The sequence below is a fragment of the Marinobacter maroccanus genome (genome assembly GCF_002933275.1).
Taxonomy (GTDB): Bacteria; Pseudomonadota; Gammaproteobacteria; order Pseudomonadales; family Oleiphilaceae; genus Marinobacter; species Marinobacter maroccanus.
In genome coordinates, this window is record NZ_PSSX01000002.1 from 229894 (window position 1) to 443993 (window position 214100).

Annotated in this window: 198 protein-coding genes, 5 tRNA genes, 1 rRNA gene and 3 pseudogenes (1 of these 207 running past the window's edge); 93 read left to right on the forward strand and 114 right to left on the reverse strand. The window is 57.5% G+C overall.

What is annotated here, in order from left to right:
* Together KEHDKFFH_RS03605 and KEHDKFFH_RS03610 are read right to left on the reverse strand one after the other, a co-directional pair.
* Positions 1-105, reverse strand: partial view of a thioesterase domain-containing protein gene (locus tag KEHDKFFH_RS03605; protein ID WP_104320654.1) — the 5' end (the start) only. Its footprint begins 381 nt before the window's first position; the window shows 105 of its 486 coding nt (coding positions 1-105); the start codon lies at positions 103-105; the stop codon falls past the left edge of the window.
* Between the two features lie 132 nt (positions 106-237).
* Positions 238-1905, reverse strand: coding sequence for an AMP-binding protein (locus tag KEHDKFFH_RS03610; RefSeq protein WP_104320655.1), 1668 nt, complete (start codon positions 1903-1905; stop codon positions 238-240).
* A gap of 242 nt (positions 1906-2147) precedes the next feature.
* Between KEHDKFFH_RS03610 and KEHDKFFH_RS03615 the strand changes: the two genes are divergently transcribed.
* From KEHDKFFH_RS03615 to KEHDKFFH_RS03625, 3 genes are all read left to right on the forward strand, one after another.
* A complete protein-coding gene (locus KEHDKFFH_RS03615; protein ID WP_104320656.1) occupies positions 2148-3122 on the forward strand; it encodes an ABC transporter substrate-binding protein in 975 nt (324 codons plus the stop codon).
* Between the two features lie 67 nt (positions 3123-3189).
* The gene (locus KEHDKFFH_RS03620) at positions 3190-4092 is read left to right on the forward strand and encodes an ABC transporter permease (RefSeq protein WP_104320657.1); all 903 of its coding nucleotides are present in this window, start codon (positions 3190-3192) and stop codon (positions 4090-4092) included.
* A 9-nt stretch (positions 4093-4101) separates the two neighbouring features.
* Entirely contained in the window at positions 4102-4896 is a 795-nt protein-coding gene (locus KEHDKFFH_RS03625; RefSeq protein ID WP_104320658.1) for an ABC transporter ATP-binding protein, read from the forward strand.
* Positions 4897-4954: 58 nt separating this feature from the next.
* Here KEHDKFFH_RS03625 and KEHDKFFH_RS03630 read toward each other — a convergent pair whose 3' ends face one another.
* Entirely contained in the window at positions 4955-5764 is an 810-nt protein-coding gene (locus tag KEHDKFFH_RS03630) for a DUF6160 family protein (protein ID WP_104320659.1), read from the reverse strand.
* Positions 5765-6212: 448 nt separating this feature from the next.
* Between KEHDKFFH_RS03630 and KEHDKFFH_RS03635 the strand changes: the two genes are divergently transcribed.
* The 6 genes and pseudogenes from KEHDKFFH_RS03635 (at position 6213) to KEHDKFFH_RS03660 (ending at position 11210) form a co-directional block, all read left to right on the forward strand.
* Positions 6213-8351: an adenosylcobalamin-dependent ribonucleoside-diphosphate reductase gene (locus KEHDKFFH_RS03635; RefSeq protein ID WP_104320660.1), complete on the forward strand. Its 2139-nt coding sequence runs from the start codon at positions 6213-6215 to the stop codon at positions 8349-8351.
* A 27-nt stretch (positions 8352-8378) separates the two neighbouring features.
* Complete coding sequence (locus tag KEHDKFFH_RS03640) at positions 8379-9074, forward strand: TSCPD domain-containing protein (RefSeq protein ID WP_104320661.1); 696 nt, start codon at positions 8379-8381, stop codon at positions 9072-9074.
* Between the two features lie 379 nt (positions 9075-9453).
* A pseudogene (locus tag KEHDKFFH_RS03645) lies at positions 9454-9549 on the forward strand (type II toxin-antitoxin system RelE/ParE family toxin); the annotation flags it as partial.
* 10 nt (positions 9550-9559) lie between these two features.
* Positions 9560-9874 (forward strand): HigA family addiction module antitoxin, encoded by a 315-nt coding sequence (locus KEHDKFFH_RS03650; RefSeq protein WP_104320662.1) that lies wholly within the window; start codon positions 9560-9562, stop codon positions 9872-9874.
* A 215-nt stretch (positions 9875-10089) separates the two neighbouring features.
* Positions 10090-10833: pseudogene (locus KEHDKFFH_RS20340) on the forward strand (DUF899 family protein).
* Positions 10834-10922: 89 nt separating this feature from the next.
* Positions 10923-11210, forward strand: coding sequence for a DUF1330 domain-containing protein (locus KEHDKFFH_RS03660; RefSeq protein WP_104320663.1), 288 nt, complete (start codon positions 10923-10925; stop codon positions 11208-11210).
* A gap of 74 nt (positions 11211-11284) precedes the next feature.
* Here the strand turns inward: KEHDKFFH_RS03660 and KEHDKFFH_RS20565 are convergent, their stop codons facing one another.
* Complete coding sequence (locus KEHDKFFH_RS20565; RefSeq protein WP_104320664.1) at positions 11285-11446, reverse strand: CCGSCS motif protein; 162 nt, start codon at positions 11444-11446, stop codon at positions 11285-11287.
* 187 nt (positions 11447-11633) lie between these two features.
* Between KEHDKFFH_RS20565 and KEHDKFFH_RS03670 the strand changes: the two genes are divergently transcribed.
* The 6 genes from KEHDKFFH_RS03670 to KEHDKFFH_RS03695 all read left to right on the forward strand — a co-directional run bounded on the left by KEHDKFFH_RS03670 (position 11634) and on the right by KEHDKFFH_RS03695 (position 14611).
* Complete coding sequence (locus KEHDKFFH_RS03670; RefSeq protein ID WP_104320665.1) at positions 11634-12113, forward strand: acyl-CoA thioesterase; 480 nt, start codon at positions 11634-11636, stop codon at positions 12111-12113.
* A gap of 239 nt (positions 12114-12352) precedes the next feature.
* The gene (locus tag KEHDKFFH_RS03675) at positions 12353-12850 is read left to right on the forward strand and encodes a hypothetical protein (protein ID WP_104320666.1); all 498 of its coding nucleotides are present in this window, start codon (positions 12353-12355) and stop codon (positions 12848-12850) included.
* Between the two features lie 81 nt (positions 12851-12931).
* Positions 12932-13330 carry a GFA family protein gene (locus KEHDKFFH_RS03680; protein WP_104320667.1) on the forward strand — a complete coding sequence of 133 codons (399 nt, stop codon included), beginning with the start codon at positions 12932-12934 and terminating at the stop codon, positions 13328-13330.
* 49 nt (positions 13331-13379) lie between these two features.
* Positions 13380-13706: a DUF2834 domain-containing protein gene (locus tag KEHDKFFH_RS03685; RefSeq protein WP_104320668.1), complete on the forward strand. Its 327-nt coding sequence runs from the start codon at positions 13380-13382 to the stop codon at positions 13704-13706.
* Positions 13707-13803: 97 nt separating this feature from the next.
* Positions 13804-14070, forward strand: a complete 267-nt coding sequence (locus KEHDKFFH_RS03690; RefSeq protein ID WP_104320669.1) for a DksA/TraR family C4-type zinc finger protein — start codon at positions 13804-13806, stop codon at positions 14068-14070.
* Between the two features lie 85 nt (positions 14071-14155).
* Positions 14156-14611 (forward strand): methyltransferase family protein, encoded by a 456-nt coding sequence (locus KEHDKFFH_RS03695; RefSeq protein ID WP_104320670.1) that lies wholly within the window; start codon positions 14156-14158, stop codon positions 14609-14611.
* Between the two features lie 55 nt (positions 14612-14666).
* On the opposite strand, the gene KEHDKFFH_RS03700 is transcribed toward KEHDKFFH_RS03695, so the two are convergent.
* A complete protein-coding gene (locus tag KEHDKFFH_RS03700; RefSeq protein ID WP_104320671.1) occupies positions 14667-15560 on the reverse strand; it encodes a LysR family transcriptional regulator in 894 nt (297 codons plus the stop codon).
* Between the two features lie 89 nt (positions 15561-15649).
* Between KEHDKFFH_RS03700 and KEHDKFFH_RS03705 the strand changes: the two genes are divergently transcribed.
* The 8 genes from KEHDKFFH_RS03705 (at position 15650) to KEHDKFFH_RS03740 (ending at position 20073) form a co-directional block, all read left to right on the forward strand.
* Positions 15650-16399 carry an NAD(P)H-dependent oxidoreductase gene (locus KEHDKFFH_RS03705; protein WP_104320672.1) on the forward strand — a complete coding sequence of 250 codons (750 nt, stop codon included), beginning with the start codon at positions 15650-15652 and terminating at the stop codon, positions 16397-16399.
* A gap of 67 nt (positions 16400-16466) precedes the next feature.
* Entirely contained in the window at positions 16467-16895 is a 429-nt protein-coding gene (locus KEHDKFFH_RS03710) for a GFA family protein (RefSeq protein ID WP_104320673.1), read from the forward strand.
* 73 nt (positions 16896-16968) lie between these two features.
* A complete protein-coding gene (locus KEHDKFFH_RS03715) occupies positions 16969-17535 on the forward strand; it encodes a hypothetical protein (RefSeq protein ID WP_146084190.1) in 567 nt (188 codons plus the stop codon).
* Positions 17536-17587: 52 nt separating this feature from the next.
* Positions 17588-17905: an antibiotic biosynthesis monooxygenase family protein gene (locus KEHDKFFH_RS03720; protein WP_104320675.1), complete on the forward strand. Its 318-nt coding sequence runs from the start codon at positions 17588-17590 to the stop codon at positions 17903-17905.
* A gap of 20 nt (positions 17906-17925) precedes the next feature.
* The gene (locus KEHDKFFH_RS03725) at positions 17926-18258 is read left to right on the forward strand and encodes a YnfA family protein (protein WP_104320676.1); all 333 of its coding nucleotides are present in this window, start codon (positions 17926-17928) and stop codon (positions 18256-18258) included.
* Between the two features lie 123 nt (positions 18259-18381).
* Entirely contained in the window at positions 18382-18801 is a 420-nt protein-coding gene (locus KEHDKFFH_RS03730) for a DUF4399 domain-containing protein (protein ID WP_422385683.1), read from the forward strand.
* A 113-nt stretch (positions 18802-18914) separates the two neighbouring features.
* Entirely contained in the window at positions 18915-19661 is a 747-nt protein-coding gene (locus KEHDKFFH_RS03735) for an SDR family oxidoreductase (RefSeq protein ID WP_104320678.1), read from the forward strand.
* Between the two features lie 19 nt (positions 19662-19680).
* Positions 19681-20073: a hypothetical protein gene (locus KEHDKFFH_RS03740; protein ID WP_104320679.1), complete on the forward strand. Its 393-nt coding sequence runs from the start codon at positions 19681-19683 to the stop codon at positions 20071-20073.
* A gap of 109 nt (positions 20074-20182) precedes the next feature.
* Here the strand turns inward: KEHDKFFH_RS03740 and KEHDKFFH_RS03745 are convergent, their stop codons facing one another.
* The 6 genes from KEHDKFFH_RS03745 to KEHDKFFH_RS03770 all read right to left on the reverse strand — a co-directional run bounded on the left by KEHDKFFH_RS03745 (position 20183) and on the right by KEHDKFFH_RS03770 (position 26712).
* A complete protein-coding gene (locus tag KEHDKFFH_RS03745; protein ID WP_014576841.1) occupies positions 20183-20905 on the reverse strand; it encodes an amino acid ABC transporter ATP-binding protein in 723 nt (240 codons plus the stop codon).
* Entirely contained in the window at positions 20902-21555 is a 654-nt protein-coding gene (locus KEHDKFFH_RS03750) for an amino acid ABC transporter permease (RefSeq protein WP_008169529.1), read from the reverse strand. The genes KEHDKFFH_RS03745 and KEHDKFFH_RS03750 overlap by 4 nt, the downstream gene beginning before the upstream one ends.
* A complete protein-coding gene (locus KEHDKFFH_RS03755; protein WP_008169533.1) occupies positions 21555-22220 on the reverse strand; it encodes an amino acid ABC transporter permease in 666 nt (221 codons plus the stop codon). Before KEHDKFFH_RS03755 ends, KEHDKFFH_RS03750 begins: the two co-directional genes overlap by 1 nt.
* Positions 22221-22373: 153 nt before the next feature.
* Positions 22374-23192 (reverse strand): transporter substrate-binding domain-containing protein, encoded by an 819-nt coding sequence (locus tag KEHDKFFH_RS03760; protein WP_104320680.1) that lies wholly within the window; start codon positions 23190-23192, stop codon positions 22374-22376.
* Between the two features lie 309 nt (positions 23193-23501).
* Positions 23502-26069, reverse strand: coding sequence for an ABC transporter permease (locus tag KEHDKFFH_RS03765; RefSeq protein ID WP_104320681.1), 2568 nt, complete (start codon positions 26067-26069; stop codon positions 23502-23504).
* Positions 26059-26712: an ABC transporter ATP-binding protein gene (locus KEHDKFFH_RS03770; RefSeq protein ID WP_104320827.1), complete on the reverse strand. Its 654-nt coding sequence runs from the start codon at positions 26710-26712 to the stop codon at positions 26059-26061. The genes KEHDKFFH_RS03765 and KEHDKFFH_RS03770 overlap by 11 nt, the downstream gene beginning before the upstream one ends.
* Before the next feature lie 165 nt (positions 26713-26877).
* Between KEHDKFFH_RS03770 and KEHDKFFH_RS03775 the strand changes: the two genes are divergently transcribed.
* A complete protein-coding gene (locus tag KEHDKFFH_RS03775) occupies positions 26878-28074 on the forward strand; it encodes a CaiB/BaiF CoA transferase family protein (RefSeq protein ID WP_104320682.1) in 1197 nt (398 codons plus the stop codon).
* A gap of 39 nt (positions 28075-28113) precedes the next feature.
* Positions 28114-29025 carry a histone deacetylase family protein gene (locus tag KEHDKFFH_RS03780; RefSeq protein WP_104320683.1) on the forward strand — a complete coding sequence of 304 codons (912 nt, stop codon included), beginning with the start codon at positions 28114-28116 and terminating at the stop codon, positions 29023-29025.
* A gap of 26 nt (positions 29026-29051) precedes the next feature.
* On the opposite strand, the gene KEHDKFFH_RS03785 is transcribed toward KEHDKFFH_RS03780, so the two are convergent.
* Together KEHDKFFH_RS03785 and KEHDKFFH_RS03790 are read right to left on the reverse strand one after the other, a co-directional pair.
* The gene (locus KEHDKFFH_RS03785; RefSeq protein ID WP_104320684.1) at positions 29052-30155 is read right to left on the reverse strand and encodes a histone deacetylase family protein; all 1104 of its coding nucleotides are present in this window, start codon (positions 30153-30155) and stop codon (positions 29052-29054) included.
* 22 nt (positions 30156-30177) lie between these two features.
* Positions 30178-30714, reverse strand: coding sequence for a GNAT family N-acetyltransferase (locus KEHDKFFH_RS03790; RefSeq protein ID WP_104320685.1), 537 nt, complete (start codon positions 30712-30714; stop codon positions 30178-30180).
* Between the two features lie 215 nt (positions 30715-30929).
* On the opposite strand from KEHDKFFH_RS03790, the gene KEHDKFFH_RS03795 reads away from it, so the two are divergent.
* The 3 genes from KEHDKFFH_RS03795 to KEHDKFFH_RS03805 all read left to right on the forward strand — a co-directional run bounded on the left by KEHDKFFH_RS03795 (position 30930) and on the right by KEHDKFFH_RS03805 (position 34925).
* A complete protein-coding gene (locus KEHDKFFH_RS03795) occupies positions 30930-32054 on the forward strand; it encodes a hypothetical protein (protein ID WP_104320828.1) in 1125 nt (374 codons plus the stop codon).
* Positions 32055-32067: 13 nt separating this feature from the next.
* Positions 32068-32733 (forward strand): DNA-3-methyladenine glycosylase I, encoded by a 666-nt coding sequence (locus KEHDKFFH_RS03800; protein WP_104320686.1) that lies wholly within the window; start codon positions 32068-32070, stop codon positions 32731-32733.
* Between the two features lie 92 nt (positions 32734-32825).
* Positions 32826-34925, forward strand: a complete 2100-nt coding sequence (locus KEHDKFFH_RS03805; RefSeq protein WP_104320687.1) for a TonB-dependent siderophore receptor — start codon at positions 32826-32828, stop codon at positions 34923-34925.
* 51 nt (positions 34926-34976) lie between these two features.
* On the opposite strand, the gene KEHDKFFH_RS03810 is transcribed toward KEHDKFFH_RS03805, so the two are convergent.
* Positions 34977-35288, reverse strand: coding sequence for a DUF1289 domain-containing protein (locus KEHDKFFH_RS03810; RefSeq protein WP_198412731.1), 312 nt, complete (start codon positions 35286-35288; stop codon positions 34977-34979).
* Positions 35289-35400: 112 nt separating this feature from the next.
* Between KEHDKFFH_RS03810 and KEHDKFFH_RS03815 the strand changes: the two genes are divergently transcribed.
* Positions 35401-36600 (forward strand): cation:proton antiporter, encoded by a 1200-nt coding sequence (locus KEHDKFFH_RS03815; protein WP_104320689.1) that lies wholly within the window; start codon positions 35401-35403, stop codon positions 36598-36600.
* 16 nt (positions 36601-36616) lie between these two features.
* Here KEHDKFFH_RS03815 and KEHDKFFH_RS20480 read toward each other — a convergent pair whose 3' ends face one another.
* Complete coding sequence (locus KEHDKFFH_RS20480; protein ID WP_104320690.1) at positions 36617-38341, reverse strand: PAS domain S-box protein; 1725 nt, start codon at positions 38339-38341, stop codon at positions 36617-36619.
* A 228-nt stretch (positions 38342-38569) separates the two neighbouring features.
* On the opposite strand from KEHDKFFH_RS20480, the gene KEHDKFFH_RS03825 reads away from it, so the two are divergent.
* The 4 genes from KEHDKFFH_RS03825 (at position 38570) to KEHDKFFH_RS03840 (ending at position 44285) form a co-directional block, all read left to right on the forward strand.
* Positions 38570-39589: a sodium:calcium antiporter gene (locus KEHDKFFH_RS03825; protein WP_104320691.1), complete on the forward strand. Its 1020-nt coding sequence runs from the start codon at positions 38570-38572 to the stop codon at positions 39587-39589.
* 14 nt (positions 39590-39603) lie between these two features.
* Entirely contained in the window at positions 39604-40299 is a 696-nt protein-coding gene (locus KEHDKFFH_RS03830; protein WP_104320692.1) for an aspartate/glutamate racemase family protein, read from the forward strand.
* Positions 40300-40392: 93 nt separating this feature from the next.
* Complete coding sequence (locus KEHDKFFH_RS03835) at positions 40393-42585, forward strand: OsmC domain/YcaO domain-containing protein (protein WP_104320693.1); 2193 nt, start codon at positions 40393-40395, stop codon at positions 42583-42585.
* A gap of 140 nt (positions 42586-42725) precedes the next feature.
* Positions 42726-44285 (forward strand): glutamate synthase-related protein, encoded by a 1560-nt coding sequence (locus KEHDKFFH_RS03840; RefSeq protein ID WP_104320694.1) that lies wholly within the window; start codon positions 42726-42728, stop codon positions 44283-44285.
* Here the strand turns inward: KEHDKFFH_RS03840 and KEHDKFFH_RS03845 are convergent.
* Complete coding sequence (locus KEHDKFFH_RS03845; protein ID WP_104320695.1) at positions 44255-46348, reverse strand: dehydrogenase; 2094 nt, start codon at positions 46346-46348, stop codon at positions 44255-44257. The two genes, KEHDKFFH_RS03840 and KEHDKFFH_RS03845, sit on opposite strands and share 31 nt — an antisense overlap.
* Positions 46349-46509: 161 nt before the next feature.
* On the opposite strand from KEHDKFFH_RS03845, the gene KEHDKFFH_RS03850 reads away from it, so the two are divergent.
* The gene (locus KEHDKFFH_RS03850; protein ID WP_104320696.1) at positions 46510-47523 is read left to right on the forward strand and encodes a class I fructose-bisphosphate aldolase; all 1014 of its coding nucleotides are present in this window, start codon (positions 46510-46512) and stop codon (positions 47521-47523) included.
* A 30-nt stretch (positions 47524-47553) separates the two neighbouring features.
* On the opposite strand, the gene KEHDKFFH_RS03855 is transcribed toward KEHDKFFH_RS03850, so the two are convergent.
* The 8 genes from KEHDKFFH_RS03855 to KEHDKFFH_RS03890 form a co-directional block, all read right to left on the reverse strand.
* Entirely contained in the window at positions 47554-48546 is a 993-nt protein-coding gene (locus KEHDKFFH_RS03855; RefSeq protein ID WP_104320697.1) for an MBL fold metallo-hydrolase, read from the reverse strand.
* 106 nt (positions 48547-48652) lie between these two features.
* Positions 48653-49624 carry a tRNA dihydrouridine synthase gene (locus KEHDKFFH_RS03860; protein WP_104320698.1) on the reverse strand — a complete coding sequence of 324 codons (972 nt, stop codon included), beginning with the start codon at positions 49622-49624 and terminating at the stop codon, positions 48653-48655.
* Positions 49625-49761: 137 nt separating this feature from the next.
* Entirely contained in the window at positions 49762-51933 is a 2172-nt protein-coding gene (gene katG / locus KEHDKFFH_RS03865; RefSeq protein WP_104320699.1) for a catalase/peroxidase HPI, read from the reverse strand.
* Positions 51934-52299: 366 nt separating this feature from the next.
* Complete coding sequence (locus KEHDKFFH_RS03870) at positions 52300-52518, reverse strand: DUF2835 domain-containing protein (protein WP_008172004.1); 219 nt, start codon at positions 52516-52518, stop codon at positions 52300-52302.
* Positions 52519-52686: 168 nt separating this feature from the next.
* Complete coding sequence (gene htpG, locus KEHDKFFH_RS03875; protein WP_104320700.1) at positions 52687-54579, reverse strand: molecular chaperone HtpG; 1893 nt, start codon at positions 54577-54579, stop codon at positions 52687-52689.
* A gap of 255 nt (positions 54580-54834) precedes the next feature.
* Positions 54835-55269: a PaaI family thioesterase gene (locus KEHDKFFH_RS03880; protein ID WP_064226824.1), complete on the reverse strand. Its 435-nt coding sequence runs from the start codon at positions 55267-55269 to the stop codon at positions 54835-54837.
* Positions 55266-55736, reverse strand: coding sequence for a PaaI family thioesterase (locus KEHDKFFH_RS03885; RefSeq protein WP_064226823.1), 471 nt, complete (start codon positions 55734-55736; stop codon positions 55266-55268). The genes KEHDKFFH_RS03880 and KEHDKFFH_RS03885 overlap by 4 nt, the downstream gene beginning before the upstream one ends.
* 18 nt (positions 55737-55754) lie before the next feature.
* Complete coding sequence (locus tag KEHDKFFH_RS03890) at positions 55755-56495, reverse strand: DUF599 domain-containing protein (RefSeq protein ID WP_064226822.1); 741 nt, start codon at positions 56493-56495, stop codon at positions 55755-55757.
* 199 nt (positions 56496-56694) lie between these two features.
* Here KEHDKFFH_RS03890 and KEHDKFFH_RS03895 point away from each other — a divergent pair, with 199 nt between their 5' ends.
* The 4 genes from KEHDKFFH_RS03895 to KEHDKFFH_RS03910 all read left to right on the forward strand — a co-directional run bounded on the left by KEHDKFFH_RS03895 (position 56695) and on the right by KEHDKFFH_RS03910 (position 60830).
* The gene (locus tag KEHDKFFH_RS03895; protein WP_104320829.1) at positions 56695-57972 is read left to right on the forward strand and encodes a M48 family metalloprotease; all 1278 of its coding nucleotides are present in this window, start codon (positions 56695-56697) and stop codon (positions 57970-57972) included.
* A 173-nt stretch (positions 57973-58145) separates the two neighbouring features.
* Positions 58146-58691 carry a hypothetical protein gene (locus KEHDKFFH_RS03900; protein WP_104320701.1) on the forward strand — a complete coding sequence of 182 codons (546 nt, stop codon included), beginning with the start codon at positions 58146-58148 and terminating at the stop codon, positions 58689-58691.
* Positions 58691-59878, forward strand: coding sequence for an iron-containing alcohol dehydrogenase (locus tag KEHDKFFH_RS03905; protein WP_104320702.1), 1188 nt, complete (start codon positions 58691-58693; stop codon positions 59876-59878). Before KEHDKFFH_RS03900 ends, KEHDKFFH_RS03905 begins: the two co-directional genes overlap by 1 nt.
* Positions 59879-60047: 169 nt before the next feature.
* Positions 60048-60830: a substrate-binding periplasmic protein gene (locus KEHDKFFH_RS03910; RefSeq protein WP_104320830.1), complete on the forward strand. Its 783-nt coding sequence runs from the start codon at positions 60048-60050 to the stop codon at positions 60828-60830.
* 9 nt (positions 60831-60839) lie between these two features.
* Here the strand turns inward: KEHDKFFH_RS03910 and KEHDKFFH_RS03915 are convergent, their stop codons facing one another.
* Entirely contained in the window at positions 60840-63326 is a 2487-nt protein-coding gene (locus tag KEHDKFFH_RS03915) for an ABC transporter permease (protein ID WP_104320703.1), read from the reverse strand.
* Positions 63326-64045, reverse strand: a complete 720-nt coding sequence (locus KEHDKFFH_RS03920; RefSeq protein ID WP_104320831.1) for an ABC transporter ATP-binding protein — start codon at positions 64043-64045, stop codon at positions 63326-63328. Before KEHDKFFH_RS03920 ends, KEHDKFFH_RS03915 begins: the two co-directional genes overlap by 1 nt.
* Positions 64046-64107: 62 nt before the next feature.
* Between KEHDKFFH_RS03920 and KEHDKFFH_RS03925 the strand changes: the two genes are divergently transcribed.
* Positions 64108-64737: an arylesterase gene (locus KEHDKFFH_RS03925; RefSeq protein ID WP_104320704.1), complete on the forward strand. Its 630-nt coding sequence runs from the start codon at positions 64108-64110 to the stop codon at positions 64735-64737.
* Positions 64738-64744: 7 nt separating this feature from the next.
* Here KEHDKFFH_RS03925 and KEHDKFFH_RS03930 read toward each other — a convergent pair whose 3' ends face one another.
* On the reverse strand, positions 64745-65710 hold the full coding sequence (locus KEHDKFFH_RS03930; RefSeq protein WP_192875740.1) for a YheT family hydrolase: 966 nt from the start codon (positions 65708-65710) through the stop codon (positions 64745-64747).
* 72 nt (positions 65711-65782) lie between these two features.
* Between KEHDKFFH_RS03930 and KEHDKFFH_RS03935 the strand changes: the two genes are divergently transcribed.
* Positions 65783-65858 (forward strand) — tRNA-Asn (locus tag KEHDKFFH_RS03935).
* Between the two features lie 56 nt (positions 65859-65914).
* Here KEHDKFFH_RS03935 and KEHDKFFH_RS03940 read toward each other — a convergent pair.
* Entirely contained in the window at positions 65915-67204 is a 1290-nt protein-coding gene (locus KEHDKFFH_RS03940) for a M18 family aminopeptidase (RefSeq protein ID WP_104320706.1), read from the reverse strand.
* 121 nt (positions 67205-67325) lie between these two features.
* On the opposite strand from KEHDKFFH_RS03940, the gene KEHDKFFH_RS03945 reads away from it, so the two are divergent.
* Both KEHDKFFH_RS03945 and KEHDKFFH_RS03950 read left to right on the forward strand, forming a co-directional pair.
* Positions 67326-67811, forward strand: coding sequence for a hypothetical protein (locus KEHDKFFH_RS03945; RefSeq protein WP_104320707.1), 486 nt, complete (start codon positions 67326-67328; stop codon positions 67809-67811).
* A gap of 107 nt (positions 67812-67918) precedes the next feature.
* Positions 67919-68527, forward strand: coding sequence for an outer membrane beta-barrel protein (locus KEHDKFFH_RS03950; protein WP_104320708.1), 609 nt, complete (start codon positions 67919-67921; stop codon positions 68525-68527).
* Between the two features lie 147 nt (positions 68528-68674).
* Here the strand turns inward: KEHDKFFH_RS03950 and rlmKL are convergent, their stop codons facing one another.
* Positions 68675-70867 carry a bifunctional 23S rRNA (guanine(2069)-N(7))-methyltransferase RlmK/23S rRNA (guanine(2445)-N(2))-methyltransferase RlmL gene (gene rlmKL, locus KEHDKFFH_RS03955; protein WP_192875741.1) on the reverse strand — a complete coding sequence of 731 codons (2193 nt, stop codon included), beginning with the start codon at positions 70865-70867 and terminating at the stop codon, positions 68675-68677.
* Positions 70868-71167: 300 nt separating this feature from the next.
* On the opposite strand from rlmKL, the gene rmf reads away from it, so the two are divergent.
* Positions 71168-71380, forward strand: a complete 213-nt coding sequence (rmf, locus tag KEHDKFFH_RS03960; protein ID WP_008172042.1) for a ribosome modulation factor — start codon at positions 71168-71170, stop codon at positions 71378-71380.
* Between the two features lie 172 nt (positions 71381-71552).
* On the opposite strand, the gene KEHDKFFH_RS03965 is transcribed toward rmf, so the two are convergent.
* On the reverse strand, positions 71553-72572 hold the full coding sequence (locus KEHDKFFH_RS03965; protein WP_104320709.1) for a quinone-dependent dihydroorotate dehydrogenase: 1020 nt from the start codon (positions 72570-72572) through the stop codon (positions 71553-71555).
* Between the two features lie 409 nt (positions 72573-72981).
* Between KEHDKFFH_RS03965 and KEHDKFFH_RS03970 the strand changes: the two genes are divergently transcribed.
* Positions 72982-74142 (forward strand): cation diffusion facilitator family transporter, encoded by a 1161-nt coding sequence (locus KEHDKFFH_RS03970; protein WP_104320710.1) that lies wholly within the window; start codon positions 72982-72984, stop codon positions 74140-74142.
* An 18-nt stretch (positions 74143-74160) separates the two neighbouring features.
* Here KEHDKFFH_RS03970 and KEHDKFFH_RS03975 read toward each other — a convergent pair whose 3' ends face one another.
* On the reverse strand, positions 74161-75660 hold the full coding sequence (locus KEHDKFFH_RS03975; RefSeq protein WP_104320711.1) for a RimK family protein: 1500 nt from the start codon (positions 75658-75660) through the stop codon (positions 74161-74163).
* 201 nt (positions 75661-75861) lie between these two features.
* Between KEHDKFFH_RS03975 and rimI the strand changes: the two genes are divergently transcribed.
* Entirely contained in the window at positions 75862-76974 is a 1113-nt protein-coding gene (rimI, locus tag KEHDKFFH_RS03980; RefSeq protein WP_104320712.1) for a ribosomal protein S18-alanine N-acetyltransferase, read from the forward strand.
* 54 nt (positions 76975-77028) lie between these two features.
* On the opposite strand, the gene uvrB is transcribed toward rimI, so the two are convergent.
* Positions 77029-79089, reverse strand: a complete 2061-nt coding sequence (uvrB, locus tag KEHDKFFH_RS03985; RefSeq protein WP_104320713.1) for an excinuclease ABC subunit UvrB — start codon at positions 79087-79089, stop codon at positions 77029-77031.
* A gap of 183 nt (positions 79090-79272) precedes the next feature.
* Here uvrB and KEHDKFFH_RS03990 point away from each other — a divergent pair, with 183 nt between their 5' ends.
* Positions 79273-80457: a pyridoxal phosphate-dependent aminotransferase gene (locus tag KEHDKFFH_RS03990; RefSeq protein ID WP_104320714.1), complete on the forward strand. Its 1185-nt coding sequence runs from the start codon at positions 79273-79275 to the stop codon at positions 80455-80457.
* A 70-nt stretch (positions 80458-80527) separates the two neighbouring features.
* Positions 80528-80603, forward strand: a tRNA-Asn gene (locus tag KEHDKFFH_RS03995).
* A 518-nt stretch (positions 80604-81121) separates the two neighbouring features.
* Here the strand turns inward: KEHDKFFH_RS03995 and pyrF are convergent.
* From pyrF to purU, 12 genes are all read right to left on the reverse strand, one after another.
* Positions 81122-81838: an orotidine-5'-phosphate decarboxylase gene (pyrF, locus tag KEHDKFFH_RS04000; RefSeq protein WP_104320715.1), complete on the reverse strand. Its 717-nt coding sequence runs from the start codon at positions 81836-81838 to the stop codon at positions 81122-81124.
* A gap of 26 nt (positions 81839-81864) precedes the next feature.
* Complete coding sequence (lapB, locus tag KEHDKFFH_RS04005; protein WP_104320716.1) at positions 81865-83034, reverse strand: lipopolysaccharide assembly protein LapB; 1170 nt, start codon at positions 83032-83034, stop codon at positions 81865-81867.
* Positions 83034-83336, reverse strand: coding sequence for a LapA family protein (locus tag KEHDKFFH_RS04010; RefSeq protein ID WP_064230620.1), 303 nt, complete (start codon positions 83334-83336; stop codon positions 83034-83036). Before KEHDKFFH_RS04010 ends, lapB begins: the two co-directional genes overlap by 1 nt.
* Before the next feature lie 59 nt (positions 83337-83395).
* Entirely contained in the window at positions 83396-83692 is a 297-nt protein-coding gene (locus tag KEHDKFFH_RS04015) for an integration host factor subunit beta (protein ID WP_007154691.1), read from the reverse strand.
* Positions 83693-83826: 134 nt separating this feature from the next.
* Positions 83827-85521 (reverse strand): 30S ribosomal protein S1, encoded by a 1695-nt coding sequence (gene rpsA, locus KEHDKFFH_RS04020; protein WP_008172063.1) that lies wholly within the window; start codon positions 85519-85521, stop codon positions 83827-83829.
* A gap of 130 nt (positions 85522-85651) precedes the next feature.
* The gene (cmk, locus tag KEHDKFFH_RS04025; RefSeq protein WP_104320717.1) at positions 85652-86332 is read right to left on the reverse strand and encodes a (d)CMP kinase; all 681 of its coding nucleotides are present in this window, start codon (positions 86330-86332) and stop codon (positions 85652-85654) included.
* Positions 86332-88560 (reverse strand): bifunctional prephenate dehydrogenase/3-phosphoshikimate 1-carboxyvinyltransferase, encoded by a 2229-nt coding sequence (locus tag KEHDKFFH_RS04030; RefSeq protein ID WP_104320718.1) that lies wholly within the window; start codon positions 88558-88560, stop codon positions 86332-86334. The genes cmk and KEHDKFFH_RS04030 overlap by 1 nt, the downstream gene beginning before the upstream one ends.
* A gap of 1 nt (position 88561) precedes the next feature.
* Positions 88562-89686, reverse strand: coding sequence for a histidinol-phosphate transaminase (gene hisC / locus KEHDKFFH_RS04035; protein WP_104320719.1), 1125 nt, complete (start codon positions 89684-89686; stop codon positions 88562-88564).
* Between the two features lie 45 nt (positions 89687-89731).
* Positions 89732-90829, reverse strand: a complete 1098-nt coding sequence (gene pheA, locus KEHDKFFH_RS04040; RefSeq protein WP_104320720.1) for a prephenate dehydratase — start codon at positions 90827-90829, stop codon at positions 89732-89734.
* A 2-nt stretch (positions 90830-90831) separates the two neighbouring features.
* A complete protein-coding gene (serC, locus tag KEHDKFFH_RS04045) occupies positions 90832-91914 on the reverse strand; it encodes a 3-phosphoserine/phosphohydroxythreonine transaminase (RefSeq protein WP_104320721.1) in 1083 nt (360 codons plus the stop codon).
* A 51-nt stretch (positions 91915-91965) separates the two neighbouring features.
* Positions 91966-94587 (reverse strand): DNA gyrase subunit A, encoded by a 2622-nt coding sequence (gyrA, locus tag KEHDKFFH_RS04050; RefSeq protein ID WP_104320722.1) that lies wholly within the window; start codon positions 94585-94587, stop codon positions 91966-91968.
* Positions 94588-94713: 126 nt separating this feature from the next.
* Positions 94714-95568, reverse strand: coding sequence for a formyltetrahydrofolate deformylase (purU, locus tag KEHDKFFH_RS04055; RefSeq protein WP_104320723.1), 855 nt, complete (start codon positions 95566-95568; stop codon positions 94714-94716).
* 143 nt (positions 95569-95711) lie between these two features.
* On the opposite strand from purU, the gene ggt reads away from it, so the two are divergent.
* The 3 genes from ggt to ftsH are packed head-to-tail and all read left to right on the forward strand — an operon-like array spanning position 95712 to position 99676.
* Entirely contained in the window at positions 95712-97475 is a 1764-nt protein-coding gene (gene ggt / locus KEHDKFFH_RS04060; protein WP_104320724.1) for a gamma-glutamyltransferase, read from the forward strand.
* 42 nt (positions 97476-97517) lie between these two features.
* A complete protein-coding gene (locus KEHDKFFH_RS04065) occupies positions 97518-97766 on the forward strand; it encodes a thiamine-binding protein (RefSeq protein ID WP_014576785.1) in 249 nt (82 codons plus the stop codon).
* Positions 97763-99676 carry an ATP-dependent zinc metalloprotease FtsH gene (gene ftsH / locus KEHDKFFH_RS04070; protein WP_104320725.1) on the forward strand — a complete coding sequence of 638 codons (1914 nt, stop codon included), beginning with the start codon at positions 97763-97765 and terminating at the stop codon, positions 99674-99676. Before KEHDKFFH_RS04065 ends, ftsH begins: the two co-directional genes overlap by 4 nt.
* Positions 99677-99680: 4 nt before the next feature.
* On the opposite strand, the gene KEHDKFFH_RS04075 is transcribed toward ftsH, so the two are convergent.
* The 6 genes from KEHDKFFH_RS04075 to cysP all read right to left on the reverse strand — a co-directional run bounded on the left by KEHDKFFH_RS04075 (position 99681) and on the right by cysP (position 106930).
* Positions 99681-100547, reverse strand: a complete 867-nt coding sequence (locus KEHDKFFH_RS04075; protein WP_241956422.1) for a universal stress protein — start codon at positions 100545-100547, stop codon at positions 99681-99683.
* On the reverse strand, positions 100540-102939 hold the full coding sequence (locus KEHDKFFH_RS04080; RefSeq protein WP_104320727.1) for a Lon protease family protein: 2400 nt from the start codon (positions 102937-102939) through the stop codon (positions 100540-100542). Before KEHDKFFH_RS04080 ends, KEHDKFFH_RS04075 begins: the two co-directional genes overlap by 8 nt.
* Positions 102940-103069: 130 nt before the next feature.
* The gene (locus KEHDKFFH_RS04085) at positions 103070-104161 is read right to left on the reverse strand and encodes a sulfate/molybdate ABC transporter ATP-binding protein (protein ID WP_104320728.1); all 1092 of its coding nucleotides are present in this window, start codon (positions 104159-104161) and stop codon (positions 103070-103072) included.
* 9 nt (positions 104162-104170) lie between these two features.
* On the reverse strand, positions 104171-105001 hold the full coding sequence (cysW, locus tag KEHDKFFH_RS04090) for a sulfate ABC transporter permease subunit CysW (protein ID WP_104320729.1): 831 nt from the start codon (positions 104999-105001) through the stop codon (positions 104171-104173).
* 3 nt (positions 105002-105004) lie between these two features.
* Positions 105005-105877, reverse strand: coding sequence for a sulfate/thiosulfate ABC transporter permease CysT (gene cysT / locus KEHDKFFH_RS04095; RefSeq protein ID WP_104320730.1), 873 nt, complete (start codon positions 105875-105877; stop codon positions 105005-105007).
* Positions 105878-105895: 18 nt separating this feature from the next.
* Positions 105896-106930: a thiosulfate ABC transporter substrate-binding protein CysP gene (gene cysP, locus KEHDKFFH_RS04100; protein ID WP_104320731.1), complete on the reverse strand. Its 1035-nt coding sequence runs from the start codon at positions 106928-106930 to the stop codon at positions 105896-105898.
* Between the two features lie 257 nt (positions 106931-107187).
* Here cysP and KEHDKFFH_RS04105 point away from each other — a divergent pair, with 257 nt between their 5' ends.
* From KEHDKFFH_RS04105 to KEHDKFFH_RS04120, 4 genes are all read left to right on the forward strand, one after another.
* Positions 107188-108672, forward strand: a complete 1485-nt coding sequence (locus KEHDKFFH_RS04105) for a glutamate-cysteine ligase family protein (protein WP_104320732.1) — start codon at positions 107188-107190, stop codon at positions 108670-108672.
* Entirely contained in the window at positions 108669-109709 is a 1041-nt protein-coding gene (locus KEHDKFFH_RS04110; protein ID WP_241956423.1) for a M14 family metallopeptidase, read from the forward strand. The genes KEHDKFFH_RS04105 and KEHDKFFH_RS04110 overlap by 4 nt, the downstream gene beginning before the upstream one ends.
* A gap of 98 nt (positions 109710-109807) precedes the next feature.
* Entirely contained in the window at positions 109808-110047 is a 240-nt protein-coding gene (locus KEHDKFFH_RS04115; protein ID WP_012140687.1) for a type II toxin-antitoxin system ParD family antitoxin, read from the forward strand.
* Positions 110047-110343 carry a type II toxin-antitoxin system RelE/ParE family toxin gene (locus tag KEHDKFFH_RS04120; protein ID WP_104320734.1) on the forward strand — a complete coding sequence of 99 codons (297 nt, stop codon included), beginning with the start codon at positions 110047-110049 and terminating at the stop codon, positions 110341-110343. The genes KEHDKFFH_RS04115 and KEHDKFFH_RS04120 overlap by 1 nt, the downstream gene beginning before the upstream one ends.
* An 89-nt stretch (positions 110344-110432) precedes the next feature.
* Here KEHDKFFH_RS04120 and KEHDKFFH_RS04125 read toward each other — a convergent pair whose 3' ends face one another.
* On the reverse strand, positions 110433-110720 hold the full coding sequence (locus tag KEHDKFFH_RS04125; RefSeq protein ID WP_104320735.1) for a helix-turn-helix domain-containing protein: 288 nt from the start codon (positions 110718-110720) through the stop codon (positions 110433-110435).
* Positions 110713-110991, reverse strand: a complete 279-nt coding sequence (locus KEHDKFFH_RS04130) for a type II toxin-antitoxin system RelE/ParE family toxin (RefSeq protein WP_198412732.1) — start codon at positions 110989-110991, stop codon at positions 110713-110715. Before KEHDKFFH_RS04130 ends, KEHDKFFH_RS04125 begins: the two co-directional genes overlap by 8 nt.
* A gap of 23 nt (positions 110992-111014) precedes the next feature.
* On the opposite strand from KEHDKFFH_RS04130, the gene tnpA reads away from it, so the two are divergent.
* From tnpA to tnpC, 3 genes and pseudogenes are all read left to right on the forward strand, one after another.
* Positions 111015-111392: an IS66-like element accessory protein TnpA gene (gene tnpA, locus KEHDKFFH_RS04135; RefSeq protein ID WP_104320736.1), complete on the forward strand. Its 378-nt coding sequence runs from the start codon at positions 111015-111017 to the stop codon at positions 111390-111392.
* Positions 111389-111724, forward strand: a complete 336-nt coding sequence (tnpB, locus tag KEHDKFFH_RS04140) for an IS66 family insertion sequence element accessory protein TnpB (RefSeq protein ID WP_104320737.1) — start codon at positions 111389-111391, stop codon at positions 111722-111724. Before tnpA ends, tnpB begins: the two co-directional genes overlap by 4 nt.
* Positions 111725-111799: 75 nt before the next feature.
* A pseudogene (gene tnpC, locus KEHDKFFH_RS04145) lies at positions 111800-113344 on the forward strand (IS66 family transposase).
* A gap of 244 nt (positions 113345-113588) precedes the next feature.
* Here the strand turns inward: tnpC and KEHDKFFH_RS04155 are convergent.
* The 6 genes from KEHDKFFH_RS04155 to KEHDKFFH_RS04180 all read right to left on the reverse strand — a co-directional run bounded on the left by KEHDKFFH_RS04155 (position 113589) and on the right by KEHDKFFH_RS04180 (position 115912).
* Positions 113589-113852 carry a Txe/YoeB family addiction module toxin gene (locus KEHDKFFH_RS04155; protein WP_104320738.1) on the reverse strand — a complete coding sequence of 88 codons (264 nt, stop codon included), beginning with the start codon at positions 113850-113852 and terminating at the stop codon, positions 113589-113591.
* Complete coding sequence (locus tag KEHDKFFH_RS04160; protein ID WP_104320739.1) at positions 113849-114091, reverse strand: type II toxin-antitoxin system Phd/YefM family antitoxin; 243 nt, start codon at positions 114089-114091, stop codon at positions 113849-113851. The genes KEHDKFFH_RS04155 and KEHDKFFH_RS04160 overlap by 4 nt, the downstream gene beginning before the upstream one ends.
* A 144-nt stretch (positions 114092-114235) precedes the next feature.
* Entirely contained in the window at positions 114236-114538 is a 303-nt protein-coding gene (locus KEHDKFFH_RS04165; protein ID WP_061332717.1) for a type II toxin-antitoxin system RelE/ParE family toxin, read from the reverse strand.
* A complete protein-coding gene (locus KEHDKFFH_RS04170) occupies positions 114526-114783 on the reverse strand; it encodes a type II toxin-antitoxin system Phd/YefM family antitoxin (protein WP_022992576.1) in 258 nt (85 codons plus the stop codon). Before KEHDKFFH_RS04170 ends, KEHDKFFH_RS04165 begins: the two co-directional genes overlap by 13 nt.
* Positions 114784-114928: 145 nt before the next feature.
* Positions 114929-115492 carry a hypothetical protein gene (locus KEHDKFFH_RS04175; RefSeq protein ID WP_104320740.1) on the reverse strand — a complete coding sequence of 188 codons (564 nt, stop codon included), beginning with the start codon at positions 115490-115492 and terminating at the stop codon, positions 114929-114931.
* A gap of 96 nt (positions 115493-115588) precedes the next feature.
* Complete coding sequence (locus KEHDKFFH_RS04180) at positions 115589-115912, reverse strand: hypothetical protein (RefSeq protein ID WP_104320741.1); 324 nt, start codon at positions 115910-115912, stop codon at positions 115589-115591.
* Between the two features lie 318 nt (positions 115913-116230).
* Between KEHDKFFH_RS04180 and KEHDKFFH_RS04185 the strand changes: the two genes are divergently transcribed.
* A complete protein-coding gene (locus KEHDKFFH_RS04185; RefSeq protein ID WP_104320833.1) occupies positions 116231-117223 on the forward strand; it encodes an integron integrase in 993 nt (330 codons plus the stop codon).
* Here the strand turns inward: KEHDKFFH_RS04185 and KEHDKFFH_RS04190 are convergent.
* Positions 117220-117495, reverse strand: a complete 276-nt coding sequence (locus tag KEHDKFFH_RS04190; protein WP_104320742.1) for a YrhK family protein — start codon at positions 117493-117495, stop codon at positions 117220-117222. The genes KEHDKFFH_RS04185 and KEHDKFFH_RS04190 overlap by 4 nt on opposite strands.
* A 62-nt stretch (positions 117496-117557) precedes the next feature.
* A complete protein-coding gene (locus KEHDKFFH_RS04195) occupies positions 117558-117905 on the reverse strand; it encodes a 4a-hydroxytetrahydrobiopterin dehydratase (protein WP_104320743.1) in 348 nt (115 codons plus the stop codon).
* 128 nt (positions 117906-118033) lie between these two features.
* On the opposite strand from KEHDKFFH_RS04195, the gene imuA reads away from it, so the two are divergent.
* From imuA to KEHDKFFH_RS04210, 3 genes are read left to right on the forward strand one after another with little or no spacing between them, the layout of a single operon-like run.
* Entirely contained in the window at positions 118034-118723 is a 690-nt protein-coding gene (gene imuA, locus KEHDKFFH_RS04200) for a translesion DNA synthesis-associated protein ImuA (RefSeq protein ID WP_104320744.1), read from the forward strand.
* 9 nt (positions 118724-118732) lie between these two features.
* Positions 118733-120151 (forward strand): Y-family DNA polymerase, encoded by a 1419-nt coding sequence (locus KEHDKFFH_RS04205; RefSeq protein ID WP_104320745.1) that lies wholly within the window; start codon positions 118733-118735, stop codon positions 120149-120151.
* Complete coding sequence (locus tag KEHDKFFH_RS04210) at positions 120151-123270, forward strand: error-prone DNA polymerase (RefSeq protein ID WP_104320746.1); 3120 nt, start codon at positions 120151-120153, stop codon at positions 123268-123270. The genes KEHDKFFH_RS04205 and KEHDKFFH_RS04210 overlap by 1 nt, the downstream gene beginning before the upstream one ends.
* A gap of 50 nt (positions 123271-123320) precedes the next feature.
* On the opposite strand, the gene KEHDKFFH_RS04215 is transcribed toward KEHDKFFH_RS04210, so the two are convergent.
* From KEHDKFFH_RS04215 to dbpA, 4 genes are all read right to left on the reverse strand, one after another.
* Positions 123321-124655, reverse strand: coding sequence for a sodium ion-translocating decarboxylase subunit beta (locus KEHDKFFH_RS04215; RefSeq protein WP_104320747.1), 1335 nt, complete (start codon positions 124653-124655; stop codon positions 123321-123323).
* 14 nt (positions 124656-124669) lie between these two features.
* Positions 124670-126457, reverse strand: a complete 1788-nt coding sequence (gene oadA / locus KEHDKFFH_RS04220) for a sodium-extruding oxaloacetate decarboxylase subunit alpha (protein ID WP_104320748.1) — start codon at positions 126455-126457, stop codon at positions 124670-124672.
* 41 nt (positions 126458-126498) lie between these two features.
* Positions 126499-126750, reverse strand: a complete 252-nt coding sequence (locus tag KEHDKFFH_RS04225; RefSeq protein ID WP_008172126.1) for an OadG family protein — start codon at positions 126748-126750, stop codon at positions 126499-126501.
* A 223-nt stretch (positions 126751-126973) separates the two neighbouring features.
* On the reverse strand, positions 126974-128347 hold the full coding sequence (dbpA, locus tag KEHDKFFH_RS04230; RefSeq protein WP_104320749.1) for an ATP-dependent RNA helicase DbpA: 1374 nt from the start codon (positions 128345-128347) through the stop codon (positions 126974-126976).
* Positions 128348-128453: 106 nt separating this feature from the next.
* On the opposite strand from dbpA, the gene KEHDKFFH_RS04235 reads away from it, so the two are divergent.
* Positions 128454-128990, forward strand: a complete 537-nt coding sequence (locus KEHDKFFH_RS04235; RefSeq protein ID WP_104320750.1) for a DUF2058 domain-containing protein — start codon at positions 128454-128456, stop codon at positions 128988-128990.
* A 279-nt stretch (positions 128991-129269) separates the two neighbouring features.
* Positions 129270-131099, forward strand: coding sequence for a HAMP domain-containing methyl-accepting chemotaxis protein (locus tag KEHDKFFH_RS04240; protein WP_241956424.1), 1830 nt, complete (start codon positions 129270-129272; stop codon positions 131097-131099).
* Between the two features lie 16 nt (positions 131100-131115).
* Here the strand turns inward: KEHDKFFH_RS04240 and KEHDKFFH_RS04245 are convergent, their stop codons facing one another.
* The 8 genes from KEHDKFFH_RS04245 to alaS form a co-directional block, all read right to left on the reverse strand.
* Complete coding sequence (locus KEHDKFFH_RS04245; protein ID WP_104320752.1) at positions 131116-131625, reverse strand: BCAM0308 family protein; 510 nt, start codon at positions 131623-131625, stop codon at positions 131116-131118.
* A 37-nt stretch (positions 131626-131662) separates the two neighbouring features.
* Complete coding sequence (locus KEHDKFFH_RS04250; RefSeq protein WP_104320753.1) at positions 131663-131854, reverse strand: hypothetical protein; 192 nt, start codon at positions 131852-131854, stop codon at positions 131663-131665.
* 172 nt (positions 131855-132026) lie between these two features.
* Positions 132027-132103 (reverse strand) — tRNA-Arg (locus KEHDKFFH_RS04255).
* A gap of 25 nt (positions 132104-132128) precedes the next feature.
* Positions 132129-132205: transfer RNA gene (locus tag KEHDKFFH_RS04260), tRNA-Arg, on the reverse strand.
* Between the two features lie 63 nt (positions 132206-132268).
* Positions 132269-132358, reverse strand: a tRNA-Ser gene (locus tag KEHDKFFH_RS04265).
* A 126-nt stretch (positions 132359-132484) separates the two neighbouring features.
* Positions 132485-132682 carry a carbon storage regulator CsrA gene (csrA, locus tag KEHDKFFH_RS04270; RefSeq protein WP_008172808.1) on the reverse strand — a complete coding sequence of 66 codons (198 nt, stop codon included), beginning with the start codon at positions 132680-132682 and terminating at the stop codon, positions 132485-132487.
* 190 nt (positions 132683-132872) lie between these two features.
* Entirely contained in the window at positions 132873-134111 is a 1239-nt protein-coding gene (locus KEHDKFFH_RS04275; protein ID WP_104320754.1) for an aspartate kinase, read from the reverse strand.
* 105 nt (positions 134112-134216) lie between these two features.
* On the reverse strand, positions 134217-136847 hold the full coding sequence (gene alaS / locus KEHDKFFH_RS04280; protein WP_104320755.1) for an alanine--tRNA ligase: 2631 nt from the start codon (positions 136845-136847) through the stop codon (positions 134217-134219).
* Positions 136848-136988: 141 nt separating this feature from the next.
* Here alaS and KEHDKFFH_RS04285 point away from each other — a divergent pair, with 141 nt between their 5' ends.
* A complete protein-coding gene (locus tag KEHDKFFH_RS04285) occupies positions 136989-137543 on the forward strand; it encodes an RDD family protein (RefSeq protein ID WP_104320756.1) in 555 nt (184 codons plus the stop codon).
* A 24-nt stretch (positions 137544-137567) separates the two neighbouring features.
* Here KEHDKFFH_RS04285 and lptG read toward each other — a convergent pair whose 3' ends face one another.
* Positions 137568-138629 carry an LPS export ABC transporter permease LptG gene (gene lptG, locus KEHDKFFH_RS04290; RefSeq protein ID WP_104320757.1) on the reverse strand — a complete coding sequence of 354 codons (1062 nt, stop codon included), beginning with the start codon at positions 138627-138629 and terminating at the stop codon, positions 137568-137570.
* Positions 138616-139725, reverse strand: a complete 1110-nt coding sequence (gene lptF, locus KEHDKFFH_RS04295; RefSeq protein WP_104320758.1) for an LPS export ABC transporter permease LptF — start codon at positions 139723-139725, stop codon at positions 138616-138618. The genes lptG and lptF overlap by 14 nt, the downstream gene beginning before the upstream one ends.
* 242 nt (positions 139726-139967) lie before the next feature.
* Here lptF and KEHDKFFH_RS04300 point away from each other — a divergent pair, with 242 nt between their 5' ends.
* The 5 genes from KEHDKFFH_RS04300 to KEHDKFFH_RS04320 all read left to right on the forward strand — a co-directional run bounded on the left by KEHDKFFH_RS04300 (position 139968) and on the right by KEHDKFFH_RS04320 (position 146611).
* Positions 139968-141461: a leucyl aminopeptidase gene (locus tag KEHDKFFH_RS04300; RefSeq protein WP_104320759.1), complete on the forward strand. Its 1494-nt coding sequence runs from the start codon at positions 139968-139970 to the stop codon at positions 141459-141461.
* Positions 141448-141963 (forward strand): DNA polymerase III subunit chi, encoded by a 516-nt coding sequence (locus tag KEHDKFFH_RS04305; protein ID WP_104320760.1) that lies wholly within the window; start codon positions 141448-141450, stop codon positions 141961-141963. The genes KEHDKFFH_RS04300 and KEHDKFFH_RS04305 overlap by 14 nt, the downstream gene beginning before the upstream one ends.
* Before the next feature lie 325 nt (positions 141964-142288).
* A complete protein-coding gene (locus KEHDKFFH_RS04310) occupies positions 142289-145141 on the forward strand; it encodes a valine--tRNA ligase (RefSeq protein ID WP_104320761.1) in 2853 nt (950 codons plus the stop codon).
* A gap of 5 nt (positions 145142-145146) precedes the next feature.
* Positions 145147-146040 carry a ketopantoate reductase family protein gene (locus tag KEHDKFFH_RS04315; protein WP_104320762.1) on the forward strand — a complete coding sequence of 298 codons (894 nt, stop codon included), beginning with the start codon at positions 145147-145149 and terminating at the stop codon, positions 146038-146040.
* A 13-nt stretch (positions 146041-146053) separates the two neighbouring features.
* Complete coding sequence (locus KEHDKFFH_RS04320) at positions 146054-146611, forward strand: cob(I)yrinic acid a,c-diamide adenosyltransferase (RefSeq protein ID WP_104320763.1); 558 nt, start codon at positions 146054-146056, stop codon at positions 146609-146611.
* Positions 146612-146653: 42 nt separating this feature from the next.
* On the opposite strand, the gene KEHDKFFH_RS04325 is transcribed toward KEHDKFFH_RS04320, so the two are convergent.
* From KEHDKFFH_RS04325 to KEHDKFFH_RS04340, 4 genes are all read right to left on the reverse strand, one after another.
* Entirely contained in the window at positions 146654-148684 is a 2031-nt protein-coding gene (locus KEHDKFFH_RS04325; protein ID WP_104320764.1) for a methyl-accepting chemotaxis protein, read from the reverse strand.
* Between the two features lie 120 nt (positions 148685-148804).
* Complete coding sequence (locus KEHDKFFH_RS04330; RefSeq protein WP_104320765.1) at positions 148805-149692, reverse strand: histidine kinase; 888 nt, start codon at positions 149690-149692, stop codon at positions 148805-148807.
* The gene (gene ampD / locus KEHDKFFH_RS04335) at positions 149693-150319 is read right to left on the reverse strand and encodes a 1,6-anhydro-N-acetylmuramyl-L-alanine amidase AmpD (protein ID WP_104320766.1); all 627 of its coding nucleotides are present in this window, start codon (positions 150317-150319) and stop codon (positions 149693-149695) included.
* Between the two features lie 71 nt (positions 150320-150390).
* The gene (locus KEHDKFFH_RS04340; protein ID WP_104320767.1) at positions 150391-152700 is read right to left on the reverse strand and encodes a DUF1631 domain-containing protein; all 2310 of its coding nucleotides are present in this window, start codon (positions 152698-152700) and stop codon (positions 150391-150393) included.
* A 223-nt stretch (positions 152701-152923) separates the two neighbouring features.
* Between KEHDKFFH_RS04340 and nadC the strand changes: the two genes are divergently transcribed.
* Entirely contained in the window at positions 152924-153763 is an 840-nt protein-coding gene (gene nadC, locus KEHDKFFH_RS04345; protein ID WP_104320768.1) for a carboxylating nicotinate-nucleotide diphosphorylase, read from the forward strand.
* Here nadC and KEHDKFFH_RS04350 read toward each other — a convergent pair whose 3' ends face one another.
* The 5 genes from KEHDKFFH_RS04350 to KEHDKFFH_RS04370 are packed head-to-tail and all read right to left on the reverse strand — an operon-like array spanning position 153764 to position 157584.
* A complete protein-coding gene (locus KEHDKFFH_RS04350; RefSeq protein WP_104320769.1) occupies positions 153764-154099 on the reverse strand; it encodes a YqcC family protein in 336 nt (111 codons plus the stop codon).
* A 12-nt stretch (positions 154100-154111) separates the two neighbouring features.
* Complete coding sequence (locus KEHDKFFH_RS04355; RefSeq protein WP_104320770.1) at positions 154112-154909, reverse strand: ParA family protein; 798 nt, start codon at positions 154907-154909, stop codon at positions 154112-154114.
* Positions 154910-154969: 60 nt separating this feature from the next.
* A complete protein-coding gene (gene hda, locus KEHDKFFH_RS04360; protein ID WP_104320771.1) occupies positions 154970-155668 on the reverse strand; it encodes a DnaA regulatory inactivator Hda in 699 nt (232 codons plus the stop codon).
* Positions 155665-156225: a CDP-alcohol phosphatidyltransferase family protein gene (locus tag KEHDKFFH_RS04365; RefSeq protein ID WP_192875742.1), complete on the reverse strand. Its 561-nt coding sequence runs from the start codon at positions 156223-156225 to the stop codon at positions 155665-155667. The genes hda and KEHDKFFH_RS04365 overlap by 4 nt, the downstream gene beginning before the upstream one ends.
* A gap of 21 nt (positions 156226-156246) precedes the next feature.
* A complete protein-coding gene (locus KEHDKFFH_RS04370; protein WP_104320772.1) occupies positions 156247-157584 on the reverse strand; it encodes a DUF2066 domain-containing protein in 1338 nt (445 codons plus the stop codon).
* 159 nt (positions 157585-157743) lie between these two features.
* On the opposite strand from KEHDKFFH_RS04370, the gene purM reads away from it, so the two are divergent.
* The 3 genes from purM (at position 157744) to KEHDKFFH_RS04385 (ending at position 160292) form a co-directional block, all read left to right on the forward strand.
* Positions 157744-158808 carry a phosphoribosylformylglycinamidine cyclo-ligase gene (gene purM / locus KEHDKFFH_RS04375; protein ID WP_104320835.1) on the forward strand — a complete coding sequence of 355 codons (1065 nt, stop codon included), beginning with the start codon at positions 157744-157746 and terminating at the stop codon, positions 158806-158808.
* Entirely contained in the window at positions 158805-159467 is a 663-nt protein-coding gene (gene purN, locus KEHDKFFH_RS04380; RefSeq protein ID WP_104320773.1) for a phosphoribosylglycinamide formyltransferase, read from the forward strand. The genes purM and purN overlap by 4 nt, the downstream gene beginning before the upstream one ends.
* 90 nt (positions 159468-159557) lie before the next feature.
* Positions 159558-160292, forward strand: coding sequence for a DUF3108 domain-containing protein (locus tag KEHDKFFH_RS04385; RefSeq protein ID WP_104320774.1), 735 nt, complete (start codon positions 159558-159560; stop codon positions 160290-160292).
* Here the strand turns inward: KEHDKFFH_RS04385 and KEHDKFFH_RS04390 are convergent.
* From KEHDKFFH_RS04390 to apbC, 4 genes are all read right to left on the reverse strand, one after another.
* Entirely contained in the window at positions 160289-161566 is a 1278-nt protein-coding gene (locus KEHDKFFH_RS04390) for a valine--pyruvate transaminase (RefSeq protein WP_104320775.1), read from the reverse strand. The genes KEHDKFFH_RS04385 and KEHDKFFH_RS04390 overlap by 4 nt on opposite strands.
* Positions 161567-161644: 78 nt before the next feature.
* Complete coding sequence (locus KEHDKFFH_RS04395) at positions 161645-162244, reverse strand: YjaG family protein (protein ID WP_104320776.1); 600 nt, start codon at positions 162242-162244, stop codon at positions 161645-161647.
* Positions 162241-162807 (reverse strand): dCTP deaminase, encoded by a 567-nt coding sequence (gene dcd / locus KEHDKFFH_RS04400; RefSeq protein ID WP_064230566.1) that lies wholly within the window; start codon positions 162805-162807, stop codon positions 162241-162243. Before dcd ends, KEHDKFFH_RS04395 begins: the two co-directional genes overlap by 4 nt.
* Before the next feature lie 271 nt (positions 162808-163078).
* Positions 163079-164179, reverse strand: coding sequence for an iron-sulfur cluster carrier protein ApbC (gene apbC / locus KEHDKFFH_RS04405; protein WP_104320777.1), 1101 nt, complete (start codon positions 164177-164179; stop codon positions 163079-163081).
* 197 nt (positions 164180-164376) lie between these two features.
* On the opposite strand from apbC, the gene metG reads away from it, so the two are divergent.
* The 8 genes from metG to nth are packed head-to-tail and all read left to right on the forward strand — an operon-like array spanning position 164377 to position 172649.
* A complete protein-coding gene (gene metG / locus KEHDKFFH_RS04410; RefSeq protein ID WP_104320778.1) occupies positions 164377-166407 on the forward strand; it encodes a methionine--tRNA ligase in 2031 nt (676 codons plus the stop codon).
* Between the two features lie 44 nt (positions 166408-166451).
* A complete protein-coding gene (gene rsxA, locus KEHDKFFH_RS04415; protein WP_064230563.1) occupies positions 166452-167033 on the forward strand; it encodes an electron transport complex subunit RsxA in 582 nt (193 codons plus the stop codon).
* A gap of 29 nt (positions 167034-167062) precedes the next feature.
* Positions 167063-167641, forward strand: coding sequence for an electron transport complex subunit RsxB (gene rsxB / locus KEHDKFFH_RS04420; protein WP_104320779.1), 579 nt, complete (start codon positions 167063-167065; stop codon positions 167639-167641).
* Positions 167641-169488 (forward strand): electron transport complex subunit RsxC, encoded by a 1848-nt coding sequence (gene rsxC / locus KEHDKFFH_RS04425; RefSeq protein WP_104320780.1) that lies wholly within the window; start codon positions 167641-167643, stop codon positions 169486-169488. Before rsxB ends, rsxC begins: the two co-directional genes overlap by 1 nt.
* Positions 169489-169509: 21 nt before the next feature.
* A complete protein-coding gene (rsxD, locus tag KEHDKFFH_RS04430) occupies positions 169510-170559 on the forward strand; it encodes an electron transport complex subunit RsxD (protein ID WP_104320781.1) in 1050 nt (349 codons plus the stop codon).
* Positions 170560-170561: 2 nt separating this feature from the next.
* The gene (gene rsxG, locus KEHDKFFH_RS04435) at positions 170562-171263 is read left to right on the forward strand and encodes an electron transport complex subunit RsxG (protein WP_104320782.1); all 702 of its coding nucleotides are present in this window, start codon (positions 170562-170564) and stop codon (positions 171261-171263) included.
* Between the two features lie 2 nt (positions 171264-171265).
* On the forward strand, positions 171266-171982 hold the full coding sequence (locus KEHDKFFH_RS04440; protein ID WP_104320783.1) for an electron transport complex subunit E: 717 nt from the start codon (positions 171266-171268) through the stop codon (positions 171980-171982).
* A gap of 28 nt (positions 171983-172010) precedes the next feature.
* Positions 172011-172649 carry an endonuclease III gene (gene nth / locus KEHDKFFH_RS04445; protein WP_104320784.1) on the forward strand — a complete coding sequence of 213 codons (639 nt, stop codon included), beginning with the start codon at positions 172011-172013 and terminating at the stop codon, positions 172647-172649.
* 61 nt (positions 172650-172710) lie between these two features.
* Here nth and KEHDKFFH_RS04450 read toward each other — a convergent pair whose 3' ends face one another.
* The 17 genes from KEHDKFFH_RS04450 to KEHDKFFH_RS04530 all read right to left on the reverse strand — a co-directional run bounded on the left by KEHDKFFH_RS04450 (position 172711) and on the right by KEHDKFFH_RS04530 (position 191425).
* Positions 172711-173286, reverse strand: a complete 576-nt coding sequence (locus KEHDKFFH_RS04450) for a chalcone isomerase family protein (protein WP_104320785.1) — start codon at positions 173284-173286, stop codon at positions 172711-172713.
* A 206-nt stretch (positions 173287-173492) separates the two neighbouring features.
* The gene (gene rpoS / locus KEHDKFFH_RS04455) at positions 173493-174488 is read right to left on the reverse strand and encodes an RNA polymerase sigma factor RpoS (protein ID WP_064230555.1); all 996 of its coding nucleotides are present in this window, start codon (positions 174486-174488) and stop codon (positions 173493-173495) included.
* 205 nt (positions 174489-174693) lie between these two features.
* On the reverse strand, positions 174694-175581 hold the full coding sequence (locus KEHDKFFH_RS04460) for a peptidoglycan DD-metalloendopeptidase family protein (RefSeq protein ID WP_104320836.1): 888 nt from the start codon (positions 175579-175581) through the stop codon (positions 174694-174696).
* A gap of 210 nt (positions 175582-175791) precedes the next feature.
* Positions 175792-176781, reverse strand: a complete 990-nt coding sequence (locus tag KEHDKFFH_RS04465) for a polyprenyl-phosphate transporter (RefSeq protein WP_104320786.1) — start codon at positions 176779-176781, stop codon at positions 175792-175794.
* Positions 176782-176783: 2 nt separating this feature from the next.
* Positions 176784-177440, reverse strand: coding sequence for a protein-L-isoaspartate(D-aspartate) O-methyltransferase (locus tag KEHDKFFH_RS04470; RefSeq protein WP_104320787.1), 657 nt, complete (start codon positions 177438-177440; stop codon positions 176784-176786).
* Entirely contained in the window at positions 177437-178207 is a 771-nt protein-coding gene (gene surE / locus KEHDKFFH_RS04475) for a 5'/3'-nucleotidase SurE (protein ID WP_104320788.1), read from the reverse strand. Before surE ends, KEHDKFFH_RS04470 begins: the two co-directional genes overlap by 4 nt.
* Positions 178208-178218: 11 nt before the next feature.
* Entirely contained in the window at positions 178219-179268 is a 1050-nt protein-coding gene (gene truD, locus KEHDKFFH_RS04480; protein WP_104320789.1) for a tRNA pseudouridine(13) synthase TruD, read from the reverse strand.
* Positions 179265-179744, reverse strand: coding sequence for a 2-C-methyl-D-erythritol 2,4-cyclodiphosphate synthase (gene ispF, locus KEHDKFFH_RS04485; protein ID WP_104320790.1), 480 nt, complete (start codon positions 179742-179744; stop codon positions 179265-179267). The genes truD and ispF overlap by 4 nt, the downstream gene beginning before the upstream one ends.
* 26 nt (positions 179745-179770) lie before the next feature.
* Entirely contained in the window at positions 179771-180472 is a 702-nt protein-coding gene (ispD, locus tag KEHDKFFH_RS04490) for a 2-C-methyl-D-erythritol 4-phosphate cytidylyltransferase (protein WP_104320791.1), read from the reverse strand.
* A gap of 6 nt (positions 180473-180478) precedes the next feature.
* Complete coding sequence (locus KEHDKFFH_RS04495; RefSeq protein WP_064230548.1) at positions 180479-180751, reverse strand: septum formation initiator family protein; 273 nt, start codon at positions 180749-180751, stop codon at positions 180479-180481.
* A 205-nt stretch (positions 180752-180956) separates the two neighbouring features.
* Positions 180957-182252, reverse strand: a complete 1296-nt coding sequence (gene eno / locus KEHDKFFH_RS04500; RefSeq protein ID WP_104320792.1) for a phosphopyruvate hydratase — start codon at positions 182250-182252, stop codon at positions 180957-180959.
* 180 nt (positions 182253-182432) lie between these two features.
* A complete protein-coding gene (gene kdsA, locus KEHDKFFH_RS04505; RefSeq protein WP_104320793.1) occupies positions 182433-183278 on the reverse strand; it encodes a 3-deoxy-8-phosphooctulonate synthase in 846 nt (281 codons plus the stop codon).
* A gap of 2 nt (positions 183279-183280) precedes the next feature.
* Entirely contained in the window at positions 183281-184909 is a 1629-nt protein-coding gene (locus KEHDKFFH_RS04510; protein ID WP_104320794.1) for a CTP synthase, read from the reverse strand.
* An 87-nt stretch (positions 184910-184996) separates the two neighbouring features.
* Complete coding sequence (gene tilS / locus KEHDKFFH_RS04515) at positions 184997-186352, reverse strand: tRNA lysidine(34) synthetase TilS (RefSeq protein WP_104320795.1); 1356 nt, start codon at positions 186350-186352, stop codon at positions 184997-184999.
* On the reverse strand, positions 186336-187289 hold the full coding sequence (gene accA, locus KEHDKFFH_RS04520; protein WP_008172897.1) for an acetyl-CoA carboxylase carboxyl transferase subunit alpha: 954 nt from the start codon (positions 187287-187289) through the stop codon (positions 186336-186338). The genes tilS and accA overlap by 17 nt, the downstream gene beginning before the upstream one ends.
* 140 nt (positions 187290-187429) lie before the next feature.
* Positions 187430-190912: a DNA polymerase III subunit alpha gene (dnaE, locus tag KEHDKFFH_RS04525; protein ID WP_104320796.1), complete on the reverse strand. Its 3483-nt coding sequence runs from the start codon at positions 190910-190912 to the stop codon at positions 187430-187432.
* Between the two features lie 45 nt (positions 190913-190957).
* Positions 190958-191425, reverse strand: coding sequence for a TlpA family protein disulfide reductase (locus tag KEHDKFFH_RS04530; RefSeq protein ID WP_104320797.1), 468 nt, complete (start codon positions 191423-191425; stop codon positions 190958-190960).
* Positions 191426-191493: 68 nt separating this feature from the next.
* Between KEHDKFFH_RS04530 and arsC the strand changes: the two genes are divergently transcribed.
* From arsC to tfpB, 4 genes are read left to right on the forward strand one after another with little or no spacing between them, the layout of a single operon-like run.
* Entirely contained in the window at positions 191494-191847 is a 354-nt protein-coding gene (gene arsC / locus KEHDKFFH_RS04535; RefSeq protein ID WP_104320798.1) for an arsenate reductase (glutaredoxin), read from the forward strand.
* A gap of 43 nt (positions 191848-191890) precedes the next feature.
* On the forward strand, positions 191891-192496 hold the full coding sequence (wrbA, locus tag KEHDKFFH_RS04540; protein ID WP_104320799.1) for an NAD(P)H:quinone oxidoreductase: 606 nt from the start codon (positions 191891-191893) through the stop codon (positions 192494-192496).
* A 57-nt stretch (positions 192497-192553) separates the two neighbouring features.
* Positions 192554-192925, forward strand: coding sequence for a DUF2069 domain-containing protein (locus KEHDKFFH_RS04545; RefSeq protein ID WP_104320800.1), 372 nt, complete (start codon positions 192554-192556; stop codon positions 192923-192925).
* Positions 192926-192945: 20 nt separating this feature from the next.
* Entirely contained in the window at positions 192946-194763 is a 1818-nt protein-coding gene (gene tfpB, locus KEHDKFFH_RS04550; protein ID WP_104320801.1) for a type IV pilus assembly ATPase TfpB, read from the forward strand.
* A 6-nt stretch (positions 194764-194769) separates the two neighbouring features.
* Here the strand turns inward: tfpB and KEHDKFFH_RS04555 are convergent, their stop codons facing one another.
* The 9 genes from KEHDKFFH_RS04555 to smrA all read right to left on the reverse strand — a co-directional run bounded on the left by KEHDKFFH_RS04555 (position 194770) and on the right by smrA (position 202382).
* Positions 194770-195825: a DUF3080 domain-containing protein gene (locus tag KEHDKFFH_RS04555; RefSeq protein WP_104320802.1), complete on the reverse strand. Its 1056-nt coding sequence runs from the start codon at positions 195823-195825 to the stop codon at positions 194770-194772.
* Between the two features lie 36 nt (positions 195826-195861).
* Positions 195862-196554 carry an acireductone synthase gene (mtnC, locus tag KEHDKFFH_RS04560; RefSeq protein ID WP_104320803.1) on the reverse strand — a complete coding sequence of 231 codons (693 nt, stop codon included), beginning with the start codon at positions 196552-196554 and terminating at the stop codon, positions 195862-195864.
* Complete coding sequence (locus KEHDKFFH_RS04565) at positions 196551-197111, reverse strand: 1,2-dihydroxy-3-keto-5-methylthiopentene dioxygenase (RefSeq protein WP_104320804.1); 561 nt, start codon at positions 197109-197111, stop codon at positions 196551-196553. The genes mtnC and KEHDKFFH_RS04565 overlap by 4 nt, the downstream gene beginning before the upstream one ends.
* Entirely contained in the window at positions 197108-197734 is a 627-nt protein-coding gene (locus KEHDKFFH_RS04570; protein WP_104320805.1) for a methylthioribulose 1-phosphate dehydratase, read from the reverse strand. The genes KEHDKFFH_RS04565 and KEHDKFFH_RS04570 overlap by 4 nt, the downstream gene beginning before the upstream one ends.
* A gap of 49 nt (positions 197735-197783) precedes the next feature.
* The gene (locus tag KEHDKFFH_RS04575; protein WP_241956426.1) at positions 197784-198779 is read right to left on the reverse strand and encodes an XdhC family protein; all 996 of its coding nucleotides are present in this window, start codon (positions 198777-198779) and stop codon (positions 197784-197786) included.
* Positions 198772-200976: a xanthine dehydrogenase family protein molybdopterin-binding subunit gene (locus KEHDKFFH_RS04580; RefSeq protein WP_104320807.1), complete on the reverse strand. Its 2205-nt coding sequence runs from the start codon at positions 200974-200976 to the stop codon at positions 198772-198774. The genes KEHDKFFH_RS04575 and KEHDKFFH_RS04580 overlap by 8 nt, the downstream gene beginning before the upstream one ends.
* 1 nt (position 200977) lies before the next feature.
* Positions 200978-201466: a (2Fe-2S)-binding protein gene (locus KEHDKFFH_RS04585; RefSeq protein WP_104320808.1), complete on the reverse strand. Its 489-nt coding sequence runs from the start codon at positions 201464-201466 to the stop codon at positions 200978-200980.
* Positions 201467-201545: 79 nt separating this feature from the next.
* Positions 201546-201737 (reverse strand): membrane lipoprotein lipid attachment site-containing protein, encoded by a 192-nt coding sequence (locus tag KEHDKFFH_RS04590; RefSeq protein ID WP_104320809.1) that lies wholly within the window; start codon positions 201735-201737, stop codon positions 201546-201548.
* Positions 201738-201800: 63 nt separating this feature from the next.
* Positions 201801-202382: a DNA endonuclease SmrA gene (gene smrA, locus KEHDKFFH_RS04595; protein ID WP_104320810.1), complete on the reverse strand. Its 582-nt coding sequence runs from the start codon at positions 202380-202382 to the stop codon at positions 201801-201803.
* A gap of 170 nt (positions 202383-202552) precedes the next feature.
* On the opposite strand from smrA, the gene KEHDKFFH_RS04600 reads away from it, so the two are divergent.
* The 8 genes from KEHDKFFH_RS04600 to KEHDKFFH_RS04635 all read left to right on the forward strand — a co-directional run bounded on the left by KEHDKFFH_RS04600 (position 202553) and on the right by KEHDKFFH_RS04635 (position 213933).
* Positions 202553-204469 (forward strand): putative nucleotidyltransferase substrate binding domain-containing protein, encoded by a 1917-nt coding sequence (locus KEHDKFFH_RS04600; protein WP_104320811.1) that lies wholly within the window; start codon positions 202553-202555, stop codon positions 204467-204469.
* Positions 204470-204485: 16 nt separating this feature from the next.
* A complete protein-coding gene (locus KEHDKFFH_RS04605) occupies positions 204486-205193 on the forward strand; it encodes a 3'-5' exonuclease (protein WP_104320812.1) in 708 nt (235 codons plus the stop codon).
* Positions 205194-205406: 213 nt separating this feature from the next.
* Entirely contained in the window at positions 205407-205673 is a 267-nt protein-coding gene (locus tag KEHDKFFH_RS04610) for a DUF4212 domain-containing protein (RefSeq protein ID WP_008172923.1), read from the forward strand.
* A gap of 6 nt (positions 205674-205679) precedes the next feature.
* On the forward strand, positions 205680-207446 hold the full coding sequence (locus KEHDKFFH_RS04615) for a sodium:solute symporter family protein (RefSeq protein WP_104320813.1): 1767 nt from the start codon (positions 205680-205682) through the stop codon (positions 207444-207446).
* A gap of 97 nt (positions 207447-207543) precedes the next feature.
* Positions 207544-208050: a hypothetical protein gene (locus tag KEHDKFFH_RS04620; protein WP_104320814.1), complete on the forward strand. Its 507-nt coding sequence runs from the start codon at positions 207544-207546 to the stop codon at positions 208048-208050.
* 53 nt (positions 208051-208103) lie between these two features.
* Positions 208104-211622: a hybrid sensor histidine kinase/response regulator gene (locus KEHDKFFH_RS04625; RefSeq protein ID WP_104320815.1), complete on the forward strand. Its 3519-nt coding sequence runs from the start codon at positions 208104-208106 to the stop codon at positions 211620-211622.
* Positions 211619-213256 (forward strand): tetratricopeptide repeat protein, encoded by a 1638-nt coding sequence (locus KEHDKFFH_RS04630; protein ID WP_104320816.1) that lies wholly within the window; start codon positions 211619-211621, stop codon positions 213254-213256. Before KEHDKFFH_RS04625 ends, KEHDKFFH_RS04630 begins: the two co-directional genes overlap by 4 nt.
* Complete coding sequence (locus tag KEHDKFFH_RS04635) at positions 213253-213933, forward strand: sensor histidine kinase (RefSeq protein WP_104320817.1); 681 nt, start codon at positions 213253-213255, stop codon at positions 213931-213933. The genes KEHDKFFH_RS04630 and KEHDKFFH_RS04635 overlap by 4 nt, the downstream gene beginning before the upstream one ends.
* A 68-nt stretch (positions 213934-214001) precedes the next feature.
* Here KEHDKFFH_RS04635 and rrf read toward each other — a convergent pair.
* Positions 214002-214100: ribosomal RNA gene (rrf, locus tag KEHDKFFH_RS04640) — 5S ribosomal RNA — on the reverse strand; the annotation flags it as partial.

Here is a 214100-nt window from a genome sequence, read left to right on the forward strand (position 1 = left end):
GAGTAACAACGAATGGCCGTCCCAGGAATGCAATTGAATCCCCAGGGCCCGAGAAAGAGGAATCTCGTCCTGGATACGTTTCTGGAAAAGGGACAACTGGCTCATAACATCCTCCTGATATCCCTTCAGTTTAGGCCTGCTTCCCCCGTTTCCCTATGCGACTTACGTCGGTTTTTTCCACTACAAAAAAGGCCCGGCAAAGCCGGGCCAGAACATCTTCACCTGTAATCGAAAGCGTTACTGCCAGATAACTGGCTGACGCTGCGCATACCACTTGTCGACTTTCTCCTGGTATGCATCTTCAACCACGTTACGCTTGAGCTTCATCGTGGGCGTGAGGAAGCTGTTCTCGATCGACCATTCGTCGCTCACCACCGTGATAAATGCCAGCTGTTCGTGGGGGTCCACGGTCTTGTTCACATCGGCAATCAGCTTTTTGAAGCTATCTTCGATTTCCTTCCGGAACGCTTCATCCGCCATTTTCGGCCGGGATTCCTCGGCCAGCATCACCAGGGCGTGGGGCTGGGTCTGATTGGCACCGGAGACGCACACCATCTCGATAGCATCGTGGGACATCAGGCGGTTCTCGATGGGTGCAGGCGCGATATACTTGCCCTTGCTGGTCTTGAAGATTTCCTTGATGCGGCCGGTGATTTTTAGGCGGCCCATCTCATCAATCTCACCCTTGTCACCGGTCTTCAGGAAGCCATCCTCGGTAAAGGTCTCCCGGGTTTTCTCCTCATCCTTATAGTAGCCCATCATGGTGGCCGGGCTCTTGATCTGGATCTCACCCTCCGGGCTGATACGGGTTTCAACCCCCGGCGCGGATTCACCGACGTAACCGGTTCTTGATCGCCCTGGCTTGCTCATGTGGGAATAGGCAAAGTTCTCAGACATGCCATAGCCTTCGAGCAACTCGAGGCCAAGGTTGCGGTACCAGTCCAGAACGTCGCTCGCCAAGGGGGCCGAGCCACTGCCAGCCAGCTTGACCTTGTCCAGCCCGAGACCCTTGAGGATCTTCTTCTTGATCAGTTTGTTGACCACCGGAATCTTCAGCAGGCGGTCCAGCTTCTTCTTCGGCAGCTTCTGGAGCACACCGTGCTGGAATTTCACCCACAGGCGCGGTACCGAGAGGAACAGGGTTGGCTGGGCCCGTCGCAAATCTTCCACGAAAGTATCCAGAGACTCCGCAAAGAACAGGTGGAAGCCCGCATAGAGCGACGCCAGCTCAACAAAAGTACGCTCGAATACGTGAGCCAACGGCAGGTACGACAGCATGCGCTCTTCCGAGCCCACACCCAACACTTCCATGCCACCCTCGGCTGCATAGGCCATGTTGCCAAAACTCAGCATCACGCCCTTGGGCTTGCCGGTGCTGCCGGAGGTGTAAACGATGGTGGCCAGTTCGTCGGCATCGCGCTGAACGTTTTCTTCCAGGGGCGGATACTTGGCAACAATATCATCCCAGGTTTCGAAATCATTGGGCGGGCTCAGCGGGAAGGATATGCAACGCACGGATTCCGGCACGCCGGGTTTCATCATGTCCCAGTCGTCCAGCTTGCCGACAAACACCACCTCACACTCGGCGTGGTTGAGAATGTAACTGACGGTGTCGGCGTTGAGAGTGGGATACAGCGGAACGGAGATGTGGCCGGCCATCCAGATGGCCCAGTCGGTCATGATCCAGTGGGCGCAGTTTTTGGAAATCAGGCCTATGCGGCTCTTTTCGGGGAGGTTGAGGGACTTCAGGTAAGACGCCATACGCCTTGCCTCATCCACCGCCCGGCCCCAGGTATATTCCACCGTTTTGCCGTCCCCGATGGGCTGGGTCATATAGAGGGAGTTCGGCTTGGCTTTCTCCCAGTGATAGACCATATCCAGGGGAAGCTTATTTGTTGTGTCCATGGACCTTCCTTGCAGTTCGTTATTCGAATTATGGATGACTTATTATTAGACTTTCGTAGGGTATTTCAACATAGTATGAGTCGTCAAAACGTGACACAAGCAAAATAATTTCCAACTACACCTATTTTCCACACCCCTGCTCTTCCGAGCCAAGATCCCTACCCCTCAAACCCATTGCCTGTGGTAAACTTCCGCCCCTTCAGACTTGCAACATACCAGTTAACCTACCCGGAGATGGGCATATGGCCAAGACAACCCTGCGCACCCTGTTCGGTGCCACACTGCTGGCGCTGGCAACCCTCGTTCAGGCACAGGAACCCCGCGTTGTAGCCATCACACAGATTGTGGAGCACCCGGCACTGGACGCCGTCTACCAGGGCATTAAAGACGAACTTGCCGAGCGCGGCTTCAAAGAAGGCGACAACCTGAAAGTCATGCACGAAAGTGCCCAGGGCAATTCCGCCATCGCCTCCCAGATCGCCCGCAAATTTGTTGGCGAAAGCCCCGACGTGATCGTGGCAATTGCCACGCCTTCGGCCCAGACCGTTGCCGCAGCAGCCCGCAATACGCCGGTCATTTTCTCCGCTGTTACCGACCCGCTTGGTGCCAAGCTGGTTAGCAACCTGGAAGCACCGGGCGCCAACATCACTGGTGTGAGCGACATGCTTCCCATCGACAAACACTTGGATATGCTCCAGCGCGTGATGCCCGATGCCAAACGCATTGGCACCGTCTACAATCCGGGCGAAGCGAACGCCGTATCCCTGGTGGAACTGCTGGAAGAACGCCTCGCCGCCCGCGGTCTTGAACTGGTAAAAGGTGCCGCCACCAAAACCTCTGAAGTCCTTGGTGCCGCCCGTTCCCTGGTTGGTAAAGCAGATGCCATTTACCTGACCACTGATAACACTGTGATCAGTGCTGCTGAAGCTGTTATCTCTGTTGGCGAGCGCGCCGGCATTCCGGTATTCGCCGCCGACACCGCCACCGTTGAACGTGGTGCTGTCGCTGCACTGGGCTTCGACTACTACGACCATGGCCGCCAGACCGGCGTGATGGTTGCCCGGGTACTCAATGGCGAGAAGCCCGGTGACATGGCCGTTGAGACTATGGAAAAGCTGGACCTTTTCGTGAACCCGGCTGCCGCAGAGCGAATGGGTATCACCTTGTCCGATGACGTCATCGCGGACGCCGAGCAGGTTATCGACAGCGCCAAGTAATCTCCCTGAACCCCTACGGGCGGCCCTCACAAGGGGCTGCCCGTTTTATCATTGGTGATACCCGACCATGCTGAGTAACATCGCTCTTTATGGTGCCATCGAGACCGGCCTGATCTACGGCCTGGTCGCTTTCGGCATCTACCTCTCCTTCCGGGTGCTCGATTTCCCGGACCTAACCGTAGATGGCAGCTTTCCGCTCGGCGCTGCCGTCGCCGCTGTACTGATCATTGAAGGCTGGAACCCCTGGCTGGCCACCGGCTGCGCGGTAATGGCCGGCATGGCCGCTGGCGCGGTAACTGCCCTGCTGAATGTGAAACTCAAGATTCTGAACCTGCTGGCCTCGATCCTCACCATGATCGCGCTCTACTCGGTCAACCTGCGCATCATGGGCCGCCCCAACGTGGCTCTGCTGACGGAAGAAACCGTGCTGACCCCGTGGTACGACCTGGATCTGGCCTACCATCAGGTACCGGTACTTCTGTTCATCATTGTGGTCTTTGTTGCCCTAATACTTCTGTGGCGGTTTATGAAATCCGAGACCGGCCTGGCCATGCGAGCTACCGGCGCCAACGCCAGAATGGCCCGGGCCCAGGGCATCGCCACCGGCGCCATGATTGTGCTTGGCGTTGCCGTCTCTAACGGCCTGGTTGGTCTTGCCGGCGCACTGTTCGCCCAGAGCCAGGGCGCAGCAGACGTCACCATGGGCGTGGGCGTAATTGTGATTGGCCTTGCCTCCCTGATCGGCGGTGAAGCCGTGGTTACCCCCTCTTCCGTTTTGCGTGCCCTTATCGCCTGCGTGGTGGGCGCCATCATCTACCGACTGGCCATTGCCTTTGCCCTGAACGCCGATTTCCTGGGCCTGCAGGCCCAGGATCTGAACCTGATAACCGCGGTGCTGGTCACCCTGGCCATCGTTCTGCCCGGCGTGCGCACATCGATTGCCAACCGACTAACCCGCAACAAGGCCTGAGGAGGCGATATGATCAGTGCAACCGATCTCCGGCTCACCTTTGGCAAAGGCACACCGCTGGAAAACCCCGCACTCCGGGGCATGAGCCTGACCGTCAACCAGGGCGAGTTTGTTACCGTTATTGGCAGCAACGGCGCCGGAAAATCCACCTTCCTGAATGCCCTGGCCGGCGAAGTGCTGGTAGACAGTGGCCAGATCATTGTGGACAACCTGGACGTAACCAAACTGCCCACCCACAAACGGGCCGGCCGGGTTGCACGGGTATTCCAGGATCCGCTGGCCGGCACCTGCGAAGGCCTCACCATCGAGGAAAACCTCGCCCTGGCCATCAAGCGCGGCCAGCGCCGGGGCCTGACAAGCGCCGTTAAAAGACAGTACATGGAGAAGTTCAAGGACAGCCTTTCGTCCCTGAACCTGGGCCTGGAAAAACGTCTTGGCGACAAGATGGGCCTGCTGTCCGGCGGCCAGCGCCAGGCCGTGAGCCTGCTGATGGCAAGCCTTACACCCTCCAGCATCCTGCTGCTGGACGAACACACCGCCGCGCTGGACCCGAAAACCGCTGCGTTCGTGCTGGAACTCACCACCAAGATCATCGAGGAGCAGAAGCTCACCGCACTGATGGTGACCCACAGCATGAAGCAGGCGCTGGAAGTTGGCAGCCGCACAGTCATGCTGCACCAGGGTGAGGTGGTGTTTGATATCGAAGGCAAGGACCGCGAAGGCCTGGAAGTGAAAGATCTGCTCGGCTTGTTTGAAAAACAGCGCGGGTTGGAGGTGGACGACGACAGTCTGTTGCTGGGCTAACGCGCCGAAACAAAGAACGGGGCCATAATCGGCCCCGTTCTTTGTTGGCCAGAGGCCCTCAATGCCCGTAGATACGCATGGCGGTATTGGTAATCGCCAGGTTATCCAGTGCTACTGAGCCAATAGAGGTGCCGCCTATCAGGACACCGCCGATTCTCATATCGGCTTCAAATGTGTCCAGATCCACAGCAAGCACTTCTGTACCAGCCGCATTGGCCGCTTTGTAGATGTCCAAATCCACATTCGCGAACACCCTCAACGGTTGTGGCGCAGAAAGATCATAATCGGCGCCAGTCAGCTGAAGGTCACGAATTCCGAGAGCCAGGAACGGCACATCAAAATCCAGATCATCGATCGCGATATCCGTCAGCAGGTTCAGCTTATCGGTTGCGGTATCAATCCGGATGGTGCCGGAGCCGATAAGCATGTCCATATTGAAGTTATCAAGTATGGTCGTGCTGCCCCCAGTGCCAGTCAGGTTCCAGGCTCCTGTCCGCATCCGGAAGTCCACCGCGTTGAAGCTGATTGGCAGGAGGTTGATTATGGCATCGCCGTCCTGGGCAACATCAATGTTGATCCGGATGTTATCCAGCCGGTCAGTGGCTTGCCCGTTAAGGTTCAGGTTCATCTCTGAGAACATATCCGTCCGATTCGCACCGCCAACGAAAATATCGTTGATCTCAAGCGAACCCTCATCGGTATAGATGAAGCGATCAATGTTCAGTTTGGTTTCCAGCTCAATGGTCACACCGGCCTGGCCGGTGATCATGCCCATCGCCGAATCATCCAGCATCTGGATCTCGGCTACGGCTGCAGGTGGAACACCCGCAACGCAGAGCGCTAGCAAGCTAGGTTTCAGGCCTTTCATTGTTATTTCCTTGTTTTTAGTCTTTTCACATCCTGTGGGCCACTGCAGTTTTCGACACCACGTCCATACTTTAGCGACACGTTCAAACCGGGTACGTGCAGGGGTCACAAATCATGTGACTACCTGAACTTCCTAGGGCCTGATCAATTTTTAAACCACAACATGTAGTGGTTTTGAACCTTTAACCCCAAACCGCTGTTTTAGAAAAAATTTCCCGGATTCAAGCCGGTTTCGATTGATTTTCTTTGCCCCGAAGCGCCTATCAATAGTTGCGTTCTTATTCACAGAACACTATATCCTGTTATACTCATCTCAGATTCAGCCCATATATAGTGGTTAAAAAGAAAACAGGCCCAAGGCCAAACAGACGATTCTCAAGGGGTATGGCGCCGCCGGTACAAGGACTGGTGCCATCAAAAGAAGACATACCGGAAGACAGAGGGTGGAAATGAACGCTAAGGCACAGGCAGTGGTAACGACAATCCCGATGCAGGAAGCCTCGATCGACATCTGGCACAGCAAATACCAGCTGAAGACCAAGACCGGCGAGCCCGTAGACAAGGACATCAACGCAACCTACGAACGTGTTGCCAAAGCCCTTGCCGAGGTGGAAAACAAATCCGTGCGCACCCAGCACATGAAGAACTTCATCTGGGCCCTGCAGAACGGCGCCATTCCCGCCGGCCGGATTACCTCCAATGCCGGTGCCGAAGCGCACAAGCCGGCAACGTCCACCATCAACTGCACCGTTTCAGGCACCGTTCAGGACTCCATGAACGACATCCTGGAAAAGAACCACGAAGCCGGCCTTACCCTCAAGGCAGGTTGTGGTATCGGTTATGAGTTCTCCACCCTGCGTCCGAAAGGCGCGTACGTGGCCGGCGCCGGGGCAACCACCTCCGGCCCGCTGTCGTTCATGGATATCTTCGATCGCATGTGCTTCACCGTGTCCTCTGCCGGTGGCCGCCGTGGCGCCCAGATGGCCACCTTCGATGTGCACCATCCGGACGTGATCGACTTCATCCAGGCCAAGCGTGAAGACGGCCGCCTGCGCCAGTTCAACCTCTCGCTGCTGATCACCGAAGACTTCATTGAAGCCGTGCGCAACGACGCCGACTGGCACCTCTCCTTCCCCGTTACCCAGAAGGAAGTGGAAGACGAGAAGCTGGACCTGAGCGACGAGAGCCAGTTCGTATACCGTGATTTCCCGGAACAGAAAGGCTACGTGGTGAACGGTGAAGGCAAGGTTGCCTGCCGCATCTACCGCACCCTGAAAGCCCAGTTCATCTGGGACACCATCATGAGCAGCACCTACGACTACGCCGAGCCGGGTTTCATCCTGATCGACAAGGTCAACCAGATGAACAACAACTGGTTCTGCGAAGACATCCGCGCCACCAACCCCTGCGGCGAGCAGCCCCTGCCCCCGTACGGCAGCTGCCTGCTGGGTTCTGTAAACCTGACCATGTTCGTGGACTACCCGTTCACCGACAAGGCCAGCTTTAACTACGAGAAGTATCGCAAGGTTGTGGCCATCTTCACTCGCATGCTGGACAACGTGGTTGAGATCAACGGCCTGCCGCTGGCCGAGCAGCGCCACGAAATCACCTACAAGCGCCGCCACGGTATGGGCATCCTCGGCCTGGGTTCCACCCTCGCCATGCTGCGCATGCCCTACGGTTCTGAAGAATCTGTACAGTTCACAGAAGAAGTTGTGCGTGAAATGGCCGTTGAAGGCTGGCGCCAGTCCCTCGCCCTGGCCGAGGAAAAAGGCGTTGCGCCGATCATGGACGACGAGTTTGAAATTACCCCGAAAATGCTCACCAAGTGCCCGCAGCTGTCTGAAGACGGCTACAAACTGGGCGACAAGGTGAAAGGCCGCATCCTGCACGCCAAGTACAGCAAGTACATGCAGCAGATTGCCCAGGTGGAGCCGAAACTGGTGGAAGAGCTGGCCGAGAAAGGTGGCCGCTTCACCCACCACACGTCCATCGCGCCGACCGGCACCATCAGCCTGTCACTGGCCAACAACGCCAGTAACGGCATCGAGCCGAGCTTCTCGCACCACTACGCGCGTAACATCATCCGCGAAGGCCGGAAGACCAAAGAGAAAGTCGACGTATTTTCCTTCGAGCTGCTGGCATACCGTCACATGGTGAACCCGGGTGCCATGCCTTTCTCTGAAGAGGAAGACAAGAAGCTGCCGGCCTACTTCACCACCTCCGACGACGTAACACCGTCGCAGCACGTGGACATCCAGGCCGCCGCCCAGAAGTGGGTAGATTCCTCGATTTCCAAGACCGCGAACGTTCCCACAGACTTCGCCTATCAGGACTTCAAGGACATTTACCTCTACGCCTACGATAAAGGCCTGAAGGGTTGCACCACTTTCCGCTTCAACCCGGAAGCCTTCCAGGGCGTACTGGTTAAGGAAAAAGACCTCGAGAACACAATGTACGAGTTCACCCTGGACGATGGCAGCAAGGTCACCCTCAAGGGCAACGAGCAGGTAGAGTACGACGGCGAAATCCACAACGCCGCCAACCTGTTTGACGCGCTCAAAGAAGGCACCTACGGCAAGTACTGATCCGGGAACCGACACAGGACAACGAACATGACAGTTAAAATCAGCAACAAAATCGTCGGCTACCGCGTAAAGAAGGCCGACCCCGAAGCTACCGAACACCAGGCACCGGTGCACGCAGAAACCAAGCCCGTTCAGATGAACGAATACATCGAACGGCCGGACTTCCTGCTGGGCACCACCTACAAGATCAAGCCGCCGGTGGCTGAGCACGCGATGTACATCACCATCAACGACATCCTGCTCAACGAAGGCACCGACCACGAGAGCCGGCAGCCGTACGAAGTGTTCATCAACTCCAAGTCGATGGAGCACTTCCAGTGGGTTATCGCCCTCACCCGTGTTATCTCTGCGGTATTCCGCAAGGGTGGCGACGTAACCTTCCTGGTGGAAGAGCTGCGCAGCGTGTATGACCCCAATGGCGGCTACTTCAAGAAAGGCGGCGTGTTCATGCCGTCCCTGGTGGCTGAAATCGGCGCCGTGATCGAGAAGCACCTGAAGGCCATCGGCCTGCTGGAAAGCGAGGAGATGAGCGAAACCACCAAGCGCATCCTTGCAGAAAAGCGCGCCGAGTTCGAAGCCAGCCACAGCACGGCGACGAACGACGAAAAAGCCGACGACTACCCGCCCAACGCCACCATGTGCGGCAAGTGCAGCACCAAGGCGGTGATCGTGATGGACGGCTGTGCGACCTGCCTCTCCTGCGGCGATAGTAAGTGCGGTTGAGGTGATTGACTGCAATGAGTGACGAGAAGGCCTGGAGTGAAAGCTTCGGGCCTTTTTGTTTATGGGGAATTAATCGCTTTGATCGAAAAGTTGCTTAAACAGGGAAAAGCAGTCGTAGTGACCGTTTTTATAGAATAGCTTCAGATGACCCCTGGCCTCAGGAAATTGGTTTTTTGACTTTTTCTAAATTGAAAGATGCCAAGTCTGGAAGCATCCCCGTCCCAAAGTGGAACACAAAAAAACAGGAGTTGGTTTTTGGCACCTTTCAGCCGGGAACAGAGTTCAAGTACAACGTGGAAATTTCGTTTTATGCAGAATTTGATTCCAGTGAGGCTTCGGGCCTTCCAGTCATTGATACACTGCTTCGAATTGAAGTAGAGGTCAACACAGCATTCGAATCAACAAACAATTCCGGGTGTGCTTCCGCTGGACAAAGGCTGGTGCGGAAGATGTCGAAATTGTTGATTACCACTAGGAGGTAACTCATGCGCAACATTGATCCTGTAACGCCAGGCGAGTTACTGAAGGAGGAGTTTCTTGAACCGATGGGGATTTCTCAATACCGCTTGGCCAAAGAAATTGGCGTGCCTGCTCAGAGAATAGGTCAGATTATCGCTGGAAAGCGTTCGATAACCGCAGACACCGACCTTCGACTTTGTCGCTTTTTTGGTTTGTCCAATGGCTATTGGTTGCGAGCTCAGGCAGCCTACGACACTGAGATTGCGGAAGATGCCCTTGAGGATCAGTTGAAGAATATTCGCCCGTGGAGTGCTGTATCCGAAATCGGACACGGGGCATAACCAGCGGCTGCCGCACAGCGACCGATTTACCGCCGCTTCGCGGCTCCAAAATTGGCGCAAAGCTTCGCGTTAACTGTCCGGAATTACCCACGAACAGCAGACACCTTCTATAGTTAAGCAAGCCCCGCACAGCGCATCTTCACAATGCCTGTCGATTTATAAGCGCGCTGACCGACAAGAAAGTACCACATCCAAATTTGAACAGGAGGTACGTCATGCAAGACTCAGCAACTCCCAGAATCGTTCGCCGTGATGAATGGGAACGGGCTCGCGCTGAACTGCTGATCCACGAAAAGGCCCACACAAAAGCCGGCGATAAACTGGCTGCGGCTCGCAGACGTCTCCCGATGACGCGAATGGAGCCGGTCATGGTCGTGGGTCCGGATGGCGCGGTTGCCCTGCTTGATGTTTTTGAAGGGCGGCGCATGTTGATCGTGTATCACTTCATGTGGAACCCGGGCGCGCCTCACGAAAAGCAGTGTGAAGGCTGTACGCACACTCAGGTCGCGATGAACTCGGCCGTCCGCGCGTACCTGGCAGAACGTGACGTCAGCTACGCCGTGTTCAGCAACGGTCCATGGGAGGAGATTGCGGCCTAGCGGGACTTCCTGGGATGGACAACGCCATGGTACTCGACTACCGATTCGTCAGACTTGCTGGCGACCCGGGACGGCGGCGACCTGCGCTGTTACCTGCGGGACGACGATCAGGTATTCCAAACCTACGAAACGACGCAGCGAGGAATCGAAGCCATGATGCCCACTCTGCAGTTGCTCGATCTCACATCTTACGGCCGGCAGGAAACCTGGGAGGAATCGCCCGACGGGTGGCCGCAGCGGGACCAGGCCGGCTCATGGAGGCAGCGCGACGGCCGGCCAGTGGCGCAGTGGACACGTACCGATGAGGAGGTCGAGTCAGGTACCGGTTGCTGCTCTCAAAACCGGGAAACTGGCATCTAACCCAGAGGGGCCCTCCCGGAATCAACAGGCAATAGTGATATTTTTGATTACGCCAGCGGCCACCCTGGATCCTCGATTGGAGAACACTAATGACAGCCTACGTTATTGGCAATATCACTGTGAAAGACCCGAACAAATGGGCGGAGTACCGCAGCCTGGTGCCGGAAACGCTGGTGCCTTGGGGCGCGGAACTGGTGCTTCGGGGCACACAGGCGAAGGTTCTGAGTGGCCAATACCCTCACACCGATACGGTGGTTATCCGCTTTCCGGATGCGGATTCCGTCGCCGGCTGGCACAACTCCCCTGCCTATCAGGCCTTGGTACAGTTACGCACTCAGGCGGCGGATGTGGATCTGGTGACTTTCGAGGCCGATTAAAACCACGGCAGCTTATCAGATTTGTTCGGTTTTGAGAGATCGCAACTCATTCATAGGACCGGGGCTAGATCGGGTTACGAGCAAGAACCACAGCAGGCCCCGCCACCATGACCGCTCTTCTTCGGAGTCTCTTGCTGACTGGCTTCAGCCTGCTCCTTTGGATCGACCTCTTGCGCGCTGGTAGACTCAGTTTCTTTATCTTCTTTCTTAAAGATGCTCAGGAATGACAGTGCCATTGGAGTGCCTCAATTGTTGCCATTTAACCTTCATTTGGTATGAATCTTATTGTACTGCGGTGCTTGGGTCAAACACTATTAATCCGCATCACCGTGAAAGGCCCGGACAAATGGGGAGATTAATAAGAACTGCTACCTGTCAGCACCCTGGCGCCTATACTGGATAGCAAACCACCAGAGAAGCGCCATGGAAAACAATTCAACAAGCCTGAGCATGACCGTCCTGATGACGCCGGACAAAGCCAATTTCTCCGGCAATGTGCACGGTGGCACCCTGCTGAAGTACCTGGATGAAGTAGCCTATGCCTGCGCCAGCCGTTACGCGGGGACCTATGTCGTTACCCTGTCTGTCGACCAGGTGATGTTCCTCCAACCCATCCAGATTGGCGAACTGGTCACCTTTCTGGCCAGTGTTAACTACACCGGCCGTACCTCCATGGAGATCGGTATCAAGGTGGTTACCGAGAACATCCGGAACAAGTTGGTTCGCCATAGCAATAGCTGCTTTTTTACCATGGTGGCGGTTGATGACAACGGTAAAGCCGTCGCAGTGCCGCAGCTGGTTCCGAGCACCGATGATCAGATACGGCGATTTGCCAACGGTAAGGAGCGCCGCGCCATTCGTGCCGAACTGGAGGAACGCTACAGGGCGCTGCATAAAAAATGAGATCGGCGCGAATAACCGTGGCAGATCTATTTTCCCAATCGAAACGTGACGAGGTCGTATTAGATTTTCTCGCTCCCGCAATGATCATTTGCTAACGTGCAAAGCGTCCAGGAGGACGTAATCTCTCAGTAAACAAAAGGAATTGGATCATGGATCACAGTGACCGTGAGTATGTCTCCGCTGCCATCAACTTTTTCTGGGGCGATGGCACTAGGCGATGGCACTAAAGGGAATTTGAGATGTTCAAGATTGGATTGGTCGCTGTTGCTTTAAGTTTATCCGTTGCTGTTCATGCCGGTAACCGAATCGAGCTTGTGTACTCGGACTTGAGATTCAGCATTCCGGCAGGCTTTGCCGCTGTTGGCGATATTGGCGACAGCCAGAACATGTTGATTTTCCGATACGGCGATGAGCACGGTAAACGATTCCTGGCCTTCGCAGACATGACTCACGATGAAACGGTGGAATACGGCTGCCCAGCGGGCACTTTCTTCGAGGCTGTTTTCTTTGAAATAGCCGCAGCCGATTGTGACCAGACGTTGATCGAGACCATGCATGAGAATTTTGTCAGTGACCGAAAGGTCGCCACCTGGACGCAGGATTCCTATTCACTCGCCTACTCCGACCACGGGAACAAAGCCTTCCTGTTTGTGATCGGCAAAGATGCAAAGCTGCTCAAGATTGATTCCGATTTTCTTGATGGTGAATCCCTGAAGCGCATCGCTGAAGACATGTAATTCCAGGAAAATGAACGCTAGGCTTCGACTCGCAGACCAGAGTCTCCGTTAAGCTTCGGAGGATCAACAGGAGATGACCCAATGACCCAAACAGGAAGCTGTCTCTGCGGCGGCATCAAGTACGAAATCCATGGTCCCCTCACAGATGTTCTGAACTGCCACTGCACCATGTGCCGAAAGCTGCACGCGTCAGCATTTCGAACCCGCGCAAAGGTAAAGTCAGCAGACTGGCACATGGTGAAAGGACAAGAGCTTATCAAGTTCTACGAGTCGTCCCCCGGCGAACACAAGGCCTTTTGTTCCAACTGCGGCTCCAGTCTGTACACGAGATTTGATGCCCAGCCGGATGTGCTCGGGTTCCCGATCGGCACCCTAGATACTGATCCGGGCGTGAAGCCGGAGCGGCACGTTTACGTCGGTAACAAGGCGCCGTGGTTTGAGATCACAGACGACTTACCCCAATACAAGGAAAATCCCTGAGGTTGAATCTAACAGGCTCCATTTTGGAAACACCTACTCAAGGACGATTATGAAACTATCCCCCCTCCCCCTTATCGTATTTTGCCTGTTCATGGGCTTCACTTTCTGGGTAATGGCTGGAACTGAGCAATCGCTCCTGGCCTTTGGTGCCGAGCTGATGTCCAGCCCGGATACCGCCCAAGTGGTAATTGATCTCTATATCCTTGCTGCCCTGGCTTGTGTCTGGATGTACCAGGACGCCAAAAAGCGTGGCAAAGGATTGGGATACCTGATTCCGTTTTTTATCCTGACGGCGGTGTTTGTGTCTGCAGGGCCGTTGCTATATCTGGTTCTTCGAGGCGGGCGCGAGCCTGAAACCGAGCCCGCCAGGCTCTGATCTTCCCATCAGCAGACTCGGCGCTGGGCATCTTTGAGCGCCCGCGCTCCAATGATACTGTTTAGTGGTATCAATGATGTAGATGCGGGAGACGCCCATGGCAGGCGGATGGTCACGTGATGGTGCAGTTCAGGAACAGATTGACGCCAGCGTTGAAGACGAGATCCAGCGCGCTCGCAGCCAGTTAGCCGGAGGCGAAAGCGCGGAAGAATGTGACGAGTGCGGTGCTCCAATTCCAGAGGCACGGCGAAAGGCCATTCCCGGTGTTCGGCTGTGCATTGACTGCCAGGCGGCCTATGAAAAGGAGCACCCTCACTCAGGCGGCATCAATCGCAGAGGCAGTAAAGACAGTCAGCTCCGATAGCCCGATAATGTCGGTGCAACTGACATTCGGGAGGTGGCGCCCCGCCACTGCCTGATTCGAGTGATTTTTCTGAGAGAAACCGAACATGCTGGAAAAGCGCATTCCACCGGTCGCGCTGGTGGTGATTGTAGGGTTGCTGATGTGGCTCATCGCAGAGGCAGGCCCGCGGGTTGAGGTTGGCGACACGCTACGTTTGGGGGTAGCAACCGCCCTGTTTCTGCTGGGCGCCCTGTTTGCACTCGCCGGGGTACTGGCTTTCCGGTCCTCGAAGACAACCGTAGACCCCCGCAAGCCGGAAGCCAGTTCTGCCTTGGTCAACTTCGGCGTTTACCGCTTCTCCCGCAATCCAATGTATGTGGGGTTCGGGTTATGGCTGCTGGCCTGGGGCGCTTTCCTGGCGTCCGCCTGGGCTCTGATCGGCGTGATCGTCTTTGTGTTGTATATGAACCGGTTCCAGATTGCACCGGAGGAACGTGCCCTTCGGGAGTTATTTGGTGAGGAGTTCCGGGAGTACGAGCGACGGGTGCGCCGTTGGCTCTAGATCTCTTTGGAACGCCATGACAAAGTCTCAAGAGTACGAGCCTTCTTACTTCGGATCATTTCTCGGAATCCAGCACTTGCCTTAGTCCCTCACCGATAACCTGCGTAAACTCCCGGATTCGTTTCACGCGTTTCAGATCTGGATGGGTGAGAATCCACAGAGGCATATCCAGTTCCGCAATGGGATCAGTCAGCCGGCAGAGCAAAGAATCGGACTCCCCCAAGTAGTCCGGAAGCACGGCCACTGCGTCACCAGATCGACTGGCACTTTGCATTCCCAGCATCGAGTCGACACGGTAACTGCAGAATTCATTCAACCCGTTCCGGGCCATCCAGGTTTCCAGGGCCCGATTGCCCATATGCGTATCCGGGCCAATCCACTGGTACCCGGTTAAGGTGTCCAGAGGGGCCGGCCGGTTCTGCCAATGATGCCGTTGCCCATAGACGCTCTGCCGGATTACTCCGACCTTCCGCCCAACCAGGGTTTCCGGGGGATTCCCGGTGGGGCGAATGGCGACGTCTGCTTCCCGTTTGCTCAGGCTGTGCACCTGATTCGAGATGACAACTTCCAGTTTGATATCGGGGTAGTCCCCACGAAACTTTTCGAACGATGTAGCCAGCAAACCCGCAAACAAGGTGTCGGTTGTGGTGACCCGGATGGTCCCGGAGAGCTTGAGGTCCTTTCCTGCAAGCCGTCGCTCAACGCCAGTGATATCCTCCTGTACCCTTCTCGCGACAGCGAAAAGATCCTCTCCGGCAGCGCTTGGCGTGTATCCAGTGCGTGATCGCTCAAAAAGCACCACGCCCAGCTGATTTTCCAGATTGGTGAGCCGGCGGAAGACTGTCGCATGGCTGATTCCCAGCTGCCTGCCAGCTCCTGAGAGCGTTCCCGTGTCGGCAATAGCCGACACAATCTGCAGATCATCCCACCGTATTTGCTGTTCATTCATGCAAATTGAATTCGCGCATATTGAGAATTTATGTGTACCAAAGAACAGCTTAGGCTATCGCCAGATGAATGCAAAAGGAGTGATGGGCTATGAACGTGCTGATTGTCTTCGCTCACCCCGAGCGCAAATCGTTTAATGGCGGGCTGGTTGATGTGGCGATAGAGTCCCTTCAGGCTGTTGGACACACAGTGGAACTCAATGACCTTTACCAGGAAGAGTTTGATCCGGTTGAACGAGCGGGCCACTACCGCGAGCGGGTTGATGACACCTATTTCGCCCCGTTGAGCGAGCAGCGGGCTCATTATGAACGAGGCATACTGACTCCTGAGGTTCAGAGGGAAATCAGCCGTCTGGAGTGGGCCGACCTCGTGATCTTCCAGTTTCCGTTGTGGTGGCACGCGCAACCGGCAATCCTCAAGGGTTGGTTCGATCGGGTTCTGGTATACGGAGGGCTCTATTCCGGGAGCCGACGTTACGACCGGGGACACTTCCGGGGCAAAAAAGCCATGTTGTCGGTAACCACCGGGTCTCCGGAGCAGGCTTTCATGCCCTTCGGCCGCGCTGGCAATATGGTGGAATGGCTATGGCCGATGCATTCCTCGCTGTATTACGTAGGGTTTGATGTTCTGCCGCCCCAGGTTAGCTATGGCATTCAGGGAGGGGGCATTCGTTACGAGGACGAGTCCAGGTTCAGGGAACAGCTGGAACAGAAGAAAACCCTATGGGCGGAGCGGCTACCCGGACTATTCGATGAAACACCCATCCCTTTTACAGGCTGGGAAGACTGGGACGAGGACGGTATGCTTCAACAGACTCATCCTATGCGGTGGCGCCTTTAAAAAATAGAGCATTTTTCAAAGAGCTCCATAGCCTCAACTGCGGAATGAATGCGACAAGGAATTAACAATGAAAGGCGAGTGCCTTTGCGGCGGAGTGAAATTCAAGATTGAGGGCAATATTCCCAACCTCTACCAATGCCACTGTTCCCTCTGCCGGAAGGTAACGGGATCATCGGCGAATGCGGCAACTTTTGTGAAGCAGGAGGACCTTCGCTGGCTGTCTGGTCAGGACAAAATCTCTTCTTTCCAGAAGCCAACAGGCTATCGCAGTGATTTCTGCTCGGTCTGCGGTAGCCCAGTACCAAACCAACTGAGGGGCATAGAAGTTATTTGGGTTCCCGCTGGACTTTTGGAGGAATCATTTGAAGCGGCTGTGAACGTGCATCTCCACATGAGCTCAGCTGCATCCTGGGAACATGATTCCGGGGAATGCATCCGCCTTGAGGCGGGGCCAGAAAGCCTCGCGGCTCTGAAGAACGCCATCAACCGAACATGAGGCGTGAAACGACTGGCCAAATAACGGGTAGAAATCTTTTTTCTTGAAAGTCGAAGAGGGGTTGGCGTTGAAAATGAGACAGGTCGCTCCAATCGCAATGTTCCTGTTCTGTGCGGGCTGTGCCTCCACAGAAGTCGCGGAAGAAGACACTGGATTCGCAGAATCACCCGGTCTGGAAGGCTTTATTGGCTGTTACCGGAACTGCAGCGATCCTTCGGACGGCTCAGCGCCTGTATGTTTGACCTCCATCATCTGGCCCGACGAGTTTACGGCTGCAACGCCACCCCAGGCGGTTTATATTCAGAAAGGCGATGGCAAGAGTCTGGTCGCATCTGCAATATCGGATGGTGTTCTACTAAAGCAGTCCCGATTTCGGGAAGGCGAAGATTTCGAGTTCAAGGCGGGGCGAATTGAGCTGAAGCGGGACTACGTTGCCTCCGGCGCCCGGGAGCCTGGTAATCCATTCATTGGCATGGTCACCAGCAAGACGGTGCTCGGGCTGGATGACTCGGGTCAGGGCCGCGTCAGCCGTTCGACAGCCTTCGCCGGCACTGGTTTCCTGATAATACCCGTTGCCGGGAAAACATCGAACACACAGAAAATTGAACGGGCGCCCATAGATCTGTGTGAACGCAGCTAGCCTGAAAGTACTGGGCGCACTTATTAACAGACCCAATAGACCGGAGGCAGATATGTCAGAGATCGCCAACACGCCCGAACCGCCCTACTACGCTGTGATTTTCAGCAACCACCGAACTGAGGGCGATAATGGCTATGCAGAAATGGCCGCGCGGATGGTAGAGCTTGCGCAATCCCAGCCGGGCTTTCTGGGCATGGAATCCGTTCGCGAGGATCTGGGCATCACTGTCTCCTACTGGGAAAGCCAGGAGGCCATTGCCAACTGGAAGAAAAACGCAGAGCATCGGGAAGCCCAGCGTCTGGGTCATCAAAAATGGTATTCGAGCTTTCGTGTGCGCGTTGCGAAAGTAGAACGTGAATACGGTATTTAATTTCCGAAAGGACAATCCCATTGCCCGAACTGAAAACCGTCGGTCTGTTTCTCGTCACCGCCCTGGCTGAAATCGTTGGCTGTTACCTGCCCTATCTTTGGCTTCGTGAGGGCAAGACCATCTGGCTTCTGGTCCCAGGTGCTCTGAGCCTCGTGGCATTTGCCTGGTTACTCTCCCTGCATCCAACCGCAGCCGGGCGGGTTTATGCGGCCTATGGTGGCGTATACATCTTCATGGCCATTCTCTGGCTCTGGGCAGTTGATGGTATCCGGCCAACCCTATGGGACATGGTTGGTTCCGGCGTTGCGTTGCTCGGCATGGCCATCATCATGTTTGCGCCTCGAAGCGCATAGAAGGCGCGGTGGTGCGCAACGGAGTACAGCCCCGGCGGATCACCAAGGCAGGACCAACAGCATTTGATTTCCTCAACTATACTCACCTGTGGCAAACACCAGGGAGGTAATGAAATGAACAGGATTGCAGTTACCCTATCTTTAGCTCTGTTGACCGCGCCAGTTGCCGCATTCGCAGAGAGCATGATGTCTGAGGCGCCGGCCAACGCTGGCGTGTATTTCGTGCAACCAACTGACGGCGCAACCGTCGACCAGACCTTCAAAGTCGTCTTTGGTCTGCGGAACATGGGCGTGGCACCTGCTGGCGTGGAAAAAGCAGGCACCGGGCACCACCACCTGCTGATCGATACCGACGTACCGTCCGATCTGAGCAAATCTCTCCCGGCAACGGATCAAATCAAGCACTTTGGCGGTGGACAAACCGAAACCGAGATCACGCTATCGCCGGGTAAACACACGCTGCAGCTTTTGGTGGGTGACCACATGCACGTGCCGCATAATCCGCCCGTGGTCTCTGAGAAGATCACAGTGATGGTGGAGTAACGTTCTACCCTGAACGGAATGGCCAGTGCAGAGTTGCATTTCAGTCAATCCCCTCGGCGTTCGATCATGGTACTGTGAGCGCAAATAACCCGAACGAATCCAGGGGATAGCTGATGCGAAAAAACATTCTGATTACCGGTGCCAGCACCGGTCTCGGGGAAGGCATGGCTCGCGAATGGGCGGCCAAAGGCTGTAATCTGGCGCTCTGCGCGCGCCGGGCAGACAAGCTGGAAGCTCTCCAGCGGGAATTGCAGCAGGCCCATCCGGATATCCGGGTACTGGTTCGTGGCCTTGATGTCTGCGATTACGATCAGGTGTTCGAAGTATTCCGTGGCTTCCGGGATGAGCTGGGCAGTCTTGATCGGGTGGTGGTTAACGCGGGTATTGGAAGTTCGCAGCCCATCGGCCGTGGGCACTTTGCTGCCAACCGACACACCGCCGAGACCAACTTCATCGCCGCTATTGCCCAGAGCGAGGCGGCCATGGAGATCTTCCGCGAGCAGAACAGCGGTCATCTGGTGTTGATGTCATCAGTTAGTGGCGTTCGCGGTTTCCGTGGGCCTCTTAACGTATATGCTGCCACCAAGGCTGCCGTGGCCTCTTTGGCGGAGGGTCTGCAACTCGATACCAAGGGTAAGCCGATCAACGTCAGCAACATTATGCCCGGCTACATTCTCACGGATATAAACCGGGATACCAAAAACGCGCCCTTCCGGGTGGATCTGGAAACCGGCGTGAAGGCTCTGGTGAAAGCCATCGAATCCGAGAAGCGCCGCGCCTATGTTCCCTGGTGGCCCTGGACACCCCTGAGTTACGTGTTGAAGTCCCTACCCTTCGGGATCTTCGCGAGAGCCATGTAACCAGCCTGAGATCCACTTGATGATCAAATCCATCGCCTTGGCCACACTGCTTATCCTGTTGTTGGCCTTTCTGGGTTTCCAGTACTACATCACGTCAGTGCCCGACCTGGCAGAGCCCATTTCTGTTGAGGAAACCCGTTTTATCGAGCGGGACAACTCGCTCCTGGTAACTCTGCGGGGCAATAACGGCCGCCACTTTACCGTGGGCCTACGGGGATACATTGAGAACGAGCCTGAAGAAACCGCCCTGTTCTTTATCAGCAATCCGGATTTAGTTCCCTATGTGTACTGGCCAGGGCTTCGCAGCAACGATGAGAAACGGGTGCTGGAACTACTAGAGGATTTAGTCGAAAAAGAGGTGCAGGATGGGGAGATATCGCGCATCTACGAGGTTCTGAAGAACCGGAACTGACACTTTCAGTTTTGAGCCAGGAGGATTCACCCGCCTCTTGGGGCTGAAAAATGGCTGGGGAAGCGGGTCCAAAAACTCCCCCAACCAGCGCCACGCCTGTGGCGACTTTCTAGCGCACTTTTGAAAGGAACTTCTGGGTGAGCGGGTTTTGCGGATCGGTAATCACTTGGCGTGCTTCACCGATCTCTGCAATCACACCCTCGTGGAAGTAAGCCACCCGGTCAGAGACATCCCGTGCGAATCCCATTTCGTGGGTCACACAGATCATGGTCATCCCCTCTTCTGCCAACAGGCGCAGGGTATCCAGAACCTCGCCGACCAGCTCCGGGTCGAGCGCGGAGGTCACCTCGTCAAGCAGCATGTAGTCGGGCTTCATGGCCAGAGCACGGGCAATCGCCAGGCGCTGCTGCTGGCCGCCGGACATTTTGGTGGGATAGACGTCGAACTTGTCACCGAGGCCGACATGCTCCAACTCTTTCTTGGCAATTTCAATTGCCTCTTCCTTGCTCATTTTCTTGACGATTCTGGGCGCCAGGGCGGCGTTCTCCAGCACAGTCATATGAGGAAAGGAATTCCATTGCTGAAAGACCATGCCCAGTTTCTGGCGCAGCTTGTCCTTATTGGTCTCTTTGGCATGGACATCCACATCATCAACGAGAATCTTGCCCTTGTTGATGGGCTCAATGGCATTGATGCAATACAGGAGAGTCGACTTGCCACTGCCGGAGCCCCCGATAACGCTCACGACCTCGCCTTTCTTTACATCCAGGCTCACGCCTTTCAGTACTTCAAGATCGCCGAAGGATTTATGGACATTCTGTACGCTGATCATATTGCCATTTTCCTCTCAACATACCGGCCGTAGTGGGACAGCGGGTACGAAATAATGAAGTAAAAGATACCAACACCGATCAGGATCTCGAGCGGTTGCTGGGTTCTTGAAATCAGTTGCTCCGACGTGCGCAGCAATTCCATGTAACCGATGACCGAGACCAGGGCCGAGTCCTTGATGACACTGAGTGCGACACCCAGCCACGAAGGGAACACAGCACGCAAACCAATCGGTAACCGAATGTGGTAGATGGTTTGCCATTTGGTCATACCCAGTGAGCGCGCTGCCGTCTGCATTGAGGGACTGACGCTTTCAAAGCCACTGCGGAATACCTCGCTCATGAAGGCCATGGTATACAGCGAAAGCACAATGGAGCCCGCAACAAACGGCGCCAATGGATTTCCCATCGCGCCGACAAAGGTGGAGAACAGAATAAGCTGGATGATCAGGGGAACACTTCTCAGCACGTCGAGCACGCTACCGAAAAGGACATTGACGGCCTTGTTGCTCTCGGCACGGAGAAAGCCGACGATCAATCCCAGAATAGTGCCCACCACGATGGCGACAACGGAGATGATGATGGTATTCCAGACACCGGTCAGGATCAGACCGCTATCGCTCCAGGACAGGGGTGTGAATAAAGAATTCATCAGATTTCCCCCTTGAAGAGTCTACGAGCAAGCAGTGATGACCCAAACAACACGAGTTTGGTGATGACGAAGTACATCACGGCCGCCACAATGAAGAACTCCAGCGTTCTGAACGACAGTGACTGCAAACGCTGAGTCGTGCCAGAAAGCTCGCTCATACCCACGAGAATGCCCAGAGAGCTCATCAGGATGGACCAGACGAACTGGTTGGTCATCGGGTGGTAGATGCGTCTCAGCATCTGCGGAAGAATGATGTATCGATACGTCTGGATACTGGTCATGCCCAGGGACTTGGAAGCGCTGTACTGGGTGCTCGGAATCGACTGGAAACCACCCCGAAACGTCTCCGTCAGGTAGCCCGCGTTGATGAAGACCAGTGCGCTCAATACCGCCACGTAGGGGCTGAGGTGGATACCAAATGCTCCAAGGCCAAAATAGGCCATGTAGATCTGGAACAGGGCCGGCGTATTCCGGGCGATCTCGACCCAGACCGTAGCAACCTGGCTGAAGAACTTCGTGTTATTCATTTTGGCGATCGCCAACAGTATTGCGATCACAACGCCCAGAAGCATCGCCAGAACGGATACGTGCAGGGTAACGAAGGCACCGTTCAGCAGCTGGGGCATGTTCTGGAACACAACGTTCCAGTGAAATTCGTAGTCCATACCTTGGCCATTTTATGAATGGTAGGAAACTCGACCATAACCCGGTAAGAAGGGCCTTGATCAGAATTTTAGGTCAGGACACCCGAGGGTGGGTGCCCGACCCGGGAACCAATGCAATGACGGCCGCCTGTTTGGCGGCCGTCGGTTCGGCGCTTACTTGTTGTCCCGGAGGGACTGAATCAGATCGGCCGGCGCATCGGTACCGAAGTGCTTGTTGTAAGCTTCGTTCATGTTGCCGTCGCGAATCTGGCGTACCAGGAACAGGTTCAGGTAGTTGATCCAGGCAACCTCATCACGCTTGGCGATGATGCCCACAACGTCGTCGTAGTTGGGAACGTAGGGGCCCGCTTCAAAGTCTTCGAACTCTTCGCTACGCAGTTTGGTCGCGATGTTGGTGTTGGTAGAGATGATTGCGTCGACCTTGCCCTGGTAAAGACCCAGGTACGCATCGTTCTCGGATTTGAAGGAGGTGTAGTTGTCCTTACCCCAGCCCTGCTGCTCGGCATAGGCGAGGTATTCGGTTTCGTAGGTGGTGCCAAGTGCCGCACCGACTTTGAGATCTTTCAGATCGTCGAAGGAATCAATGTTCTTGTCTTCGTTGGCAATGACCTGGAATTTGAACACGAAGTACGGGTAGGTGAAGCCGACGGTCTTGGCACGCTCCAGAGTATCGGAGGTAGAACCGATAACCACATCGGTCTTGCCGGAAACCAGAGAGGGAATCCGCTCGCCCCAGGTCAGGTTGAGAACATTGACGTCTACGCCGAGCGCTTCGCCCAAGTCGTTACAGTAATCGACGTCGAAGCCGGCCGGCTCGTTGTTCTCGTCAAAATAGCCCATTGGTGGGAAATCCAGGACCACGCCACAGTTCAGAGTGCCACGTTGAATCACGGTGTCCAGCTGATCAGCTGTCGCGCTTACGGAGGTTACCGCAGCACAAGCGAATACAAGCGGTGCTAGTTTGCGAATCATAGTTATTCTCTCTTTTTCTTTTGTGGGCGAAAAGTGTGAGTCTATTATGCCTACACAACATGAGTTATGTGCAAAAAGCATACGTAAAAATACTACCGTAGATTATTTAGTGAAAATTTTTGAAATTTGCCATTTTGTAGGCAAATTTCCTTATTTTTCTCAATATAACCAGATTTTTTGAGCCTGCAACTCGTGATGCCGGCGAAAAAACGAACAAAAGCTGTTTTTTTATGATCTTAACTGTTTAATTTAAATGATTTTTCCACCTCCTCTATACAAAAGACGAATTTATTGCGACGGCAGGACATTTTACCTGTCTCTGAGCAACACGGTGGGGTTTAGCCGCATTGCCCTGAGCGTGGGCAGAAGTCCAGCCAGCAGAGCCAGCGAGCTGACACCTCCGGCAACCAGCATCCCAACCCACCATAAATCGCCTGCCGGCAGTTTTAAGGCCAGGTCAGCCACAGGTAAAGCAATTAGCGCACCAAGGGCTGTCGCGAAAACCGTTGCCAGAAAGGTCAGCAATCCGGTTTCGAGCAACATGGATTGACGGATTGCCCCGTGACGGGCGCCAAGGCAGTGCAGCAGGTTGGCTTCGTAGAGCTGCCGCCTGCGGCTGACACTAACCACGCTGGAAAGCACGAGCAGGCTCGCGAGGAGGCTTACCGACGCAACAGCCGCCAGGCCAGCGGCGGCTTTGTTCAGCAGATCGCCGGCGGTTTCAAGCCAGTCAGCGGTACGCAGCGTGATTATGTTGGGGATGTTCTGTGCAAGCCATTGCTGGGATTCCCTGGCGGACTCATCGCTTTGGTAAACCGCTCCCACGTATAGGCTGATCAAGTCGTCGAGAGCGCCTTGCTGCAGGATTCCCTCGAACCAGAATCGGGTCTGGAGTCCTTTTTGCCGGTAAATTGCCCGGATTTCGACCTCAATGCTCTTATCCTGTGCAGTAAAGGTGAGCTGATCGCCAATACCGAGGCCAAGCTGGTAGGCCTCCCGATCCTCCATGGCCATGTAGGCGGGCTCTCCTTCGGGGGCCGGTGACGTCCACCAGTTTCCTTCAACCAGTTCCAGGGCTTCCGGATTGCCGGAGAGATAACTCAGCTTGTATTCATCCCCCATGGCTTCGCGTCGAGCTTCGGCATCATCAGCCAGGACTCTGGCAATTGGCTGCTGATTGATGGTGTCCAGACGGGAGCGGACCATCGGAAGCAACTCAACGCGGCTGGACGCATCCAACGCTTCCAGGCCGTTTTGCAGCGGTTCCATCTGGTCCGGAAACACTTCATACAGGATTAGCGCCGGCGACTGTTCCGGTATGGTGGTTTCCAGCGCCCTCAGGAGCGTGGTAACCATCAACGTGCAGGCCACCACAAGCGTCAGTGCGGTGCCCAGTGACAGAAGGGTTGCCCGGAGCGGCGAATCCGGCCGGTGCAGATTGGCGAGAGCCAACCGCCGGGCAAACCTGCGGTCGGCAAAACCGCCGTTTTCCAGAGCCTTGGCACCGCGGCGCAACCCCTTGATCAAAGCTTCCAGGAGGCCCCAGAGCAGCGTAACCGCCAGCAGGAACAGAAAGCCAAGATGGGGCGATGGGAGCCAGAACAGAGTAGCGCCGATGTAGACGGCCAGCAGAAGATAGCTGGCAATCCGCCAGCTGCGAGGCTCGTTTGGCGCCGCCTCCACCTGTCCTCGGAAAAGCCCGGCCGGTGCAGCAGCCAGGGCTCGCGCCAGCGCCGGCAGAGCAAAAACATAAGCAGTAAGCACTGCGAACAGCCAGCTCAGCAGCAAAGGAACAAACCACAAGGATAGCCAGCCGCCTGTTCCGTCGGGCCCGGCCAATGCAAAGGCATCGCCCGCCAGACTGATCGCCACGGCGGAAAGCCCCAGGCCGATACCACCGCCAACAAGCCCCGCAAGGCTGCCCAATACACCAATCTGCAGGAGGTATATGCCGACAAGCGGTTTTCGACGCAGGCCAAGTGTTTGCAGGGTGGCGATCGTGCCCAACTTTTCATCGAGGTAGGCGTGGATGCTGTTGGCAACGCCGAGGCCACCGATGAACAATGTAGTGAAAGCGATCAGGATCAGCGAAGTGGCAATCTGGTCCAATCGCTCGGAGATACGTTCGCTGCGCTCGGCGAAGGTGGTGATGTCCCAACGCGTGTCCGGGAAGGCCTGTTCGAATTCTTCGAGCCAGGTATCAAGGTTTTGGTCAGTCTGCACCCGGTATTCGTAATCCACCCGGCTGCCAGGCCGGATCAGCCCTGTCGCCTCTACTGCCTGCTCAGAGATCATGATCGGCAGGCCGCGCCAGTTAGCGTTCAGTCGACGGTCCGGCTGTTTCTGGATCAGGCCGCTGATGCGAAAAGTGTCTGCACCAATTTCGATCCTGTCGCCAACGGACTGGCCCAGGCGTTCCGCCAGCAGTGGATCGATGATGGCACCCCACTCCCCGTATATTCGGGCCGTCAGAGCTTGCAGGGATTCATCGGGAGTGAGCTCCAGATCGCCGTAAAGAGGATAAAGGGCATCCGGAACCAGTATTTCGGCCCGAAAGAAGCCGTCGCCGCCGCTACCGCTGACAATGGTATCGAATTCCCGCACCAGCGAAATGTTGCCGGTGGCGCGAATCCATTCGAGCACGTCATCCGGCAGGGGCTCGCTGGAATCCAGCTCCACATCGCCACCCAGTAGCGCCCGGGTGTCCGCCAGCAGACTCTGTTCAATCACACGGTAGAGGCTGGCTGTAGCGGCCACCAGGGTGACGCCGAGAATCAGGCAGGCCAGGAAAATCTTCAGTGCAGAGATACGTGAACGCAGATCGGTGATCGCGAATCGGAGCATACAGAGCGGGTTTGCGGAGCGTTCACGAGGCATAGAGACGCCCACCATCCATCCGGACCCTGTGCTGGCAACGCTCGGCAACGCGCTCGTCGTGGGTCACCAGTACCAGCGTGGATTTGCTGTCCTTGTGCAAGTCGAACAGTAGGGAGAGGACTTTCTCACCGGTTTCGTGGTCCAGGTTGCCTGTGGGCTCATCCCCTAATAACAGGCTTGGCTGGTGAACCAGAGCCCGAGCGATCGCTACCCGTTGCTGCTCGCCGCCGGAGAGCTGCCCCGGATAATGCTGCAGCCGATGGCTGAGACCAACTGCCTCCAACATGGCGAGAGCTCGTTCCCGCGGCCTGGCCTCGCCGGCAATCTCAAGCGGCAGACTGACGTTTCCCAATGCAGTCAGCCCCGGCAACAGATGAAAGGACTGGAAAATAATGCCAAGGTGTTCGCTACGCCAGTCCGCCAGGGTGTTGGCATCCATGTCACCAAGGCGCTGGTCGCCCACGAGGATCTCGCCGCTGGTGGGGCGTTGCAGGCCGGAAAGTAAAAGAAGCAGGGAGGTCTTCCCGCTGCCTGAGGGCCCCGTGATCGCCAGTGTTTCTCCCGGGGGCACCATTAGAGAGGCATTTTTGAGTACGGCGACCTTCCCGGACTCGGTAGGGTACTCGAGAAAAATGTCGGTCATTTCAACACTGGTGGACACTGGCACTCCTCTGGTTTGATGAATTTCCTGCTCTTTTGCGTACTAGTAAATGATCGGCATCCGCATAAAGTTTAGAGTACGAACCCTTTTTAAGAGTGGCGCACTCACGTTTTTCGGCGCCTCCAAGGAAAAACAGGAGTCCTGACCATGACCGGACCGCTCGATGGCATCCGCATTATCGATCTGACAGCCATGATTTCCGGGCCTCTCGCGACCATGATACTGGCGGATCAGGGTGCCGAGGTTATCAAGATCGAGAATCCGGCGGGTGGAGACTTTACTCGCTCCGCGGCCAATCGGCAGGGCGATATGTCGGCACTGTATCTCAACAACAACCGTAACAAGAAGTCGGTGGCATTGAACCTGAAAGAGCAGGAGGGGCGCGATGCGCTGCTGAGGCTGGTAGCGTCGGCCGATGTCTTTGTGCAGAACTTCCGGCCGGGAGTCATTGACCGGATGGGGCTCGGCGAGGAGCAGCTGCGCAAGGTGGCGCCGAATCTCGTGATGGTATCAATCAGTGGCTTCGGTGACACCGGCCCCTATTCCCAGCGGCCGGTATACGATCCGCTGATCCAGGGCCTCTCCGGATTGGCCACCGTTCAGGCGGGCGCCGATGAACTGCGCCCTCAACTGGTGAGGACCATCCTGCCCGACAAACTCACCGGTGTAACAGCAGCCCAGGCGATTACCGCGGCTCTGTTCGCCCGGGAACGCACCGGGGAAAGCCAGCATGTCCGGCTGTCCATGCTAGACGCGATCATCGCGTTTCTCTGGAGCTCCGACATGGGCAGCCAGACCTTTGTTCACAGTGAGGTGCCACAGCAGGAGGCTGCAAGCCTTCAGGATCTCATCTATGAGACCACAACCGGCTACATCACCATTGCGGTTCAGAGCGATCGTGAGTGGCAAGCCCTCATTCGTGCTGTGGACCGCCCGGAGTGGGCGGAGGATCCACGATTCCTGACTGCCAAGCTGCGCCAGGAGAATATTGATGCGAGGCTGGAGCTGATCCAGTCGGTTATCAAAACCAATACGGCCGAACACTGGCTGGCAAGACTCGAAGCCGAGCAAGTGCCCTGTGCCCCGGTGTTGACCCGCACCCAGGTGCTTGACCATCCCCAGGTACAGGCTAACGACCTGCTCACACACTATGAGCATCCCCAGGCCGGCCGACTGCGCCAGGCCCGGGCCGCGTCGCGATTCTCGGCGACACCGGAGCAGCACTGGCAGGGAGCTCCGCGCCTTGGCGAGCAAACCGGCGAACTGCTGGCAGAGTGCGGGTATTCCGCCGAAGAAATCCAGGCGATGTGTGATTCTGGCATCGCAGCCGTGCCTGCCAAATAACATTCTGACGTCGCCAATCCACTGCAGCCGGATGATCCAATGCCCGTACCCGTGGTTCACCATCCAGACTACAGCTTCCCTTTCCCGGCAAAGCACCGATTTCCCATGGAAAAATTCGGGCTCCTTGCCGATTACGCCCGCTCGAGAGGGCTTCTCACTCAAGCTAATAGCTTTCGCCCTGCCCCATGCCGGCAGGCGTGGCTGACCCGTACCCACTGCCCGGTTTACCTCGCCCGTTTCGCCGGCGATCAACTCTCGGCACGGGAGAAACGGCAGATGAATCTGCCCTGGAGCAAGGGGCTGGTCCGACGCACTTTCCTGGCTCCTTCCGGTACCATTCTGACAGCCCAGCTGGCGCTTCAGCACGGAATTGCCTGCCATCTGGCGGGCGGCACCCATCATGCTCACTACGACTATGCCGCCGGGTTCTGCATACTCAATGATCTGGCCATCGCTGCGAACGTGCTTTTACGCCAGGAGGCCATCAAACGCGTACTCATTTTCGATGTGGATGTGCACCAGGGTGATGGCACTGCGGCGTTATTGGCTGACCAGCCAGATGCCTTTACCTGCTCCATTCACTGTGAGCGCAATTACCCGTTCGAGAAAAAGCTGAGCGACCTGGATGTCGCGCTGCCTGATGGCCTCGAGGATGACGCATATCTGGAAGCTGTCAGTGAAACATTGCAGCAGGCGTTGGCGTTATCCAGGCCGGATATCGTGCTCTACGACGCAGGGGTGAATGTATTCCGGGAAGATCCCCTCGGCCGGCTGAACATTTCCGAGAAGGGAATTTTCCAGCGGGACTTTCAGGTGCTCAGCGAATTGAAACGTCGGGACATTCCGGTGGCGACGGTGATTGGCGGCGGCTACGATGACGACCGGGTGAAACTGGCCAAGCGGCACGGGATTGTTGTGGAAGCCGCCAGCCGGGTGTTTTCAACCAACTAACAGTGTCGCTCGTGTTCAAAGCGGGCTCAGTCCTCATCACTGAAGGCAGACCGATGGAACTCCGCTGCCTCCTCGGCCTCCGGTACACCGATTTCATGCACTTCCGGCACCTCCCCTCCGGCCAGCACTTCGAGCACGGCGTGCACCCCTTTGGACAGCGAACTCAGGCTGTAGCCACCTTCCAGAACCAGCGCTAACCGTCCCTCACAGTGTTTGTCGGCAATCGCCTGAACAATGCCAGTGATCACTTTGAAGCCATCGTAGGTGAGGTTCAGGGCCATGTCGTTTCTGTGCGGATCAAAGCCGGCAGAGACCAGCACCAGATCCGGCTTGAAGTAATCCGCCGCCGGCATCAGGATCTCCCGGAACACTTTCTCGAAGGCAACGTCGCCAGCCGTTTCCGGCAGTGGCACGTTGATGGTATAGCCTTCCCCAAGCCCATCACCGACCTCCTCCAGGTGACCGGAACCGGGGTAAAAAGGCGCTGCACAGTGGGTGTCGAAAAACAGAACATCAGGGTCAGCCCAGAAGATGTCCTGGGTACCGTTGCCATGGTGGGCATCCCAGTCGATGATCAGAATCTTCTCACAGCCGAGCTTGGCCTGGGCATGGGCCGCAGCAATGGCAACATTGTTGAGCAGGCAGAATCCCCGGGCCCGGACCGGCTCAGCGTGGTGGCCGGGCGGACGGATCAGGGCAAACGCGCTCTCACATTCCCCTTTCACAACACTTTCAACGGCCGCAATGGCGTTACCGGCCGCAGCGGTGGCCGCTTTGATGCTGTCTGGCGAGACTGCCGTAGTGTCTTTATCAAGCCAGGCCCGCTTGCCCGCCAATGAGAATATGTGGTCCAGGTAGGAGGTGGTGTGCACCCGGGCCAGCTGATCGTATGTGGCGGCGGGGGCACCGGATCTGAACTGAACGCCGGCAACAGGGTTTTCGTCGAGATATTCCTTGATGGCGCTTATCCGCCCCGGATGCTCAGGGTAGCTCCACTTGAAGTCCAGCCCCTGAAGAATGGAGCGCACGCGTTTTTCAACCCGGCTGGGCATAAAAGGCAGATCCACCTCCGGGTTGTGCCCCAGCATGACCTCATCGTAAAACACATTCACACTGCGATCGCCAATCATGGCCTGTTCCCTTTTCTTATCCTTATGATGCTGTCAGCGCCTGCTTCACTACCGAGGTGAATGCCGCCGCGCGAACGCCGGTGGTTTTGAAACCGAGCTTGGTCCAGGCTGCCTTGGCTTCCTTGTTTGAAGCTGCGTATTCCAGGATCAGCTCCGAGGCGTGGTGCTGCTCCGCGAACGTCACCAGATCCCGCAACAACGCCTTCAGGATTCCGAGCCCCCGAAATTCCGGCTCTACCCAGATATCGTCAATGACGCCGGACTTGAACTCTGTGGACTCGGACTGCTCCCAGATGCCCTGGCTTCGCCAGATATAGACATAGCCCATTCCCACCAGACCCGCGTGTTCACTTTCTGCCACAAGCAACAATTTGTTGGGGTCGTCCAGCGAGGAGTGCAACGTTCGCATAAGCCGTTTGCGTTCGCTTTCCTTCAGATCATGAGGGGGCGCACCCGAAACATGCAGGGCCAGTTTGGCAAGGAATCCCACCATTTCGGGCAGATCCTCTTCACAGGCCTCTCTGATAACAAATCCACGTTTCCTGTGCTTTCCAGCCACATGCAACTCCCGTTAGACCGCTGTGTAGAGCTAACCTTAAAAGCTTAGTCGCTGGTTGATCCCGCTACAAAAGCAAAGTCCTTGAAACTGTTCTTGGAATAATTTTGGCTGCAGGTTAGTTTCAACAACAAACCTGATTTGAATTGCACCGGGATTTCTATGAGGCACGCGTACCGAAACAACATTGGTCAAGTGAGTATTTAGGCCAAGCGATGATGAGAAAACTTCTTCTGATCCTTGGCCTTGCGACGATGATCGCGCTGGTAGCCACTATCAGCTCACGGCCTATGCTGATTGAAGAGAGGCTGATCCGGATTCAGGCGGAGGATACTCTCCGGGAGTTCCCTCGCATTGAATCGGAGCCACTGGAAGTTCAGGCTGCCTTGCTCGATATGGCGGACGACGAACTTCTTCTGCTGAAGGCCCGCGCGGCCTATTTGCGATACCCTGCCATGACCCGTGAGATCTTTCCGGTTTACGGGCCCGAGCCTGAGTTCCGGGAAATTCTCCGATTGTATGGCGAAAACATTCTTCCGCCCATCCACTATTTCCTGAGCAACCCGATTGGCTCGATCGAGCTGATGAACGATCTGGCCACTCAATACCAGGCGGCCGTGGAGTTCTTTACCGGGAACGGAAAATCTGACAGCGATACAGCCGGCCAGCAAAGCAGTCCGGGAAAGGAGAAGCTGACTCGGGAAGAGCGCGGGTGGTACGCGGTACGCTTCATCCAGGAAGAGGGACATGATTTCCTGGGCCAGTTTGTGGTGAACGATCAGGGCGACATTATCTGGGTTAGAACGGAACGTGTACTGGAGAATATCAACCAGTTTTTCGCCAGTGGCATCCGCAACCTGGAGATTCAGCACCGCACGGGTGAGGACGTGTCCGCCGCTGACGTTGGCTGGGCATCGGTGGATGTGCTGGTTTTTGCCAGCGCACTGAAGGTGCTTCGGGCAGGACGGGCAGTTGCGGTTTCATCACGAAGCGCCGCTGCGGGTACCCGGTCTGCAGCCCTTGGCGCTCGCCTGGCCAATAGCGGGCGCATGCTGATGACGACTGCCCGATACGCAAAGTGGCCAGCCGTGGTCGGCGTTGGTTACCTGGTGGTCACGCACCCGGGTATTATCAACGACGTTCTGGCCGAGGTGTCCGAAATCCTGGGTTACCCGGCAAAACTGGTACAGTTTCTCGGATGGATGCTGATACTGCTGCCCGTGTTGTACATCGGCAGCTGGGTATTCCGATTCATCGTGCGGCCTGCCCTGGCATTGCTGGGTGCCTTGATCGCCGGTCTGTCGCGCATAGGCCGGCGGAAATCGCTTAACAGACTCGACTGATTCAGAGAGCACTATGTCTTTTTCCCGCATTTACGAACAGGCCGTCCTTCAGAAAGGCGGTGAGAATGAGGTTCACACACGGCTGCCGAGAGTGGCAAAACCGGGTGAACTGGAAGCTCTCGGGGACGATCGCTACCTCTCGGAAATCACCCGATGCGTCTTCAAGGCCGGTTTTGTCTGGCGGGTGATCGAAAACAAATGGCCGAAGTTTGAAGAGGCGTTTGAGGGGTTCGTTCCGCTTTACTGGCAACAGGTTCCACCCGAGGTTATTGAGCAGCTGGCCGGCGATGAACGGATCGTGCGGAACGCCCAGAAGATTCAGACCGTGCCCGAAAATGCCCGAATGATTGTGGATGCCGCCCGGGAACACGGCAGCTTCGGCAAGTTTCTGGCCAATTGGCCCAGCAGTGACCAGGCTGGTTTACTGCTGTGGCTCAAACGCAACGGTGCCCGGCTCGGTGGCAACAGCGCCCAGTATTTTCTGCGCCGCGTGGGCTGGGACGGCTTTATTCTCTCCCGCGATGTGGTTGCTGCGCTGCACCGTGAGGAACTACTGGATGCCTCTCCCACCAGCAAGAAGGGGCTTATGCAGGCCCAGGAAGCTTTCAACATCTGGCATCAGGAGAGCGGCCTGCCCTACAGCCATCTCTCAAGAATTCTTTCGTTTACTGTGGACTGAACTTATCCGGCGATTGGCACGCCATCTCTTGCAAACTTAATGATAATTGTTATCATTCGCCTCCATATTCACAACCGAGGCGTAAAATATCCATGAAAGCCCCAAGCTCCCGACGCTGCAGTTTCGTCGCGCTCGCTTCCCTGCTCGGCGCCAGCTCCCTGGCCACCGCACAATCCCAGACCGACGACGCCACCACACTCGAGGCTCTCGACGTGGTGTCCGATGCCATTACCGCAGCCGACTACATGCCTCTCGAGAAGACGCCCGAAGTCGGCAAGCTCAATGTGCCTGTCGAAGAGCAACCCTATTCAGTCTCGATCGTCGATCGCGGATTCATCGAGGATTCCGGTGCCAAGAACATACAGGATGCCCTGCTCTATACACCGGGTGTTTACGCAGGCAACTTTGGCTTTGACACCCGAATCGATTCCGCAAAAGTTCGTGGGGTTGATGCCGGGCGCTATCTGGATGGTCTGCGTCAGATCTACGGTTCCTACAACACTGTCCGCACCGACGTTTACGCCCTGGAGAGCATCGAAGTGCTCAAAGGCCCCTCGTCCATGCTTTATGGCCAGAGCGATCTGGGCGGCATCATCAACGGGGTATCCAAGCTCCCGGAAGAGGAACAGGCCGGCGAGATCTGGGCCCAGTACGGCACCTTTAATCGCAAGCAGCTGGCGGTGGATGTAACCGGCCCCGTCAACGAGAACGGTGATTTGCTGTACCGCCTGATCGCACTTGGACGCGACAGCGACACCCAGGTGGATTATGTGGAAGACGATGGCTACGTGCTCGCCCCTTCCCTGACCTGGCGCGCCACTGATGACACAAGCGTTACCCTGCTCCTGAACCGCCAGGAGAACAAAGGCCAGGTATCCGCTCAGTTCCTGCCACAAGCCGGCACCCTGGAACCGGGATCACAAGGGTTTATCGGCTCTGAGCGATTCGTTGGGGAGCCAGGCTGGGATCGTTATGATCGGGAGAAGACCGAGGCTACTCTGTTTGTTGATCACCGCCTGAATTCTAACTGGGAGGTTTCCGCGACGGCCCGTTTCACCCGCTCCAGCACCGAGACCCGTGAACACTGGATTACCATTCCGAGTGTCCCCGATGCCAATGGCGAAGTGCCACGTACAATCTTCACGGCGGACTCGGAATCTCGTATTTTCAACATGGATGCTCGCCTCGAAGGCGATGTTGAGCTGGGCATGACCCGCCATCGCCTGATTATCGGCGCCGACCGGCAGGATGCTCTCTGGAAACAGGACAACTACTTTTACGGTTATGGCCTGGGTGGCACCTTCGATGTGTATGATCCGCAGTACGGCAACCTGAACGCCGGTGTTATCAACCCAACAGACCGGCCGGACAATGAGATTGAGCAGATCGGTCTGTACATTGCCGACCACATCGAAATCGGGCCCGTCGTTGTGTCCGCCGGCCTCCGCCACGACTGGGCCGAGAACCGCCGCCTGGCCGTCTCCGGATCCGACACCGTCAGCGACGAAGAGGCCACCACTGGTCGTGCGGGCTTGATGTACCGATTCGAAAATGGGATCTCCCCGTACATCAGCTACGCTGAAGCCTTCAGCATGAACCTCGGTACCGATGGCACCGCAGCCGCCAACACACTGGAACCCACCACCGGCGACCAGCAGGAAGCGGGCGTGAAGTACGTGTCCCCGGACCAGTCCCTTGGCATTACTGCAGCCTACTTCGATATTACCCAGGAGAACCGGATCAGCGACGGCAGCACTCCCGGAGGTGTTGAACAGACCGGCGCGGTGATCGACGGCTGGGAGCTGCAGGTGAACAAGCGATGGCAGCGCTTTGAAACCCAACTGGCCTACACCGATCTGAATGCTAGGGATGACGCCTCTGGAAACCGGCTCCCCTATGTGGCCGAGCGTCAGGCTTCCTGGTGGAACCAGCTCTATATCGCCAACAACTGGCGGTTCGGTGCCGGGGTTCGCTACGTGGGTGACAATGTTGGCTCAGGCGGCGGGCCCGTGGTTCCTTCGGTTACCCTCTACGACGCCATGATTGGCTACACCTGGCAGAACTGGGACTTCACCGTAGATGCCAAAAACCTGGCCGATGAGGAATACATCACCTGGTGCCGCTCCGAAGGTGCAGACTGTGGTTACGGCGAGCGGCGCACTGTGAATGCCAACGCGAAGTATCGTTTCTAAAGCTTCATTTTGACATCTCTGGTCGCCGCAGCCTGAACATCGCTGCGTCGATCAGCTCTTCTTTTTCTTCTTCTTTTTGGCTTTCTCGTACAACTCGCGCAACGCTTTGGGATTTTTCCCTTTACCCGAGCCGTGAGACTCGAGGATACGTGTCCAGATCGCCTGCTTTTCTTCGGGCAAAAGCTGTTTCCATTCCTTTTTCTCCTGACGGGTTCGGCCGCAGGCTTTACAGATGGCCTTCTTGTTGAACTCGCAGACGTCAATGCAGGGTTTCTTGGTGACGGGCTCCATGGACTCTGGTTTTCCCCTCGTTTTGAAAAAGTGGCTTGGTCCAACGCTGAGGGCTGCGGCTCCCAGATACAAGGTGCGGGGCCCATTTCATACAAAGGATTGAGTAATTTTTGTCTGCCCCCAAGAACTACAATTGTTTCAGGCACAACCTTCACCGCAAACCATGGGAGACTTCAGGGCGCGAATGATCGAACAACTTCCAGAGTGGTTGCCAATCACGACTTCCCAGGCGACGATGAATGTCATCCTGCTTGGCGTAATACTTTCCGCGAGCATTTTTGCTGATACTGTCGCCCGCCGCACAAGGGTGCCACGCATCTCGATTCTGATGTTGGTCGGCATTGCAATTGCGGTCATTCAGCAGATCTTGTTGGAGCAACGAGAAGGGGAGTTGCTTGGCGGCCTGAGCGAGCCCTTGATCCAATTGGCCCTGGTCATGGTTGCTTTCGTTCTTGGAAGCGAATTGAAGATCGACCGGCTTCGACGCACCGGCCCGCTCATCCTGGTTGTTTCACTGTTCGTTATCGTTGGTGGCGGCCTGCTGGTCGGTGCAGGTTTGCTTGTACTGGGCTACCCACTGGTTGTAGCAGTCTCCCTGGCCGCCATTTCGGTCGCAACGGATCCTGCAGCAGTCAGCGAATCTGTTCGGGAAACCCGCAAGACAGGCCTGTTGCCAAAGTTACTACTGGGCATTGTCGCTATTGACGACGGGTGGGGTATCCTCGTATTCGGGCTGAGCATGGCGACACTCGGCTGGGTGATTGGAAGTGACGCGGAACTGGCCCTGCTCCACGCAATATGGGAGTTGGGTGGCGCGATACTGCTGGGTGCAGCGATTGGCTTGCCGGCCGCATGGCTCACAGGTCGTCTCAGGCCTGGTGAGCCTACTCAAATTGAAGCGATTGCACTCATCCTGTTGCTGGCAGGATTTTCATCTTCGCTGGGGGTGTCGGCGCTGCTGGCCTCAATGGTTGCTGGCAGTCTGGTGGCCAATCTTTCACATCACCACACCCGATCCTTCCGGGAGATCGAACACATTGAGTGGCCGTTTCTGGTGTTTTTCTTTGTCCTCTCGGGGGCAAGCGTCAATCTTTATCAGGCCACAGATGCAGTCCTACTGACCCTCGCCTATATCACACTGCGTTTGGGCGGGCGTATTCTGGGCGGCTACCTCTCAACTCTGGTAGCCGATCGCAGAGGTGACAAGCTGCCAAGGGATATCGGCCTGGCGTTAACGCCCCAGGCGGGTGTCGCGATCGGTATGGCGCTGCTGGCGGCCGAGCGTTTTCCTGAACTCCGCGACACCATACTACCGGTAGTAGTCGCCTCTACGATTATCTTTGAGTTGGTTGGCCCGGTACTCGTCAGGCGTGTTTTACGCTGAAAAAGCCGGGCATTTTTTACCCTTCGATTCTGTTCAAGGAGTTTGCAAGGGTCGATACCCGTTGATTTGTTTCGTCGACCAGCCCGTCAATTTCACCTGCCGAAGCGCTGGATTTCTGGGCCAGTGAACGCACTTCTTCGGCCACCACTGAAAAGCCACGCCCCGCATCGCCAGCCCTCGCAGCCTCAATGGCTGCGTTCAGTGCCAGAAGGTTGGTCTGCTCGGCGATGCCATTGATGGTAGAAACAATTCCGCTAATTTGGTTGCTTACTTGCAGCACAGAGTCCATAGCTTCCTGGGTTTCCTGAAGAGCAACATGTCGGTCGGTGATATCGATACCAAACAGAACATATTTGCGGACATCCCCGTTGAAATGCTTCAAAGCCACAATCTGGAAATCCAGAGCCAGCATTGGCATGCCTTCCAGCTGCAATGAGGATTTGCCGCTGAATTCGCCGGTTTTCCTGAGAACCTCTATGCTTTCCCGATCCAGCTGGGACCATAGCTGATTCGCCGCCCGGGCCACCTTATCCTGAGTGCCATAGAGATTATGAATCAGGCCGTTTGCGCTGAGAAAGCTGCCGTCCGGGTTGAACTCAATAGTGGCCATGGAACGCTCTATGGCCTGCAGGCGACGGGTAAAGTCCACTGTCTGCTGCTTGCTGTGGGTAATATCGGCTTCCACCGATATAAATCGCTGAACCCGACCATTGCCGTCGAAGACAGGGGCAATGGAAAGGGAGACCCAGTAGGGCGTGCCATCCTTATGGTAGTTAAGGATCTCGGTATAGAACGGCTCCTGCCGATTCAGATGCTCCCGGATCTGCCGAACCGTTTCAGGGTCCGTGCCATCGCCCTGTAGCATGGGACCGGGTTTGCGCCCCCTGCATTCTTCGAGGCTGTAACCGGTCAGCTTTTCAAAGCCGGCATTGATGTATTCAATCTTGCCGTCACCGTCGGTGATGATGATGCCGCTGTTGGCATGATCCGCCACCAGTGACAGCATTTCCATTTTATCCCGCTTTTCTACTTCTTCCGTCGCATCCTTGATGAATGCCGTGTAGGTAATCAGGCCGTCGAACTCGATTTTGCTGATCGCGGCCTGTCCCCAGATTCTCGACCCGTCTTTTCGCTCAACGGTAAGTTCACGGTAACTGCCAACGATTCGGTTTTCGCCCGTCTGCCGGTTGCGATTTACAAAGCTGTCGTGCTGGCCGCGGATGGCCTCGGGCACCAGCATCTTGACGTTCTGCCCAATCACTTCCTCGCGGGTGTACCCCCACATATCTTCGGCAGCTTTATTGAAGAAGGTGACGTTATTGTGCTCGTCAATGGAAATAACGGCATCCATCGCCTGCTCCAGTGTCTGGTTCATCATCTCCCGGGCATGGCGGTCCTCAGTGATGTCGCGAACAAAAACGGTCTTTTCCGTATTGTAGCCCGCTCCGACATTCGTCATCTCCAAATGCGCCCAGAACCCACGACCCTGGGAGCTGTTCAGGTAGACTTCTTCTGATTCGCCTGCCCCATTGGCAAACCGTCGAAGCACATCTTCGGGCAAAAGGTCCGAGGCGACATGGCCAACCACCTTTTCTCGGCCAATGCCCCATAGCTTTTCGGCACTCGCATTGAAAAACGAGATTCTGTTGTGCCGATCTATGGTGAGTATGGCTTGCGGCGCCTGCTCCAGGACAAGTGATGCACGGGAGGGGAACAACAAGCTGGACAGTAATTGAGGCATGAAGAGCAGACCCTTGATAATTACGGCACAGACAATGCTGAAAACCGTAAAGACCCTTTTAAAATTAATGTTAAGACCGATACGCTGGGCCAGACAGAACAGACCTCTCCCATATGTTTTACATGGTAAGCGGTTTGTGAAATGGAGATAAAACCGGTTGGGCGGGTGCGTTACCTGAGCCACCAGACCGGCTATAGTGAGGTATAACAGGACTGATAAAGGCCCTTTGTGTTTTCGTCACTGACTACCGCCATTATTGCTTTTGCGATCGCCTCTATCGTCATTGTGACTGCCGGCAGCCGACTCGCGCGGGTGGCCGATGAGCTGGCTGATCGCACCGGTCTGGGCGAGGCGCTGTTCGGGATCTTTCTGCTGGCCGGCGTAACCTCACTGCCTGACTTCGCCGCCACTCTCAGCGCGGCCATGGATTCAAGACCAGACCTGGCCATGAGCAATGTCATGGGCAGCATGGCTGCGAATCTGGTCTTTCTGGGCATTGCGGACATCGTTTACCGAAAGGCCAACCTGGAACACGCCGCCGCCTCTTCTACCAACCTGATGCTTGCCGCATTGTTGATCGTCTTACTGGCTCTGCCACTGCTGGCAATTGCCAGTCCGCCGGTTTCCATGTGGGGCATCCACCCAATCACTCCTGTAATTACCGCAGCCTATTTGTTTGGGCTGCACCTGGTTCGTACTACTGACAGCAAACCGATGTGGTTTCCCCGTCGCACCCGGCAAACGGTTCCAGATAAGCCTGGACACTATCTTCACGGCGGTCTGTTAAAAGCATGGATCAGTTTCGCCGCGCTTGCTGCGGTGACAGGCTTCGCAGGCTGGGTGCTGATGGAAGGCGCCAAGGTGATCAGCGACCAAACCGGGCTGTCCGATACGCTCATCGGCGGGCTCTTCACTGCCCTCGCTACATCCTCTCCCGAATTGGTCACTACCATTGCCGCCATTCGCAGGAACGCACTCACCCTGGCTGTAAGCAACATCTTCGGCACCAACTGTTTTAACATGTTGGTCATCGCTGCCGCCGATATCGGTTACCCGGGCGGTTCTATTTACCACGACATCACTCCGATCCAGATGACCTGGGGTCTTGTCAGCATTCTGATGACAGCAACGCTGCTGATGGGAATGGTCCGACGGCAACGTTACGGAATCGGCAAAATCGGGTTTGAAAGCGCGCTGATACTTACGGTTTACGCGGTGGCGCTGTCGATCGTTATGGCGAGCGGATAAAAGGGAGATTTGCCATGAAAACCATTGGCCTGCTTGGCGGCATGAGCTGGGAATCCACCCAAACCTATTACCGTCTGATCAACGAGGGGGTAAAAACTCGCCTCGGTGGTCTGCATTCGGCCAAACTTATGCTGTTCAGCGTCGATTTCGCCGAGATCGAAGCGCTGCAGCACCGAGGCGACTGGGCTGCCACGGCGGACATTCTCTCTGGCGCCGCTCTTTCGCTGCAAAAGGCCGGTGCGGATTTTCTGGTTATTGGTACCAACACCATGCACAAGGTTGCGCCGGAGATCGAACAGGCGATCGGGATTCCGCTGCTCCACATCGCCGATGCCACCGCAAAAGTATTGGCAAAGGATGGCATCACCCGCATCGGCCTGCTTGGCACGCGCTTCACCATGGAACAGGCGTTTTACCGCGACCGCTTGGAAGATGCGGGCATCGAGGTCATTACGCCCGACGAGACTCAGCGAGATGAGGTGCATCGGGTTATCTATGAAGAGCTTTGCCAGGGCCAGATCAAACCCGAATCACGCAACGCCTACCTGGATATTATCGCTTCGCTTTCCGGCAGAGGTGCCCGGGCGGTGATCCTCGGCTGCACCGAAATCGGCCTGCTGATCAGCCAGGCCGACACCGAGGTTGCCCTCTACGACACCACAGAGATACACGCTGCTCAGGCAGTCGAACTGGCATTGAACCATCCGTAGAAGACCGACCAAGACGAACGCCTGCAAAAACTGGATAATGGCGGCCATTAAAAGCCATGGCGCGCCAAATTCTCCGATCCAGGACTCTGTGTAATGGAAATCAACGTCAACTTTCTCGAGAACCTCAGACTAGAAGCCAAGTTTGACGATTTCACGGTGGTGACGGACCAGCCCATCCGCTACAAGGGCGATGGCTCGGCGCCCAGCCCGTTCGATTACTTCCTGGCTTCCTCTGCCCTCTGCGCGGCCTATTTCGTCCGGGTATACTGCCTGGCGCGGGACATTCCCACCGAGAACATCCGCCTGTCCCAGAACAATATCGTGGACCCGGAAAACCGCTACAACCAGATTTTCAAGATCTCCGTGGAACTGCCCGAGGACATCTCCGAGAAAGACCGCCAGGGCATTCTGCGCTCCATCGACCGCTGTACCGTGAAGAAAGTGGTCCAGACCGGCCCCACCTTCGAGATTGAAACCGTCGAGAACCTGGACGCCGACGCCCAGGCACTGCTGATGACCCAGCCGGAAGGCGGCAGCCAGACCTTTATCGAAGGCAAGGACCTGCCCCTGGAGCAGACCATCGCCAACATGACCGGCATCCTCGAAGAGCTGGGCATGAAGATCGAGATTGCCTCCTGGCGAAATATCGTGCCGCACGTGTGGTCCCTGCATATTCGCGACGCGGCCTCGCCCATGTGCTTCACCAATGGCAAGGGTGCCACCAAGGAAAGCGCCCTATGCTCTGCCCTGGGTGAGTTCATCGAGCGGCTCAGCTGCAACTTTTTCTACAATGATCAGTTCTTTGGTGAGGAAATCGCCAACAGCGAGTTCGTCCACTATCCGAACGAAAAGTGGTTCAAGCCCGGCCCCGACGACGAGCTGCCCGACGGCATTCTGGATGACCACTGCCTGGCCATCTACAACCCGGACGGCGAGCTGCGCGGCTCCAACCTGATCGATACCAACTCAGGCAGAGCCGACCGGGGAATTGTCTCCCTGCCCTACATGCGCAAATCTGACGGCGAGGTGGTGTATTTCCCCTCCAATCTGATCGAGAACCTGTTTCTCAGCAACGGCATGAGTGCCGGCAACACGCTCAATGAAGCACAGGTCCAGTGCCTGTCGGAGATTTTTGAGCGCGCCGTCAAGAAGCAGATCATCGAAGAGGAAATCGCGCTGCCGGACGTGCCCCGGGAGGTTCTGGAAAAATACCCCGACATCCTGGAGGGCATTGAAGCCCTGGAAGCCCAGGGCTTCCCGACACTGGTGAAAGACGCCTCTCTGGGCGGCCAGTTTCCGGTGATGTGCGTTACCCTGATGAATCCGAGAACCGGTGGCGTGTTTGCGTCATTCGGCGCTCACCCAAGCTTCGAAGTGGCCCTTGAGCGGAGCCTGACCGAGCTACTTCAGGGCCGAAGCTTTGAAGGTTTGAACGATGTGCCGGCGCCAACCTTTAACAGTCTGGCGGTGACCGAGCCGAATAACTTCGTGGAACACTTCATCGATTCCACCGGCGTCGTCTCCTGGCGTTTCTTCAGCGCCAGGTCCGATTATGATTTCGTTGAATGGGACTTTTCCGGCACCAACGCCGAGGAAGCCGAGTGCCTGTACGGCATTCTTCAGGATCTGGGCAAGGAAGTTTATGTCGCGGTCTACGAGGAACTGGGCGCGCCGGTCTGCCGGATTCTGGTTCCGGGCTATTCCGAGGTGTATCCGGTGGAAGACCTGATCATGGATAACACCAACATGGCCCTGGACTACCGGGAAGATATCCTCAACCTGCACCGTCTGGATGACGAACAACTGGCTGATCTGGTGGAACGCCTGGAAGCCAGCCAGCTGGACAACTACATGACCATCATCACCCTGATTGGGGTGGAGTTTGACGAGAACACGATTTGGGGCCAGCTCACAATCCTTGAGCTGAAGATTCTGATCTGCCTCGCTCTGCAGTGGCATGAAGAGGCGCTGGAATTCGTCGACATGTTCCTGCAGTTCAACGATAACACCGTTGAGCGTGGCCTGTTCTACCGCGCCATGTACGCGGTTCTCGAAGTCACCCTCGACGACGAGATGGAGTTGGACGACTACATCTCCAACTTCACCCGCATGTTCGGCAAGGAAACCATGGAAGCCGTTGTCGGCTCGGTGGATGGCACGGTTCGCTTCCATGGCCTCGAGCCGACCAACATGCAATTGGAAGGACTGGAGAAGCATCAGCGGTTGATCGAGAGCTACCGGAAGCTTCACGCAGCCCGGGCGGCCAGGGCTGTCCTGCAGCAGTAGTCGCAGACTGAGCCGACCGCGCCGCATTGGCGGCGCGGTCGTTCCTGATCCACACTGGACCATTACAAGTAGCCTATTTGCGTTTGATGCCCGTACACCCTTGTACATTTTCTGGCATACGCCTGAACAGGAGCCTTGCAATGAGCAATCCGGTGATCGCTGATAACAAACCCAGGAAAGTCAGCCTGAAAAAAGGCGAGGAATACGCTTTCTGCGTTTGTGGCCGTTCCAACAACCAGCCCTTCTGCGACGGTTCCCACGGAGACACGGGTTTCAAGCCCAAGGTCTTCAAAGCGGAGAAAGACGAGGAGGCGGTTCTGTGTCAGTGCAAACAGACCGGCAGTGCTCCTTATTGCGACGGCACCCACCAGCAGTTCAGCGATGACCAGGTGGGCAAGGAGGCGCCGGATTCCAACGATGACGGCGACGACAAGTCCGGTACAGCACCGAAAGCCAAATCCACCAAAGAAGAACCTACCGTTGAATTTATTCACCAGTTGGCGCGTGAGGGGCTGAGCAACATGGGCCACCACGGCCCCACGACTGCGATGGGCGTACCCCGCCACACCCTGCCCCATTGGGACGATCTTCAGCTGATGGTAGCGCAGATGGCCAGTAAACCGCTGGCCGATGATGCCGAGGTATCAACAGAGCTGGTGATCGGGCCTGAGGCAAAAAAGCCCCTGCCCCTGAGTATGCCCCTGTTCGTTTCCGACATGAGTTTCGGGGCTCTGTCGGAGGAGGCGAAGATTGCCCTGGCCCGGGGCGCCGAGCTTGCGGGCACCGGCATCTGCTCCGGCGAGGGCGGCATGTTGCCGGAGGAGCAGCAGGAAAACTCCCGTTACTTCTATGAACTGGCCAGCGCCAAGTTTGGCTACAAAGAAGAGCTGTTGAAGAAAGTCCAGGCATTCCACTTCAAGGGCGGCCAGGGCGCCAAGACCGGCACCGGCGGACATCTGCCCGGCAACAAGAACACCGGCAAGATCTCCGAGGTTCGAAACATTCCGGAGGGTGAACCGGCCATTTCCCCGCCCACGTTCGAGGATCTGCGCTCGGTTGAGGATTTCCAGCGTTTCGCCAGCCATGTTCGGGAAATCACCGGGGGGATACCCGTGGGCTTCAAGCTCAGCGCCAATCACATTGAGCGGGACGTACAGTTCGCACTGGATGCCGGCGCCGACTACATTATTCTGGACGGCCGGGGCGGCGGCACCGGTGCTGCCCCGGAAATCTTCCGGGATCATATCAGTGTGCCCACCATTCCTGCCCTGGCTCGCGCCCGGCGCTACCTGGATGATCGCGGAGCCAGCGGACGAGTCACATTGATCGTGACCGGCGGGCTGCGTGTGCCAATTGATTTCGTGAAAGCCATGGCCCTGGGCGCAGACGGTATTGCGGTTGCCAACAGTGCCATGCAGTCCATTGGCTGCGTTGCCGCCCGTATCTGCAACACTAACAACTGCCCGGCAGGCATCGCGACCCAGAACAAGGATCTGCGCCAACGGTTGAATGTCGACCAGTCTGCCAAACAGCTGCAGAACTTCCTCGAGGCCTCAGTCTCACTGATGCAGGTTATGGCACGGGCCTGCGGGCACGACAGCCTGAGCAAACTGAATATTGATGACTTGTCTACCTGGCATCGGGAGATGGCCTTGCTCAGCGGCGTACGCTACGCCGGTGTGCTCGACCCCTCTGCCTGAGATTCCTCCGCCTGAGTTTCCTCTGCGCTGGCCGCCAGGACTCGAACCCGTTCGAAGTCCTCCTCGGTGAACACACCGTTCACTCCGGAAATGGCGGCCAGTTTCATGCCGTGCTTCAGGCCCAGCTTGTAGATTTCCCGCACCTTCTCCCACTCGATGTTCCGACCCAGTGTGAAGTTCTCGAAACGGGCTTCCAGGGCCAGCACAATGGTTTCTGCCAGGCAGGCATAGGCAATACCTTTTGGCAGCCCGATGTCTTTCATGTGCACCTTGCCCGGTAGCTGTATCTCGCCGGACTCTATCACCAACACATCCGGACGTTTCGCCACATCTTCTGCCGGAATATCCAGGGGACGGGCTACGTCGGTGATCACACAGCCGGGCTTCACTTTCATGATGTCGAGAATCCGTTTGCCTGCGCCGGAAGTGGCGGTCACGATCATGTCCATGTCCGCCAGATCGCGTTCGGCAGAACCGGCAACATGCACGATGGCCCCGGGCGTTTCCTGTTCGATGCTTTCCTTGAGCGCGAGAAGTTTCGCCGGCTCCGGTGCGGCAAGGTAGACCTCATCGACTGCCTTGGCCAGCAATCTGGCGCAGACAGACCCGATAGCGCCCGTGGCGCCCACCACCATCGCCTTGCCGGCGGCCTTGCCACTGGGGCCAATACTTACCCGCCCTATTTTCTTCATGGCGTCGTGGGCCGCCCAGAGCGCGCCGGAGGCGCTGTAGCTGTTGCCTGTCGTGATTGGCAGCGGTGCCCGCTTGGCCACGGTAATCCCGGCGTCCCCAACAACCTTGGTGAACGCACCCAGGCCCATGATCTGGGCACCAAGTTTCTTCGCCAGTTTGGCCGCCTGCAGCAGCCTGGCGTAGGTAAATTCCGGCCCATGAGCCATGATTTCCCGGGGGGTGCCGCCCACGGTAATGAGCCAACCCTCCACTTCATCGCCATTCGGTGACCGGATTCCAGACACCTTCGAGTAAATAAACGGCGGTGAATACGCTATCGCCTTTTCAACCAGGTTCATCACCACAGGGGGCGAGACATTGGCAACCCAGTCCAGAGGCGGTGTTTTGGTAAGGTATTGCTGCGAAAGCGGATGAATGACAAACGCAAACCGGTTCACCCGGCGATAACCGTCCGGGTACAGAATCCGGGGTTCGATACCAAGGCTCTGAATCACGTCCAGGTAGTCATCCGGGCCTAACTGATCCGGTGTTCTGGAGAGCGCCGCGCTGATCATCGCCTCCATCACATTCACACCCACGGGCCGGCCCTCCAGCCAGGGGCTGTAGTCCACCACCATGGCAACCTTGCGGGAGCGCATCCAGTCCATCGCAGCATCTGTGACCCTTGAGGTAATCACGGTTTTTCCATCCAGCTCTTTCGCCGTGAAGTTCTCCAGATCGCCAATCGAGGCCACGATGACATGGGCCTCGGACACAGCGTGATGAAGCGAACCTTTCACCAGGTTCTCACCCAACCGATACAGCGGCGTTCGGAGGATGGTCTCCACCGCTTTCACGGCCGCCGGCCTGAACATGATAGGAGCCGTCAGCGAGGTATAGGTTTCCAGTTGTTTCAGGGAAGTCAGCAGCCGTGGCACGCCAAAATCCGTGTAAGGATCGGCAAATAACAGATTGTCGGTATGTTCCGAGAGTGCCCTGGCAATTCGATAGCCGGCCTGCCCGTTCATGAACAGCACACGGGCATTGTCGAAGAAATGCCCCAGTTCAGATTGGGTATGGCGGACGGCCCATTCCTGCAGGATCGCCCGCAGGCCCGCACCGGTGGTAACGGGTTTGTCGGGCACACAGGCCTCCAGGCGAGCGGTATCCGGGTGTTCAAGCTGCTCCCGGCCCACCTCATAGTGATCGTGGACCATGCTCAGACCAATGGCGTCTGCCTGCGTGTGCACCGACTCCAGAACCGCTTCGGCACGGGAGAGATCGCAGTCTGTGCCAATACGGATAATCCGGAAAGGCTGGCCGAGGAAGGAGGTTTCTAGATCGTAATCGTATTCGGAAGATCCCTGGCTGACACTGACAACGGTTTTCATATTCAGGCTTCCCTTTTCCCTGTTGTTATCTTTACAGCCTAAATCACTGAGCCGGTTTATGCCTTAGCCCAGATCAAATTCCAGACCGCTATTCAACGTCTACAATAAGGTGGCGGGCCGAACGACCAATCAGACCTTCAAGGATCAATCAGGAGCTCACTATGACCATTCAGGAAGAACTGAACACCACCGTCCGGGATCTGGTTCAGCCCGGCAAGGGAATTCTCGCGGCGGATGAAAGCCACCCCACCATTGCCAAACGCTTCAAAGCGGTTGGCGTGGAATCCAGCGAAGACAAACGCCGGGAATACCGGAGCCTCATTTTCTCTGCTTCCGGGCTCGGAGAATTCATCAGCGGGGTCATTCTTTTCGAAGAGACGCTGGGCCAGAACAGTCTCGACAATGTGGCCATGCCCAAGCTGCTGGCCAGCAAGGGCATCGTGCCGGGCATCAAGGTAGACAAGGGCAAGGGCCCCCTGGTTAATGCCCCCGGTGATGAAATCACCTTTGGCCTGGATGGCCTGGACGACCGCCTGGAAATCTACAAGAACCAGGGTGCGCGGTTTGCCAAGTGGCGGGATGTGTATCACATCTCGGACACCCTGCCCTCACGGCAGGCGATCGAGGCGAATGCCGGGGTTCTTGCCCGTTATGCAGCGATCTGCCAGTCCCTGGGCATCGTGCCCATTGTCGAGCCGGAAGTACTGATTGATGGCAATCACACCATTGAGCGCTGCGGGGAAGTGAGCGAAGCGGTGATTCGCGAGGTTTTCCAGGCCCTTTACCGGCATAAAGTGGAACTGGAACACATAATCCTGAAGCCCAGCATGGTGACACCGGGCAAGGAAAATCCAAAGGCATCACCGGAGGAAGTGGCGACAGCAACCCTTGATGTCTTTCGCAGGGCGGTTCCAGCAGCGGTACCCGGCATCTTTTTCCTCTCGGGCGGCCAGACTCCGGAAGAAGCGACCCTCAACCTGAATGCCATGAACAGCATGGGCCCTCAGCCCTGGGAGCTCAGCTTTTCCTACGGTCGGGCCCTGCAGGAACCGGCCCAGAAAGCCTGGGCCGGTAATCTGGAACATGGTCCCGAGGCGCAAGCAGCGATGCTCAAGCGCGCTCGCCTTAACGGTGCAGCGCGCTCGGGCAATTACCGACCGGAAATGGAAGACTGACCGGCAACTGTCTTGCGTCAGCGTGTTCCCTTAGTCACAGCCAGAGACGCAGCTCGCCATGCCATTGAATGCCATGGTACGGCCACTGAGGGGCACATGGACCGGCACGGTCACTGAATCCCGGAACAGGGCCGTGCGCGTGCCGTCCTGCACCTCGCCACCGGAGGTCGCCGGTTCGTTCGCATGGGAGGCAATGACCGCCTTCGGTTGCACCAGGTCATTGATGACGTAAGCCGCCTGTTTTGGCCCGGTAGTGAAAGTGTCTCCGATGTTCATCACCACCAACCCTGCGCCATAATGATCCTTCACCACCAGCTTTTGCTCTGCAGTGATACCGGTATCACCAGAAAGGTATACAACCAACCCGTTGGAAAACTTCAACACATAGCCGGTTGGTGGCCCGACACTCGCGCCGACACCGGCTGCCGCCAGGTATTCCGCCAGTGGCCCGGTCAGGAAGGAAGGCGAAACGCCATTGCTGTGAACCGCAGGCACCGTGGTGATTGCCACCCCGCCGACCTCACGTTCGCCACCGAAACGCACCAACATGGAGTTTGCGGCGTCGCCGCCAGCGTCCTTGAGCTTGGCGGCAAAAAATGCGGGCATTTCACTGCCGGTCACTATTTTTGCGCCATGCTTCACCGCAATGTCCACGGTGTTCGACTGTGGCAACGTTGAAACGCCAGTGTCCGGAGCCCCGCAGGTGCCTTCGTTTGTCTTGCTGATACGCTGGTCGCCCACGTGGTCCCCATGCATGTGGGAAACCAGAACAACATCAATCTTGCCCAGACGGGGATCGTCTGGGCCGGCGACGGTTCTGCCGGCATCGTAGAGTATGCGGGTACCATTCGGGTCTTCAAACACCAGCGCCCGGTCCCGACTGCAAAACTCGCCATCGTGACTACCCAGGGGTGTAACCTTCACCACATGGTCTTCAGCTGCAGCCGGCATGGCCGCGCCGAGGAGCATGCAGGCGCCGAACCCGGCGAACGCCAGGGTGTGGCGTAAACGTGTTGATAGCATGTTGATCGTCCTCCCACTCGTTTTATTGTTGGCACTGTCTTGATACGAACGACACAACCGTTCATACCAGTTTAGCCGGGGAAAACTAACGAGTGGGATATCCGGATCAGGCGGCGCGGGAACCTGGAACAGAAACCTGCTGCTCAAGACAGGCCATCATGGGTGCCACCTGGCGAATCTTGCGGGCCTCGGGCCAGAGGATTTCAGCCTCGGCAAAACCCTGACGCAGGAAGTTGAGCCACTGCTTGATGCGACCGGTCACGTAGCGGTCCTCCAGCCAGCCCTGCAGAACCGTGGCATACTCACGAACCAGAACCACAGCTTCCGGCCAGGTCATATCCGGTACCGTTTCGCCCTGCTGGCTGGCTTTGATCTGACGGGCCAGGTCTGGCCTTGCTATGAGACCACGGCCAATCATGACATCGTCGCAGCCGGAGACCTCTCGGCATCGCCAGTAGTCCGCCACGGTCCAGATCTCGCCATTGGCAATGATATGAGTCTTTACCGCTTCCCGGGCCCGGGCGATTTCCTCCCAGTAGGCGGGCGGCTTGTAGCCATCGACTTTGCTGCGGGCGTGGATGACAATCTCTTCGGCTCCGGCAGCTTCCAGGGCCTGGGCACAGGCCACACCCATGGACCGGTCGTCATAGCCCAGCCGCATTTTGGCCGTGACGGGCACGTGGCCTGGCACGGCCTGGCGAACGGCGGCCACAATTTCATGCATCAGCTCCGGTTCGCGCATCAGTATGCAGCCGCCCTTGTGTTTGTTCACGGTTTTGGCCGGGCAACCAAAATTGATATCGACCTGGGTGGCGCCCAGTTCCGCAGCCCGCACACCATGGCGTGCCATCTGGTGAGGGTCTGAGCCCAGTAACTGGACCGCAACGGGGGTACCCACCCGGGTGAGAGACTGGTTATGCAGCTCGGGGGCGTATTTGTAGAACACTCTCGGCGGCAACATGCCGTGGGTCACGCGAACGAATTCGGTTACGCACCGGTCAATACCGCCGACCCCGGTGAGGGTTTCACGGATAGGTGCGTCAACCAGCCCTTCCATCGGGGCAAGAATAATCCGCATGAGTGCTCCAGTCTTAACAGGGTCTGTTCAGGGTGAGACCGATCAAAAATCAGACGGAGCGGATTGTAAGGAATTTGGCGGGAAGTTGATAGACGGGCACCCCGTTGCCGGGGTGCCCAACCATCTGCTTACAGGTCTTATTTAACGTCGAATCGATCGGCGTTCATGACCTTGGTCCAGGCTGCAACGAAGTCTTTTACAAACTTCTCTTCGTTGTCGTCCTGGGCGTACACCTCTGCGTAGGCTCGCAGGATGGAGTTGGAACCGAACACGAGATCAACACGGGTCGCGGTGAACTTGGTATTGCCACTATTGCGATCCACGATGTTGTACGAGTTCTTGCCAGTAGGCTCCCAACGGTTCGCCATGTCGGTCAGATTCACGAAGAAGTCGTTGGTCAGCTGGCCAACGCGATCCGTGAATACGCCGTGTTTGGTGCCACCGTAGTTGGTGCCGAGCACCCGCATGCCACCGAGCAGAACTGTCATTTCAGGTGCGGTCAGGCCCATCAGCTGGGCGCGGTCCAGAAGCATTTCTTCCGGCTTGACCACGTAATCCTTCTTCTGCCAGTTACGGAAGCCATCCGCCAGCGGCTCCAACGGTTCAAAGGATTCAGCATCCGTCATCTCGTCGGTAGCATCGCCACGGCCCTTCAGGAAGGGAACGTGAACCTCATGGCCGGCTGCCTTCGCCGCCATCTCGATACCCAGGTTACCACCGAGCACGATCACGTCAGCGATGCTGGCGCCGGTGTCAGCCGAGATCTGCTCGTAGACCTTGAGCACCTTGTCCAGACGATCAGGCTCATTACCCTGCCAATCCTTCTGGGGCGCCAGGCGAATGCGGGCACCATTGGCACCACCACGCATGTCAGAGCCGCGGAACGTGCGGGCACTGTCCCAGGCAGTCGTAATCAGCTCGTTCAGGCTCAGACCTGCTCCAGCGATTTTCTCTTTAACCACTTCTTCGGTGTAGTTGGTCTCGCCCTGGGGGCACGGGTCCTGCCAGATCAGATCTTCAGCCGGTACACCCGGACCGATATACCGGGCTTTCGGTCCCATGTCCCGGTGCGTCAGTTTGAACCAGGCACGGGCGAAGCAGTCCTTGAAGTAGTCCGGATCTGCCATGAACTTCTCACAGATCGCGCGGTACTTCGGGTCCACCTTCATGGCCATGTCGGCGTCGGTCATCATCGGCATGCGACGGACGGAAGGATCGGTCGGATCGACCGGCATGTGCTCTTCTTTGATATCCACCGGCTCCCACTGGTTTGCACCAGCCGGGCTCTTGGTCAGCTGCCACTCGTAACCGAACAGCAGATCCAAGTAACCCATATCAAACTTGGTTGGGTTGGTGGTCCAGGCACCTTCAATGCCAGACGTTACGGCATTTGTCGCCTTACCCTGCAGGTTGGGGTTCATCCAGCCAAGACCCTGGGTTTCCACGTCTGCACCTTCCGGCTCTGCGCCCAGGGCATCGGCATCACCATTGCCGTGAGCCTTACCAACGGTATGACCACCTGCGGTGAGAGCAGCGGTCTCTTCATCGTTCATCGCCATGCGCGCAAACGTGGTGCGAACCTGCTCAGCGGTTTTCTGCGGGTCCGGCTGACCATTGACGCCTTCCGGATTCACATAAATCAGACCCATCTGGACGGCCGCCAGCGGGTTTTCCATGGTGTCTGGTTTCTCCACATCTTCATAACGGCTGTCAGACGGCGCCAGCCACTCTTTCTCAGCACCCCAATAGATGTCCTTTTCCGGATGCCAGATATCTTCACGGCCATAGGAGAAACCGAAGGTCTTCAAACCGAACGATTCATAGGCAACGTTGCCGGCCAGAATGTACAGATCGGCCCAACTGATCTTGTTGCCGTACTTCTTCTTGAGCGGCCACAGCAGACGGCGGGCCTTATCGAGGTTGCCGTTGTCGGGCCAGGAGTTCAGAGGAGCAAAGCGCTGGTTACCGGTACCTGCGCCACCGCGGCCATCGGCCAGTCGATAGGTGCCGGCAGCGTGCCACGCCAGACGAATCATCAGGCCACCGTAATGCCCCCAGTCAGCCGGCCACCATTCCTGGCTGTTGGTCATCAGCTCGTGCATGTCTTTTTCAAGCGCTTCGTGGTCGAGCTTTTTGACCTCTTCGCGGTAATCGAAATCCTCACCCAGAGGATTCGTTTTTCGGTCGTGCTGATGCAGAATATCGAGGTTCAGATTCTCAGGCCACCAGCCGGCTACATCGGCCTGCTCCTGAGTGTTCGAGCCATGCATTACGGGGCACTTTCCACCCGCACTGTTATTGTCCGTCATTTCTCTCTCCTCATTGGGGTTGGCAAAACGACACTACTTTGATTCAGGCACCTCTAACTATAGGACACAACAAATACTCTGCTCTGAGTATTTATTATCTCGGGGATAGCGTGTGCCTATAGCGTTTCCCGCATGCTTTGCGGGCTTCATTCCGTTATTGGGCACAAGCATAGTCGCTTGAGTAATCCGACAGGATCCCGAGAACATCCGGCCAGGCGATAGACTGGTAAAGTGAAAACACACTGAACATGGATCTGCTCCTGCCTAACGAGAACATCTCCACCATAGCGCGGGGTCGATCGCCCAATACAATTAATTAAAAATAAATTTGTGAAAGTTTTTCTTTATGACCGGCGTGTCGGCTGCTCAAAGCCGTTCAATGGACGAGAACTTGCCGGCATCGTCAAAAACGATGCGGAAACTGCCGCGAATACCGTCGCGGAGGTAGAAACGGGAGAGGATACGTGCCGGAAACCGGACAGAGCGTCCGTCCCGGGCCGTGGTGTGAACATCGGTGGCAACGCCCTGATAGAGTTTGATCCACTCATCAGGGCTGATGCTGATATCCACAATGATCTGCTGCATCTGATTCTGACCTTTTTGTCGGATTACGGCTTCGCCTAATCCGACCTACAAAGACTAACCGGCATGCTTGTCATACTGTCGGATTACGGCTTCGCCTCATCCGACCTACCTTGATTTGTAGGTCGGATTAGCCAACGGCGTAATCCGACGCAGAACCGGCTCCAGGCCTCAGTTGGCCAGTTCAAGCAGCAGACGATTCAGGCGGGTAACGTAGGCGCCCGGGTCCGGGAGCTGCTCGCCGCTGGCCAGGGTGGCCTGGTCCAGAATGACTGCCGAGAGCTCGTTGAACCGCTCTTCGCCCTTCTCGCTTTCCAGGCGCTGAACCAGCGGATGATCAACGTTGATCTCAAAGATCGGCTTGCTGTCCGGCACTTTTTGGCCGGCAGCTTCCATGATCTTCTTCATCTGCGCACCCATGTCGAAATCACCCACAACCAGGCAGGCCGGTGAATCGGTCAGTCGGTTGGTAACCCGCACTTCCTGCACTCGGTCGCTCAGGGCATTCTTGATGCGCTCCAGCAGGTCCTTGTGCTCTTCGGCCGCCTCTTCCTTGTGCTTCTTGTCCTCCTCGGTCTCAATTTCGCCGAGATCCAGATCCCCCCGGGCAACGTCCTGGAACTGCTTGCCGTCGTATTCACTGAGGTATCCCATCATCCACTCGTCGATGCGATCGGTGAGGATCAGCACCTCAATGCCCTTCTTGCGGAAGACTTCCAGGTGCGGGCTGCTCTTGGCCGCTGTGAAGTTGTCAGCGGTGATGTAGTAGAGCTTCTTTTGCCCTTCCTTCATCCGGCTGATGTAATCATCCAGCGAGACATTCTGCGCGCTCTCACCGGTATGGGTGGAGGCAAAACGCAGCAGACCGGCAATCTTCTCGCGGTTGCTGAAATCTTCCGCCGGGCCTTCCTTCAATACGGTGCCGAACTCTCCCCAGAACTTCTGGTACTGCTCGGGATCCTTCTTGGCCAGTTTGGACAGCATGTCCAGAACCCGCTTGGTCAGCGCGGTACGGATGCTTTCCACGGTGCTGTCGTTCTGCAGGATCTCACGGGACACGTTCAGGGACAGATCGTTGGAATCGATCACACCCTTGGCGAAGCGCAGGTACAGCGGCAGGAACTGCTCGGCGTCATCCATGATGAACACACGCTGCACATACAGCTTCAGGCCACGGGGCGCTTCCCGGTTGTAAAGATCAAACGGTGCCCGGGCGGGGATATACAGCAGGCTGGTGTAGTCCAGCTTGCCTTCCACCTTGTTGTGGGACCAGGTCAGCGGATCTTCAAAATCGTGGGCAATGTGTTTGTAGAACTCCTTGTACTCCTCGTCCTTGATCTCGGTACGCGGGAGGGTCCAGAGCGCTGTCGCGTCGTTGACGGTTTCGTACTCGTCTTTCTTTTCACCTTCGTCGGATTCGGCCTTCATCACCACCGGGAAGGAAATATGATCCGAGTACTTCTTCACCAGACTGCGCAGCTTCCAGCCGTTCGCGAATTCCTTGGCGTCTGGTTTCAGGTGCAGCACGATCTGGGTACCGCGGTTATCCCGATTGACCTGTTCAATGGAAAACTCACCGTCGCCCTTGGACTCCCAATGCACGCCCTCTTCTGCCGGCGCACCGGCGCGGCGGGTAAAGACATCCACCTTGTCGGCCACGATAAACGACGAGTAGAAACCAACACCGAACTGACCGATCAGCTTGCTGTCCTTTTTCTCATCACCAGACAACTGCTTCAGGAATTCAGCAGTACCAGAGCGGGCAATGGTGCCGAGGTTCTGGATGACGTCGTCACGGGTCATGCCGATACCGTTATCGGTGAGGGTGACGGTATTTGCCTCTTCATCAAAATCCAGGCGAATCTTCAGCTCAGGATCGCTTTCATAAAGGCTGTCGTCCTTCAGCGCCGCGAAGCGCAGTTTGTCTTCGGCATCTGAGGCGTTCGAAATCAGCTCACGAAGGAAGATTTCCTTGTTGGAATACAACGAGTGAATCATCAGGTGAAGCAGCTGCTTCACTTCGGTCTGGAATCCAAGCGTCTCTTTATTGGCTTCAACCGTCATGGCGTTTATGTCTCCTGATACAAATAAACGGGCGACTAGGGGCGCCCGAGTTACCTCATGATTCGTGGAGAGGCACGGATAGGAAGGGCTTTCCAAAACACGCTGTGAATACATCCATGTACGCTCGGCTCCGCCATCCATGGCTCCGCACGGTTTTGGAAAGCCCTTCCTACCCGCGCCACCCGGCTATTGAATTCGTGCTGACAAAAAAATGGGGGCGCACCGGGGCATTTCAAGCCCCAGCGCATCGGCAAATCAGTCTTCGAGGAGGAAATGCGCGCGGGCGGTTGCGATGGGTTGCGAACGGGATTTCTGCCAGGCGCTGACCATTACGTTGGCAACGCGGTTGCCCTGGCGGGTCAGGCGGCATTCGGCGTAAGTTTCGCGATTCAAACCGGCACGGAGGTAATCTAGGGAAAAGTCGACGATGCGCGGCATGCGTAGGCTTTCCTGGGACATGATCAGGTAGATATTGGCAGACATTTCCATGAAGCCGCCAATGACGCCACCGTGAATGGCCGGCAGGATCGGGTTACCAAGGTTGGAGTCCTTGCAGGGGAGGCGGAAAATCAGATCGTCGCCGAACCGCTCACACTGAAGGCCAATCCAGGTGGCGTAGGGAATGCTTTTGAGCATTCGGCTGAAGTCACCGGTTTCCTGGGTATAGCGGAGGATTTCAGGATCGGTCATTCTTCACCTCCGGTAATCAGGTCCCGATAGTGTTTCGGGCTGGCATCCTTGCCGATACGCATGAAGGTGGCAACGCAGTTGGCAATGGTTTCACCGCCCTCCTGGTAGGCCTCACAGCGGGTAAAAATGATGTTTCGGGTTACCCGGTAGGTTTCAGCCCTTGCGTAGACCGGCTTCCTGGGATGGGCCGGGCGCATGTAGTCCACACGCAGGTCCAGCGTCGGGCAGAGTTCAAAATCTTCCAACGCACACAGGATCACACAGCCTGAAGTGGTGTCCATCAATGTGGTAATGGCGCCGCCATGAATCACGCCGGTGTCCGGATTACCAATAATCTGGTCGCTGTAGGGCAGGCAAAGTGTGAGGCTGCCTTTTTTCGCCTCGGTAACCGTCAGACCCAGCTCTTTGGCCTGATTGAGGGTGTCGATAAAACGGGTGACCCGTTTCCGTCGGATATCATCGTTCATTCAGGTTCAACCTGTGGATCAACTTTTGGGTTTCGGGCTGTTTTCCGCCTTGCCGGGCACTGGCTCCTCAAACACCTTCCCTGCCCTCAACGCTTCCAGAGCCGTGGAGCAGAACTCCCGGCGGTAAAGGACGATCACCACCAGGGTGGATGCCGCCATGAAAACGATCGGATGGATAAACCAGCCTACCACGGCAAGTGCGTAATAGTAGGATCGCAGCCCAAGGTTAAAGGCATCGCCCGCGAGATTACAGATATTGCCGGCACTACGGGCAAACGCCTCCCGCCCTGCCGGGCTGGTTTTGGTATCGTCCGGTGGCGGGGCGCTGCCCACCATCACCGACACAAAATTGTACATCCGCATGGACCAGGTGAATTTGAAGAAGGCGTAGATAAATACGACCAACAGAACGACCATGCGCAGTTCCCAGACTTCCCGGGTGGGTAATGTGCCAAATGGCATGGTGCTGAACACTTCCATCACCTCCTGGGTATAGCCAAGAGCGGTGATAATACCCGCCAGAATCAGCAGGCAACTGGAGGCGAAAAAGGCGCCGTTCCGCTCCAGGTTGCCAACCACCGAGGCATCGGCAATCCGGTTTTCCCGGCGCAGCATTACGCGCATCCAGTCTTCCCGGTAAAGATCGAGCGTATTGGAGAGGCAGGGACGATCTGCGGCTCGGCGTTTGGAGTATTCGGTGTAGCCGAGCCAGCAAACCAGGAACCAGAGCAAAGCGATTAATTCGAGTAGATTACCCATGGGTTGCCTTAGGTTCGAAATTGGCGAAACAGTGCGGGAACAGGGGCTTATGATACGCCAAGGGTCTGCTCGCCACCACCGCTGAACAGGGTGAGGTAATCCACCCGGGGGCAATCATGTGCTATAAACTGGCCATTCAGGAATCGGGCAAAGTTTTATGGCAGTGCCCGACATCGCATTATCGAAAAGGGAGCTCATTGTGAACCTGTCTGCTATTAAAACCAGCGTCGTTGCTCTTGCCCTTGCGGTGACGCTCAGTGGCTGCTCGGTCAATCCGGTTACCGGGGAAAAGCAGCTTTCGCTGATCGGGGAAAGTCAGGAACTCGCCATGGGCGCGGAGCAATACGTGCCCACCCAACAAACCCAGGGCGGCCGGTTTTATGTGGACCCGGAACTGACGCTTTATGTGAGCGAGGTTGGCCAGAAAATGGCGGAGGTCAGTGACAGGCCGGATCTGCCCTATGAGTTCGTGGTCCTTAACAGCAGCGTACCGAATGCCTGGGCCCTGCCCGGGGGCAAGATTGCGATCAACCGCGGGCTGTTGACAGAACTTGAAGACGAAGCCCAGCTGGCATCCGTTCTTGGCCATGAGATTGTTCATGCCGCCGCCAGACACAGTGTCCAGCGCATGCAGCAGGGAATGCTGATCAGTGCCGGTGTTGCCGGCCTCGGTTTTGCCCTGTCGGATAACGAGTGGGCCGGGCTGATCATGGGTGGCGCTGCACTGGGAGCCCAGCTCGCGCTGGCGCAGTATAGCCAAGGCGATGAACTGGAATCAGACCACTACGGCATTCTCTACATGAAAGAGGCGGGCTACGACCCCCAGGCGGCTGTGGAGCTGCAGGAGCTCTTTCTGAAACTCTCTGAGGGCCGTCAGTCCAGTTTCATTGATGGCCTGTTCGCAACCCACCCGCCCTCGGCAAAACGGGTTCAGGAGAACCGCGAACTGGTTAAGAAAGTTGGTGCCGGCGGCTATCGTGGCGAGGATGTCTACAAGCGAAAGATGGCCAAACTCCGTTCGCTGCAGCCCGCTTATGATGCCCATGACACAGCGATGAAACTGGCCTCCAAAGGTGAGATGAAGCCGGCTTTGGAAAAGGTCAACGAGGCGATACGACTGCTCCCCCGGGAAGCCATGTTCTATGCTCTGCGCGGCCGCATCTATCAGGAGCAAAAGGAAGCCGAGAAAGCCGCTGCCGACTTTGAAAAGGCGGTGGAGCTCTATCCCGAGATGTTCAAATATCGTCTGTACAATGGCCTGAATGCTCTGAGACTCAACAATCTGGACAAGGCGAGGGAAAACCTCACCAAAGCCAATGAAACGGTGCCCACCTCCATTGCGTTTCTACGCCTCGGCGACGTTGCAGTGAAGCAGAACAATCGAAATGAGGCTATTGCCTATTACAGCAAGGCCGCCGAAGCCGGAGGGGACGTTGCCGAGGAGGCCAAACGTAAACTGGCGGCGCTCACGCAATAACTGTCCCCTGAATCGTTGACTTGAAAAGGCCGGAGTCCTGAGGGATTCCGGCCTTTTTGTTGCTAGAGATCAAGATTGCCGGGCTGACGCGCAACTTCTGTCATCAGCTCCATTGACTTTTAGAGCAATAACTCTAAAAATCAGATGACATCAACAATCATTGGATGACGGACATGTTAGCGAAACGTATCCAGCCCATGGTTTTCCAGGCGCGTCGCTTGTATGTGGAACTGATGTTCCAGGTAATGGGGCGAGCCCTGCAGGCCGTGAGTGAAGTGGACGAAAAGGTTCAGAACGAAGCCAGGGCTCTGCCTGATGGCTTTCTGTTTGAAATGATGGTGATGCCAAACGGCTCAAAGCTGATTGTCGAGCACACCGGCCAGGGACGTTTCCGTTACCACGATGACCAGGCTCCACGCCCGGTCGACCTGTCGATTCAGTTCAAACACATTGCTCATGCATTTCTGGTGCTGTCTTTCCAGGAAAAAACCTCGGTTGCATTCGCCAATGACCGCATGCTGGTCGATGGCGACATCAGCTATGCGGTGCGGATGACCCGGGTGCTGAATCGGCTTGAGTCCTTCATTCTGCCAAAACTGATTGCCGAGCGGGCGGTCAAGGAATACCCGGCCGACCTGCACCTCCCGGAAAAACTGATCAGCGCTGCGCGTATTTACCTGAAAGTTGCCACCAATTTCGTCGAGACAGTGAGAGCGTGATGACCAATAAATACTATGAGTTCTTCTGCCCGGTAAAAGTCATTGCCGGCAAGGCCGCACTGGAACATATTCCCTATGAGCTCACCGGGATGGCGGCCAAGCGGCCGATGATCGTCACCGACAAGGGCGTTCGTGCGGCCGGCCTGCTGGAACCCGTTATCGCGGCTTGTGAGGAAAGCGGACTGGAGATCACCTCCATCTATGATGATGTTCCGCCAGACTCATCCACCACCGTGGTGCGGGATATCGCCGGTATCTATCGCCAGGAGAAGTGCGATTCCATCATCGCCGTCGGCGGCGGTTCGGCAATTGATACCGGCAAGGCCGTCAACATCTTGGTTTCCGAGGGTGGTGACGATATTGCCAAATACAGCGGTGCCGGCGTGCTCAAGCACCCCTTGAAGCCGTTTTTCGTTGTGCCGACAACGGCCGGCACCGGCTCCGAAGTTACCTCTGTTGCCGTGATTACCGATGAGGCCAAGGGCGTCAAGCTCCCCTTTACGTCACCGTTCCTGCTTCCGAACGCGGCCATTATTGACCCGCGCATGACCCTCACCCTGCCGCCCCACATCACCGCGGCAACAGCGATGGACGCCATGACCCATGCAACGGAAGCCTTTACCTGCATGGCCAAGAACCCGCTGAGCGATGCCTACGCCACGTCGGCGATCAAAAAGATCAGCCACTCACTTCTCCACGTTATGGACAACCCGAAAGACAGTGACGGCCGGTTGGACCTGGCCCAGGCGTCGACCATGGCCGGCATTGCCTTCTCAAATTCCATGGTAGGTCTGGTGCACGCGCTCGGGCACGCCACCGGCGCTATCTGCCACCTGCCCCATGGCCTGTGTATGAGCCTGTACCTGCCCTACGTGCTGGAATACAACCTGGAGACCATCCGGGACCCCCTGGGCGAGTTGCTGCTGTATCTGGAAGGCCCGGAAGTATTCGCAGCGACGCCAGCGGGCCGAAGGGCCGAGGCCAGCATTTCTGCTATTCGCAAGCTGCGGGACGCCCTGTACAAGCGATGCCAACTGCCACGGACTCTGAAAGAAACCGGCAAGGTAACCGAAGACCAGTTGGACCACATCGCCGAAATGGCGCTGGATGATGGCTCCATCATGTTCAATCCGAAGGAAGTCACCCTTGAAGATGCCCGCGCCGTCCTGCGACGTGCCTGGGCCTGATCTGTCATGCAGGGGCCTCGCCAGGGGCCCTCTGCTCGGGTGGTCTGAAGATAGAAATCAAATCATTGAAATTAACAAAGGAACAGAGGACAATTAAGATCTTCTGGCAGGGATGATAGCCGGGTTCGTTTTTCACCTACAGTACCGTTCCGTAGAGAGCCCCTTCCGCATGCAAAACCGACTTTCCTGCCGTTTATCTGCCACTCTGGGCACCCTCCTATTTGCTCTGGTGACACTTTCGCCCTCTGCATTTGCTTCTCAAGAAATCTCTCAGGAAAAGCAGGTTTTCCGTTTCAATGTTTCTCCAAACGGTTACCCGCCTTACCTAATCGTGCATCAGAACCAACCCTCAGGAATCATGTGGGATGTGGTGTCCGTGGTTGCCCGCCGCCTTGGCTACACGGTAATCGCGGAGCAGATACCGCGAAAACGGGTTGATCAGATGCTGCTTGAGGGGTACATCGACGGAACGCCGAGGGCCCGGGAGTGGGCCGACGATCCGGAGCAATTCCTGTTTACCGACCCGGTGGTGGACATTGAAGAGGTGTTTTTCGTTCCAGCGCAATCGGGCTTCTCGTACGAGAGCCCCGATGATCTGGTTTCAAAAACCATCGTCACTCATCTTGGCTACCGATACCCATTGCTCGAGCCCTACTTCGAAGAAGGTCGGATTCGCCGCTTTGATGTTTCCCGGGACAAAGACATGTTCACCTTCGTACTGCATGGCGACCGGTTCGACGCCGCTGTCGCCGACCGGCTCGTCGGCAAATGGATCCTCAGGAACGAGGGGCTGAGACAGCACTTCGACATAACCCGCGAGAGCATCAGTAATTACGGATTCAGGCTGATGCTACGGAAGGACTGGCATTCTTTTGCCAATAGATTCAATGAAGAATTGGCGAAGATGAAGGAGAATGGCGAACTCGACGCCATTCTCGCCAATTACCGATAGTCTCCGCCGTTACTCCAGACGCCTGAGCAACAGCATCGGCGACACGCTCAGAACCGGACGGAGCTGCCAGCGGCCAAACAGGGCCAGGACGACAGCGCTTATCAGCGGGATAGGCAATACCACGTGCCAGTGCCATTGGAACGCCCCCTCGAACATCCGGAACTGAAGTGCCCAGACTGCCGCCTCGGCGGCAACCACGCCCAGTAAACCCGCAAAACCGCCCAGCAATGCGAACTCGAGCATGGTGCTTCGCACCAGCAAACTCTGCCGTCCGCCGAGTGTTCGCAGCAACGCGCCTTCCCTCTGACGGTCGCGTAGCGTGGCACTGACCACCGCTGCCATCACCACAAGTGCAGCGGCAAGAATCAGCGCGAGAATTGCTTCAATCGCCTGGGTTACCTGCCGGACGATTTCCTGGATTCGCTCGATAATGTGGTCGATTTCCAGTACCGATACGGTCGGGAACTGCCGGGAAAATTCATTCAATGCATCCTTCCTGTCCTTGGGCAGGTAAAAGCTGGTAATCCATGTTGCAGGCATGTCCGTCAGGCCGCCCTCGGGCGGAAAGGCCATGTAGAAGTTGGGCTTCATGCTGTCCCACTGAACCGTGCGGATGCTGGTGACAGTTTCCGTCACCTTCTCGGAGCCGATGGTGAAGGTGAGCTCATCGCCGAGTGACAGGCCAAGCTGCCCGGCCAGTTCAGCTTCCACCGAGACACCCTCTTTCTGGTTCTCGCCGAACCAGGTGCCTTCAATAATCTCGTTATCTTCAGGCAAGGCCGACATCCAGGTCAGGTTCAGTTCACGATTGAGCGCGTTTACATTTTCGTCTTTACTGACCGCCTGCTTGACGGGCTGACCGTTGAGTTCAGTGAGGCGCCCGCGAACCATCGGGTAAAGCTTGTCCAGCGGCTGGCCACGCTCCTGCCAGAACGCATCCACTTCCTCTACCGCTTCCGGCGCGATGTTGATCAGGAAATGATTGGGAGCATCATCGGGCAACTGAGCCTGCCAGTCCGCCAGCAGTGACGTCCGCACCAGTATCAGTGTGGCGGCCAGCATCAGCGTCATCGCAAATACGGCGATCTGGGACAGACTGGCCCGGCGATGCCGGTACAGGCCAACCAGGGCAAGTCGCCAGGAGTTGCCGCCTCCACGGACCTTGCGCAGGGTCGCCACCATCTGCCAGCCCACCAGGCCCAGCGCGCCAATCAGCAGGGCAAGACCACCGAGCAGGGAAACAACAAGGGCCAGTTCTCCGGCGTACATCCAGACCAGCCCGAAGACCGCCACAATGGCGATCACGATATCCGGCAGGGCCTCACGCCCGGTTTCACCAGGCTGGCTGCGCAATACACGCATGGCCGGAACATTCCGAAGCCGACGCACCGGCGGATAGGCAAAGGCAAACAGGGAAACCAGGGCCGTCAACAGCGCAGGCACCAGAGCGGCAGGGTCAAGCTGGAAGTCGACGGGACGCTCCAGTACCTCGCTGAGCATACGAATCAGCAACCAGTAAAGCGGTATGGCCACCAGCAGGCCACCGACGATACCGGTAACGCCCCAGAGTGCCAGACGCCTCAGATACAGGCCGCGGATACCGGCACCACTCAGACCCAGGGTTTTCAGAAGTGCTACTGTATCGCGCTGGGACATGGCGTATTGCCTACTGGCCACAGCCACCGCCACAGCAGCCAGCAGGACCGCAAGACTGCCGCCCAGCAGCAGGAATCGTTCGGCACGCTCCAGGGAACGGGAGAAGGTTTCACCATCCCGCACCCCTTCCCACTCATGACTGGGCTCCAACCGGGGCTGCAGCCATTGATAGTAAGATTCCAGAGAAGCTTCAGCGCCGGCGAACAGATAGACGTACTCAACCCGGCTGCCCTCCTGAATGACCCCGGTGGCTGAGACATCGTCCACGTGCATCATCACCCTGGGCGCCAGAGCCGAAAGCCGGAAACCACCATCGGGCTCGCGAATGAGGAGGCCGGAGACCGTGAGGTTCAGATTCCCGACTTCCAGGGACTCGCCGATCTCGAGATCCAGAAGTCTGAGCAGGCGCGGGTTAATCCAGACCTCTCCGGGCCGGGGGCCCTGACTCACCAGCTCCCTCGTTCCCGTTGGCTCCCGCTGTATCTCGATATCGCCCCGAAGCGGATATTCATTGCTGACGGCTTTCACCGACACCAGCTGGAAATTATCAGCGCCCAAAACCATCGTGGAAAATTCCACCATCCGGCCGGTTGCCAGCCCCTGATCAGTCGCCTCTTGCAGCCAGGAATCCGGAATCGGGCGACCATTCTCTGCTTCCAGCTGGCGATCTGCCGCCAGGAACGAGCTGGCTGAAGAAACCAGGGTGCGCTGCAGCTGGCTGGCAAACAGGGCGATGGTGGCAACCGTGGCAACGGCAATGATCAGGGCAGCCAGAACGACGCGAACATCTCGTTCCCGCCAGTCCCGGCGGACTGACATGAGTTTTTTTGCAGCAGCCATCAGTGCGCCATCTCCTCCGCCGCTTCTGGTTCGGTAAGAACGCCGGCCTCAATATGGAACTGCCGATTGCAGCGCGCAGCCAGATGTTCGTCGTGGGTGACCATCACCAGCGTCGTGCCCTGTTCCCGGTTCAGCGCCATCAGCAGATCGGAAACTGCCTGGCCGGTGCGGTTATCCAGGTTGCCGGTCGGCTCATCGGCGAACAGAATCAGCGGGTCAGACGCGAATGCCCGGGCAATAGCCACCCGCTGCTGCTCACCACCGGAGAGCTGCCTGGGTGTATGGGTCAGTCGCTCGCCAAGCCCCACTCGTTCCAGTAGCTCACGGGCTCTCTTTTCCGGTGAAGCCATACCGGCAAGTTCCAGCGGCAGCATGACGTTTTCAAGCGCAGTGAGCGCCGGCAACAGCTGGAACGACTGGAATACAAACCCGACCCGGTGCGCCCGAAGCTTTGCCCGCTCGTCCTCGCTGAGTTTGCTGATCACCGATCCGTCCAGCTCAACCGTACCCTCAGTAGGCGTATCAAGGCCCGCCAGTAAACCCAGGAGTGTGGTTTTGCCGGAACCGGAACGCCCGACAATAGCTACGGACTCTCCCCGATTGATTTCGAGAGTGACCCCTTGCAAGATCGTGAGCGTATCGGTTTCAACACTGACGCGGTGAGTCAGGTTATCTACCCGTAACATTGGGCTCTGGCTATCCGGGTTAACATTGGTCATCTGGTTCACGGAATCTCCCGATCCTGGGTCCTGAAAACGACTTAAAGGTGTATTGGTTGTCTATGCATACGGCATTGGTGTACGTCAGATCAATTCTTTTTCTTGTAGTTACCCTGCTGGCCCTGCCGGTAGCGGCCAACCAGAGCACGCTGCTGATTGTAGGCGACAGCCTCAGTGCAGCCTATGGCGTACCCTCCGAAACCGCATGGGTGCAGCTGCTGCGTAACCGGCTGGAGAACAACGGGCTATCGGACTGGGAAGTGGTCAATGCCAGCATCAGTGGAGAAACGACCGATGGCGGTGCTCGCCGGCTGCCCGAACTGCTTGCGGAGAATGACCCCGAAGTGGTGATTATCGAATTGGGTGGCAACGATGGCCTTCGCGGCTTTCCGCCCAACGTGATCGAATCCAATCTCGCCTCCATGATCGAAAAGGTCCAGAGCTCGGGCGCCCGTGCTGTGCTGGTGGGCATGCAGATACCACCAAACTACGGACAGCGGTATACCGAAATGTTTGCTGACATTTACCCGAAGCTGTCAGACCGCTACGACACCGCTCTGGTTCCCTTTTTCCTGGACGGCATCTACAACCAGGACGGGCTGATGCAGGACGATGGCATTCATCCTACCGAGGAAGCCCAGGCCAAACTGCTGGAAAACGTCTGGCCTGTGCTCAAACCGATCCTGCAATAAAGCCGGATCAGCTCAATCCCTGCAAGAAAGCCAGGGCCCGACGCTCTGACCAGTAAAAGCCATCTTTCGCATGCTCGACAAACCCCACATGGCCGCCCCAGCGAGGGGCTTCCAGGCGCACATGTGCACCAAGCTGCCGCCGGGACTCCGGAAAGCACTGCGGCGACAGGAACGGATCATCGGCGGCATTCACCATCAGCGCCGGTACCCTGATGTCTCGCATCCGCCCAAGCGCCGAACACTGGGCCCAGTAATCCCGGGCATCGCGAAAGCCATGCAGAGGCGCCGTGTAACGATCATCAAATTCGTGAAAGCTGCGGATGGCATCAAACCCCGAAACATCTATGAGATCCGGAAACTTTTCCGCCTTTTCCTGCATTTTCACCTTCAGATCCCGAAGAAAGCGCTGCATATAGATTTTTCGGCTGGGCAAAGCCAGCATATCGGCGCTACCGGCCAGATCACAGGGAACCGAATAGGCAACGGCACCGCAGATCCGGCTATCCACCCGCTCTCCCTGCTCCCCCAAATAAAGCAGCGTCAGGTTGCCCCCCACACTGAACCCCGACAGAAACAAAGTGTCGTAGGTGCCGGCCAGACCATGATCGATCACCAGGCTGAGGTCTCCGGTGGCGCCACTGTGGTAAAACCTTGGCTGTCGGTTCATCACACCGCCGCAGGAGCGGAAGTTCCACGCCAGAACGTCCCAGCCCTCCCGTAACAGCGCCCGGGTGAGGCCCAGCACGTAAGGCCGTCGGCTGTGACCTTCGAGACCGTGAGACACGATGGCCAGGCGGTCACTGCCCTGCCGGTACCAGTCCAGATGCAGTTCGTCGTCATCCGGTGTGGCAATCACTTCGGGTTCCGGATCCATCATCGGGACTTTGCGAAACAGCGTGGGCCAGACAGACTGAACGTGGCCATTGCGCAACCAGGGCGGTGGACGGTAGTGAAGGGTCCTGCTTTCGTACAATTTTTAGCCTTTCATATCAGGGGGTTGACCCCGTAAATCAAAGCGCTTAATATGCGCGCCACTTGATGCTGTTCCCCGATAGCTCAGTTGGTAGAGCAACGGACTGTTAATCCGTTTGTCGCTGGTTCGAGCCCAGCTCGGGGAGCCACTTATTCCGAAATGCCGCTGTTTCAACTGAATCAGCGGCATTTTTCGTTTCCGACCTCAGAAAATCTGCTCGCGCTGCATGAATTCGGTCAGCACGCGGAACAGCGTGAAACCATCCTCTGTACCAATCAGCTCCCGAATGGAATGCATCCCGAACTGAGGCACACCAATATCTAGTGTGGTCACGCCAAGATTCCCCGCCGTCAGAGGCCCGATAGTGCTGCCACAGCCCATATCGCTTCGCACCACAAAGGTCTGATGCGGAAGCCCGAGTTCATCGCTGATGTGACGGTAAACAGCAGCAGAGCGGCTATTGGTCGCGTAGCGCTGATTGTGATTGACTTTGATCACCGGGCCCTGATTAAGAATCGGCCCGTGATTCTCATCGTGCTTGTCCATGTAGTTCGGATGAATCCCATGGGCGTTATCCGCCGACACCATCATCGAACGCGCGATGGCTCGCGCCCTGCCAGCACCGGCCCAGCGGTCCAGAACCGCGGTCAGGAACGGCCCCTGGGCGCCCTCGGCCGACATACTGCCAACTTCTTCATGATCGTTACAGACCAACAGCGCGGCCTCGTCACCGGAAGCCTTCAACAACGATTGCAAGCCAACGTAACAACTCAGCAGGTTATCCAGGCGCGCCGAGGCAATGAAATCATCGCGCAAACCGACGAACGAAGCTTCTCGGGCATCGTAGAAGCTCAGTTCATAACCCAGAACCTTGCGGGCACTAATCCCGGATTCGGCTTTGATCTGTTGTGAGAGCAGGTCAACAAAACTGGTAGTATCGCTTTCCGGAACCTGCATCAGAACCGGAGGCAGATCCGTCTGGGGGTTGACCGTCCGATTGCTGTTGGCTTCGCGGTCCAGATGAATGGCCAGGCTGGGAATAAACGCGATTGGCTTGCGAAAATCCACCAGGGTATCCCGTACCTTGCCGTCCTCGTCCAGCACGGTAACCCGGCCGGCCAGGGAAAGATCCCGATCAAACCAGGGGTTAAGCAGAACACCGCCGTAAACCTCGACACCCAGTTGGAAAAACCCCTTACGACGCAGCTCCGGGTTCGGCTTGACCTTCAGGCAGGGGCTGTCGGTATGGGCACCCACCATACGGATGCCGGAGGTGGTGACATCTTTGCTGCCGGTGCGGAAGGCTACGATTGAGGAGCCGTTGCGAACCACGTAGTAGCCCTGGTTGCTGGCCAGTGACCAATCTTCCCGCTCGTCCAGCTCCTGAAATCCGGCCGCACTGAGCCGTTGCTTCATGGTGTCGACCGCATGCCAGGGCGTGGGGGAGGTATTCAGAAACTTCAATAAATCTTTGTTAAATTCAGCGTGTTCCATGATGTCCCTGATTAAAAGATAATTGCTTCAACAGTATGGCATGAAGCCGTAAAGCCTCATACTGGGTCAACGGACATTCCCTATAACCGGGTCACAAATCAACCACCACCGGGAGCCCAACGTGCCTGCACCGAGATTTCTCGACATTGAATATTGCCAGACCGATGACGCCCTGTTCCCAACCGCCATGGCCTGGTCGCTGGAAGACGGGCGAATGAAAACCGTGGTGATCGCCCCTTCCGATGACTGGCTCCCGGAGGACGGTGATCTGGGCGATATCGACCTTCTCTATCTTGAAGAACAGGGCGTGCCCCTCATCGAACTGGCCCGGGAACTGCACCAGGACCTGCCAGACCAGACCGTTTTCGTGGACGGCCTCGATCCGGACGAGATTCTGGTGGACCTGATCTTCACTGCCGTGGCGCAGGAGGCCCCATTCGAAATCGCTCCCATCAGTGAGCTGATTACCGGCCTGGACAGCGAAACCCTGGAAGATCGTCGGCGCCAGCTCCTGTTCGAGGAAAGCCTGGAACCTCAACTGCCTGAAAACGGCGTCTACGCCCTGCTGCTGATGGCCCGGGAAGAAGGCCTGTTCGACGAGGACTGAGCAACAGACAGTACTGGCAAGGGGAAGTGTGACACGGGTCGACGTAACAAACGGTTACACGAGGCAGAATCAGCCCGTATTCGCCCACGTCAGGAAGCCCGATAACAATGAACAAGGTTGTGCGAACGCCCCTCATCTGCCCGCTTGTCCCTGCCCTGTTTCTCGCGTCCCAGGTCGCTTTGGCCCAGGAGACCCCGAGGGCGGACAAACACTACATCGGTCTGCTGGCAACCACCTACAATCACCGCACCATCGGTGAAAACACCAAGGAAACCGCCTGGGGCACTGGCGGGACATTGGTGGTAGGTGGCCATATTACCGATCTGTTCCACGCCGAGCTGCGGGCCGGTGGTGGCTTCAAAGACGCCGAGGTCCCGAACAGCGACCTCACCCTGAGTGTGGACTACTACGCCAGCTGGTACATGGGCCTGCACTATGCCATCACCGACTACGCCAACCTTTACGGCCAGTTCGGCTTTTCCTACATCCACGGTGAAGGCGAGATCAGCGATCCTGCCAATGACCGCAACAACCCTTACCTTGATCTCGACGGCGAATTTCCCGACAGCGGCTTCAGCATCAGCTGGATTGCCGGTCTCGACTTTGAAGTGATGGACGACACCTTCCTGGTGTTCGAGGGCGGAAAGCTGTTCGAAGACACCGGAACGGATGTGAACACCTTCCAGTTCTCCGGCGGCGTGCGCTACGAATTCTAAAATGTAGGTCGGATTAGCGAAGCGTAATCCGACAAAAGTCAGAACGTAGGTCGGATTAGCGCAGCGTAATCCGACATCCGACCAGAGCCAGCCTTGAGGATTTGTCGGATTACGCTGCGCTAATCCGACCTACTAGTTAGATACCCGTTACGCCTTGTGGCGAATGTGCCAGCACCGGTGAATCCGGGCGTTGCGCTGAAAATCCTTGTCCAGGGTATCCCGGGTAACTTCGGCAACCTCGAACTCATTCTCCAGCGCTTCGTCCAGCTTAAAACGTCGGAAATTATTGGAAAAAATCAGCAACCCGTCGGAACTCAACCGGGCCATGGCCTGCCTGACCAGCGTCGAATGATCCTTCTGGATATCCAGAACGCCAGCCATACGGGCAGAGTTGGAAAAGGTCGGAGGATCCATGAAGATCAGATCAAACCGTTGGTCTGCCGTTTTCCGATCCGCCAGCCAGGCCAGACAGTCCGCCTGCTCCACCCGATGCTTCTTCGGATCGGCGCCGTTCAGGGCCAGGTTTTCCTCGGCCCAGCCAACATAGGTCTTTGACATATCCAGGCTCAGAGACCGGCTGGCGCCGCCAACCACGGCATGCACAGTAGCCGCGCCGGTATAGCAGAAAAGGTTCAGAAACCGCTGGTTTGCAGCGTGTTGCTGAATCCAGTGCCGCACTGGCCGATGATCGAGAAACAGACCTGTGTCCAGGTAATCCTTCAGGTTCACCTTCAGCATGCAGCCATGCTCGTGGACCTTGAAAAACTCGCCACTGGCCGCCTGCTTTTCATACTGGCTGGTACCCGTCTGGCGTTGGCGCTGCTTGCACACCATATCTTCCCGCTCCACACCCAATGCTTCGGGAATGATCGCAAGAGCTTCGGCCAGACGTTCACGGGCGGAGCGCTCGTCCACCGATTTCGGGGCGGCATACTCCTGCACGTGAACCCGCCCCTCATAGATATCGATCGCCAGGGCAAACTCCGGCATGTCGGCATCGTAAAGACGGTAGCAACCAATGCCCTGCTTTCTTGCCCACTGGCCAATGGTCTTCATATTTTTCCTGAGGCGGTTGCGGAGCATGGCCGCGCGCTCCTCGTTGGCAATGCGAGGGGTAACCTCACCGGGAATATCGGGCGCCCGCGGTGTCATGGCGCTGACGTCATTGATCTCAAACAGCAGCAACTGAGCGGGCAGCTTGCCGTTGAAAAGTCGATATTGCTTGTAGCTCCGCAAACCGATGGATTTACCGAATTCCGGGGCGCCGGTAAATACGCCAAGGCGCCAGCCCGGAACCGTGCGTTTCACTGCATCACCCAGGGCCTGATACAGGGCGCCCAGCTCCCGGCGCTCACTCAACCGCTCGCCGTAAGGCGGATTGGTCAGTACCAGCCCCTGATCGGACCAGTCGCCCTCAAGTTCCAGGGCGTCGACCGCCCGCGCTTCAACGTGGACAACACTCTCCAGCCCCGCTCTCTGAATGTTTTTCCAGGCCGTCGCGATGACCCGGCTGTCCTGATCGAAACCCGCCAGCCTGGGGATTCGTCCCTGCTTGCCCTCATGGGCGCGGCGCTCCGCTTCCTGGCGCAGGGATAACCAGAGTTCCGGCTGATGGCCGGGCCATTTCTCGAAGCCGAACCGTTCCTGCTTGCGGCCGGGCGCCATGTCCAGCGCCATCATGGCGGCTTCAATAACCAGAGTGCCGGACCCACACATCGGGTCCACGAAATCGCCGCCGGCCGCGGCAATCTCGGGCCAGCCCGCACGCATCAACAATGCTGCGGCCAGGTTTTCTTTCAGTGGTGCTATACCCTTGTCCGTGCGGTAGCCGCGCATGTGCAGGCTATGACCACTGAGATCGATGCCCAGTGACAGACGCCCCCGATTCAGGCGGGCGGAAACAATGACATCCGGGTTCTTGGCATCTACTGAAGGGCGCGGGCCGCCGTTGGCCTGGAACCTATCCACAATGCCGTCCTTTACCCGTTGCGCACCGTATTGAGTATTCCGGATTGCCTCGTTCTGACCGAGAAAGGTCACCCGGAAGCTGCCATGTACCGGAATATGCTGCTGCCAGTCCATGTGCACAACGCCGTCATAGAGTTGATCGCCACTATTGGCATCCACTTCATCAATATGGAGGATCACCCGGTTGGCCAGGCGCGACCACAGGCAAGCGCGGTAGCCACCCTCCAGAGGTCCCTCCACCCAGACTCCCGCCGGCGCGTTGCGCACCGTGTCCAGCCCAAAGGTGCTGAGCTCGTCCGCCAGAAGGTATTCCACTCCCTTCGGGCAGGTTACGAAAAATACAGATTTGGACAAGTTCAACTCCTGGTACATCGACGGCTATTGGTAAGTTTCCGGAATACAGCCTGTTCCGAAATTGGCAGCAATTCTTTAGTTCACATAACTATAAAAAAAGCGTCACATAGATGAAATAATTAGTGTACATCTGCGCAAGGTTCGACTTACCTTGTAAGTGACGCGTCGTTCTGGAAGGTAATAAACCTTCCGTTAACAGGATCCTGACTGCTCTGGCTTGAGCTGACAATAGTGGGTTATCCCGGAGCGGGTAACACTTGTCGTAGCCACTGCAGAAGTGTACACGCTTGTTCTGTTAATCCATCAGTGAGGAACGGCATGAAAAGACAGAAAAGAGACATGTACGCTCGTGCATTCAAGCGGGGTTATCTCGCTGGCGTGTCCGGTAAATCCAAAGACAGCTGCCCGATTGAACAGGCGGAAGTTCGCCAGGAATGGCTGAACGGGTGGCGAGAAGGCCGCACAGATCAATGGGAGGGCATGACCGGCGTATCCGGCATCCACAAACTGGCTAACGTTACGACGGCGTGACGCCTGAACTAACCCCGAATCTTAATCTGATCTTTTTCTACACAATTTGACGCAGTACTCAGAGCAACCCAAATGGGGCCTCCCGCCCCATACCATGCGATGAAGCGCCACGGGGTTCATTCCCCGCTCGGGCCCGCTAAGCGGGCCCACCTTCGTTCTGGGGCAAAGGAAATCACTTTACCTGCCGGATCGCCTCAACCGCTTCTTTTATCAGCTGGGGCCCGCGGTATATAAAACCGGTGTAGATCTGGACAAGTTTGGCACCGGCCCGGACTTTCTCTGCCGCACTCTCGCCATCAATAATGCCACCGACACCAATAATCGGTAATGACTCCCCCAGCTCGGCGTAAAGCCCTTTTATAACCCTGAGAGACGCTTCCCGAACCGGCGCCCCACTGAGACCGCCGGCTTCATCGGCATGGGCATGCCCCGCCACCGCATCACGGCTGATCGTTGTATTGGTGGCAATGACGCCATCCAGCCCAGTCTCGCGCAGCGCAGATGCCACAAAGCGGATACCGTCATCGTCCATGTCCGGAGCGATCTTCACGGCCACTGGCACGTAGCGACCAAACTGTTTTTCACACTTGAGCTGTTCATCCTTGATCGCTTCAAGCAGACCCTTCAGGGAATCACCGAACTGCAGATCCCGGAGCCCCGGCGTGTTGGGCGAGGACACATTGACCGTGATGTAGTCGGCCCGGTCGTAAACCGCCGATATCCCCTTCCGGTAATCCGACTCAGACTGGTCGTTGGGGGTATCCTTGTTCTTTCCCACATTGATTCCGAGCACACCTCTGTAGCGACGCTTATCCACGCGCGCCAGCAGGTGGTACAGGCCTTCATTATTGAACCCCATGCGGTTGATGATGGCCTGGTGTTCCGGCAACCGAAACATTCGCGGCTTGGGGTTGCCGGGCTGCGCCAGGGGCGTGACCGTACCCACTTCGATAAACCCGAAGCCCAGAGCACCCAGCGCATCGAGGTGATCCGCATTCTTGTCGAGGCCTGCCGCAAGGCCTACGGGGTTCGGAAAATCCAGCCCCATAACATTCACTGGCAATGAATCTATTTTAGGCGAAAAAGCGCTCAAAACACCCAGTCGGTGCGCAAGATCCAGACCATTCAATGCAACATTGTGAGCCTGCTCCGGCGGTAGGCGGAAAAGCAGGTTGCGGATAGCGCCGTACATCTGACAAAACTCCCCTTATCCAAGTGGGCGGAGTATACCGGAAGTTTTCCACAGCATCCCGGGATAGAACCAAATCAGCTGTAAATGACTGTATCATGGCAGTCTCGTGACCTTTTCCACGGAATCTGTGGATAACCCTGTTGAAAATCCCGGGGCAACGGTTGCCATCCCTTGATAACTGCGCCAATCTACAGATTGATCATTTTTTGACCAGTTATTTTTTCCTTTATTTTCATTGCCTTATATATTTTTTCCTTGCCTGTCGACAAATACTAAACAAAATGTTACCGAGTCATGGTTCTGCAATGATGTGCATAAATCACTTGAAATTCCGACTCCGGGCCGCCCCTGCCAAAGCCCCCGGGAATAACGTTATACTGACACCTGTCTTCTGATCTGGAGTACTTCAATGCAAGAGCCGATTTCCCCCGCCCAACAGCACCGGGAAAACCTCGCGGGCGAAATGAAAGCGGCCTCGCGCGTGACCATTATCGGAATGATTCTCGATGCCGTACTCGGAATCATAAAAGTCATTGGAGGTGCTCTTTTTCATTCCCAGGCCCTTCTGGTGGATGGTATTCACTCCTTCACGGATGTCGCCTCCGATCTGGTCGTTCTTGGGGTAATGAAGGTATCCCGTCAGGAGCCGGATGACGATCATCCCTATGGTCATCAACGAATCGAAACCTTCGGCACCCTGGTTCTGGGCAGCATCCTGATTGCTGTTGGCGCCGCGCTGGCCTGGGAAAATACCCTGCGCCTGATAGAGGGCGGCGTGGATACCGTGCCTGGCTGGCCAGTCCTGGTGGCAGCTGCAGCGTCGGTTGCGGGTAAGGAATGGATTTTCCGATACACTCGCCATGTCGGCCTGAAGATCCGCTCAGACCTGATTATCGCCAACGCCTGGCACAGCAGAACCGATGCGTTTTCTTCTGTTGTCGTTCTGGTTTCCACCGCCGGTGCCATGCTAGGCATGGTTTGGCTGGATGTGTTTGCGGCGGTGGTGATCGCCGGAATCATTATCCATATCGGCTGGAAGTTCACCTGGGACAGCGTGAAAGAGCTTGTTGATACCGGCCTTTCGCGGGAGGACACGGAGATGCTCAAGAGCATCGCCCGGGACACAGACGGGGTGCGTAACGTCCACGAACTCCGTAGCCGTCGAATGGGCCATGATATTTTGCTGGATATTCATCTGGTAGTTCGGCCAGAAATCAGTGTCTCAGAAGGACACCAGATCGGTATGCAGGTAGTCTCGGGCATGCGAGATGCCCTGGACAACATTCGGGATATCAATTTCCACATCGACGCCGAAAACGACGAAGACCAGCCCCTGACCTCGGAGCGTCTGCCGTCCCGTGGAGACATTCGAGCCATCCTGGCTCAGCACATTGGTGAGCTCCCTCACCACAGTCGTTTGCGGCTTCACTACCTGAAGAACAAGGTGCACCTGGAACTGTTCCTCGACGAGCACGAAGAAAAGACTGCCTTCTCCTCTGCGAACATCAAGGAACAGCTCCGGGATTATCCCTGGTTTGGTAGTGTCCGGGTGTGGGTGGCCGGCCCCTGAGGGAGCAGGCCATACCCGTTACCGACGACGGTTCTCTTCCATCCTTGAAAGAAATTCCTGCATGATCAGGGTATAGAGTTCACCACCGAGAAAGCGATCCTCCACTCCGGCATCAATGCTCGGGTTGTCGTTGACTTCGATTACCGCTACCCGGTTGCCGGACTGTTTGATATCCACGCCATAAAGCCCGTTACCAATAAGCTTGGTGGCATTCAGGGCAGCCTGAATCACGTTTCTCGGCACCTCGTAGGTGGGCATGGTCTCAAAGCCACCGCTCTCACTCTCGGATTCGCCGTGCTGGTAAATCTGCCAGTGGCCTTTCACCATCATGTATTTGCAGGCGTAGATGGCCCGACCACCCAGCACGCCAATGCGCCAGTCATAATCTGTGTACAGATATTCCTGGGCCAGCACCAACGCCGATTGCTTGAACAGTTCCTTGAGACCGGCACGGAGGGTTTTCTCGTCTTCCGCCTTGGTCACGCCCCGGGAAAACGCGCCATCCGGAATTTTGATAACCACCGGAAAGCCCAGCTCACTGATGACCTGCTCAACCGCGTTCTTCTGATCTTTTGACAGGATCAGTGTCTTCGGTGTGGGAATCTTGTTGTTCTTCAGGAGATCCGCAAGGAACACCTTGTTGGTGCACTTGAGGATCGACACCGGGTCATCAATCACCACCATACCCTCAGCGGCGGCCTTGCGGGCAAAGCGGTAGGTATGGTGATCAATGGCCGTGGTTTCCCGGATGAACAGGCCATCGTATTCCGGCAGGCGCATATAATCCCGCCGGGTAATCTGCTCTACATTGATACCCAGCTTGCGACCGGCCTTTTCGAATCGCTTCAGAGCGACCTTGTCACTCGGAGGCATTTCCTCATCGGGATTGACCAGCACCGCCAGATCATAGCGATAACGACGACGGGTTCTGGGCTTACGCCACACCATACTGCTGAAACGATCCAGGGCGGCAGCAAACACGTCCTGTTCATGCTCGCCGAGATCCGCCGGAGAGGCCGGCTTCATGGACTCAATCTGCCACTGTTTGCGGCGTTTGAAGACGACTTCAAGAATCGGGCACGGGAAACGCTCGAACAGCGCCCGGGCGACGGGTTTGAGATCCGGATGCTCTGCCTGGCCAAAGTAAGTCCGAATCCGGACTTCATGGGTGGCTGCTCTCTCATCACTGGCGGGATCAATTGCCGAGCCCGCCGCCTCTAGCCAGTTGATGACGCTTTCATCAAGCTCTTCCAGCTCGAGCGAAAACAGTCCTTTTCGACCAAGATCATTGAGCGTCATCACCGAAGGCACCACGTGGTGGCCACGGGCCTCTGCCAGGAGCGAGCAGTAGTAGCCCTTGCTCAGGTAACGGGCGCTCTGACACAGGTTGATGACCCTTACCCGGCTGGCAGGCGGAGCTGAGAACTGGAGGTACTGATCAAACGTCAGCACATCCTCACTGGGGTAATAGGGCGACCAGTCTTTAGCGCGGTCCACTACGATAAGCAATCGGGACATTAAAGGCATTCCTCCCTGAAAGGTCTGGCCTGTAGTAATGGAGACCACAATACGCCGGTCACGATCCCTGCACAATTGGCGAATAATGCGTGCTTTTACGCATCCTTGCGGTATTTGCGTTCCCCCTGCACTCACCCATAATAGCCGCATAGGGGAAGCCCACCAGCATGCCCTCCAAGCTCTTCTCAAGGCCGCATCTCAATGCCTGACTTCCAGCTCCGACAAGCCACCAGCAAGGATCTCGACGCCCTGGTTTCGCTTGAATACCGGTGTTTCACAGAGGACCGCCTTTCCAGACGCAGCTTTCGCCGGTTTCTGGAGATGCCGAGGGATCGTTTGATTGTGGCTGAGGCCGATGGCGAATTGGTGGGTTATTGCCTGGTTCTGATGAGCGCGGCTACCCGGCTGGCCCGCATTTACTCCATTGCTGTGTCACCTGACGTCCGGGGCCAGGGTGTGGGCGAGAGGCTGGTCCGGGAGGCGGAATCAGAAGCTGCGGAAGCGGGCCGCATCGTCATGAGACTGGAAGTACGTGAGGATAACCGGGGCGCTATCAGCCTTTACAAACGCCTGGGCTATCGCCAATTTGGTACCTATCGGGATTACTACGAGGACCACGGTGATGCCTTGCGCTTTGAGCGACGGATACTTTTCTACGAGCCTTCAAGAGAGTTTCCGGCCGTGCCCTATTACCCGCAGACCACGGATTTCTCCTGCGGCCCGGCAGCGCTGATCATGGCCATGGCCGCCCTGGATGAGCAGCAACCGCTGACGACGCTGGAAGAACTGAGATTATGGCGGGAGGCGACCACCATCTTCATGCTCGCCGGCCACGGCGGCTGCGGCCCCCATGGACTGGCACTCGCCGCCTGGAACCGGGGCTTTGAAGCCAGCGCGTGGATCAGCATGGAAGGCGCCCTGTTCAAGGACACAGTCAGAAGCGAGGACAAGAAGCGGGTCCTGGAACTGGTCCATGAGGGCTTTCTGCATGACATCGGCCAGACCGGCATCCAGTTGCACCACGACCCGCTGACTCTGGAAGCCATGACAGAGGCCCTACACGAGGGCCGGGTTCCTTTGATTCTTATCAGCACCTGGCAACTGAACCGAAGCCGCGTCCCCCACTGGGTAACCGTCTGTGCCATCGACGACCAGTTCGTGTACCTGCACGATCCGGAAATAGACGTGGAAATGGGTGAAACCGTCGCCGACAAGCAGTACCTGCCAGTCGATAAACGGGTATTCAGCCAGATCTCCCGATACGGAAGAAATCAGCCCCTGCAGGCGGCTGTGATCGTAGGACCGAAGCGGTAACACCAAGGCCCGGCGATACTCCACAACCCGCCGGCTACGTAAGCCAAGTCCAGACTAACCTGTCCGCAGGGCAGCCTCTTTCAACTCGGCAATATCGTCCCGCAGACGGGCTGCCGTTTCGAAATCCAGCTCGGAGGCGGCTTTGTACATTTCGTCCTCCAGACGGGATACTTCCTTGAGGACTTCCTCCGGAGACCGGTTGCCGGCCTTGGCCCGGTACTGCTCGGCCTCTTCCGCTGCTTTCTGTCCCGGACGCTCAGCCTTGCGACGGCCGCGCCCGCCGCCACCGGCACCTTCCATAATGTCGGCAATCTTCTTGTTCAGCCCCTGAGGAGTAATACCCTGCTCCAGGTTATGGGCCTCCTGCTTGGCCCGGCGACGCTCCGTTTCATCAATGGCCCGCTGCATGGAGCCTGTAATCCGGTCTCCGTAGAGTATGGCCTTACCGTGAACATTCCGCGCGGCGCGGCCCATAGTCTGGATCAGTGACCGCTCGGACCGCAGGAACCCTTCCTTGTCGGCATCCAGGATGGCCACCAGCGAGACCTCTGGCATATCCAGACCTTCCCGCAACAGGTTGATGCCCACCAGCACATCGAACTCGCCCCGCCGGAGGTCCCGGATGATCTCGACCCGTTCCACGGTATCGATGTCCGAGTGCAGATAGCGAACCTTGATGTCGTGCTCCATCAGGAAGTCGGTGAGATCCTCCGCCATACGCTTGGTCAGCGTTGTCACAAGGACCCGTTCCTTCACTTTCACCCGGGTGTGGATCTCTGAAAGCAGGTCGTCCACCTGAGTGGAGGCCGGGCGCACTTCGATCTCGGGGTCCAGCAGGCCAGTCGGTCGCACTACCTGTTCCACCACCTGCCCCGCGTGTTCGGCCTCGTAGTTCGACGGTGTTGCAGAAACGAAAATCATCTGTGGTGCGATTCGTTCCCATTCTTCAAACTTCATGGGCCGGTTATCCAGTGCCGATGGGAGGCGAAAGCCATATTCCACAAGCGTTTCCTTACGGGAACGGTCGCCCTTGTACATGGCACCGATCTGAGGAATGGTCACGTGGGACTCATCCACCACCAATAAGGCGTTGGGTGGCAGGTAATCAAACAGTGTCGGGGGCGCCTCACCAGGGCGGCGACCGGAGAGATAGCGTGAGTAGTTCTCGATGCCGTTGCAATAGCCCAGCTCCAGCATCATCTCGATGTCGTACCGGGTTCGCTCCTCCAGGCGCTGGGCTTCCACGAGGCGGTTGTTGTCCCGCAACTGCTGCAGCCGCTCATCCAGCTCCACCTTGATATGCTCAACCGCATCCAGCACCGTCTGCCGGGGCGTCACATAATGGGATTTCGGGTAAATGGTTACCCGCGGCACCCGCCGCAATACCTCACCGGTCAGTGGGTCGAAATAGCTGAGATTCTCCACCTCGTCATCGAACAGTTCGATGCGGATCGCCTCTTTTTCCGATTCGGCCGGGAACACATCGATGACATCGCCCCGGACCCGGTAATTGGCCCGGTGGAATTCCACGTCATTGCGAGTGTATTGCAGCTCGGCCAGGCGCCGCAGAATGAACCGCTGGTCAATCTGATCACCCCGATCCAGGTGCAACATCATCTTCAGATACGACTGGGGATCACCCAGGCCATAGATGGACGAAACCGTCGCCACGATGATGGCGTCCGGTCGCTCCAGCAATGCCTTGGTGGCGGATAGACGCATCTGCTCGATGTGCTCGTTGATAGAGGCGTCTTTCTCGATAAACGTGTCCGACGAGGGCACGTAGGCTTCGGGCTGGTAGTAGTCGTAGTAGGAGACGAAATACTCTACAGCGTTATCCGGAAAGAACTCCTTGAACTCACCATAGAGCTGGGCCGCCAGGGTCTTGTTATGGGCCATGATGATCGTTGGCCGCTGGATTTGCTGGATGACATTGGCGATGGTGAAAGTTTTACCGGAGCCGGTCACCCCCAACAACGTCTGGTGCGCGAGACCGGAATGAATGCCATCCACCAGCCCCTCAATTGCCTTGGGCTGGTCACCTGCTGGCTGGAACGGTGAATCCACCTTGAACACACCTTCTTTGGTGGAAACGTTTGCCTGATTACTGGCCATAACTGGCGGAAACCTCCGGTAAAACCGATGCAGAGGCGTAACAGCCCCTACCATTAGAGAAATTTAGCGATACACTGGCTTCATGATACCATCAGTGCGATCGACGGCTGGGCGAAAATCAGCCAGCAGCTCTGGCACCCGGCGGTCGCAGCCCTATCAGACGCAGCTTTAAGGAGCGCAAGTTTGGACCTTCAACTTTCCAGCCGAGTACAGGCAATCAAGCCCTCTCCCACCCTCGCAGTCACCAACAAGGCCGCGGAACTCCGCGCAGCAGGCCAGGACATTATCGGCCTGGGTGCCGGCGAGCCGGACTTCGACACACCTGATCACATCAAACAGGCAGCCATTGAAGCCATCAATAACGGCCAGACCAAATACACCGCCGTTGATGGTACGCCAGCCCTGAAAAAAGCGATTATTGCGAAGTTCAAACGGGACAACGGCCTGGATTACGAAGCCAACCAGATACTGGTAAGCAGTGGTGGCAAACAGAGCTTTTTCAACCTCGCACTTGCCACATTGAACCCGGGTGACGAAGCCATCATCCCGGCGCCCTACTGGGTTTCCTACCCGGACATGGTGCTGGTCGCCGAGGGCAAACCGGTCATCATTGAAACCGGCGCCGAGACCCGCTTCAAGATCACGCCGGAACAACTGGAAAACGCCATCACCGAGCGTACCCGCCTGTTCGTGATCAACAGCCCCTCGAACCCGAGCGGCATGGCCTACACCCTGGAAGAGCTGCAGGCCATCGGCGAGGTGCTGAAGAAGCACCCGAACATCATGATCGCCACTGACGACATGTATGAGCCGATCCTGTGGACCGGCAAGCCGTTCTGCAACATCCTCAACGCGACGCCTGAACTGTATGACCGTACCTTCGTGCTGAATGGCGTATCCAAAGCCTATTCCATGACTGGCTGGCGTATCGGCTACGCGGCTGGCCCGGCAAAAATCATCGGCGCCATGAAGAAGATCCAGTCCCAGAGCACCTCCAACCCGGCCTCCATCTCCCAGGCAGCGGCACAGGCTGCGCTTGATGGCGATCAGGCCTGCGTAGGCGACATGGTCAAGGCCTTCAAGGAACGCCACGACTGGCTGGTAGAAGCACTGAACAAGATGCCGGGCGTCGAGTGCCTGAACGGCGACGGTACCTTCTATGTGTTCCCCAGCTTCCAGGGCGCCATTGATGCGGATTCCAGCGTCAGCAGCGACGTGGAGTTCGCGGAGAAGCTGCTGACCGACGCCGGCGTGGCACTGGTCCCGGGCTCCGCCTTCGGCTGTCCTGGCCACATGCGCCTGAGCTTCGCCACCAGCATGGAAAACCTGGAAAAGGCTGTCGAACGTCTTCAGAAAGCGCTTGGCTAAAAAGTTCTGGCCAGGGGTTGACGGGGCGGTATTGCCAACTTAATATACGCGCCTCGTCACACGACGACGTTCCCCGATAGCTCAGTTGGTAGAGCAACGGACTGTTAATCCGTTTGTCGCTGGTTCGAGCCCAGCTCGGGGAGCCACTATTCTGAAAACCCGCCAATTCTTTGAGTTAGCGGGTTTTTTATTGCCTTCTTTTATTGCATTAGGTTTTTAACCACATCTTAGGTGGTGATGTAGGCTCCTGCCCTAGCCTGCTGCATTCGGGGCTGGTGGTGTGGGGTCGTCCTCCCAAAAACCGCTACGAGCACGTCCATGTGCGCTTGACTGTGGCCATCCATGGCCACAGACATTTTTGGGAGGGCAACCCCACACCACCGATCCGATCCTGAAAGATGGAATTGCCGAATATTATCCAAATTTACGCAAACCACCTAACCATGCGCAAATTGGTTTGGCACATAAATGTAGGTCGGATTAGCGCAGCGTAATCCGACAATGGAATTTACTAAGCTGGGATTCAATTGGTTTGTCGGATTACGCTGCGCTAATCCGACCTACACCCTTCGTTAAATGGCGGGCAACTGAAAGGTCCAAACGGGACAGCTGTCCCTGCCACCATTACTCAAAGGCCCGATCAGGATTCAAGGGCCGCACAAAGCTAGAGCCCAATCACCTCTGAGTGAATAGCCTCCAAGGCAGCCAGCGGGTCAGACGCCTGAGTAATCGGCCGGCCAATCACGAGGTAGTCAGAACCAGCTTTAAGGGCATCTGTGGGGGTCATGATGCGCTGCTGATCGCCTTTATCGGCAGTCAACGGACGGATACCCGGTGTGATCAGCTTGAAGTCAGCGCCCTGCTCGGCTTTGAGCTTGGGCGCCTCCTGCGCGGAGCAGACGACACCGTCCAGGCCGCAGTTTTTCGTGAGGGTTGCCAGGCGGGATACCTGGGCCTCCGGGGAATCGGTGATGCCGATGCCTGCCAGGTCGTCGGCGTTCATGCTGGTGAGCACGGTGACGGCGATCAGAAGCGGACGGTCCGCGCCAAAGGGTTCCAGGCGTTCCCGGCAGGCGGTCATCATTTTCTCGCCGCCAGAGGCGTGCACATTGACCATCCAGACACCAAGATCGGCAGCAGCCGCAACGGCTGCTGACGTAGTGTTGGGGATGTCATGGAATTTCAGGTCCAGGAACACCTCGAATCCACGCTTCTGCAGTCCCTCGACCAGTTGCGGGCCGGAACGGGTGAACAGTTCTTTGCCCACTTTCAGGCGACATTTGGCAGGGTCCAGTTTGTCGACCAGCTCAAGGGCCGGATTCTGGGAGGGAAAGTCGAGGGCGACGATGATCTTGGGATCGTTGGCGGTTTGCACGTTCATTTGTCCTGCGGAAATTCGGTAAAGGTTTATTCGGCTTCAACACCCTGTATCGGGCGGACGGTTTCCCACTGCTTGCAGCTCGGGCACAGCCAGTGCAGCTGACGACCTGAGAAGCCACAGCTGACACAGCGATACACCGGACGGTTGGCCAGTATCAGGTGACCAATGCGGCTTACCAACCTGCCTTCATCGGTAGTCATGCCTTTTTCGTAGCCGGCCATTTCCACCAACCTGAGCAGACCGCGTACGCTCGGGCGCGTTTCCAGCTCCTGCCTGAGTAAATCGATGGCTGCCGGTCGTCCCGAAGCGCGCTCTACGGACTCAACGAGGGCAAGCAGCAGACTGGTGCTCGGATAACTTTCGTATAGCTTGCGCAGCTTTTTCGCAAGCCTGCCGATGTCGCCGTGTTCGTGCTCAAGCTTCATCAAACGGTCGATCGCTTCCGACCCAAATTCCGGGTTCTGATCAAACACTTTCAGGCACTGATTGCCGGCTTCCCGGTAACTACCCTGACGAACCAGCAGCTTCATCAGAATAAGATTGGCCCGAACGCATGAGCGATCATAGTCGAGCGCTTCCCTGGCCAGCTTCTGTGCGGCCCAGCGGTCGTCCTGTTTCAGGGACTCCTCGGACAGCTCACAGGTCAGATAGGCCAGAACCTTGAACATGGCAGGGTCGGCGTCGCCCCGGGTCAGGGTCCGTGCAACCTCGGCAGCTTTAGCCCACTCCTTCTCTTGCTGATAGAGATCGATCAGCTGTTGGGAGGAGTGCCGCCCGTACTCTTTGTCGCCCATCAACTGGTGCAGCAGCGCCTCGGCACGGTCAAGCAGACCGGCATTGAGATAATCCCGGGCAAGCTCAAGGGTTACCTGTGGTGAAAAACGTGGAGGCAGTTCGGGCCTGGCCAGCAGATTCTGGTGGATCAATATGGCCCGGTCTGTTTCACCCTTGTTGCGGAAATGGCTACCAATGGAAAGGTGCAGACTGACCGTGTCCTTGTTTACCGCAAGGGACTGGACGAAATTTTCAACAGCCTGGTCAGAGTAGTTGGTGAAAAGGAACTGGAGACGATCCTTCACCGATTCCTCATCGGAAATCGTCTTTCCGGATCGGCTGTCATTGCTTCCCAGCCGGCCCACAAGCCAGCCAACGGCGACTGCAACTGTCAGCAGCAGCCACTGAAGTACCATATCCATTAAAGAGTCCGGTCGTTCTGGGCCCTGGATTTCTCCAATGCCTGCTCGGCACGATCAAGTCGCTTCTGAAGGGTTCGCCGGGACACCGAGGTGCGGACGGTGGCCAGCATGGTCATCAGCACGCCAACGAGGGCACCGACAACAAATGCCATGATAATCCAGACGGCAACACCATGGGGCTGGGTTTCAAACAGCAGGAAGTTGAGGGAAACTGCCATTTGATTATTGAGCGAGAATACCAGTGCCAGCAGAACCAGGACCAAAACCAACAGAATAATGAGGATCTTCTGCAATCCTGCCATAGCAATAGCACTCCCAAAGGGCTTCAAAGCCCGAATTATACGCGTTCCCTGACCAGCTGTTAAAAGCCTTTCTTCAAGCTGTCGTTGACCTGCTCTCTCAATTCCTTGCCGGGTTTGAAGTGCGGCACAAACTTGGCAGGCAGCTGGACAGCCTCACCGGTTTTCGGATTGCGCCCGGTGCGCGCGGCCCGGTGGTGAAGGGAAAAACTGCCAAATCCCCGGATTTCTATTCTCTGACCATCGGCAAGCGACTGGGACATGTGCTCAATGATGGTTTTTACAGCCAGTTCGACATCTTTAACGGAGAGCTGAGTCTGCTTGGAAGCAATCAGCTCGACCAGTTCGGACTTCGTCATGAGGCGTTTCCCTCTTTCGTTTTTATTCGGCCGTCGGTTACCGGATTCCCATGACTACCTAGTTTAGCCAAACCAGAAAAAAACACAAAAAAAACGGGCTCTTAGAGCCCGTTTTTTTCGTACCAACCGGAGGATTAGTCCTTATTGGCGTTTTGCTGTTGCATCTGCTCCTTGATGAGATCACCGATGGTGGTCGCACCAGAGGAAGTTTCCGCAGTCTTGGTCCGCACATTTTCCAGTGCCTGCTTGTCGTCCTCAACGTCTTTGGACTTCACAGACAGGTTGATGATGCGGTTCTTGCGGTCGATGCTGATGATCTTCGCTTCAACTTCTTCGCCTTCCTTCAGCGCATTGCGTGCGTCTTCAACACGGTCACGGCTGATTTCGGAGGCTTTCAGTACCGCTTCAACTTCGTCGTTCAGGGCAATGGTAGCTGCCTTGGCATCAACTGCAGACACGGTGCCCTTAACAATGGAGCCCTTGTCGTTCAGCTGTACAAACTCGGCGAACGGATCGCTCTCGAGCTGCTTGATACCCAGGGAGATACGCTCGCGCTCCGGATCAACAGACAGGATAACGGTTTCAACTTCGTCACCCTTCTTGTATTCACGAACCGCTTCTTCGCCAGTCTCGTTCCAGCTGATGTCAGACAGGTGAACCAGACCGTCGATGCCGCCATCCAGACCGATGAAGATACCGAAGTCAGTGATTGACTTGATCTTACCGGAGATGCGGTCGCCCTTGTTGAAGTTGCTGGAGAAATCTTCCCACGGGTTGGATACACACTGCTTGATACCCAGGGAAATACGACGACGCTCTTCGTCGATATCCAGAATCATCACACCCACTTCGTCGCCTACCTGGACAACCTTGGACGGATGGATGTTCTTGTTGGTCCAATCCATTTCAGAGACGTGAACCAGACCTTCAACACCCTCTTCCAGCTCAGCAAAGCAACCGTAGTCAGTCAGGTTGGTAACGCGTGCAGTAACCTTGCTGCCTTCCGGGTAACGGCCCTTGATATCAACCCAGGGATCTTCGCCCAACTGCTTCAGGCCGAGGGAAACACGGTTGCGCTCACGATCGAACTTCAGAACCTTAACGCTGATTTCGTCGCCAACATTCACGATTTCGCTCGGATGCTTGATGCGCTTCCAGGCCATATCGGTAATGTGCAACAGGCCGTCAACACCACCCAGGTCTACGAACGCGCCGTAGTCGGTCAGGTTCTTGACGATACCTTTGATTTCCATACCCTCGGTCAGAGTTTCCAGCAGAGCTTCACGCTCGGCGCTGTTCTCAGCTTCCAGAACGGCGCGGCGGGAAACAACCACGTTGTTACGCTTCTGGTCGAGCTTGATAACCTTGAATTCGAGTTCTTTGTTCTCCAGGTGCGCGGTGTCGCGAACCGGACGAACGTCTACCAGCGAGCCAGGCAGGAAGGCACGGATACCGGCCAGATCGACGGTGAAACCACCCTTGACCTTACCGTTGATGATACCTTTAACCACTTCCTCAGCTTCGAAGGACTTCTCGAGTACCTTCCAGGCTTCTGCACGCTTGGCCTTTTCACGGGACAGACGGGTCTCACCGAAGCCGTCTTCAACAGCGTCGAGAGCTACATCGACAACGTCGCCGATAGCAATTTCCAACTCGCCTTTTTCGTTCAGGAACTGGGAGGCGGGGATAACGCCTTCGGACTTCAGTCCGGCGTTAACGGTGACCCAGTCGTTATCGACGTCTACAACGGTTCCCTGGACGATGGAACCCGGTTGCATGTCAATTTCTTTTAGGCTTTCTTCAAAAAGATCCGCAAAGCTCTCGCTCATTATGAGTCCTATATGATCAACGCAAGTGTACTCCGTGCCACCAGCAACACGGTCTGTTAACAAGTTCCGGATTAAGCCTGTGGCTGGCAGATAGCGCTACATCCGGCATTTCAACGACAAAAAGGTGTAGTCAGGCCTGGCCTGCTGCAGCCATACACCTGTCCAACACCTCTTCTATACTCAATCCCGTAGAATCAATGACTTGCGCATCATCTGCGGGTTTGAGAGGGGCTGCGGAACGGTTCATATCCCGTTCATCACGAACCCGTATCTCCTCTAAAAGGGCGTCAATATTAACATCGACACCCGCGTCCTTCAACTGGCTATAGCGCCGCTGAGCCCTCTCCTCGGCGCTTGCCGTCAGGAAGATTTTCACCGGCGCATCGGGAAACACCACCGTTCCCATATCACGGCCATCGGCCACCAGGCCCGGCGCCTGCCGGAAGTCGCGCTGGCGCTGCAAAAGAGCGTCCCGGACCGGCTGCATCACAGCCACCTTTGAAGCATTGTCGCCAGCGGATTCCGTACGTATATCTGCGGTCACGTCCTGCCCTGCCAGAATGACTTTCACCGGTTCGCCTGCCGGCGTGGGCTCAAACGCCACATTCAGTCCGGCAGCGACGTTCACCAGGCCGGCTTCATCATCCAGAGACACACCCTGACGAACCGCGGCCAGTGCCGTCAGCCGATACAAGGCCCCGCTGTCAAGCAGGTGCCAACCCAGTTTTCGGGCCAGCATCTGGGTAATCGTGCCTTTGCCGGAGCCCCCGGGACCGTCCACGGTAATCACCGGCGCACTGCTATCTGACATTATTCAGCCCCCTCGGCTGAGATATTGATTCCCGTATCTTGCGCAAGTTCCACAAATCCCGGGAAAGATGTAGCCACATTCGCACAATCGGTAACTGTGATCTCTCCCTCGGCGCGGAGCGATGCCACCGCGAAAGACATGGCAATCCGATGGTCTCCGTGACTGTTCACGGTGCCGCCACCAATAGTCTGGCCGCCATCGATGATAATGCCGTCCGGCGTTACCGTGGTTTCCACACCCAGAGCGGCCAGGCCGTCAGCCATGACCTGTATCCGGTCGCTTTCCTTGACCCGAAGCTCCTCTGCGCCCCGCAGTACCGTTCGGCCTTTGGCGCAGGTTGCGGCGATGAACAGCACCGGGAATTCATCGATGGCCAGGGGCACCTGATCTTCCGGAATATCGATACCCTGCAACTCCGCCGAGCGGACCCGCAGGTCAGCAACCGGCTCGCCACCGATTTCGCGCTCGTCCAGAATCTCAATACTGGCACCCATCTGGTTCAGGATGTTGATCACACCGACCCGTGTCGGGTTCATCCCCACATGCCGCAGGACCAGATCAGATCCTGGAGCAATACTCGCGGCTACCAGAAAAAACGCGGACGACGAGATATCAGCAGGCACATCAATATTGGTCGCCGTCAGTTTGCCGCCACCGCTGACACTGGCGGTCGCACCGTCACGATGAACGTGATAGCCAAAGCCGGCCAGCATGCGCTCGGTATGATCGCGGGTGGGAGCCGGCTCGGTCACCGATGTACTGCCCTCTGCGTAGAGACCGGCCAGCAGGAGGCAGGACTTCACCTGGGCGCTGGCCACCGGCATTTCATAATGAATACCGGACAGTTTCTGGCCGCCACGAATTTTCAACGGCGGGCGACCACCTTCCGCGGTATCAATCACGGCGCCCATGGCCCTGAGCGGATCAGCAACCCGCCCCATCGGGCGACCGGAGAGACTCGCATCGCCAGTCAGCTCTGAATCAAAGGGCTGTGCTGCCAGCAGCCCTGCAAACAACCGCATGGCCGTTCCGGAGTTACCCAGATACAACGGCCCCCTTGGCGCCTGCAGCCCGTGCATGCCAACGCCGTGGATCCGCACAAAGCCGTCATCCGGGCCTTCGATGGTCACGCCCATATCCCGGAACGCCTGAAGCGTGGCCAGGCTGTCCTCACCTTCCAGAAATCCCTTCACTTCGGTGACGCCGTCCGCCAGCGCACCCAGCATTATTGAACGGTGCGACATCGACTTGTCGCCGGGCACCCGGATATCACCGGTAATCGCGCCACCGGGCTTGAGACGGAACGTTACCTGCTTTTCACTGTTGTTTGTCACGTAAGCCTGTCCTGAGAGCATCTTCGAAAAATGTTCACGCGCCGCCTTGGCGCGACTGAAAACCCGCAACAACGTGGCGCTGTCCTGATTGGCAATGGCAGTACGCAGTTGTTCGAGGTCGTGAGTAAAGTGATCAATCACACGCAGAACCGCATCGCGGTTCGACAGAAAGATATCGTGCCACATCACCGGATCACTGGCCGCAATCCGGGTAAAGTCCCTGAAGCCTCCTGCGGCATACCGGAAGATATCCATGTTCTCATCTTCACCCGCCAGGGTATCCACCAGGGAGAACGCAATCAGGTGCGGCAGGTGGCTGGTAGCTGCCAGCACCTCGTCGTGATACGCCACCGACATGGTCAGCACCGTGGCACCACAACCCTCCCACAGCGCTTTCAGCCGGGCAAGGTGGGGCTGGCTGACGTCATCAGGCGGCGTAAGAATGACCTTGTGGTTGGCAAAAAGCTCGGGGTTCGCCGCCCGAATGCCGCTCTTCTCCGAACCGGCAATAGGGTGGCCGGGAATGACACGAGGAGACAGGCTGCCGAACACCGCCTCAACATCAGTCACAAAACTGGATTTGGTGCTACCCACGTCAGTCAGTATCGCGTCCAGTTCCAGTGCCGGGCGAACCTGTTCAAGAACCTTGCGGGTAGCCCGTACAGGAACGGCCAGCACAACCAGGTCCGCCCCCTGGACCGCCTCGGCGATCGAAGAGGCCGACTGGTCGATTACACCCAGCTCTTTGCCGAGTTGTAGCTCTTCATCGCGCTGGTCTGTACCAACAACTGTGCCCGCCAGCCCGTTACGTCGGATCGCGCAGGCCAGGGAGCCGCCAATCAGCCCCAGGCCAATCACCGCTACCCTTTTAAACAAAGGCTCGGACGACGCCATATCAGTCGCTCAACCCCGAGGCCGCCAAGGCCTGCGCCAGTGCATCAATAAAGCGCTCGTTTTCTTCCGGAAGCCCGACAGAAACCCGGAGATGCCGGGGCATGCCATAGCCGCCGATGGGCCGGACAATTACGCCGTGCGCCAGCAGGGACTGGTACACGCCCATGGCCTGCTCCCCCACTTCCACGGCCACGAAGTTCCCTGCCGACGGAATGTAGCTGAGCCCCATCCGGTCGAATGCCTCCTGCAACTGAAGCAGACCAGCCGTGTTCACCTCCCGGGAACGCTGGAGATAGTCCTCATCTTCAAGCACGGCCGTGGCTGCAGAAAGGGCAACTGTATCCACATTAAACGGCTGACGCACCCGGTTCAGAATATCCGCAATGGCCGGTGAGGAGATGCTGTACCCGACCCGCAGAGCCGCCAGCCCCCAAGCTTTGGAAAACGTGCGGCAGACGATAAAGTTCGGGAAACGGGCCAGAAGTTCAACACCGTCCGGATATTGCTCTCCGGTCAGGTATTCGCAATAGGCCTCATCCAGGACCACAAGCACGTTCGCCGGAATCTTGTTCAGGAAAGCCTCAATGGCATCTGCCGTGTGAACCGTGCCGGTGGGATTGTTGGGGTTGGCGACAAACACCAGGCGGGTACGATCGGTAACCGCCTCTGCCATGGCATCCAGATCGTGCCCCCACTCCCGGGCAGGCACAGACACACCCCTGGCGCCGATAGCCTGGGTCACCAGAGGATAAACGGCGAACGCATATTGGGAGAATACGACTTCGGAATCCGCATCAGCAAAACAACGGGTAATCACTTCCAGAACATCGTTGGATCCGTTACCCAGGGTAATCTGATTCATTCCAACGTTCAGACGCTTCGACAACGCCTGCTTGAGATTGAATCCGTTGCCATCGGGGTACAGACAAAGTTCGGATAACGCCTGCCGGGCTGCCGCAAGGGCCTTTTCGCTGGGCCCGAGCGGGTTTTCGTTGCTGGCAAGCTTAATGATTTCCGCCGGGTTGAGGCCCAGCTCACGGGCCAACTCTTCGATCGGCTTGCCTGGCTGATAGGGTGAGAGCGCCTGTACGCCGCGAACCGCCAGACTCTGGTAATCAATGGCCATATATCGTCCTCGACACTACTTTCTCAGAAACGCAGGTGTGGATACTCAAAGCACGCCAATGGGGTAGGAACCCAGGCGCTTGAGTTCAACGGCCTCTTCGTCCACTTCCGTCAGCACCTTCCGGACCTGCTCATCCTCCATATGTCCCTCGAAATCGATGTAGAACACGTAGGCCCAGGTACCGCTGGGCGAGGGCCGCGTTTCGATTCTGGTCAGGCTGAGGCCATGACGGTGGAAAGGCTCGAGGAGCTGATACAGAGCCCCGGGCTTGTTGCGCATGGACACCAGGATAGATGACTTGTCGTGACCGCTGGCCGGCACTTCCTCCCGGCCAATGATCAGGAACCGGGTGGTGTTGTCCGGGCGATCCTCAATGCTGTTTGCGAGCTTTTCCAGGCCATAGAGCTCGGCCGCCATGTCACCGGCAATGGCTGCGGTACCCGGCTCTTCGGCGGCGCGTCGGGCAGCTTCCGCATTGCTGGAGACGGTGACCCGCTCAATGCCGTAGCGATGGGTATCCAGCCACTGACGGCACTGGGCAAAGGACTGCTGGTGAGAGTAAATCCGGGTAATTTCCTGGTCGCCATGCTTCGGACACACCAACAGGTGATGATGAATCCGCAATTGAACCTCACCGCAGATCTTGAGCGGCGAGGACATGAACATATCAAGGGTGTGGTTGATCATTCCCTCGGTAGAGTTTTCCACCGGTACCACGCCGTAATGGGCTGCGCCGGATTCGACCTCCCGGAACACCGCATCAATGGCCGGTAGTGGCACACTGACCACCGAGTGGCCAAAATGCTTGAGCGCTGCCGCCTGGGTAAAGGTGCCAATCGGTCCCAGGAAGGCAATGTGCATGGGCTTTTCCAGCGCCAGGCAGGCAGACATGATTTCCCGGAACAGGCGGGCCATTTCTTCACCGGACAGCGGCCCCGGGTTCTGTTCCTTGATGCGACGAAGCACCTGGGCTTCCCGCTCCGGGCGGTAGAAAAAGACATTCTGCCCCGGATTGGCGGTCATTTTAACGTGGGCCACTTCCTGGGCACAGGCGGCCCTGGCACTGATCAGTTCCATGATCTTCTGATCAATCTGATCGATCTCGTCCCGCAGCTCTCCGAGCCGAACCTGCTCGTCACTCATGATCAGCCACGCTCCTTCGCAAATTCGGTCATGTAGTCAATCAGCGCATCCACACCGGCCTCGGGCATCGCGTTGTAGATGCTCGCTCGCATTCCGCCAACCGAGCGGTGTCCGGCGAGGTTCAGCAGGCCACGGGCATTCGCACCCTTCAGGAACTCGCCGTTCAGGGCATCATCCGCCAGGGTGAACGGCACGTTCATCCAGGAACGGAATCGCGGGTCAATCGGGTTGGCGTAAAACTCGTTGGTGTCGATAAAGTCATAGAGCTTGCGGGCTTTGCGGAGGTTGACCTCACCCATCGCCTTCACACCACCCTGCTCTTTCAGCCACTTGAACACCAGACCGGCCAGGTACCAGGAGTAGGTGGCCGGGGTGTTGTACATGGAGCCGTTATCCGCAATCACCTGATAGTTCATCATGGTCGGGGTCTGCTTTCGGGCCTTGCCGAGGAGATCCTTGCGAATAATGACAACCACCAGTCCTGAGGGACCGATGTTCTTCTGGGCACCGGCGTAGATCACGCCGAACCGGGAAACGTCCACCGGCCTCGAAAGCATCGATGAGGACATGTCGGCGACCAGCGGTGTGCCCGGGCTATCCGGAACAAAATCGAATTCCAGGCCACCGATGGTTTCGTTGGGCGTGTAATGCAGGTACGCCGCATCGGCACTGGTCTGCCAGGAAGACTGGTCCGGAATCGTGGTAAAGCCACTGTCTTCCGAACTCGCGACCACGTTCACCTTGCCATAGCGACTGGCCTCGGCAATGGCCTTTTTGGACCAGATGCCGGTGTTCACGTAGTCCGCAGAGTCTTTTTCGCCCAGCAGATTCAGGGGAATGGTGGAAAACTGGCTGGACGCCCCACCCTGCATAAACAGAACGGCGTAGTCATCCGACACGCCGGCCAGTTCACGCAGATCTTTTTCTGCAGTCTCGGCAATCTGGACAAACTCGTCACTGCGATGGCTCATTTCCATCACCGACATGCCGGTACCGCGCCAGTCGAGCATTTCATCCCGCGCCTGACGAAGCACGCTCTCCGGCAAAGTTGCCGGACCTGCACAAAAGTTATACGCCCTGCTCATGTTGCTGTGTTCTCTCACGTCTTGCTGAATCTGTCTGTGGCAAGTGCCGGCTTATTCTTCGCCGGCACTCTCGCCTTCTTGGCCTTCTTCCGGGCTCTCGTCGGCAACAATCGGGTTGCCTTCGCTGTCGAGCTCTTCGTCGTCGGTTTCCGCGATCCGCTCAACGCCCACCAGCCGCTCGTCTTCCTGACTCAGCTTGATCAGGCGGACACCCTGGGTGTTCCGGCTCAGAACGGACACTTCGTCTGTCCGGGTACGCACCAGCGTGCCCTTGTCAGAGATCAGCATCATTTCGTCGCCTTCAAACAACTGCAGGGCTGTGACCAGGTTACCGTTGCGCTCGGAGCACTGCATGGCGATAACGCCCTGACTGCCCCGGCTGTAGGTCGGGAACTCGTCGATAGCGGTCCGCTTACCGTAGCCGTTTTCGGAGGCCGTCAGGATAACACCGCCTTCCTGCGGGATGATCAGCGAAACCACATGGTGACCTTCCGGCATCTTGATACCGCGAACACCACGGGCTGTCCGGCTCATCGGGCGAACGGCTTCTTCGTTGAAACGCACGGCCTTGCCAGCGGTCGAGAACAGCATGACCTCGGCATCGCCCTTGGTGATGGCCGCACCGATCAAGGTATCGCCTTCGTCCAGGTTCAGGGCAATCAGGCCGCTGCTGCGCGGACGCGAGAAGTTCGGCAACGGGGTTTTCTTGACCACACCGGCGGAAGTCGCCATCAGGACAAACTGGTCTTCCGGGTAGTCACGAACCGGCAGGAAGGTGGTAATACGCTCACCCTCATCCAGCGGCAGGATATTCACCATGGGCCGGCCGCGGGATGCCCTGCTGGCACGCGGAATCTCGAATACCCGCAGCCAGTACACCTTGCCACGGTTGGAGAAACACAGAATCGTGTCGTGAGAGTTGGCAACCAGCAGCTTCTCAACGAAATCTTCGTCCTTCATAGAGGTCGCTGCCTTGCCGCGGCCGCCCCGGCGCTGGGCCTGGTAGTCTTCCACTGCCTGGGTCTTGGCGTAACCGCTGTGGGAGATAGTCACCACCAGGTCTTCTTCATCAATCAGGTCGGCAATCGTCAGATCCCGCTGGGAGCTTGTGATCTCGGTACGGCGTTCGTCACCGAACTCGGAAACGACCGCTTCGAGTTCTTCACGGATAACCTGCATCAGACGGTCCGGGTCGCCGAGGATTTCGAGCAGGCCAGCAATCTTCTCAAGTATGTCCTTGTACTCGTTCTGCAGCTTCTCGGTTTCCAGACCGGTCAGGCGATGCAGACGCATATCCAGAATCGCCTGGGTCTGCTCGGGAGACAGGTAGTAAAGGCCATCGCGCAGGCCATAGATTTCCGGCAGATCGTCTGGACGACAGGCGTCCTCACCGGCACGCTCCAGCATTGCAAGAACATCACCCGGAGCCCAGCCCCTGGCCATCAGCTTTTCTTTTGCTTCTACGGAACTGGGGGACGCCTTGATCAGCTCAATCATCTCGTCAATGTTGGCGAGAGCAACCGTGAGGCCTTCAAGGATGTGACCGCGTTCGCGGGCTTTGCGCAGCTCATAGATGGTACGGCGGGTAACTACCTCTCGGCGGTGCCGCACAAACGCATCCAGCATCTGCTTCAGATTCAACGTTTTCGGCTCGCCGTTGATCAGCGCAACCATGTTGATACCGAACACCGTCTGCAGCTGGGTGTGAGCGAACAGGTTATTGACCACCACATCGGGGTTCTCCCCCCGACGCAGCTCAATCACCACACGGATACCTTCCTTGTTGGACTCGTCCCGCAGCTCGGTAATACCTTCGAGACGCTTCTCTTTGACCAGCTCGGCGATCTTTTCGATCAGGCGGGCCTTGTTGAGCTGATACGGCAGCTCAGTGATGATAACAGCGTCGCGATTGGTTTTTTTGTCGTGCTCAATCTCGTGGCGGGCACGAACATAAATACGGCCCCGGCCGGTACGGTAGGCTTCGACAATACCGGCTCGGCCATTGATGATGCCCTCGGTCGGGAAATCCGGGCCCGGGATAAACTCCATCAGATCATCAACAGTGAGATCCGGATTATCAATCAGCGCCAGGCAGCCGTTGACCACTTCCGTCAGGTTGTGGGGCGGAATATTGGTAGCCATGCCCACGGCGATACCGGAGGAACCGTTCACCAGCAGGTTCGGGACCCGGGTGGGAAGCACCTCGGGAATACGCTCTGTGCCGTCGTAGTTATCGACAAAATCGACCGTTTCCTTGTCCAGATCCGCCAACAGGGAGTGGGCGATCTTCTCCATGCGGATCTCGGTGTAACGCATGGCAGCCGCGTTATCGCCGTCAATGGAACCAAAGTTACCCTGGCCGTCGACCAGCGGATAACGCAGGGAGAACGGCTGGGCCATACGTACGATGGTGTCGTAGACCGCAGAGTCACCGTGGGGGTGGTATTTACCGATGACGTCACCCACCACACGGGCTGACTTCTTGTAGGCCTTGTTCCAGTCGTTGTTCAGTTCGGACATGGCGAACAGAACACGACGGTGAACCGGCTTGAGGCCGTCCCTCACATCCGGAAGGGCCCGCCCGACGATCACACTCATGGCGTAATCGAGGTAGGACTGTTTTAACTCGTCTTCAATATTGACCGGCAGGATCTCTTTGGCTAACTCACCCATCGAGAAAGGTTCCTTTGCGTTATCTGGAAGTCGTATCGGGGCCGTTTCCGGGCCCCATAGTTATTCTTCAACAAGCCGCCAAGTCTACCACAGTCGCACCCTCTCCAGGGCAACTGTGAGGCAGCCTTAATCAAACACCACTGTCTTGTTTTCGTAGGTAATCACCCGGTCTTCGATGTGCGAACGCAGGCCCCGGGCCAGCACGTTCTTCTCCACGTCCTTACCCAGGCGAACCATATCCTCGATGGAGTCGCTATGGGTGATCCGGATAACGTCCTGCTCGATGATCGGGCCCTCGTCGAGGTCCTGGGTCACATAGTGGCAGGTGGCACCAATCAGCTTGACACCCCGACTGTAGGCCTGGTGATAGGGGCGTGCACCTGCGAAAGACGGCAGGAAGCTGTGATGAATGTTGATCACCTTGCCCGAGTATTTCTGGCAAAGTTCGCCCGGCAGGATCTGCATGTAGCGGGCCAGAACCACGACATCTACCTCGTAGTTCTGGAACAGCTCTTCGATATGGGCAAAGGCTTCCGCCTTGTTTTCCTTGCTGACCGGCACATGGTGATAGGGAATCTCGTGCCATTCCACCATGCGGCGCAGGTCGTCATGGTTGGAGATGACCGCCACAATTTCGGCGTTGATCTCCTTGCTGTGCCAGCGGTGCAGCAGATCGGCCACACAATGGGATTCCTTGCTGCACATCAGGATCACTTTCTTCGGCTGTGCCGAATCTGCAATGTGCCAGTTCATATTGAATTCGCGGGCGATCGGCTCGAACGCGGCGCGGAACTGGTCCAGGCCGAACGGGATCGAGTTAGCCTTGATCTCGTGCCGCATGAAAAACCACCCGGTTTGCGTGTCCGAATGATGACTCGCCTCGGTAATCCAGCCATTGTATGTCGACAGAAAATTACTCACCTTGGCGACAATTCCCACCCGGTCGGGGCAGGAAATCACAAGACGATAGGTATGCTCCATGAAAGCCTTTCCTTAACTGAAATCCGGGAAAGCAGGTGCGTCGGGGAATCACCACCGGCATTAACGGCAGGTTAACGGTACGCACCTATCAAAATGACCGGCTATCATAGCCTATCTGAACGCCAGAAACGAGGAATGGAGATATGGATAGAGGCCTCTACCAACGTACGACCAAAAACCTCGCCAGGGGGCGCTCAGGCCGCCTTTCGATTGCAGCGGCCCTGGCCTTTTTGATAGCCGCCGGCCCGGCCTTTGGCCAGGCGATTCTCGAAGGTGAGCGATTTCACCCGGTAACTGCAACCCACGGCATGGTTGCCACCAGCCACACTCTGGCCACCGAGGTTGCCCTCGAGGTACTGAAGAACGGCGGCAATGCCATAGATGCGGCGGTAACAGCCGGTTTTGCCCTGGCCGTCACCCAGCCCCGCTCCGGCAACATTGGCGGGGGCGGCTTCATGCTGATCTCCAGGGGCGACGGCTCAGACCCGGAAGCCATCGATTACCGGGAAAAAGCCCCCGCGGCCGCCACGGAAACCATGTTCCAGGACGAATCCGGAAATGTGGTCAAAAACCGCAGCCGCTTCACACACCTGGCCGCAGGCGTACCGGGCACGGTTGCCGGCCTGGCCATGGCGCTGGAGCGGCACGGCACCATTACCCTCAAGCAAGCGTTGGCGCCGGCCATCAAGCTTGCCGAAGACGGTTTCATAGTGCCCCAGCGTTTTACTGAAGGCATGGAACAGGCCCGGGAAAGACTCGAGCGCTGGCCCGCCACCCGTGAAACCTTCTATAAGGAAGATGGCAGCGCCTGGCAGCCCGGAGAACGATTTCGCCAGCCGGAACTGGCTGCGACACTCCAGCGAATTGCCGACAACGGCGTGAAAGGATTTTATGAAGGCAAGACCGCCGATCTGATTGCCAGCGAAATGGATCGGAATGGCGGTCTGATCACGCGCCAGGACCTGAAAGACTATCGCCCGGTTGTCCGGGCACCGGTTCATGGCAACTATCGCGGGTACGATATCTTTTCCATGTCACCGCCCTCCTCCGGCGGCACACACATTGTCCAGATCCTGAATATCCTGGAAGGCTTCCCGATGGCCGAGTTCGGCCACAACTCCGCTGATGCGATCCATCACATGGCAAAGGCCATGAAACTGGCCTATGCCGACCGCTCACAATACCTTGGCGATACGGATTACGTAGACGTGCCGCTGGCAGGGCTGACAAGCAAGGGCTACGCAGAAGAACTCCGCAAAGGCATCGACCCTGAAAGGGCGCGACCGGCCAGCGAGATCAATCCGGGCCAGCCGGCTGCCTGGGAAAGCCCGGAGACTACCCATTTTTCTGTAGTGGATAAATGGGGCAACGCGGTATCCAACACCTACACCATCAATTTCAGTTACGGATCCGGCATTACGGTAAAAGGCGCCGGCTTCCTGCTCAACAATGAAATGGACGATTTCAGCGCCAAGCCCGGAGTGCCCAACGCCTACGGCCTGATCGGCGGTGAAGCCAACAAAGTTGAGCCAGGTAAGCGCATGTTGAGCTCCATGTCGCCCACTATCGTGAAAAAGGACGGCAAGAATGTTCTGGTAACCGGCAGCCCGGGTGGCTCGAGGATTATAACCACCACCTTGCAGGTGATCCTCAATGTGATTGATCATGGAATGAACATACAGACCGCCGTGAGCGCACCCCGTATGCACCACCAGTGGCTGCCGGATGAAATCCGGATCGAACAGGGCATCAGCCCGGACACCATTCGGCTGCTGGAAGAACGCGGGCATAAGGTGGTTGGCGGATCTGCCATGGGCGCCATCCAGAGTATCCTGATTGATGATCAAGGAATCCGGCACGGTGGCGCAGACCCGAGGAGAAGCACGTCGTCAGCCATGGGTTATTAACGTTAGCAATTGACCAGGGTCACTGACCTGATCGGAGGCATTATGTATCTTTCTGTTCAACTGAGCTGTTATCCCCTGAAAGAGGAATACAAACAGCCGATAAAGGACCTTATCGCGCGTCTGGAACAAACCGGGCTGGAAGTATACCCGGGGCGAATGAGCACCGAAATTTTCGGAGACTATGATGAGGTTATGGGCGTGCTCTCGGATACCATGAAATGGTCATTCGAGACCTACGGCAAATCTGTCTTCGTGGCGAAGATCATGGAGGGCGACCGGAGACCGAAATGACAGCACCGAGCGGGCCAGACAACCAACAACAGAAGCCGGACCAGAACCAGCAGCCGGCCATCCCGAACCAGTTCGCGTTTCTGTGGCTCAGCGCCGCCATCTTTCTGATGGTGCTCTGGCTGCAGGACGGTGGGCAGCCCCGGCTTCAGGACCTGGCCTACTCGGAATTCAAAACCGCTGTCATGAATGATCAGGTGGCGGAAGTCACTCTGAAGGAGGAAGCCATTACTGGTCTGTTCACCGACAGCGGTGCGGCAGACTTCAGCTCAGACAGCCCCGCACGAACCAGCACGCCGGGATTCCAGACCATCCGCCCGCCCATGGAAGACCCTTCCCTGCTTAATCTGCTGGAAGAGCACGACGTCACCATCCGTGCCACCCCCTCCGGCTTACCCTGGTGGCAGGAGATGATCCGCGGCTTCCTGCCCTGGATCCTGCTGCTGGCGCTGATGTTCTGGTTCTGGGGCGCCGCCCAGAAGCGGATGACTCAGGGTGGCGGGCCGTTCGATTTCAGCCGCTCCAAGGCAAGACGGGCCCGCAAGGAAACCTCTACCGCCACCCTGGATGACGTGGCCGGCATTGAATCCGCCAAGCGTGAAATTGCCGAGATCATCGATTTTCTGAAATCCCCGGAAAAATACCGGGCCCTGGGTGCCGTCATGCCAAAGGGCGTGCTCCTGGTAGGCCCGCCGGGCACCGGCAAGACCCTGCTGGCCCGGGCCATCGCCGGCGAGGCCGAAGTGCCCTTCTACAGCATCAGTGCTTCGGAATTCATCGAGATGTTCGTGGGTGTTGGGGCCGCACGGGTTCGGGACATGTTCAAGGAGGCCCGCAAAGACGCACCGGCATTGATTTTCATCGACGAACTGGACGCCATTGGCCGTTCACGGGGCGCAGGCCTGGGTGGCGGCCACGATGAACGGGAACAGACCCTGAACCAGATTCTCACGGAAATGGACGGTTTCGAGGCCCACGAGAACGTTCTGGTACTGGCTGCCACCAACCGACCGGATGTGCTGGACAGCGCCCTGCTCCGCCCGGGGCGTTTTGACCGCAAGATCACCCTCGACCGCCCCCACAAGGAGGCCCGGGCGGCGATCCTGGCCGTTCACGTGCGCAAGGTACCACTGGCGAATGATGTCGACCTGGATCAACTGGCCGCGCGCACCATCGGTTTCTCGGGGGCGGACCTGAAGAACCTGGTGAATGAGGCAGCGCTAACGGCAGCCCGGGAAAACCTGCACGAAGTCAATGCCCATTGCTTCGAACTGGCCCGGGACAGGATCATCCTGGGCGAGGAACGGGATACCAAGCTCACGCCCCAGGAACGCGAGGCCGTTGCCTACCACGAGTGCGGCCATGCCATCATGGCCTACTACATGCCCAACGCGGATCCACTTACCAAATTAACGATCATCCCACACGGCATGGCCATGGGTGTGACTGAGCAGACGCCCAAAGAGGACCACTATACCTACACCGAGAGCTACCTGAAGGATCGGATCAAGGTGATGCTTGGCGGTCGCTGCTCGGAAAAACTGATCTACGGCGAAGTCAGCACCGGCGCCCAGAATGATCTGAAGGAAGCCACCGCACTGATACGCAAGATGATCGGCCAGTGGGGTATGAGTGAAAAGATCGGTCCCCTGGGCCTGAACATCGGCGAAGAGCATGTGTTCCTTGGCCGGGAAATGGGTATGCCTAGAGAATTCTCCGAAAAGATGGCCGAGATGATCGACGGGGAAATCCAGTCCCAGCTGCTGGCTCTGGAGAAAGCGACCCTCGACTTCCTGACCGAGCACCGAAACCAGCTGGAAGCGCTGGCCAAAGCCGTATTGAAGCGCGAGACCCTGTCCGCCGAAGATGTCGACGAAATCCTGCGCAAGGAGGACGCCCGCAAGATTGCCTGAAAGTTCAGGGGGTCACGGTCACCGGAAGGTTCAGTGCCATCAGCAACTGCTCTGCGCCAGGCTCCTGAAGCAAGGTGCAGTTGCGACTGAGCACCAACTGGACCGCCCTCTCCTGTCGCAAGATCCCGGCCACCTTTACTGGATCGGTTGAGGGCAGCGACCTTACATGAAGGTCTGACTCCTGAATCCCCAGGTCCCGCAGGATGCCTTCCCGTTCTTCTGGCGGCATATCCGGTCCAGCTCCCAGCAAAAGCGTAACGGGCCGACGAGAGTGACGAATCACCTCGGCCGCTGCCTGGACAGCACGGCGATTGGCATCCCTGTGATCATTGAGAAAGACCACAACCCTGCCTTGCGGAAGCGCCCGATTGTCGCACCAGAGCAAAACCCTCCCCGGCGAACGATGAACAAGGCCTTTTGCCGTGGAGCCCAGGCGCGCGCCCGGTGCAGAGGACCAACCGACCCGACCAAGCACCAGAAGGTCCCCGGGGCCCGCCAGAGCCAGCACTTCATCGATCACATGGCCCTTGGCAACGCTAAGTGAGTGCCTGACGCCATGGGGTGCTACAGCGCCGGCGAGGGCACGGCGAGCCTGGCTTGCCAACCTCTGCATGCGTTGCTCAATGCCGGCAGGATCAAAGGGGCGGCTGACGCCAGATGACGCCCCCACCTCTCGGGCAAAACCATAGCCGGCACTTCGCAACAGGTTTACTTCTTCTACAAACACGCCCAGCACATCGGCACCGGTGAACGCCGCAATCTCCGCCGCCGCCTCCAATGCGGCGTAACTCATTCTCGATCCATCCAGCAGTACCAATACACGACCGGCTTCGTTACTCTGCCCGGCTCGAGTTTCAGGTGCGTCAGTCACTGTCCCGGCCCCCGCCATTGTTTGCATCGCCATTGCTATCCCGTTTCTTGCTGGCCTCAGCGAATTTTGCCAGACGTTCGGCAACCCGGCGGTTGAAACTGTTCTCCGGGAACTCACCACCATCGTCCGGCTTCCCGGCCTCCAGGCCAGTGAGCAACTCAATGGCTTGATTGATATCGGAGATCGGATAGATCCGGAACTGATCCTCAGCAATCGCCTGTCTCACATCGGCTCTGAGCATCAGGTGTTCAACGTTGCTGGCTGGAAGCAGAACTCCCTGCCCATTGATCTCGCCAGCTTCCTTGCAGACGTCGAAAAAGCCCTCGATCTTTTCGTTCACGCCACCGACCGCCTGAACTTCCCCATGCTGGTTCATGGATCCCGTTACCGCAAAAGACTGCTTGATGGGTACCCGGGAAATAGCTGATAGCAGCACGCAAGTCTCCGCCACCGAGGCAGAATCACCCTCAACGCCGCCGTAGGATTGTTCAAAAGCGAGACTCGCCGACAAGGATAGTTCGCCGTCGCCAGCGTACCGGCTCGCCAGGAACCGAGACAGGATCATGACCGCCTTGCTGTGAATGGGGCCACCCAGTTTGGCCTCCCGCTCGATATCCACCACCTGCCCCTTGCCCGGCCGGGCCGTGGCGGTAATCCGGGTAGGCTGGCCAAACATCGACGCCCCGAGCCTGAGTACCGAAAGGCCATTCACTTGAGCCACTTCTTCACCGGCTGTGGCAATCATCACCACACCCCGGCTGATTTGCTCGCGGCTTCGCTCCCGGACCCGGCTGGCCCGGTATTCCCGCTCATCAATGGCCTGCTGGAGGTGGCTGGCTTCGACTGTATCGGCCCCGGCCTGGCCAGCCCAATGATCTGCCTCACTCAGAATATCCCGGAGCACCCGGTCATGGGCAGTCAGTTTGCGCTGGTCCGCTGCCAACCGGCTGGCATGTTCAATCAGCCGAGCGACCGCGCTTCGCTCCAGGGGCCGCATCTTGAGCGCACGGGCCATGGTGGCGATCATTCGTGCGTAGAGGTCATAGCATTCATCGTTGCGGTCAAGATCATCCTCGAAATCCGCTTCCACCTTGAACAGGTCCAGGAAGTCCGGATCGTAATGGGACAACAGGTAATACAACATCCGGTCCCCGAGCAGAACCACTTTGACCGACACCGGAATCGGCTCGGGCTGAAGACTGACGGTACTTACCAACCCATAGAGCCGCTCCAGGGACTCGATGCGAATCTCACCGGAAGACAGAATCCGCTTCAGGCTTTCCCACGCCATTGGCTGCGTCAGCACCCGGCGGGCATCAATGATCAGATACCCACCGCTGGCCCGGTGCATGGAACCGCCGCGAATCAGGGTAAAATCCGTATAGAGATTGCCCTGGCGGGCCCGGTGTTCGATCTGCCCCGCCAGGTGCTGATGATTGGGCAGGTCCTCGTAGATCACCGGCGCGCCGACGGTTTCGGCATTGTCCACCAGCAAATTGACCTTGTAGCGGGCCAGCAGGCCTGCCGGTGGCCCGTTATCGCTGTCCTGGAAGGCTTCGGCATGCTCCACCACATCCTCGCGGACGGCATCCAGGTAGTCGACAATATCCGGAAGCTGTGACCACTTTTCTCTCAATTCCCCGATCGGGCCGCCCAGGGTCAGCTGAACCATCTCCTCATTGAGGGCATGAACGCGCTCCCGCACTTCTTTACGCATCCTGGGAATCTGCTGAATGGTCTGCTGTAGTTTTTTCTGAAGCTCCTCGACCTTGGATTCGACCAGCTGTTTCTCTTCATCGGAGAAGTTCTTGTATTCCTCGGGGTCGATCACTTCACCTTTGCGCATGGGAGCAAAGGTGAAACCGGCCGGCGTGGTGATCATGGCAATGTTGTTGCGGTTGGCCTCTTCCTGGATCTCGAACAGACCCTGGTGCTGGCGCTTGGCCATTTCTTCCTGCAGTTCCTGCAAGCGGGCCTGGTATTCCTCACTTTCAAAAGCGGCTGGAATAACCGTGCGCAGCTCCTCGGCAAGATCGTTCATGTCTTTCTTGAATTGCCGACCTTCTCCGGCCGGCAGCTTCAGAGCATTCGGTCGGTCCGAGAACTGGAAGTTATAGACGTGGCACCAATCCGGAGGAACCGGTTGCCTGGCTGCATGGAGGGAAAGAAAGCGTTCGACAAGTTCATGCTTACCCGCCCCGGAGGGCCCGAGGACAAAGAGATTGAAACCGTCCGCCTGAATACCGGCGCCAAATTCCAGCGCCCTCAACACCCTATCCTGACCGTAAGGACGCTCAAGATCTTGCAGGTCTTCGGTAGTGATGAAATCCAGTTTGTCTTCCGGGCAACCGTGGTAGACCTGGTTTTCCGTTAATGGAGCGGGTAGTGGCATTACATCCTCCTGATGGTTCCCACCCGAAGGTGGAATTCTCCGATTACGTCGAACGAGTAATCCGGGGGCAAAGCCCCCTCATCAGGAAACTATAGATGATGGCGGGCGACCCGCTCCAACAATCGTCAGGCTAGCGCCACTCGAGAGTCCTGGGCTCTGCCGCATGTTCACAGAACAGATGCCCGACATCCGGCACCGCAAAACAACGGTCACCGCGCTGGGGTTGGCGGGCGTTGAACTCGGTGTGGCTGATGCCTACCTCCCACAACTCCTCACACTCCCAGCCATCGGGCTTGAGCTCGACCCGCACTTCCGCACCGATCAGATTGATGGCCTCAATCCGGAACGGCAGATGGGCCTGATCACTGGCGGCCTGGGTCAGGCGCACTTCGTGGGGCCGCAGATAGAGCTGAGCGTCGTCATTTTCGCAACCCTCGGGCAAGCGAATCCAGGCATCGCCCTGCCGCATCACACCATCGCGGATCTTTCCGGAAAGCACATTCACCTGGCCCAGAAACTCGAACACAAACCGGCTGTCCGGACGGCCATAGAGTTCCAGCGGCGTATCAACCTGCTCAATCCGGCCGTTGCTCATCACAACTACCTGATCCGAGAGCTCCAGGGCCTCCTCCTGATCATGGGTCACGAACACGCTGGTAAAATGCAGCTCATCGTGGAGGCTGCGCAGCCAGCGGCGCAGGTCTTTTCGCACCTTGGCATCAAGTGCGCCGAAGGGCTCATCCAGCAGAAGAATCTCCGGGCGCATGGCCATGGCCCGTGCCAGAGCGATGCGCTGTTTCTGGCCACCGGAAAGCTGCGCCGGGTAACGGTCAGCGAGATGTTCCAGCTGCACCATTTCCAGCAGATCTTTCACCCGCTTGCGGATCTCCGGCTTGCCAGGGCGCTCCTTGCGCGGAAGTACATTAAGACCAAAGGCCACGTTCTCGGCCACCGTCATATGGCGAAACAACGCATAGTGCTGAAAAACAAAGCCGACGCTCCGGTCCCGAACGTGCAGATCGGTCACATCCCTGCCGCTGAACCGTATCCTGCCCTCTTCCGGTGTTTCCAGGCCGGCGATAATGCGCAACAGCGTGGTCTTGCCCGAACCGGAAGGGCCCAGCAACGCCGTGAGCTGGCCATCCGGAATGGTCAGATTGATGTCATGCAGGGCCTGGAACTTGTCGAAAAACTTGTTGATACCCTGTATCTCGATACTCATGGGAAACCCTTAATTACGACTCTGACGCCATTCAACAATGGCCTTCACGACAAGAGTGATCAGCGCGATGCCTGCCAGCAACGACGATGCCGCGAACGCGCCCACGGTGTTGTAATCCTGGTAAAGCAGCTCCACCTGCAGTGGCAGCGTATTGGTCTCGCCCCGGATATTGCCGGAGACCACCGATACCGCACCAAACTCCCCCACGGCCCGGGCATTGGTGAGAATCACGCCGTACAGCAGCGCCCAGCGAATGTTCGGCAGGGTAACCCGCCGGAACAGCTGCCAGCCGGATGCGCCCAGCACCACACCGGCCTCTTCCTCTTCCCGACCCTGTTGCTGCATCAGCGGGATCAGTTCTCTGGCCACAAACGGACAGGTCACAAATACGGTGACCATCACGATGCCGGGCCAGGAGAACATCAGTTGAATATCGTATTCACCGAGCCACTGCCCCACCCAGCCATTGCTCCCGTATAGCAGCAGGAAAAGCAGACCGGCAACCACCGGCGAGACGGCAAACGGGATATCAATCAGTGTGGTCAGCAGCTTGCGCCCGGGAAACCGGAAACGGGTCACCAGCCAGGCGAGGAACACGCCAAACACCATGTTTAGCGGCACGGTGAGCAGCGCAACCACGAGCGTCAGGCCAATCGCATGAAGCGTGTACTCGTTGAGAATATTGCTGACGTAACCGGCCCAACCCTCGGCAAACGCTTGCACAAAAATCAGCACCAGGGGCATGAACAGCAGAAGCACTGTCAGGCCGACGGCGATTCCGATCAGAGTGCGACGAGCCAACGGGCTGTCGCCAACGCGGCGATGTTTACGCGCAGCCATACCCTAACCTCCGTGCAGGCGCTTGAGATAGCGCCCCTGCCAGACGTTGATCGCCAGGAGCAGCAACAGCGATACCGTCATCACTACTGCGGCAATGGCACTGGCCGCCGGAAAATCGTATTCCTCCAGGCGAACAAAGATCATCAGACTGATCACTTCACTGATATAGGGCGAGTTGCCGGCGATGAAGATAACCGCACCGTACTCCCCAAGGCTGCGGGCAAACGAAAGCGCACCACCGGTCACTACGGCCGGCCAAAGCGTGGGGAACAGGATCTTCCGGAATACGGTCATGTCCGAGGCGCCCAGACTCATGGCCGCTTCTTCGTCTTCCGGGGCCAACTCTTCAAGCACCGGCTGAACCGTGCGCACCACGAAGGGCACGCTGGTGAATGCCATGGCCACCACGATTCCTAACGGTGTAAAGGCGACCTCAATTCCCAGATCCGCCAGGTACTGGCCATACCAGCCGCTCTCGGCAAACAAAGTCGCCAGCGTGATGCCGGCCACTGCGGTTGGTAGGGCAAACGGAAGATCCATAATGGCATCCAGCAGCCGCTTGCCGGGAAACTCGTAACGCACCAACACCCAGGCCATCAGCAGGCCGAACACACAGTTGAACAGGGATGCCGCCAGTGCCGCGAGTACGGTGACCTTGTAGGAGGCGACCACCCGCGGATCGGTGATCACAAACCAGAACTGCTCCCATCCCATGCCGGCGGCACGGATAAACAGGCCACTGATGGGCAGAAGCAGCACCAGGCTGATGAAGAAAAGCGAAATGCCGAGGCTCAATCCGAACCCCGGCAAAACGCGTTTGGTGGCAGGAGCGCTCAGCCGTTTTGCCGGGCGCTCCGAAAGGTCAGTGGTGGCCATGGATCAGATGTGCATCCCTTAGCGGCGACGCTGCAACTGGTCCAGTTTGCCGCCGCTGGCAAAGTGGGTCTTCATGGCATTTTCCCAGCTGCCGGCGATGTCCTGAATCGGCATAAGCTTGAGTTCCGGGAATTTGTCAGCCACTTCCGCTTTCACGGTTTCGTTGTGCACCCGGTAGTTGAAGCCGGCCAGCATGCGCTGGGCTTCCTCGGAGTAAAGATGCTTCAAGTACGCCTGGGCCAGTTCCTCGGTGCCCTTCTTCTCGATGTTCTTGTCGATCCAGGTCACCGGAAACTCGGCCAGGAAGCTCACTTTCGGAACCACAACCTGGAAGTTCTTTTCCGGGTTCAGCGCCGGGATGTTGTTTACTTCGGATTCAAAGGTCAGCAGCACATCACCGAGGCCGCGCTCAACGAAGGTGGTCGTGGCGCCACGACCGCCGGAGTCGAACACCTTCACCTGGCCCAGCAGATCGCTCAGGAAGGCATCGATCTTCTCCTGATCGTCACCGAACTTGTCCTGTGCAAAACCCAGTGCAGCCAGGTAGGTGTAGCGGCCGTTACCGGAGGTTTTCGGATTCGGCATGATCAGCTCGACATCCTCACGGATCAGGTCGTCCCAGTTCTGGATGTTCTTGGGGTTACCCTCTCGCACCAGGAAAGCCATGGTGGAGTAGTAAGGAGAGCTGTTGTTGGGCAGGCGTGAGGCCCAATCCTCGGGAATCAGATTGCCACGCTCGGCCAGAACATCAACGTCCGTCACCTGGTTGTAGGTAACCACATCGGCGCCCAGACCCTGAAGAATGGCACGTGCCTGCTTCGAGGAGCCGGCGTGGGATTGCTGAATGTTCACGGTTTCTCCGGTCTTCTCTTCCCAGTAGTCCTGGAACATAACGTTGTATTCCGCGAACAACTCACGGGCAATATCGTAGGAGGAGTTCAGAATCTCCCGCTCCTGGGCGGAAGCCGGGCCGGTCAGCGAGAACGCCAACGCCAGTGCACTGAACCACAGTCCCTTACGGGCTTTAGAACCAGGAAAAATCGAATTCGGCATAGTAGGCAAAGCTCCCTGTTTACTCGGAATCTTGATATACGCCAGAAGAATAAGAGTGGCGCCTTGTTAGAACGCAAAGATAAGGTAGGAGCCTAAGAACCACAATGCTCTAGCTAGATGATTTATAACTTTTTTAGGAACTTTCAGTTATATAGGTCACCATTGGAAAGCCCGCCGATGATTTAGTGTCGTTGAGCTGATGCCGGGCCCATCTTCCACTACTATCAAGGTAAGTCAGCGCTGGGGAAGACGTTGCCGTGGGACTGTCGATCAAGACAAAAGAATTTGCGCCGGAAGAGTTTGAACGCTTTGCAGCCAAGGTCCGGACGGACCTCAAGGCGCTCACCCGTCTTCTGAACCGGCCCGGCTTTGGCGAGGGCGAGAGCTCCATTGGCGCCGAGGTGGAGTTCTACATCGTAAACTCTGACCTGCGGGTTCAGCCGATCAACACAGAAATTGCCGCCAGCGTTCAGGACCCGCAGCTCACGGTTGAGCTCAACCGCTTCAATCTTGAATACAACCTCAGCCCCCAGGCTTTCAAGGGATCTCCCTTTGCCAGAACAGAGCAGGAGCTGCTGGTCGCCATCAGACGAATCAACCAGCACGCCGCGTCAATGGATGGGGAACTGGTACCAATCGGCATTCTGCCCACACTTCGCCAATCCGATATGGGCGCGAAGGTGATGACCGACGAGCCCCGCTATCATGCGCTCTCCAACGCGTTACTCAAGCAACGGGGCGAGCCATTCAGCATTCACATTGGCGGCAACGATGTGATCAATCTGGAGGCAGACGACGTCTACATGGAAGGAGCCAATACCTCGTTTCAGCTGCACTGGCGCGTGCCCGCCCATCGTTTTGCCGATTATTTCAATGCCGTACAGCTGGTCACGCCGATTGTCCTCGCGCTGGCCAGCAATTCCCCCAGCCTGTTTGGCCACCATCTTTGGGACGAAACCCGCATTGCCCTGTTCAAGCAATCCATTGACAGCCGGTCCCCCAACCACAAGACCTGGCGCCATCCGTCGCGGGTCTATTACGGAAATGGCTGGACCCGCAGCGCCTGGGAGCTGTTTGCGGCCTCGGCATCGCTCTACCCGCCCATCATTCCACTGATGTCGGAGGAAGACCCGATGGCGGTGATCGATCTGGGTGAAGTGCCAAAACTGGCCGAACTGCGCCTGCACCAGGGAACCACCTGGCCCTGGAACCGGGCCATCTATGACCATACCGAAGGCGGCCATCTGCGTATCGAGATTCGCTCAATGCCTGCAGGCCCGACTGCCGCTGATATGTGTGCGAACGGCCTGTTCGTGATCGGAGCTGCACTGGCAGTACTTGATGACATTCAGCATCTGACGTCGATACTCCCCTTCCACTACACCGAACACAATTTTTACCGCGCCGCCAAATATGGCATCGGCGCAGAAATCATCTGGCCTCACAAGGATCAGGTTCAGTTGCAGGATACGCCCCTGTTAACCGTGGCCCGGGAGCTGCTGCCCCGCGCCCGGGAAGCATTGGCAAAAACCGCCGTAGACGAGTCGGAAATTCACCGTCTGCTCGGAATCATCGAAGGCCGCATTGAAACCGCCATGTCGGGCGCCCGATGGCAACGACACATCACCGAATCTCTGTTCAAATCCCTGAGCCCCGATGAGGCGTTCCGAACCATGCTGTCTCTTTACATGGCCAACCAGAAGAAGAATACGCCGATCCATGAATGGACATTGTCACCGTGAGCAACTCGAAAATACTTGATTATCTGAATGATCCGTCACCCCGGACCCTGGGCCGCTCCCCACTCGAATGGCTGGACCAGCTGGAGAAACCCACGGTTATTCGTGTTGCCGGTCGTGATCGCTCCAGGACCCGAGCCATGGCGACACTGCTTCACGGTAACGAGCCTTCGGGCCTTTTTGCGCTTCACCGATGGCTGCTTGAGCAGCACACCCCCGAAGTCAACATGCTGTTTCTCCTGGGTGGCATCTACCCTGCGAAGATTCCGCCCAGGCTCTCAATGCGCCAGATTCCAGACGGACGAGACCTCAACCGATGTTTCAAAGAGCCTTTCGAGAAAGAGGAAGGAGCAATCGCCAAGGCCATGTTGGCTGAGCTCCATGATGCGAAGCCCGAATGCCTGCTGGATGTTCACAATACCTCAGGCACGGGGCCGGCCTTCGCCGTGTCCATCACCAATGATGCAGCCCACCAGGCACTCACCTCACTGTTTACCGACCGCCTCATTATGACGGACCTTCGTTTGGGGGCGCTGATGGAATATTCCGAGCAGGAGGTGCCCACGGTAACCATCGAGTGCGGCGGGTCCCAGGACGACCGTGCTCATGAACTGGCCTACGAGGGGCTTGTTCGGTATTGCTCAAGGCCAGATGTGCTGTCACTGGAAAAAGCGGAGTGGGATGTTACCGTGCTGCGCAACCCGATCCGGGTGGAGCTGGCGCCCGAAGCGACCATAGAATACCGGCTCGAACCCACCGGCCAGGCCGACCTGACGTTTCCGCCCGACATCGAGCATCGTAATTTCGGAATCGTTTCCCCGGATGAGCCCCTGGGATGGGTGGGTAAGAAAGGCCTCGGCATACTTACAGCGATTGGCCACAACCGAAAGGAGACCATGGAGCAGGTGCTGCAAGTCCGGGATGGGCAGATCTACCCTGCCCAGGCCATCAGAGCCTTTATGATTACCACCAACCCGATTATTGCGAAGAGTGATTGCCTGTTCTATGCAGTCAAGGCAACGGGCGAGCCTATTTTTTAACAGCTTAACGCCCGCAATCACGCGCTTGTCGCGTGGATTGCATTGTTATGCCACCTGAACCAAAATATACCAATTATTGGTACTAGCGGGGTAGCATCATGCAAAAGAACACCAGCATCACTTTAGGCCAACATTTTGATGCGTTCATTGCAGAACAGCTCAAAAATGGTCGATACAGTTCAACCAGCGAGGTCGTTCGTGCCGCATTGCGCCTGCTTGAAGAGTCTGAAACCCGCCTGACTACACTTCGTAAATTGCTGAAGGAAGGCGAGGACAGTGGTTTCGAAGACTACTCCTATGACTCGTTTATTCGTGAACTCGACAACGAAGGGCGCTGATGCCAAGTTTCAAGCTTTCCAGGAAGGCCAAAGCTGACCTCAAATCTATTGCCCTATACACGGAGCGTGAATGGGGTCGAGATCAACGAAACCACTATGTTCTCCAGTTCGATCAATGCTTCCACCTTCTGGCTGACAATCCGAACTTGGGGCAAGCTTGCGATGAGATAAGTCCAGGCTACCGACAGTACTCTCAGGGGAGCCACATCATATTTTATCGGCTAGCCACCGAGGGTATTGTTGAAATTATCCGCATCCTGCACAAACGCATGTTGCCCGAGGGGCATCTGCTTTAGGGCATAACGCCCGCCATTACCGGTGACGAAACCGCAGCGAAGCGGAGGGTTTGGCGTCCGGTGAATGGCCTGGTTACACCTCACTTTGGTCAGTGAAGCTGACTAAAAACTTCCGGGTATTGCTCAGCAATGCGCAGAAGCGCAACCGCAGGCCCCTGCGGCTCTCGCCGACCCTGTTCCCAATCCTGAAGGGTTCGCACACTCACGCCCATAAGACCGGCAAACGCAGATTGTAACATGTTCAACTTCAGCCTGATCACTTTAGGCGGTGAAGGCTCTGATAGCTCATGGGTTCGTAGAGCCAATTTGCCCTTCTTGAACTGCTTGATTTCATTGATGCCATCAAGAATCTCTGCCCCAAGGTTCCTGTCACCCATTTTTGATTGCCTCCGCTATCTGCTTGAGCGTATGGCCAGGAATACTGGCGCGCTCTGATTTACTGTACAGCGTGAGCATCCATATCTCGTGGTCAGACTTCTTCCAGTAGTAAATGGCTCTGATACCACCGCTCTTTCCCGAACCCGCTGGTGCCCATCGAACTTTACGAACGCCACCCGAGCCTTTGATTAGATCCCCGGCATCCGGCTTCGTAAGCGTCCGGTGATCCCATCTTGAGCCAGGCGCTGTCGCCGTCAGGATAGTGTCCACTTATTTTCTAGTGGACACTTAACATGAACGAATTAAGCGTAACCAAACCCTACCAACGCCGTCGCCGGTTTTCCCGGGAATTCAAAGCCCAGATTGTTGCTCAAAGCCTGGAGCCCGGTGCGTCCGTTTCCCGAATTTCCCTGGATAACGGTCTCAACGCCAACATGGTCCGGCGCTGGATCAGCGAGGCGCGACGAGCGCCGAAAGCGCCAGCGACAACACCTGGGTTCGTACCTGTCAATCTGCCAGCGGCAGCCTCTGCACCGGGCAACCCATCGGTCTCGGGTAAGCGTAGCACCATCCGCATCGAGATTCCCCGCGCCGGCGGTGCGGTCGTGGTGGAGTGGCCTGCGGAGCAGGCTCACCAGTGTGCTGCCCTGTTGCGGGACCTGTTGGGATGATCCGCATCGACGAGATCTGGCTGGCCACTGAGCCGCTGGATATGCGGGCGGGGCCCGACAAGGCCTTGGCCCGGGTTATTCAGGTGTTCGGTTCAGCCAGACCCCATTGCGCCTACCTGTTCGCCAACAAACGGGGCAACCGGATGAAGATGCTGATCCACGATGGCCTCGGCATCTGGTTGTGTGCCCGCCGGCTGAACCGGGGCAAATTCCACTGGGGCGAAACCTGGCGCGGTGAGCAACTGCGCCTGACCGAAGAGCAGTTGTCCGCCCTGGTTCAGGGCCTGCCCTGGCAACGCCTTGGGGCCGACGGCGTTATCTCCATCCTGTAACCACAAGTGCCGTGATGCCGCTATAGCCAGAACCGCGAATCGCTTGCCGCACAGGGACTTGGCATACTAGGCGGCATGACTCAGCGCCCCGACCTCGACCAACTCTCTGCCGATCAGCTCCGTGCTCTCGCCACGGAACTGTTCGATCGAGTCGAGAACAAGGAGCGGGCACTGGTGCACCGTGATGCGGTCATTGAGAAGCTGACTCACGAAGTAGCCATCCTCAAGCGCCATAAGTATGCCCGGCGCAGCGAACAACTCAATGCGGTTCAGGGAAAGCTGCTGGATGAGCTGATCGACAGTGACCTGGCGGCCATCGAGGCCGAGCTTGAACAGGTGATGACCGAAGAGCAGAAAGCTGCCCGGCCAAAGCAAAAGCCCAAGCGCACCCCGCTGCCACCAGAACTGCCCCGTACCCTGATCCACCACGAACCGGACATTACCCAGTGCCAGTGCGGCTGCCAGCTCAAGCGCATCGGTGAGGACGTCAGCGAGAAGCTGGATTATGTCCCCGGCGAGTTCACCGTGGAGCGCCACATCCGGGGCAAGTGGGCCTGCGACAAATGCGAGACGCTGATCCAGGCACCAGTACCGGCGCAGGTGATCGATAAGGGCATCCCCACTGCCGGTCTGCTGGCCCAGGTGCTGGTAGCCAAGTACGCCGACCACTTGCCGCTGTACCGCTAGGAACGCATCTTCGGCCGTGCCGGCCTGGGAATCCCGCGCTCCACCCTGGCCGAATGGGTCGGTGCCTGCGGTGTGCAGTTGCAACCCCTGACGGATGCACTGAGAAACGCTCTGTTGAAGCACAACGTTCTGCATGCCGATGAAACCCCGGTCAGCATGCTGGCCCCGGGCAAGAAGAAAACCCACAAGGCCTACGTCTGGGCGTACTGCACCACACCGTTCTCGGACCTGAAAGCCACCGTTTACGACTTCGCGCCGAGCCGGGCGGGTGAACACGCCCGTACCTTCCTGGGTGACTGGCAAGGCAAACTGGTCTGTGACGACTATGCTGGTTACAAGGCCGGGTTCGGCAACGGTATCATCGAAATCGGCTGTATGGCCCATGCCCGGCGCAAGTTCTACGACCTGCACGAAGCCAACAAGAGCGAACTGGCGACCAAGGCCCTGGAATACATCGGTGGACTCTACGAGATCGAAAGGGAAACCAAAAACCTGCCGCCGGATAAGCGGCGGGAAATCCGGCAAACCAGAGCCAAACCACTTGCTGATGCACTGCATCAATGGATGCTGGCGCATCGCCAGAAAGTACCGGATGGCTCCGGTACGGCCAAAGCACTGGATTACAGCCTCAAACGGTGGGAAGCGCTGACGCGCTACCTGGACGATGGTGCGGTGCCCATCGACAACAACTGGGTGGAAAACCAGATCCGGCCCTGGGCGTTGGGCCGCTCCAACTGGCTGTTCGCAGGGTCACTGCGTAGTGGTCAACGAGCGGCTGCGGTGATGACACTGATCCAGTCAGCCAAGCTGAACGGACACGATCCCTATGCTTACCTGAAGGATGTGTTGACCCGCTTGCCGACGCAGAAGAACAACGCCATCGACGAGCTGTTGCCACACAACTGGAAGCCGGCTATACCTGACAAGGTGTGATGGCCGGACGGTTACCCGGCTTCTGCAAAAGATAGGTTTGAAGCCCACGTTATTCCTCGTCCGTGAGGTAGCTCGGCAATAGCTTGGTGAACGTTGAGGTTTCGATGAATAGCATTGCCAAAATATACGGCGATGCCGTACAGGCGTCAAGACCGGATCAGTGAGGTGTAACGCGGAGCTTTGCGGCAATTTTGGAGCCGCAAAGCGGTGGAAAAATTGTCCGGCAACAGCGGCTGGTTATGCATTATTCGTAGTGGCTCCAGAGCCTGAGGACTTTCACCACTTGCTCCTCCTCTAGCACTTGGTAGACCAGACGGTGCTGAATATTGATGCGGCGTGAATAAGCCCCCGCAAGATCACCAATGAGCTTCTCAAACGGAGGCGGCTTGCGGTATGGATCTTCCGCTATCAGCGCTAACAATTCCTGAGCTTTTGGTTTGAGGCCGCTGGAGGCCAACTTCTTTGCATCTTTCTGGGCTTGCTTGGTGAAAACCAACTTCCATGTCACCAGTCCAGCTCCTCATCGCATTCATCTACAGGGGTATCCATCCCCTCACGAATCGACTCCCGCATACCTGGTACGGAGAGCAGGTAAAGTGTTTCCTGAATTGCAGACCAGTCTTCTTCGGAAACCAGAACGGCTTTGTTCCGCTTACCCTTGATGACGATTGGTTGGTGGGACTCGGCGGTCTCGTCAATCAACCGATATAGGTTGCTGCGCGCCTCAGTTGCTGTGATTCCGGTCATGACGCACCTCTTGTGTGTTCAACTTGCAACCAAGTGTACGCTTTTACGTGCGTACGTAAAGGCGAGCGTCTCGCATAACGCAAAGCGCACCGGTGACTTTGACGTAGCGAAGCGGAGACAAAGGCATCCGAGTGACGCGCCTGGTTAGCTGTTCCCAAGCATGTACGCACGAAGCTGCCGCTCCTCTCGCATGACATAGAGGACGAGAACCCGCTTCTTATCCTCACGATAAAAAATGCGACACGGTGGAACCACTACCTCCCTGTATACCGAATTAGGGAGCTCTGGAGGAATCCGTCCGGATTGGGGAAAATCTTCCAAGCGCTCGGTCTTATCGAAAACTTCTTGGACCAGATGACTTGCGGCAACAGGATTATCCAGAGCAATGTACTCAGCGATGGCATCCAGTTCTTGAAGGGCAGGCTCCGTCCAGATTACTTCAGCCATTTACTCATTTTCTCCCTGGCCTCACTTTGACTGTACGTTCTTCCCTCAAGTACAGCACGCTCTCCCCGTGAGAGCCCCTCAAGCAGCTCAAGTCGGCGCTGCATAAACTCGTAATCCTGCACATCGACAAGATATGCGGATGGCTGACCATGCTCCGTGATCAGTATCGGCTCTTTAGACAAGTGCAGATCTGCCAGAATCTTTGTGGCTTGGCGCTTGAGGTTCGTAACAAGCTCAACTTTCATGGGCTCACCCTAAATCAGACTAATAGTGACACTATAGTATCACTTTCCAGGTGGGGCAATCACAGCTAACGCCCGGCTCACGCGCCGGTTTGGAGCCGCGAAGCGGCGGAAAATCGGTCGCTGTGCAGCCGATTGTTAAGCATTCTCACCACCGTGGCATACGCAATGGCCTACGCACTGAAAATTCAAAGTATGGGTATTGTTCTTGATACCAAACCACCATTTCTCTACAGAAGCTTTTGAATTTCTCGTCTTGCCAAATCATTTTCATCTGTTTTTTGGAAAGCCTGTTGCTCGTGTCTTCTTGATGCTTTGCCTTGAATACGCGGCCCGTATAAGGATTTAGCTTCGGCCATTTTTTATTCTGGCTCTTGTGGTGGCCGTGAGGAACGGAAGGATAGGAATCAGGATCTGATTTTGTGAAAACCCAGACGCCGAGGCAAAGAAACTCAATCCAGTTTTCGTTGTTTTTACTGGAGCCTCCGTTACCGCCACTGATCTTTGAAACCACCGATTCACTCTCAACGACGTCCTCGTTGTTATCTTCTTCTGGCTCGGCTTCCTCTCCGAGACTTGCTCTAGGATCAGAACTCACCTCGGCGTCTTCCGATACCCATAGAGCCACCTCGATACGCTCCCAAAATTCATCATGGCTAATCATGCCAAGCTGATGATGAACCTCAGCCATGTTGATCAAGAAATTTCTCATGGTCATCCTGATGCTTAACGCTGATGGTAACCGGCGCCGGAGCGCAGCGGAGGGAACCAAAAGCGGTAAGCTTTTGGCGTCCGGTTGACTGCCTGGTTATGGCTTTGCACCTACAGTCCGTTCGATAGCTCCGTTGGCCAAGCAGATTATGAAGGCAACGGCCGCGCAAACAGCCCCGGCTTTGCCGTATAAAACCAACGCATCTTGCCAGCCATGAAATTGAATGAACCCCGCTACTCCGCTTTCACCGATGATCTCTTTACCGTCGGAGTATGTGCGAATGGGGCCTACCTGGACGAGCAGAAAGTAACTCCAGGGAACGAGTAAACCTGCAAGCACACTTGTAATGAGTTTCGATTTCATACTGCCAACTTTTTGGGTGCCTGTAGCCATAACAGCTAATTCAACGACAAATGACATCTATTCCACTTCGTATACTTCCCCCGACGCCTAGCGTGCTTCCCCTATATTTTCCTTTATTTTCAAAAGGCTACCGATATTAGGACCTGGTAAGCTTGGAGATAGACGTCAATTCTTCAATTTTCTCACAGAGTGTCCATTCGCTTATTCAAAATCACTCCCCATAGACTATTTCATACTTTTCATGGAGTTGTAAGCGAACACGAATGGAATTTTCGGCATTTTGCGACAGTTGTCTTATATCTCCGTTTTCTGCGTGACAGCAGGCAAAGCCATACGCAAAATACTGTATGGATAAACAGCATGGAGGCTGAGTGCATGATTCTGGATGTGCCACCCAAATTACCTGACAACCCCACGCGCTTCATGGATCGGCTTCGTGCGCTGATCCGGAGCCGAAATATGGCTTATAAAACCGAGCAAACTTACTGTCATTGGATCAAACGTTTTATCCGCTTTCACGGTATGCAGCATCCTTCCGCCTGCTCTGCAAAGGAGGTAGAGCAGTTTCTGTCACATTTAGCGGTTCAGCGTAATAGCAGTATCAGTACTCAGCGAACGGCACTGAACGCGATTGTCTTTCTGTTCCGCGAGTTTCTGGAGCAGCCGCTGGACGAACTATCATTTGAGCTTGCTCGAAAACCCCGCCGCCTACCTACAGTGTTCACTCATGATGAAGTCCGGGCCATCATTGGCCACTTACAGGATGAATCTCAATTGGTGGCGCGCTTGATGTATGGCTCAGGACTTCGAATCAACGAAGCCCTGAGGCTTCGAGTAAAAGATGTGGATTTTGGGATGCAGCAAATCATCGTGCGCAGTGGCAAAGGCAATAAAGACAGAACCACCCTGCTGCCAGACTCGCTGGTCGAACCACTTGGTCTGCAATTGGAAATCTGTCTGGCCCTGCACAGAAAAGACCTGGCGCAAGGTCATGGCGAGGTTTATATGCCCGCAGCCCTGAATCGAAAATACCCCGGTGCAGGCCGGGAACCGGCATGGCAGTATCTGTTTCCGGCGGCGAAACTATCCATTGACCCGCGCAGTGGCGTTCTTCGTCGGCACCATCTTCTGGATCGCGGTGTACAGCGGGCCATAGGTTCCGCCATTCGAAAAGCGGGAATTTACAAGCAAGCAAACAGCCACGCTCTGCGCCACAGCTTTGCAACCCGACTGCTTGAAGCCGGGTATGATATTCGCACCATTCAGAAGCTTCTCGGCCATGCCGACGTGCGTACAACAGAAATCTACACCCACGTTACCCGCAAAGGCGGCTTTGGCGTTCGCAGCCCTGTCGATGAAGGCTTCTAACTCTCCCAGTTGCTGGCGGGAATTCGTTTTACGTGGATGTGGCTGATAAGCCGGATGGTCGGGCGAACCAGGAACTGGAAGCTGCCAATGACAAAAAGCCAGATTGCCGCCTTCTCGTATTCGGGGAACAGAAACAGAATACTGCCCACGAGAAACCAGATGGCGATGAAGAAGTCGTTGATGATGCTGATCATCTCGTAGCGGCGGCGAATGATCAGCTCTTCGTGCCCCAGCTTCAAAGTCAGTGGGTTATCCGTACGGTCTTCAACCATTCTGCTAACGATCTCCGGTCCGGAAGGAGTACGGCGGAAACCCGGTTCCGCCGCAGTTCGGGTTATTGCATGTCGTTGAATGCAGCCTCGGTTCTCGCTGCCAGGATAAAGTCGTTCTTGTGCAGGCCGCCGATTTCGTGGCTCCACCAGCTCACGGCGACTTTGCCGTACTCCAGCACAATCACAGGGTGGTGGTCTTCCTCTTCGGCGAGTTCGCCAATCTTGTTGGTGAACTCCAAAGCCTTCACAAAGTTTTTGAGCTTATAGACCTTGTGAAGCTGTTCTTCACCCTCAATATCCAGGATTTCCCAATCCGGAATATCTTTGTGTAGCTGCTGCTTTTCTTCCTCGGTCGCCTTGGGTGCGTTCGGGCTGCAGGCTTCACAGCTGTGTGCTTTCAGGTCACTCATTTCAACCTCCATGGTTGATGGCTGTACTACAAGCGTGGGTCGCGCCCTGCGCTTTATCAACCCTTCTCTTGAAATCCGGGCATTTTCAGAATACTGTATATTTAAACAGTATTTCGAGAGTTTTCATCATGAGCGAGCTTCTGAACACGCTGATGCAGGATGCCCGTGTCTGGCAGGGGCACCGCCACACCCAGACTTCGCAGCCGGCGGAACCCACCGGTTACCGGGTGCTGGATAACCAGCTTGGCGGCCTGGGCTGGCCCCGGGGTGCCCTGAGCGAATGCCTGCTGGATGCACCGGGAATTGGCGAGCTGCATTTGCTTCTGCCGCTTATGCAACGGGTGTGCGAAGAGGGCAAAAGCGTGTTCTGGCTGAACCCGCCGCATACGCCCTATGCCCCTGCCCTGGCTCGGGAAGGCGTCAATCTGGACCAGGTGGTGCTGATCCATACCGAAGATGAAGGCGACTTCCTGTGGACCCTTGAGAACTGCCTGCGCTCACCGGTTACGGGCCTGGTGATGGCCTGGCCGGGAAAACTGGCCTCCCGGGAAGTGCGCCGCCTGCAACTGGCCGCCGAAGCCGGTAGCAATGTGTGCGTGCTGTTCCGGGAACGGCGTTACGCCGAGCAGAATTCTCCGGCTGCCCTGCGACTGGAACTGGAACCGGGGGAGCAGCAGGGTCTCAAGGTAAATGTACTCAAGCGCCGTGGTAGCTGGCCCGGGCAGCGCTGTTCACTGGCCATGGCCCAGCGGGCCGATCTCGCATTCCGTGAAACCACCCGGGTTGTCCGGGGCCCCTGGTCGGGTTCAACCGGGTAATAACGCTCCATGCTCTGGCTGTATCTACATTTCCCGCACCTGGTGCTGGACCATATTCGCCGCACCCGTGAAGATCAGGGCGCCCTGGTGGTGGTTGAAGGCTCTGGCCAGAAGGTGATCCAGGCCTGCTCCGAAGCCAGAAGCCAGGGTATTCGTAGCGGCATGCGTCTGAAAACCGCCATCAGCCTGGCCCCGGATCTGGGCATGGTGCGTGCCGATGAAACCCAGGAGGCCAGGATTCTGGAAGATCAGGCCCGCTGGCTGTATCGCTATGCTGCTCATATTGTGCTGGTACCGCCCGATGGCCTGCTGGCCGAGATTGGCAGCCTGCAGAAGCTCTATGGCGGCCTGCCCGCCGTCTGGCAAACCGTGGAACAGGGGTTGAATGAGCGCCAGCTGAACGCCTGGATCGGTATTGGCTATACCCCTCTGGCGGCCCGGCTGATTGCCCGCGCCGGCAAGGGGGAATGCACGGCAGATAAGGGCCATATTCTTCGAAGCCTGAGCCAGATGCCCCTGTTGGCAGCAGAATTCAACGAGAAGGCCTGCACCCGTTTGCAGCGCCTGGGGCTGAACACGCTGGGAGAGGTGTTTGATTTACCGCCCGGGGAACTGGCACGGCGCCTGTCTCCGGAACTGCTGGCTTACATCCAGAAAATCCAGGGCACCCGGCCGGATCCCCGCACGCCCTGGCAGCCGCCCCACTCGTTCCGGCAACAGGCAGATTTTGTGCAGGAGATCGAGCATACCCAGGGGCTGTTGTTTCCGCTCCAGCGCATGCTTTCCGAACTGGAAGAAGATCTGTGCTGGCGCCAGCAGGATACCGACAGCCTGCGGCTGGTTCTGAGGCACCGAAATGCGGAACCAACCCGGCTGCAGATTCGCACGTCCGGGCCGGAGCACCGGGCCGATAATTTCCTCAACCTGATTCGCCTGAGGCTGGAGCAGCACTCCCTGAGCGCCCCGGTTATCTCCATGGTTTTGCTGGTGAAGCGTTTCCTGTCCCGGGAAGCACCCTACGGGCAGGATCTGCTGGGTGAAACCCAGGATCTAAACGAAGCCTGGCATACTCTGATCAGCCGGTTGCAGGCGCGTCTGGGCGATCAGGCCCTCAGGCAACTTTCCCCTCAGGCGGATCATCGTCCCGAGCGGGCCTGGTCGGCCTCGGAAGTTCTGCGTAAAACCGGAACGCCGTTAACACCGGCGGCCGAGCTGCCAAGGCGTCCCCTGTGGTTGCTGAAAGGCCCGCAACCGCTGACCGAAGCGCCGGCCGTCTGGTTTTCGGGCCCCGAGCGCATCAGCGGTGGCTGGTGGGATGGCCAGCGGGTGCATCGGGATTACTACATTGCCCAGCTGAACAGCGGCCAGTTGGCCTGGGTCTTTAGGGATGCCCGGGAAGGCTGGTTTGTGCACGGGTGGTTTGGCTGATGTCCGGGCATCAATACGCAGAGTTGTTCTGCTTCAGCAATTTCACCTTCCTGACCGGCGCCTCTCATCCTCACGAGTTGGCTGAACGGGCGCACGAGCTTGGTTACACGGCCCTGGCTATCACCGATGCCTGTTCAGTGGCCGGTATTCCCCGAGCCTGGGCCGCGCTGGCAGAAAGCCCAGTCAAACTCATTACCGGCAGTTGGTTTGAGCTGTCGGATGCGCCCGCCGGCGCCATTCAGCCCCGCTTTATCCTTCTGGCCCGCACACGCAAGGGCTATGGCCAGCTTTGCCAGCTGATTACCACTGGCCGTCGTCGGGCGGAGAAAGGCCAGTACCAGCTGTTTTACCGGGATATTGAAACCCACACCCTGGATGACTGCCTGTGCCTGTGGCTGCCCCCCTCGCCTAGTGAGGCGGATTCCGATCAGGCGCTGGCCTGCGGCGAGTGGCTGGCCCGCCTGTTTGACCCACGGATCTGGATTGCTGCGGCCCGCACCCTGGAATCCGGCGAGGAGCAACGGCTGGCCCGAATACACTGGCTGGCCGATCAGCTACGCATTCCCGTTGCTGCCGTGGGCGAGGTGCACATGCACAGCCGGGAGCGCCAGCCGCTGCAAGATGTACTAACAGCCCTGCGCAATCACACCAACCTGGAAAACGCCGGCCACTGCCTGTTCCAGAACGGTGAGCGGTACCTGCGGCCCCTGCCCGTTCTGCAACGGCTGTTTCCGGGCGCCTGGTTGAATGAAACCCTGGCCATTGCCCGCCAGTGCACCTTCGAGCCTGGCAGCCTGCGCTATGAATACCCGCCGGATCTGGTGCCGGAGGGCGAGAGCCCGGCCGGCTACCTGAAACGGCTGACCCGCGAAGGCGAGCGCCGGCGTTATCCGGAGGGCACACCGCTGCAGGTACAGAGCCTGATCCGCAAGGAGCTGGGCCTGATCTCGGAGATGAAGTACGAGCATTACTTCCTCACCATCCACGATATTGTGGACTTTGCCCGCACCCGGGGGATTCTCTGCCAGGGCCGCGGTTCGGCGGCCAACTCTGCGGTCTGCTATTGCCTGGGCATCACCGAGGTAAACCCGGCGCGCGTGGAGCTTCTGTTCGAGCGATTTATTTCCAAAGACCGGAACGAGCCGCCCGATATTGATGTGGATTTCGAGCACGAACGGCGTGAAGAAGTTATCCAGTACATCTACCGCCGCTACAGCCGCGAACGGGCTGCCCTGGCTGCCACCGTGATCCGATACCGGCCCAGGAGCGCGATTCGTGATGTCGGCAAGGCCCTGGGGTTCGATCCGGCCCTGGTGGAGCAGTTGCTGGAAGGCATCGACTGGCGGGACAAGGCTACCAACTGGCGCCAGCAGATTCTGGACAAGAAAATCACCCGCAACCCCCAGGTGGCGGACCAGTTCTTCACCCTGGTCAATACCCTGCTGGGCTTCCCCAGGCACCTGTCCCAGCACGTGGGCGGTTTTGTGATCAGCGCCGGGCCACTGGCCGAACTGGTGCCGGTGGAAAACGCCGCCATGGCCGACCGCACCGTGATCCAGTGGGACAAGGACGATCTCGAGAGCCTTGGGCTGATGAAAGTGGATGTGCTGGCCCTTGGCATGCTCTCCGCCATTCGAAAAGCGCTGGAACTGATCAGCGACGAAAAAGGCCAGCCTTTCCGGATACAGGACGTTCCCCAGGAAGACCGCGACACCTACGCCATGCTTCAGACCGGCGACAGCATCGGCGTGTTCCAGGTGGAATCCCGGGCCCAGATCAACATGCTGCCCCGCCTGAAACCGGAAACCTACTATGACCTGGTGATCGAAGTGGCCATCGTGCGGCCCGGCCCCATCCAGGGCGACATGGTGCACCCGTACCTGCGCCGCAAACACGGCCTGGAGCCGGTGGATTACCCGAACGATGCCGTGCGCAAGGTGCTGGAGCGCACCCTCGGTGTGCCCATTTTCCAGGAGCAGGTAATCAAACTGGCCATGGTAGCGGCCGGCTTCTCCGCCGGCGAAGCCGACCAGTTGCGCCGGGCCATGGCCGCCTGGAAATCCCACGGCGACCTGACCCCGTTCCGGGAAAAACTGGTCACAGGCATGCTTGAGCGCGGTCACGATGCCGACTTCGCCGAACGGTTGTACCTGCAGATCTGCGGCTTTGGCGGCTATGGCTTCCCCGAATCCCATGCCGCCAGCTTTGCACTGCTGGTGTATGTCTCCGCCTGGATCAAGCGGCACTACCCGGCAGCCTTTTACTGCGCCCTTCTGAACAGCCAGCCCATGGGGTTCTACTCTCCCTCACAACTGGTGCAGGACGCCCGCCGACACAATGTCACCGTGCTGCCGCCGGATGTGAATGCCAGCCAGTGGGACCACACCCTGGAAGGCGAAGAGCGCGACCTGCGCCTGGGCCTGAGAATCATCCAGGGCCTGTCCGTCAGTGGTGCTGAACGTATCCACCAGAACCGGCCAAATGCCGGATATCGCTCCGCCAGCGAACTTCGCCGCCTGGCCACTCTGAACCAGCGGGATATGGAACTGCTGGCCGGGGCCAACGCCATGCCGGCATTCACCGCCAATCGCCACCAGGCCTATTGGCAGCTGCTCGATCACGAACAGCCCACGGAACTGTTTGCCGCAGAAGATCCGGACGACTACCAGAAGGATCACTGCAACCAACTCCCCGAACCCTCAGAAGGCCAGAACGTCCTTGCCGACTATGCCAGCCAGGGGCTCACCCTGAAACGCCACCCACTGGCGCTACTCCGGGAACAGGGCCACCTGAAGTTCTGCCTCAGTGCCGAGCAGCTGAAATCCACCAAAGCCGGTATTCCGGTCCAGGTCGCCGGCCTTGTTACTGGCCGCCAACGCCCCGGCTCCGCCTCCGGCGTTACCTTCGTCACCCTGGAAGACGAAACCGGCAACGTAAACGTGGTGGTGTGGCTGGAAACAGCACGGCGACAGCGCAAGCCGTTACTGACCGCCCGGTTGTTGCATGTGAAGGGAGTGCTGGAGCGCCAGGGGGATATTGTTCATGTGATGGCGGGGCGGCTTTCGGATCTTAGCCATCTGATTCAGTCGCTGCCCGTTCACGCCAGGAATTTCCATTAGGCACAAAAAACCCCGCACTGAGGCGGGGTTTCGATACTGCTGGGAGAAAATCAGCTCAGAAGCTTGATCATCACACCGGCAGCAACCGCCGAACCAATAACGCCGGCCACGTTCGGGCCCATGGCGTGCATCAGCAGGAAGTTCTGCGGGTTGGCTTCCAGACCAACCTTGTTGGAGACCCGCGCCGCCATCGGCACGGCAGATACACCGGCAGAACCAATCAGCGGGTTGATCTGCTCCTTGCTCACCTTGTTCATCAGCTTCGCCATCAGAACACCGGTTGCGGTACCAACACCAAAGGCCACAATACCCAGGCCCAGGATACCCAGAGTCTGGCCATCCAGGAACTTGTCTGCCATCAGCTTGGAGCCAACGGACAAACCCAGGAAGATGGTCACGATGTTGATCAGAGCATTCTGGGCGGTATCGCTCAGACGCTCCACTACACCACACTCGCGCATCAGGTTACCGAAAGTGAACATACCCAGCAGCGGCGCTGCGTCAGGCAGGAACAAAACGACCGCAATCAATACCACAATCGGGAAAATGATCTTTTCCTGCTTGCTCACCGGACGGAGCTGGGACATCTTGATGGCCCGCTCTTTCTGGCTGGTCAGCGCCTTCATTATTGGCGGCTGAATCATCGGCACCAGCGCCATATAAGCATAGGCGGAGACCGCGATTGCACCCAGAAGATGCGGAGCCAGAACACTGGATACGTAAATCGATGTCGGACCATCCGCACCACCAATGATACCAATGGCAGCCGCTTCAAGAATGGTGAAATCAAGGATCCCGGTCCAGTCCAGCAGCGCGGCACCAATAACGGTACCAAAGATACCGAACTGTGCAGCGGCACCCAGCAGCAGGGTCTTGGGATTGGCAAGCAGCGGACCGAAATCCGTCATTGCACCTACACCCATGAAGATCAGCAGCGGACCAACGGTGCTGCCGATAATAACGGAGTAGAAGTTGTACAGCATGCCATTGCCGTAACCAAAGTCCTGGGCAAGGGAGTTCGCCGCCGCCATTTCGGAATAGCTGGCCTCTTTCACAGCCACCTTGAAGGCTTCCTTGAGCTCGGGCGTTACTGCCTGCCCGGCTTGGTAGGCCACATCCAGGGGCGCGGCCAATGCGGCCAGAATCTGCGTTGCTTCGTTCTTCAGAGCGAAGTGGATGGCATTCTCCGCCGCAGTCAGGGCCAGGCCTGCCTCCGGAATATTCGCCAGAATGCCGCCGAACCCGATGGGTACCAGAAGCAACGGCTCGAACTTCTTGTTGATAGCAAGATAGAGGAGCAAGAGGCCGATGGCGATCATGATCACCTGGCCGATCTCGATGTTGAACAGGCCACTACCTGTCCAGAGAGTCATTAATTTTTCCATGGAATGCTGGCCCTTTATGCGATTGTCAGCATTTCGTCATCAGGGGAGACGGCATCACCGACCTTGATGAAGACTTCACCGATTGTGCCGGCTTTCGGCGCGCGAACCTCGGTTTCCATTTTCATGGCCTCGAGGATAATCATCACATCGCCCTCTTCCACGGTATCACCCGGTGAAACCAGGACCTTGAAGATGTTGCCGCCCAGCGGCGCAACTACAGGCTCACCTTCACCGGCTGCAGGTGCCGGAGCCGAAGAAGCGGCCGGTGCGGAAGCAGCACCACCCTCACCCTGAATCTGGGTGATCTCGCCACCTTCGGAAACGGCAACAACAAACTTATTGCCATTCACTTCAACGGTGTAGGTCTCGGGGCCTTCAGATTTCTTGGCCGGAGCAGCGCTTTCAGCGGTCGGAACCGGCTCGAACGCATCCGGGTTGCCACGGTTTTCCAGGAATTTCAGACCAATCTGCGGGAACAGTGCGTAGGTCAGAACGTCGTCTTCGACGTTGTCCGCCAGCTTGATGCCTTTCTCATCGGCCAGCTTCTTGAGCTGGTCAGTCAGCTTGTCCATTTCCGGCTCAAGCAGATCCGCCGGACGACAGGTAACCGGCTCTTTGCCATCCAGAACACGCTCCTGCAATTCCTTGTTCATGGGCGCCGGTGCAGCACCGTACTCGCCTTTGAGAATTGCCGAGGTCTCTTTGGAGATGGACTTGTAGCGCTCGCCGGTCAGAACGTTCAGTACCGCCTGGGTACCCACGATCTGGGAAGTCGGCGTTACCAGCGGAATGAAGCCCAGGTCTTCACGGACCTTGGGAATCTCGTCCAGAACCTGGTCGAACTTGTCGCTCGCATTCTGCTCACGCAGCTGGTTTTCCATATTGGTGAGCATGCCGCCCGGAACCTGGGCAATCAGGATGCGGGAGTCAGTGCCACGCAGGCTGCCTTCGAACTTCGCGTACTTCTTGCGCACCTGGCGGAAGTAGCTGGCGATTTCTTCAAGCAGGTTCAGGTCCAGGCCGGTGTCACGGTCAGTACCTTCCAGAATGGCAACCACGGCTTCGGTGGGCGAATGACCGTAGGTCATGCTCATTGAGGAAATGGCGGTGTCCACGTTATCAATACCAGCTTCCGCAGCTTTGATGGCGGTAGCTGTCGACATTCCGGTGGTGGCGTGGCACTGCATGTGAATGGGGATGTCCAGCTCTTTCTTCAGACGGCTGACCAGGTCATAGGCCACGTACGGCTTGAGAATACCCGCCATGTCCTTGATCGCGATGGAGTCCGCGCCCATGTCGGCGACCTCTTTCGCCAGCTCGACCCACATCTCGATGGTGTGCACCGGGCTGGTGGTATAGGCGATGGTGCCCTGGGCATGCTTGCCGGTCTTACGAACCGCCTTGATGGCGCGATCCAGGTTGCGGGGGTCGTTCATCGCATCAAAGATACGGAACACGTCGACGCCATTCTCGGCGGCACGCTCACAGAAACGGTCAACCACATCATCCGCGTAATGACGATAGCCCAACAGGTTCTGGCCACGCAGAAGCATCTGCTGCTGGGTGTTGGGCATGGCTTTTTTCAGCTCGCGGATGCGCTCCCAGGGATCTTCGCCCAGGTAGCGGATGCAGGAATCAAAGGTAGCGCCGCCCCAGGACTCCAGGGACCAGAAACCGACCTTGTCGAGTTTCTCGGCAATAGGCAGCATGTCATCCAGCCGCATACGGGTGGCAAGCAGGGACTGGTGGGCGTCACGCAGGATAACGTCCGTAATCCCCAGCGGTTTCTTTGTGTCAGTCATCGTGTCAGCCTTCTGTTTAAAGGTTCTAGTCTTTTACCGGGTCACTTCTTGTGGCGCGACCGGAATTGTGCAATCGCCTTCTTGATGGCCTCGGCGGTGTCAGGGTCAACCGACGCGGGCGCCTTCGGCTTGGCACGTGGCGTTTTGGCCGGGGTTGCCGGCTCTGGCGGCGCAAACCGTCCTATGAGTTTGGACATGAGGAGTGTCGCGAATACCAGAATAATCAGAAACACGAACACAAACCCCATTCCGGCAATCATCAGATCGACGGCTTGTGACATCAGGTCATTCATATCGAACAGCTACCTGTATTGATTTATATTTCTCCCGAACTTTGCCCGGACTGACCAGTTAGACTAAGGTCTAACGGCCTTCCGCCACAATTCGGGGGGCAAAATCCTGCGTAATTTACCGTTTTCAGGGCCCTCGGGCAACCTGAATGCAAAAATCTATACGGGGTTTCCGAGCGTCGCGGCCCGAAAAGACACGCACTTATACAGACGAAGCAATTCTCATTCAGGCATATCGGACACGTATTTTTCGGCCTTTGACCTTGCCACTTTCAAGCCTGGACAAAGCCTTACCTGCCAGTGATTTTTCAACCGCCACAAAACACTGATGGTCGAACAGGTCGATCTTGCCAACGGCTTTTCCGGGCAGACCCGCCTCACCGGTTAACGCACCCATAACATCTCCGGGACGAATCTTGTCCTTACGGCCACCAGCAATACACAGGGTTTTCATAGCCGGAGCAACAGGCTTCAGGGGCGTCGCCAGAAGAGTCTCTGTGTCTCCCCACACCACGCCGCGGCCTCTTTCGGACTCAATACGGCTGATCTTGTGGCCCTGGGCCGGTGTACAGAAGGTAACGGCATGGCCCTGCTCCCCTGCCCGGCCAGTGCGCCCGATGCGATGAGTGTGAACTTCGGGATCCCTCGCGGGCTCAGCATTGATGACTAACGGCAGAGACTTGATATCAAGGCCTCGGGCAGCCACATCGGTGGCAACCAGAATGGAGCAGCTCTGGTTACCAAAGCGCACCAGTACGCTGTCGCGTTCCCTTTGCTCCAGGTCTCCATGCAGCGGCAATGCGGAAAACCCTCGCTCGCCCAGCTCCTGCGCCAATTCGTCGCACTGCTGTTTGGTGGTACAGAAAACGATACAGGACTCAGGCTGTCGCTGGGAAAGCAGCGCCACGATGGCATCCGATCTGGATTGCGGCGACACTTCGTAGAAAAGCTCTTCGATATCGGGATTGTCACCGGCTTCCTCAGCGCGAACATCTACCGGGCTTTTCTGATACTGCTTGCTCAGTTCACGAATGGGCGCAGGCCAGGTCGCCGAGAACATCATGGTCTGGCGGGCGGGCGGCGTCTGGGAGAGGATATCTTCCATGGCTTCCTGAAAACCCATGTCCAGCATCCGGTCCGCTTCATCAAGCACCACGGTTTTCAGACGTGCCAGCGAGAGGGTCTGCTTGCGCAGGTGATCCTGAATCCTGCCCGGTGTTCCAACCACAATATGCGCACCATGGCTGAGCGACCCGATCTGCGGTCCGATGGCAACACCACCACACAAAGTCAGTACCTTGATGTTGTCCCGGGCCCGCGCCAGCTCCCGGATGGCCTTGGCCACCTGGTCCGCCAGTTCACGGGTTGGGCATAACACCAGCGCCTGAACCGCAAACAGCCGAGGATTTAGCCGCTCAACCAGACTGATACCAAAGGCGGCCGTTTTTCCGCTACCGGTTTTGGCCATGGCGATGATGTCTTTTCCGGCCAGTCCCGGTGCAAGGGCCTTCGCCTGAATCTCTGTGGGTTGAGCAAAACCCAATTGATCGAGGTTCGAGCGCATGGCAGAGGACAGGCCGAAGTCATTGAAAGAAGACATAGAAGAAAATCCCGGAATCAGCGGAAGCTGGTTATGAAGGCAAGAATGAGGGCGTATACTAGGCCGAAATGATACCAGAATCTGCAACGAAAGAACGGAGTTACTGATGGCATCCCTGCAGGATCAATTGCTGAAAGCCGGCCTTGCCGACGAGAAAAAGGCCAAGGCCATTCGCAGTGAAAAGCGCAAGAAGAGAAAGCAGCAACCCAAGGGAGCTGTCGAGGTGAACGAGGCCGAGATCCGGGCGCGCCAGGCCCGGGAAGAAAAAGCCGAACGGGATCGCCAACTCAACCTGGAGCGCCAGCGCGCTGCCGAGAAGAAAGCCATTCAGGCACAGATCCGCCAGTTGGTGGAAACCAACCGCCTGGACCGTAGCCGGGGCGAAACCTCCTACCAGTTTGTCCATGACAAGAAGATCAAGAAGCTTTTCGTGGACGACACCATGGTGGATCAGCTGTCCCGCGGCCGCCTCGCGATCGTTTTTGTCAACGACAGTTACGAGATTGTGGCTGAAGGCGTTGCCCGGAAAATCATGGAGCGGGATGAAAGCGCGGTGGTAGTGCTTCACAACCGCAAGAAAGATGATGTGGGAGAGGATGATCCCTACGCGGGCTACGAAATTCCTGATGACCTGATGTGGTAAGCAGCCGGGCTGGTTCTGATAGCAATCAGAACCAGCAACCCACCATTTCGTATCACGTTAAAAAACACCCGGTAATCATCTGTAACTGTAAAGTTCTGGAACACCCCGCCGAAAACCGCCTTAATATAAGTCAAACAAAAGGCTCCTTTACCCTTCAAGGCGTATCAGAACCCCCTCCCCGGCTTCAGGCCGGAGCTATGCGCTGTCGAGGTTGGGCCGGCCACTCTCTCTTCCTTCAGGGACAAAGAAACAATGCGTTTTTCAGAGCTCTTCAGCAACATGACCATTCGGACTAGGCTGGCCGGAGGGTTTGCCATCCTCCTTGTTTTGACCATTCTGGTCGGGTTGGTTGGCGACCGCGCACTGGATAGTTACGGCCAGCGCTCGAATATCGTCGCCATGCTGGGACAGGTTAATACCAATCTCACCGAAGCCAGAGTTGAAGAGAAAAACTTCCTGCTGACCGGTGAAACTCAGGCTGTCTCCCGGACCCAGGCACAGGGCGATCGTGTTCTGGAGCTGACCAATGACATCAAACCTTTGCTTGCAGTGCCCAAAGATATCGACACGCTGGGCCAGATTCAGGTGGATGTGAAAAACTACCAGCAACTGATGGGCGACGTTGAAGCAAACATCGCGGAACGGGAAGAAGCACTCGAACGACTTGAGACCAGCGCACGCATTTTCGGGTCCTCTCTCAAGGCCCATAGCTCCCTGTTCTTTGCCTCGGCCATTTTCGAGGATATGCGTCGCTCTGAACGTAAGTTCCTCATTGAGCAGGACGCGGCCAGCGTAAAGGCGTATCTCGATGACGCGAAACGTGTCCAGGGCCCGCTCAAATCGGCCGCAATTACTGCCGAGGAAAAAGAACAGATCAATGCGGCGCTCGATACCTACGTTAGCGAATTTCGAACGGTTACAGATCTGACCAACGCGGGTGAGCAGCTGTCGGATGATATGGTCAGCACGGCACGGAGTGCCATCGAATCAGCAAACGGCCTCCGAGCCCTTCAGGCCGAGAAAATGGAAGCCGACCGGCAGCAGGCATCCTGGCTGATATTCAGCGCCACCGGCATCGCCCTGGTGCTCGGTATCCTGATGGCTTACCTCATTACCCGCGCCATCGTCTCCCCGGTTAACGAGGCGGTGAACATTGCATCCGAAGTTGCCTCTGGCAACCTGACCGTGGATATCAAGGCGAGCGGCACCAACGAGATTGGTCGACTGATGGCGGCCCTGGCGACCATGGTAACCAGTCTCAGGGAGTTGGTCAGAAACATTGAATCCGGAGCTTCCAACATCGCCGCCTCTGCCGAGGAGCTGTCAACAGTTACCAGCCAGACCAGCGACGGCATCAACCGCCAGAAACAGGAAACCGACCAGGTTGCCACGGCCATGAACGAAATGACCGCAACCGTTGGCGAAATCGCCCGCAGCGCCGAACAGGCATTCTCTGTAGCCACAGACGCCGCCAGCCAGGCAAGCGACGGTGAGCGGGAAGTACAGGAAACGGTTAATCAGGTGAACAACCTGGCCCATGAAGTCAGCCAGAGCATGGAAACCATCCAGGGACTGCAGAAAGAAACCGCCAACATCGGAACAGTCCTGGATGTGATCAAATCGGTCGCCGAACAGACCAATCTGCTGGCCCTCAACGCCGCCATTGAGGCAGCCCGCGCTGGCGAGCAGGGTCGCGGCTTTGCCGTTGTGGCCGATGAGGTACGCTCACTCGCCCAGCGGACCCAATCATCCGCCCAGGAAATCGAAACGCTGGTGACCTCACTTCAAAGCAGTGCCGGCAACTCGGTATCCGCCATGGAGTCCAGCACCACAATGGCCTCTAACACCCTTGAGCGCGCCACAGCAACCGGGGCAACCATTGAACGCATTGCCCGGGCCGTCGAGGACATCAAACAGTACAACAGCCAAATTGCCACGGCATCAGAGCAGCAGACATCGGTGGCCGAGGAAATCAATCAGAACATTACCAGCATCCGGGATGTTACCGATCAGTCTGCGGCCTCATCGAACCAGACCGCCAGCTCCAGCAGCGAACTGGCCAGGCTCGGCAGTGATCTCCAGAACCTGGTTTCCCGCTTCCGGCTGTAACTGGAAAACCTGCCAGCTACTCATCCCGATTCCAGTACACCCGAACCAAGTTCGATTCCTTGGTGTACTGGATTTCCAGCTCACCGTCGTAGGCTCGCTCAATCGCTTCCCCGGCCCCCCGGGGAAGGTGAAGATCAGTGAACCGAACGATCAACTCTCCCTCCGGACTGTCTTCAATACCCATAAGACGTTTCATCGGGTGTTCGGCTTTTTCTTCCTCAACCTTGTTGTGGATGAGCTTCAGGATTTCATCCCGATGTTTGCCCAGGAACTCTCCAGAGAGCGTTAGAATCCCAGCCGGCATATTATCCCTGATCCGCTCACAGGCAGGGCACATCATCTCATGAACCGATCCACCCGGCTGGTCCGCCCACTGCCAGCGCCCTTTATGGAAAACAGCACCACAACCAGGGCACGCAGTAGGCTCCCTGGGCTTGCTTCGAGCCACGTATGGGTCGTGAATTTCCTCTTTGAGGAGTCTGTCTCCGCGCCCGCGTCCCGCTACATCCCCATCCTTGCCGCTCATATCATTGCTCCCTTCGCTATTAACGGATCGCCCGGGTTCACTGAAGCTTGTGGCGGTCGAAGATTTCCCGAACCTCACGCTCGGTTTCTGCAGGCACGATAACCTTGACGAGCTTGGCGTCTTCGTCGATGTAAATGTTGTCCCGAGGAATGCCGGTTGCGATCAGGTCATCCCAGGTGTTCTTGGCCTGGTCGCGATCCTGATAGGCGCCATTGACTGTTTTGCTCATGAGTGAAACCTCCTGTTTAATTTCGACTTCCTTACATCTGAAAGAATAGGCAAGGAGGATTAAATTGCGCAAATATTGATCAATCGAAAATTGACGGAGAGCAAAACTGGAGGGGTAAAGCAAAACGCCTCAGCCTGTGGGGTGCACAAACTGAGGCGTTTTGGTCTTGATATGGCGCGGCTGGGAGGATTCGAACCTCCGACCGCCTGGTTCGTAGCCAGGTACTCTATCCAGCTGAGCTACAGCCGCTTAAAACTTTTGGCAGGTTGATCGATGGCGCGGCTGGGAGGATTCGAACCTCCGACCGCCTGGTTCGTAGCCAGGTACTCTATCCAGCTGAGCTACAGCCGCACATTGATCACTTGCTCTGGTTGAGTGCTACCTCAACCTGTCTCACTTTCCCCGAAAAGGAAATGGCGGAGAGGGAGGGATTCGAACCCTCGGTACGATTGCTCGTACGGTTCCTTAGCAGGGAACTGGTTTCAGCCACTCACCCACCTCTCCTTGAGAACGGGGCGTATACTACCATAATTTTTCTGTTTTCATAGGGTTGACACGAGATTTTTCGGGCCCGTTTCCCCGCACCATCAAAAAAGCCGTTCAGGTTTCCCTTGAACGGCTTTCTGTCTCTCAGCTGTTGCCGGGCTCGGGCTCTTCAGAGCCTTTTTCCGACTGGATCCGCTGGTAGATTTCTTCACGGTGTACCGCGACTTCTTTCGGGGCATTGACGCCAATGCGCACCTGATTGCCTTTCACTCCCAGGACGGTGACGGTGATATCGTCGCCGACCATCAGAGTTTCGCCCACGCGGCGAGTCAAAATCAACATATCCCTTACTCCCTATCCAGAGCTACCTGTTCCGATAAATGGTTTTTTTGATCTATTTATTGCTTTTATAGTGGGATCACTTACTGATCTGTAGACGCACATTCCCTTATACGGTGCACGTTTGTCATAGGCTCAGCATATGATGCCCTTTTTTCGGAGGCCCCGCAGACCGACCTTTTACCTGCGGTTTTCAGGCCTCTTCCGATACCGCGGGCTTGTCCAGTTCAAATGCACTGTGAAGCGCGCGAACCGCAAGCTCAAGGTATTTCTCATCGATCACCACGGAAATCTTGATTTCTGACGTGGAGATCATCTGGATATTGATGCCCTCATTGGACAGCGCCTCGAACATCTGTGTTGCCACACCAGCGTGGGAACGCATACCCACACCGACAATGCTGACCTTGGCAATCTTGCTGTCGCCGGCCACTTCACGGGCGCCAAGTTCATCGGCAACCCGCTGAAGCACTTCTTTTGCACGCTTGAAATCATTGCGATGGACGGTGAACGTGAAGGCGGTACGGTTATCTTCGCCCACGTTCTGTACGATCATATCCACTTCAATATTGGCGTCGCTTACCGGCTTCAGAATACGCAGCGCGCTACCCGGGGTGTCCGGTACGCCGGCAATGGTCAGTTTGGCTTCATCACGGTTAAAAGCGATGCCGGAAACAACCGGTTGTTCCATAGCGTTTTCATCCTCAAGAGTAATCAGGGTGCCTTCGCCTTCCTGGAAGCTGGAAAGAACCCTTAATGGAACGTTGTATTTACCTGCAAATTCTACCGAGCGGATCTGGAGGACCTTCGAGCCCAAGCTGGCCATCTCGAGCATTTCCTCGAACGTGATTCGCTCGAGCCTGCGGGCGGTGTCAACAACTCGAGGATCGGTTGTATAGACACCGTCCACGTCAGTGTAGATCTGGCATTCATCGGCCCTGAGCGCTGCCGCCAGAGCCACCGCTGTGGTATCCGAGCCACCCCGACCAAGCGTAGTTATGTTTCCACTTTCGTCGATTCCCTGGAATCCGGCAACCACCACCACACGGCCAGCGTCCAGATCTTCGCGCATGCGCTGTTCATCGATCTGTTTGATCCGCGCCTTGGTGTGACTGCTGTCAGTGAGGATTCGCACCTGTGAGCCGGTGTAGGAGCGCGCTTCACAGCCACGCTTCTGCAACGCCATGGACAGGAGCGCGATGGTTACCTGCTCACCGGTGGAGACCAGCACGTCCATTTCACGTGGTGTCGGCTCCTCCATGATGTCGTTCGCCAGCGCGATCAGCCGGTTGGTTTCACCACTCATGGCGGAAACCACGACAACAACATCATGACCTTCCTTACGGAAACGGCACACCTTGTCGGCTACCGCTTCAATACGTTCGGTTGTTCCAACCGATGTGCCACCAAATTTCTGAACCAACAGAGCCATTGTTTTCCCAATATCCGAAACGGGGACTCACAGCGGAGCGATGCTCCGCCAATTAAAACAAACGGGCGGGATTATAAACCCCAGCCCGTCTACAAAAACAGTTGCTTAAGCGATATTTTTCTCGACCCAACCGGCCACACCTGCCAAGGCATCTTCCAGCTTGGACGGATCGTTACCACCGCCCTGAGCCATATCGGGTCGCCCCCCGCCCTTGCCGTCAACCTGGGCCGCCAGATGCTTCATCAGGTCTCCGGCCTTGATCCGGCCAGTGGCAGATTTTGTAACGCCGGCCACCAGAGTCACCTTGCCATCTTCCACGCTGGCAAGCACCACAACACCCTCGCCCAGCTTGTTCTTCAGCTGATCGGCCGTTTCCATCAGGGCCTTGCGGTCAGCGCCTTCCAGTTCGGAAGCCACCACCTTGAGCCCGGCCACATCAACAGCTGTGCTGGCCAGATCAGTGCCTGCAGAAGAGGCGAGTTTTGCTTTCAGGGCATCCACTTCCTTTTCCAGCTGACGGTTACGATCAATGGTCTGCTGGACCTTTTCAATCACGGACTCGCGAGAGCCTTTCACCAGGCGAGCCGCCTCACGAAGGGTACGCTCGGTGCCATCAATCCAATCCAATGCCCCCATGCCGGTAACGGCTTCGATACGACGCACACCGGAGGAAATGCCACTTTCAGAGGTAATACGGAAAAGACCAATGTCACCGGTGCGGGAAACGTGGGTACCGCCACAGAGTTCCACAGAGTAGTTGTCGGTACCCATGCTGAGTACCCGAACCACATCTCCGTATTTTTCCCCAAACAGCGCCATGGCCCCCTTTTCCTGGGCTTTTTCCATGTCGGTAATTTCGGTCTGAACCGGGCTGTTCTCCAGGATCTGCTCGTTCACCTGGCGCTCAATCTCCCGAAGCTGTTCCGGGGTGACCGCTTCGAAATGGGAAAAATCGAAACGCAGCTTGTCCGGATCCACCAGTGAACCCTTCTGGCTCACGTGCTCACCCAATACTTTACGCAGGGCTGCATGCAACAGGTGGGTGGCGGAGTGATTACGCTTGGTACGCTCACGGCGGGCATGATCAATCCGCGCATCTACTTCCAGCCCCGGGAACAGCTCGCCTTCGATCAGGGTGCCAAGGTGCAGGTGGTTATCCCCTTCCTTGCGTGTATCCGTCACCTTGAATCGGCCGCCACTCCAGGTCAGCAGACCGGTATCTCCGACCTGACCACCGGATTCGGCATAGAACGGCGTGCGCTCAAGCACGACAACCGCTTCATCACCGGCTTCGGCGGTCTTCTCTTCGCCGTTGACAATCACAGCGCGGATTTTCTCGTGGCCGTCAATGTGTTCGTAACCGGTGAACTCGGTCTTGCCTTCCAGCTGCAGGCCGGCGGCGTTGTAGTCGATACCGAACTTGCTCGCTGCCCGGGCGCGTTCGCGCTGAGCTTCCATGGCCTTTTCATAGCCTTCGTAATCCAGCGTCAGGCCCCGTTCACGGGCAATGTCGTTGGTCAGGTCAACGGGGAAACCATAGGTGTCATAAAGCGTGAAGATGGTCTCGCCCGGAATCTCGCTGCCCTTGAGCTCGGCAATGTCCTGCTCAAGCAGGCGCAGGCCCTTGTCCAGGGTCTTGGCAAACTGTTCCTCTTCCTGCAGCAACACCTTTTCAATCTGTTTGCGACTGCTGACCAGTTGCGGGAAGGCATCGCCCATAAGCTCGCACAGGGCCCCGGTGAGCTTGTAGAAGAACGGCCCGGTTGCACCAAGCTTGTTACCATGGCGCGCCGCACGACGGATGATCCGGCGCAGCACAAAACCGCGGCCCTCGTTAGACGGCATCACGCCATCTGCGATCAGGAAGGCGCAGGAACGAATGTGGTCGGCAACAACACGGAGCGACGCTTCGGTCGTTGCCGCGCCACCCAGAATCTGCGAGGCAGCGGCCAGAAGATCCTGGAACAGATCGATCTCATAATTGCTGTGCACACCCTGCAGAACCGCGGTGATTCGCTCCAGGCCCATGCCGGTGTCGACAGACGGCTTGGGCAGCTTCAGCATCTCACCGTCGGCGGTGCGGTTGTACTGCATGAACACCACGTTCCAGATTTCGATGTAGCGGTCGCCATCTTCTTCCGGTGACCCGGGAGGTCCACCAGCGACATCCGGGCCGTGATCGTAGAAGATTTCAGTGCAAGGGCCGCAGGGACCGGTGTCGCCCATCTGCCAGAAGTTGTCAGAGGCATAACGGCCGCCCTTGTTGTCGCCAATACGGACGATACGGTCCGCCGGCACTCCGATTTCCTTGTTCCAGATATCGAATGCCTCGTCATCTTCGGCGTAAACGGTTACCCAGAGTTTTTCCTGGGGCAGGTTCAGCCAGTTCTCGCCGGTAAGAAATGTCCAGGCGTAGTTGATCGCTTCCCGCTTGAAGTAGTCACCAAAACTGAAGTTGCCCAGCATCTCGAAAAAGGTGTGGTGACGGGCGGTGTAGCCGACGTTTTCGAGGTCGTTGTGCTTGCCACCAGCGCGGACACATTTCTGGGAGGAGGTAGCCCGGGTGTAGTCACGCTCTTCACGGCCCAGGAACAGATCCTTGAACTGGTTCATTCCCGCATTCGTAAACAACAATGTGGGGTCGTCCGCAGGTACCAGCGAACTACTTGGAACAATGGTGTGACCTTGCTGCTTGAAATAATCGAGGAATGCCTGTCGCAACTCTGCGGTTTTCATAGCCCTTTGATACCTTTCCAGAAACCCGGCGGAAATGCCGCCCGGTCCGCGATTGAATACGAATACTTACATGCTTGTGCAAATCCGCTACTCTAGCACACGCCGAGAACAGGAAAAACGTGAAACATCACAGGAGATTCCATGCCCCGACGCTTCCATGACGCCGAGGAATTATTCCCACCAGCCACCGCCCTGAAGCGTGCCCTTGCCATTATTTACGACGGTTTGATCAGCATTGCCGTGCTGCTTGTCGCTACCTGGGGCTACACCATGGTGGCCGGCGGGGTTACCGGCTGGGATCGATACGAGCAAATGGCCGAATCCGGCCAGCTCTCGGGAGACCCCGGGCTGACGTTCACCCTGTTTCTGGTTCTTTACCTGTTCTTCGGCTATTTCTGGACCCGCATCGGCCAGACCCTGGGGATGCAGGTGTGGCGGATCCGCATTGAAAATATTGACGGCACGTCAGTGAGCTGGACCAAGGCGCTCAGGCGCTATGTGACGGCGGCTGCGGTGATCTTCCTGACGCTCCTGGGCAGCTACTATCTCGGAGCCGCCACTCTGTTTCTGAGCATCCCGGCGATTATCGCTCTGTTCTATCCAATTAACGGTCTTTCGGTTACTGATCGCCTGTCAGACAGTGTCGTTGTCTCGGTTCCGAAGGAAACCGCAACGAAAAAGAGCGCAGCGAAGTAACGGCAGATTACAGGGCCGGGCCTGCTACCCGGCCCGGCGCATCAAGATAGCCCCGACAACCGCATTTACTGCGATTGGCACCAGTACCGCCAGCATCGGGTTAAAGCCGTACACAAGACTCATGGGCCCCAGCAGATCCTGCATGTATTTGAAGAGCAGCCCCACCAACAGCCCGGTAAAAACACGGAACCCCATGGTGACCGAGCGTAAGGGCCCGAAAATAAAGGATATGGCGACCAGCACCATCACCGCAGTGCCCAGAGGCATGAGGGCCTTTTTCCAGAATGCCAGCCAGTAACGGGAGGCATTGAGGTTCTGTTCTCCCAGATACCGGGCGTAGGTGAACAGACCGGTCATGGACAGATTTTCCGGCTTCACAATCAGCACACTCAGAACGCTCGGTGACAGGCCCGTCTCCCATCTCAGTGTCTGGTTTTCCGAACGGGTGGTTCTGTCCTCTTCGAACTCAGTGGTGCGCACCTTCTCCAGGAGCCAATAATCGCCCTGATAAATGGCCCTTTCCGCAAAGCTTGCCGCCAGCAGTTGCCTGTCTTCGTCAAACCGGAAGCGCGAGACACCGTGAAGCACGCCGTTGGGCTGCACCGCATTCAGGTGAATGTAGACGTTCCCTTCCTTGTGCCAGACCCCGGACGCCGACGCCACGTTGGTGCTCGCACCCAGCGCCACGGCCTTGTCGCTCTGTGCGACACGCTCTGCCGGCGGGGCCACGTATTCGCCAATCAACACCCCGAGGATGACGACAACCAGAGCCGGTTTCATGGCCGACCAGACTATGCGCTTGAGCGAGACACCGGCCGCCCGAATCACTGTCAGCTCCGATGAACTCGCCATGGAACCCAGCCCCACCAGACACCCCATGAAGGCGCCCAGCGGCAGATAATCGTAGATGCGACGCGGCAGTGTCAGGAAGACGTACCAGAGCGCTTCCAGCGTCTGGTACTCGCTCCGGGTATCCTCAAGCTCGGCGATAAAAGCAAAGATCAGATCCAGCGACAGCACCACCACCATCACCAGGAACATGGCGCCGCCGACGGTCCGCATTACATAGCCGTCAATCCTCCGCATGCACAGCCCCCTCCCGCATCAACCGCCTGCGATGCAGCCAATCTGGGCCAAACTGCAGCCAGAGGCCAAAACCGATAAACAGGGCATGAACCCAGAGCATGCCGACCCACTCGGGGACCTTGCCCTCGGCCAACCAGTCGCGGGCAACGATCAGCAAGCCCAGGTAGGTAATGTAAACCAGCATCGCCGGAAGCAGGTGAAAGAACCTGCCCTGGCGGGGGTTCACCCGGCTCAAGCGCACCGCCAGCAAAGTCACCACCGGTACAATCAGCGGCAGTGAAAGGCGCCAGTGCAACAAAGCACGATCTTCAAGCCGATCTGACTGCATCAGACTCCAAGTACTGGCACCCTCTTCCAGCTCCCGGGTTCCGGCCTTGCCGCTCTCGATTTTCAGGCCGTAGGCCTCGAAATCAATGGTGGTGTAATCCAGCTCACCAGCAGCCCCCTCGAAGCGGCCACCCTCTTCAAGAATCAAAAATCGGCTTCCGGTTTCGGGGTCCACCAGCTGGGAACCGGAATCGGCCGTGATAATGGTCAACCCCTGACCGTTGTCGGCATATTCAGCGATAAAGACGCCCTGCAGGCGGCGCTTGTCTTCGCTCAGGCCTTCGGTGTACGTCACCCGTCCGCCCGAAGAGAAATCCTGAAAGCGACCCGGCGCCAGCATCTCGAACTCCGTGGCCTTACGCTGCTCATTAAAAATCTCTTCAACCTGGTTCATCCCCCAGGGCGAGACGTAAAGACTCATGGCGCCGACAATTATCATCACCGGCAGACTGCCCAGGAGGGTTTTACCCAACAAGGCCTTGTCACTGACACCGCAGGCGAACAACACCGTCATTTCGCTTTCGAGGTACATGCGACCGTAAGCGAGCAGAATGCCAATAAAAAGACCCAGTGGCAGTATCAGTTCGAGGAAACCCGGAAAACGGTAAGCCATGATTTCGAACAGAACACCGGCGGAAATGCTCCCCTGGGCTGCACTGTCGAGGTATTTCAGGAAACGGCCGCTCATGAACACCAGCAGCAGGATGCCGGAAACGGCAACCATGCTGATCATGATCTGGCGGATGAGGTAACGGAAAATGATGCTCAAATCGGTCTCTCTGGCCGTATCCGTTGAAACGTGGAGGTCGCTGGGAACTGCGCGTATTCTATGTAACCTTGGTGCCGAATGACAGAGTAGTGGTATTACACCGATATGGAGGCACGAACAGGCACCCAAGCCGCGCCAATCGCTTGATAATTTCCCGGCAAGCCCCAATGCTAGACTAGATCACAATCAAGAACGATTCCCGCCGTCGGCGGATGTTTCGCGAACAATCAACAGGAGTTGCCATGAATTTCAGCCTGAGCAGTAAAGCCATCGCCAGTGCCAAAGCAGACTGCCTCGTAATCGGCTTGCCTGAGAAAGGTACCTGGCCAGATTCTACCAATCAGGCCGATGAGGCACTCGGCGGGCTGATCAAGACACTCCAGAAGGCCGGCGACCTTTCCGGCAAGAATGCCACGACCCTGACAATTCCCCTGACAGACCAGCCCTGGAGCCGTCTGCTCGTGGTTGGCACTGGTAAGGATACTGATCGCAGCCCTGCCAACTACCGCAAAGCGCTGATCGCGATGATGACCGCGCTCAAGGATGGCCCGTCGAAAAGTGTGGTCATCGCCCTGGCGGACACGACGGTAACCGGAGAAGAGGCCGCGAGTTCCGAAGCCGCCCGACTGAGCCTGATCGGCCGCACCCTGGAAGACCAGCTTTACACCTTCAGCGACTTCAAGAGCGAAAAACCCGCCGCCCGCAAGCTCAACAAAGCCGTTGTGCTTGCCTCCAGTGCCGGCAAGGCTCTCAAGGATGCTTTCAACCTCGGCCTGGCTACCGGGCGTGGCATGAACCTGGCCCGGGATCTCGGCAATACCCCGCCAAACATCTGCCACCCGGAGTGGCTGGCCCAGCAGGCCAAGAAACTGGCCAAGGACTACGACTGCATCAAGACCGAAGTGCTTGATGAAAAGCAGATGGAAAAGATGGGCATGAACACCATCCTGGCCGTCGGCAAAGGCAGCACCCAGCCGCCGCGCCTGATCGTGATGGAATACCGTGGTGGCAAGGCCAAGGACAAGCCCCACGTACTTGTCGGCAAAGGCATCACCTTCGACACCGGCGGCATCAGCCTGAAGCCTGGCGAGGGCATGGATGAGATGAAGTACGACATGGGCGGCTCCGCCAGCGTCTTCGGCGCCATGAAAGTCCTGGCCGAAACCCAACCCAAGATTAACGTGGTAGCCGTGATTGCCGCGGCGGAAAACATGCCGGACGGCGGCGCTTCCCGCCCGGGCGACATCGTAACTACCCTGTCGGGCATGACCGTCGAAATCCTCAACACCGATGCCGAGGGCCGACTTGTACTGTGCGACGCCCTTACCTACGTGAAGAAATTCGACCCGGCCGCCGTTATCGATCTGGCGACGCTGACCGGTGCCTGCATCATTGCCCTTGGTAACCACGCCACCGGCCTACTGGCCAATAACGATGACCTGGCCGACGAACTGCTGGCCGCAGGCGAACGTGCCGGTGACCGAGCCTGGCGCCTGCCCCTTTGGGACGAATACCAGAGCCAGCTGGACAGCAATTTCGCCGACATGGCCAACATCGGCGGCCGCCCGGCCGGCACCATCACCGCGGCCTGCTTCCTGTCCCGGTTCGCCAAGGACTACCGCTGGGCGCACCTGGACATCGCCGGCACCGCCTGGCATTCCGGCAAAGCCAAAGGCTCCTCCGGCCGTCCGGTCCCTCTGTTGGTCGACTACCTGATGTCCCATGCCGGAAAATAACCCGGCGCCCTCTCCGGAACCCGGCAGCCCTGCTGCCGGACCTTCCGGGCAGGAAGACCGGAACCAACGCTACTGGTTCCATATCCTCGCCCAGGACACCCCCGCCGCCCGTAACCTCCACGCCGCCAAACTCGTGGACAAAGCCTGGCAGCAGGGAGACCGCGTGTGCATCGTTTGCGATACCATGCAACATGCAGAAGAACTGGACGACCTGCTCTGGAACTTCAGCCCCGACGCGTTCATCCCCCACAGCGTTGTCCCCGACTCTGCCTCCAGTTGCTCCGACCCCGTCGGCATCCTGCTGTGCCCGCCGGTGGCTGAAGACTGGGATACCGTGATCATTCTCTCGGCAACGCTGCCGGCGGATGCGGACCGTTTTAAGCGGCTTGCGCTGGTTGCCCATAACGATCCGAATGTTCTCAATCAGGCCCGGTCGCATTTCAAGCAGTTGCGGGCATTGGGGATTGAACCACGGGTGCATGACCTCAGGAAGCAGAGATAGCCCGTGTCGGGTTACGCTTCGCTAACCCGACCTACGGTTCTAACCCGACCTACGGTTCTGTCCTGTAAGCGAATTGCACATAGATCGAAAAGTGAGTTTGGGGGATGCTTTCCAAAACTGTTGAGGGCCAAGGACGGCCCGAAACAAGCGCACATGGATGTGCTCGTAGCGTGTTTTGGAAAGCATCCCCCAAACTCACCGGCACTAACTCCTCAGTCCTGAAGCAAGAAGCCACCTCCAGGGTTCGCCGCAAACCGGGCGACCATGTATAATCGGGCGTCTCAATTTTCCCTTGTGAATCAACCAACGGTCACTGCAGAACCCCATGGAAAAAACCTACCAGCCAGAAAACATCGAGCGCCAGTGGTACGAAAACTGGGAATCCAAAGGGTACTTCCGCCCCAGCGGTGAAGGCCAGTCCTACAGCATCGCCATCCCGCCGCCCAACGTCACCGGCAGCCTGCACATGGGCCACGCGTTCCAGCACACCATCATGGACACCCTCACCCGCTTCAAGCGCATGCAGGGCCACAACGCACTGTGGACCGTCGGTACAGACCACGCCGGCATCGCCACCCAGATGGTGGTTGAACGCAAACTGGCCGCTGAAGAAGACAAGACCCGCCACGACCTGGGCCGGGAAGAGTTCATCAAGCGCATCTGGGACTGGAAAGAACATTCGGGCGGTACCATCACCCGTCAGATCCGGCGCCTCGGCAACTCCGTGGACTGGGACAACGAACGCTTCACCATGGACGACGGCTTCTACAAAGCCGTTCAGGAAGTGTTTATCCGTCTTTACGACGAGGGCCTTGTCTATCGCGGCAAGCGGCTGGTCAACTGGGACCCGAAACTGCACACCGCCATTTCTGATCTGGAAGTGGAAAACAAGGAAGAAAAAGGCTTTTTCTGGCACCTTCGTTACCCGCTGGCTGACGGTGCGCAAACCCAGGATGGCAAGGATTACCTGGTGGTCGCCACCACCCGACCGGAAACCATGCTCGGTGACACGGCCGTGGCCGTGCATCCGGAAGACGAGCGCTACCAGCATCTGATTGGCAAGCACGTGATGCTGCCACTGGTGAACCGCCGTATCCCCATCGTTGCCGACCACCACGCCGATCCGGAAAAAGGCTCCGGCTGCGTCAAGATCACGCCGGCCCACGACTTCAACGACTACGCCGTCGGCAAGCGCAACAACCTGCCGATGATCAACGTCATGACCCAGGATGCCAACATCAGGGACGTGGCCGAAGTGTTCAACGCTGACGGCACTGAAAACACCGACCTCGACGGCACCATGCCGAGCGCCTACGCGGGGCTGACCCGCGAAGCGGCCCGCAAACAGATCGTCGCCGACATGGAAACCGAGGGGCTGGTGGAGAACATCGAGGATCACGTCCTCAGCGTCCCCCGTGGTGACCGCTCCGGCCTGATTATCGAGCCGATGCTCACCGACCAGTGGTTTGCCGACGCCAAGACCCTGGCCAAACCGGCCATCGAAGCCGTGGAAGATGGCCGCATCCAGTTCGTACCCAAGCAGTACGAGAACATGTATTTCTCCTGGATGCGGGACATCCAGGACTGGTGTATTTCCCGCCAGCTCTGGTGGGGCCACCGCATCCCGGCCTGGTACGACTCCGAAGGCAACATCTACGTTGGCCGCAGCGAAGACGAAGTTCGCCAGAAGCACAACCTGGATACCAACATCGCCCTGGAGCAGGACGAAGACGTTCTCGACACCTGGTTCAGCTCTGCCCTGTGGACCTTCGGCACCCTGGGCTGGCCGGAGATCACCGAACGCCTGAAAACCTTCCATCCAACCGATGTGCTGGTCACCGGCTTCGACATCATCTTCTTCTGGGTAGCCCGGATGATCATGATGACCATGCATTTCATGAAAAACGAAGACGGTACGCCCCAGGTGCCCTTCCATACCGTGTATGTCACCGGCCTGATCCGGGACGAGCACGGCGACAAAATGTCCAAGTCCAAGGGCAATGTGATCGATCCGCTGGACATGATCGACGGCATCAGCCTGGATGACCTGCTGGAGAAGCGCACCGGCAACCTGATGCAGCCCAAGCTGGCCGAGAAGATCGGTAAGCGCACGAAGAAGGAATTCCCGGAGGGCATCACCGCCCACGGCACCGATGCCCTGCGCTTCACCCTGGCGGCCATGGCCACCACGGGCCGCGATATCAACTGGGACATGAAGCGCCTGGAAGGCTACCGCAACTTCTGCAACAAGCTGTGGAACGCGGCCCGCTACGTGCTGATGAATACAGAGGGCGAAGACTGCGGCGTCAACGATGAGCCGGTGGAGCTTTCCCTGGCCGACCGCTGGATCATAAGCGAGCTGCAGAGCTGCGAGCAAGATGTGATCCGCCACCTGGACCAGTACCGTTTCGACCTCGCGGCCTACGCGTTGTACGAATTCATCTGGAACGAGTACTGCGACTGGTATCTGGAACTGTCCAAGCCGGTTCTGAATGATGAAGACGCCAGTGCCGAAGCCAAACGCGGCACCCGCCGCACCCTGGTGCGCGTACTGGAAGCCGTTCTGCGCCTGGCCCACCCGATGATGCCGTTCATCACCGAGGAAATCTGGCAGCGCATTGCGCCCCTGGCCGGCAAGACCGGCGACAGCATCATGCTGCAGGCCTACCCTCAGCCGGATGCCACCAAACAGGACGCGGCGGTGACCGCAGATATCGAATGGCTGAAAGGCGTTATCGTGGCCGTGCGGAACATCCGGGGCGAGATGAACATCTCTCCGGCGAAAAAGATTCCGGTATTGCTGCGCGGCAAAGACGCGGAAGACCAGCGACGCATGAACGACAACCGCCAGTTCCTCAGTTCCCTTGCCAAGCTGGAGAGCCTTGACTGGTTCGAGGGTGACAAAGCGCCGATGTCTGCCACCCAGTTGGTGGGAGAAATGGAAGTACTGGTCCCCATGGCCGGACTGATTGACAAGGATGCAGAACTCAAGCGTCTGGACAAAGAGCTCGAGCGCCTGCGGAAAGAGATTGGCCGTCTGGAGGGCAAATTGGGGAACGAGAAGTTCACCGCCAAGGCCCCGGCCGAAGTGGTTGAGAAGGAGCAGGAGAAACTCCGGGACGCCCAGAGCAGCCAGGCTCGCCTGAGCCAGCAAAGGGCCGACATCGAGGCCATGTAACCATCATGATCGGTATTCTCGGTGCAGGCTCTCTGGGCAGGCTTTGGGGCGCATTGCTACCCGCTGGTCGCGTTGCCTTCATTGCCAGGCTTGGCGAGCCGACCGACACCGATCTCAGTTACCGTTTCCAGCCCTTTGAAGGGCCGGAATCGCCCGTAACGATTCCATTCCTCAAGACTGGTAACAAGCCACAGCTGATTCTGGTCACAACCAAGGCCGGAGACACCCTGAATGCCCTGGCGGGGGTGATCGACCGGTTCGCCATGGACACCCCCATCCTGCTTTTCCAGAATGGGCTGGGCAGCCAACAGGCTGTTGCCGACCGATGGCCGGGGCGCCCGATCCTGGCCGCCAGCACCACCGAAGGCGCCAACCGGCCGGAGCCCGAGCTTCTCGTTCATGCCGGCACCGGTGATACCTGGGTAGGGCCAATGACCGAGCCCGCTCGAGCCGCTGTCAGCAAAACCGTAGCCTTGCTGGCAGCCACCGGCCTGGCTGTTCATCCCGAGCCGGACATTCTCCAGCGACTCTGGCAAAAACTCATCATCAACGCCGGCATCAATGCCTATACCGCCATCCTGGACTGCCCCAATGGCGAGATTTTAAGTACGCACCTGTATCAGAGCACCATCGACGACCTTTGCCAGGAATTGTCACAACTGATGGGCGCCGCCCTCCAGATCAGGGAAACACCGAACTCCCTACGGCAACGCATCGAGCGGGTGGCTCGCAATACCGCCGGCAACACATCTTCCATGCGTGCCGATGTTCTCCGGGGCCGCCGAACCGAGATAGGCTTTATCAACGGCTACCTGACACAGCTGGGAAATGAACTCGGTATCAAAACGCCAGTGAACCAAATGCTGACCGAACGGGTACAACAACTGTCGTCACACTAACAGGAGCAGACTGATGGGCAACCGCCTTTCCAAGATTTACACCCGCACCGGAGATGATGGCTCCACGGGCCTGGCCGATGGCAACCGTATTGCCAAGAATGCCCAGCGGGTTGAAGCCATGGGCACCGCCGATGAGCTGAATTGTCATATCGGGCTGTTGATCGAGACTCTGGACAGCGACGACGAACTGATTGAAAGCCTGCGCCGTATCCAGCACCACCTGTTCGATCTGGGAGGCGAGTTTGCCATCCCCGGCAGCCGGGTGATCGGCGATGATCACATCGAATGGCTGGAAAACACCCTGGACCGGCATAACGAGGGTCTGCCACCGCTGAAGAACTTTATCCTGCCAGGCGGCACACCGGCGGCAGCCCAGTGCCATCTGGCCCGGGCGGTATCCCGTCGGGCGGAACGGGTAGTTGTTGCCCTCGGCCACGAAGATTCAATCAATACCGCTTCCCGGCACTACCTGAATCGTCTGTCGGACCTGTTGTTTGTCATCGCCCGGGTGCTGGCCCGGCGCGAAGGTGGCGAAGAAATTCTGTGGGAGCAAAAAAAATCCGGCCTCTAGGGGCCGGATTTTTCATCACTGCCAGTCGGAAGCTGGCGCCAGTCAGACCTTGAAGGCCTCCACCAGGCGCTGAAGCGAGGCTGTCAGCTGAGACATTTCCCGTGAGGAACCGAGCGTCTCCTCCGCGTTGGCGGCAGTCCTCTGCCCCAGCTCGCCGATCTGCTCTACGTTCGAATTCACATTCTTGGCAACGGCAGATTGCTCTTCCGCCGCCTGGGCGATCTGGTGACTCATATCCACGATCACCGAAATACCCTTGGCGATCCTGTCCAGAGCCTCGGTTACCTCACCCGACTTCTGCACCGTCGCCTCGGTCACGTCCCGGCTGTTGGTCATGGCGGACACCGCATCTTTCACGCCGCTCTGAAGCCGGGAAATCATACCCTCAATCTCCTCAGTGGATTTATGGGTACGCTGGGAAAGCGAGCGAACCTCATCGGCAACCACCGCAAACCCGCGCCCCTGCTCACCGGCTCGGGCTGCCTCAATTGCGGCGTTCAGGGCCAGCAGATTGGTCTGCTCGGCAATTGCCTTGATCTCAACAAGCACCTGACTGATGTTGTCACTGTCTTTGCTGACCCGGTTGATGACTTCCACGGCACCGGAGATTTCGCCCGCCAGCTTGTTGATGGTTTCAACGGTGTCCGCAACGACGCCACGCCCGGTTTCCGTATCCTGCTCGGCGTTACTGGCGCTGTCTGCAACCCGGTGCGCGCTTTCTGTGACTTCGTGCACCGCCTCAACCATCTGGTTCATGGCTTCGTTAATCTGGCCGCTTTCTTCCATCTGGCGCGCGACAGCCTCGCTGTTTGCCGCTGCGGTATCGTTGACCCGGGTTGCCTGCTGGTCCACGTCCGCCGTGGTCCGGCTGACGGAGCGGATCAGCTCGGCAATCCGGTCGGTCATGTTATTGAATTCCGTGGTCAGCTCGCCCAGCTCATCGCGGTTACGCAAATGGATGTGAGTGGTCATATCGCCGGCAGCAACATTCCGTGCGGCCTCGCTGAAACGATTGATGGCGGTTCGCACCGACATGAAGAAACCGATATAGAGATAGACAACCACCAGCAGGATGGCAATGAGGGCAATGACGATCAGCCGACGCTGGTTGATCTCGCTTTCCAGCCGTGCGCTGAGATTGGCATCGACCACGTTGAAAGCGGCACTCTTGACCTCGTCGAAATGAGCCAGCTGAGCTGACATCAGATCGTCGTATTCCGTCCAGGGCATTTCCAGGCGCATCGGCGTAATCACATTCAGATCCAACTGATCACGGACCACCATCAGGCTTTCATCAACCCGCTGAATGGCCTTTCCGGCCTGCTCTTCGAGGGCGGGCGATGCCTCCGAAGCCAGCGCCAGGGCCGGTGAAAGCAGTGAACTGCGATTGGTCAGCTGGTCATAGATTTCATTCAGGGTTTCGCTCAGGGCATACCCTACCTGGCCCTCAACCAGAGCAAAAATACCGTAGGACTTCGCGCGGCCAATCACGGTGCGCGCGGCAGGAAGTGAGTCGCGAACAAGGCCGAGAACCAGCTGATTTTCCCTGGACGCCCCCTGCCCCAGGCCCGAGATTTCAATGGTGGCCGAAAGCAGAGCCTGTGCCTTCTGGACAAACTCCTGATAATACTTGAACTGGGGATCGAAGCTGCCCTGATAGTTGTCATCCGCCCGAAGTGCCTCCCACTCCTGGCGAAGCGCCTCGACCTGTACGGACCAGGAGCCGCTCGTATCAAATGAGCGATCTTCTGCGGTCAGAGCGGCAAGCAGGCTGTCAATCTCACTGGCCGCCTCTTCCGAAACCGCGGTGATGGCGCTCTCATCCTTGATGATCGCCGGTGAGCGATAGTCTCTATAATCCATAGCAGCATCCACCAGCCGGTCCACCTGCTGAAGCTGCTCAAGCCCCTCGACACCTCTTGTCATGGTCTGAACCGAGCGATTCAGCTCGGAAATGGCAAGCCAGGACAGCCCACCGATCGGCAACAGGAACAGAATGCTGATGAGACTGAACTTGTAGACCATCGGCAGCCGGTTCATCAATGCAATGGCAGGATTAATGAGTTGCTTCACAGGGACCCTCTTGCTGGCATATAACAACTGAACGTTAATTCTTTTCTTATATTGTCGCCTAAAGTCTTAGAAACTTAAGCTTTATTTGTTGTTAAACTGTAACGTTTTATAAAACCGAGGTCAGACAACCCCGGAAATGACCAGCAGAGCGAGCGTGCATATCCATACCAGCATGCTTCTGTTCAGCAAATCCCTTACCGCTCTCAGACTCCTTCCCCCAAACGCTGTCCACTCATCCGGGTGAATCCGGGAAAACCTCGCTGGATCCAGTGCATACCCGGTTAACGACCCGTTGGCCGAAATCATGAGCACCTCCCCGGCTTTTTTGGTTACGCCAGTGAGGGTACGACGAGTTTCCCGCAGCCAGCCGGCAAGGTCTCCTGCAATCCCGAAGGTCAAGGACAGAAGCCTCGCTGGAATCCAGCCGGCCAGGTCCGACATTCGCGTAAACCTCGGCCTGGCCGGCGCCTGAGGCCATTGATCGGCGAGCGCGACCAGACCACGCGCCAGAACCGCGAGGCCGATACCGCCAACCACATACCAGAAAGCCACCAGGAAGAAGCGCTGGAACACTGAAACCATCAATGCCTTGGAGAGGGACAGATGCATGGCCTCGGGAGACACCGCTGCCCCCCGTTCATCGGCCGGCAGAAGGTCTTTCACATGACGCCAGGCCGACTGCATATCTCCCCGCTGCCATGCCTCTGCGTAGGCCCGAAGCACCTGTCGCCAGCCGGGCGTGCCCATGAGCGCGACCAGAACCAGGAACTCCAACGGGTAAGCGGCCATCCTCCAGCCGGAGGCCACCAGGAGATACTCCGCCAGACCGAGAAGAAAAGCCGGTAGAAAAACCAGTGCCAGCCCGATAACAATACCCGCCTCATGGCCCGCCCTGACCCGGCTGCCATTGCGAAACCACCGACGCCAGACCTCATCCCCGGACAGCAGATCCAGGGAGTCCAGACGCCTGCGCACCATGTACGCCAGAAGAAACACAATAAATACCATTCAGACGTTCCTCACGGATCCTTGGGCTGCCTGCAGGGCTGCCCGGAAATACTGCCAGTCGAAGGCAGGCCCCGGATCACTCTTTCTGCCTGGCGCGATGTCACAGTGCCCGGTAATACGGGAGGTGTTGATCGCCGGCCAGGCCGCCATAATCAGGTCCGCCACTTCTGCCAGCTTGAAATACTGCTCTGGGGTGTAGGGAATTTCGTCAGTCCCTTCCAGCTCAATGCCAATGGAAAAGTCATTGCACTCTTCCTGGCCCTCAAAGCATGAGCGGCCAGCATGCCAGGCCCGATCAAGAAGGCTGACAAACTGGACCAGAGCTCCATCACGGCGTATTAACAGGTGGGCCGACACCTGAATGCCCTCAATGGTCCGGAAATAGGGGTGTGCGGAGTGGTCAAGCCGGTTGCAGAAGAAGTCTTCTATTTCAGGGCCGCCAAACTGGCCCGGAGGGAGGCTGATGTTGTGGACGACCAGGAGGGAAATGCCCGCCTTTTCCGGACGGGGCCCGAAATTCGGCGAAGGACACCAGCGGGCGAAGGGGATCCGTCCGGTGTCACGAAGCGATTCTGCGTCGGTACCGGAATCCGTATGGCGCTCGGAGAACACGTCTGTATCGGGCAAAGTAATTCCAAATGTTTCAGAGGATTACACTAACTCTGATTGAATCACAAAGTTGCCACGGTTGCTACGAATCAGTCCTTGCGGCTGCTGCGGAGGTTGTCGATGATCGACTCCAGTGCCCGGTCGAAAATCAGGCCGTCATCGAGCATGCTGATTTTCCCGGCTTCCATGTCTGCAGCCAGCTCCTGGCGCAGATATTCAGCCACCTTGGCACCACTGCGGTTCACAAAGATGTACTTGCCGGTAGCCTTGATAAAGGCCGCAAGTTTGCAGCGCACCTTGGTTTCGTCGCGGGTTAGCTCAATCCAGGAACCCACACGGAGGCTTTCCGCCTTCTCCAGCCATTGTGGCGATACCGGAGCCGAATCGTCTGCCCCGGTTATCCCCGCCGCTTCGGAAGGCGCTTCGTTGACTACCGCAACGGGTGGTTCCACGGGCTCTGACGGAACCGGAGTTTGCTTCAACTCCTCATCTGGTGCTTGTCGGGCCACAGGCGTTTCAACCGAACGTTCGGGTTCTGGCTGGGGCAGGTCCTCAGGTTCTGCAGGTGATTCCGGACGGGACGGCGCGGTTACCAGCCGCTGGAAAACATCTACGTGTGCCAACTCCAGATCACGAATGGCCGCATCGGTGGCAAAGGGATCCCAGGAAATCTCCTGGAGCGCCTTTCGAAGGTCATCCACAATGGCAGGAATTGCCCGCAGAAGCTCTCCCCGGGTGGAATCATTGACCGGTCGAGGATCCACACTCCACACCAGTTGTTCGGTCAGGTTCCGGGCATGCTGCCAGCGATCACTTTCTTCACCTTCCCGGAGAACCACCCATTGCAGATACTTGATCCAGGCTTCGTTGAGCAGGCCCGTAACCGACTCAGGCATGTCTCGCTGCTCAGTCAGCTCCTGCACCAATCCTTCTGCCGCCTGGGACGCCCGCTCCTGACGGGCCCGTCCCTCTTCCGCATCCCGAAGACGTTGCTCCACAAGCTCGCGACGCCTGCGGTCGAGATCCATGAAGTGACTGAAATCTTTAAGTAATTCTTCGAACAAACTGACGTTAGTGGTGAACTCGCCAAGCACCCGGTCTACCACCGATTCGATCTTTTCCCGAAGCGGATCCCTCTGGCCGGTCTTTTTCTCAGTCCAACCAATGGCTGACAGCGCCAGCTCGTTAAGCAGCTTGCGAACCGGGTGACCGCCGCGATTGAAAAAGTTCTTGTCGCTCAATGCCACCTTCAGCACCGGGATCTGCAGACGACCGATCAACGCCTTCATCACCGGATGCAACTGGCGATCCTCCAGAATGAAGTCGAACAGCATGGAGACGAGATTGATCACATCACTGTCTACCTGTCCCACATTCAGGCTCTTGCCGTCACCGGAACGCAGGATGGGCTGAAGCTGCTCGTTCAGCGGCACAACGGCACCTTCGCCCCATTGCCGGCTGCTGGACTGGGCCTCGGTAAGACGCGCCATCAGTCGATCAGTATCAATGTAAGCTTCGCCAGGGGGAGCGGTCCCGATGGCAGAACCAGCATCGCCACGATGCAGCAGCGCACTGAGTTCCGAGAATGTGGCCTGCGACTGAGGCATGCCCTGGCGCTCGCCGGTAAAGCTGGCCTGACCGTCGGCGCCTGTCGGCGCTGAACGCCCCCCTGCCGTGCGCTGACCAGAGCCCGCAGGCACTCTGCCGGTGGGAGGCCGCTTCATATCAGGCATGACTCCCTCATTAATCAGGGTTCGGTTCGCTTCTTTGTAGAAATCACCGAGGGTATCGGCAAGCAGGCGATCAAACAGCTTCAGAACCACCAACTTGGCCCGGATGTCAATGTCGAGGTCGGTACAGGCTTCGGCAACGCCGCCACAGATAATTTCCGGGCTCAAAGGCATCTGAGCGTCTTTCAGATCAATACCCGGCACCAGGTGTCCCACACGCGCTGTCAGCAGGCGGATCTGTTCGGTATAACGATTCCGGAGTTTATTGACCAGGTTGTCCACCGCCACCTGCTGCTCCAGTTCGGAGTGATCAACCAGGCTGAGTGAGTCTTCGTCAACCTCATCCAGCGACCGGCTGCCCTGCTGGGGTTGGAACCTGCCAATTTCATTGAAAGCCTGGCTGACGTACTGGAGGATCGACACCGTCATGGACTTGCGACGAAGCCTGAGCTCGCGCATGGCATCAAAGTAGGCGGTCTGGTCAAGATTCGAGCCGGCTCTGTCGGCAAGTTCGAACAGGGCGTCATCGGCACGATCAAAAAAACTGGCAAGAACGGACTTCAGGGACTGACCCGATGCGTCACGCAGGCGAACAAGTGCTGCAGGCAATGAAAACCGGGCGGGCGACTTCTGGCCTGAAAAGCTGACAACCTTGTTATCGTGCACCATGTCGCTGCTCCGCCTTGTGTTGCGCAAATGCCTGTTTGATTCTCCACTTCACATGATACGAGCTGCCCACGTCAGGTTGTGTCAGAATTTGTCACCTTTTGTGTAGACCTGACCTGCGTCACAGTTTAGCAGTATGGGCCGAAGAGTTTGGTGATTCACCAGAGGCCCATTAGAATTGGCAGCCGGAAAAGCCAACAAACCACTATACCGGACACTTTGCCTTATGATCCCCCCTGAACTCCTTCGCCAGGCCAGAATCGAAAATGTTGCACAGAGCCTGCGTGAAGATATTGGTGATGGTGACGTCACGGCCAAACTGATACCCGCCGACAAGCAGGCAAAAGGCCGCGTGATTACCCGGGAAACCGCAACGATTGCGGGCAGGGAGTGGGTAAACGAGGTTTTCCGGCAGGTGGATCCGTCCGTTGAGCTCACCTGGCAAGTATCCGATGGCGAAACCGTTTCACCGGATCAGGTACTGTTCACCATGCAAGGCCCTGCCAGAAGCCTGCTGAGCGCCGAACGCGCCGCCCTGAACTGGCTTCAGACCCTGTCCGGGGTTGCGACCGCCTGCGCCGGTTACGCTGCCCGGGTTGCCCACACCAATGTGCAACTCCTGGATACCCGCAAAACCCTTCCGGGCCTGCGCCTGGCCCAGAAATACGCCGTTGCCTGTGGCGGGTGCTTCAATCACCGCATCGGGCTCTGGGATGCCTTCCTGATCAAGGAAAATCATATTGCCGCCTGCGGCTCTATTGCCGAAGCCATTGAGGCCGCCCACAGGATTGCCCCGGGCAAACCGGTTGAAGTGGAAACCGAAAACCTCCACGAGCTGGCGCAAGCCCTGAAGGCGGGCGCCGACATCATCATGCTGGATGAATTCTCGCTGGAAGACATGCGAACTGCGGTTGCCAGCACCCAAGGCAAGGCAAAGCTTGAGGCCTCCGGGGGAATCAACGCCGACACCCTGGTGCCGATCGCCGAAACCGGCGTGGACTTCATCTCGATTGGCGCGCTGACCAAGGATTTAAAGGCTGTCGACCTGTCAATGAGACTGGACTGATCACTCCCCGCTAAGCAGGCGGTCGATTTCCTCCAGTTCCCTGACCAGCCTGTTGCCGGACTCGGGCCGCCCCCGGAAGTGCTCTTCAGCCATCGGCGCTATGCCGGAGGCCGAAGGCAACGGGTGATCGTTTTCGATAATTACTTTCATCCGTTCCACAAAGATAAATTGCAGCCACTGGTGGAACTCCAGCGTATCGATGCAAAATGGCTGAACACTCTGGAAAGCCTCTTCCGGTGGTGGCTCGGACTCCCACAGCCCCAGCTGCCGCAACTCCATCTCTATGTTCAGCAGGCAGTCCGCCACCTGCCCGATCGGGTCACCGGACTCGGTCATATCAGTCTCGCTTCAGTCAGTGAGCGGCTCAAGTTCCACGTTTTCGCCATGCAGGACCCGGAACAGGTCCTCGTACTGGCGCGTCAGCGGGTGCTTGGGCGCCATATGGATCAGTGGCTGCCGACTCTGATGGGACTCCTTCATTTTCACGGAACTTGAGAGCCGCACCGGCAAGACCGGCAAGCCTTCTTCGATAAGCTCCCTGACCAGCTGCTTTGGCAGGCTGGCGCGGGGCTGGAACTGGTTGGCAACAATCCCCTCCACTACCAGGTCCTCGTTGTGATCTTCCTGAAGATCGCGGATTTCGTTAAGGATGTTGTACAGGGCTTGACGGGAAAAATCGTCGCAATCGAAGGGTATCAGGCAGCGCTGGGCAGCAATCAGCGCGGAGCGGGTGTAGAAATTCAGTGCGGGCGCTGTGTCGATGTAGATTGCATCGAAGGATTCACCGAGCTTTTTCAGGGCCTCTCTCAGCTTGTAGATCTTGTGCTTGGCTTCCAGCTTGCGCTCCAGGAAGTCCAACTCCGGGCTGGAAGGCATCACAAAAAGGTTCTTGAACGGTGAGGCGTGGACGAATTCGTCCGGCCGGCGATTGAACACGGTGAACGCAACCGTCTGCTCAAGCAGATCGGCAACGGTGTCCTTGAGTTCGCTGGCGGGCTTGCCCAGCAGGTAGTGGGTGGAGTTTCCCTGGGGATCGAGATCCACGACCAGGGTTCGCTTTCCACGAGCGGCGCTGATAGCTGCGAGGTTGCACGTGATACTGGACTTGCCGACACCGCCTTTCTGGTTGAATACCACCCGTCTCATTTTCTCTCTCCCTTGATGAACCCGTTATCGTTGTCTGCCCTGCAATTAATTCTGTCCAAGTCACCAACCCATCACTGTTTTCACAAACGGAATGGTGAGTCTTCTCTGGGCCTGAAGTGAGTTTTCATCCAGTATATCCAGAATCCCCAGCAAATCACCGAGCCTTCGAGGCGCCCGGCGCATAATGTAGCTGGCTACATCATCCGCCATTACCAGCCCCCGCTTTTCCGCCCGGGCCCTGAGAATCTTCATTCGATCTTCATCCCGGTAGATGCCCAGCTGGATGATCAGCCCGTGGCTGAGCCTGGAGACCAGATCCGGCAACTCGAAAGGCAAACTGGCCGGCAAATCCGCCAAACTTACCAGCAAAAGGCCGCCCCGGTCCTGTATCCGGTTATAAAGATGAAAAATGGCCTCTTCCCACATCCGCTGGCCTGCGATGCGGTCAACATCGTCCAGACAGACGATGTCATGGGTCTCAAGCCCCGACAGAGCATCAGGACCAAAAGGCTCAAGCTCGGCAATGCTGATGCAGACCGCAGCTCTGCCCTGCTTTTCACCCAGGTGACACACCGCCTGCAAAAGATGGCTTTTGCCGGTATCGGCGTCACCACACAGGACAACCGCCGGAACATCATCAGGTTGATGAGACACGGATTCAAGACGCTGGGCTGCCCTGGTGTTCCGGTCGCCGTGGAAGTTGTCGAATCGGGCATCATCACGCAGCTTGACCCCGAGCACCAACTGGGACGCAGTCATGGCCGGGTAGCCCTCCACGCACGTAAGCCCCATACGAACAGGTAATGCGCCCCGCTGAACACAGTTGACACAGCCACCAGGAGAATACCTGCATCCACCACCCAGGGCTGCATCGGCAAATCCGCCAGGAGCACAATAATGGCCAGGGCGACGAGAATCTGGATAAAGGTATTGATCTTGCCAGGGATACTGGGCTCCATATCGTAACGGCCAACCGTGTAGTGGTATGCCAGTGCGCCGATGACAATCAATAGATCCCGCCCCAGAACCAGCAAAAACAACCAGACTGGCAGAACGGCAGTGAGCGTAAGCATCAGATAAGCGGTGATCAGCAACGCCTTGTCGGCCAGGGGATCGGCGATTGCCCCAAGTCTGGAACGCCAGTTGAAATGCCGGGCCAGGAAACCGTCAACCGCGTCGGTACCCGCCGCCAGGAAGAAGATCAACAGCGCCCGGCGATAATCCCCGGCCAACAGCGCTCCCGCAAAGGGAGCGATCAACAGGATGCGCAGGAACGTCAGGGCATTGGGAATCCAGCGCCAGCGGTGCAAATTCAAAAGACTCCCTCCCGTTACACCTTATTCGCCGCCATCGCTCCCGATGACAGAAGACGGTTGCCAACGATAATACAGAACCTGGTACAGGGATTCGAACGCCTCCCTGGCCTCTTCCTCATCAACGGGCACCGGCTGGTAGGTATACAAGGAAGTCTCCCCGGATTCTTCAGTTGAGGTCTGCTGGCCCCCTTCAACCGGTTGCGCTTCCTGGCTTTCGGGCGTTTCTTCGGCATCTTTCGCAGGCGATGCCACCGGATCGGCTGTTGTCCGGGCAGTATCGGACGGTTCGGCCGGAACGTCTGACTCCATCGGAACAAAGCGCGGATCCAGGGCGATGTACTCGCGAAGCTGGTCCAGCTCACCGGAGAAAGCCACACGCAGGGTGAGTTGTTCATCGCGCACCCTGTGGGCACCGACACTGACAACGGGTGTCAGCCCCTCCAGCACCTTATTGGCTCTGGCGTAGTCTTCCAGTGAGGTTACGCCGCGCAGGACAATATCCACTTGCGGGGAATCCCCCACTTCCGAGGCAGCCACGGCATATCTGCTGGCGTACAGCTCGGCCCAGCGATTAATCATCGCCTCTGCCAATGCTTCCGGAGTCTGCGCGGTTACTGACTCTTCGCCAGCATTCATGGCCATACCATCGAACACCCAACCGGCACGCCATTGCCCGCCAGCACGGCTGACCCGCACCAGGGCCAGTACATCATGGTCCAGCTCCTCGGAGGCCGACTTAACCCGGCCAGTAAACTGCCCCCAGATATCGGACAGCAATTCCCGGTCTGCGGCGAAATCCGCTGGCGGCAGTGCCATCGGCAAGCCCCGCTTCCTGACAGCCTCATCGAACGCCGCCCGCCAGTTTCCGGCGCTTTCCTGGCCAGCGCCTGGGTCAGCGCGGGTCACGAGCGTTCGCGAACCGCGATCCTCGGCAGCAATCCAGGCCAGCGTGAGCGGTCTGTTGGCACCCCACACCGGCGCGTTGATCGAGGCCAGCGCGCGATTCACCCCGACCGCTCCGAACGACATACTCAGAACACTCTGGCCGGATTCATCCCGGGCAACCTGGTAGGAAAGCAGTAACGACTCGGCATCGGACAGCAGTGCTTCAACGCCTTCCATCGCCAAGACTTCGCGGGTACCAGAAACCCTGACCAACACCTGCCTGAGGCCATCCGCATAGCCCTGGGCCAGCTGACCCGGCGAGGACCCAGCCACCGGTACTTTGGCCGAATAAAGACCGGAAACGGTCACTGCGGTTACCTGGGCGGAAAACCCGACCAGCAGAAAGGCAAACAGCGCAAAGAACCACGCCGGGTAAACAGACCTGTGTGCCGGCTTTTGTCCTGATACTGACATGAAACACCCTGCAATTCGCATGAATGGCGCATAGGATACACCATGCCCCAGGGCGTGAGTAGCAGCCCCGGATTTCAGAAAAGCAATATACATTTGGAGCACCACACCGCACCTGTTAAAATCCGCCGCCTGACCCACTGGCCAACGGTTAAGTACACCATGAGCGAACAGAAGCCCTCCCTGACCTACCGCGATGCTGGCGTCGATATCGATGCAGGCAATGAACTCGTCAGCCGAATCAAGGACACCGCAGCGCGCACCCGCCGCCCGGAGGTTCTTGGCGGCCTGGGCGGCTTCGGCGCCATGGTCTCGATCCCCGCCGGATACAACGAACCCGTTCTGGTTTCCGGTACGGACGGAGTAGGCACCAAGCTCAGATTGGCCATGCAGCTGGACAAGCACGACAGCATCGGTATTGATCTGGTCGCCATGTGCGTGAACGACCTGGTGGTTGGTGGTGCTGAACCACTGTTCTTCCTTGATTATTATGCCACCGGCAAGCTCAACGTAGACGTTGCAGCTCAGGTTGTCGCAGGGATTGGGGAAGGTTGCGAACAGGCTGGCTGCGCACTGGTAGGCGGCGAAACTGCCGAAATGCCGGGCATGTACGAAGGCGACGACTACGACCTCGCTGGCTTCTGCGTGGGCGTCGCCGAGCGCAGCGAGATTATCGATGGCAGCCGTGTTCAGTCTGGAGACGTGTTGATTGCTCTGGGCTCCTCCGGCCCCCACTCCAACGGCTACTCCCTGATCCGGAAAATTCTTGAAGTCAGCAACGCCGACCTCGACCAGCCAATGGGCGACACCACCCTGGCCAACGCTTTGATGGCACCGACGCGAATCTATGTAAAGAACCTTCTGCAGCTGATTCGCGAAGTGGACGTTCGGGCACTTTCCCACATCACCGGTGGTGGCCTGCCGGAAAATATTCCCAGGGTGCTGCCGAACGGAACCATTGCAGCCATTGATACCGACAGCTGGTCGCTGCCCCCGGTGTTCCAGTGGCTCAAGAACAACGGCGGCGTTGCCAGTGAAGAAATGTACAGAACGTTCAACTGTGGTATCGGCATGATTGTCTGCGTGCCCGCCAATCAGAAAGAGCTGGCCCTGGATACCCTGAAAGCACTGGGTGAGCACGCCTGGCAGGTAGGCTTGATCGAACGTGCAGATAACGAAGAGGCAGATGCCTGCGTTCGCTACGCAGCGGGGCTGCTGTCGGCATGAAGGCAGATCAGACCCCGTTGCCGAAAATCCTGGTGCTCGCCTCTGGCAGTGGCACCAACCTGCAGGCTCTGATTGATGCCAGCCGTGAGCGCGATTTTCCCGGGCAAATAGTTGCCGTCGGCTGCAACCAGCCCGGCGCGTTTGCCCTTGAGCGCGCTGCCCAGGCGAATGTCGAGACCTTTGTGGTAAACCACAAGAATTTCGAATCCCGGGACGAGTTTGACGCCTCCCTGATGGCGGAAATCCTCCGCTATAATCCCGACGTGATTGTGCTGGCGGGATTCATGCGGATTCTGACCACCGATTTCGTTCGGGCGTTTCGGGGCAAGATGCTGAACATCCACCCTTCACTGCTGCCGAAATACACCGGGCTGAACACTCACCGCCGGGCACTGGAGGCGGGCGATACGGTTCACGGCGTTTCTATCCACTTTGTTACCGAAGAGCTCGATGGCGGCCCCGTGATTGCCCAGGCAGAAGTTTCGATTGCTTCCGACGACACGCCCGAAAGCCTCGCAGAGAAAGTACAGGCCAAGGAACATATCCTCTACCCCATTGTTGTGCGCTGGTTTTGCGAAGGCCGGATTCAGCTGGGCAGCGATTACGTGCTGTTCGACGGCGAACCGTTGAACGCCCCAATGCGCCTGCCGGACAACTGATACATCGCCTGAACGAATTGTCATCCCAGCATCCTGCCCGAGCAGCTACACTGTCGCCATTGATGACGGTAATGGTTCGGGTTTAATAAGATGCTTTCACGACGACTCAGCAAAAAAGATTGCGTGGCCTTCCTGATCTGCCTTGGCATTCTGGCCGGGCCGGTCACTCTGCACGCACAGACCGAAGCCGGGCTCACACCTTTCGAGGCCAGCTATACTGCGGCCATGGAAAAGGGCCTATCCCTCAATGGTACCGCAAAGCGCGCACTCACCTCCCAGGGCAACGACGTCTGGCTGTACCGCACGGATGTGGACTCCTTTATCGTCAGTATCGATGAATCCCTGGTTTTTCGCTGGGAGGACGGTCAAGTCATACCCATGAGATACCGATATCGCTTATCCGGCTTTCTGGTCAGCGACCGCAAGCACTCCATCGACTTTGACTGGTCCGAGGGCATCGCGACCGGGGAATACAAGGGAAAGCCGTTTGAGCTGGCGCTGGAGGAAAGCCTGCTGGACCCGCTGGGTTATCAACTTCAGCTGCACCAGGACATCAAGAACGGTAAGCGGGAGATGACCTATCGGGTGCTCGACGGAAACTCCATCGACACTGATCGCTTCGCGGTGATCAATGGCGAGAACATGAGTACCGGCAGCCAACAAAGGACCACCCTCAAAGCTGAGAAGATTCGGGAGGACTCGAAGCGCCAGACCCTGATGTGGTTCTCGCCGGAGCAGAATTTCCTGCTCGTCCGGCTCAGACAGGTGGAGCCGGACGGCAGCACTTACGAACTGAAACTCAAGGAAGCGGAGTTCGAGCGCTAGAGGCTGCGCCCTGCCTCCCGCCAGACCGCTTTGACCTCATCGGCGATAATCCGCAGTCCCTCTGCAACCCGGTCATCGTCCTGGGAATAGGTCACCCGCAGGCATTCGTGCCTGTGCTTCCAGCCATCTTCCGGCAGCCCCGGGAAGAAATAGTGCCCGGAAACCACCAGAACACCCCGGCTCTTCAGCCGCTGATACAACTCTAGGCTGGTAATCGGCAGATCCGGAAACCAGAGCCACAGGAACATGGCGCCCTCGGGTTTATGGACATACCAGCGGCAACTGTCCTCCCCCATGGCGTCCCGGAAAGCGGCTACGGCCCGCTCCATCTTCGCCTTGTAGAAAGGGCAAACCACATCCCGGCTCAGAGACAATATTTCACCGGAGCGAACCAGAGGCTCTGCCAGCATGGCGCCAAAACTGCCGGTGGCAAGGTTCATGATGGCATTTATACCTGACAACGCCTTGATCACCGGCTCGGCCGCAATCACGATACCGGTCCGCGCTGCCGGCAAACCAAGCTTCGACAGGCTCAGGCAGAGGATGATCTGGTCGTTCCAGGTCGGGGTTGCATCGACGAACAGCAAGCTGGGAAACGGTGTGCCATAGGCGCCGTCAACGATCAGTGGTATGTCGTGTTGTCGGGCGAGCTCTTCAAGCCGCGCAAGCTCTTCGTCAGTAACGACGTTGCCAGTCGGATTGGTGGGGCGTGACACACAGATAGCGCCGGTCTCGCCGGTAACCTCCACGGCATCAAAATCCACCCGGTACTTGAATTCGTGGCCATCGGTGAACGATATGTCCGGCTGGACCGCATGGAACAGGCCCGGTTCGATGCCGGCGTCGGCGTAGCCGATGTACTCGGGCGCCAGGGGCAAGAGGATGTGCTTGCGGTGACCCTCACCATAATCGCCGCCGAACATGTTGAACAGCATGAAGAAGGCCGCCTGGCTGCCATTGGTCAGGGCAATGTTCTCGGGTTTCAGGCCCCAGCCATATTCCCGGTTGAGCAGCTCGGCGAGCGAGGCGATAAACTGCTTTTCGCCCTGGGGCGGATCGTAGATGCCGACCAGGCGACGAACGTCACCCTCGTTACGACTCATGTCCGCCAGAATTTCCTGAACTCTCTGCTGGATCTCGGGAATGTGCCCCGGATTCCCGCCACCCATCATGATCATGTCGTCGCCGGATGCCATGGCATTACCCAGGTCATCCATCAGAGACGTGATGCCGGCATCGGCGGTGAACTTGCGACCAAAAGCAGAGAGTTTCATGGGGTAAAATCCATCTGACCTAATCTGAAAATATCGGGTAATACCGGAAGTGTAGCTTGCTTGCTCGCTCGCCAACGTTTATTCGGTAAGCGAAATGCCAAGGTTACTGACACCCTCGTTGGCTGCATCCTCCCGGAGACGGGCCACGAACTGATCGGTCGGCGTGCGTTGGCGCTTCAGCTCCAGGATCAGGTCCCGCTGGAAGGTCTTGTCTTCTTTCATCAACGGGTGATGATCAAGCAGACGGACGAGTTCGTCTTCCTCCAGGTCTTCCCCTTCGGACAGCTCAATAAAGTTCATCACGGTTCCGGTCGCCATCTGTGACGCATCGGTAGCGCGGTGTTTTGAGGGATTCAGGCGGTTCAGCAGCGCCTGCTCCAGCAGCTGACAGAAGTCGAAGGCCGGGTAAACACCGTAGGCGTCGTAGGCGTCCACGTCCGGCGACAGGGTTTCCAGTTTGGCGAGCAACTGGGGAATGGCGGATTCGGCGACGTCTTTCTGAAGCATGCCCCAGGCCAGATCCAGAAGCTGGCGCATTTTGGCACCGGTCTTCAGGCCCATGGCATCGGCAAACAGGGCGTAGTTCGGGAATGAGCGCTCGGCCAGAGCCAGCAGGAAGGCGCATTCGCGCCAGCCCTGCAGTTGTGAAACGGCTTTCAGGAACTGGTTGGCGTTCATGTCCTGGGCAGGGTCACGCCGGTCTGGCCAAGATATTTGCCGCCCCGGTCTTTGTAGCTGGTTTCACAGATCTCGTCGGATTCGAAGAACAGCATCTGGGCGACGCCTTCGTTGGCGTAGATCTTCGCCGGCAGGTTGGTGGTGTTGGAAAATTCCAGGGTAACCTGGCCTTCCCATTCCGGCTCCAGCGGGGTGACGTTGACGATGATGCCGCAACGAGCGTAGGTGGACTTGCCCAGGCAGATGGTCAGTACGCTTCGCGGGATGCGGAAGTACTCAACCGTGCGGGCCAGTGCAAAGGAGTTCGGCGGGATGATGCAGACGTCGCCGGTGTAGTTGACGAAGCTGTTTTCGTCGAAGTTCTTCGGGTCCACGGTGGCGGAGTGGACGTTGGTGAAGATTTTGAATTCGTTGCTGCAGCGTACGTCGTAGCCGTAGCTGGAGGTGCCGTAGGAGATCACGCGGCCTTTTTCGGTTTCACGAACCTGTCCGCTTTCATACGGTTCGATCATGCCGTGTTGTTCGGACATCCGGCGAATCCACTTGTCGGATTTGATGCTCATTGGCGAAGTCTCGTATCCACTGGGAAAATTGGGGCGTAGTTTACCTGTTCCCTGAAGGTCTGTCGAAGCTTCAGCAGCTTACTTATTTGCTTGAGCTTGGGGGGCTGCTTTGCTTGAGCTTGGAGGCTGCGGTCACAGGAAAAGCCGTCCAAAAACCGCTACGAGCACGTCCATGTGCGCTTGTTTCCGGCCATCCATGGCCTCCAACATTTTTGGACGGCTTTTCCTGCGCCCGCGATCGGACCGCGTGCAAGCCCGCTTGCGAATCCGGTCAGTGTTCGGTCACTGAAACGCTTGAGATCGAACCGGAGAGGTTCCGCTCGCGGGTCGAGAGCTCGGCCCCTACTCTTCTCGCGATATCCCGGTACCGACGGGCCACTTCGGAGTCCGGTTCGGCGATCACCGAGGGGGTGCCGCCGTCGGTCTGTTCGCGGATGGTCATGTGCAAGGGCAGCTGGCCCAGGAGCGTGGTGTCGTATTCCTGGGCAATGCGTTCGCCGCCGCCGTGGCCGAAGAGGGGTTCTTCGTGGCCGCAGTTGCTGCAGATGTGGACGCTCATGTTTTCGACAACGCCCAACACGGGGATGTCGACTTTTCGGAACATTTCGATGCCTTTTTTGCCGTCCAGCAGGGCGATGTCCTGGGGTGTGGTGACGATGACGGCGCCGGTTACCGGGACTTTCTGGGCCAGGGTCAGCTGGATGTCGCCGGTGCCCGGCGGCATGTCGACGATAAGGTAGTCGAGTTCGTTCCAGAGGGTCTGCTGGAGCAGTTGCATCACGGCGCCGCTGACCATGGGGCCGCGCCAGACCATGGGGGTTTTCTCGGTGACGACGAAGGCCATGGAGTTGGCCTGGAGGCCGTGGGCGTCCATGGGGACGAAGTATTTGTTTTCGCGGGTGTCGGGGAGTTTGCCTTCGGGCACGCCTAGCATCATTCCGATGCTGGGGCCGTAGATATCGGCGTCGAGGATGCCGACTCTGGCGCCTTCGGCCTGGAGTGCCAGGGCAAGGTTGACGGCGGTGGTGGATTTGCCAACGCCGCCCTTACCGGACGCCACTGCAATGATGTTTTTCACGCCGGGCACCGAGGGCAGGTCTTTCTGGACTTTGTAGGAGTGGATTTTCTGGCCCACGTGGACGTCCACATTTTCTACCCCGTCGACGTCTTCCAGGGCGTTGCCCACTAGCTGTTTCAGGGCGCCGGCGATGCCTTTCGAGGGGTATGGCAGCTCGACCATGAGGGTGACGTTTCCGCTCTCATCGGCATTCAGGGATTTAACGGCACCCAGTTCATAGAGGTCCTTGTTCAGGTACGGGTCACGGTATTGGCGAACCGCTGTTTGCAGGGCCTGCTCAGAAATCTGTGTCATCGGGTTCTCCGGAATAAGCTCATGCTCGATTTTAAGCACGGAAACAGGTGATTCGGGTGAAAAATATCTGCTCGGAAGGTATCATCTGTGCCCGTTTCTGACCATATGGGGTCTTTACCTGGCGCAATCAATCTAGACAGCCGCCAGTCCCCGTTTTGTCTTTCCAACCCGTGTCAACATAAGGTTCGGACATCACCATGACGCAAGCGAGCAAGCAACAGCGCGATATTCTGGTTACCAGCGCCCTGCCGTACGCCAACGGCCCTATCCATCTCGGGCACCTGCTGGAATACATTCAGACCGATATCTGGGCGCGCTACCAGAAGATGCGGGGCCAGAACTGTTACTACGTCTGCGCCGATGATGCCCATGGCACTGCGATCATGCTCCGCGCCGAGCGGGAAGGTATTACCTCCGAGCAGCTGATCGACCGGATCCGCGAGGAGCACCAGGAAGATTTCGCCGGGTTCCATATCCGCTTTGACAACTATTACACCACTCACTCCGAGGAGAACCGTCAGTTCTCGGAGTACATCTACCGTCAGCTTCAGGAAAACGGGCACATTGCCACACGCAAGATCACCCAGTCCTACGACCCGGAAAAGGACATGTTCCTGGCGGACCGGTTCATCAAGGGCACCTGCCCCAAGTGCAAGGCCGAGGACCAGTACGGGGATAACTGCGAGGCCTGTGGCGCTACCTACACGCCTGCCGAACTCATCAACCCCCGTTCGGCGGTCTCCGGTGCGACGCCTATCGAGAAAGAGTCAGAACACTATTTCTTCAAATTGCCGGACTTCCACGACTTCCTCGCCAAGTGGACCCGCAGCGGCACGCTTCAGCCCCAGGTGGCCAACAAGCTGGCGGAATGGCTGGACGCAGGCCTCCAGGAATGGGACATCAGCCGTGATGCGCCCTACTTCGGTTTCGAAATTCCGGATGCGCCCGGCAAGTACTTCTACGTGTGGCTGGACGCGCCGATCGGCTACCTGGCCAGCTTCAAGAACCTGTGCAACCGTGAAGGCATCGATTTCGAGCACTTCTGGAAAGCGGATTCTGAGGCCGAGGTCTACCACTTCATCGGCAAGGACATCATCAACTTCCACGCCCTGTTCTGGCCGTCCATGCTTCACGATGCCGGCTTCCGTACGCCGACGGCGGTCTGGGCCCACGGCTTTGTCACCGTCAACGGCAAGAAGATGTCCAAGTCCCGCGGTACGTTTATCATGGCCCGCACCTACCTGGACCATCTGAACCCGGAATACCTGCGCTACTACTTCGCCGCCAAGCTGACCGGCAGCGTGGATGACATGGACCTGAACCTGGAAGACTTTGCGGCCCGGGTGAACTCGGATCTGGTGGGCAAGGTGGTCAACATTGCCAGCCGCAGTGCCGGTTTCATTACCAAGCGCTTCGACGGCCAGCTTGGCGAGGTGACCGAGCACGCCAAACTGAAGGAATTCATCGAGGCCGGCAAGGAAATCGAGGAATTCTACGAGACCCGCGAATTTGGCCGCGCGATGCGCCGGATCATGGAGCTGGCCGACATTGCCAACCAGTATGTCAATGATGAGCAGCCGTGGGTGATCGCCAAGCAGGAAGGCCAGGACGAGAATCTTCAGGCCATCTGCACCAACGCCATCAACATGTTCCATCTTCTGATGACCTATCTGGCACCGGTACTGCCAGAGACCGCCAAGGCTTCCGAGGCGTTCCTGAATGCGCCGCTGGACTGGAACCATCGTAGCGAGCGCCTGGAAAACCACGGCATCAACAAGTTCAAGCCGCTGATGAACCGTGTGGACATGGCCCAGATCGAGAAAATGCTTGATGCCTCCAAGGAGGAGTTGCCTGCAGCGACTGGCAAACCGGCACCTGCTGCCAATCTTGAGCCCATCGCGGATGAAATAGAATTTGGCGATTTCGCGAAAGTGGATCTTCGCGTCGTTAAAATTGTCAAAGCCGAGCACGTGGAAGGTGCCGACAAACTCCTTCGCCTCACCCTTGACGTAGGGCATGGCGAGCGCAACGTGTTTGCTGGTATCAAGTCAGCCTACAAGCCGGAAGATCTTGAGGGGCGCCTGACGGTCATGGTGGCCAACCTCAAACCGCGGAAAATGAAGTTCGGGATGTCCGAGGGCATGGTTCTGGCGGCAGGCCCCGGTGGCAAGGATATCTTTATCCTGTCCCCGGATTCCGGCGCCACCCCCGGCATGCGGATTATGTAAGGGCGGCCGGGCAACGCTGGCAGGGGTCCAATGGAGCAAGGTAAATGACCGAATATCTGCTGATTCTGGTCAGCACCATTCTGGTGAACAATTTTGTACTGGTTCAGTTCTTGGGCCTGTGCCCGTTCATGGGCGTATCCAGCAAGCTGGAAACGGCCATGGGTATGTCGCTGGCTACCACGTTCGTGCTGACCCTGGCATCGGTGTGCAGCTACCTTGCCTACACTTACCTGCTTGAACCGCTGGATCTGGCGTTTCTGAGAACCATCACGTTCATTCTAGTGATTGCCGTGGTGGTCCAGTTCACCGAGATGGTGGTTCGTAAGACAAGCCCGTTGCTTTATCGGGTGCTGGGTATTTTCCTTCCGCTGATCACCACGAACTGCGCGGTGCTCGGCGTTGCCCTTCTGAACATCAACAAGAACAACAACTTTGTTGAGTCGGTTCTGTACGGATTTGGCGCAGCAGCGGGCTTTTCCATGGTTCTGGTGCTGTTCGCGGCCATGCGTGAGCGCATCGCCGTGGCCGACGTGCCAGTTGCCTTTCGCGGTGCTGCCATCGGTCTGGTTACGGCCGGGCTGATGGCTCTGGCTTTCCTGGGCTTTGGCGGCCTGGTCAGCGTTTGACCGGCTGGCAGGATTAGGAGTAACAGGTTATGTGGACAAGCGTTCTTGTTGCCGTTGTGGTTCTTCTGGCCCTTGCCGTTGTTTTCGGCGGCCTGCTCGGATTTGCCGCCGAACGATTCAAGGTGGAAGGCAACCCCCTGGTCGACCAGATCGATGCCCTTCTGCCCCAGACCCAGTGCGGCCAATGCGGCTATCCCGGGTGTCGGCCCTATGCCGAATCCATTGCCGAAGGCGGCCCCATCAACAAGTGTCCGCCAGGTGGCGAGTCCACTATCAAGGCGCTGGCAGACCTGCTGGATGTGGAGCCGGAACCATTGGATGCCGAGCATGGCGTTGAGCAGGTCAAAAGGGTTGCCATTATTCGCGAAGACGAGTGCATCGGTTGCACCAAGTGCATCCAGGCCTGCCCCGTGGATGCCATTCTGGGTGCCGCCAAACACATGCACACAGTCATTGAGAGCGAATGCACCGGCTGTGATCTGTGCGTTGATCCCTGCCCGGTAGACTGTATCGACATGGTGACAGTGGAACCGGATATTCGCACGTGGACCTGGACACCACCCAAATCCGGACTCATTGCCACCGATCGCCAGGGAGCCAGCGCCTGATGACTCAACTCTGGGACTTCTCCGGCGGTATCCATCCTCCGGAACACAAAGACATCTCGACAGCCCGTCCGATTCGCAACGCCGGCGTGCCAGACTACCTGATCCTGCCACTTCAGCAGCACATCGGCGATCCAGCCGAAGCCATTGTTGAGGTGGGTGAGCGGGTTTTGAAGGGCCAGAAAATTGCCGACGTTAAAACCGGCATAGGCGTTCCCGTTCATGCACCGACATCCGGCGTAATCGAAAGCATTGCCGACTTCCCGGTCCCCCATCCCTCAGGTATGGCGGACCGGTGCATCACCCTGAAACCGGACGGCGAGGACCAATGGTGCCTGCGCAGCCCAGTGGCGGATTATCGTTCTCTGGAGCGCGACGAGGTTCTGCAAATTATCCATGATGCCGGTATTTCCGGCATGGGTGGCGCCGGCTTTCCCACCAACATCAAACTCCGGCCACCGCGGGACCGCAAGGTAAGCACGCTCATCCTTAACGGTGCCGAATGCGAGCCCTACATCACCGCTGACGACATGACCATGCGGGAAAAGGCCGACGAGGTGGTTGCCGGCCTGAAAATCATGGCCTGGATTCTGCGCCCCGAGCGTTGCGTGATCGGGATTGAGGACAACAAGCCCGAGGCCATTGCCGCACTTCGAAAAGCCACCGAAGGCACCCAGACCGAAATAGCCGTTGTGCCGACCAAGTACCCCTCGGGTGGTGAGAAGCAGCTGATCCAGATACTGACCGGAATGGAAGTACCCAGCGGCGGCATTCCGGCCGATATTGGCGTGATGTGCCAGAACATCGGCACTGCCGTGGCCGTGGCACAGGCGGTCTTTGAGGGAACACCGCTTATCTCCCGTGTGGTTACCATCACCGGGGAAGCCGTTCGGGAACCGGGCAATTTCGAAGCCCTTATTGGCACGCCGATTGAGCATTTGCTGGAGCAGGCCGGTATCAACCAGGACGCGGTCAGCCGCCTGGTCCTTGGCGGCCCCATGATGGGCTACACGCTGACAACAGAAGCAGTCCCGGTAATCAAAACTACCAACTGCGTGATCGCCGCGACGGCCACTGAATTACCGGCACCACCGCCGGAGCAGCCCTGCATTCGCTGTGGACAGTGCGCCGAAGCCTGCCCGATGGAGCTATTGCCACAACAGCTGTTCTGGCACGCCAAGGCCACCGAATTTGAAAAGGCGGAGCACCTGAACCTGTTTGACTGTATTGAATGCGGGGCCTGTTCCTACGTGTGCCCAAGTTCCATTCCACTGGTTCAGTACTATCGATTCGCCAAGGGCGAGATCCGTGCACAACAGGCGGAGCAGCTGAAGGCAGACCGGGCCCGCGAAAGGTTCGAAGCCCGCCAGGCCCGCCTTGAGCGTGAGCAGCAGGAGAAAGAGCTCAGGCGCAAGGAGCGCGCAAAGGCCGCTGCCGACGCGGCGGCCAAGAAGCAGGCCGAAGCGGAAAAAGCTACAGACGAGGGTGAGGCCGTCGATGAGCGGGCCGCCAAGTCAGCCCTGGTTGAACAGGCCCTGGCCCGCAAGAAAGCAAAGGCCGAGGCATCTCAGCCACCTGGCTCCAGTGCGGCGCCGGCCCCCAGTGCCCCGCCTGCAGAGCAAAAACCGGATATTGAGGCCCTCGAAAAGCAGCTGAGCCAGGCTCAGTCGAAACTGGACACCATGCAGGGCATGCTGGATTACGCCAAAGCCCAGCAGGCAGACAACGTAGAAAAGCTGGAGCGGGCCGTGGCCAAGAACCACGACCGGGTACAACGGGCTGAAGAGGCACTGTCTGAAGCCAGAGAGAAGCTGGCCGCCGGTTTAACTGAATCCCAGCCAACCCACTAACCGAGATCAGGCACCACACCCATGGCATTCGTTCAGCAGTCATCGCCCCACGCACACAGTGCCCGGCCAACGTCCCGCGTGATGTTGTGGGTACTTATTGCGGCCTTGCCTGGCCTGTTGGCCCAGACGCTGTTTTTTGGCTGGGGCAACCTGATCAATGTGGTCTTCTGTATCGCCGTTGCCATTGCCTCCGAAGCTGCCCTGCTCAAGCTCAGAAAGAAGCCAGTCGCATTCTTTATCAAAGACAACACCGCCGCCGTCACCGGCCTTCTGCTGGGCCTGTCACTGCCTCAGTTTGCGCCCTGGTGGGTCTCAGCCGTCGCGGTGATTTCAGCCATCGTTGTTGCCAAGCAGCTGTATGGCGGGCTGGGCTCAAATCCGTTCAACCCCGCCATGGTGGGCTACGCCCTGGTTCTGGTCTCATTTCCGGTGGCCATGACAACCAACTGGGCGGAACCCGCCATGCTCTGGGACGGTGCACCGGGCTTTGGCGAGACCCTGGCGACCATTGCCTCCGGCCAGCAAACAGCGGTTGACGGCTGGACCATGGCAACCCCGCTTGATGAATACAAACACAAGATCACCACCCATACCGCGGCCGAGGTTCTCAACCACCCGACCTTTGGTGAAGGTGTTGCCAAGGGCTGGGAATGGGTGAATGCGGCGTTCCTCGCCGGGGGCCTGCTGCTCATCGGCCTGCGCATTATCAGCTGGCATATTCCGGCTGGGTTTCTTGGCGGTCTGATCGTGATGAGCCTGGCTTTTGGCAACAATGCCGATCTCTACTCGCCGCTCTCCCTGCATCTACTGGCGGGCGGAACCATGTTGGGTGCGTTCTTTATCGCCACCGATCCGGTATCTGCCGCTACCAGCCACCAGGGCAAACTGATCTACGGGGCCGGGATTGGCATCCTGATCTACCTGATCCGCACCTGGGGCAATTATCCGGACGCCGTGGCGTTCAGCGTTTTGCTGATGAATTTTGCGGTACCCTTCATCGATCATTACACACCCCCGCGGACATATGGGCATCACAAGGCCCGCAGGGGTGTACCGGGGAGTCAGGGATAATCATGGCTGCAGTTGCACAGTCCATCCGTCGCAGCGCCATCGGCCTCGGCTTGTTTGCCGTGATCACCGGTGGCACCATCGCCGTAACCCAGGTGGCTACCGAAGAGCGCATTCGTGAGCAGGCGGCCCGTGCCGAGGCCCAGGCCCTCTATGAAATCATTCCGGAAAGCCGGCACAACAACGACCTGCTCCGGGACACTGTGCAGCTACCCGCCAGCGAGCGGCTCGCGCAACCCGGCCCTCTGACCGTCTGGGTGGCGAGACAGGACGAACGCCCCATTGGCATGATCATGCCAGTGGTGGCCCCGGACGGGTACTCCGGAAAAATACACCTGCTGGTGGGCGTGGACATGCAGGGAACCATTCTCGGGGTCCGGGTAACCAATCATAAAGAAACCCCGGGGCTGGGAGACCAGATCGAGACCCGGAAATCCGACTGGATCAAGAGCTTTGATGGCCGCTCTCTGGGCAAGCCCCCGCATCGGGAGTGGAACGTCAAAAAGAATGGCGGAGAATTCGATCAGTTCACTGGCGCCACCATCACGCCAAGGGCTGTGGTAAAAGCTGTTCAGAAGGCACTGATCTACTTCCGGGAAAATCGTCAGATTATCCGGGAGCGGCTTAATGAAGAGCCGTCACCGAGAGACACCATCCTGAACCCTGAAGCGATTGCCGGCGAATCGTCCAATACGGAGCATTCCTGATCATGGCAACCAAATCATCCAGCGAAATCGTCCGGGACGGGCTCTGGGACAACAACCCTGCCCTCGTCCAGGTGCTTGGGCTCTGCCCTCTTCTGGCCGTGACCAGTACCGTTGTCAACGCCATCGGGCTGGGTCTGGCCACACTCATGGTGCTCATGGGATCCAATCTCGCAGTCTCGCTGATTCGCAATTTCGTGAGCGAATCCGTGCGTCTGCCCGCATTTGTGATGATCATCGCCTCGTTCGTGACCTGCGCCGAGCTCCTGATGCAGGCCTTTACCTATGAGCTGTACCTGATTCTTGGCATTTTCATCCCGTTGATCGTCACCAACTGTGCCATTCTGGGCCGGGCCGACGCCTTCGCCTCGAGGAATCCACCGCTCCCGGCACTGTTGGACGGTGCCATGATGGGCCTCGGTTTTCTGGCGGTTCTGGTGGTTCTGGGCGGCCTGCGGGAACTCATCGGACAGGGCACTCTGTTTGTCGACATGCACCTGCTGCTCGGCCCCGTTGCCGCTGACTGGGTGGTACGCCCGTTCGACAATTACCCGGACATGCTGTTCATGATTCTTCCGCCAGGCGCGTTTGTGGGCCTCGGCCTGCTGATCGCCCTCAAGAACGGGATCGACAATCACCTGGAAGAACGCCGCAAAGCCAATGAACCAGCACCCGTGGCAGCGGGCAGCAGGCGGGTCCGGGTTACCGGGAACGTTTCCTGATCCCCTGGTTGCAGAAAACTGAGAGCTGATGAACAAACAGAAACGTAGTGAGATCTTCACCCGTCTCCGGGAGGCCAATCCCAACCCGACCACGGAGCTGAACTATTCCAGCCCGTTCGAGCTGCTGATTGCGGTTATCCTATCGGCCCAGGCCACGGATGTGGGTGTCAACAAGGCAACGGACAAGCTGTTCCCGGTAGCCAACACGCCAGAGGCCATCCTCGCCCTGGGGGTTGACGGCCTCAAGGAATACATCAAAACCATTGGCCTGTTTAACAGCAAGGCCGAGAACGTGATCAAGACCTGTCGCATTCTGATTGACAAACACGATGGCCAGGTACCGGAACGCCGGGAAGATCTTGAGGCATTACCAGGTGTCGGTCGCAAAACCGCAAATGTGGTGCTGAATACCGCGTTCGGCCACATGGCAATGGCGGTGGACACCCATATCTATCGCGTGTCGAACCGCACCGGCATCGCCCCGGGCAAGAACGTTCTCGAAGTGGAGAACCGGTTGATGCGCCTGGTGCCAAAAGAGTTCCTGCTGGACGCGCACCACTGGCTGATTCTGCATGGACGTTATACCTGCACTGCCCGTAAACCAAAATGCGGCGCCTGTATCATCGAAGATCTTTGCGAATTCAAGCAGAAACGGGATTATCTTTGAATTCAGGGCGTAAAAAAGCCGGCATTTTGCCGGCTTTTCGCTTTCAAGAAGCAGGGTCCAGTTATCGCTGGCCAAGCATTTTCTCTTTCAGATCCTTCTGAGCCGGCTTGTCGGATAGCCAGATTCCAAACAGGGCCTTTTTGAAGGCCATGTCGCCAACGGTGTCCTTGTGCTCGCCATTCTTGAGGACCCGGACACCTTCTCCCGGCAGATACACCAGATCAAAAACGTCACCCTCGGTGATCTCTTCCTGGAACACCGCCATGAACTGATCCACATCTTCCTGGATAGACGCCATATCACCGTCGGTGGAGGCTTCGAAACCCTCCAGTGTCGCCTCGGTCATGCGTTCGCTGGTAATCATGCCGGAAATGATATGTAGAGTAATCACCTGGGGTTCATCCGCGTTGATCACTGCCTCACCATCGTCGATGGTCTCGGGGACGTACAGGCCTCCGACATACAGATCCATGAACCACTTGGAACGGGTACCTGCGCCATTAAGCTTCAGTTCGGTATCCATGGCTGAATAGGTATCCGGGACATCAACACCTTCCACGGTGATCGCAGCTGCCGGTGCCGACAGCAGGGCTGTCATCAGCACGGAGGCAAAGCCGGTTGTAAGAGCCTTCTTCATAGTCCTTTCCTTTTCGATCGTTATTATTGACGTGTTTCATTCGTGCACCGGGTTTCGACACCCTTATCCCCGCCCGGTCACAGCATTCTATCAATGAGGCTGGCAGCCAGTGCGCAACCTGGTTCTCATTTGCAGCGATCCTGAAACACAAAAAAGCCGGCCAGGAATATCCTGGCCGGCTTTTCGATCGGAAGATCAAACGGGTATTACTTGAACAACAGGTTTCCGGACAAGCCTTCCTTCTCCAGAATTTCCCGAAGGCGACGAAGCGCCTCGACCTGAATCTGCCGCACGCGTTCACGGGTAAGACCGATTTCCTGCCCCACTTCCTCAAGCGTACTGACCGGATAGCCCCGAAGACCAAACCGCCGTGACAGAACTTCCTGCTGCTTGTCACTGAGCTGATCGATCCACTTTTCCAGGCAGGAACACATGTTGTTGTCCTGCAGGAGATCCGCCGGATCTGACGCTCCCTCATCGGCTACGGTATCCAAAAGCGACTTTTCGCCACCGGTACCGATTGGCGTATCCATCGACGCAACACGCTCATTCAGACCAAGCATGCGCTTCACATCAGCTACCGGCTTGTCGACCATTCTAGCGATTTCTTCGGCCGACGGCTCATGATCCAGTTTCTGGGTCAGTTCCCGCGCCGCACGCAGGTAGAGGTTGAGTTCCTTAACCACATGAATCGGCAGACGGATGGTGCGGGTCTGGTTCATGATGGCCCGCTCAATGGTCTGGCGAATCCACCAAGTGGCGTAAGTGGAGAAGCGGAAGCCACGCTCCGGATCAAACTTCTCAACCGCCCGGATCAAACCTAGGTTGCCCTCCTCAATCAGGTCCAGCAGCGTCAGGCCCCGATTCACGTAGCGACGGGCAATCTTGACTACAAGACGAAGATTGCTCTCGATCATGCGCTTGCGGCCGGACTCCTCTCCCTTGCGCGCCAGGCGGGCAAAGTAGACCTCTTCTTCCGGCGTCAGGAGTGGTGAGAAACCGATTTCGTTGAGATACAGCTGAGTGGCATCCAGCTGTTTTTGACTGGTGAAATAACGTCCCTGGGTGGGAAAATCCTCTTCGACTTCAGCCACTTCTTCGGTGGCCTCTTTATCGACTTTCTCTTCAGCTAACAGTTGATCCTCGGCATCGTCCATGTCCGACACGCGATCAATGATGATGTCTTCTTGCTCTGCTGACATTTGTCTTGCCCCGCCTCTCAATAATCCTGGATGTTCGTCCGATACTTCTTTTTATTGCGGACGTCTTTGTATTCGTGCTTTTTCTTCAGGACATTTTGTTGGTCGGCCTGTAGTGGCCTTATACCGTTTTTGTTTTTCTTGCGAACGCGGTTTTTTGTCAGTGCCGGCGTGTGGGATCTGCGCAGCCTGCTGACTGCGTTATTTATTAGCGCGGTGGCAAATAATGGACTGGGTCAACCGGATTGCCGTTTTTGCGAATCTCAAAATGCAACATGGGTCGTTCAGCGCCACTGCTACCGAGCTCTGCGATCACCTGCCCGGCTTTCACATCCTCCCCTTCCTGCACCAGAATCTTCCGGTTGTGAGCGTAAGCACTTAAATAGTGCTCATTATGATTCACGATAATCAGATTGCCGTATCCAAGCAACCCGTTGCCGGCATAGACCACATTCCCGGTGGCCGCAGCCCTTACAGCATCCCCGGCTTGCCCGGCAATATCAATACCTTTATTGACTTTTCCGGATGTTGAATATCCAGCAATTACAGTGCCAACGTGAGGCCAGCGCCATTCGATTCGAGCCACGGTCTGGGTCTGGGAAGCCAGCGGCGCACCCTTACTAGGCGCCCTGGTGACCGCAGGTTTTGGTGCCGTGGCAGCTGTCTGCTTGGGCGGCGAAGCCCGGCTCGGCGTTCTGGTGGCCGAGGTCGCCGGTTTGCTGGCAGTAGTAGTCTGACTGCCGGAGGTTACATTTCCACGAAGATCCAGGCGAAGCACCTGCCCTGCCTTGAGGTTCCAGGGTGGACCAATCCCGTTGGCATCACCCAGCTCCCGATAGTCCCGACCATACCGCCAGGCTATGCTGTAAAGGGTTTCGCCAGGCTGGACGACGTGCCGGCCCCAGTAGACCGGGGGATTGTATATATCATCCTGGTAGAGCGCGGGGGTATTGCAGCCAGACAAAAGCAGCATGGCAATCAGAGGGAGGAGAATCAAAAGACTGGTCGGCGTTTTTTCCGCAGGGCGAGAGGATTCAGAGGCACCGGAAAGGAACCGCGGGGACACCGGTAAAACGGCATTGACTAGCCCACGCAAAAATCTCACAGGAATAAAACTGGCCCAGTTATGAAAAATCCGTATAAACCATTTTGGTTGTCGAAGCAGTTTCTAAACTTTTTATAGTAACTTGCTAATATATTGCACATTTCTCGCAGGAAGCCAAGTTACTCCCCAGCCATCCTTGTTACCCCACGAAACACCCATTTTGTGCGTTAGGTAACACCCTGGCACCACAATCGCCCCGATTTACGTCGACGATGAGACATATCCGCGCCTGGAACCAATCCATTCCACAAGCAGAACCAGACCGAAACCAGCCAGTGCCATAAGCACGGCGAAAAGCAACTTGGGGTCCTGCCCTGCCTGTTCCGCGAAGGTCCAGGGCCAGATACTTGCCTCATTCAGGGGCACTTTTTCACCAGAGCTGTTTTCCCGCCAACTGAGTGTTTCTTTCCAGGGCCAGACCTTGTTGAGCGCGCCGATCATGAAGCCGGTCAGCAAAGCGAGCACCAGATCATGGAAATGATGAAACGCCCAGGTGATCAGGCGGGCGATGGATAACAGGCCCACCACGCAACCTGCCATAAACAGCAACAGAATGCCCACCTCGAACGATTTGATCGCCGCCAGCACGGGCGCATACATACCAATAATCACCAAGATGAAACTGCCCGAGATGCCGGGAAGAATCATGGCACAGATGGCAAGGGCGCCGGCGCCGAAAAATGCCAGAGCGGAAGGCGAGACCTCGCTGGCGGAAAGGGTGGTTACCCACCAGGCGATAGCAATCCCTACCAGCAGCGGAATCAGTAATGTGGGCGTATAACGCCGGACCTGACGCCCCACATGCCACACCGAGGCGACAATCAAGCCAAAGAAAAAGCTCCAGATCAGGATCGGATACGCCACCAGCAAGTAGCTGATGGCTGAAGCCAGAGTGGCAATACTGGTCAGAATGCCCGCCAGCAGACAGACCAGAAAGGTTCCATCGACGGCGTTCCAGAAAGCCCTGAACTGGCCCCGAAACAGCTGGCGAAAGACCGCTCCGGGAACAGCGTTGATCGCCTCCAGCAGCCGGAAATAGATACCGGTTATGAATGCGATGGTGCCTCCGGACACACCCGGAACGATATCAGCGGCTCCCATTGCAATGCCCCGCAGAAATACTGCTGCAGGATGATGGTTACGGGCGGTTTCGCTATCTACGTCGGAGCTGAGTACTGCAGAGTCAACCATAACTATCGGACAACCCCGCCCAGGAGCGGGACAAACCGGACCGGTTCCAGCTCCTTGTGATCGAAACGATCGCCCCTGCGGGTAACCTCCACCAATACCTGATTCTCTTCGCCCACTGGCGCAATCAGAATGCCACCGTCGGCCAGCTGAGCGAGCAATTCGCCGGGAACTTCAATTGGCGCAGCGGTCACGATAATGCCGTCGAAAGGGCCGCGCTCAGGCCAGCCCATGCCACCGTCAGCGTGTTTCAGGAACACGTTTCTGGCGCTCAACTGGCGCAATCGGTCCCGGGCCCGATCCTGCAGCGCCTTGATACGCTCAACGCTGTAGATTTCGGAAAAGAGACGGGAGAGCACCGCGGTCTGGTAGCCTGATCCGGTTCCCAGCTCCAACACCCGTGCCGGCCCATGGGCCAGCATCAATTCCGTCATCCGCGCCACAATGTAGGGCTGGGACAGGGTCTGACCATAGCCGATCGGCAGGGATGTATCTTCATAAGCGCGATGGGACAGGGCCTCATCCAGGAAGATGTGCCGTGGCACCTCCCCCATAATCTCAAGTACCCGGTCCGATTCGATGCCGGCTTCCCTGAGGCGCTGGACCAGTCGCATCCGGGTGCGTCGGGAGGTCATCCCGATGCCTTCGAGCTGAGCGGTCATCCCCGGCCCTCCAGCGAATCCTCCAGGGTGTCGACCCAGTCCCGGAGCCGGGACAGCGCCTCATGCCGGGTCATGTCGATATGTACCGGAGTCACCGAGACATAGCCTTCGCGGACGGCGTTGAAATCCGTACCCGGACCTGCATCACCGCCCACACCGGCGGCCCCGATCCAGTAGCGTTCCCTACCGCGGGGACAGGTCATTGGAACCGCGCCTTCGGCCCGCTCCCGATGGCCCAGGCGGGTTACCCGGATTCCAGCCAGCTCCTCCCAGGGTACGTCCGGGACATTCACATTAAGAATGGAGCGCGGCCCAAGCGCCAGGGGGCGCTCGTTTTCGAGGAGCATCCGGATCACCCGGGCAGCTGTTTCGTAGTGAAAGTGGCCATCGTTAACCAGGGAAACGGCGATGGCCGGAAGGCCAAGGTGACGCCCTTCGGTGGCTGCGGCAACGGTACCTGAATAGATAATGTCATCGCCCAGGTTGGCATGGGTGTTTATCCCGGAAACCACCCTGTCGAATGGCTCTTTGAACAGCCCGTTGACCGCCAGATGAACACAATCTGTCGGCGTCCCATCCACGGAACGGAAACCGTTTGGATGCTCTTCCACAGTGAGGGGGCGATTGAGGGTCAGGGCGTTGCTGGCACCGCTGTGATCCCGATCGGGGGCCACGACCTCCAGCTCACCCAGGCCCTTCAATCCCTCAAACAGGGCGATAAGTCCCGGTGAATGAACGCCGTCATCGTTCGACAACAGAATACGCACAGTGTTCTCCGCTAGCCTTGTTGTTCGTTATGTCGGCTGAGGCTCATGTCCTCAAGCTCGAAAATATCACTCAAAATCGTTGTGGCGTACTGGCCGGGTGACAGAACAAACGTCAGTTCCAGGCTGTCGTCAGCCAGCCACTGCCAGGAGAGCCTCTCGGGCTTCACCGCCAGGGGCCGTCGCTCCGGTTTCATCCGGGTGACCGAGAACAGGCTCGCCAGACCCGGGGTTTGCGCAACAATGTCCCGCTCAAGAGTTTCCAGTGGCCCGGAAGCGGTCGTGCCGCCGTCACCCCAAAGGGGCCCTGTCGCCCCTGCCTCAGCCCAGCTACCATCTTCTACCCGAGCTGCGAGTACCTCGTTGAACAGCCATGAGCGCGCCGCCGAAAAATACAATACGTTTTTCGAGCCGTCGCTGCCAGCACGCTTTTTGCCGCCGCGGCCTTTTCCGCCAGATCGGCTCCGACGGTTCAGGGTGGCGGGATCCAGGTGCACCGCCCGGTCAAGGTTTGCGCCGCCGTTGCCGAACCGCTGGGGACCAAAGTAATTGGGAGCGCCAATATCTGCCAGACGCGCCAGGGCACGATCAATGACCTCGTGCTCCCCGGTAACAGCCCGCAGGGTGACAATAAAGCCATTGCCCTTGTGCTCTCCTCGACGTAATTTCCGCGCCTGTCGGGAGGCCGCCAGAACGGGCCAGCGAGCGGCAATATCCTCAATCAACGAGGCGTCCTGGGCTTCACACCCTGGTCGATAGAGACTGAACCATTGACGTGTTACCGCATGCCGATCCTTGAGACCGCAAAAGCCGACATCAAAGTTCCGACAATCCGCCATTCTGGCCAGTTCGCGAGCGACATACTCCGTGTTATCGCCCACTTTCTCCAGTTTCAGGCAGAGATGTTCTCCACTTCCCGGAGTTGCGTCTGCCTCGACATCAGAGCCGCTTTCCAGAAATTCCAGTAACTCGTCGACAATGAAATCGCCGGGCGTTGTCTTTAAACGACCAGAAGCAATACGGCCACCGCCAGATGTGGGCCAGTCAAGACGCCATTGACTCACGAATCCACCGGTTCAAGCAGGCAGATGGCCTGGCAGGCAATGCCTTCACCCCGCCCTGTAAAACCCAGTTTTTCCGTGGTAGTGGCTTTTACGCTCACACGACTGGCGGACACGCCCAAGTCTTCCGCAATATTTAGACGAATGGCATCAATGTGAGGCGCCATTTTCGGAGCCTGAGCGATGATGGTGGTATCTACATTCACCACGTTGAAACCTTCGTCGCGAACACGGCTAATGACCCGACGCAGAAGATCGCGGCTGTCGGCACCCGCCCACTCATCACTGGTGTCCGGGAAAAAATGTCCGATGTCGCCAAGTGCTGCGGCGCCCAGCAGCGCATCTGCCAGCGCATGCAGCAGGACATCACCATCGGAATGGGCCTTCAGCCCATGGGAATGGGGAATGCTTACGCCGCCAATAATCACAGAATCGCCTTCACAGAAGGCATGGACATCAAAGCCCTGACCAATACGCATAATGTGCTCCGGAAAACTCCGAACGTTCAGAACCGGCTAAGAATAAAGCCTGCGAGTGCCAGATCCGCGGGTACGGTGATCTTGATATTGTCCGGCCGCCCTTCTACCAGCACCGGCATGTTACCGGAAAACTCCACGGCAGAGGACTCATCAGTCACCGGAAGTTCCCTGGCAAGGGCCGCTTCCAGGGACTCCACCAGAATACGATAGCGAAACATCTGGGGCGTTAGTGCCCGCCACAGATTTGTGCGATCCACCGTGCCGGAAACCTCCGGCAGCTCGCCGGTGCCAGCGCTCTTGATGGTGTCCGCCACTGGCGAAGCCAGGAGCCCCCCGACAGGGTGGTTGTAGAGTTGGTCAATAAGATTGGACAGATCCCGGGTATGAAGACATGGCCGTGCCGCATCGTGAACCAGAACCCAGTCATCATCACTGACCTGTTCCGCCATGGCATGCAGTGCCGACAACACCGAGCCTGCCCTCTCGGAACCGCCGGTGCAGGTCTGGATTCGGCTATCGCCGCTGGCGACGGTATCCGGCCACCAATGGTCGGCCGGATGCAATGGCACCATGCAACCGGAAAAAGGCGCGGAATCCATCAGTCGGGAAAGGGTGATATCGAGAATGAAACGTTGGTCGATCCGAAGATACTGTTTCGGTTGCTCAGCCTGCATACGCTGGCCGATGCCGGCGGCAGGAACAATCAGCCAGAGTCTTGGAGCAGGCATAGACAATCAGTTTTCAACAACCAGGAAAAAGGTCTCGTCTTCTCTTATCAGGCCGAGGTTCATTCTGGCCCGTTCCTCAACGGCGCCCTGCTCGTTACGCAGATTCCTGACTTCGGCATAGAGACGTTCATTGCGGGTAGCCAGTTCGGCATTTTCTTCACGTTGCTCGGCGATGGACTGCTCGAGTGCCCATACCTGCGCAAAGCTGCCCTCCCCGACCCACAGGCGCACCTGCAGCAGGAGAATCACAACCACCATTATGGTCCAGAGCAACTTCATTGCCGATTCCGTTCAAAATTCAATCATTCAAAATACCAACGCCGGACGTTGAGTATAGACCTTAGAGTAGATTAGCAACAAATTCTTCTAACTGCCTGTACAAAAAGGCCATCGCATCCAGGTTTTCACCCGGAACACGATGGCCTTAACAGTTTTTCGCCGATTGCCGGCCTGACACTTTGCCAGAACCGGTCAGATCAGTCGATCAGCCCTGCCCCTTGATCTCGCTCAGGCCGCGATACGGCGCCTTGCCGTCCAGAGCCTCTTCAATGCGCAGTAGCTGGTTGTACTTTGCAACACGATCAGAGCGGCACAGGGAACCAGTCTTGATCTGGCCGGCACAGGTGGCCACCGCCAGATCCGCAATGGTGGTGTCCTCGGTTTCGCCGGAGCGATGGGAAATCACGGCGGTGAAGCCGGCTTCCTGGGCCATTTTGATGGCATCCAGGGTTTCGCTCAGGCTGCCAATCTGGTTGAACTTGATCAGAATGGAGTTACCCACACCCTTCTCGATACCCTGCTTGAGGATCTTGGTGTTGGTAACGAACAGATCGTCGCCCACCAGCTGCACCTTGCTACCGAGTTTGTCGGTCAGCACTTTCCAGCCATCCCAGTCGCTTTCATCCATACCGTCCTCGATGGAGACGATCGGGTAACGCTCGCACAAACCTGCCAGGTAGTCGGCAAAGCCTTCGGAATCGAAACTCTTGCCTTCACCGGACAGCTGATACTGCCCATCTTTGTAGAATTCGGAAGACGCACAGTCCAGAGCCAGGGTCACATCGGTACCGAGCTTGTAACCGGCCTTCTCGACCGCTTCCTGAATCACCGCCAGCGCGGCTTCGTTGGATGGCAGGTTCGGGGCAAAACCGCCCTCATCACCCACCGCCGTGTTCAGGCCCTGGGCCTTCAGCACTTTCTTCAGGCTGTGGAAAATCTCCGCGCCAACACGCAGAGCTTCAGAGAAGCTTTTGGCGGAAACCGGCTGAACCATGAACTCCTGGATATCAACATTGTTATCCGCATGCTCGCCACCGTTCAGAATGTTCATCATCGGTACCGGCATGGAGAACTTGCCGGAGGTGCCATTGATGTCGGCAATGTGCGCATACAACGGCTTACCCAGGGAGATTGCCGCTGCCTTGGCCGCAGCAAGGGAAACCGCCAGAATTGCATTGGCGCCCAGGTTCGCCTTGTTCTCGGTACCATCTAGATCCAGCATGATCTGATCCAGAGTGCGCTGATCCGCTGCATCTTTGCCTACCAGTGCATCACGAATCTTGCTGTTCACGGCTTCTACGGCCTTCAGAACACCTTTGCCAAGGTAACGGGAGGCGTCACCGTCACGCAGTTCCAGCGCTTCCCGGGAACCGGTAGACGCACCTGACGGCGCGCAGGCGCTACCGACGGTGCCGTCTTCGAGGATAACGTCGGCTTCTACTGTCGGGTTACCGCGGGAATCCAGAACCTCACGGCCCTTGATGTTGGCAATCTTGGTCATTCTTCTCTGTCTCCAAGTTCATGTTCAAATTTGGGAGTCAGAGCGAGCGGGAACGGCCCTGCGAAAACCGCTACAAGCACATCCATGTGCGCTTGTTTCGGGCCATCCATGGCCCTCTACATTTTCGCAGGGCCGTTCCCGCTCGCTCCCATAGTCCGCGTAAAACGCCAACACCGCCAATCAGGCGGTGTCGATAGGTTTAAAGCTTTTTACCAGATCATCCACAGCTTTCACCCGCTGCAGGAAGGGCTCCAACTGGCTGAGCCGCAGAGCGCAGGGACCATCGCATTTGGCCTTGTCCGGGTCCGGATGGGCCTCGAGGAACAGGCCAGCCAGGCCCTGGGACATACCTGCTAAAGCCAGATCCGTCACCTGGGCCCTGCGGCCGCCGGCGGAATCGGCTCGTCCGCCCGGCATCTGCAGGGAGTGGGTCACATCGAACATCACCGGCACGTTCATGGCTTTCATAATGCCAAAGCCCAGCATGTCGACGACCAGATTGTTGTAACCGAAGCTGCTGCCCCGCTCACACAGGATCACCTTGTCGTTGCCGGCTTCCTCGCACTTGGTGATGATGTGCTTCATTTCCTGGGGAGCGAGGAACTGGGCCTTCTTGATGTTGATCACCGCGCCTGTTTTCGCCATGGCGACCACCAGATCGGTCTGACGGCTCAGAAAGGCCGGCAGCTGGATGATGTCGCAGACCTCGGCCGCCGGAGTGGCCTGGGCTGGCTCGTGAACGTCCGAGATGATGGGCACACCGAACTTGCTCTTGATGTCCGCCAGTATCTGAAGACCTTTCTCAAGGCCGGGGCCACGAAAGGAATTCACAGACGACCGGTTGGCTTTATCAAAAGACGCCTTGAAAACGTAGGGGATACCGAGCTTGCCGGCGGCTTCAACATAGGCCTGGGCCACTTCCATGGCCAGTTCCGGCGACTCGAGGACGTTCATTCCACCAAAGAGCACAAACGGCTTGTCGTTGGCGACGTCGATTCCCGATACGTTTACGGTGCTCTGCGCCATACTCAGGATCCTTTCTTGCAGGCCAGTGCTGCCTCAACAAAGCCCTTGAACAGCGGGTGGCCGTCGCGGGGCGTGGAGGTAAATTCCGGATGGAACTGACAGGCAACAAACCAGGGGTGGTCCGGCGCCTCAACAACTTCCACCAGGCGGCCATCGGTCGACCGACCAGAAATCTGGAGACCAGCCTCTTCCAACCTCGGCAGGAAATGGTTGTTCACCTCGTAACGGTGCCGATGACGCTCGCGAATGGTTTTCTTGCCATAGCAGTTGGCAATGGTGGAACCTTCGGTCAGCACGCAATCCTGGGCGCCAAGACGCATGGTCCCACCGAGATCGGACTCTTCAGTGCGCTCTTCACGCTCACCGGTGGAATCCAGCCATTCGGTGATCAGGCCTACCACAGGCTCAGGCGTATGCTCGCGGAATTCAGTGCTGTGGGCATCTTTCAGACCTGCCACGTTGCGGGCGTACTCAATAACTGCAACCTGCATACCCAGACAGATACCCAGGTAAGGCACCTTGTTCTCACGGGCATACTGGACTGTGCGGATCTTGCCTTCCACACCCCGTTCGCCAAAGCCGCCCGGCACCAGAATCGCGTCGGCGCTGGCCAGCGCACCGGTGCCATCACGCTCGATGTCTTCCGAGTCGATGTAGTTGATATTGACCTTGGTGCGGGTCTTGATGCCGGCGTGCAGCAGGGATTCAATCAGGGACTTGTAGGCGTCGAGAAGCTCCATGTACTTGCCAACCATGGCAATAGTCACTTCCTGCTCGGGATTCATCAGCGATTCCACAACGTTGTCCCATTCGCTGAGATCCGCAGGACGGGCATCCAGACCGAAGCGCTCAATAACCAGCTGATCCAGGCCATGCTCATAAAGCATGCGCGGGATGGCGTAGATGGATTTGGCATCCTGGAGAGGAATCACCGCCCGCTCTTCCACGTTGGTGAACAGGGCAATCTTGCGACGTGAACTGGCGTCTACCTCATGCTCCGAGCGGCACAGCAGGATATCCGGCTGCAGGCCGATAGAGCGCATTTCCTTGACGGAATGCTGGGTGGGCTTGGTCTTGATCTCACCAGCAGTAGCAATATACGGAACCAGGGTCAGGTGCATGAAGAGTGCACGCTGGGGGCCCACCTCCACCTTCAGCTGACGACAGGCTTCGAGGAACGGCAGGGATTCAATATCGCCCACGGTACCACCGATTTCGATCAGTGCCACATCGGCACCGGCGGCACCTTCAACAACCCGCCGCTTGATTTCATCGGTGATGTGGGGAATCACCTGAACGGTTCCGCCCAGGTAGTCACCACGGCGCTCCTTGCGGATCACTTCTTCGTAAACCCGGCCGGTGGTGAAGTTGTTGCGCTTAGTCATCGGGGAGCGGATAAAGCGCTCATAGTGGCCCAGATCGAGGTCTGTTTCCGCGCCATCCTCGGTGACAAAGACCTCACCGTGCTGGAACGGGCTCATGGTGCCGGGGTCCACGTTGATGTACGGGTCCAGCTTGAGAATAGTGACCTTCAGGCCGCGTGCCTCGAGGATCGCAGCCAGTGAGGCTGATGCGATACCTTTCCCCAAGGAGGACACGACACCGCCGGTGACGAAAATATAACGCGTCATGCAGATTCCGTGATTGTCTGGTTCGGTGAAGGAGGGAGATTGTCATCTCAAGATGGGACGCCAGACTACCAGAAAGGCCCCATTGACTCAATCACATTCCCGCTCTACAACCAGCCGCCAACCGGCGGCATGGGCGCCTCCCGAGTATTGTTCAGAACACCATAAATCGCCAACAGCAATGAGCTCCGCCGCCTCCCCGGAACCGGCGAAAACCAGCGGCAGACGGGCCCTTTCCCAGGGTGGAACGGCAACTTCCTGCAGCCACTTCTTGAGCGAACGGGACGGACCATCGGGACGGAAACGGACCCGCTCACCACCCTGCCTCGTAAATATCCGTATTGGCGGCAACGGCCTTTCCGGGGTAATGGCAGGTTCCAGCCTGAGGAACCATTCGCCAAAGTTCAACCCGGGACCGGGCTCCAGAGCAAGGGGAACGTCCTGCAGAGGCGGTTGATCGCGAACCAGGTAAAGATCGCCCTGAAAACGGCGCAGACTGAAGCCGTCGGATCGGAACTCCGGCTCCCGATCTTCCCCTGCAAACAGCAGGTCGTGAATGACCTGCTGCCAGTCAGCAATCGTTGGCGCATGAAACCCGCGCTCCCGAACCCACCAGCGAATCAGATTTTTCTGCTCCGCCAGAGGCAGCTTTTTCAGGCCATCAACGGGCAGACGGTCCCGGTCGCCGCCGACAGCCTGCCACTGCATAGCCGCCAGCTTACGGTTAAGCGCCTCGCTTTCGGCGCAGGACTCCGCCGTGTGCCGGAGCCGGCGATTCAGGCCCGGCCAGCGCTCCCGCAGAGGCGGTAGCACGGTGTGGCGCAGAAAGTTCCGGTCGAATCGCTGGTCGGTATTGCTGGGATCGTCAATCCATGTCAGGCCGGCGGATCGCGCCCAGTGCTCAAGCTCGGCCCGCTCAAAACCCAGGAGGGGCCGGGCAAGGATCGCCGGGCCCAGTGGGCGACTGGCAGGCATGCCGGCCAGTCCTGCCACGCCACTGCCTCTGAGCATCCGGAACAGAACCGTTTCCGCCTGGTCGTCGCCATGGTGCGCCATCAAGAGCAGGTCTCCGCGCTGTATCAGCGCCTCGAAGGCGGAATACCGCGCCTTGCGGGCCGCCTCTTCGATACCACCACCGCCAGCCGCATTACCCGCTGCAGCAACGTTTACCCGTTCGACCACCAGCGGCACACCCAGACGATCACACAGGTCGCGGCAAAACGACTCGGTATCCGGCGCATTGGGCTGAAGCTGATGATTGATGTGCACTGCCCGCACGGTTCCGGTGCGGCCATGACAATGAACTGCAAGGTGTAATAGCAGTGTCGAATCGAGGCCGCCGCTCAGGGCAACCCACAGGCGGGCGTGATCTGGGAGTTCTCTGACCGGGGCGCAAAGGGCCTCCGGCCAGCGGAATCCGGAGCCGGGCTCAGCGCCCGGTGTCATAGCGGGTCAGCCGCTCGTAGCGGCGGGATACCAGCTCATCCAGTGGCAGGCGGCTAAGTTCAGCGACGCCTTTTGCCAGAACCTCCTTCAGGGATTCCGACATTTTTTCGGGATTGCGGTGAGCGCCGCCTAAGGGCTCGGTCACCACGTTATCGGCCAGGCCGAGATCTTTCAGTCGATCGGCGGTAACACCCATGGCCTCTGCGGCCTGGGCGGCGTATTCCGCGCTCTTCCACAGGATTGAGGCGCAACCTTCCGGAGAAATAACCGCGTAGGTGGAATACTGCAGCATGTTTAACTGGTCACAGACACCGATGGCCAACGCGCCACCGGAACCGCCCTCGCCGATTACCGTGGAAATAATGGGTGTCTTCAGGCGGGACATAACAGCCAGATTGAAGGCAATGGCCTCACTCTGGCCCCGCTCTTCCGCACCAATGCCCGGATAAGCGCCCGGCGTATCGATAAAGGTAAGGATGGGCATCTTGAACCGCTCGGCCATTTCCATCAGACGCAGGGCCTTGCGATACCCTTCTGGGCGAGGCATACCAAAGTTACGCTTGACCTTGTCCCGCACTTCCCGGCCCTTCTGATGACCAATCACCATCACCGGCTTGTCATCCAGCCGGGCAGTGCCGCCGACGATGGCCAGGTCGTCTGCATAACGACGGTCACCGTGCAGCTCATCAAAATCCTCAAACATGGATTCGATGTAGTCCAGGGTATAAGGCCGGCGGGGATGGCGAGCCAGTCGGGCAACGTCCCAGGGCTTGAGATCGGAGAAAATGCTCTCGGTCAGGCTGACGCTCTTCTTCTTCAGCCGGGTGATCTCGTCGGTGATATTGATGTCGGTGTCGTTGCCAACCATCCGAAGCTCTTCAATCTTGGCTTCCAGGTCGGCGATTGGCTGTTCGAAATCCAGATAGTTAGGGTTCATGATGTTCCATCATTTTTTGCCAGGCGGGAAAATGCTCCGCCAAACCAGAATTTGACACAAAGATAGCAGCGCCCGGTCAGTGGCTAAAGCGGACATTGGTATGAGTCCGCTATCTGACAAACTTTTAATTTTCAGCTTTCTCAATCATAGACCAGTTCTACCGACTGGTCGCCTACCAGGTAACGGAGCTCCAGTAGCAGGTTGTCATCCGGCTGCACCCGCCAGGACTCGCCCAACTCGATCCGGGTAGACGCCTCGGGGCTGCTGTACTCTATCCAGACCGGACTACCCTCACACCGGAAAGGTCTCAGGGTGGTTTCCAGTTTCTCCAGCAGGCCGTTCTGTAGCTGATCGGCATGCAGGTTCAGCTTTAGTCCGCGGCTGAACTGCTGGCGAGCGCTCGCCACATCCATAACCGTGCTCACCCGCATCTTCATCTGGCCGGAATAGTCGTCGTGGCTGACCTGCCCCTCCACCACGATCACCTGGTCTGACTGCAACAGTTCCCGATTTTCGAAGAAAGCTTCCGAGAACAGGGTGGCCTCGATCCGGGCACTCCTGTCGTCCAGCGTAATGAAACACATGGTGGAGCCGGTGCGGGTTTTCATGGTGCGCTGGGCAACCACCAACCCGGCGACCCGCTGGGGAGACTTGTTCGGCTTCAGATCGGCAATGGAAGACCGGACAAACCGCCGAACTTCTTTTTCGTACTCATCAAACGGGTGGCCGGTGAGGTAAAGCCCCAGGGTATCTTTCTCGCCTTTCAGCCGCTGTTTTTCAGGCCACTCGCGCATACCGGCCACGTCCTCGTAGGGATCGCCACCGTCGCCCGCCTCGAGCATTTCACCGAACATATCCATCATGCCAACGGATTCGTTCCGGGATTGCTGGCCGGCCTGCTGCACGGCCTTATCGATGCTGGCCATCAGCTGAGCCCGGCTGGCACCAAGCTTGTCCATGGCGCCGCACCGGATCAGCGCTTCCATTGCGCGTTTGTTGACCTTTTTCAGGTCAATGCGCCGGCAAAAATCGAAAATATCCTGATAGGGCTCGCCATCACCACGCCCTTCGACGATGCTCTGGATCGGGCCCTCGCCCAGGCCTTTAATCGCACCGAGGCCATAAACAATCTGGCCCTCGTCGTTGACGGTAAAAGTGTATTCCGAGCGGCTGACGTCGGGCACCAGAAGATCCAGCTTCATGTTCCGGCACTCTTCCACCAGCGTGACCACCTTGTCGGTGTTCTGCATATCGGCGGTCAGTACCGCGGCCATGAATTCCGCCGGGTAATGGGCTTTCAGCCAGAGGGTCTGGTAGGACACCAGCGCATAGGCGGCCGAGTGGGATTTGTTGAAGCCGTAGCCGGCAAACTTTTCCACCAGGTCGAAGATGTTTTCTGCGAGGGTTGTGTTGATGCCATTTTTCTCGCAACCATCCAGAAAGAACTGTTTCTGCTTGGCCATCTCCTCGGGTTTTTTCTTGCCCATCGCCCGACGCAGCATGTCAGCGTTACCGAGGCTATAGCCTGCCATCACCTGGGCAATCTGCATGACCTGCTCCTGGTAAAGGATGACCCCGTAGGTGGGTTCCAGAACCGGCTTCAGGCCTTCATATTGATAATCCGGGTGCGGGAAGGACATGGGTTGGCGACCGTGCTTACGGTCGATAAAGTCATCCACCATGCCCGACTGCAGAGGCCCCGGCCGGAACAGGGCCACCAGGGCGATCATGTCTTCCAGAGAGTCCGGCTGGAGGCGGCGAATCAAGTCCTTCATGCCCCGGGATTCCAGCTGGAACACCGCCGTGGTTTCGGCTTTCTTGAGCATGTCGAACGAGGGCGCGTCATCCAGCGGGATCTCGTTGATGTCGAGCGGCTGCATGCCCTTCTTTTCCCGGCGCGGATTGATCATGTTCAGCGCCCACTTGATGATCGTGAGCGTCCGCAAGCCCAGGAAGTCGAACTTCACCAGTCCGGCGTCTTCCACATCGCCCTTGTCGAACTGGGTCACCAGGCTGCCACCCTCGTCGTCGCAGTACAGGGGCGAGAAATCGGTGATCTTGGTGGGCGCGATCACCACACCACCCGCGTGTTTACCGGCGTTCCGGCACACGCCCTCAAGTTTCAGGGCCATTTCCCAGATTTCCTGGGCTTCCTCGTCGTTCTCGAGAAACTCGACCAGCTGGGGCTCCTGCTCCAGAGCCTTTTCCAGGGTCATGCCCGGCTCGAAGGGGATCATCTTGGAGAGTTTGTCAGCCAGACCGTAGGATTTGCCCTGGACCCGGGCGACGTCACGCACAACCGCCTTCGCCGCCATGGTGCCAAAGGTAATGATCTGCGACACCGCCTCTCGCCCGTACTTCTGGGCGGTGTACTCGATTACCCTGTCCCGGCCTTCCATGCAGAAGTCAACGTCGAAGTCGGGCATGGAGACCCGTTCCGGGTTCAGGAAGCGCTCGAACAGCAAGTCGTATTCCAGGGGATCCAGGTCGGTAATCAACTGGGCATAGGCCACCAGCGAGCCGGCACCGGAACCCCGGCCTGGCCCCACGGGCACACCGTTGTTCTTGGCCCACTTGATGAAGTCCATCACGATCAGGAAGTAGCCCGGGAACCCCATCTGGATGATGATGTCCAGCTCGAAGTTCAGGCGTTTGTAGTAGGCCTCGCGTTTGGCATCGTATTCCGGATCGTCCTTGCTCAGAGTCTTGGCCAGCCGCTCTTCCAGACCCTCCTCGGAGACCTTCCGGAAATAGTCGTCCATGGTCATGCCATCCGGAATCGGATAGTTCGGCAGGAAGTATTCGCCCATCCTGACCTTCACCGAGCAACGCCGGGCAATCTCCACCGTATTCTCGATCGCTTCCGGGATGTCGCTAAACAGCTCGATCATTTCATCGGCGCTGCGCAGGTACTGCTGATCACTGAAACGACGGTCACGGCGCGGATCATCCAGGGTACGGCTTTCGCCGATACAAACCCGGGCCTCGTGGGCTTCGAAGTCTTCCGCCTCAAGAAAGTGGACATCGTTGGTGGCCACCACCGGGAGTCCCAACGCACCGGCAAGCTCCACACTCAGGTGCAGACAGTCTTCGTCTCCAGGGCGACCGGTGCGCTGTAGCTCGAGGTAGTAGCTGTCAGGGTACAAATCCATCCAGTAACGGGCGCGCTCGCGGGCCAGTTCCGGCTTGCCCGCCGTCAAAGCCTTGCCCACATCACCCAGCTTTGATCCGGAGAGCGCGATCAGACCATTCGCCCGTGCCTCCAGCCACTTGCGCTGGATAATCGGCTTGCCGAACCGCTGGCCCTCGGTGTAACCCAGGGAAATGATTTCAGTGAGATTGAGATAACCATCGTTATCCCGCGCCAGCAGTGTCAGCCGGAACGGGTTCTCGGGCTCGTCCGGGTTTTCCAGCCACAGATCCGCGCCGATAATCGGTTTTACACCCGCTCCCATGGCCGCTTTGTAGAAACGTACCAGCGAGCACATGTTGGATTGCTCAGTGAGGCCAACGGCCGGCATGCCCAGCTCGGCAACGCGGTTGATCAGCGGTTTAACCCTGACCAGGCCATCCACCATGGAGTATTCGGAATGGACTCGGAGGTGTACAAAAGTCTGCGACATAACGTCAGGTTATTCCTGCTTTGAAATTCAGTTAGGGTAGCGGTCTCAGCCGCCGATCACGGCCCGGAGTTCTTCTTCAGTCTGAGGACCGAAACGGGTTTCAACCGTATCGCCTTCCGGGTTGATCAGGAACGTGGCCGGCAGCGCGACCGGCAATTTCCAACCGAACCCGGGCCCGGGATCGTCCGCCAGCATGGTGAATTCGATACCCATTCGGTCGCCGAGTTCCACCAGGGCATCGCCCCGTACGCCATCAAAATTGACACCCAACACAGTGATGTCGGGCGCCTTGTCCAGCTCATTGAGCTCTGGTATTTCTTCAAGACATGGCTTGCACCATTCCGCCCAGTAGTTAACCAGCACCCATTGACCGCGCAAGTTGTCCCAGTTCAGCTTTGTCCCCTCGGCCCGCTCAAGCTCGATCTTTTCACAACCCGCCATCGACAGAACAAGCAGCACAACAGCCACCGCATGAAGGCGGGAGCGACCACGAACAGAATCAGGGTACTGCACTGGAAAACCTCCTGTTAGACTACCGGCCACATAAATCGTGGACTCCATTCAGACAATCAGGCACGAAGATGACAGAACCAACCCGGATTTTCCACAACCCGCGCTGCTCGAAATCCCGCCAAACCCTTGAACTGCTTACCGAACGGGGAATTGAACCGGAGATTATACGCTACCTGGAAACACCACCGACAGAGCAGGAGCTAAAGGATATTCTGAACGCCCTGAACCTGCGCCCCCGCGAACTGATGCGCACGAAAGAAAAAGAGTATAAAGAACAGGGCCTGAACAACCCCGAGCTCAGCGATGAGCAGTTGATCGCGGCCATGATAGCGACGCCGAAACTGATTGAACGACCGATCGTGATCGCCAACGGCAAAGCTGCTCTGGGGCGGCCACCGGAAAACGTTCTTTCGATTCTGTGAGCCCACACAACTTCCCCGAGCCAGATCAGAAGGATCGCTGACGATGTCCGAGCAATTGCCGTATGTTCTCGTGCTTTTTTACAGCCGCACCGGCCAGACGGCGGAGCTGGCCAGCCAGATCGGCCGTGGCGTGGCCCGAGTGGGAGGCATCGAAGCGAGACTGAGATCAGTACCGCCGGTTTCCCCGGACACGGAAGCGTCGCTGCCCGCCGTGCCGGACTCCGGGGCACCCTATGCCAGCAAATCCGATCTCGCACATTGTGCCGGACTGGCCATTGGCAGCCCCACGCGCTTTGGCAACATGGCGGCACCTCTGAAGCATTTCCTGGACAGCACGGGCGATCTCTGGCTGGCCGGCACCCTCGAAGGCAGGCCCGCCGGCGCATTCACGTCGACCGGCAGCCTTCATGGCGGACAGGAAACCACACTGATGACCATGATGATGCCGCTCCTGCATCACGGCATGGTCGTCTGCGGCCTGCCCTACTCCGAGAAAAGCCTGGGGGACACACAAACTGGCGGCACACCCTATGGCCCGACCCATTGGGCCGGTACCGGTGAACAACAGCCACTGAGCAATCACGAGAAAGCGTTGTGCCAGGCCTTTGGCGAGCGCCTGGCCCGACTCTCGCTGAAACTCGCTGACTGATACAGGCTCGGGTACCAGACGTACGTTGCTTAACACTTATTTATCCCGGAACACACTATGCTGAATAACCCGAAAGCCCGCACCACGGTGCGGGCAACCATCGTGCTCTATATCGGCGTGCTTGCCACCCTGCTGATCACGACCTTCTACCCGGCACCCGTCGAAGGCGTATCAATACCGTTGATGCTGGCTGTGAAGCTGATTCCGCTGCTGCCCTTTGCGGTTACGGTGTTTCGGGGCCACAATCGGGGCTATATCTGGATGTCGTTCGTGGTGATCTTCTACTTTACCCAGGCCGTCGTTTCCGCCTGGCTGAGTGAGGGCGCTCCCGGACCGGTCATTCTGACGGTACTGACCTTCCTGCTGTTCACTGTTGCCATGATTCACCTTAAAGTGAACCGGCCAGTGGCGGATGGAAATACACCCTGAATACCTGGACCTGACCTTTTATGGCTGAAGCAAGCAACTCCGGAACCGTGCAGCGGCCACCCGCGCCGCCCAGAAGTACCCTGACCCTGAGAGATGTTTGCACCGCACTTGTGACCAGCGGAGAAATCGGCCAGGAAGACGCCGAACGGGTGCTTTCGGCCAATCTCGGCGCAGCCACTGGCGAAGGACAGAAGGGAAAACGCCATCCGCTGGAACTGGTTGCCATTGCCGCGCTTACCAGCCAGAAAAGCGGCCGCACCCTCGACCTGGACCGACTGACCCACTGGCTGGCCGATTGGGCCGGGCAACCCTACTACCATATTGACCCTCTGAAGATCGACACACCCGCCATTGCCCGGGTGATGTCTTACGCCTTCGCCCAACGCCACGGCATTCTGGCGGTAGAGATCGGCACGGAAGAGGTACTGGTCGCCAGCAGTGAGCCGTTCAAGAGCGACTGGGTGCAAAACCTTCAACAGGCTGTCCGCAAGGACATCCGTCGCGTTGTCGCCAACCCCGAGGATATCCGCCGGTATACGGTGGAGTTCTACCAGCTGGCCAACTCCGTCAGCAAGGCCAGTGGCGGCCAGGGCCCTGGGGTGGCGGGCAATCAGAATTTCGAACAGTTACTGGATCTTGGCGCCAGCGAACATCCGGACGCCAATGACCAGCACGTCGTCAAGATCGTCGACTGGCTTCTGCAGTACGCCTTCGACCAGCGCGCCTCGGATATTCACATCGAGCCCCGCCGCACCGTCACCCAGGTGCGGTTCCGGATCGACGGCGTGCTGCACAACGTTTATGAGTTCCCCGAGCATGTGGGCGTGGCGGTGACCAGTCGCCTCAAGATCCTCGGGCGCCTGAATGTCGCGGAAAAACGCCGCCCCCAGGACGGTCGCATCAAGACCCGCAAACCCGACAACCGAGAGGTGGAACTGCGTCTCGCCACTATGCCGACTGCCTTTGGCGAAAAGATGGTCATGCGGATCTTTGATCCTGACGTTCTTTTGAAGTCCTACGAGCAACTGGGATTCGGCAAGGAAGACCGCCAGCGCTGGCAGGAAATCACGTCCCGTCCGCACGGTATTGTCCTGGTGACCGGGCCGACCGGGTCCGGCAAAACCACGACCCTGTATTCGACCCTGAAACAGATTGCCTCTCCCGAGCTCAACGTCTGCACCATTGAAGATCCCATCGAAATGGTGGAGCCGGCGTTCAACCAGATGCAAGTTCAGACCAACATCGACCTGACCTTTGCGGCCGGCGTGCGGGCCCTGCTGCGACAGGATCCGGATATCATCATGATCGGTGAGATCCGGGATCTGGAAACAGCGGAAATGGCGGTTCAGGCCGCTCTCACTGGCCATCTGGTGCTCTCAACCCTGCACACCAACGATGCCCCGAGCGCGATTACCCGGATGATGGAACTCGGCATTCCGCCTTACCTGATTCGGGCCACGGTACTGGGCGTGATGGCACAACGGCTTGCCCGAACTCTGTGCCCCCATTGCAAGGCGCCCGGCCCTGCTGACGAACAGGCCTGGCAGACCCTGACCCGGCCCTGGAAAGCGCCGGTTCCCAAGCAGTTCTATCAGCCCGTGGGTTGTCTGGAGTGCAGGAACACCGGGTATCTCGGCCGCGCAGGGGTTTATGAAATCATGACACTATCAGGCCCGTTGCTACGTCAAATCACCGATCATTGCGAGCTGGAGCAGCTGAGGCTGGATGCCTACAAGGAAGGCATGAAATCCCTGCGCCTGAGTGGTGCCCAGAAAGTGGCCGCCGGGCAGACAACGGTCGAGGAAATTCTGAGGGTAACGCCTGAAAGCCAGCGTTGATCCGAGTCAGGCCCCGGGTCGCAATCCGCACTGGCCCAGTAATTCCTGCCAGGCCTTGGTGTGGGCCGTCATGGCCATGTCCAGCTCACGCCAGAGACTGTCTTGGGCAACCTGCGATAGATGGCGCTGGTACCAGCCGGTGAAACTCTCTGGCATGACCTCTTCCTGAACTTTGGCCAGCTGCTCGAACGGCTCGATGAGCGCAACCCGTCCCTGGGTCACGGCGCTCATGTAGGGCTGGATCTTTTCGATATACACGCTGAAGAACATGTTCTGCACAATGTCCGACTGGTTATTGGGCTTACCATCGAGGCACAGGGGGCGGCCGTCGATTCTCTGCCTGAGCAATTTTGTCCCGTCCTGCAGCCGTGTAGTCAAAAGAAGCGCGCTGTTGATCAACTGGCCGGCGCGGTATTCCGCCTGCCAGCGCTGATGAACGTCGCCGGCAAAATCGAGGGAAACCGCCAGATCTTCAGAGTACAAGCGGGCAACTGCTGCATTCAGGCTTTCAATATCAAGGGCCAGATCGGACACGGGATTGCCCTCTGGCGCGACCGGATAATAGCCCTTTGCCAGGGTGAACAGCTTCTCGATTTCTTCGACGCCCCAGGTGGCATTCCAGATGGCGATGGGCAGGGATTCAAGCTTGCTGTCGATACCACCGGCAAGCTCTTCGGCGAATTCTTCATCCTCTATTTCTGGCAGACAGTCCCTGGCCGCTTCGATAAACCGGATTTCATAACGAAGGCGGTTCAGGGGCTGCATAACCCGCCCCATTACCGAGGCTTTCTCACCAACCACATACTGCAGTTCGCAGCCGTAAAGCGAGAGAAAGTCGAGCATCCCCATGTCCAGCTCGGGCATGGTCAACACACGGTCGCGGCGGCGGGGAAGCTGGCTTGCGGAAGAGATGTCAGAAAACTCAGGGTCGGTCTCCAGTACCCGGGCCACCCGCTCCACATATTCATCCATCATGGGGCGGGCATCAGAGAAAGGGTCGCAACCGGCAAGAAGCACGACGAGAACCGGCGCAACGATTCTGCAAAATCCGGTTCCGGGCATTCATTCCTCCTGCGATGGCGTTAAAAAGCCGTTGGCCTAGCGCTTTTGCAGCAGGGTATCAACCTCCGCAAAATCACGGGCAACAAAACGTCCGGTTTCCGGCAGATCCCCCTCGCGAACAAGCCAGGCGGTTTGCATACCTGCTGCCTCGGCTGCCTCAAGTTCGGCTTCCACGTCTGACAGGAACAACACCGTGGCCGCCTCCACGCCCAACTCCGACAGAATATTGCGGTATGAGGCCGCCTCTTTCTTGCCACCGATACGGGTATCGAAGTAGCCGGAGAAGAATGGCGTAAAGTCGCCTTCCGTGGTGAAACCGAAAATCAGCTTCTGGGCCTTGACCGACCCTGATGAGTATACGAACAGACGCAAACCCCGATCATGCCAGCGCTGCAGGTAATCGGCAGCATCGGCGTAGATATGGCCCTTCAACTCTCCCCGCTGGTATCCCTGCTCCCAGACCATGCCCTGCAGCGCCTTCAGGGACGTTTCCTTGCGATCCTCTTTGATCCAGGTCTTTAGAACTTCGATCAGGCCATCAATATCCTCACGAGCAATACCTGACGCCTCTGCCACTGCATCCAGCTGCTCGGACACCGCAGGCGTGTCCTGATGCTGATCGCGGACAAATCCCGGCAGGTGTTCGCTCGCGTAGGGGAAGAGGACATCGTGCACAAACGAGATCGAGCTGGTGGTCCCTTCGATGTCCGTCAGCACAACCCGGATCATTCCGCCGCTCCTGCCAGTGCCTCGTAACGGGGCAACCTGCTGGCGATGTCTTCACCGGTAAAATCGGCGACCCAGCCTTCAGGGTTGGTGAACAGGCGAATACAGGTAAACGCGGGTTCAGGCCCCATATCGAACCAGTGCCGCGTGCCATCTGGCACGCTGATCAGATCGTTTTTCTGGCACAGCACCGCAAACACCTCGTTGCCAAAGTGCAGGTAAAACAGGCCCTGGCCACGAACAAAGAAACGGACCTCATCCTCACTGTGGGTGTGCTCATCGAGGAATTTCTGGCGGAACGCCTCTCTCTGCGGATTGTCCGGATTCAGGCTAATCACGTCGGCAGTCTGAAAGCCGCATTCTTCTTTCAGTTTCGAAACTTCCTCGCTGTAAGCGTCGAGGATGTCCTCCTGGAATGCGTCCGAAGGCAGATCCTTGGTTGGCCACTGCTCAAAGCGCACACCCTGGCGAGCCAGGAGGTCACGAATCTCCGCGGGGTTCTCGGTAACCTTGCTCGCCCTTTCGGGCTGGCTCTGGTTAAAAATACTCAGGGTAGTCATGGTCGGACCCTCATGGTTTCAAGCTCACATTCAAACAGGAATTCAAAAGCCTCGACATGGCGCAGGCAATCGGCCATGGTTTTGCCCCAGGTGTACAGGCCATGGCCACGAATCAGATAACCGGGCTGCTCGGGGTGTTCCTGGAACCACGCCCGGGTCTGCTCCGCCAGCGCGTCGATATCCTGGGTGTTGTCGAACACCGGAACGGTCAGGACCGATTCGTGGGTGTCGACACCGGTAAATGCCTTTTGCAATTCGTAGCCCTCCAGCGACAGTGGCTGGCCGGGTTCCAACAGGCGACTGAGAACCGTTGCCTTCACCGAGTGAGTGTGAAGCACCGCGCCAACCTCCGGAAACACCTCGTACAACACCGTATGCAACCGGGTCTCCGCGGAGGAGCGACAGTCACTCTGAACCGGGCGACCAGCCAGATCCACAACCATAACATCGCCGGCGCCCAACTGGCCCTTGTGGCGGCCGGAAACCGTTATGGCAATGTGCTCTGCGTCTACACGGGCCGAATAGTTGCTGCTGGTTGCCGGTGACCAGCCCTGTTGGTAAAGGAAGCGGCCGGCCTCAACAATCGCCTCCGCGGCGACTGCGTATCGGGTAACATCAAACACGAGCTCTCTCCCGGGTTTCGGAGTGTTTACAACACTCCCATGGCCGCCATTATAGGGACGAAGCAGCGCCCCGCAAATGGTGCCTTGCAGCAATCAGATCAGCGACAATGGAGATGGCAATTTCTGCCGGCGTCTTGCTCGGAATATCGACACCAATGGGCGCGCGCAGTCGTTCCAGTGCTGCCTTATCGAGCCCCAGAGAGGCGAGTCTTTCCCGCCGGGCTTCCGAGGTTTTGCGGGACCCCATGGCGCCAATGTAAAAGGCATCAGAATGAAGGGCCGCCAGCAGCCCCATATCGTCGATGCGAGGATCGTGGGCCAGGGCCAGAATGCCGGACCAGGCATCGCCAAACCGGGCCGATATCAGATCATCGGGCAGGCGCCGGTCCAGCGGAATCTGATCAAAACTCCAGCCGGCGGCAAATGTCTCCCTGGGCTCGCAGAGAGTTACGGCAAATTCTGCCGCCGTCGCAAACTCGAAAACGTAACGGGCCACCTCACCAGCGCCAATCAGCAACAGCCGGCATTCAGGCTGCAGGGCGTGGATAAGCTGCTCGCCATCGAAGCGAACCGATTTGCCGGTCATGGCCACGGCATGCTCAAGGGCCGCAACACCTTTCATGGGTACGCGACGTACCACTGGCTCGCGATCCCGTAAGGCAACCGCCATCGCCTGGACGTGATCAAGGCCTGACTGGCCCTCAAGGGGTTCAACAAGAAGCCGGATCCGCCCCCCGCACGGCAGTTGGAAGTGGTCCCGGTCATCATCGGTGATTCCGTAATCAACGAATACAGGATGATCCGGCCCGTCTTCCGCTGTGCGACGCAGAAGGTCTTCCTCCAGGCAACCACCGGATACCGAACCGCTCCAGTGACCGGATTCGGCAATCGCCAGCCAGGAGCCGACCGGGCGTGGCGAGGAACCCCAGGTTTCAACGATGGTGCACAGCCAGGCCCGCTGCCCAGCCTGCAGCCAGCCAGACATCCTGTCTATGACTGTCTGGCGGCCGGTAGCAACCGAATGGGCGACGTGAGACTCAGGCATTGGCTTTCAGTGGCAGGCTGCGCTGACGCTTGCCGTTCAGTGCGAACAGGGCATTACCCAGGGCCGGGATGACTGGAGGCACCCCCGGCTCACCGACACCCGTCGGCGCCTCGCTGCTATCAACAATATCCACCACCACCTCAGGTCGTTCGTACTGCCTCATCAACGGATAGTCGTGGAAGTTGCTCTGCTGGACCTCGCCGTCCTGCAGGGTAATCTCGCCGTAGAGTGCTGCGGTCAGCCCGAACAGAATGCCGCCCTCGATCTGGTCCTCCACGATCCGCGGATTCACCACCTGACCACAATCCACCGAACAGGTGACCCTGTAAACCCGGACGGCACCATTCTCGATTCCGGCTTCCACCACCTGCGCCACGTAGGTGCCGAAACTCCGGAACAAGGCGAGTCCCCGGGCCCGGCCCTCTGGCACAGGCGACTGCCAGTCGGCAAGCCTGGCAACCCGTTCAAGCACTTCAAGGTGCCTTGGCTCATGAGAAATCAGCCGACGACGGAACTGGAAAGGATCCTCGCCTGCTTCATGGGCCAGTTCGTCCATGAAGGTTTCAACCGCAAACCCGTTGTGGGAATAGCCCACGGAACGCCACCAGGTAATGGGAATACCGGGATCGGTACGGGTATGGCGGATATCAATGTTGGCCACCTGGTAGGGATACTCGATGGCGCCCTCGATCGCAGAGATATCTTTGGGTGTGGCGAGGCCTTCGGCCATCAGCCCGACCGTGGCCAGGGTGTCGTACATGAATTTCGGTGCCCAGGGATACTGGGCCGGCGCCGCATTCCGGACATACCAGTCAAGAATCTGCGGGCCAACAATCTGGTGATGCCAGCCCGTCAGTTCACCACCAGAAAGACTGGCTTTCATACGGTGCAGCATTGCCGGACGATAGAGGTCGTGGCGGGTGTCTTCTTCCCGGGACCAGATGACCTTTACCGGCCGCCTGATGCGATAGGCCAGCGCTGCCGCTTCTTCAATGTAATCCTGGGTCAGACGACGACCAAAACCGCCACCGAGGAAGGTGGTATTGATGGTGATATCGTCAGGCCCGAGATCGGTCGCCCTGGCCGCCGCGATCCGACCAAGATCCGGTGCCTGGGTGGGGGCCCAGACTTCCATCCGGTCTCCACGGTACCAGGCCGTGGCATTCATGGGTTCCAACGTCGCATGGGCAAGGTAGGGCTGGGCGTACTCCGCTTCCACTACCCTGTCCCCCGCCTCCATGGCGCTGGCAAAACTGCCTTCACTGCGCTCGGATTCTCCGGGATCGTCATCAGCTGCGGAGCGATAGGAATCAAACACATCGTCCGTGGACAAAGACACGGCATCCGAGAAATCCCAGTCTATCTGGAGGGCGTCCTGGGCCTTTCGGGCACGCCAGTACTTGTCTGCGACCACGGCAACGCCGCGCTCGATCTCGAATACCTCAAGCACACCCGTCATTGCCCGGACCTGATCAGCGTTGAAGTCCCGGACCCGGCCTCCGCGACGGGGGGACCGTGAAACCACCCCGTACACCATGTCCGGCAGATCCACATCAATTCCGTAAACCGCGGTGCCCGTTGACTTGGCCCGGGCATCCAGTTTGCCCCGTTGCTTACCGATATACTTCCATTCACTCCGTGGCTTGAGGGCAATATCACCCCGCACCACCTCTTTGGCAGCCAGCTCCACCAACTTGCCATAGGCCATGGAATCGATACCGTTCGGGTGCACCACCCGCCCTTCACTGGCCTGGCACTCGGCCGCTTTGACGTTCCAGACTCGGGCGGCGGCCATAACCAGCATCTGGCGGGCTTCCGCGCCGGCCATTCGCAGAGGCTCCCAGCTGGTTGCAACACTGGTACTGCCGCCGGTGAGCTGAAGTTTGTAAAGAGGATTTCGATACTCGGGCGCCACCGGCGCGAAGCGGGGTGTAATCCGCTCCGGCTGGATTTCCAGCTCCTCCGCGATGAGCGTCGTCAATCCGGTATAGGTGCCCTGCCCCATTTCGACCCGGGCCAGGGTGAAGAAGACCTCGTCATCGGTGGTCAGTTCGAGCCAGGCATCGGGCCGCCATTCACCGGTATCCGGCTCGTAGCCGGTCTGGATTCCGGCACAGCCCGGCAGCGTCATTGAAACCATCAGACTGCCAGAGGCGCCGGCACTGACCTTGAGGAAATTCCGTCGGTTCATGGCCATGTTACGCCTCTCGTCCCGATGTGCTGCCTGAGGACTCAGTGCCGGCCACCGATTCCACAGCGGCAATGATCCGGGAGTAGGTTCCGCACCGGCACAGGTTGCCTGTCATGGCGGCAACAATCTCTTCCCTAGACGGAGCCGGATTATTTGCCAGCAAGTGGGCGGCACTCATGATCTGGCCAGACTGACAGTAGCCGCACTGCGGAACGCCGTGCTCAATCCAGGCTTCCTGCAAGGCATGAAGCCGATCACCGTCCTTCAATCCTTCGATCGTGACCACCTGGCCGCCGGCAGCCATTTCAACCGGAGTAGAACAGGAGCGTACAGGCTGACCGTTCAGGTGCACCGTGCAGGCGCCACACAGGCCCGCACCACAACCGAATTTGGTGCCCTTGAGCCCCAGCTCATCGCGCAACACCCAAAGAAGCGGCGTATCTCCTTCGATGTCCAGCGACCGCTCGTCGCCGTTAACTGTCAGGCTCACGGCCATCCGTACTCTCTCCTTTACATCGCCGGCCTTGTTGCCGGATTCTATTGTTGTGCCCGCGCCTGCGGCAGAGGCTCAGCTTTTATTTGACGACGTCTTCGCCATCCTTGTTAACCCAGATCTTGCGCTCGCCGGATTCCATCTTGCCTTGGGAGTTCCAGACCTCCCGATCCGTTGTGGCCTCTTCAACCTTGCCGTTATCGTTCCAGATCACTCGATCCTTACAACCCGCCAATGCCAGTACGGCGAATACAACCAATACAGCTTTTTTCACGACGATAACCTCCGTTCAGCCGCCGTGGCGGCTTTTGTTAAAGGATGTCTGGGATCGGAGCCACTAACGGCTTCCGTGGAGTTCACGATTATGTTGCTTGTCCCGGTCACTTTTTCGCACCATGACATAAACCGCACCGGTGCCACCATGGTGTTTCTGGGCCGAATGAAATGCCAGGACATCATCCAGCTCGGGAAGCCATTTGGCGAGGTAGCTTTTGAGCTGGGCAATACCGTCGGGATTGCGCTCGCCCTTGCCATGAAGAATGATGACCGAACGCAGGCCATAGCGCACACAATCGCCAATGAACCTGAACACTTCACGTCGGGACTGCTCAACGGTCATCCGGTGCAGGTCGAGGCGGGCCTCGATAGGATACTGGCCAAGCCTAAGCTTGCGAAACACGCCGTGCTGAATGCCCGGGCGTTGCCAGCTCAATACATCGTGGGCTGTGAGCGGCTCCACCATGTCGGAAGTCAGTGGGTTGGTATCCCGCAACGGCTTTTCCACGGCCGCCCTCTGGCGCTCCAGGTGGCCTGGCGTCAGTTCGCGGGGCGTTGTCACCTCGGCCCGGTTGGGCTTGCGGATACGCCGGACGTCTTTCATTTCCTCAAGGAAGCTGAGGCGCTCATCTTTAGTCGTCATGGCATTACAGTTAATGACCTGTTTCGGATACCGACTTTACCACCCGGGTTACCGGCCTTAAAGAAAACTGATCTATGTCAGGCCTGATGCGACCAAAATCGTAGGGCGACGGACGCTTTGGCTACACTACACTTCAGACGGACAATAATAACCAGCGAGTGACTACGGACATGGCCTCAGCGAACCAGGAAAATGACCGCCCCCAGAACATCCGAGCAATCATGACATTCCTGCGGGAACATGCACCCTTCTCCAGCATGGATGACTCGCACCTGGCGCATTTCGCCGAGAATGCCTCTATTCAGTTCTACGCCGATGGCGATGTCGTCCTGTCTCCAGACCATGACGTTGTTAAACGATTCTACGTGGTCAAACAGGGGCGGATTCGTGGCGAGCGCCACAACGACAAGGAGGACCGCACCGAAACCACCTTCGAGATCAGCCAGGGTGAGTGCTTTCCTCTCGCCGCCATGATCGGAGAACGGCCAACCAGAACGCTGCACCGGGCATCAGGCGATACCTTCTGCCTCAGTATCGGGCAAACGGCATTTGTTAACCTGTTTTCTGAAAGTGAGCCTTTTCGGGATTTCTGCCTGCGCGGTGTCAGCAGCCTGCTGGATCAGGTGAACCGGCGCATCCAGTCAAGCGCCATGGCCTCAATGGGATCCAGCACCTCTCTGGACACCCCGCTGGAACGTTATGCCCTGCGCAATCCTATCGTGTGCTCGCCCGATCTTCCTGTGCGAAAAGCCGTGGCCCGCATGCACGAAAACAATGTCGGCAGCATCATCATTACCGATGAAAACCGTATCCCGACCGGCATTTTCACACTGCGGGACCTCAGAACCATGATCGCTGAGGGCACCGGCCCGCTGGACACGCCAATACAGCAGGTCATGACCAAGAATCCCTGCTGCCTGCCATCCCATGCCGATGCGTTCGAAGCCGCCATGCTTATGGCAGAGCACCATTTTGCCCATCTGTGCGTTATCGACGATGACCATAAGCTCATTGGCGTGGTTTCGGAACGTGACCTGTTCTCCCTGCAGCGGGTGGATCTGGTTAACCTCGCCCGTACCATTGGCACCGCTACTCATCTGCGCACCCTGGTGAGTCTGCGAACGGATGTTTCCCGCCTGGTGGATGCGATGCTGGCCCATGGCGCTGACTCCGGGCAGGTGGTCAAGATCATCACCACACTCAACGACGTAACCGTTCGGCGGGTTCTGGAACTCAACATCAAGAAGAACGATCCCGGCATTCCCTTTACCTGGCTGACCTTCGGCAGTGAGGGCCGCCAGGAGCAAACCCTGTTGACCGACCAGGACAATGGCATCCTGTTCCAGACTCCCGAAGGCATGACCGAAGAACAGGTCCGCGAGAAACTGCTGCCCTTTGCCCGGAAGGTTAACGACGAACTGGCTGAATGCGGCTTTACCCTGTGCAAAGGCAACATCATGGCCAGCAACCCGAAGCTCTGCCTGAGCGACAAGGAATGGGACGACTGGTTTATCCGGTTCATTGACGCGTCAACGCCCCAGAATCTGGTGTATTCCTCAATCTTCCTGGATATGAGAGCCATCTATGGGCCTACGGAGCCCCTGGATGCACTCCTGGATAAGGTTCTGACGCGAATCCGAAAAAACGCCTTGTTCCAGAAAATGCTTGCCGGCAACGCCTTCCAGCGGAAGCCGCCGCTGACCATGTTCCGCAACTTCCGCTATATATCTGAGGGCAACAAGCACTCACTGGACCTCAAGCGCCAGGGCCTGGCGCCTTTTGTGGAGGCTGTGCGGGTCTTTGCCCTGGCGAACGGTGTTGAGACGGCAAACACCCTGGAGCGCATGGACGAGCTGGCCAAAAAAGGCGTCTTCGACCCTAAAGATGCCAATGCATGGAAGGAAGGTTACAGCCTGATCCAGGCGATCCGGATGCGGGCCCATCAGGAAATGCTCGCACGGGGCGAGGAACTGACAAACTACATTGATCCCGACGACCTGAACCCGCTCGACCGGCGAATCCTGCGGGAATCCTTCAGGCAGGCGCAGCGGTTGCAACAAAAGCTCGAAGTTACCTACCAACTCTGATCTTCAGGCGCGAGATATGCTGGAACAAATCAAACAATGGATTGAGCATCGCCGGGGCGGAAAGATCGGCAGCCACGATCCCGGCAATCTGCCGAACCCTAAAACACCTGGAGAACAGCTCCTCACTGATTGCCGCCTGATTGTGCTTGATCTGGAAACCACCGGTCTGAATGCGGCGAAAGACGAAGTAATCGCCATTGGCGCAGTTGCCATCAGGGGTGGGGTTATCCACCTCGGCGACCAGTTCGATCTGATCCTGAGGCGGCCCGAGCTCGACATCCGTGAAACCGTGCTCATCCACGGAATCGGCCCTGAAGCGCTGACCCAGGGGCACGAGATCGAGGACGCTCTACTTTACCTTCTCGAATGGATGAACGGCGATCCGATTCTGGCCTACCACTCGGCGTTTGATCAGAAATTCCTTGAAAAAACCCTCAAAGCACAACTGGGTTATAGCCAGCCCCATACCTGGATGGACGTAGCAGACTTGATGCCGGCCTTTTTCCCCAATACAAAAACCGGCGGCAAAGGACTCGACAACTGGGCGGATTATTTTGGCCTTGAAGTCGGTGAACGACATCACGCGGCCTCCGATGCGCTCGCCACAGCCGAGCTCACCTTGATAGCCCTGAACAAGGCTCGAGCGGAGGGCGTAAAAACCCTGAAGGGGCTGTACGACAAGCTTCATTACCACCGGCGCCTGCAAAACATGCATCGTTACTGAATGGATGCAGGGCCAGACGTCCCGAAAATAGACCAACGTCACGCCAAATTACTGAGAATTAGACCTTTTGCCAATATCTATAAATCGCTTGACCAGTAAAGTCAGTAGGGACAACTAGTCGGAGAAGTACTTATATGAATAATAAATTCTCTATTAGAAGTGCCTCACCAAAAACCCACCCAACCTCCACAACAACAAAACAGGAGTGATCCTATGTCAGCAGGTCATAGCTACGACGCTGAAGCGTACTGGAAGGCGAATCTGCGCCTGATATTCGGGAGCCTGATTGTCTGGGCCCTGGTATCTTACGGCTTTGCAATTCTGCTCCGTCCGATGCTTGCGGGTATTCCGATTGGTGGTACTGATCTGGGCTTCTGGTTCGCCCAGCAAGGTTCCATCCTTACGTTCATCGCTCTGATCTTCCACTACGCGTGGCGCATGAACAAGATCGATGAAAAATTCGGCGTGCACGAGGAGTAAGAACGAATGAGCCAATTTGCCATTAACATCATGTTCGTAGGGGGCTCATTCCTCCTCTACATCGCAATCGCTATCTGGGCCAAGGCCGGAAGCACGAGTGACTTCTACGTTGCCGGTGGCGGCGTTCACCCGATCACCAACGGCGCAGCAATCGGCGCCGACTGGATGTCCGCGGCATCGTTTATCTCCATGGCAGGCCTGATCGCTGCCGGTGGCTACGCCAACTCCACCTTCCTCATGGGCTGGACTGGCGGTTACGTTCTGCTGGCGATGCTGCTTGCACCCTACCTGCGGAAGTTCGGCAAGTTCACGGTGCCCGAGTTCATCGGCGACCGCTTCTACAGCAAGAATGCTCGCCTGGTGGCGGTTATCTGCCTGATCGTAGCGTCTGTAACCTACGTTATCGGCCAGATGGCTGGTGCCGGTGTTGCCTTCTCCCGCTTCCTGGAAGTTGATTCCACCGTTGGTCTGATGATCGCAGCAGTTGTGGTCTTCATCTACGCGGTTATGGGTGGCATGAAGGGTATCACCTACACCCAGGTTGCCCAGTACTGCGTACTGATCATTGCCTACACCATTCCTGCGGTGTTCATCTCCCTGCAGTTGACTGGCAATCCGCTTCCCCCGCTGGGTCTGTTCTCAACCCACGTGGATTCTGGCATGCCGATCCTCGACAAACTGAACCAGGTTATCACCGACCTCGGCTTCAACGAGTACACCGCCGATATCGACAACAAACTGAACATGGTTCTGTTCACCCTGTCGCTGATGATCGGTACTGCGGGTCTGCCCCACGTTATCATCCGCTTCTTCACCGTACCCAAGGTTGCTGACGCACGCTGGTCTGCGGGCTGGGCCCTGGTATTCATCGCCCTGCTGTACCTCACAGCACCGGCCGTTGCTTCCATGGCTCGCTTGAACCTGATGACCACCATCTACCCGGACGGCACCGCTGCGGAGCCGATCCAGTACGATGAGCGTCCGAACTGGATCAAAGAGTGGGAAGTGACTGGTCTTATCCAGTTCACCGACAAGAACGAAGACGGTCGTATCCAGCTGTACAACGACAGCGAAGCCTTCGCGCCTACGGCTGAAGCCCGCGGCTGGAACGGCAACGAGCTGGTTGTTAACCGGGATATCCTGGTACTGGCCAACCCGGAAATCGCCAACCTGCCCGGCTGGGTCATCGGTCTGATTGCAGCAGGTGGTCTGGCAGCAGCATTGTCCACAGCGGCCGGTCTGTTGCTTGCGATCTCCTCGGCGGTCAGTCACGACCTGATCAAGGGTTCCATCAACCCGGCGATCACGGAGAAAGGTGAGCTGCTGGCAGCCCGGATATCCATGGCGGTCGCGATCGTTGTTGCCACATGGCTTGGTGCGAATCCTCCCGGCTTCGCGGCACAGGTGGTTGCACTGGCATTCGGTATCGCCGCTGCATCCCTGTTCCCGGCGCTGATGATGGGTATCTTCTCCAAGCGTGTTAACAACAAGGGCGCAATTGCTGGCATGCTGACCGGTCTGGCCTTCACCCTGGTATACATCTTCGTGTACAAGGGCTGGCTGTTCATCCCCGGCACGGCTAACCTGCCAGACACTCCGGAAAACTGGGTGCTGGGCATCTCCCCGCTGTCTATCGGCGCGGTTGGTGCAATCGTCAACTTTGCGGTAGCCTTCATTGTATCCAACGCAACTGAAGAACCGCCCGTTGAGATTCAGGAACTGGTCGAAAGCGTCCGTTACCCACGTGGTGCCGGTCAGGCTACAGACCACTAAGCAACATCTCAGCCTGATTCGTTCCATGAACTGACAGGTTGATACTGAACGGGCTTCCTCAATGAGGGAGCCCGTTCTTTTTTGAGGAAGTCATTATATGTTCTGGACATTTGTCGCCACTGTAGTCTGCGGCCTTGGCGCTGCCGGTATCGCTCTCGGTATTCGTGCCGCCACCCGAAATAAAGCCCCGAAGTGGATCATCCCGGTTTTTGCCGGTGCCGGCATGCTCGGCTATCTCATCTATATGGAATACACCTGGTTCGACCAGAAAGAGGCCCGTCTGCCAGACGAAGCGGTGGTTGTGAGTACCGAATCAGACGGCATCCTTTGGCGGCCCTGGACCTTCGTGCTCCCCTACGTCACTGCATTTTCGACAGTCGACACCAAGAGCATCAGCCGTGACACCAACAGCGAGGACATCGTCCGGTTTACCCTGTATCGCTTCGAGCAGAAAATGACCGACGCCGTTTCTCACCGCATTCACATCATCAACTGTGCGACCCGGGAACTGGTGCCACTGGGTTCTGACGGAAGCCCCCGAGTGGATAACCTCAAGCTGCTCGAGCCCGGAGATCCCCTGTATAAAACCGTCTGCGCAGAGTGATACCTCGTTAACGTGATGCTTCAACCTGCTGATACTGTCGGGAACGCGTAACCATGATTAGTGCCTGGCTGCTGGTCCTCATTTCCATCACCTACATCTCGATCCTGTTCGTGATCGCCTGGGCCGGCGACAAGCATCCCGGCCTGTATCGCAGGCGCCTGGCACGCACACACATTTACGCGCTCTCGCTGGCAGTTTACTTCACCTCCTGGACCTTTTACGGCGCCGTTGGCCGCGCCACTCAGGAGGGGCTCGGGTTTCTACCCATCTACCTTGGCCCACTGCTGGTGTTTGTTTTCGGCGCGCCCTTGCTGCGCCGAATCATTTATATCAGCAAGCGCAACAACAGCACCTCCATTGCCGATTTCATCGCTTCCCGCTACGGCAAATCCCAGCTGCTGGCCGCGATGATTGCGACTTTTGCCCTGATCGGCAGTGTTCCCTACATAGCCCTGCAACTGAAAGCTATTGCCATGGGTTTCAACGTGCTTTCGGCAACCGGTACTGGCTATGAGGAACTGAGTACTGCGGCCTGGAATGATTCCGCCTGGTACATCACTCTCGCCCTGGCGGTTTTCACCGTTCTGTTTGGCACCCGGCATCTGGAATCCACCGAGCATCATCGGGGCATGATTCAGGCCGTGGCTTTCGAGTCACTGATCAAGCTTGTGGCCTTCGTTGCCGTCGGCCTGTTTGTTGGCTATGGCCTTTACGGCGGATTCGGTGACCTGTTTGACCGGGCAAAGGGCGCAGACCTGATCGGCACCCTGACCACCGATGGCATCGAGGCGCCGGCGTTTATAACCCAGACACTGATCGCGATGCTCGCCATCATCTGCCTGCCTCGGCAGTTCCATGTCATGGTGGTCGAGAATACAGACCATCGGGACTTCGAGATTGCCCGCTGGGCCATGCCGATCTACCTGATCGTGGCGAGCGCGTTTGTGCTTCCCATTGCCGCAGCCGGTTTGCTGTCGCCCGAGGCCTCAGCCGGAAATCCCGACATCCTGATTCTGCAGCTGCCCATCATGGCCGGCGAGGAATGGCTGGCCATACTCGCATTCCTCGGGGGTGGCTCGGCCGCAGCCGCCATGGTTATCGTCTGCTCCGTGGCCATTGCCACCATGGTGAGTAACGAGATCATCATGCCGGCCCTTCTGAAGTTCTTCCGGCCAGGCATGAACAGGCGCACCGACCTCAGCTATCTGCTGCTGAGTATCCGCCGCGTGGCCATCTTCGTGGTGCTGCTCACAGCCTATGGCTTTTACCGGATGGCTGGGGAAGATTACAGCCTGACAGCCTTCGGCCTGCTTTCCTTCGCTGCGGCAGCCCAGTTCGGACCGGCTCTGGTAGGCGGCATTATCTGGCGCCGGGGCAATTACATGGGCGCCGTCTGGGGCCTGGGCCTCGGCTTCCTTATGTGGTGCTATACCCTGTTGCTGCCGGCGCTTGCCACTACAGGCTGGGTCACCGATACACTGATTGAGCAGGGAATCTGGGGGCTGAACTGGACACGGCCCACTGCACTGTTCGGGTCGGAGCTGGACCAGACCAGCCATGGCATTATATGGAGCCTGGGGATCAACACGGTGGTGTACATCGTGCTCTCGATGCTGACCCGTCAACGGGTCCGCGAGAAAATCCAGATTGCCTCTTTCTTCCACGATCCACAGCCCAAGGCCGAAACCGCCCAGCACCAGAGTTGGCAAGGTGAAATACTCACCTCAGACCTGCAGGCGCTTACCGACCGGTTCATGGGCGAAGAGCGCTCAGAAACCATTTTCCGGAATTACGAACGCCGCAATGCCATTCGCCTGCACCCGCACCGCCCGGCGTCGGCACATCTGATGAAATACATCGAGCGCCAGTTGGCCTCAGTGATTGGCGCCTCTACGGCCAGGGTGGTCCTGGAATCCACCCTTACCGGCCGCGACATGCAGATCGAGGACGTGGTCAGCATTGTCGACGAAGCTTCGCAGGCCATGACGTTCAGCCGTGAGCTTCTTCAGTCGGCCATTGAGAATATCAGCTTGGGCGTGTCTGTGGTGAACCATCAGCAGCAACTGGTAGTCTGGAACCATCGGTATCTGGAACTATTCACCTATCCGAAAGGCTTCGTCAGAGTCGGGCGCCCGGTCGAAGACCTGATGCGTTACAACCTGACCAATGCCAACCTTTCCGCCCGCAGGATTGATGAGATCGTGGCTGACCGCTGCACGAGTATGCGGGAGGGCCGACCGATGTCCTATGAGCGCCAGAGGCCGGATGGAACGGTTTTACGCATTGATGGCAGCCCGATACCCGGAGGTGGCTATGTCACCACCTTCCAGGACATTACCGCCATGCGCCGGACCGAGCAGGCGCTCAAGGAAACCAACATTTATCTGGAACAGCGGGTAAAGGAGCGCACCCAGGAACTCCAGGTCATTAACGAGCAAATGCTGAAGGCCAAATCCGTGGCAGAACAGGCCAACCAGAGCAAGACTCGCTTCCTCGCCTCGGCCAGCCATGATCTGCTCCAGCCTTTGAACGCCGCCAGACTGTTCACCTCTGCCCTCGCAGGCAAAGCGGATGACGGCGAGATGAAAGATCTGGTTGACCACATCGACAGCTCCCTCGGGGCTGCCGAAGAGATCATCAGCACCCTGCTGGACATTTCAAAGCTGGACGCTGGTGCATTGGAGCCGGATATCGGGGTATTCCCCGTGAACGAGATCATGCGCCATCTGGCAACTGATTTTTCGGCAATTGCAAAGGATCAGAACCTTGAGCTGCACGTTGTGCCTAGCACGGTCTGGATCCGCTCGGATGCCAAGCTGCTGCGCCGCGTGGTCCAGAACTTCCTGTCCAATGCCATACGCTACACGCCCGAAGGCAAGATCCTCCTGGGCTGCCGACGCCTGAAAGGCTACATCCGCATAGAAGTCTGGGACACCGGCCCCGGCATCCCCGAGGACCAACTGGCGCACATCTTCGAGGAATTCCGCCGTTTTCAGCACGGTCGGGACAAGAAAGGCCTGGGGCTTGGTCTCGCGATCGTCGACCGTATCAGCGGCATGCTGAACCACCCGGTCAGCGTGCATTCTGTCCAGGGTCGCGGCAGCGTCTTCGGTATAACAGTGCCGACAGCGGCACCGGAGCAGAATGAGGCCGCCGCTGCCAAGCCTGCATCGGGATCACGGCGAGTATCGAATCTCGGTGGCCTGCATTTCCTGTGTATCGACAACGACCCGGCCATCCTTCAGGGAATGGTGGCGCTGCTGGGCAACTGGAAGTGTGATGTGACTGCGGCCGAAAGTCTGGAAGATGCCATGGCAAAACTGGAAGGCCAAAGCCCGGATATTATACTTGCCGATTATCAACTGGATGAAAACAAGAACGGCCTCGACGCCATGGACAGCATTCGTGGTGCGTTGAACGCGGACATCCCGGGAATACTCATCACCGGATATATGGCGCCTGAAGTACGGGAAGATGCCATCGACCGGGGCTATCAGATTCTCTACAAACCGGTAAAACCCGCTGCACTGAGGGCACTGGTTAACAAGCTACTCAAACAGAAGCGCTCATGACCGATTCAAAAGCTGACTTCAATCCTTTTGGGAAACTCACCTATCTGGTCATCGATGACTTCGAGAACTTCCGGTTGTCCATGCGCCAGATGCTGCGCAGCTGTGGTGCCGATAAAATCGAACTGGTGGCTCACGCCAACCAGGCGATTCAATATTGCACCTACAATCACGTAGACGTGGTGTTGTGCGATTTTAACCTTGGCGAGGGCAAGAACGGCCAGCACATACTTGAGGAGCTGCGGCACAAAAAACTCCTCAAACGGTCTTCTCTCTTCCTGATGGTGACTGCCGAAACGTCCAAGGAAATGGTGATGGGCGCAAGGGAATATCAACCAGACGCCTACCTCACAAAACCGATCAATCGGGCCGTACTGGAGAAACGCCTGGGTGCCCTGATTAGCCAGCGCAACATCCTCCTGCCCATTAACCGGGAAATCGACCGGGAAAACTATCCGGAGGCCATTTCGCTCTGTCTCCAGGCATTGCCCCGGCAGCCACGTTACAAAACCTGGTTGATGAAAACCCTGGGCGACCTGTATTTCCAGCTCGGAGACCTTGCTCACGCGCTGAAAACCTATAATGACGTACTGGCGCAACGCGAGCTTTCCTGGGCAAAGCTCGGACGCTGTAAGGTTCTGCTTGCCAAACGCAGCCTGGACGAGGCCGTAGAAGGCCTCAGGGACCTTCTGGCAAAGCATCCTGACTATATGGAGGCGTATGATCTGCTTGCAGAAGGTCTGGAACGGCAGGGCCGTCCGACGCAGGCACAGCAGGTTCTCGAAAAAGCCGCTGAGCGCTCCCCCAATGCTCTGCTCAGGCAAAAGCACCTTGCCGAACTGGCAGGTTCGAACCAGGACATGGACACGGCCTCGGATGCATGGCGTCGAACCGTTGAACTGGGAACCTACTCGATACATGACAACTCCGAACACTATCTTTCGCTGGGCCAGACACTCGCGGACCTGAGTGAAGGCGATCTCGAGGAAGACGGTGCGGAGAAGGCCAAAGAAGCGTTGGCAGTGCTGAAAAGAATGGAAAAACGATTCGATGGCGAGGAAGGCATCAGTTTGCGTAGCCGGATCGTACAGTGCCGGGTGTACGCGGGCCAGGGACAGGATCAACAGGCCGGCAGGATCCTCGAGAGTATCAGGCCGGAACTTCAGGATACCGCAGCTCTGGATGCCAAAACGGGGCTGGATTACGCCAAAACCCTGTTTCGTCTGGGACATGAATCCGATGCGAAACAGCTGCTGGGCGAGATGTCCGAACGTTTCAGTGATGATCCTGAAACTCTCCAGAAAATTGAAAGCCTTCTGGATGAGCCCGTGGGATTCCGTCAGAAGATCAAAGCCAGAAGCCTTAACCGGGATGGCATCAGAGCCTTCGAATCCGGAAATCTGCAAGAAGCAGCCGAAACCTTTTCAAAGGCCCTCGAGATCGTCCCTGACCACGCGGCTCTCAACCTTAACCTCGTTCAGGTGCTGATGAAGGAGCACGATAATAATCCAAGCAGCACTGAGCTCCTGACACGCTGCCAGTCCTGCCTCGATCGGTTAGCAGGGCTGCCAGAGCAACACCGCCAACACCGGCGTTATATTGCCTTACAACGCAAACTGAAGGGACTGATGCAATGAATGACCAGAATATCGATTTTTCAATGGTACTCGCCTCAGCCGTTCACGATATGAAGAACTCGCTTGGCATGCTCCTGAACTCCCTGGACGAACTGCGCGGTGAACACGAAGAAAGCCTGGGTGAGTCCTCTCGCTTCAATACCCTGCAGTATGAAGCAGAACGAATGCACAACGATCTGGTTCAACTTCTTGGCATCTATCGTCTTGGCGAGAACAACCTTTCCGCGCACATTGAGGAGCACTTTGTACCGGACTTCCTCTCCGAACACCTGGCGCGACATACACCTCTGCTTCAGGGGCTCGGCATTGATGTTTCGGTGGAAGCCGAGGACATAAACGGCTTCTTCGACGAGGACCTGTTGACCGGCGTTTTGAATAACACCATCAATAACGCCATTCGTTATACCCGGAGCAAGATTCGCCTGACTGCCGGCGAGAGAGACGGCTACCTGGTGATTGGTGTTGAAGACGATGGGAAGGGTTATCCGGACAGCATGCAACACACCGGAACCCTGAACTTCAAATCCCTTGATTTCAAAAGTGGCAGCACCAGCCTTGGGCTGTTTTTCGCGTCCTCCGTTGCCAAACTGCACAGCGAGGGAGATCGAAGTGGGTCTATAAAGCTTCACAATGGTGGGAGCTTCGGTGGCGGCGTGTTCGAGATCTGGTTACCTTGATTCAGCCACTTTAGTTCCAGGCAATAAAAAACCCCAGCATCGGAGATGCTGGGGTTTCGGTATTAAGAGCCTGACGATGACCTACTCTCACATGGGCAACGCCACACTACCATCGGCGCTGGTCTGTTTCACTTCTGAGTTCGGGATGGGATCAGGTGGTTCCAGAC

Excerpts from the sequence above, each read along its gene's own strand:
- KEHDKFFH_RS03610 (WP_104320655.1), bottom strand. The coding sequence starts at position 1,905 with ATGGACACAACAAATAAGCTTCCCCTGGATATGGTCTATCACTGGGAG.
- KEHDKFFH_RS03615 (WP_104320656.1), top strand. The coding sequence starts at position 2,148 with ATGGCCAAGACAACCCTGCGCACCCTGTTCGGTGCCACACTGCTGGCG.
- KEHDKFFH_RS03620 (WP_104320657.1), top strand. The coding sequence starts at position 3,190 with ATGCTGAGTAACATCGCTCTTTATGGTGCCATCGAGACCGGCCTGATC.
- KEHDKFFH_RS03625 (WP_104320658.1), top strand. The coding sequence starts at position 4,102 with ATGATCAGTGCAACCGATCTCCGGCTCACCTTTGGCAAAGGCACACCG.
- KEHDKFFH_RS03630 (WP_104320659.1), bottom strand. The coding sequence starts at position 5,764 with ATGAAAGGCCTGAAACCTAGCTTGCTAGCGCTCTGCGTTGCGGGTGTT.
- KEHDKFFH_RS03635 (WP_104320660.1), top strand. The coding sequence starts at position 6,213 with ATGAACGCTAAGGCACAGGCAGTGGTAACGACAATCCCGATGCAGGAA.
- KEHDKFFH_RS03640 (WP_104320661.1), top strand. The coding sequence starts at position 8,379 with ATGACAGTTAAAATCAGCAACAAAATCGTCGGCTACCGCGTAAAGAAG.
- KEHDKFFH_RS03650 (WP_104320662.1), top strand. The coding sequence starts at position 9,560 with ATGCGCAACATTGATCCTGTAACGCCAGGCGAGTTACTGAAGGAGGAG.
- KEHDKFFH_RS03660 (WP_104320663.1), top strand. The coding sequence starts at position 10,923 with ATGACAGCCTACGTTATTGGCAATATCACTGTGAAAGACCCGAACAAA.
- KEHDKFFH_RS20565 (WP_104320664.1), bottom strand. The coding sequence starts at position 11,446 with ATGGCACTGTCATTCCTGAGCATCTTTAAGAAAGAAGATAAAGAAACT.
- KEHDKFFH_RS03670 (WP_104320665.1), top strand. The coding sequence starts at position 11,634 with ATGGAAAACAATTCAACAAGCCTGAGCATGACCGTCCTGATGACGCCG.
- KEHDKFFH_RS03675 (WP_104320666.1), top strand. The coding sequence starts at position 12,353 with ATGTTCAAGATTGGATTGGTCGCTGTTGCTTTAAGTTTATCCGTTGCT.
- KEHDKFFH_RS03680 (WP_104320667.1), top strand. The coding sequence starts at position 12,932 with ATGACCCAAACAGGAAGCTGTCTCTGCGGCGGCATCAAGTACGAAATC.
- KEHDKFFH_RS03685 (WP_104320668.1), top strand. The coding sequence starts at position 13,380 with ATGAAACTATCCCCCCTCCCCCTTATCGTATTTTGCCTGTTCATGGGC.
- KEHDKFFH_RS03690 (WP_104320669.1), top strand. The coding sequence starts at position 13,804 with ATGGCAGGCGGATGGTCACGTGATGGTGCAGTTCAGGAACAGATTGAC.
- KEHDKFFH_RS03695 (WP_104320670.1), top strand. The coding sequence starts at position 14,156 with ATGCTGGAAAAGCGCATTCCACCGGTCGCGCTGGTGGTGATTGTAGGG.
- KEHDKFFH_RS03700 (WP_104320671.1), bottom strand. The coding sequence starts at position 15,560 with ATGAATGAACAGCAAATACGGTGGGATGATCTGCAGATTGTGTCGGCT.
- KEHDKFFH_RS03705 (WP_104320672.1), top strand. The coding sequence starts at position 15,650 with ATGAACGTGCTGATTGTCTTCGCTCACCCCGAGCGCAAATCGTTTAAT.
- KEHDKFFH_RS03710 (WP_104320673.1), top strand. The coding sequence starts at position 16,467 with ATGAAAGGCGAGTGCCTTTGCGGCGGAGTGAAATTCAAGATTGAGGGC.
- KEHDKFFH_RS03715 (WP_146084190.1), top strand. The coding sequence starts at position 16,969 with ATGAGACAGGTCGCTCCAATCGCAATGTTCCTGTTCTGTGCGGGCTGT.
- KEHDKFFH_RS03720 (WP_104320675.1), top strand. The coding sequence starts at position 17,588 with ATGTCAGAGATCGCCAACACGCCCGAACCGCCCTACTACGCTGTGATT.
- KEHDKFFH_RS03735 (WP_104320678.1), top strand. The coding sequence starts at position 18,915 with ATGCGAAAAAACATTCTGATTACCGGTGCCAGCACCGGTCTCGGGGAA.
- KEHDKFFH_RS03740 (WP_104320679.1), top strand. The coding sequence starts at position 19,681 with ATGATCAAATCCATCGCCTTGGCCACACTGCTTATCCTGTTGTTGGCC.
- KEHDKFFH_RS03745 (WP_014576841.1), bottom strand. The coding sequence starts at position 20,905 with ATGATCAGCGTACAGAATGTCCATAAATCCTTCGGCGATCTTGAAGTA.
- KEHDKFFH_RS03750 (WP_008169529.1), bottom strand. The coding sequence starts at position 21,555 with ATGAATTCTTTATTCACACCCCTGTCCTGGAGCGATAGCGGTCTGATC.
- KEHDKFFH_RS03755 (WP_008169533.1), bottom strand. The coding sequence starts at position 22,220 with ATGGACTACGAATTTCACTGGAACGTTGTGTTCCAGAACATGCCCCAG.
- KEHDKFFH_RS03760 (WP_104320680.1), bottom strand. The coding sequence starts at position 23,192 with ATGATTCGCAAACTAGCACCGCTTGTATTCGCTTGTGCTGCGGTAACC.
- KEHDKFFH_RS03765 (WP_104320681.1), bottom strand. The coding sequence starts at position 26,069 with ATGCCTCGTGAACGCTCCGCAAACCCGCTCTGTATGCTCCGATTCGCG.
- KEHDKFFH_RS03770 (WP_104320827.1), bottom strand. The coding sequence starts at position 26,712 with ATGACCGACATTTTTCTCGAGTACCCTACCGAGTCCGGGAAGGTCGCC.
- KEHDKFFH_RS03775 (WP_104320682.1), top strand. The coding sequence starts at position 26,878 with ATGACCGGACCGCTCGATGGCATCCGCATTATCGATCTGACAGCCATG.
- KEHDKFFH_RS03780 (WP_104320683.1), top strand. The coding sequence starts at position 28,114 with ATGCCCGTACCCGTGGTTCACCATCCAGACTACAGCTTCCCTTTCCCG.
- KEHDKFFH_RS03785 (WP_104320684.1), bottom strand. The coding sequence starts at position 30,155 with ATGATTGGCGATCGCAGTGTGAATGTGTTTTACGATGAGGTCATGCTG.
- KEHDKFFH_RS03795 (WP_104320828.1), top strand. The coding sequence starts at position 30,930 with ATGAGAAAACTTCTTCTGATCCTTGGCCTTGCGACGATGATCGCGCTG.
- KEHDKFFH_RS03800 (WP_104320686.1), top strand. The coding sequence starts at position 32,068 with ATGTCTTTTTCCCGCATTTACGAACAGGCCGTCCTTCAGAAAGGCGGT.
- KEHDKFFH_RS03805 (WP_104320687.1), top strand. The coding sequence starts at position 32,826 with ATGAAAGCCCCAAGCTCCCGACGCTGCAGTTTCGTCGCGCTCGCTTCC.
- KEHDKFFH_RS03815 (WP_104320689.1), top strand. The coding sequence starts at position 35,401 with ATGATCGAACAACTTCCAGAGTGGTTGCCAATCACGACTTCCCAGGCG.
- KEHDKFFH_RS20480 (WP_104320690.1), bottom strand. The coding sequence starts at position 38,341 with ATGCCTCAATTACTGTCCAGCTTGTTGTTCCCCTCCCGTGCATCACTT.
- KEHDKFFH_RS03830 (WP_104320692.1), top strand. The coding sequence starts at position 39,604 with ATGAAAACCATTGGCCTGCTTGGCGGCATGAGCTGGGAATCCACCCAA.
- KEHDKFFH_RS03835 (WP_104320693.1), top strand. The coding sequence starts at position 40,393 with ATGGAAATCAACGTCAACTTTCTCGAGAACCTCAGACTAGAAGCCAAG.
- KEHDKFFH_RS03840 (WP_104320694.1), top strand. The coding sequence starts at position 42,726 with ATGAGCAATCCGGTGATCGCTGATAACAAACCCAGGAAAGTCAGCCTG.
- KEHDKFFH_RS03845 (WP_104320695.1), bottom strand. The coding sequence starts at position 46,348 with ATGAAAACCGTTGTCAGTGTCAGCCAGGGATCTTCCGAATACGATTAC.
- KEHDKFFH_RS03850 (WP_104320696.1), top strand. The coding sequence starts at position 46,510 with ATGACCATTCAGGAAGAACTGAACACCACCGTCCGGGATCTGGTTCAG.
- KEHDKFFH_RS03855 (WP_104320697.1), bottom strand. The coding sequence starts at position 48,546 with ATGCTATCAACACGTTTACGCCACACCCTGGCGTTCGCCGGGTTCGGC.
- KEHDKFFH_RS03860 (WP_104320698.1), bottom strand. The coding sequence starts at position 49,624 with ATGCGGATTATTCTTGCCCCGATGGAAGGGCTGGTTGACGCACCTATC.
- katG (WP_104320699.1), bottom strand. The coding sequence starts at position 51,933 with ATGACGGACAATAACAGTGCGGGTGGAAAGTGCCCCGTAATGCATGGC.
- KEHDKFFH_RS03870 (WP_008172004.1), bottom strand. The coding sequence starts at position 52,518 with ATGCAGCAGATCATTGTGGATATCAGCATCAGCCCTGATGAGTGGATC.
- htpG (WP_104320700.1), bottom strand. The coding sequence starts at position 54,579 with ATGACGGTTGAAGCCAATAAAGAGACGCTTGGATTCCAGACCGAAGTG.
- KEHDKFFH_RS03880 (WP_064226824.1), bottom strand. The coding sequence starts at position 55,269 with ATGACCGATCCTGAAATCCTCCGCTATACCCAGGAAACCGGTGACTTC.
- KEHDKFFH_RS03885 (WP_064226823.1), bottom strand. The coding sequence starts at position 55,736 with ATGAACGATGATATCCGACGGAAACGGGTCACCCGTTTTATCGACACC.
- KEHDKFFH_RS03890 (WP_064226822.1), bottom strand. The coding sequence starts at position 56,495 with ATGGGTAATCTACTCGAATTAATCGCTTTGCTCTGGTTCCTGGTTTGC.
- KEHDKFFH_RS03900 (WP_104320701.1), top strand. The coding sequence starts at position 58,146 with ATGTTAGCGAAACGTATCCAGCCCATGGTTTTCCAGGCGCGTCGCTTG.
- KEHDKFFH_RS03905 (WP_104320702.1), top strand. The coding sequence starts at position 58,691 with ATGACCAATAAATACTATGAGTTCTTCTGCCCGGTAAAAGTCATTGCC.
- KEHDKFFH_RS03910 (WP_104320830.1), top strand. The coding sequence starts at position 60,048 with ATGCAAAACCGACTTTCCTGCCGTTTATCTGCCACTCTGGGCACCCTC.
- KEHDKFFH_RS03915 (WP_104320703.1), bottom strand. The coding sequence starts at position 63,326 with ATGGCTGCTGCAAAAAAACTCATGTCAGTCCGCCGGGACTGGCGGGAA.
- KEHDKFFH_RS03920 (WP_104320831.1), bottom strand. The coding sequence starts at position 64,045 with ATGACCAATGTTAACCCGGATAGCCAGAGCCCAATGTTACGGGTAGAT.
- KEHDKFFH_RS03925 (WP_104320704.1), top strand. The coding sequence starts at position 64,108 with ATGCATACGGCATTGGTGTACGTCAGATCAATTCTTTTTCTTGTAGTT.
- KEHDKFFH_RS03940 (WP_104320706.1), bottom strand. The coding sequence starts at position 67,204 with ATGGAACACGCTGAATTTAACAAAGATTTATTGAAGTTTCTGAATACC.
- KEHDKFFH_RS03950 (WP_104320708.1), top strand. The coding sequence starts at position 67,919 with ATGAACAAGGTTGTGCGAACGCCCCTCATCTGCCCGCTTGTCCCTGCC.
- rlmKL (WP_192875741.1), bottom strand. The coding sequence starts at position 70,867 with ATGTACCAGGAGTTGAACTTGTCCAAATCTGTATTTTTCGTAACCTGC.
- rmf (WP_008172042.1), top strand. The coding sequence starts at position 71,168 with ATGAAAAGACAGAAAAGAGACATGTACGCTCGTGCATTCAAGCGGGGT.
- KEHDKFFH_RS03965 (WP_104320709.1), bottom strand. The coding sequence starts at position 72,572 with ATGTACGGCGCTATCCGCAACCTGCTTTTCCGCCTACCGCCGGAGCAG.
- KEHDKFFH_RS03970 (WP_104320710.1), top strand. The coding sequence starts at position 72,982 with ATGCAAGAGCCGATTTCCCCCGCCCAACAGCACCGGGAAAACCTCGCG.
- KEHDKFFH_RS03975 (WP_104320711.1), bottom strand. The coding sequence starts at position 75,660 with ATGTCCCGATTGCTTATCGTAGTGGACCGCGCTAAAGACTGGTCGCCC.
- rimI (WP_104320712.1), top strand. The coding sequence starts at position 75,862 with ATGCCTGACTTCCAGCTCCGACAAGCCACCAGCAAGGATCTCGACGCC.
- uvrB (WP_104320713.1), bottom strand. The coding sequence starts at position 79,089 with ATGGCCAGTAATCAGGCAAACGTTTCCACCAAAGAAGGTGTGTTCAAG.
- pyrF (WP_104320715.1), bottom strand. The coding sequence starts at position 81,838 with ATGAACGTGCAAACCGCCAACGATCCCAAGATCATCGTCGCCCTCGAC.
- lapB (WP_104320716.1), bottom strand. The coding sequence starts at position 83,034 with ATGGATATGGTACTTCAGTGGCTGCTGCTGACAGTTGCAGTCGCCGTT.
- KEHDKFFH_RS04010 (WP_064230620.1), bottom strand. The coding sequence starts at position 83,336 with ATGGCAGGATTGCAGAAGATCCTCATTATTCTGTTGGTTTTGGTCCTG.
- KEHDKFFH_RS04015 (WP_007154691.1), bottom strand. The coding sequence starts at position 83,692 with ATGACGAAGTCCGAACTGGTCGAGCTGATTGCTTCCAAGCAGACTCAG.
- rpsA (WP_008172063.1), bottom strand. The coding sequence starts at position 85,521 with ATGAGCGAGAGCTTTGCGGATCTTTTTGAAGAAAGCCTAAAAGAAATT.
- cmk (WP_104320717.1), bottom strand. The coding sequence starts at position 86,332 with ATGTCAGATAGCAGTGCGCCGGTGATTACCGTGGACGGTCCCGGGGGC.
- KEHDKFFH_RS04030 (WP_104320718.1), bottom strand. The coding sequence starts at position 88,560 with ATGGCGTCGTCCGAGCCTTTGTTTAAAAGGGTAGCGGTGATTGGCCTG.
- hisC (WP_104320719.1), bottom strand. The coding sequence starts at position 89,686 with ATGGCCATTGATTACCAGAGTCTGGCGGTTCGCGGCGTACAGGCGCTC.
- pheA (WP_104320720.1), bottom strand. The coding sequence starts at position 90,829 with ATGAGTGACGAGCAGGTTCGGCTCGGAGAGCTGCGGGACGAGATCGAT.
- serC (WP_104320721.1), bottom strand. The coding sequence starts at position 91,914 with ATGAGCAGGGCGTATAACTTTTGTGCAGGTCCGGCAACTTTGCCGGAG.
- gyrA (WP_104320722.1), bottom strand. The coding sequence starts at position 94,587 with ATGGGTGAGTTAGCCAAAGAGATCCTGCCGGTCAATATTGAAGACGAG.
- purU (WP_104320723.1), bottom strand. The coding sequence starts at position 95,568 with ATGGAGCATACCTATCGTCTTGTGATTTCCTGCCCCGACCGGGTGGGA.
- ggt (WP_104320724.1), top strand. The coding sequence starts at position 95,712 with ATGGATAGAGGCCTCTACCAACGTACGACCAAAAACCTCGCCAGGGGG.
- KEHDKFFH_RS04065 (WP_014576785.1), top strand. The coding sequence starts at position 97,518 with ATGTATCTTTCTGTTCAACTGAGCTGTTATCCCCTGAAAGAGGAATAC.
- ftsH (WP_104320725.1), top strand. The coding sequence starts at position 97,763 with ATGACAGCACCGAGCGGGCCAGACAACCAACAACAGAAGCCGGACCAG.
- KEHDKFFH_RS04080 (WP_104320727.1), bottom strand. The coding sequence starts at position 102,939 with ATGCCACTACCCGCTCCATTAACGGAAAACCAGGTCTACCACGGTTGC.
- KEHDKFFH_RS04085 (WP_104320728.1), bottom strand. The coding sequence starts at position 104,161 with ATGAGTATCGAGATACAGGGTATCAACAAGTTTTTCGACAAGTTCCAG.
- cysW (WP_104320729.1), bottom strand. The coding sequence starts at position 105,001 with ATGGCTGCGCGTAAACATCGCCGCGTTGGCGACAGCCCGTTGGCTCGT.
- cysT (WP_104320730.1), bottom strand. The coding sequence starts at position 105,877 with ATGGCCACCACTGACCTTTCGGAGCGCCCGGCAAAACGGCTGAGCGCT.
- cysP (WP_104320731.1), bottom strand. The coding sequence starts at position 106,930 with ATGCCGAATTCGATTTTTCCTGGTTCTAAAGCCCGTAAGGGACTGTGG.
- KEHDKFFH_RS04115 (WP_012140687.1), top strand. The coding sequence starts at position 109,808 with ATGCAAAAGAACACCAGCATCACTTTAGGCCAACATTTTGATGCGTTC.
- KEHDKFFH_RS04120 (WP_104320734.1), top strand. The coding sequence starts at position 110,047 with ATGCCAAGTTTCAAGCTTTCCAGGAAGGCCAAAGCTGACCTCAAATCT.
- KEHDKFFH_RS04125 (WP_104320735.1), bottom strand. The coding sequence starts at position 110,720 with ATGGGTGACAGGAACCTTGGGGCAGAGATTCTTGATGGCATCAATGAA.
- tnpA (WP_104320736.1), top strand. The coding sequence starts at position 111,015 with ATGAACGAATTAAGCGTAACCAAACCCTACCAACGCCGTCGCCGGTTT.
- tnpB (WP_104320737.1), top strand. The coding sequence starts at position 111,389 with ATGATCCGCATCGACGAGATCTGGCTGGCCACTGAGCCGCTGGATATG.
- KEHDKFFH_RS04160 (WP_104320739.1), bottom strand. The coding sequence starts at position 114,091 with ATGACCGGAATCACAGCAACTGAGGCGCGCAGCAACCTATATCGGTTG.
- KEHDKFFH_RS04165 (WP_061332717.1), bottom strand. The coding sequence starts at position 114,538 with ATGGCTGAAGTAATCTGGACGGAGCCTGCCCTTCAAGAACTGGATGCC.
- KEHDKFFH_RS04170 (WP_022992576.1), bottom strand. The coding sequence starts at position 114,783 with ATGAAAGTTGAGCTTGTTACGAACCTCAAGCGCCAAGCCACAAAGATT.
- KEHDKFFH_RS04175 (WP_104320740.1), bottom strand. The coding sequence starts at position 115,492 with ATGAGAAATTTCTTGATCAACATGGCTGAGGTTCATCATCAGCTTGGC.
- KEHDKFFH_RS04180 (WP_104320741.1), bottom strand. The coding sequence starts at position 115,912 with ATGTCATTTGTCGTTGAATTAGCTGTTATGGCTACAGGCACCCAAAAA.
- KEHDKFFH_RS04185 (WP_104320833.1), top strand. The coding sequence starts at position 116,231 with ATGATTCTGGATGTGCCACCCAAATTACCTGACAACCCCACGCGCTTC.
- KEHDKFFH_RS04190 (WP_104320742.1), bottom strand. The coding sequence starts at position 117,495 with ATGGTTGAAGACCGTACGGATAACCCACTGACTTTGAAGCTGGGGCAC.
- KEHDKFFH_RS04195 (WP_104320743.1), bottom strand. The coding sequence starts at position 117,905 with ATGAGTGACCTGAAAGCACACAGCTGTGAAGCCTGCAGCCCGAACGCA.
- imuA (WP_104320744.1), top strand. The coding sequence starts at position 118,034 with ATGAGCGAGCTTCTGAACACGCTGATGCAGGATGCCCGTGTCTGGCAG.
- KEHDKFFH_RS04205 (WP_104320745.1), top strand. The coding sequence starts at position 118,733 with ATGCTCTGGCTGTATCTACATTTCCCGCACCTGGTGCTGGACCATATT.
- KEHDKFFH_RS04210 (WP_104320746.1), top strand. The coding sequence starts at position 120,151 with ATGTCCGGGCATCAATACGCAGAGTTGTTCTGCTTCAGCAATTTCACC.
- KEHDKFFH_RS04215 (WP_104320747.1), bottom strand. The coding sequence starts at position 124,655 with ATGGAAAAATTAATGACTCTCTGGACAGGTAGTGGCCTGTTCAACATC.
- oadA (WP_104320748.1), bottom strand. The coding sequence starts at position 126,457 with ATGACTGACACAAAGAAACCGCTGGGGATTACGGACGTTATCCTGCGT.
- KEHDKFFH_RS04225 (WP_008172126.1), bottom strand. The coding sequence starts at position 126,750 with ATGAATGACCTGATGTCACAAGCCGTCGATCTGATGATTGCCGGAATG.
- dbpA (WP_104320749.1), bottom strand. The coding sequence starts at position 128,347 with ATGTCTTCTTTCAATGACTTCGGCCTGTCCTCTGCCATGCGCTCGAAC.
- KEHDKFFH_RS04235 (WP_104320750.1), top strand. The coding sequence starts at position 128,454 with ATGGCATCCCTGCAGGATCAATTGCTGAAAGCCGGCCTTGCCGACGAG.
- KEHDKFFH_RS04240 (WP_241956424.1), top strand. The coding sequence starts at position 129,270 with ATGACCATTCGGACTAGGCTGGCCGGAGGGTTTGCCATCCTCCTTGTT.
- KEHDKFFH_RS04245 (WP_104320752.1), bottom strand. The coding sequence starts at position 131,625 with ATGAGCGGCAAGGATGGGGATGTAGCGGGACGCGGGCGCGGAGACAGA.
- KEHDKFFH_RS04250 (WP_104320753.1), bottom strand. The coding sequence starts at position 131,854 with ATGAGCAAAACAGTCAATGGCGCCTATCAGGATCGCGACCAGGCCAAG.
- csrA (WP_008172808.1), bottom strand. The coding sequence starts at position 132,682 with ATGTTGATTTTGACTCGCCGCGTGGGCGAAACTCTGATGGTCGGCGAC.
- KEHDKFFH_RS04275 (WP_104320754.1), bottom strand. The coding sequence starts at position 134,111 with ATGGCTCTGTTGGTTCAGAAATTTGGTGGCACATCGGTTGGAACAACC.
- alaS (WP_104320755.1), bottom strand. The coding sequence starts at position 136,847 with ATGAAAACCGCAGAGTTGCGACAGGCATTCCTCGATTATTTCAAGCAG.
- KEHDKFFH_RS04285 (WP_104320756.1), top strand. The coding sequence starts at position 136,989 with ATGCCCCGACGCTTCCATGACGCCGAGGAATTATTCCCACCAGCCACC.
- lptG (WP_104320757.1), bottom strand. The coding sequence starts at position 138,629 with ATGCGGAGGATTGACGGCTATGTAATGCGGACCGTCGGCGGCGCCATG.
- KEHDKFFH_RS04300 (WP_104320759.1), top strand. The coding sequence starts at position 139,968 with ATGAATTTCAGCCTGAGCAGTAAAGCCATCGCCAGTGCCAAAGCAGAC.
- KEHDKFFH_RS04305 (WP_104320760.1), top strand. The coding sequence starts at position 141,448 with ATGCCGGAAAATAACCCGGCGCCCTCTCCGGAACCCGGCAGCCCTGCT.
- KEHDKFFH_RS04310 (WP_104320761.1), top strand. The coding sequence starts at position 142,289 with ATGGAAAAAACCTACCAGCCAGAAAACATCGAGCGCCAGTGGTACGAA.
- KEHDKFFH_RS04315 (WP_104320762.1), top strand. The coding sequence starts at position 145,147 with ATGATCGGTATTCTCGGTGCAGGCTCTCTGGGCAGGCTTTGGGGCGCA.
- KEHDKFFH_RS04320 (WP_104320763.1), top strand. The coding sequence starts at position 146,054 with ATGGGCAACCGCCTTTCCAAGATTTACACCCGCACCGGAGATGATGGC.
- KEHDKFFH_RS04330 (WP_104320765.1), bottom strand. The coding sequence starts at position 149,692 with ATGGTATTTATTGTGTTTCTTCTGGCGTACATGGTGCGCAGGCGTCTG.
- KEHDKFFH_RS04340 (WP_104320767.1), bottom strand. The coding sequence starts at position 152,700 with ATGGTGCACGATAACAAGGTTGTCAGCTTTTCAGGCCAGAAGTCGCCC.
- nadC (WP_104320768.1), top strand. The coding sequence starts at position 152,924 with ATGATCCCCCCTGAACTCCTTCGCCAGGCCAGAATCGAAAATGTTGCA.
- KEHDKFFH_RS04350 (WP_104320769.1), bottom strand. The coding sequence starts at position 154,099 with ATGACCGAGTCCGGTGACCCGATCGGGCAGGTGGCGGACTGCCTGCTG.
- KEHDKFFH_RS04355 (WP_104320770.1), bottom strand. The coding sequence starts at position 154,909 with ATGAGACGGGTGGTATTCAACCAGAAAGGCGGTGTCGGCAAGTCCAGT.
- hda (WP_104320771.1), bottom strand. The coding sequence starts at position 155,668 with ATGACTGCGTCCCAGTTGGTGCTCGGGGTCAAGCTGCGTGATGATGCC.
- KEHDKFFH_RS04370 (WP_104320772.1), bottom strand. The coding sequence starts at position 157,584 with ATGTCAGTATCAGGACAAAAGCCGGCACACAGGTCTGTTTACCCGGCG.
- purM (WP_104320835.1), top strand. The coding sequence starts at position 157,744 with ATGAGCGAACAGAAGCCCTCCCTGACCTACCGCGATGCTGGCGTCGAT.
- purN (WP_104320773.1), top strand. The coding sequence starts at position 158,805 with ATGAAGGCAGATCAGACCCCGTTGCCGAAAATCCTGGTGCTCGCCTCT.
- KEHDKFFH_RS04385 (WP_104320774.1), top strand. The coding sequence starts at position 159,558 with ATGCTTTCACGACGACTCAGCAAAAAAGATTGCGTGGCCTTCCTGATC.
- KEHDKFFH_RS04390 (WP_104320775.1), bottom strand. The coding sequence starts at position 161,566 with ATGAAACTCTCTGCTTTTGGTCGCAAGTTCACCGCCGATGCCGGCATC.
- KEHDKFFH_RS04395 (WP_104320776.1), bottom strand. The coding sequence starts at position 162,244 with ATGAACGCCAACCAGTTCCTGAAAGCCGTTTCACAACTGCAGGGCTGG.
- dcd (WP_064230566.1), bottom strand. The coding sequence starts at position 162,807 with ATGAGCATCAAATCCGACAAGTGGATTCGCCGGATGTCCGAACAACAC.
- apbC (WP_104320777.1), bottom strand. The coding sequence starts at position 164,179 with ATGACACAGATTTCTGAGCAGGCCCTGCAAACAGCGGTTCGCCAATAC.
- metG (WP_104320778.1), top strand. The coding sequence starts at position 164,377 with ATGACGCAAGCGAGCAAGCAACAGCGCGATATTCTGGTTACCAGCGCC.
- rsxA (WP_064230563.1), top strand. The coding sequence starts at position 166,452 with ATGACCGAATATCTGCTGATTCTGGTCAGCACCATTCTGGTGAACAAT.
- rsxB (WP_104320779.1), top strand. The coding sequence starts at position 167,063 with ATGTGGACAAGCGTTCTTGTTGCCGTTGTGGTTCTTCTGGCCCTTGCC.
- rsxC (WP_104320780.1), top strand. The coding sequence starts at position 167,641 with ATGACTCAACTCTGGGACTTCTCCGGCGGTATCCATCCTCCGGAACAC.
- rsxD (WP_104320781.1), top strand. The coding sequence starts at position 169,510 with ATGGCATTCGTTCAGCAGTCATCGCCCCACGCACACAGTGCCCGGCCA.
- rsxG (WP_104320782.1), top strand. The coding sequence starts at position 170,562 with ATGGCTGCAGTTGCACAGTCCATCCGTCGCAGCGCCATCGGCCTCGGC.
- KEHDKFFH_RS04440 (WP_104320783.1), top strand. The coding sequence starts at position 171,266 with ATGGCAACCAAATCATCCAGCGAAATCGTCCGGGACGGGCTCTGGGAC.
- nth (WP_104320784.1), top strand. The coding sequence starts at position 172,011 with ATGAACAAACAGAAACGTAGTGAGATCTTCACCCGTCTCCGGGAGGCC.
- KEHDKFFH_RS04450 (WP_104320785.1), bottom strand. The coding sequence starts at position 173,286 with ATGAAGAAGGCTCTTACAACCGGCTTTGCCTCCGTGCTGATGACAGCC.
- rpoS (WP_064230555.1), bottom strand. The coding sequence starts at position 174,488 with ATGTCAGCAGAGCAAGAAGACATCATCATTGATCGCGTGTCGGACATG.
- KEHDKFFH_RS04465 (WP_104320786.1), bottom strand. The coding sequence starts at position 176,781 with ATGGTTGACTCTGCAGTACTCAGCTCCGACGTAGATAGCGAAACCGCC.
- KEHDKFFH_RS04470 (WP_104320787.1), bottom strand. The coding sequence starts at position 177,440 with ATGACCGCTCAGCTCGAAGGCATCGGGATGACCTCCCGACGCACCCGG.
- ispF (WP_104320790.1), bottom strand. The coding sequence starts at position 179,744 with ATGCGTATTGGTCAGGGCTTTGATGTCCATGCCTTCTGTGAAGGCGAT.
- ispD (WP_104320791.1), bottom strand. The coding sequence starts at position 180,472 with ATGCCTGCTCCAAGACTCTGGCTGATTGTTCCTGCCGCCGGCATCGGC.
- KEHDKFFH_RS04495 (WP_064230548.1), bottom strand. The coding sequence starts at position 180,751 with ATGAAGTTGCTCTGGACCATAATGGTGGTTGTGATTCTCCTGCTGCAG.
- eno (WP_104320792.1), bottom strand. The coding sequence starts at position 182,252 with ATGACCAAGATTGCCAACATCAAGGGCCGTGAGGTTCTGGATTCCCGC.
- kdsA (WP_104320793.1), bottom strand. The coding sequence starts at position 183,278 with ATGGCGCAGAGCACCGTAAACGTATCGGGAATCGACGTCGCCAACGAC.
- KEHDKFFH_RS04510 (WP_104320794.1), bottom strand. The coding sequence starts at position 184,909 with ATGACGCGTTATATTTTCGTCACCGGCGGTGTCGTGTCCTCCTTGGGG.
- tilS (WP_104320795.1), bottom strand. The coding sequence starts at position 186,352 with ATGACACCGGGCGCTGAGCCCGGCTCCGGATTCCGCTGGCCGGAGGCC.
- accA (WP_008172897.1), bottom strand. The coding sequence starts at position 187,289 with ATGAACCCTAACTATCTGGATTTCGAACAGCCAATCGCCGACCTGGAA.
- dnaE (WP_104320796.1), bottom strand. The coding sequence starts at position 190,912 with ATGTCGCAGACTTTTGTACACCTCCGAGTCCATTCCGAATACTCCATG.
- arsC (WP_104320798.1), top strand. The coding sequence starts at position 191,494 with ATGACAGAACCAACCCGGATTTTCCACAACCCGCGCTGCTCGAAATCC.
- wrbA (WP_104320799.1), top strand. The coding sequence starts at position 191,891 with ATGTCCGAGCAATTGCCGTATGTTCTCGTGCTTTTTTACAGCCGCACC.
- KEHDKFFH_RS04545 (WP_104320800.1), top strand. The coding sequence starts at position 192,554 with ATGCTGAATAACCCGAAAGCCCGCACCACGGTGCGGGCAACCATCGTG.
- tfpB (WP_104320801.1), top strand. The coding sequence starts at position 192,946 with ATGGCTGAAGCAAGCAACTCCGGAACCGTGCAGCGGCCACCCGCGCCG.
- KEHDKFFH_RS04555 (WP_104320802.1), bottom strand. The coding sequence starts at position 195,825 with ATGCCCGGAACCGGATTTTGCAGAATCGTTGCGCCGGTTCTCGTCGTG.
- mtnC (WP_104320803.1), bottom strand. The coding sequence starts at position 196,554 with ATGATCCGGGTTGTGCTGACGGACATCGAAGGGACCACCAGCTCGATC.
- KEHDKFFH_RS04565 (WP_104320804.1), bottom strand. The coding sequence starts at position 197,111 with ATGACTACCCTGAGTATTTTTAACCAGAGCCAGCCCGAAAGGGCGAGC.
- KEHDKFFH_RS04575 (WP_241956426.1), bottom strand. The coding sequence starts at position 198,779 with ATGCCTGAGTCTCACGTCGCCCATTCGGTTGCTACCGGCCGCCAGACA.
- KEHDKFFH_RS04580 (WP_104320807.1), bottom strand. The coding sequence starts at position 200,976 with ATGGCCATGAACCGACGGAATTTCCTCAAGGTCAGTGCCGGCGCCTCT.
- KEHDKFFH_RS04585 (WP_104320808.1), bottom strand. The coding sequence starts at position 201,466 with ATGGCCGTGAGCCTGACAGTTAACGGCGACGAGCGGTCGCTGGACATC.
- smrA (WP_104320810.1), bottom strand. The coding sequence starts at position 202,382 with ATGACGACTAAAGATGAGCGCCTCAGCTTCCTTGAGGAAATGAAAGAC.
- KEHDKFFH_RS04600 (WP_104320811.1), top strand. The coding sequence starts at position 202,553 with ATGGCCTCAGCGAACCAGGAAAATGACCGCCCCCAGAACATCCGAGCA.
- KEHDKFFH_RS04605 (WP_104320812.1), top strand. The coding sequence starts at position 204,486 with ATGCTGGAACAAATCAAACAATGGATTGAGCATCGCCGGGGCGGAAAG.
- KEHDKFFH_RS04610 (WP_008172923.1), top strand. The coding sequence starts at position 205,407 with ATGTCAGCAGGTCATAGCTACGACGCTGAAGCGTACTGGAAGGCGAAT.
- KEHDKFFH_RS04615 (WP_104320813.1), top strand. The coding sequence starts at position 205,680 with ATGAGCCAATTTGCCATTAACATCATGTTCGTAGGGGGCTCATTCCTC.
- KEHDKFFH_RS04620 (WP_104320814.1), top strand. The coding sequence starts at position 207,544 with ATGTTCTGGACATTTGTCGCCACTGTAGTCTGCGGCCTTGGCGCTGCC.
- KEHDKFFH_RS04625 (WP_104320815.1), top strand. The coding sequence starts at position 208,104 with ATGATTAGTGCCTGGCTGCTGGTCCTCATTTCCATCACCTACATCTCG.
- KEHDKFFH_RS04630 (WP_104320816.1), top strand. The coding sequence starts at position 211,619 with ATGACCGATTCAAAAGCTGACTTCAATCCTTTTGGGAAACTCACCTAT.
- KEHDKFFH_RS04635 (WP_104320817.1), top strand. The coding sequence starts at position 213,253 with ATGAATGACCAGAATATCGATTTTTCAATGGTACTCGCCTCAGCCGTT.